The organism is Pseudomonas sp. GW823-FHT03E05, from assembly GCF_058796855.1.
The window spans coordinates 112,017-325,803 of sequence record NZ_JBXAJB010000005.1; the positions used below are offsets into that span (position 1 = coordinate 112,017).

General features: G+C 64.0%; 175 protein-coding genes, 2 tRNA genes, 4 pseudogenes and 1 riboswitch (1 of these 182 running past the window's edge). Of the genes and pseudogenes, 84 read left to right on the forward strand and 97 right to left on the reverse strand.

All coding sequences use genetic code 11. The annotated features are described in order from the left end of the window. The 4 genes from AC1RCO_RS20965 to AC1RCO_RS20980 form a co-directional block, all read left to right on the forward strand. Positions 1-40: the 3' portion of a GNAT family N-acetyltransferase gene (locus AC1RCO_RS20965; RefSeq protein WP_011059001.1), read on the forward strand. Its footprint begins 494 nt before the window's first position; the window shows 40 of its 534 coding nt (coding positions 495-534); its start codon lies beyond the left edge, outside the window; it ends in the stop codon at positions 38-40. Then, the gene (locus tag AC1RCO_RS20970) at positions 37-342 is read left to right on the forward strand and encodes an urease subunit beta (protein WP_011059000.1); all 306 of its coding nucleotides are present in this window, start codon (positions 37-39) and stop codon (positions 340-342) included. The genes AC1RCO_RS20965 and AC1RCO_RS20970 overlap by 4 nt, the downstream gene beginning before the upstream one ends. 108 nt (positions 343-450) lie before the next feature. Further along, positions 451-2,151, forward strand: coding sequence for an urease subunit alpha (gene ureC / locus AC1RCO_RS20975; RefSeq protein ID WP_011058999.1), 1,701 nt, complete (start codon positions 451-453; stop codon positions 2,149-2,151). Between the two features lie 98 nt (positions 2,152-2,249). Next, positions 2,250-3,383 (forward strand): sensor histidine kinase, encoded by a 1,134-nt coding sequence (locus AC1RCO_RS20980; RefSeq protein WP_011058998.1) that lies wholly within the window; start codon positions 2,250-2,252, stop codon positions 3,381-3,383. A gap of 191 nt (positions 3,384-3,574) precedes the next feature. Here the strand turns inward: AC1RCO_RS20980 and AC1RCO_RS20985 are convergent, their stop codons facing one another. Both AC1RCO_RS20985 and AC1RCO_RS20990 read right to left on the reverse strand, forming a co-directional pair. Continuing rightward, positions 3,575-3,877: a chaperone modulator CbpM gene (locus tag AC1RCO_RS20985; protein WP_011058997.1), complete on the reverse strand. Its 303-nt coding sequence runs from the start codon at positions 3,875-3,877 to the stop codon at positions 3,575-3,577. Positions 3,878-3,900: 23 nt separating this feature from the next. Continuing rightward, entirely contained in the window at positions 3,901-4,842 is a 942-nt protein-coding gene (locus tag AC1RCO_RS20990; protein WP_011058996.1) for a DnaJ C-terminal domain-containing protein, read from the reverse strand. Between the two features lie 297 nt (positions 4,843-5,139). Between AC1RCO_RS20990 and AC1RCO_RS20995 the strand changes: the two genes are divergently transcribed. Further along, a complete protein-coding gene (locus tag AC1RCO_RS20995; protein ID WP_011058995.1) occupies positions 5,140-6,405 on the forward strand; it encodes an Hsp70 family protein in 1,266 nt (421 codons plus the stop codon). A 66-nt stretch (positions 6,406-6,471) separates the two neighbouring features. On the opposite strand, the gene AC1RCO_RS21000 is transcribed toward AC1RCO_RS20995, so the two are convergent. The 7 genes from AC1RCO_RS21000 to AC1RCO_RS21030 all read right to left on the reverse strand — a co-directional run bounded on the left by AC1RCO_RS21000 (position 6,472) and on the right by AC1RCO_RS21030 (position 21,952). Continuing rightward, the gene (locus tag AC1RCO_RS21000; RefSeq protein WP_011058994.1) at positions 6,472-7,482 is read right to left on the reverse strand and encodes an AI-2E family transporter; all 1,011 of its coding nucleotides are present in this window, start codon (positions 7,480-7,482) and stop codon (positions 6,472-6,474) included. A gap of 317 nt (positions 7,483-7,799) precedes the next feature. Further along, positions 7,800-8,261 (reverse strand): hypothetical protein, encoded by a 462-nt coding sequence (locus AC1RCO_RS21005; protein ID WP_103290434.1) that lies wholly within the window; start codon positions 8,259-8,261, stop codon positions 7,800-7,802. 72 nt (positions 8,262-8,333) lie between these two features. After that, on the reverse strand, positions 8,334-9,176 hold the full coding sequence (locus AC1RCO_RS21010) for a hypothetical protein (protein ID WP_401402523.1): 843 nt from the start codon (positions 9,174-9,176) through the stop codon (positions 8,334-8,336). Then, on the reverse strand, positions 9,173-18,823 hold the full coding sequence (locus AC1RCO_RS21015; RefSeq protein WP_492618014.1) for a hemagglutinin repeat-containing protein: 9,651 nt from the start codon (positions 18,821-18,823) through the stop codon (positions 9,173-9,175). Before AC1RCO_RS21015 ends, AC1RCO_RS21010 begins: the two co-directional genes overlap by 4 nt. 20 nt (positions 18,824-18,843) lie before the next feature. After that, complete coding sequence (locus AC1RCO_RS21020) at positions 18,844-20,547, reverse strand: ShlB/FhaC/HecB family hemolysin secretion/activation protein (protein ID WP_072444022.1); 1,704 nt, start codon at positions 20,545-20,547, stop codon at positions 18,844-18,846. Between the two features lie 245 nt (positions 20,548-20,792). Next, positions 20,793-21,092, reverse strand: coding sequence for a PsiF family protein (locus AC1RCO_RS21025; protein ID WP_011058988.1), 300 nt, complete (start codon positions 21,090-21,092; stop codon positions 20,793-20,795). Positions 21,093-21,163: 71 nt separating this feature from the next. Next, on the reverse strand, positions 21,164-21,952 hold the full coding sequence (locus AC1RCO_RS21030; protein ID WP_011058987.1) for an AraC family transcriptional regulator: 789 nt from the start codon (positions 21,950-21,952) through the stop codon (positions 21,164-21,166). 96 nt (positions 21,953-22,048) lie between these two features. Here AC1RCO_RS21030 and AC1RCO_RS21035 point away from each other — a divergent pair, with 96 nt between their 5' ends. Continuing rightward, positions 22,049-22,954: a DMT family transporter gene (locus AC1RCO_RS21035; protein WP_011058986.1), complete on the forward strand. Its 906-nt coding sequence runs from the start codon at positions 22,049-22,051 to the stop codon at positions 22,952-22,954. A gap of 2 nt (positions 22,955-22,956) precedes the next feature. Here the strand turns inward: AC1RCO_RS21035 and AC1RCO_RS21040 are convergent, their stop codons facing one another. The 3 genes from AC1RCO_RS21040 to AC1RCO_RS21050 form a co-directional block, all read right to left on the reverse strand. After that, positions 22,957-23,847, reverse strand: coding sequence for an esterase/lipase family protein (locus AC1RCO_RS21040; protein ID WP_011058985.1), 891 nt, complete (start codon positions 23,845-23,847; stop codon positions 22,957-22,959). Between the two features lie 120 nt (positions 23,848-23,967). After that, on the reverse strand, positions 23,968-24,273 hold the full coding sequence (locus tag AC1RCO_RS21045; RefSeq protein ID WP_011058984.1) for a DMT family transporter: 306 nt from the start codon (positions 24,271-24,273) through the stop codon (positions 23,968-23,970). 12 nt (positions 24,274-24,285) lie between these two features. Beyond that, complete coding sequence (locus tag AC1RCO_RS21050) at positions 24,286-24,924, reverse strand: FMN-dependent NADH-azoreductase (RefSeq protein WP_072452016.1); 639 nt, start codon at positions 24,922-24,924, stop codon at positions 24,286-24,288. Positions 24,925-25,049: 125 nt separating this feature from the next. On the opposite strand from AC1RCO_RS21050, the gene AC1RCO_RS21055 reads away from it, so the two are divergent. Both AC1RCO_RS21055 and AC1RCO_RS21060 read left to right on the forward strand, forming a co-directional pair. Further along, positions 25,050-25,973, forward strand: coding sequence for a LysR substrate-binding domain-containing protein (locus tag AC1RCO_RS21055; RefSeq protein ID WP_492618015.1), 924 nt, complete (start codon positions 25,050-25,052; stop codon positions 25,971-25,973). 110 nt (positions 25,974-26,083) lie between these two features. After that, positions 26,084-26,614, forward strand: a complete 531-nt coding sequence (locus AC1RCO_RS21060) for a ferritin-like domain-containing protein (protein WP_015633957.1) — start codon at positions 26,084-26,086, stop codon at positions 26,612-26,614. Positions 26,615-26,680: 66 nt separating this feature from the next. Here the strand turns inward: AC1RCO_RS21060 and AC1RCO_RS21065 are convergent, their stop codons facing one another. After that, positions 26,681-28,756: an AsmA family protein gene (locus tag AC1RCO_RS21065; RefSeq protein ID WP_015633956.1), complete on the reverse strand. Its 2,076-nt coding sequence runs from the start codon at positions 28,754-28,756 to the stop codon at positions 26,681-26,683. 385 nt (positions 28,757-29,141) lie between these two features. Here AC1RCO_RS21065 and AC1RCO_RS21070 point away from each other — a divergent pair, with 385 nt between their 5' ends. From AC1RCO_RS21070 to AC1RCO_RS21100, 7 genes are all read left to right on the forward strand, one after another. Next, the gene (locus AC1RCO_RS21070; RefSeq protein WP_011058979.1) at positions 29,142-29,609 is read left to right on the forward strand and encodes a hypothetical protein; all 468 of its coding nucleotides are present in this window, start codon (positions 29,142-29,144) and stop codon (positions 29,607-29,609) included. Positions 29,610-29,777: 168 nt separating this feature from the next. Further along, a complete protein-coding gene (locus AC1RCO_RS21075; RefSeq protein ID WP_011058978.1) occupies positions 29,778-30,410 on the forward strand; it encodes a TetR family transcriptional regulator in 633 nt (210 codons plus the stop codon). 279 nt (positions 30,411-30,689) lie between these two features. Beyond that, positions 30,690-31,190: an urease accessory protein UreE gene (ureE, locus tag AC1RCO_RS21080; protein WP_015633955.1), complete on the forward strand. Its 501-nt coding sequence runs from the start codon at positions 30,690-30,692 to the stop codon at positions 31,188-31,190. Next, positions 31,187-31,861, forward strand: a complete 675-nt coding sequence (locus AC1RCO_RS21085; protein WP_011058976.1) for an urease accessory protein UreF — start codon at positions 31,187-31,189, stop codon at positions 31,859-31,861. Before ureE ends, AC1RCO_RS21085 begins: the two co-directional genes overlap by 4 nt. A gap of 9 nt (positions 31,862-31,870) precedes the next feature. Further along, a complete protein-coding gene (ureG, locus tag AC1RCO_RS21090) occupies positions 31,871-32,485 on the forward strand; it encodes an urease accessory protein UreG (RefSeq protein ID WP_492618016.1) in 615 nt (204 codons plus the stop codon). 38 nt (positions 32,486-32,523) lie between these two features. Then, on the forward strand, positions 32,524-33,096 hold the full coding sequence (locus AC1RCO_RS21095) for a HupE/UreJ family protein (RefSeq protein WP_072443929.1): 573 nt from the start codon (positions 32,524-32,526) through the stop codon (positions 33,094-33,096). 168 nt (positions 33,097-33,264) lie between these two features. Next, positions 33,265-34,404: an AGE family epimerase/isomerase gene (locus AC1RCO_RS21100; RefSeq protein WP_492618017.1), complete on the forward strand. Its 1,140-nt coding sequence runs from the start codon at positions 33,265-33,267 to the stop codon at positions 34,402-34,404. A 73-nt stretch (positions 34,405-34,477) separates the two neighbouring features. Here the strand turns inward: AC1RCO_RS21100 and AC1RCO_RS21105 are convergent, their stop codons facing one another. From AC1RCO_RS21105 to amaB, 9 genes are all read right to left on the reverse strand, one after another. Continuing rightward, positions 34,478-35,383: a cation diffusion facilitator family transporter gene (locus AC1RCO_RS21105; protein ID WP_011058972.1), complete on the reverse strand. Its 906-nt coding sequence runs from the start codon at positions 35,381-35,383 to the stop codon at positions 34,478-34,480. Positions 35,384-35,630: 247 nt separating this feature from the next. Beyond that, a complete protein-coding gene (locus AC1RCO_RS21110; protein ID WP_041115482.1) occupies positions 35,631-36,398 on the reverse strand; it encodes an SDR family oxidoreductase in 768 nt (255 codons plus the stop codon). 873 nt (positions 36,399-37,271) lie between these two features. Further along, positions 37,272-37,988, reverse strand: a complete 717-nt coding sequence (locus AC1RCO_RS21115; protein WP_011058970.1) for an ABC transporter ATP-binding protein — start codon at positions 37,986-37,988, stop codon at positions 37,272-37,274. Beyond that, on the reverse strand, positions 37,985-38,857 hold the full coding sequence (locus AC1RCO_RS21120; RefSeq protein WP_011058969.1) for an ATP-binding cassette domain-containing protein: 873 nt from the start codon (positions 38,855-38,857) through the stop codon (positions 37,985-37,987). Before AC1RCO_RS21120 ends, AC1RCO_RS21115 begins: the two co-directional genes overlap by 4 nt. Continuing rightward, entirely contained in the window at positions 38,854-40,149 is a 1,296-nt protein-coding gene (gene livM, locus AC1RCO_RS21125; protein ID WP_011058968.1) for a high-affinity branched-chain amino acid ABC transporter permease LivM, read from the reverse strand. Before livM ends, AC1RCO_RS21120 begins: the two co-directional genes overlap by 4 nt. Positions 40,150-40,151: 2 nt before the next feature. After that, entirely contained in the window at positions 40,152-41,066 is a 915-nt protein-coding gene (locus AC1RCO_RS21130) for an ABC transporter permease subunit (RefSeq protein ID WP_011058967.1), read from the reverse strand. Between the two features lie 161 nt (positions 41,067-41,227). Continuing rightward, a complete protein-coding gene (locus AC1RCO_RS21135) occupies positions 41,228-42,364 on the reverse strand; it encodes a branched-chain amino acid ABC transporter substrate-binding protein (protein ID WP_011058966.1) in 1,137 nt (378 codons plus the stop codon). Positions 42,365-42,728: 364 nt separating this feature from the next. Then, on the reverse strand, positions 42,729-44,012 hold the full coding sequence (gene amaA / locus AC1RCO_RS21140) for an L-pipecolate oxidase (protein ID WP_220223620.1): 1,284 nt from the start codon (positions 44,010-44,012) through the stop codon (positions 42,729-42,731). Between the two features lie 113 nt (positions 44,013-44,125). Then, the gene (amaB, locus tag AC1RCO_RS21145; RefSeq protein ID WP_282598878.1) at positions 44,126-45,616 is read right to left on the reverse strand and encodes an L-piperidine-6-carboxylate dehydrogenase; all 1,491 of its coding nucleotides are present in this window, start codon (positions 45,614-45,616) and stop codon (positions 44,126-44,128) included. A gap of 170 nt (positions 45,617-45,786) precedes the next feature. On the opposite strand from amaB, the gene AC1RCO_RS21150 reads away from it, so the two are divergent. The 3 genes from AC1RCO_RS21150 (at position 45,787) to nadE (ending at position 48,937) form a co-directional block, all read left to right on the forward strand. Next, positions 45,787-46,689: a LysR family transcriptional regulator gene (locus AC1RCO_RS21150; RefSeq protein WP_015633948.1), complete on the forward strand. Its 903-nt coding sequence runs from the start codon at positions 45,787-45,789 to the stop codon at positions 46,687-46,689. Positions 46,690-46,891: 202 nt separating this feature from the next. Further along, the gene (pncB, locus tag AC1RCO_RS21155) at positions 46,892-48,106 is read left to right on the forward strand and encodes a nicotinate phosphoribosyltransferase (RefSeq protein ID WP_015633947.1); all 1,215 of its coding nucleotides are present in this window, start codon (positions 46,892-46,894) and stop codon (positions 48,104-48,106) included. A gap of 3 nt (positions 48,107-48,109) precedes the next feature. Then, the gene (gene nadE / locus AC1RCO_RS21160; RefSeq protein WP_445494076.1) at positions 48,110-48,937 is read left to right on the forward strand and encodes an NAD(+) synthase; all 828 of its coding nucleotides are present in this window, start codon (positions 48,110-48,112) and stop codon (positions 48,935-48,937) included. 153 nt (positions 48,938-49,090) lie between these two features. Here nadE and azu read toward each other — a convergent pair whose 3' ends face one another. Further along, positions 49,091-49,537, reverse strand: coding sequence for an azurin (azu, locus tag AC1RCO_RS21165; protein ID WP_011058960.1), 447 nt, complete (start codon positions 49,535-49,537; stop codon positions 49,091-49,093). Positions 49,538-49,888: 351 nt separating this feature from the next. Between azu and AC1RCO_RS21170 the strand changes: the two genes are divergently transcribed. Both AC1RCO_RS21170 and AC1RCO_RS21175 read left to right on the forward strand, forming a co-directional pair. Continuing rightward, positions 49,889-50,476 carry a cytokinin riboside 5'-monophosphate phosphoribohydrolase gene (locus tag AC1RCO_RS21170; RefSeq protein ID WP_019096143.1) on the forward strand — a complete coding sequence of 196 codons (588 nt, stop codon included), beginning with the start codon at positions 49,889-49,891 and terminating at the stop codon, positions 50,474-50,476. Positions 50,477-50,544: 68 nt separating this feature from the next. Further along, positions 50,545-50,721, forward strand: coding sequence for a hypothetical protein (locus AC1RCO_RS21175; protein ID WP_011058958.1), 177 nt, complete (start codon positions 50,545-50,547; stop codon positions 50,719-50,721). Between the two features lie 109 nt (positions 50,722-50,830). On the opposite strand, the gene AC1RCO_RS21180 is transcribed toward AC1RCO_RS21175, so the two are convergent. From AC1RCO_RS21180 to rnr, 13 genes are all read right to left on the reverse strand, one after another. After that, entirely contained in the window at positions 50,831-51,721 is an 891-nt protein-coding gene (locus AC1RCO_RS21180) for a transglutaminase family protein (RefSeq protein ID WP_011058957.1), read from the reverse strand. Beyond that, positions 51,721-54,207 (reverse strand): circularly permuted type 2 ATP-grasp protein, encoded by a 2,487-nt coding sequence (locus AC1RCO_RS21185; protein WP_445494079.1) that lies wholly within the window; start codon positions 54,205-54,207, stop codon positions 51,721-51,723. Before AC1RCO_RS21185 ends, AC1RCO_RS21180 begins: the two co-directional genes overlap by 1 nt. An 87-nt stretch (positions 54,208-54,294) precedes the next feature. Then, positions 54,295-57,570 carry a transglutaminase family protein gene (locus tag AC1RCO_RS21190; RefSeq protein WP_053148782.1) on the reverse strand — a complete coding sequence of 1,092 codons (3,276 nt, stop codon included), beginning with the start codon at positions 57,568-57,570 and terminating at the stop codon, positions 54,295-54,297. Between the two features lie 171 nt (positions 57,571-57,741). Beyond that, a complete protein-coding gene (locus AC1RCO_RS21195; RefSeq protein WP_011058954.1) occupies positions 57,742-58,191 on the reverse strand; it encodes a hypothetical protein in 450 nt (149 codons plus the stop codon). Beyond that, complete coding sequence (ssp4, locus tag AC1RCO_RS21200; RefSeq protein WP_186355319.1) at positions 58,188-59,129, reverse strand: Ssp4 family T6SS effector; 942 nt, start codon at positions 59,127-59,129, stop codon at positions 58,188-58,190. The genes AC1RCO_RS21195 and ssp4 overlap by 4 nt, the downstream gene beginning before the upstream one ends. 172 nt (positions 59,130-59,301) lie before the next feature. Continuing rightward, positions 59,302-61,599: a YgiQ family radical SAM protein gene (locus AC1RCO_RS21205; protein ID WP_161466576.1), complete on the reverse strand. Its 2,298-nt coding sequence runs from the start codon at positions 61,597-61,599 to the stop codon at positions 59,302-59,304. 180 nt (positions 61,600-61,779) lie between these two features. After that, positions 61,780-63,177, reverse strand: coding sequence for a replicative DNA helicase (gene dnaB, locus AC1RCO_RS21210; protein WP_011058951.1), 1,398 nt, complete (start codon positions 63,175-63,177; stop codon positions 61,780-61,782). A gap of 124 nt (positions 63,178-63,301) precedes the next feature. After that, positions 63,302-63,748, reverse strand: a complete 447-nt coding sequence (rplI, locus tag AC1RCO_RS21215; RefSeq protein WP_007921484.1) for a 50S ribosomal protein L9 — start codon at positions 63,746-63,748, stop codon at positions 63,302-63,304. 21 nt (positions 63,749-63,769) lie between these two features. Beyond that, the gene (locus AC1RCO_RS21220) at positions 63,770-64,669 is read right to left on the reverse strand and encodes a hypothetical protein (RefSeq protein ID WP_011058950.1); all 900 of its coding nucleotides are present in this window, start codon (positions 64,667-64,669) and stop codon (positions 63,770-63,772) included. A 36-nt stretch (positions 64,670-64,705) separates the two neighbouring features. Then, positions 64,706-64,936, reverse strand: coding sequence for a 30S ribosomal protein S18 (gene rpsR, locus AC1RCO_RS21225; RefSeq protein ID WP_002551829.1), 231 nt, complete (start codon positions 64,934-64,936; stop codon positions 64,706-64,708). A gap of 28 nt (positions 64,937-64,964) precedes the next feature. After that, entirely contained in the window at positions 64,965-65,390 is a 426-nt protein-coding gene (gene rpsF, locus AC1RCO_RS21230; RefSeq protein ID WP_011058949.1) for a 30S ribosomal protein S6, read from the reverse strand. Positions 65,391-65,640: 250 nt separating this feature from the next. Continuing rightward, positions 65,641-66,408, reverse strand: a complete 768-nt coding sequence (gene rlmB, locus AC1RCO_RS21235; protein ID WP_015633942.1) for a 23S rRNA (guanosine(2251)-2'-O)-methyltransferase RlmB — start codon at positions 66,406-66,408, stop codon at positions 65,641-65,643. Continuing rightward, positions 66,405-69,032 carry a ribonuclease R gene (gene rnr, locus AC1RCO_RS21240; RefSeq protein WP_015633941.1) on the reverse strand — a complete coding sequence of 876 codons (2,628 nt, stop codon included), beginning with the start codon at positions 69,030-69,032 and terminating at the stop codon, positions 66,405-66,407. The genes rlmB and rnr overlap by 4 nt, the downstream gene beginning before the upstream one ends. Before the next feature lie 226 nt (positions 69,033-69,258). On the opposite strand from rnr, the gene AC1RCO_RS21245 reads away from it, so the two are divergent. From AC1RCO_RS21245 to AC1RCO_RS21260, 4 genes are all read left to right on the forward strand, one after another. Further along, positions 69,259-69,345: transfer RNA gene (locus AC1RCO_RS21245), tRNA-Leu, on the forward strand. Between the two features lie 165 nt (positions 69,346-69,510). Further along, positions 69,511-69,597: transfer RNA gene (locus AC1RCO_RS21250), tRNA-Leu, on the forward strand. Between the two features lie 185 nt (positions 69,598-69,782). Beyond that, positions 69,783-70,808 (forward strand): extracellular solute-binding protein, encoded by a 1,026-nt coding sequence (locus tag AC1RCO_RS21255; RefSeq protein WP_019093050.1) that lies wholly within the window; start codon positions 69,783-69,785, stop codon positions 70,806-70,808. After that, positions 70,808-72,373, forward strand: coding sequence for an ABC transporter permease (locus tag AC1RCO_RS21260; protein WP_492618018.1), 1,566 nt, complete (start codon positions 70,808-70,810; stop codon positions 72,371-72,373). The genes AC1RCO_RS21255 and AC1RCO_RS21260 overlap by 1 nt, the downstream gene beginning before the upstream one ends. A 57-nt stretch (positions 72,374-72,430) precedes the next feature. On the opposite strand, the gene AC1RCO_RS21265 is transcribed toward AC1RCO_RS21260, so the two are convergent. From AC1RCO_RS21265 to AC1RCO_RS21320, 12 genes are all read right to left on the reverse strand, one after another. Continuing rightward, entirely contained in the window at positions 72,431-74,365 is a 1,935-nt protein-coding gene (locus AC1RCO_RS21265; protein WP_492618019.1) for a methyl-accepting chemotaxis protein, read from the reverse strand. Positions 74,366-74,504: 139 nt separating this feature from the next. Then, positions 74,505-75,797 (reverse strand): adenylosuccinate synthase, encoded by a 1,293-nt coding sequence (locus tag AC1RCO_RS21270; protein ID WP_011058943.1) that lies wholly within the window; start codon positions 75,795-75,797, stop codon positions 74,505-74,507. 54 nt (positions 75,798-75,851) lie between these two features. Next, positions 75,852-77,039, reverse strand: coding sequence for an ATP phosphoribosyltransferase regulatory subunit (locus tag AC1RCO_RS21275; protein ID WP_011058942.1), 1,188 nt, complete (start codon positions 77,037-77,039; stop codon positions 75,852-75,854). Between the two features lie 292 nt (positions 77,040-77,331). Further along, positions 77,332-78,201, reverse strand: a complete 870-nt coding sequence (hflC, locus tag AC1RCO_RS21280) for a protease modulator HflC (RefSeq protein ID WP_011058941.1) — start codon at positions 78,199-78,201, stop codon at positions 77,332-77,334. After that, entirely contained in the window at positions 78,201-79,379 is a 1,179-nt protein-coding gene (gene hflK, locus AC1RCO_RS21285; protein ID WP_011058940.1) for an FtsH protease activity modulator HflK, read from the reverse strand. The genes hflC and hflK overlap by 1 nt, the downstream gene beginning before the upstream one ends. 96 nt (positions 79,380-79,475) lie before the next feature. Further along, positions 79,476-80,777, reverse strand: coding sequence for a ribosome rescue GTPase HflX (hflX, locus tag AC1RCO_RS21290; protein WP_011058939.1), 1,302 nt, complete (start codon positions 80,775-80,777; stop codon positions 79,476-79,478). A gap of 12 nt (positions 80,778-80,789) precedes the next feature. After that, a complete protein-coding gene (hfq, locus tag AC1RCO_RS21295; RefSeq protein WP_007921378.1) occupies positions 80,790-81,050 on the reverse strand; it encodes an RNA chaperone Hfq in 261 nt (86 codons plus the stop codon). A 92-nt stretch (positions 81,051-81,142) separates the two neighbouring features. Then, entirely contained in the window at positions 81,143-82,114 is a 972-nt protein-coding gene (miaA, locus tag AC1RCO_RS21300; RefSeq protein ID WP_053148774.1) for a tRNA (adenosine(37)-N6)-dimethylallyltransferase MiaA, read from the reverse strand. Continuing rightward, positions 82,114-84,024: a DNA mismatch repair endonuclease MutL gene (gene mutL / locus AC1RCO_RS21305; protein WP_220223616.1), complete on the reverse strand. Its 1,911-nt coding sequence runs from the start codon at positions 84,022-84,024 to the stop codon at positions 82,114-82,116. Before mutL ends, miaA begins: the two co-directional genes overlap by 1 nt. Next, positions 84,021-85,448, reverse strand: coding sequence for an N-acetylmuramoyl-L-alanine amidase (locus tag AC1RCO_RS21310; RefSeq protein WP_198409248.1), 1,428 nt, complete (start codon positions 85,446-85,448; stop codon positions 84,021-84,023). The genes mutL and AC1RCO_RS21310 overlap by 4 nt, the downstream gene beginning before the upstream one ends. A 3-nt stretch (positions 85,449-85,451) precedes the next feature. Continuing rightward, positions 85,452-85,922, reverse strand: a complete 471-nt coding sequence (gene tsaE, locus AC1RCO_RS21315) for a tRNA (adenosine(37)-N6)-threonylcarbamoyltransferase complex ATPase subunit type 1 TsaE (RefSeq protein ID WP_015633937.1) — start codon at positions 85,920-85,922, stop codon at positions 85,452-85,454. Further along, a complete protein-coding gene (locus AC1RCO_RS21320) occupies positions 85,910-86,770 on the reverse strand; it encodes an NAD(P)H-hydrate dehydratase (RefSeq protein WP_011058934.1) in 861 nt (286 codons plus the stop codon). The genes tsaE and AC1RCO_RS21320 overlap by 13 nt, the downstream gene beginning before the upstream one ends. 63 nt (positions 86,771-86,833) lie before the next feature. On the opposite strand from AC1RCO_RS21320, the gene queG reads away from it, so the two are divergent. Then, positions 86,834-87,913 (forward strand): tRNA epoxyqueuosine(34) reductase QueG, encoded by a 1,080-nt coding sequence (queG, locus tag AC1RCO_RS21325; protein WP_011058933.1) that lies wholly within the window; start codon positions 86,834-86,836, stop codon positions 87,911-87,913. On the opposite strand, the gene AC1RCO_RS21330 is transcribed toward queG, so the two are convergent. After that, positions 87,895-88,509: a trimeric intracellular cation channel family protein gene (locus tag AC1RCO_RS21330; RefSeq protein WP_169893104.1), complete on the reverse strand. Its 615-nt coding sequence runs from the start codon at positions 88,507-88,509 to the stop codon at positions 87,895-87,897. The genes queG and AC1RCO_RS21330 overlap by 19 nt on opposite strands. Before the next feature lie 117 nt (positions 88,510-88,626). Continuing rightward, positions 88,627-89,169 carry an oligoribonuclease gene (gene orn / locus AC1RCO_RS21335; RefSeq protein WP_011058931.1) on the reverse strand — a complete coding sequence of 181 codons (543 nt, stop codon included), beginning with the start codon at positions 89,167-89,169 and terminating at the stop codon, positions 88,627-88,629. 108 nt (positions 89,170-89,277) lie between these two features. Here orn and rsgA point away from each other — a divergent pair, with 108 nt between their 5' ends. Then, positions 89,278-90,309 (forward strand): small ribosomal subunit biogenesis GTPase RsgA, encoded by a 1,032-nt coding sequence (gene rsgA, locus AC1RCO_RS21340; RefSeq protein WP_011058930.1) that lies wholly within the window; start codon positions 89,278-89,280, stop codon positions 90,307-90,309. A gap of 52 nt (positions 90,310-90,361) precedes the next feature. Here rsgA and motB read toward each other — a convergent pair whose 3' ends face one another. Then, a complete protein-coding gene (motB, locus tag AC1RCO_RS21345; RefSeq protein ID WP_492618020.1) occupies positions 90,362-91,486 on the reverse strand; it encodes a flagellar motor protein MotB in 1,125 nt (374 codons plus the stop codon). Positions 91,487-91,489: 3 nt separating this feature from the next. Then, a complete protein-coding gene (motA, locus tag AC1RCO_RS21350) occupies positions 91,490-92,341 on the reverse strand; it encodes a flagellar motor stator protein MotA (protein WP_011058928.1) in 852 nt (283 codons plus the stop codon). 166 nt (positions 92,342-92,507) lie between these two features. On the opposite strand from motA, the gene AC1RCO_RS21355 reads away from it, so the two are divergent. Genes AC1RCO_RS21355 through asd form a run of 3 tightly spaced genes read left to right on the forward strand, consistent with a single transcriptional unit; the run spans position 92,508 to position 95,784 of the window. Further along, positions 92,508-94,046 carry an HDOD domain-containing protein gene (locus AC1RCO_RS21355; protein WP_123397750.1) on the forward strand — a complete coding sequence of 513 codons (1,539 nt, stop codon included), beginning with the start codon at positions 92,508-92,510 and terminating at the stop codon, positions 94,044-94,046. 43 nt (positions 94,047-94,089) lie between these two features. After that, positions 94,090-94,905, forward strand: a complete 816-nt coding sequence (rhdA, locus tag AC1RCO_RS21360) for a thiosulfate sulfurtransferase (protein ID WP_011058926.1) — start codon at positions 94,090-94,092, stop codon at positions 94,903-94,905. Between the two features lie 18 nt (positions 94,906-94,923). Further along, positions 94,924-95,784 (forward strand): archaetidylserine decarboxylase, encoded by an 861-nt coding sequence (asd, locus tag AC1RCO_RS21365; RefSeq protein WP_015633932.1) that lies wholly within the window; start codon positions 94,924-94,926, stop codon positions 95,782-95,784. A gap of 71 nt (positions 95,785-95,855) precedes the next feature. On the opposite strand, the gene serB is transcribed toward asd, so the two are convergent. Continuing rightward, positions 95,856-97,070 (reverse strand): phosphoserine phosphatase SerB, encoded by a 1,215-nt coding sequence (gene serB / locus AC1RCO_RS21370; protein ID WP_011058924.1) that lies wholly within the window; start codon positions 97,068-97,070, stop codon positions 95,856-95,858. 133 nt (positions 97,071-97,203) lie between these two features. Here serB and AC1RCO_RS21375 point away from each other — a divergent pair, with 133 nt between their 5' ends. Further along, on the forward strand, positions 97,204-98,730 hold the full coding sequence (locus tag AC1RCO_RS21375; RefSeq protein ID WP_015633930.1) for an AhpA/YtjB family protein: 1,527 nt from the start codon (positions 97,204-97,206) through the stop codon (positions 98,728-98,730). Positions 98,731-98,957: 227 nt separating this feature from the next. On the opposite strand, the gene AC1RCO_RS21380 is transcribed toward AC1RCO_RS21375, so the two are convergent. From AC1RCO_RS21380 to AC1RCO_RS21420, 9 genes are all read right to left on the reverse strand, one after another. Further along, positions 98,958-99,668 carry a PqiC family protein gene (locus AC1RCO_RS21380; protein WP_026019966.1) on the reverse strand — a complete coding sequence of 237 codons (711 nt, stop codon included), beginning with the start codon at positions 99,666-99,668 and terminating at the stop codon, positions 98,958-98,960. Positions 99,669-99,847: 179 nt separating this feature from the next. Then, positions 99,848-102,106 carry a DNA topoisomerase IV subunit A gene (parC, locus tag AC1RCO_RS21385; protein WP_492618021.1) on the reverse strand — a complete coding sequence of 753 codons (2,259 nt, stop codon included), beginning with the start codon at positions 102,104-102,106 and terminating at the stop codon, positions 99,848-99,850. A gap of 7 nt (positions 102,107-102,113) precedes the next feature. Further along, a complete protein-coding gene (locus AC1RCO_RS21390; protein ID WP_011058920.1) occupies positions 102,114-102,635 on the reverse strand; it encodes a retropepsin-like aspartic protease family protein in 522 nt (173 codons plus the stop codon). Further along, positions 102,632-103,615 carry an esterase-like activity of phytase family protein gene (locus AC1RCO_RS21395; protein ID WP_492618022.1) on the reverse strand — a complete coding sequence of 328 codons (984 nt, stop codon included), beginning with the start codon at positions 103,613-103,615 and terminating at the stop codon, positions 102,632-102,634. The genes AC1RCO_RS21390 and AC1RCO_RS21395 overlap by 4 nt, the downstream gene beginning before the upstream one ends. After that, positions 103,615-105,519 carry a DNA topoisomerase IV subunit B gene (gene parE / locus AC1RCO_RS21400; protein ID WP_011058918.1) on the reverse strand — a complete coding sequence of 635 codons (1,905 nt, stop codon included), beginning with the start codon at positions 105,517-105,519 and terminating at the stop codon, positions 103,615-103,617. The genes AC1RCO_RS21395 and parE overlap by 1 nt, the downstream gene beginning before the upstream one ends. A gap of 42 nt (positions 105,520-105,561) precedes the next feature. After that, positions 105,562-106,170, reverse strand: a complete 609-nt coding sequence (locus AC1RCO_RS21405; protein ID WP_015633927.1) for a YqiA/YcfP family alpha/beta fold hydrolase — start codon at positions 106,168-106,170, stop codon at positions 105,562-105,564. 67 nt (positions 106,171-106,237) lie between these two features. Next, positions 106,238-107,053 (reverse strand): 3',5'-cyclic-AMP phosphodiesterase, encoded by an 816-nt coding sequence (gene cpdA / locus AC1RCO_RS21410; protein WP_072443906.1) that lies wholly within the window; start codon positions 107,051-107,053, stop codon positions 106,238-106,240. 99 nt (positions 107,054-107,152) lie between these two features. Then, the gene (locus tag AC1RCO_RS21415) at positions 107,153-107,605 is read right to left on the reverse strand and encodes a DUF1249 domain-containing protein (protein WP_011058915.1); all 453 of its coding nucleotides are present in this window, start codon (positions 107,603-107,605) and stop codon (positions 107,153-107,155) included. Then, positions 107,596-108,213, reverse strand: a complete 618-nt coding sequence (locus AC1RCO_RS21420; protein ID WP_011058914.1) for an NUDIX domain-containing protein — start codon at positions 108,211-108,213, stop codon at positions 107,596-107,598. The genes AC1RCO_RS21415 and AC1RCO_RS21420 overlap by 10 nt, the downstream gene beginning before the upstream one ends. Before the next feature lie 225 nt (positions 108,214-108,438). On the opposite strand from AC1RCO_RS21420, the gene AC1RCO_RS21425 reads away from it, so the two are divergent. Next, positions 108,439-109,185: an RsiV family protein gene (locus AC1RCO_RS21425; protein ID WP_103290459.1), complete on the forward strand. Its 747-nt coding sequence runs from the start codon at positions 108,439-108,441 to the stop codon at positions 109,183-109,185. Here the strand turns inward: AC1RCO_RS21425 and cytX are convergent. Beyond that, the gene (gene cytX, locus AC1RCO_RS21430; protein WP_019093041.1) at positions 109,154-110,446 is read right to left on the reverse strand and encodes a putative hydroxymethylpyrimidine transporter CytX; all 1,293 of its coding nucleotides are present in this window, start codon (positions 110,444-110,446) and stop codon (positions 109,154-109,156) included. The genes AC1RCO_RS21425 and cytX overlap by 32 nt on opposite strands. 228 nt (positions 110,447-110,674) lie before the next feature. Continuing rightward, positions 110,675-112,564 carry a phosphomethylpyrimidine synthase ThiC gene (gene thiC / locus AC1RCO_RS21435; protein ID WP_011058911.1) on the reverse strand — a complete coding sequence of 630 codons (1,890 nt, stop codon included), beginning with the start codon at positions 112,562-112,564 and terminating at the stop codon, positions 110,675-110,677. Positions 112,565-112,728: 164 nt separating this feature from the next. After that, a riboswitch (TPP riboswitch) is annotated at positions 112,729-112,833 on the reverse strand. A 197-nt stretch (positions 112,834-113,030) separates the two neighbouring features. On the opposite strand from thiC, the gene AC1RCO_RS21440 reads away from it, so the two are divergent. Then, entirely contained in the window at positions 113,031-114,461 is a 1,431-nt protein-coding gene (locus tag AC1RCO_RS21440) for a TolC family outer membrane protein (protein WP_011058910.1), read from the forward strand. A 99-nt stretch (positions 114,462-114,560) separates the two neighbouring features. Here AC1RCO_RS21440 and waaA read toward each other — a convergent pair whose 3' ends face one another. Together waaA and AC1RCO_RS21450 are read right to left on the reverse strand one after the other, a co-directional pair. Further along, on the reverse strand, positions 114,561-115,841 hold the full coding sequence (waaA, locus tag AC1RCO_RS21445; protein WP_370058531.1) for a lipid IV(A) 3-deoxy-D-manno-octulosonic acid transferase: 1,281 nt from the start codon (positions 115,839-115,841) through the stop codon (positions 114,561-114,563). Positions 115,842-115,863: 22 nt separating this feature from the next. Beyond that, entirely contained in the window at positions 115,864-116,748 is an 885-nt protein-coding gene (locus tag AC1RCO_RS21450; protein ID WP_015633922.1) for a LysR family transcriptional regulator, read from the reverse strand. Between the two features lie 110 nt (positions 116,749-116,858). Between AC1RCO_RS21450 and AC1RCO_RS21455 the strand changes: the two genes are divergently transcribed. From AC1RCO_RS21455 to AC1RCO_RS21470, 4 genes are all read left to right on the forward strand, one after another. Further along, positions 116,859-117,191, forward strand: coding sequence for a DMT family transporter (locus AC1RCO_RS21455; RefSeq protein ID WP_011058907.1), 333 nt, complete (start codon positions 116,859-116,861; stop codon positions 117,189-117,191). A gap of 110 nt (positions 117,192-117,301) precedes the next feature. Continuing rightward, positions 117,302-118,477, forward strand: coding sequence for an NAD(P)/FAD-dependent oxidoreductase (locus AC1RCO_RS21460; RefSeq protein ID WP_492618023.1), 1,176 nt, complete (start codon positions 117,302-117,304; stop codon positions 118,475-118,477). Beyond that, positions 118,474-119,286 (forward strand): aldo/keto reductase, encoded by an 813-nt coding sequence (locus AC1RCO_RS21465; RefSeq protein WP_015633920.1) that lies wholly within the window; start codon positions 118,474-118,476, stop codon positions 119,284-119,286. The genes AC1RCO_RS21460 and AC1RCO_RS21465 overlap by 4 nt, the downstream gene beginning before the upstream one ends. Positions 119,287-119,327: 41 nt before the next feature. Further along, positions 119,328-120,299: a metal ABC transporter ATPase gene (locus AC1RCO_RS21470; RefSeq protein ID WP_492618024.1), complete on the forward strand. Its 972-nt coding sequence runs from the start codon at positions 119,328-119,330 to the stop codon at positions 120,297-120,299. Positions 120,300-120,352: 53 nt separating this feature from the next. Here AC1RCO_RS21470 and hldE read toward each other — a convergent pair whose 3' ends face one another. From hldE to msbA, 4 genes are all read right to left on the reverse strand, one after another. Further along, positions 120,353-121,786 carry a bifunctional D-glycero-beta-D-manno-heptose-7-phosphate kinase/D-glycero-beta-D-manno-heptose 1-phosphate adenylyltransferase HldE gene (gene hldE, locus AC1RCO_RS21475; protein ID WP_011058903.1) on the reverse strand — a complete coding sequence of 478 codons (1,434 nt, stop codon included), beginning with the start codon at positions 121,784-121,786 and terminating at the stop codon, positions 120,353-120,355. A gap of 102 nt (positions 121,787-121,888) precedes the next feature. After that, positions 121,889-122,500, reverse strand: coding sequence for an adenylyl-sulfate kinase (cysC, locus tag AC1RCO_RS21480; protein WP_492618025.1), 612 nt, complete (start codon positions 122,498-122,500; stop codon positions 121,889-121,891). Next, entirely contained in the window at positions 122,493-123,197 is a 705-nt protein-coding gene (locus tag AC1RCO_RS21485) for a sulfotransferase family 2 domain-containing protein (RefSeq protein WP_053156063.1), read from the reverse strand. Before AC1RCO_RS21485 ends, cysC begins: the two co-directional genes overlap by 8 nt. A 187-nt stretch (positions 123,198-123,384) precedes the next feature. Continuing rightward, positions 123,385-125,190, reverse strand: a complete 1,806-nt coding sequence (msbA, locus tag AC1RCO_RS21490) for a lipid A export permease/ATP-binding protein MsbA (protein WP_011058900.1) — start codon at positions 125,188-125,190, stop codon at positions 123,385-123,387. Between the two features lie 156 nt (positions 125,191-125,346). Here msbA and AC1RCO_RS21495 point away from each other — a divergent pair, with 156 nt between their 5' ends. Beyond that, positions 125,347-127,209: an O-antigen ligase family protein gene (locus AC1RCO_RS21495; protein ID WP_492618026.1), complete on the forward strand. Its 1,863-nt coding sequence runs from the start codon at positions 125,347-125,349 to the stop codon at positions 127,207-127,209. A gap of 79 nt (positions 127,210-127,288) precedes the next feature. On the opposite strand, the gene AC1RCO_RS21500 is transcribed toward AC1RCO_RS21495, so the two are convergent. From AC1RCO_RS21500 to glnE, 16 genes are all read right to left on the reverse strand, one after another. Further along, positions 127,289-127,909, reverse strand: coding sequence for a CatB-related O-acetyltransferase (locus AC1RCO_RS21500; protein ID WP_123397752.1), 621 nt, complete (start codon positions 127,907-127,909; stop codon positions 127,289-127,291). Between the two features lie 14 nt (positions 127,910-127,923). Further along, positions 127,924-128,808: a glycosyltransferase gene (locus AC1RCO_RS21505; protein ID WP_015633916.1), complete on the reverse strand. Its 885-nt coding sequence runs from the start codon at positions 128,806-128,808 to the stop codon at positions 127,924-127,926. Then, complete coding sequence (locus AC1RCO_RS21510; protein ID WP_065364872.1) at positions 128,808-129,959, reverse strand: glycosyltransferase; 1,152 nt, start codon at positions 129,957-129,959, stop codon at positions 128,808-128,810. The genes AC1RCO_RS21505 and AC1RCO_RS21510 overlap by 1 nt, the downstream gene beginning before the upstream one ends. A 2-nt stretch (positions 129,960-129,961) precedes the next feature. Next, complete coding sequence (locus AC1RCO_RS21515; RefSeq protein WP_065364871.1) at positions 129,962-130,840, reverse strand: DUF6625 family protein; 879 nt, start codon at positions 130,838-130,840, stop codon at positions 129,962-129,964. 53 nt (positions 130,841-130,893) lie between these two features. Next, entirely contained in the window at positions 130,894-132,306 is a 1,413-nt protein-coding gene (locus AC1RCO_RS21520; RefSeq protein WP_492618027.1) for a PIG-L deacetylase family protein, read from the reverse strand. Between the two features lie 8 nt (positions 132,307-132,314). Next, complete coding sequence (locus AC1RCO_RS21525; RefSeq protein WP_492618028.1) at positions 132,315-133,211, reverse strand: antimicrobial resistance protein Mig-14; 897 nt, start codon at positions 133,209-133,211, stop codon at positions 132,315-132,317. After that, the gene (locus tag AC1RCO_RS21530) at positions 133,211-134,341 is read right to left on the reverse strand and encodes a glycosyltransferase (RefSeq protein ID WP_220223605.1); all 1,131 of its coding nucleotides are present in this window, start codon (positions 134,339-134,341) and stop codon (positions 133,211-133,213) included. The genes AC1RCO_RS21525 and AC1RCO_RS21530 overlap by 1 nt, the downstream gene beginning before the upstream one ends. Beyond that, on the reverse strand, positions 134,325-136,082 hold the full coding sequence (locus tag AC1RCO_RS21535; RefSeq protein WP_011058891.1) for a carbamoyltransferase family protein: 1,758 nt from the start codon (positions 136,080-136,082) through the stop codon (positions 134,325-134,327). The genes AC1RCO_RS21530 and AC1RCO_RS21535 overlap by 17 nt, the downstream gene beginning before the upstream one ends. Before the next feature lie 199 nt (positions 136,083-136,281). Continuing rightward, positions 136,282-137,736, reverse strand: a complete 1,455-nt coding sequence (locus AC1RCO_RS21540; protein WP_492618029.1) for a lipopolysaccharide kinase InaA family protein — start codon at positions 137,734-137,736, stop codon at positions 136,282-136,284. Further along, positions 137,736-138,488, reverse strand: a complete 753-nt coding sequence (locus AC1RCO_RS21545; RefSeq protein ID WP_258611402.1) for a lipopolysaccharide kinase InaA family protein — start codon at positions 138,486-138,488, stop codon at positions 137,736-137,738. The genes AC1RCO_RS21540 and AC1RCO_RS21545 overlap by 1 nt, the downstream gene beginning before the upstream one ends. Continuing rightward, entirely contained in the window at positions 138,485-139,219 is a 735-nt protein-coding gene (locus AC1RCO_RS21550; protein ID WP_065364867.1) for a lipopolysaccharide kinase InaA family protein, read from the reverse strand. The genes AC1RCO_RS21545 and AC1RCO_RS21550 overlap by 4 nt, the downstream gene beginning before the upstream one ends. Further along, entirely contained in the window at positions 139,219-140,025 is an 807-nt protein-coding gene (rfaP, locus tag AC1RCO_RS21555) for a lipopolysaccharide core heptose(I) kinase RfaP (protein ID WP_401402563.1), read from the reverse strand. Before rfaP ends, AC1RCO_RS21550 begins: the two co-directional genes overlap by 1 nt. Next, positions 140,022-141,146, reverse strand: coding sequence for a glycosyltransferase family 4 protein (locus AC1RCO_RS21560; RefSeq protein WP_011058886.1), 1,125 nt, complete (start codon positions 141,144-141,146; stop codon positions 140,022-140,024). Before AC1RCO_RS21560 ends, rfaP begins: the two co-directional genes overlap by 4 nt. Then, a complete protein-coding gene (gene waaC, locus AC1RCO_RS21565; protein ID WP_011058885.1) occupies positions 141,146-142,207 on the reverse strand; it encodes a lipopolysaccharide heptosyltransferase I in 1,062 nt (353 codons plus the stop codon). Before waaC ends, AC1RCO_RS21560 begins: the two co-directional genes overlap by 1 nt. Position 142,208: 1 nt before the next feature. Beyond that, a complete protein-coding gene (gene waaF / locus AC1RCO_RS21570) occupies positions 142,209-143,243 on the reverse strand; it encodes a lipopolysaccharide heptosyltransferase II (RefSeq protein ID WP_072452057.1) in 1,035 nt (344 codons plus the stop codon). Between the two features lie 134 nt (positions 143,244-143,377). Continuing rightward, on the reverse strand, positions 143,378-146,317 hold the full coding sequence (glnE, locus tag AC1RCO_RS21575) for a bifunctional [glutamate--ammonia ligase]-adenylyl-L-tyrosine phosphorylase/[glutamate--ammonia-ligase] adenylyltransferase (RefSeq protein ID WP_019093029.1): 2,940 nt from the start codon (positions 146,315-146,317) through the stop codon (positions 143,378-143,380). Between the two features lie 383 nt (positions 146,318-146,700). Between glnE and aceE the strand changes: the two genes are divergently transcribed. From aceE to msrA, 4 genes are all read left to right on the forward strand, one after another. Then, the gene (gene aceE / locus AC1RCO_RS21580; protein ID WP_011058882.1) at positions 146,701-149,346 is read left to right on the forward strand and encodes a pyruvate dehydrogenase (acetyl-transferring), homodimeric type; all 2,646 of its coding nucleotides are present in this window, start codon (positions 146,701-146,703) and stop codon (positions 149,344-149,346) included. A gap of 11 nt (positions 149,347-149,357) precedes the next feature. After that, entirely contained in the window at positions 149,358-151,307 is a 1,950-nt protein-coding gene (aceF, locus tag AC1RCO_RS21585; protein ID WP_072452058.1) for a dihydrolipoyllysine-residue acetyltransferase, read from the forward strand. Between the two features lie 311 nt (positions 151,308-151,618). Continuing rightward, positions 151,619-154,312 (forward strand): sensor domain-containing phosphodiesterase, encoded by a 2,694-nt coding sequence (locus AC1RCO_RS21590; protein WP_011058880.1) that lies wholly within the window; start codon positions 151,619-151,621, stop codon positions 154,310-154,312. Between the two features lie 74 nt (positions 154,313-154,386). Beyond that, a complete protein-coding gene (gene msrA, locus AC1RCO_RS21595) occupies positions 154,387-155,034 on the forward strand; it encodes a peptide-methionine (S)-S-oxide reductase MsrA (protein ID WP_011058879.1) in 648 nt (215 codons plus the stop codon). 62 nt (positions 155,035-155,096) lie between these two features. Here msrA and AC1RCO_RS21600 read toward each other — a convergent pair whose 3' ends face one another. The 3 genes from AC1RCO_RS21600 to eutH all read right to left on the reverse strand — a co-directional run bounded on the left by AC1RCO_RS21600 (position 155,097) and on the right by eutH (position 157,665). Next, complete coding sequence (locus tag AC1RCO_RS21600; RefSeq protein ID WP_011058878.1) at positions 155,097-155,933, reverse strand: 23S rRNA (adenine(2030)-N(6))-methyltransferase RlmJ; 837 nt, start codon at positions 155,931-155,933, stop codon at positions 155,097-155,099. Between the two features lie 103 nt (positions 155,934-156,036). Next, positions 156,037-156,393 (reverse strand): DUF1937 family protein, encoded by a 357-nt coding sequence (locus tag AC1RCO_RS21605; protein WP_011058877.1) that lies wholly within the window; start codon positions 156,391-156,393, stop codon positions 156,037-156,039. 36 nt (positions 156,394-156,429) lie between these two features. After that, positions 156,430-157,665, reverse strand: coding sequence for an ethanolamine utilization protein EutH (gene eutH, locus AC1RCO_RS21610; RefSeq protein ID WP_011058876.1), 1,236 nt, complete (start codon positions 157,663-157,665; stop codon positions 156,430-156,432). 382 nt (positions 157,666-158,047) lie between these two features. Between eutH and AC1RCO_RS21615 the strand changes: the two genes are divergently transcribed. From AC1RCO_RS21615 to AC1RCO_RS21640, 6 genes are all read left to right on the forward strand, one after another. Continuing rightward, positions 158,048-158,812, forward strand: a complete 765-nt coding sequence (locus AC1RCO_RS21615; protein ID WP_011058875.1) for a DeoR/GlpR family DNA-binding transcription regulator — start codon at positions 158,048-158,050, stop codon at positions 158,810-158,812. A 156-nt stretch (positions 158,813-158,968) separates the two neighbouring features. Beyond that, positions 158,969-160,375, forward strand: coding sequence for an NAD(P)/FAD-dependent oxidoreductase (locus AC1RCO_RS21620; protein WP_492618030.1), 1,407 nt, complete (start codon positions 158,969-158,971; stop codon positions 160,373-160,375). After that, the gene (locus tag AC1RCO_RS21625; protein ID WP_065364861.1) at positions 160,362-161,618 is read left to right on the forward strand and encodes an NAD(P)/FAD-dependent oxidoreductase; all 1,257 of its coding nucleotides are present in this window, start codon (positions 160,362-160,364) and stop codon (positions 161,616-161,618) included. The genes AC1RCO_RS21620 and AC1RCO_RS21625 overlap by 14 nt, the downstream gene beginning before the upstream one ends. A 2-nt stretch (positions 161,619-161,620) precedes the next feature. After that, positions 161,621-163,045, forward strand: a complete 1,425-nt coding sequence (locus tag AC1RCO_RS21630; protein WP_492618031.1) for an FGGY family carbohydrate kinase — start codon at positions 161,621-161,623, stop codon at positions 163,043-163,045. 249 nt (positions 163,046-163,294) lie between these two features. Next, positions 163,295-164,566, forward strand: a complete 1,272-nt coding sequence (locus tag AC1RCO_RS21635) for an O-acetylhomoserine aminocarboxypropyltransferase/cysteine synthase family protein (RefSeq protein WP_015633901.1) — start codon at positions 163,295-163,297, stop codon at positions 164,564-164,566. 108 nt (positions 164,567-164,674) lie between these two features. After that, complete coding sequence (locus AC1RCO_RS21640) at positions 164,675-165,169, forward strand: DUF2165 family protein (protein WP_011058870.1); 495 nt, start codon at positions 164,675-164,677, stop codon at positions 165,167-165,169. Positions 165,170-165,354: 185 nt separating this feature from the next. Here the strand turns inward: AC1RCO_RS21640 and putP are convergent, their stop codons facing one another. Together putP and AC1RCO_RS21650 are read right to left on the reverse strand one after the other, a co-directional pair. Next, positions 165,355-166,839 carry a sodium/proline symporter PutP gene (gene putP / locus AC1RCO_RS21645; protein ID WP_011058869.1) on the reverse strand — a complete coding sequence of 495 codons (1,485 nt, stop codon included), beginning with the start codon at positions 166,837-166,839 and terminating at the stop codon, positions 165,355-165,357. A gap of 124 nt (positions 166,840-166,963) precedes the next feature. After that, the gene (locus AC1RCO_RS21650; protein WP_134532534.1) at positions 166,964-167,221 is read right to left on the reverse strand and encodes a hypothetical protein; all 258 of its coding nucleotides are present in this window, start codon (positions 167,219-167,221) and stop codon (positions 166,964-166,966) included. Positions 167,222-167,302: 81 nt separating this feature from the next. Between AC1RCO_RS21650 and putA the strand changes: the two genes are divergently transcribed. After that, positions 167,303-171,256, forward strand: a complete 3,954-nt coding sequence (gene putA, locus AC1RCO_RS21655; protein ID WP_015633899.1) for a trifunctional transcriptional regulator/proline dehydrogenase/L-glutamate gamma-semialdehyde dehydrogenase — start codon at positions 167,303-167,305, stop codon at positions 171,254-171,256. Between the two features lie 277 nt (positions 171,257-171,533). Continuing rightward, positions 171,534-173,336 carry an acyl-CoA dehydrogenase gene (locus tag AC1RCO_RS21660; RefSeq protein WP_077933246.1) on the forward strand — a complete coding sequence of 601 codons (1,803 nt, stop codon included), beginning with the start codon at positions 171,534-171,536 and terminating at the stop codon, positions 173,334-173,336. 253 nt (positions 173,337-173,589) lie between these two features. On the opposite strand, the gene AC1RCO_RS21665 is transcribed toward AC1RCO_RS21660, so the two are convergent. The 4 genes and pseudogenes from AC1RCO_RS21665 to AC1RCO_RS21680 all read right to left on the reverse strand — a co-directional run bounded on the left by AC1RCO_RS21665 (position 173,590) and on the right by AC1RCO_RS21680 (position 176,175). Continuing rightward, a complete protein-coding gene (locus tag AC1RCO_RS21665; protein WP_370511282.1) occupies positions 173,590-174,435 on the reverse strand; it encodes a methyl-accepting chemotaxis protein in 846 nt (281 codons plus the stop codon). Positions 174,436-174,456: 21 nt separating this feature from the next. Next, positions 174,457-175,527, reverse strand: a pseudogene (locus AC1RCO_RS21670) (cache domain-containing protein); the annotation flags it as partial. Positions 175,528-175,645: 118 nt separating this feature from the next. Further along, complete coding sequence (locus AC1RCO_RS21675; RefSeq protein ID WP_011058865.1) at positions 175,646-175,948, reverse strand: cell division protein ZapA; 303 nt, start codon at positions 175,946-175,948, stop codon at positions 175,646-175,648. After that, on the reverse strand, positions 175,945-176,175 hold the full coding sequence (locus tag AC1RCO_RS21680) for a hypothetical protein (protein ID WP_015633896.1): 231 nt from the start codon (positions 176,173-176,175) through the stop codon (positions 175,945-175,947). The genes AC1RCO_RS21675 and AC1RCO_RS21680 overlap by 4 nt, the downstream gene beginning before the upstream one ends. A 311-nt stretch (positions 176,176-176,486) precedes the next feature. Here AC1RCO_RS21680 and AC1RCO_RS21685 point away from each other — a divergent pair. The 11 genes and pseudogenes from AC1RCO_RS21685 to trxC form a co-directional block, all read left to right on the forward strand. Beyond that, positions 176,487-177,257 (forward strand): annotated as a pseudogene (locus AC1RCO_RS21685) (MCP four helix bundle domain-containing protein); the annotation flags it as partial. Beyond that, a complete protein-coding gene (locus tag AC1RCO_RS21690) occupies positions 177,249-178,112 on the forward strand; it encodes a methyl-accepting chemotaxis protein (protein WP_401021273.1) in 864 nt (287 codons plus the stop codon). The pseudogene AC1RCO_RS21685 and the gene AC1RCO_RS21690, both read left to right, overlap by 9 nt. Positions 178,113-178,372: 260 nt before the next feature. Further along, positions 178,373-179,029, forward strand: a pseudogene (locus tag AC1RCO_RS21695) (MCP four helix bundle domain-containing protein); the annotation flags it as partial. Positions 179,030-179,332: 303 nt separating this feature from the next. Then, positions 179,333-179,932, forward strand: a pseudogene (locus tag AC1RCO_RS21700) (methyl-accepting chemotaxis protein); the annotation flags it as partial. 176 nt (positions 179,933-180,108) lie between these two features. Continuing rightward, positions 180,109-181,851: a potassium/proton antiporter gene (locus tag AC1RCO_RS21705; protein WP_011058861.1), complete on the forward strand. Its 1,743-nt coding sequence runs from the start codon at positions 180,109-180,111 to the stop codon at positions 181,849-181,851. Between the two features lie 62 nt (positions 181,852-181,913). Continuing rightward, entirely contained in the window at positions 181,914-185,267 is a 3,354-nt protein-coding gene (gene mscK / locus AC1RCO_RS21710) for a mechanosensitive channel MscK (protein WP_011058860.1), read from the forward strand. A 49-nt stretch (positions 185,268-185,316) separates the two neighbouring features. Then, positions 185,317-186,780: a protein adenylyltransferase SelO gene (selO, locus tag AC1RCO_RS21715; RefSeq protein ID WP_492618032.1), complete on the forward strand. Its 1,464-nt coding sequence runs from the start codon at positions 185,317-185,319 to the stop codon at positions 186,778-186,780. 174 nt (positions 186,781-186,954) lie between these two features. Next, positions 186,955-187,395 carry an IgaA/UmoB family intracellular growth attenuator gene (locus AC1RCO_RS21720; protein WP_015633891.1) on the forward strand — a complete coding sequence of 147 codons (441 nt, stop codon included), beginning with the start codon at positions 186,955-186,957 and terminating at the stop codon, positions 187,393-187,395. 82 nt (positions 187,396-187,477) lie between these two features. Next, the gene (locus AC1RCO_RS21725) at positions 187,478-188,422 is read left to right on the forward strand and encodes a hypothetical protein (protein WP_492618033.1); all 945 of its coding nucleotides are present in this window, start codon (positions 187,478-187,480) and stop codon (positions 188,420-188,422) included. 26 nt (positions 188,423-188,448) lie between these two features. Beyond that, complete coding sequence (locus AC1RCO_RS21730; protein WP_492618034.1) at positions 188,449-189,399, forward strand: hypothetical protein; 951 nt, start codon at positions 188,449-188,451, stop codon at positions 189,397-189,399. A 99-nt stretch (positions 189,400-189,498) separates the two neighbouring features. Beyond that, positions 189,499-189,933 (forward strand): thioredoxin TrxC, encoded by a 435-nt coding sequence (trxC, locus tag AC1RCO_RS21735; protein WP_015633888.1) that lies wholly within the window; start codon positions 189,499-189,501, stop codon positions 189,931-189,933. A 51-nt stretch (positions 189,934-189,984) separates the two neighbouring features. Here the strand turns inward: trxC and AC1RCO_RS21740 are convergent, their stop codons facing one another. Continuing rightward, on the reverse strand, positions 189,985-190,755 hold the full coding sequence (locus tag AC1RCO_RS21740) for a ParA family protein (protein ID WP_011058854.1): 771 nt from the start codon (positions 190,753-190,755) through the stop codon (positions 189,985-189,987). A gap of 345 nt (positions 190,756-191,100) precedes the next feature. Between AC1RCO_RS21740 and AC1RCO_RS21745 the strand changes: the two genes are divergently transcribed. From AC1RCO_RS21745 to AC1RCO_RS21855, 23 genes are all read left to right on the forward strand, one after another. Next, positions 191,101-191,820, forward strand: coding sequence for a beta-ketoacyl synthase chain length factor (locus AC1RCO_RS21745; protein ID WP_011058853.1), 720 nt, complete (start codon positions 191,101-191,103; stop codon positions 191,818-191,820). Further along, complete coding sequence (locus AC1RCO_RS21750) at positions 191,796-192,617, forward strand: lysophospholipid acyltransferase family protein (RefSeq protein WP_077933240.1); 822 nt, start codon at positions 191,796-191,798, stop codon at positions 192,615-192,617. Before AC1RCO_RS21745 ends, AC1RCO_RS21750 begins: the two co-directional genes overlap by 25 nt. Beyond that, positions 192,586-192,858, forward strand: coding sequence for a phosphopantetheine-binding protein (locus AC1RCO_RS21755; RefSeq protein ID WP_011058851.1), 273 nt, complete (start codon positions 192,586-192,588; stop codon positions 192,856-192,858). The genes AC1RCO_RS21750 and AC1RCO_RS21755 overlap by 32 nt, the downstream gene beginning before the upstream one ends. Before the next feature lie 9 nt (positions 192,859-192,867). Continuing rightward, the gene (locus tag AC1RCO_RS21760) at positions 192,868-193,122 is read left to right on the forward strand and encodes an acyl carrier protein (protein WP_011058850.1); all 255 of its coding nucleotides are present in this window, start codon (positions 192,868-192,870) and stop codon (positions 193,120-193,122) included. Next, positions 193,119-193,664, forward strand: coding sequence for a COG4648 family protein (locus AC1RCO_RS21765; RefSeq protein ID WP_011058849.1), 546 nt, complete (start codon positions 193,119-193,121; stop codon positions 193,662-193,664). Before AC1RCO_RS21760 ends, AC1RCO_RS21765 begins: the two co-directional genes overlap by 4 nt. After that, complete coding sequence (locus tag AC1RCO_RS21770) at positions 193,661-195,334, forward strand: ApeI family dehydratase (protein ID WP_401021200.1); 1,674 nt, start codon at positions 193,661-193,663, stop codon at positions 195,332-195,334. Before AC1RCO_RS21765 ends, AC1RCO_RS21770 begins: the two co-directional genes overlap by 4 nt. Before the next feature lie 65 nt (positions 195,335-195,399). Next, complete coding sequence (locus AC1RCO_RS21775; RefSeq protein ID WP_015633886.1) at positions 195,400-196,134, forward strand: glycosyltransferase family 2 protein; 735 nt, start codon at positions 195,400-195,402, stop codon at positions 196,132-196,134. Continuing rightward, the gene (locus AC1RCO_RS21780) at positions 196,131-197,087 is read left to right on the forward strand and encodes a lysophospholipid acyltransferase family protein (protein ID WP_011058847.1); all 957 of its coding nucleotides are present in this window, start codon (positions 196,131-196,133) and stop codon (positions 197,085-197,087) included. The genes AC1RCO_RS21775 and AC1RCO_RS21780 overlap by 4 nt, the downstream gene beginning before the upstream one ends. Then, the gene (locus tag AC1RCO_RS21785; RefSeq protein ID WP_492618035.1) at positions 197,068-198,612 is read left to right on the forward strand and encodes an HAL/PAL/TAL family ammonia-lyase; all 1,545 of its coding nucleotides are present in this window, start codon (positions 197,068-197,070) and stop codon (positions 198,610-198,612) included. Before AC1RCO_RS21780 ends, AC1RCO_RS21785 begins: the two co-directional genes overlap by 20 nt. Beyond that, positions 198,605-199,030, forward strand: coding sequence for an acyl-CoA thioesterase (locus AC1RCO_RS21790; RefSeq protein ID WP_011058845.1), 426 nt, complete (start codon positions 198,605-198,607; stop codon positions 199,028-199,030). The genes AC1RCO_RS21785 and AC1RCO_RS21790 overlap by 8 nt, the downstream gene beginning before the upstream one ends. Further along, positions 199,027-199,707 carry an outer membrane lipoprotein carrier protein LolA gene (locus tag AC1RCO_RS21795; RefSeq protein ID WP_220223593.1) on the forward strand — a complete coding sequence of 227 codons (681 nt, stop codon included), beginning with the start codon at positions 199,027-199,029 and terminating at the stop codon, positions 199,705-199,707. Before AC1RCO_RS21790 ends, AC1RCO_RS21795 begins: the two co-directional genes overlap by 4 nt. Continuing rightward, the gene (locus AC1RCO_RS21800; protein WP_258611394.1) at positions 199,691-202,033 is read left to right on the forward strand and encodes an MMPL family transporter; all 2,343 of its coding nucleotides are present in this window, start codon (positions 199,691-199,693) and stop codon (positions 202,031-202,033) included. The genes AC1RCO_RS21795 and AC1RCO_RS21800 overlap by 17 nt, the downstream gene beginning before the upstream one ends. Then, on the forward strand, positions 202,027-203,217 hold the full coding sequence (locus AC1RCO_RS21805) for a cation:proton antiporter (protein WP_072452077.1): 1,191 nt from the start codon (positions 202,027-202,029) through the stop codon (positions 203,215-203,217). The genes AC1RCO_RS21800 and AC1RCO_RS21805 overlap by 7 nt, the downstream gene beginning before the upstream one ends. Then, positions 203,204-204,451 (forward strand): NAD(P)/FAD-dependent oxidoreductase, encoded by a 1,248-nt coding sequence (locus AC1RCO_RS21810; protein ID WP_123431215.1) that lies wholly within the window; start codon positions 203,204-203,206, stop codon positions 204,449-204,451. The genes AC1RCO_RS21805 and AC1RCO_RS21810 overlap by 14 nt, the downstream gene beginning before the upstream one ends. Beyond that, the gene (locus tag AC1RCO_RS21815; RefSeq protein WP_169892987.1) at positions 204,448-205,209 is read left to right on the forward strand and encodes a class I SAM-dependent methyltransferase; all 762 of its coding nucleotides are present in this window, start codon (positions 204,448-204,450) and stop codon (positions 205,207-205,209) included. Before AC1RCO_RS21810 ends, AC1RCO_RS21815 begins: the two co-directional genes overlap by 4 nt. Continuing rightward, positions 205,206-205,691 carry a hypothetical protein gene (locus AC1RCO_RS21820; RefSeq protein WP_015633878.1) on the forward strand — a complete coding sequence of 162 codons (486 nt, stop codon included), beginning with the start codon at positions 205,206-205,208 and terminating at the stop codon, positions 205,689-205,691. The genes AC1RCO_RS21815 and AC1RCO_RS21820 overlap by 4 nt, the downstream gene beginning before the upstream one ends. Then, positions 205,688-206,884, forward strand: a complete 1,197-nt coding sequence (locus AC1RCO_RS21825; RefSeq protein WP_077933235.1) for a beta-ketoacyl-[acyl-carrier-protein] synthase family protein — start codon at positions 205,688-205,690, stop codon at positions 206,882-206,884. Before AC1RCO_RS21820 ends, AC1RCO_RS21825 begins: the two co-directional genes overlap by 4 nt. After that, complete coding sequence (locus AC1RCO_RS21830; protein ID WP_152685893.1) at positions 206,881-207,354, forward strand: hotdog family protein; 474 nt, start codon at positions 206,881-206,883, stop codon at positions 207,352-207,354. Before AC1RCO_RS21825 ends, AC1RCO_RS21830 begins: the two co-directional genes overlap by 4 nt. Then, positions 207,351-208,079 (forward strand): 3-oxoacyl-ACP reductase FabG, encoded by a 729-nt coding sequence (gene fabG / locus AC1RCO_RS21835; RefSeq protein WP_011058836.1) that lies wholly within the window; start codon positions 207,351-207,353, stop codon positions 208,077-208,079. Before AC1RCO_RS21830 ends, fabG begins: the two co-directional genes overlap by 4 nt. Then, complete coding sequence (locus tag AC1RCO_RS21840) at positions 208,079-209,305, forward strand: beta-ketoacyl-ACP synthase (protein ID WP_011058835.1); 1,227 nt, start codon at positions 208,079-208,081, stop codon at positions 209,303-209,305. Before fabG ends, AC1RCO_RS21840 begins: the two co-directional genes overlap by 1 nt. 25 nt (positions 209,306-209,330) lie before the next feature. Then, positions 209,331-209,780, forward strand: a complete 450-nt coding sequence (locus tag AC1RCO_RS21845; protein WP_011058834.1) for a hypothetical protein — start codon at positions 209,331-209,333, stop codon at positions 209,778-209,780. Between the two features lie 62 nt (positions 209,781-209,842). Beyond that, entirely contained in the window at positions 209,843-210,289 is a 447-nt protein-coding gene (locus AC1RCO_RS21850) for a hypothetical protein (RefSeq protein WP_011058833.1), read from the forward strand. Positions 210,290-210,481: 192 nt separating this feature from the next. Further along, positions 210,482-210,973: a hypothetical protein gene (locus AC1RCO_RS21855; protein WP_015633873.1), complete on the forward strand. Its 492-nt coding sequence runs from the start codon at positions 210,482-210,484 to the stop codon at positions 210,971-210,973. Here AC1RCO_RS21855 and AC1RCO_RS21860 read toward each other — a convergent pair. Next, positions 210,941-211,840, reverse strand: coding sequence for a LysR family transcriptional regulator (locus AC1RCO_RS21860; RefSeq protein WP_011058831.1), 900 nt, complete (start codon positions 211,838-211,840; stop codon positions 210,941-210,943). The genes AC1RCO_RS21855 and AC1RCO_RS21860 overlap by 33 nt on opposite strands. A 120-nt stretch (positions 211,841-211,960) precedes the next feature. Here AC1RCO_RS21860 and AC1RCO_RS21865 point away from each other — a divergent pair, with 120 nt between their 5' ends. After that, a complete protein-coding gene (locus AC1RCO_RS21865; protein WP_065364844.1) occupies positions 211,961-213,220 on the forward strand; it encodes an MFS transporter in 1,260 nt (419 codons plus the stop codon). Positions 213,221-213,787 lie beyond the last annotated feature (567 nt).

Sequence of the window (213,787 nt, forward strand, 5' to 3'; positions counted from 1 at the left end):
CACCGCCATCTACTTCAAGACCCTGGGACAACCCCTATGATTCCTGGCCAATACCAGATCCAGCCCGGCGAGATCGAACTCAACGCCGGGCGCCGCACCCTGCGCCTGAACGTATCCAACAGCGGCGACCGGCCAATCCAGGTCGGCTCCCACTACCACTTCTTCGAAACCAACGACGCCTTGACCTTCGACCGAGCCGCCAGCCGCGGCATGCGCCTGAACATCGCCGCCGGCACCGCGGTGCGCTTCGAACCGGGCCAGACCCGGGAAGTGGAACTGGTGGAACTGGCCGGCAAGCGCCGGGTATTCGGCTTCGCCGGGCGGATCATGGGCGACCTCTGATCCCTCGACCCTACGCACGTAGGAGCCAGCTTGCCGGCGATTGCGGTCTTTCGGGCCCCTTCGCCGGCAAGCCGGCTCCTGCAAGACCTGTTTTTGTAAGGAGCTGCGATGAAGATTTCCCGTGAAGCCTACGCCGACATGTTCGGCCCCACCGTAGGCGACAAGGTGCGGCTGGCCGACACCGAGCTGTGGATCGAAGTGGAGAAGGATTTCACCACCTACGGTGAAGAAGTGAAGTTCGGCGGCGGCAAGGTGATCCGTGATGGTATGGGCCAGAGCCAGTTGCTGGCCGCCGAGGTGGTGGACACCCTGATCACCAACGCCCTGATCATCGACCACTGGGGCATCGTCAAGGCCGACGTCGGCCTCAAGGACGGGCGCATCGCCGCCATCGGCAAGGCCGGCAATCCGGATATCCAGCCCGACGTGAACATCGCCATCGGCGCCAGCACCGAGGTCATCGCCGGTGAGGGCATGATCCTCACCGCCGGCGGCATCGACACCCATATCCACTTCATCTGCCCGCAGCAGATCGAAGAGGCGCTGATGAGCGGCGTCACCACCATGATCGGTGGCGGCACGGGACCTGCCACCGGGACCAACGCCACCACCTGCACCTCCGGGCCCTGGCACATGGCGCGCATGCTCCAGGCGGCGGACGCCTTCGCCATGAACATCGGCTTTACCGGCAAGGGCAACGCCAGCCTGCCCGAGCCGCTGATCGAACAGGTCAAGGCCGGGGCCATCGGCCTCAAGCTGCACGAGGACTGGGGCAGCACCCCGGCCAGCATCGACAACTGCCTGAGCGTGGCCGATGAGTACGACGTGCAGGTGGCGATCCACACCGACACCCTCAATGAATCGGGCTTCGTCGAAACCACCCTGGGCGCCTTCAAGGGCCGCACCATCCATACCTACCACACCGAAGGCGCCGGCGGCGGCCATGCCCCGGACATCATCAAGGCCTGCGGCCTGGCCAATGTGCTGCCCAGCTCCACCAACCCGACCCGCCCCTTCACCCGCAACACCATCGACGAACACCTGGACATGCTGATGGTCTGCCATCACCTGGACCCGAGCATCGCCGAGGACGTGGCCTTCGCCGAAAGCCGCATCCGCCGGGAGACCATTGCCGCCGAGGACATCCTCCACGACCTCGGGGCCTTCTCCATGATCAGTTCCGACAGCCAGGCCATGGGCCGGGTCGGCGAAGTGGTGACCCGCACCTGGCAGACCGCCGACAAGATGCACAAGCAGCGCGGCCCGCTGCCGGGGGACGGCCCGGGCAACAGCAACTTCCGGGTCAAGCGCTACATTGCCAAGTACACCATCAACCCGGCGATCACCCACGGCATCAGCCATGAGGTGGGCTCCGTCGAAGTGGGCAAGTGGGCCGACCTGGTGCTCTGGCGCCCGGCGTTCTTCGGGGTCAAGCCGACCCTGATCCTCAAGGGCGGGGCCATTGCCGCCAGCCTGATGGGCGACGCCAACGCCTCGATCCCGACCCCGCAGCCGGTGCACTACCGGCCGATGTTCGCCAGCTTCGGCGGCAGCCGTCACGCCACCAGCCTGACCTTCATCAGCCAGGCGGCACTGGAGGCCGGGGTGCCGGAGCAGTTGGGGCTGAAAAAACGCATCGCCGTGGTCAAGGGCTGTCGCAACGTGCAGAAAACCGACCTGATCCACAACGACTACCTGCCGGATATCGAAGTCGACCCGCAGACCTATCAGGTCAAGGCTGATGGCGTTCTGCTGTGGTGCGAACCGGCGGACGTGCTGCCCATGGCCCAGCGCTACTTCCTGTTCTAGGGCCGGTCCACCACTGGGCAGAGTGGCTGCTGAAATGTTCGATTAGGCGCTAAGATGCGTCTCGGTTTTCCACTCACTGCCCAGTAAGGTGCCCGGCTATGCGCCTGTCCGATTTTATCGTGCAGCACGTTGATCGAATCGTTGATGAATGGGAACAATTTGCCAGGAGCCTCGCCCAGGACTCCCTGACCCGCACGGACCTGCGTGACCACGCGCGCTCCATCCTGCTGGCCGCCGCCCGGGATATGTGCACCGCCCAGAGCCCCGGGGAACAACGGGCCAAGGCCAAGGGCGAAGGCCCGGAAAAAACCCCCAGCCTGGATGCCGCGGCCGCCAGCCATGGCGAGCTGCGCCATCACGTGGGGTTCGACCTGGTGCAGATGACCTCGGAATTCCGCCACCTGCGAGCCTGCGTGATCCGCCTGTGGGTGGCCAGCCTGCAGACACCGGACCTGGCCTACCTGCAGGACATGATCCGTTTCAACGAAGCCATTGATGAAGCCCTGGCCGAGTCCACCGCGGCCTATGCCGAACAGGTCAGCCGCTCGCGGGATATCTTCCTGGCAATTCTTGGCCACGACCTGCGGGCGCCGTTGCAGGCAGTGAGCATGTCCACTGAAATGCTGGCACGCAAAGTCGCCCTGGACGGCGACGCCCAGGCCTTCGTTTCACGTATCAAGAGCGGCACCCGGCACATGGGCGCCATGGTCAGCGACCTGCTGGAGTTCGTGCGCAGCCGCCTGGGCAGCAGCCTGCCTATCGAACCTGCGCCCATGGACCTGGCCAGCGCGGCCAAGGCGGCCATGGACGAAGCCTGCGCCGGGCAGCCCGATTGCACCCCGCTGATGAGCTTCGAGGGCGACAGCCATGGCATCTGGGACCGCGGGCGCATCGAGCAGATGCTGCAGAACCTGATCGGCAACGCCCTGCAGCACGGCAACAACCGCCGCACCGTGACCGTGACCATCACCGGTGGCGCGGAACAGGTGCTGTTGACCGTGCACAACTACGGCACGCCGATCCCCCCGGAGGCCCTGGGCACCCTGTTCGACCCGTTGGTGCGCAGCGTCGACGAAGAACTGGGCAACCCCAGCACCAGCCTTGGCCTGGGGCTGTTCATCGTCAAGGAAGTGGTGGTTGCCCACCAGGGCAGCATCGAAGTCAGCTCCAACGCCAGCGATGGCACCACCTTCACCGTGGTCCTGCCGCGCGTCTCCCGCGCCAGTGCCTGAGGCACTTTGTAACCTCTAGTGCGTTTGTATCGTTTTGTAGCCGCTGCTGAGCGCCAGCGAAGCTGCGAACGAGGACGCAGTCCTCGCAACGCGCTTTTTCCTGACACACCGCAGTCGCCTGTTTATACGGGCGCTGCGCGCCCGGTCGCAGCCTCGCTAGCGCTCGGCAGCGGCTACAGGCCTACACACCCTCAGTCCACCAGCAGGCGGCCCAGGCGCTGTTTGAGCATCTGGTTCTCGGCGCGCAGTTGCCGCACTTCGTCCAGCAGGTCCAGGGCCAGGGCCACGCCTTCCCATTCCAGGTCCAGGTCGCGGCGCAACTTCGCCGCGCGCTTGGCCAGGGACAGCTCATAGTCGTTGAAGCGCCAGTCCTTGGGCGCCCGGCCCTGAGGTTCGAGGATGCCGTGCTCGACGATTTCGATCACGTAGGCCGCCGACAGGTCGGCCACTTCACAGAACTCTTCCATGTCCAGCTGAACGATCAGGGTGCTCATGATCAGCGCCTCCTAGTGTCGAATCAGAAATTTTCCCGGGGGTCGAACGCTGCCTTCTTCGCCAGCTCCTGCCACAAGGCCTTGACGTCGTCGCCCGCCTGCTTGGGCATGACCGCCTTGAGTTGCACGAACAGGTAGCCGCGCTGGCCGGCCTTGTTCAGCAGGCCATGGCCCTTGGCGCGCATGCGCTGGCCATTCTGGCTGCCGGCCGGAACCTTGAGGTTGATCTTGCCGGTCAGGGTCGGTACCGCGACCTCGGTCCCCAGCGCCAGCTCCCAGGGGGCCAGTGGCAGGGTGATGATCAGGTTCTCGCCTTCGACATCGAACTTGGGATGCGGCGCGAAGCGAATGGTCAGGTACAGGTCGCCATTCGCGCCGCCGCCCACGCCCGGCGCGCCCTGGCCCTTGAGGCGGATGCGCTCGCCGTCGGTGACACCTGCCGGAATCTTCACGTTCAGGCTCTTGCTGGTGTTGCTGACGTGTTGGCCATTGGCGTTGTACTGCGGCACCTGGAAGCTGATCTTCTTCGACTCGGTGGACAGGGTTTCTTCAAGAAAGATCGGCAGTTCCATTTCCACATCCTGTCCACGACGACCGCTGCTGCGGCGCTGCTCCGGGCCGCCGAATCCTGGCCCCCGGTTACCAAAGATCGAACTGAAGAAGTCCGAGAAATCGCCACCGTCCTCGCCGCCGCCAAAACCGCCACGGCTCTGCCAGCCCGGCGGGCCCTGGAAGGGCTGGCCATGCTGGCCGTACTTGCGCAGGTCATCGTACTCGGCGCGCTTGTCGGCGCTTTTCAGCGCTTCATAGGCTTCCGAGGCGTCCTTGAACTTGGCCTCGGCATCCTTTTCCTTACTGACGTCGGGGTGGTACTTGCGCGCCAGCTTGCGATAGGCGGCCTTGATCGCCTTGTCGTCCGCTGTCGGCTCCACGCCGAGAATCTTGTAATAGTCTTTGAAGTCCATCGAGGGAATCACCATCCGTTATCAAAGTCGCGCGGCGTGCAGCACAGCATGCTCGGTCTGGCAGCATGAGAATTGATCAATCTCAATTCTCTGACTGAACGGCGCATCAGAAGTTTATCGGCAGCCTCGGGCGGATCTTGTGATCCCGGGTGGCTGCTCGGCCCATGCCTGCAAGTTTGGGGGTAAAGGATAGTCTTTCAAGGCACGACAGGGGGTGATTTAGCAGATAGTCGGCCTTTGCAAGGCGCGAGGACTGGCGTACGCTGCGCGGCCGTTTTTTTCACCGGATCCAAAGACATGAACAACGCCACCCCGGCCCGTGCCTGCGGCATTGACTTCGGTACCTCCAACTCCACCGTCGGCTGGCTGCGCCCCGGCGAGGAGACGCTGATCACCCTGGAGGACGACAAGATCACCCTGCCTTCGGTGGTGTTCTTCAATATCGAGGAACGCCGTCCGGTGTACGGCCGCCTGGCGCTGCACGAATACCTGGAAGGCTACGAAGGCCGGCTGATGCGCTCGCTGAAAAGCCTGCTGGGTTCCAAGCTGATCAAGCACGACACCAGCGTGCTGGGCACTGCCATGCCGTTCAAGGACCTCTTGGGGCTGTTCATCGGCCAACTGAAAAGCCGCGCCGAAGCCGCCGCCGGTCGGGAATTCGAAGAAGTGGTGCTGGGCCGCCCGGTGTTCTTCGTTGATGACGACGCCGCCGCCGACCAGGAAGCCGAAGACACCCTGGTGGAAGTGGCCCGCAAGATCGGCTTCAAGCACGTGTCCTTCCAGTACGAACCCATCGCCGCGGCCTTCGACTACGAATCCACCATCGAGCGCGAAGAGCTGGTGCTGATCGTCGACATCGGCGGTGGTACCTCGGACTTCTCCCTGGTGCGCCTGTCCCCCGAGCGCCGTGGCGTCGATAACCGCCACGACGACATCCTCGCCACCGGCGGCGTGCACGTCGGCGGTACCGACTTCGACAAGCAACTGAGCCTCCAGGGCGTGATGCCGCTGTTCGGCTACGGCAGCCGGATGAAGAGCGGCGCCTACATGCCCACCAGCCACCACATGAACCTGGCGACCTGGCACACCATCAACTCGGTGTACTCGCAGAAATCCCAACTGGCCCTGGGCAGCATGCGCTACGACATCGAGGACACCGGCGGCATCGACCGTCTGTTCAAGCTGATCGAACAGCGCGCCGGGCACTGGCTGGCCATGGAAGTGGAAGAGACCAAGATCCAGCTGACCCACGCAGAGAACCGCCTGGTAGCCCTGGACCGAATCGAGCGCGACCTCAGCGTGGACCTGAGCCGGGCCCTGTTCGAATCCTCCATCGACGGTTTGCTGGAGCGCATCCGCACCAGCGTCACCCAGTTGCTGAGCGACGCCAATGTCGGTGTGGGCCAGGTCGATACGGTGTTCTTCACCGGTGGTTCCAGCGGCATTCCGGCGCTGCGCCAGAGCGTGGCGGCGATGCTGCCCAATGCCCGGCATGTGGAAGGCAATATCTTCGGCAGCATCGGCAGCGGCCTGGCCATCGAGGCCAAGAAGCGTTACGGCTGAAACAGCTTCGCCGGCCCGCCGGCTCCTACAAGGTTCTGTAGGAGCCGGCGGGCCGGCGAACAAGGTTCACACCAATCCCGCCAGCTTCAACTCGCTCTTCAGGTACGCGTAATAGATCGGCCCCGCCACCACCCCGGGCAGGCCGAAGGCGGCCTCGAACACCAGCATCGCCAGCAGCAGCTCCCAGGACTTGGCACTGATCTGCCCGCCAACGATCCGCGCGTTGAGGAAGTATTCCAGCTTGTGGATAAAGATCAGGTAGCCCAGCGCCGCCACCGCCACCCAGATCGACAGCGACAGGCCGACGATGGTGATCAGTGTGTTGGAAATCAGGTTGCCGATCACCGGCAGCAGGCCCAGCAGGAAGGTCAGCACGATCAGGGTCTTGGTCAGCGGCAGCTTGACCCCGAACAGCGGCAGGATCAGCGCCAGGAAGATCCCGGTGAAGAAGGTGTTGAGCAGGGAGATCTTGATCTGGGCGAAGACGATGTTGCGAAACGCCTGGACCAGCAGGTGCAGACGGTCGAACAGCGCCGCCGCCAGAGGCTTGCGCTTGGTCAGGTCGGGGACCCGCTGCAGGGCAATGATCGCCCCCAGGACCATGCCGATCAGCAGGGTCACGAACATGTGCGCCGCGTCCTTGCCTACCAGTTGCAACTCGCTCAGGTGCTTGCTGGCCCAGGCGCCGATGGCGGCCTGGAACTCGGCGGCGCTGGCCGGCAGGTAGGAATCGAGGAACGGCGGCAACTGGCCCCGGGCCTTGTCCACCACCACCATGAACTTGCCCAGCGAGGCACCCGGGTTCTCCGCCTCATGCAACAGGAAGCTGATGGCCCCGGCGAACAGCAGGGTCAGCAGGCTGACCACCAGGGTGCCCAGCAGGGCCACCGCCAGCCAGCGCGCACGCCGGCCTTCGATCAGCCGCTGCAGTTGCGGGGTGAGCATGTTGACCAGCTCGAACACCAGCAGACCGGCCAGCAGGCTGGGCAGCAGACGCAGGGGCAAGGCCAGCAACAGGCCACCGAAGATGATGATCCAACTGATGAACAACAGATGACGCTGTGAAAACGCTGGCATATAGCCTCAAGACAGACAGCGGGGAAAAGACCGGCAGTCTGCCAGCCTTCACCCCTGAGGAATAGTGGCAGGCGCCGTGAGGACGCGGGCTTACAGGGTACTGGAGTGTTGTGACAGGCGAAGGTTCAGTCGGCTTTGGCCCCGGGCGCCGGGGCCGAAAGGTCGGGCAGCGGCACGTCGTAGCCGCAGAAGTGCAGGCGGGTCAGGGTCAGGCGCTGGTTTTCGTAAACCAGAGAGGGCGCCATGCAGCCGCTGATCCCCCAGACAACCACAGACCAGGGCAATCCCCATGGCACCGCGGATACTCACAGACACCTTCACTTTTTGTATTTGCTGATAAACGAATACCTGATGCCCGCTGCTTCGACGATGCTGCGCATTTCCTGCTCTTGCCCAGGTTCGCCGACAAAGAACAGCCAGACCCGAGGAAAGCGCTGACCACTCAGTGCGCCGCCGACAATCGCCTTGTCCAGTGCCGGGTTGGCCCCGAACATCAGGAACCTACCGTTGGGGCTTTGGGAAACCTTGGCGAACATGTCACGCACATTGAAGCGTTCAACACCCCCGCCGGCCACAATCACTAGACGATCGGGAAGCTGCCCATGGCTGTTGATCTGCGTGACAAGCAGTTGCAGATCCTGACGCTCACCTGAGCCACCGCTGTCCCTCTGCACCACATCAGCGACCTCAGACAGGACCTGGTCATGGTCCTTGGATACCGGCTGCGCAGCACAACCAGCCAGGGCCAGCAGCATCGCAATCCATGTCCAGCTTTTCATCTCCATCTCCTTATGCACTGTTGGCTGATGGGCTTGGCAGCGAACGCCTCCCCTTGGAACAGGCCCGAAGGTTCAAGGTGAAGGCGCCTTGAGATCGGGCAGCGGCACATCGTAGCCGCAGTAATGCAATTGTGTCCGGATCAGTCGCTGGTCGGGGTAGTCACTGCCCCAGGGCAGCTTGCGGTCGTAGCGCGATTTGACATGGGCACAGACCCCTTGGATATCAGCCCGTGCCTTGGCCAGCACCGGCGCCGGCAAGGGGTTGATCTTCAGGCTCTGGAAGAACGGCACGATGAACACCTGATCCAGGTCGTAACCCTTGCTCCCCAAGGGCAAGCGCTGGCCTGCATGCACATAGAACGGCTGTTGCAGGCCGCTCTCCTGCTCCCAGCACCAGTACTTGACCTTGTCTTCGAGAATGCCCACTGCGGTCCCTTCCCAACGCTCGTAGGAGCGCAGGCATTGATAGCCCTGCATGTTCACCCAGTCGAGACTGCTGGGCTTGACACCGGTATGGGATGGCCGTGCCTGCCTGGCCAGCAGATCCTCAAGAAAGGCCTGCTTCGGGTAGAGCAGACCATCCCCCCAGCCATCGAGAAAGCTGTTGACCCGCATATAGAGCCCGGACGCCGTCACCTGAATGTCCCCATAGAAGAAAGATCCTGAGGTGCCGACCGACAGCGCGTCACGGCCCTTTTCATAGGTGAACCCGCCAGTGATGGTTCCGCACTGCGCATGCCGATAAGGCCCAGGCAGGTCGAAGGAGTAACGCTGCATCAGGGTGATCCGCTTCGCCCCCTCCTGGCACAGCATGCGGGAATCCAGACGAGCATTTTCATAGACCAGGGGTGGGCCGCCGCACGCCGGCAGCAACCCACAGGTCAGAACGATCAGCGCTATCTGTGCAGCCTTCATTGCGAGCCCAGTAATTTGTCGTTGCCGTGCTGATCGATCAAGGTCGGGACGATGTACTTGTTGCTGTTCTTGAAGGTCTCTTGCAACCCGCTGCTGGCTCCGCCACAAATGTCCTTGGCCACACACAAGTAGTTGGAGTGAGGACTGTCCGCTGCCAACAGCTTGCCTGACGTAGCCGCGGCCCCGAAGAATCGGGCGACCGTATCAGAAGAGCGCCATGCATTGAGCCCCAGCAAGTCGGACACCGTATCGGTCACCGGCAACGTATTGAAGAACATGCTCGAGGTCGGCCGGTTGACCTGGAAGAACGCTCCTTCACTGATGTCGAACCCGGCATTCTTGGCCGCCTGGAAGAAGTCCGTCGAAGCGACGGGCGCGCCCGACAGCTGGATGCTACCCGCATTGCCGTTGGCATTGAAGTTGAGTCCGGCAATGGCCCGGTACGTCAGCAAGCCGCCCTGGCTGTGGCCGAATACATCCAGCTTGTTGCCCTGGTCGAGCCCGGCCCCGAGGAAATCGCTGAGTTGCCGTGCGTTGCCCGAACGAACAGCCCCGCCCAGTACGACATCCCACAGGGACTCCACCAAGTCGCCCAGGAAACCATGCTCCGGGTTATAGGCCTGGATAAAACTGTCCTTCCCGGTTTGCATGCCGCCGTTGACCAGGGCTGCATCCAACGAGTTCTGGATTCCATTGGTGAACACCGCAGCGTCGTCGTCAGGTGTCAGCAAACTCTGCAAGCTGTTGCGTGTGGCGTCCACATCCAGGACTGGCTTGCCCGATAGCGGGTCGATAAAGACCTTTCCATTGGCATCCTTTTTGTACTCCATCTGCACACGATAAAAGCTCATGTCCCCCGTGAGCAGCGCCGGGACCTGGGTGACCACGCCGCCATGACTGATGACACCTGGCATCACGCCACCGGTGTAGAAGGCCGACTCATCCATGACTTTCTGCAGAAACCCCGGTATCCAGGCCAAAGGTGCCAACGCCGGGTTGTCTGCCAGGGCCTTGTCCGCCGCCTGGGTCAGATCGCCGTACTGGGTGAACGCCGCGGACGCATTCTTGCCATAGTCCTTGAGCCCCTGGGCCCATTGGTTGAGGGTCTGCAACGGATGGCCCACCGCATCCAGGGACGACTGGGACACATACAGGTCGGTACGCTTTTCCTTGTCCTTGGTGATTTCATAGGCCAGGGCCACATCGCGGTTCAGGCCCGCAGTGGAGTCGGCGCCAGTCTTGGCGTCGTTGCGCACGGTGATGGTGCCCGCGCCCACTGTGGCGCGCACTTCCTGCTCGCGCTCCTTGCGGTAGTCGTAGCCGCTGACGCTCCAGCCGGACGCCCCGGTCTTGCCCTTGCCTTCCTGGCTCTTGTCCGTGGTGAAGGCCACGTCCTTGCCGCCGGTGGCCTTGGCGCCATCGCCGCCGCCCCAGCCAAAGGTGCCGCCCGCATTGACGTAGTAGCTGTGCTCCTTGTCCTGGCCGGAGATATCGCGGAAGCCCAGGGTGCCGGTGTCCAGCTTGAGGTTGCCGTTGTCGGCGGCGACCAGCGCGCCGTCGAGCTGGGTGTGCTTCTCGGTGCGGATGTCCACTCCGTTCTTGCCGGTGATGCTGGTCTGCTCCTGGACCCAGTTGGTCTTGCCGGTGGTCTTGCCCATGCCCAGGGAACCGCTGACGCTGCCACCGCCGCCCAGGCCGATGCTCACGGTGACACTGGCATCCATTTCCTTGCCGCTGACCTTGCCGGTGTCCGGCACCGAGGACACGGTCAGGTCACCGCCAACCCGGCCGATGACCTCACCACCGCGCAGGGTGGCGCCGGCGATGGTGGTGTCCTTGCCACTGCTGAAGCGCAACTGGTCGCCGGCTACCAGATTGGCGTTCTGCTGCCGCTGGTTGTCCCGGTCCAGCTGGCCCTTGCCCATGTCGACGCTGGCGTAGACCGAGATGAAGTCCTTGCCGCCCACGGCCAGGCCCACTTCACCACCGCCGCTGTGGCGGCTGGACTCGCTGCTGGAATCGTTCTGCGCGGCGCGGATGGTCAGGTCGTTACCGGCGCCCAGGTCGATATCGCGCCCGGCCTGGACCTGGGTTCCGATCAGGGTCAGGTTGTTGCGCGCCTCAAGGCTGACATCACGCCCGGCGAGGAATACCGACGGGGTGTTGGTGCCCTGGTTCATCTGCTCGCTGGCCACACCGTTGCTGCCGCCGATACCGGCACGGGCGCTACCGCCGCCGCTCTGGCCATTGATGCCGCCCTGGCTGCGGGCGGTCTTGCTCTCTTCGGAGACCGAACCGCGGGCCACATCCACATTGATGTCACGGCCCACCAGGGTGATGTCGCGCCCGGCGTCGAACTGACCACCGCGAATGTTGATGTCATTGCCGGCCACGGCGCTGATATCCCGCCCGGCCCCCAGGCTGGCAGGGCTGTTGCTGTGCACTTCCTGGCGCGAGCTGCTGGACTGGCTGGCCGTACCGAAATGGGTCGCGGTGGTCGGGCCCGAGGTGAACTGGTTGATCGCATCCACGGTGCTCAGCACGCTGGAGGCCTTGCTGGTGTTGTCCTCGCCTTTGCCGGTGCCCTTGAGGGCGTCCATGGTGTTGCCGTAGTTGTGGCTGACATTGACCGTCAGGCCATTGCGGTCACGGCTTTTGCTACGTTCCTCGATCGAGGTTTCCTTGCCCGCGTCGATGCTGATATCGCGCCCGGCCTGCAGGTTGATATCACGCCCGGCATCCACTCGCGAGCCTTCCAGGGTCAGGTCACGTCCGGCCTTGATGGTTGCATCCTGCCCGGCCAGCAACTGGCTCGGCGCCACGGTCTGCTCGGCATTGCGCGATTTCTGCTTGAGGCCTTCGCTGCCCAGGAACGCGGTGACGCCATTGCGATCGCTCTCCAGGGACAGCCCCACATGCTTCTCGGATTTCCAGTTGCTCTGGTCCGAACTGTTGCTGCCGGCCAGGACGTTGATGTCGCGCCCCGCCCCCACATTCAGGTTGCGCTCGGCCGCGGCCGTGCTGCCGATCATGTTGACGTCACGGGATGCCTGCAGGGTGGTGTCACGCCCGCCACTGACCACGCTGCCGACACTCTGGGATTGAATGTTTTCCTGGCCGGATTTCTTCGAGGAGGCAATCGAAGTGAAACTGCCGGAACTGGAGAACCCCACCTTGCTCTTGTACTTGTCGCTCTGGCTGCTGGAGGTGTTGGCCGCGTCCATCAGGTTGATGTCGCCGTTCTTGTCGATCAGCCCGGCGCGCACTTCGGCATCGCGCTTGGCTTCGATGGAACTGGCCGAGAGGTTGACGTTGGCCCCGGATATCACCACCGCGTCATTGCCGGCACTCAGCTCGCTGCCCACCTGGGTGGTGCTGCTGGAGGTGCGGCTGTTGCCGCTCTTGCTCAGGCCGAAGCTGCCTTTCTTCTTCTGGCTGTAGGCGCTGTCCTGCTGCTCCTGGGCCGAGACCAGGCTGACGTCCCGGGTAGCGCCCACCAGCAGGTCGTTGCCGGCCTTGAGCTGGCTGCCGACCACGGTGACGTCGCGTCCGCCGTTGAGGCTGATACGGCCGTCCTTGTCCTGGCTGACGTTGACCATCAGGTCGTGCCCGGCGCTGATCTCGGAAGCCACGTTGGTGGTGGAGGAATCGGCGCTGCGGGTGGTCTTGCTCTTGCCCCAGGAACCTTTCTTCTTCTGGTAGAAGGTCGAGGATTGCTCGTCCTGGGCCGAAGCGATGACGATGTCGCGCTTGGCATTGAGGGACAGGTCGTTGCCGGCGCTGACCTGGCTCGCTACCACCGCCAGGTCGCGCCCGGCATTGAGTTCCAGGTTGCCGCCGGTGGTCACGCTGGAGCCCAGGGTCTGCACCGTGTCGTTGGTCACCAGGCCGCGACGGATCGCGCTCTGGGTGAAGGTGTGGTCCTGCACCGCCAGCAGGTCGATGTCGCGACCGGCGCTGAGCTTGGCATCGCCGGCACTGGCGAGCTGGCCGAGGTTGGTCAGGTCGCGACCGGCGCTGAGGTCCAGCTGCTGGCGCGCGGTGATCTGGCTGCCCTGGTCGAGGATGGTGCGATTGCCCGAGCCGTAGCCGACGGCCACTGCGGTGCGGTCGTTGATGATGTCGCCCTTGATCGAGGTGACGCTGACCTGGTTGCCGCGGATTTCCCCGGCCAGGGCGTTGCGCACGCTGTCCTGGGCCATCAGGCTGACCCGCTCGTTGGCCTCGATCAGGCCGCCCTGGTAGAGGCTGCCGCCAGCATTCACGCTCAGGTCGTTGCTGGCCCGCAGGGTACCGACGTTGGTCAGGTCGCCGCCGGCGATCAGGGTCATGTCGCGCCCCTGTATCAGGCTGCCACCGCGCAGGTTGCGGGTTTCCGCCTGGGCCAGGTAGAGCACCGGCACCAGCACTTTCTCACCCTGCACTTCGCGGGTTTCCATCCACACGATGTCATGGGTCAGCGAGGCCACCTGGGCCGGGGTCAGGGACACGCCGATGCTCAGGTTCAACTGGTCCTTGGAAGCGATGGCGTTGTCCATCAGGTAGCGGTACTGGTCGTAGTCGCTGGTCAGCCCGGCCGCCAGGAAGCGCTGGCCGGTCTGGGCCAGCACCGCGTCGCGAATCAGCCGGGTCTCGTACAGGCCGTCGCCCAGGCGGCGCCAGGTCTGATCGGTGTTGTAGTTGAGGTTGCCGAGCATGTAGTCCGAGCTCATGAAGCGCGACAGGTCGGTGAAGGTCGGGTTGGTCTCGATCAGGTAGCGGCCCTGGGGGTTCTGGCTCTTGACGAACAGGCCGTACTCGCCCTGAGGCACGCGGAAGCTCGACAGCGAGGTCGGGTCCACGGCGGCGAACGGCACGCCGGAGAAATCCACCGGGACGAAGCTGACCTGGGTGGTGCCGTCGGCGCCGACCTTCTCGATGCGTTGCACATCCTTGGCCACCTGGTTGGCCGCCGCGGAGCTCTGGGCATTGACCGTGATCACCTGGCCGCCCACCTGGGCCAGGTTGTTCTGCAGCGTCTGCCCGGTGAGCTGGGCGCGGCTCTGTTCGCTCTGCACGCCGTTTTCAAGGGTGCCGCTGACCTGCAGGTGCAGGCGCTGGCCGGCCTGCAGGGTGGAGGCGTAGGCGCTCTGGGAACCCGGGGTGATCACCGTGTGGCTGGCGGGTTCGTAGATCGGGTACTGGGTCACCACGGTCGGCAGCGGGTCCTGCTGGCCCGGCGCGCGATTGGCGTTGGCGGCGTTCCAGGCGATGGTGGCGCGCTCGGCGGCGCGGAACGCGCCCTTGGAAACCCCGTGCAGGAAATAGCTGATGCTCTCGACCCGCTTGTTCAGGGTCAGGCCCCGGTTGTACAGGTTGTTGGCGGTGATGGAGACATCGCGGTTGGCGGCGATCAGGCTCTGGTCGTTTTCCACCGTATCGGCATTGATGGTCAGGTCACGGTTGGACACCAGGCGGGCGCCAGCGGAGTGCTCGCCCATGGTGCCTTCGTAGGTGGTGTTAACGATGTAAGTGGCGGTGTGGTAATCGCCGGAACAGTCGGTGCAGTTGATCACGATATTGCGCTGGGTGATGGTTTCGCCGACCTGGTACTGGTCCATGGCGTTTTGCAGCAACGCCACGTTGAGGTTCATGTCGCCCTCGCTTTCGATGGTTCCGGAGCGGTTGCTCAGCAGGGCCGCGCGGCCCCCGTCGAGGGCGGCGAAGCTGAGGTTGCCGGCGCTGTAGATGTCGCCGTAGTTGTTGGCCAGGCCGTTGCCCCGCAGGAGCATGTCGCCGCCGCTGTAGATCAGGGTGTCGGCCGAGGTGGTGATGCCGTTGCTGGAGCGCAGCTGCATCTGCCCCAGGGCGCCCAGGGTGCCGCGGTTGTTGATCTGCCCCGCCGACACGTAGAGGTTCTGGCTGGCGATCAGCCGGCCCAGGTTGTCCAGGGTGCCGCGCAGGTTCAGCTCGGTGTCGCCGCCGCTGGCGATACGACCGCCGTTCTGGTTGAGGTCGCTGGCGCCCACCGTGAGCTTGCCCCGGGACGACAGCAGGCCGCTGTTGTTCAGGTTGCCCCCCAGGTCCAGGGTCAGGTAGCCGTCACTGGCCAGTTCCCCGGCGTTGTTCAGGGTGGCGGCGCCCACCCGCAGGCCGCTGGCGCTGGCGATACGGTCGCCGGCACTGAGGTTGAGATCGCCACCGGTGCTCAGGTCCAGGGCGCCGTTGAGCTGCATCAGCCCGCTGCGGTCCACCCAGCCGATGTCCCAGTCGCCCCGGCCCAGGCCGGTGATGCGCCCCTGGAGGCCCGAGAGCCCGCCCAGGTCGAGTTTGAACAGGCCGTTGCCAGCGTGCTCGATGCTGCCGCCGACGTTGTTCAGGTTGCCCGCATTCAGGCTGAAGGCGTTGGAGCCCAGGGCCAGGCTACCGCCCTGGTTGTACAGGCTGCCGCCCAGGCTGATCCGGCTTTGCTCCCCGCCTACGGCGCGGATTCGCCCGCCGGCGCTGTTGTCCAGGTTGCCGCCCACCAGCAGCAGCGAGCCGGCCGACTCCACCAGGCCGCCCTGGTTGTAGAGGTTGGCCGCGGTGGTCAGGTCCAACTGCTGGGCGCTGATTTCGCCGCCCCAGCGGTTGTCCAGGGTCTGTCCGGAAGCGCTGAGCAGGCCGTTGGCGTAGAGCTTGCCTGCCTGGTTGGTGAGGCGGTCCACCACCAGCTTCAGGTTGCCGGCCTGGCTGCTGATCAAGCCGGCCTTGCCGTTCAGGGCACTGTTATCCACAGCCCCGGCCGTCACCGCGAGGGTCGCGCCCTGCAGGGTGCCGCCACGGTTGTCCAGGCTGCCCTGGCCCAGGGTGACTTCACCATGGCCGCCCTGGGCCAGGATCATCCCTTCGGCGTTGTTCAGGCCCCCGGTCACCAGGTTCAGGCCGTCGCTGCCAGCGAGCAGTTGCCCCTGGCGGTTGTCCAGCGCGCCGCCATCGACCTCCAGGCGCTTGCCCTTGAGGGTGCCGCCCTGGTTGTCGAGACGGGCCAGCTGGGTGACCTTGAGTGCCTGGTCACCGGCGTCGATGACCCCGGCGCTGTTGTTCAATACGCCATTGTTGAGGGCCACATGCAGCCCCCCGGTCTTGGCCACCACTGCGCCCCTGGCGCTGTTGTCCAGGCCCGCGGCGTTGATCCCGACGCTCTCGCCGAGGATCACCCCGCCACTGTTGTTCAGTTGGCCGCCGTTGACTTGCAGATGCCCGTCGCTTTGCAGGCGCCCCTGGCTGTTGAGCAACTGCCCCGGGGTGGCGCCGTCGGCAGTCAAGGTCAGCAGCAAGCCGTCGCTGCCCGCCGCCAGCAGGCCTGCGCCCTGGTTGTCCAGGCGCTGGGTGCTCAGGCTCAGGCGGTCGCCCACCAGTTGCCCGCCACGGTTGTCCAAAAGGCCGTTGTTGGTCAGCAGCAATTGATTGCCCACCACCACGCCGCCCTGGTTGTTCAGGCTGCCGGAGCCGATCTGCACATCGCCGTTCTTGGCCTGCAAATGGCCCAGGGCGTTGTTCAGATGCTGCTTGACCGTCAGGGTCAGCTGGCCGGCTTCGGCGCTGAGTACCCCGCCCTGGTTCTGGCTGAGGCTGTCGAGGTTGGCAGTCAGTACGTTGCCGATCACCTGGCCCTGGTTGTTGGCCAGGTCCCCGGCTTCCAGCAGCAGGTTGTCCTTGCCTTGCAGCAGGCCGCCCTGGTTGTCGATGTCCGCGGTGTGCAGCTCAAGCCCGGTGGCATCCACCGTGCCGCCCTGGTTATCGAGCTTGCCACTGCTGGTGAGGGTCAGCTGCGGAGCAACCAGGGTGCCAGCGCGGTTATCCACGCTGGCGGACTTGAGGCTGAGCAGCGATGTGGCCTGGAGCTTGCCACCCGCATTGATCAGGTCCTGGGCGAGGCTCACCTGCAACTCGCCCTTCTCGGCGCTGACCAGGCCCTTCTGGCTGTTGTCCAGGCGCGTGCCAGTGATCTTGATCTGGTCGGCCAGCAGCTTGCCGCCCTGGTTGAGCAACTCTGCGCCCTGGGTTTCCAGCAGGGTCTGGGCCTGGAGCTGGCCATCGTTGTTGTTCAACTGCTCGCTGACCTTGAAGGTGGCGCTGCCCTGGCTGGCCCCGATCAGGCCCTGCTGGTTGTCCAGCCGCCCGGCGCTGATCTCTACCCGGTCGGCAATCATCGAGCCTTTCTGGTTGCTCACTTCGCGGGCCTTGAGGGTCAGGTCGGCGCCTGCCACTTCCAGGCGCCCGCCGTTGTTGTTCAGGCTATCCAGAGTGAGCGTCGCGGCCTGCTGCTCGCCAAAGCGGATCAGGCCGCCCAGGTTGGCGATGGCCGGGGTGGTCAGCACCAGCTCGTGCTGTGCCAGCACCCGGGCCTGTGCGCCCTGGTTGACCAGGCGCGCGGTCTTGACCTCGACCTTGGGCCCCTGAATCACCCCGTTCTGGTTGTTCAGGGCCTGGCGCGCGGTCAGCTCCAGGTTGCGGCTGGCCAGTACGTTGCCGCGGTTCTCCAGGGTGCCGGCGGTCAGCTTGACCTCGCCGTGATCGTTGCGGCTGTTGTCGGTGTTGACTCCGGCTTCGATGATGCCGTGGTTGACCACCTGCGCGGCGTCCACCACCTGGACCCGGTCCCGGGCCGCCAGGCTGGTCTGCACCTGGATCTGCTCGGCGGCCTGCAGGGTCGCCTCGGTGCCGGCGTAGGCCTTGCCCTTGAGCTCGATGCTCTGGGCCTTGATGGCGATGGCCTGGTTGGCGCCCATGCCGGCGACCGTGACCTTGCCGTTGGCGTCGATCTGGATATCACCGGTGCTGGCCGCCATTTCCCCGGACATGTTCACCCCAACGCCCTTTTCCGTGCCCACCAGGCGGATCGCCCCGGCGTACATGCCGCCCAGGGCCGAGCTGTCGATGGCCAGTTCCGGCTTGGCGCTGGCGTCGGCATCCCGGGCCGTGACGCTCAGGTCATCGGCCTTGACGTCGTTGCGCCCGGTGATGACGTTGAGCTTCTTGGCGTACAGGTCGGCATTGAGCTTGGTACTGCGGGTGATCAGGTCGAACTGGTCGATGTTGCTGGCGTTGAGGCCGGCGCCTTCGATGCTGATGTCGCCGCCATCGACCTGGAAGCGATCGAGTTTCTGCCCTTCGATCACCGGCTTGCCGGTGGTCAGGGTGGCCCGTGGGGTGTTGATGAAGCCGCAGCCGTTGCAGGTGATGCCATGGGGGTTGGCGACGATCACCCGGGCCGACTGCCCGGCCACTTCGGTATAGCCCGCCAGCTTGCTGCGATTGCTGCCGGTGACTTCGTTGAGAATGACCTGGGCCGCCTGCCCCTTGAGGTTGGGGTTGCCCATGATGTAGCCGCCCAGCTGAGTGTTCTGGGTCGAGCCGGTACCGTTATTGAGGATCAGGCCGTTGCTGCCGACGTTGTATTCGCTGAACTTGTTGTGGGACAAGCCGGCGCCGTTGGCGGCGTTGATGTTGACGATGGGTACGCCATTGCCGGCCGCGCCGATGGTGGCGTTGCCCCCCGCGGCCGGGTCCAGGGCCAGGCCTGCGGCCACGCTTACGATCGGGTTGAGAAACAGGATCCCCGACAACGACAGGGCAATGCATTGGGCAAAAGGCTTGCGTACGTCCATGTGCGAATCATCCATTCAATAACGTTGCGGGCGAGTCAGAAGAACAGGTCTACCCGGAAGTACACCGGGTGCTCTCGCCTCTCGATAATTGCCGGTCGCTCCAGGGAGCGTGCGAAGCTGACGGATGCAGCCAGGTACTGGCCGCGGGCATTGAGTTCCAGGGCATTGCCGCTCATGCGGCCGCGGGCATCTTGGTTGTAGCGATCGCCCTTGATCACCCCCACGTCATACGCAAAGGCCATGCCGTATTCCTGGACAAAAGGCTGCAACGCCGGCCAGGTCACCGCACGGCGCCAGCGCAGTTGGTTGCGCCAGTAGCCGCCGCTGTTGCCGGACAGGGTCTGGTCCTGGAAGCCACGCACCGAGTTGAGGCCGCCGAGGCTGATGCGCTGGGGGCTGAAGAGCACGTCCTCGCTGCGCTGCCCGGTGGCCAGGCTGTCGAAGCTGAAGTTTTCGTTCCACAGGCGAAAGGGCTGCAGGTAGCTCAGGGTCAGGCTGTATTTGTTGTAACGGGCCACCGGCTCGCTGCCATGGGGATTGCCGCTGCCCTGGGCATCCAGGGCGCCGATGCCCTGCTGCCAGCCAATGTCGGCGTTGACCAGGGCATTGCCGATGCGCCGCCCATGGTTGAAGCCCAGCTGGCTTTCGGTGATGCGGTTGCTGGACACGTCGATCAGGTTGTCATCGAGGTAGTTGCGCGTGCGCAACTGGCTCAGGCCCAGGCTCATGCCGGTCTTGCTCAGATTGTCGCGGTGCAGCACCCGTTCGGCGCGCAACTGCTGGTTCTTGCTTTCGCCGTCCATGGTGAAGTCGAAGCCGGTGCTGTCATTGCGGGTGCGGTAGTAGCTCTGGCTGTAGGAATAACTGAGGGTCCACCAGCCCCAGGGCAGGCTGTAGAACAGGCTCTGGTTGTCGGAGTGGCGCCAGCGGTCACTGACCGTGTCCTGGTTGGCCCGCAGGCTGAGCTGGTCTGCCAGGCCCAGGGGGCTGTCCCAGTCCAGGCCGAGGCCGGCCTGCTGCTCGCCGGTGCTCTTGTCGCCGCTGTTGTTGCGGGTGGCCGATACCCGCCAGGGCTTCAGACGCTGGCCCTTGAGCCCGACACGGCTGTCGCCCAGTTTCTCTCCCGGGGCCAGTTCCAGTTCCACCTGGCGCGAAGGCAGGCGAGTCAGCTGGTCCACCAGTTGCTCCAGCTCCCGCAGGTTGAGCACCTCGCCGGTGGTGCCGGGAAAGGCCATGGCCAGTTCCCGCGAGCTGGCCAGGGCGGAACTGTCCAGGCTCTCCAGGCGGCCTTCGACCACCACGATGGTCAGTTGCCCCGAGGCCAGCTCCTGGGCCGGCAGGTAGGCCCGGGTGGTGACATAGCCCTGCTGCAGGTAGTGATGGGTGATGGCCTTGAGCAGGGTGTTGATCTGCGTCACCGACAGGCACTGGTCGCGATAGGGCGCCACCAGGCGCTCGCGATCGGCGGCGGAAAGATGATCGGCCCCCTTGAGAATCACGGTCTTGATGGTGAAGCAGCGCTGCTCGCCCGGTTGCGGGGCAGGCTCGGGGGGCAAGGTCTTGCCGGGGAGTTGCTGGAGTTCGTCGAGGCGCTTCTGCTGCTCTTGCAGCAACTGCTGCTGGCGATCCCGAATCAGGTCGCGATCACCCGGCGTCTGCAGCGGCGCGGCACTGAGCGCGAGCGAAGCAGACAAAGCACAAAACGCTACTACAGGCCTGAACAAGCCAAAACGCGACATGCTTTCCATTCCCTAGAATCACGGATTTTGGCTGGCCAAACGTCCGCGTGGTGCGTCCCGGCACCTGTTTTCGAAGGGAACAAAGTGTAAATGTAAAAAAATTTACATAACAAAAAAGCGACGAGCGGTAGCTGCCAGACCTATCTCATTGAAAGCTAATGGTTTACGTGCTGCGAAACTCTGAAAAACCGATGCAGGCCAAGGTCCTGTAGCGCGCGCGATACCTCGGCCCCATCGATTCAGGCTCATTTCTTCTTCAGGCAATCACTCATGAACGCCTTGCGCGCATCGCCCTTGAGCGCCTGGGTGGTGGCCGTGGCGTTGCAGGTCTTCATTCTTTCCTGAGGCGTGGACGGGGTAGCCGCAGCTGCCGGGGCCGCCTTGAGGCAAGTGCTCATGAAGGCTTTGCGCTCATCGCCCTTCAGGGTCTTGGCGGTGGCCTCGGCATTGCAGGTGGTCATCTTGTTCTGCTGGGCGGTGGCGGCAAAACCCTGGGAGCACAGCAGCAGGCCCACCATCAACAACGGAATACGCAACATCTTCATGGAGTTTTCTCCTTGTCACCGCACCGACGGGCACGGCCTCCAGCGCAGTGTAGACAAAGCCTGTTACACCTTCACCTGTTCTGCAGGCCGGCCCGGCGATACTGCTCCGGCGTGCTGCCAGCCTGGCGCTGGAACATCGCGATAAACGCCGAGGCGCTGCTGTAGCCCATGTCGAAGGCGATTTCCTGGATGCTGCGCGAGCTCTCCAGGGCCTCGATGGAGGCCAGGAAACGCTGGCGCTGGCGCCATTCGCCAAAACTCATGCCCAATTCGCGCACGAACTGCCGGGCCAGGGTCCGCTCGCTGACATGGGCCAGCCCCGCCCAGTGGGCCAAAGGCTGGTTGTTGCCCGGTTCGGCCTGCAGGGCCTGGAGCACCCGCAGCAGGTCGGGGCTGCTGGCGTAGGGCAGGTAACAGGTATGCACCGGCGCCTGGCGCAACTGGTCCAGCAGCACCTGGGCCAGGCGCTGGTCGGCCTCGCCCTCGGGGATCTGCACGTCACGGGCGGCGAAGTCCTTGAGGATCGCCTTGAGGATCTCGCTGATGGCCAGGGTACTGCCCCCGGCCGGCAACTCGGCACACAGCTCCGGGGCCAGCAGTACGGCGCGGTAGTTGATCGGCTGCGCGGTGTAGAAACTGTGGGGCGTCTGTGGCGGCACCCACACCGCATATTGCGGCGGCGACATGAAACGCTGGCCGGCAATCTCCATGTGCATCACGCCGTGGGCCGAATACTCCAGGCAGCCCCAGGGGTGGCGATGCTCCAGGGCATGGCTGTGGGCGGCGAAGTCGGCATAGCGGAAGTACACCGGCGCGGGCAGCCCGTGGAAATCCAGGAGATCGATGTGTTTTTTGCTCATGCTGTCCGGATGTCGGGGCGGGTTGTCCGGTTCGCAGTATAGGCATTGATCCGGACAAGAGGATAATCAGCCTTCATCAACTGCCTGGTTGTCTCCATGCAATACGCTTATCCACTGCTGGCCATCTTTATCTGGGCCGGCAATACCGTGATCAACAAACTCGCCGTGGGCGCGATCTTTCCCGCGGAGATCGGCTTCTATCGCTGGTTGCTGGCGGGCCTGCTGTTCACCCCCTTCATGCTCAAGCCGGTGATCAAGCACTGGCCGGAGGTCCGCCCCAACCTCTGGCGCATCGCCATTCTCGGCGTGCTGGGCATGGCGGTGTACCAGAGCCTGGCCTACTTCGCCGCCAGCCTGACCTCGGCCACCAACATGGGCATCATCCTTTCGCTGATGCCGCTGATGTCCCTGGCCATGGCCATCGCGGCCCTGGGCCAGCGCCTGACTGCCGGAGCCCTGGTGGGCGCCGTGCTGTCCTTCGCCGGGGTGCTCGTGGTGGTGTCCTCCGGCAGCCTGGCCGCGCTGCTGCAACACGGGGTCAACCTGGGGGACGCGATGATGCTGGTGGCCACCCTGGCCTACGCCATCTACAGCACCCTGCTGAAGAAATGGCAGCTGCGCCTGCCGCCGCTGGTGCTGTTGTATCTGCAGGTGCTGGTGGCGGTCGTGGTGCTGCTACCGTTGTTCCTGGCTTCGCCGAAGGTAGGCCCGACTCTGCAGAACATTCCGCTGGTGCTCTATGCCTGCCTGCTGGCTTCGATGCTCGCGCCCTTGGCCTGGATGCAGGCGGTGGTGCGCCTGGGGCCAAGCCGGACCACGCTGTTTTTCAATCTGCTGCCGTTGATCACGGCGCTGATTGCGGCAGTGGTGCTGCATGAGCAGTTGGCCTGGTTCCATTTGGTGGGTGGCTTGCTGACCTTGGGCGGGGTGATTCTCTCGGAACGCTGGACCACCGTGCTGGGACCGCTCGCCGGCAAGCCGGCTTCTGCCGGGCAACGCTGAGATCAGAGGCCGGCGGCCTTGAGGCGCCGGGCATGTTCGACGAACAGGCGGATCGGCTCCGCGCCCTTGCCCACCAGCCCCAGGGACTGATTGACGATATCGAAATGGTCCAGCGGGTAATCATCGCCAATGACCTGCCCCAGGTGCGAGCTGTAGCGCCCCACCATGCCGTCGCACTGGCCGGCTTCACGGACGAAGGTGCGGGCGAACAGCCGGCAACTGCGGTTGGTGCCGTCGAACAGATTACGCCCGCGGTTGGTCTTGCCCGGCTGCAAAATGCCGGACCAGGAGTAGTAGTGCACACCGTCGACCTGCGCCGGCCCTTGCCCGCCCCATTCCTGCGGCAACCCCTGGGGGTACTGGCGGTTGAACAGGGCCACGCCCTCGGTGGTCAGGGACTGGTGCGAAGCATGGATATCCACCGGCTGCTTCGGTCCGCGATAGCCGGTTTCCAGCAACCGCATCAGGCTTGAAATCCCCCTCAGCAGCAGGCTCAGCACTCGCCCCCGCAGGCTATGGGCGGGTGAATGCCGTTGCAGATAATCCGCCAGCTCGGAGCCATGGTTGGGCCCCGCCACCGACGTCACCGAGGCCACCCAGTCCGGGCGCCTGGCGGCGGCGTAGCGCGCGGTGAGCGCGCCCTGGCTGTGGCCGATCAGGTTGACTCGGGCGGCGCCGGTCTCGGCCATGATCCGCTGGATCTGCGCCAGCAACTGCTCACCGCGCACCTCGCTGGAATTGAGCGGCGAGACCTGCACCGCGATCACCTGCGCCCCGCCCCGGCGCAAGGCCGGAATGATCCCGTACCAGTAGGGGTACAGCAGCAGGCGGACAAAGCCGAGCATGCCGGGCACCAGGACCAGGGGGTAACGGGTGGCAAGCTCTTGGGACATGCGGCGACATCCTTGTGCGAAGGCAGCGGGGCTGGCTGAAAGCTAGACCATAACCGGGGCCGTCGTCAGCCCCCATGACGCTTTGGCGACAAACCGGTGACAGCCCGTTTCTCCCGGTAGCTACTTCAGCCCGGCCACCCCCGCCACGATCAGCCCCACCGACACCAGCTTGACCGCCGTCAGGCTTTCTCCCAGCAGCAGGCAGCCCAGCAGCACCGTGCCCAGGGAACCGATGGCCGTCCAGATCGGGTAGGCCACGCTCACCGGCAACTCGCGCATGGCCAGGGTCAGGAAATAGATCCCGCCCACCGCCGCGACCACCGTCAGCAGCGACGGCCAGGGCCGGGTAAAGCCCTCGGCGTACTTCATGCCCATGGCGAACGTGACCTCGAAGGCCGCCGCCAGCAGCAGGAACATCCAGGCCATGGCGCCGCCCCCTCAGAAACTCTGCGCCAGGGCCAGCAGGCGCTGCTGGGCTTCGCCACAGGACTGCGCGAATCGCTCGGGCGCCGACTCCTCGCCTTCCGCCGCAACCACGGTGACGTCTTCGATACCGATAAAACCCAGGGCCGTGCGCAACCAGCGGTCCGCGTGGTTCATCGCTTCATGCTCGCCCCCCGGGCCAAAGCCGCCCCCGCCGCGGCTGGTAACGATCAACACCTTCTTGCCCTGCACCAGGGGCTGGTACTGGGCCACGCCGTTGTCCTGCTGGGTGTTGAAGGTCAGCCCCAGGCGCACGATGTGATCGACCCAGGCCTTGATCCCGCTGGGCACGCTGAAGTTGTGCATTGGCGCCGAGATCACCAGGCGCTGATGGCCAAGCAACTCCGCCACCAGTTCGTCGCTCAGGGCCAGGTCGGCCTGCATCGACAGAGGCCGCGCCTCGGGCTGTGGATAAAACGCGGCGGCGATAAAGGCTTCGCTGACGTGGGGCAAGGCACCCCGGCCAACCTCGCGCCGGGTCAACCGCCCCTGGGGATTGGCCGCTTGCCAGGCCTGGAGGAAGGCGTCGGCCAGGCGCCGGCTGTGGGAACGCTCGCCCCGTGGGCTACCGTGGATCGCAAGAACTGTACTCATCTCATCTGCCTCAGACGGGTTGCTGATGGCGGCCTTGAAACCAAGGCCGGTCCGCGCTAAAGCTAAGAGCACAGCCGCACTGCAACAAATGAACAGAATTTCTTCCAGATGAATTTATCTCAGCCATGGAGCACTCGATGTTCGCCCACCTGCCCCTCACCGCCCTGCGCACTTTCGAGTCCGCCGCGCGCCTGCTGAGTTTCAAGGCCGCCGCCGATGACCTGTCGGTGACGCCCACCGCGGTGTCGCACCAGATCCGCAGCCTGGAGCACTGGCTGGGGGTCGCGCTGTTCGAACGACTGCCGCGCCAGGTGCGCCTGACCGAGCCCGGCCAGCGCTTGTTTCACAGCTTGCACGGTGCTCTTTTGGAGGTGGCCCAGAGTGTCGATACGCTGCGGCCCACGCCCAGCAATGCCCAACTGACCGTTTCCACCACCGCGGCCTTTGCCGCCCTGTGGCTGGTGCCGCGGCTGGGGCGCTTCTATGCCCGGCACCCCGGCATCAGCCTGCGCCTGGATACCCAGTGCGAGGTGGTGGACCTGCAACAGGACGCCAGCATCGACGTGGCGATCCGCTACAGCCAGGAGGGCTACCTGGACCTGCACGGCCTGTGCCTGTTCGACGAACGTTTCGCAGTCTACGGCTCGCCCCAGCAGGTGGCCCTGGCCCGCCAGCAGGCGCCGACCCTGATCAGCGTGCACTGGCGCAACTCCCGGCTGTATGCCGACGGTTGGCAGGCCTGGTGCGCCCAGGCCGGGGAAAGCTGGTTCGATGACGCGCCGCTGATCCGCTCCTACGACGAGGAACAGTACGCCCTGCAAGCGGCCATTGCCGGCCAGGGCCTGGTCCTGGCCAGCGACATCCTGGTGTCCCAGAGCGTGGCCAGCGGCCTGCTGCAGCCCTACCGACCCGAAGTCCAGGTGGACGGCGCCGGCTACAGCGCCCTGTGCGTGCCCGGCCGCGAGCGCCATCCGCCGGTGCGCGCCTTTCTTCAATGGCTGCAGCAGGAATCATTGCTGGCCGGGCACCCGCCACTGGCACGCAGTTGACCGCCGGGCACATCCGATAAAACTTTTTGCCGCCGCCGCGACTCACAACCAAGGTAGCGATCAGGCCAACAGAGCCTGGCGTAAATCGGATTAGCCTCCAGGAGATCGAGATGAGCGACATGCATTTGTCTGATGTGAACACCCTGCGCGAACGGGCCCGCCAACACGTGGAAAACGGAGCCGTGACCGAGGGCTACAACGCCGATCGCGAGGAGATACTGCGCCTGCTCAACGAGTCGCTGGCCACCGAGCTGGTCTGTGTGTTGCGCTACAAGCGCCACTACTTCATGGCCAACGGGATCAAGGCCAGCGTCGCCGCCAGCGAGTTCCTCGAGCACGCCACCCAGGAAGCCGAGCACGCCGACAAACTGGCCGAGCGCATCGTCCAGCTCGGTGGCGAACCGGAGTTCAACCCCGACCTGCTGTCCAAGCACTCCCATGCCCAGTACGTGGCCGGCAACACCTTGAAGGAAATGGTCTACGAAGACCTGGTGGCGGAGCGCATCGCGGTCGACAGCTACCGCGAGATCATCCAGTACATCGGTGACAAGGACCCCACCACCCGCCGCCTGTTCGAAGAGATCCTGGCCCAGGAAGAAGAACACGCCGACGACATGGCAGACATCCTCAACGACCTGTAACGCCCTCTCCCCCAAGCCCGCCCTGCCTGCAGCGGCGGGCTTTTTTCTGGCCGCGCGCCCAGGCCCTTAATGAGTCGGTTTCACCGTCACCGGTGCCTTGCCCGAGCGCATCTGCTGCAACAGCGGCGCGCACTGGTTGGGCTCATCGCCGCTGGGCGCCACCAGCGCCAGCAGCCCCGCCGCCGGCCCGGCGATCACCCCCAGGGCCACCATGCCGGCACCGCGCAGTACCAGAGGCACGGCCTTGACCCCGGCACTGGGCTGGATGAACTTGCCCTGTACATAAAGCGGCGAGCGCAGGGAGAACAGGCGCAGGCCCTTGGATTCCGGAGTGATGGTCAGGTCCAGTTGCTCGCTGGCCATATTGGCGGTGCCATCGATGTAGATGATGGCGTTCTCGGTGTCGAAGACGAACAGCCGGGAAGTCGCCAGGCCGCTCTTGATGCCGAAGTCGGCTGCCGCGCAATTGATCTTCACTTCCTTGTCGCCAAACATCTTGCCGACCACATAGTTGCCGACGTTGAGCCCGGCGATTTCCATCAGGCTGCGGCTGATGGCGCCATCGTTGATCAGCATCTTCAGGTCACCGTTGGCGCTGCCCAGCAGGGCCGCCACCGAGTTGCCGCGACCGGCGATGTCGGCATCGCCATTGAGCTCGCCAAAGCTGGTCTTCATCGGTTCGAAGGTGGGGAACAGTTGCTTGAGCTTGAAATTGCGCGCCGTCAGCCTGGCCCGGCCCTCCAGCGGCGTGGTGTGGCCGTTGAGGCGGATCTGGGCGTCGAGCTTGCCGCCGGCCACGCCGAAGCGCAGGGGCTCCAGGCTGAGCTGGCCGTCGTTGAGCACCAGGTGGGTGTACAGATCGGTGAACGGCAGCTCGGCGCTGTGGACGATGCGCTTGCCGGTGAATTCCACATCGGCGTCCATGTCCCGCCAGCGCTCGGTGCGGAACTCTTCCACCGGCAGCACCTTGTCCGCCGGTTGCTTGCTCTCGCCGCCCCGGGCCTTCTGCTTGGCGTTGGAGTCGGCGCCGATCAGCGGCGCCAGATCGCTCATCAGCAACTGGTTGGACACCAGCGCGCCGCTGAGCTTGGGCCGTGGCTGGCTGGCCACGTAGGTCAGGTTGCCGTGGATGTCGCTGTCGCCGATCTTGCCGTTGAAGTCCTGGTAACTGAAGGTCGCGCCCGCCGGATCGTGCAGCTTGGCGGTCAGGTGGCCGTCGGTGGAATAGGGCGGCGAATCCGGCAGGGTCACCCCGGTCAGCGGGTAGAGGTTGCCCAGGCTGGTGCCCGCCAGCTTCAGGCGCAGATCCAGGGCGCCGAGGTTCAGCGGGTCGGTCAGGCTGCCGCGCAGCTCCACCTTGGTGTCGCCGATCTGCGCCTGGGCCTGCAGCGGAAAAGGCTTGCGGGAATCCTGCAAGGCCAGCAGGCCGCCGATCTTGCCGGTGCCGGCGAGCTTCTGCCCGTGATACTGGCCCTTGACCTTGAGGGCGAAGGCATAGGCCTGGGCCTCGGCGCCTTTCTCGGCCACCTTCTTCGCTTCACTTTCACCGACGATATCGCTGAACGGGATCGGCTTGCCGAGCAGTTCCACCTGCAGGTCCAGCTGGGTCTTCAGGCTCTGGTCGTCGAGGGTCACGTGGCCCTTGTCGAAACCGATGGCACCGATGTCCACCGTCCAGTTGGACGGTTCGGCGTTCGGGTCCTTGGGGTCGAACTTGAAAGTCCAGTTGGCGCGCCCGTCGGCCAGGCGCTGCAACGCGGCGTCGGGCTCGGTGAGGTCGATGCGCGGAATGCTCACCCGTTGCGCCAGCAGGGCCAGAGGCGAAATGCGCAGCTCAACCCGCTTGAGGCTGACCATCTGCGGCGCCTTGGACCAGTCCGGGTTGCCCAGGGTCAGGTCTTGGGCCACCACGTGAGGCCAGGGCACCCAGGCCCGCCAGCCACCTTCGTCAGGTTCGCGTTGCCAGACCACCGACAAATCGCCATTGATCGCGAAGGGCCGGTGCAACTCCTCGGAGACCTTGGCATTGAGCGTGGGTTTGATCCGGTTCCAATCGAAGAACGCGATCACCAGTACCAGCACCGCCAGTAGCAGGATCAGGCCAGTGATGGACCAGGCGAGAATTTTACGAGTGCGCGTCATTGCACGAGGCTCCTGAAGACAACTGAGCGCCCAACCACGACGCATCGATGAACTGCCGATGGAAAAATCACCGGCCATGAAAACTACGACTGACAAAGCCCGCGCAGGTTTAATCCGGCTACCCGATCCGCTGAAAAAACCTGCTTTCCTGATCACTCGGACAGCTTTGTGTTACCTCGAGCCGCCCCTCCCTGAAGCGGCAGTGAGTCGAAAATACCCACCCTGGTGCAAAAGCAATCGGCGTTAACGCCCGAGCTAGAGCCTTCGCGGCAAACAATCAATTCCGTTGATTATTACCATTGTGTTTATGAACTTTTATATCGATTTAGCGGCGGTAACATTAGCTCCGTACCCAATTTATCGCCCTACCAAGGAGCAACCCATCATGAAACGCCAACTTTTACTGAGCCTCGCCTTATCTGTTCTGGCTGCCAACGCCTTCGCCCTGCCAGCCGCTGAACAAGCCACCCCACAGGTCAAGGCCAGCCACAGCGTGTTCACCCAGACCCTGGCCGAAGGCGGTTCGGATCGCCTGATTGAACGCAACAAAGTCGCTGCCGACGGTTATGACCGTACTCCACAAGGCCAGAGCGTTGCCGAAGACGGCTATGATCGCACCCCTCAAGGCCAGAACGTTGCCGAAGATGGCTACGACCGTACACCTCAAGGCCAGAACGTCGCCGAAGATGGCTACGACCGCACCCCACAAGGTCAAAACGTAGCTGAAGGCGGCCGTGATCGCCTGGAAGAGAAAGGCCTGGTGGAAGATGGCTACAGCCGTACACCTCAAGGTCAGACCGTTGCCGAAGGCGGTGCTGATCGCCTGGCCGAACGTCATCAAGCTGCGAGCTGAGGCCATGCTGGCCCTGGAAAAAAGCCCGATCCCTGGATCGGGCTTTGACTTTTATAGCAGCTGCATTTTTCCCCCTGCCTCTCCCGCCTGTCTCTGACAGCAGTTCGACTCCGGCAAAGTTGATTTGCTAGAGTGCGCCGCTCCCATTGAGCAAAGAACGCCCCGCCGATGCTGCCCCGCGCCGAACAGAAGCAACAGACCCGCAACGCCCTGATGGATGCCGCCCGGCACCTGATGGAGTGTGGCCGTGGGTTTGGCAGCCTGAGCCTGCGGGAAGTGGCGAAAGCCGCGGGTATCGTGCCCACCGGTTTCTACCGGCACTTCAGCGATATGGACCAACTGGGCCTGGAACTGGTCAGCGAAGTCGGCCAGACCTTTCGCGAAACCATCCGCCTGGTGCGCCACAATGAATTCGTCATGGGCGGCATCATCGATGCCTCGGTACGCATCTTCCTCGATGTGGTGGAAGCCAAGCGCTCGCAGTTCCTGTTTCTGGCCCGAGAGCAGTACGGCGGCTCGCTGCCGGTTCGCCAGGCCATCGCCACCTTGCGCGAGAACATCAGTTCGGACCTCGCCGCCGACCTCACCCTGATGCCCAAGCTCCAGCACCTGGACGCCGCCGATCTCAGCGTCATGGCCGACCTGATCGTCAAAAGCGTGTTCGCCACCCTGCCCGACATCATCGATCCCCCGGCCCAGGCCCTGCCCGAACACCTCACGCCCCAGGCCAAGATCACCCAGCAACTGCGCTTCATCTTCATCGGCCTCAAGCACTGGCAAGGCCTGGGCAGCACCGAGTAACTCGCCCGCACCGCCCCCCTTCACACTATGCGCCCCGCTCTGGCCTGCGCGTTTGCGCCTGCCTGCCCGCCGGGCACCGGATTGCAGCAAAAACATTTCCCGCGCACCAACTCAGTGCTATAAATCAGCTCAGCGCATCAATTTGTAACAAGATGAAACAAGGTTTTGCCCCTTTTTCAGGCGCAGTTCCGGCATCGAGAAAGGGTTTTCCCTCTCCACCGAGTGATTGGCAAGGCCCTTGCTCTGGCTTGTGCATCGCTCATAGTTGGAAGCTTTCCGATGCTGGTGATCCACCGCAGAACCGCCCCCCAAGCCACCTGGTCCGCCGAACTGCACCTGACTTACGAGGCCCGCAGCAAAAGCCGCCTGCGCTGTTTCAGTGCCGCCGGTGAAGACGTCGGCCTGTTTCTGGAGCGGGGCCAGCCACCGCTGCACGATGGGGAGTTCCTGGAGGCCGAGGACGGGCGCATCGTCAAGGTCTGCGCCCGCCCGGAAGCCCTGCTGCACGTCACCTGCCGCAACGCCTTCGAACTGACCCGCGCCGCCTATCACCTGGGCAACCGCCACGTGGCCCTGCAGGTGGGTGACGGCTGGCTGCGCCTGCTGGACGACTATGTGCTCAAGGCCATGCTCGAACAGCTGGGGGCCAGCACCGCGCCCCTTGAGGCACCGTTCCAGCCCGAGCATGGCGCCTATGGCGGCGGCCACCATCATTCGCGCCACGGCGATGAAGACTTCAACTATCCGCCGCGCCTGCACCAGTTCGGCGTCCGCCCATGAACCCGGCCTGGGCCCTGCTGCGCCTGGCCAGCCCGCAGTTGCCGATTGGCGGCTACAGCTATTCCCAGGGCCTGGAAATGGCCGTGGAGCAGCAGCGGGTAAATGATCAGGCCAGCGCCCGCCGCTGGATCAGCGATCAACTGCTGCTGAACCTGGCACGCTTCGAAGCACCGCTGCTGCTCGCCCACTGCCAGGCCGCAGCCGACCAGGACTGGGCCCGCTTGCAGCAGTTGAGCGAGGAACATCGCGCCAGCCGCGAAACCCGCGAGCTTTACCAGGAAAGCCGGCAGATGGGTTATTCCCTCAAGCAACTGCTGGAGGGTTTGCCGGAACTGGACAGCGATGCCAGGGAACTGCTGACGCACCAGGACGAACCCCACCTGGCCCTGGGCTGGGCCCTGGCGGCACGGGCCTGGGGCATCAGCCCGGCGGACGCCCTGGCCGCCTGGCTGTGGAGCTGGCTGGAGAACCAGCTGGCGGTGCTGATGAAGACCCTGCCCCTGGGCCAGCAGGCCGCCCAGCGCCTGACCAGCGAGCTGCTGCCACTGTTGCAGCAAGCCCAGCACCACGCCGCGAACCTTGACCCCAACCATCATGGCAGCGCCGCTTTCGGCCTGTCCCTGGCGAGCATGGCCCACGAGCGCCAGTACAGCCGCCTGTTCCGTTCCTAGGAGAAACTCATGAACGCACAACCTCTGCGCGTCGGCATCGGCGGCCCGGTGGGCTCCGGTAAAACCGCCCTGACCCTGGCCCTGTGCCTGGCCCTGCGCGAGCGCTACAACCTGGCGGTGGTGACCAACGATATCTACACCCGCGAAGACGCCGACTTCCTGGTACGCAATGAGGCCCTGGCGCCGGAACGGATCATCGGCGTGGAAACCGGCGGCTGCCCGCACACCGCGATCCGCGAAGACGCCTCGATCAATCTGGAAGCGGTGGACCAGTTGAACCGGCGCTTTCCCCGGCTCGACCTGATCCTGGTGGAGTCCGGCGGCGACAACCTCTCGGCCACCTTCAGCCCCGAACTCTCCGATCTGACCATCTATGTGATCGACGTTTCCGCCGGTGACAAGCTGCCGCGCAAGGGCGGTCCGGGCATCTGCAAATCCGACCTGCTGGTGATCAACAAGATCGACCTGGCGCCGCTGGTGGGAGCCTCCCTGGAGATGATGAACAGCGATACCCAGCGCATGCGCGGCGGCAAGCCGTTCGTCTTCAGCAACCAGAAAACCGGCCAGGGCCTGGCGGACATCATCGCCTTCATCGAACGCCAGGGCCTGCTCACCGCTGCCTGATCCCCGAACCCAATCCGCTCAACAAGGAAAGCCACTCCATGACCCTAAAACGCATCCTCGGGGCCCTGGCCCTGCTGCTGACCCCGGCCCTGGCCTTCGCCCACCCGGGCCATGGCGACAACGGCCTGATGGCCGGTATCAGCCACCCCATCAGCGGCCTCGACCACCTGCTGGCCATGCTCGCTGTCGGCCTGTGGGCCGCCCAGCAGCAAGGCGCCGCACGCTGGGCGCTGCCTTGCACCTTCGTCGGCACCATGCTGATCGGTGGCGTGCTGGGCTTCGAGGGCCTGGAGTTGCCGGCCCTGGAAAGCGGCATCGCCGCTTCGGTATTGGCCCTGGGCCTGGCCGTGGCCCTGGCCGTGCGCCCGCCCCTGAGCCTGGCGATTGCCGCCACCGCGCTGTTTGCCCTGTTCCATGGCGTGGCCCACGGCCTGGAACTGCCGGACATGTCCAACCCTTGGGCCTATGCCGCCGGTTTTGTGGCGGCCACTGCGGCCCTGCATGCCGCCGGCTATGCCGTGGTACGGGTACTGCCTCAGGCGGCAGCGCCGCTGGTGCGCCTGGCCGGTGCGGCCTCGGCCGCTACGGGCGTCTGGTTGCTGGCAGGCTGATCCCTGCTTCATCTGCAGGAGCCGGCTTGCCGGCGAAGGCGGTCTTGCGGGCCTCCTTCGCTGGCAAGCCAGCTCCTGCCAGCAGGTCGTGCTCGGCGGGCAAGCCGCCTTGTGGGGCTTCTCTGGTAACATGTCGCGCATTCAAAACTGCCGTGACGACGCCAGCCAATGCCCGATGTATCCCGTTCCGCCGCCTCGCCTGAACCGAGCGCTCTGTTCAACGCCATGCAGCAGCATTTCCACAAGGTGATAGTGCCGCTATGGCAGGGCCCGGGCTGGAATCCGCAGTTGGCGCTGCCCTATGAGGCGCTGGACGCCGAGCATCGGCCGCTGCCGCCGCAGCGCTACCGAGCCATGGCCTGTGCCCGGCAGTTGTATCTGTTCTCCCAATTGATCGGCGATGCCGCCGCGCCCTTTGCCCAGGAGCGCGCCGCCGCGCTGTTTCGCTCGCTGCAGCGGCACTTTCACGACGCAGAGCACGGCGGCTGGTTCTACAGCATCGACCCCGAAGGCGCGCCGCTGGATAGGCGCAAGGACCTCTACACCCACGCCTTCATCCTCTTCGCCTGCGCTCACTACTGGGCCAAGGTCCGCGAGCCGTTGGTGGAGTCGGTGCTCAACGCCGCCCTGGAAGTGGTAGCCCAGCGCTTCGCCCGCGGCGACGGGCTCTACGAAGCCAGCCTCGCCGAGGACTGGTCCATATTGGGTTCGGGGCCCCTGCAGAATCCACTGATGCACCTGGCCGAAGCCTTTCTCGCGATCCTGGCCGTACGCGAGGACGCTGCGGTGCAAGCCGCGTTGCTGGACCTGTGCCAGGCCATGCAGCAGCAGTTCATCGACCCCCAGCACGGGGTGATGATGGAGAAGCCCCTGGGAGCTGTGGATAACTGGTTCGAGCCGGGGCACCAGTTCGAGTGGTACTTCCTGCTGGCCTCATCACAGTTACTGCGCGGCAGCGCCCTGCACGCTTGCGTGGAACGAGCCTTCGCCTTTACCGAGCAACTGGGTGTCGAGCCCAAGAGCGGCGCCGTGTGCGCCATGCTCGAACTGCCGCCCCGAGCCGGCGTCAAGGACGCCACCCAGCGCATCTGGGCCCAGGCCGAGTACCTGCGCGCCCTGACCTTGCGTGCGGACAGCCAGACGCCCTTGCTGCGTCAGCTAAAGACGCTGCAAGCGCATTTTCTGCATGCCGGGGGCTGGAATGAATGCCTGGATGCCAGCGGCGCGGTCAGCCGGCGGGATATGCCGTCGACCACGCCTTATCACCTGGCGACCTGTTATCGCGGGCTGGCGGAATATTTTGCCTGAAGCCCTTGGCCGGCAAGCCGGCTCCTACGCGGTGTTGTAGGAGCCGGCTTGCCGGCGAAACAGGCGCCGCCCATCAAGCGATCCACTTGCGATCCCCGGTAAAGCTGATGGTCAGCCAGCGCGCTGCGTCGGCCTCTCCCAACTGGCTGGAAATCTCCTCGCGCAAGCGGTCCAGAGTCGCTACATCCTGCAGCGGATAGTGCGCCGGCAAGACGATATGGATCTCGATGAACCGCGCCCGACCGTGCTTCTGCACGTAGCTGATGTAGTCGTCGAAACCATGGGCGGCCTTGGCCTGCTCCATCACATTGCGGACCTTTTCGTCCAACTGGTCCGGGGCGATCCCCAGCACATCACGCAGGGCCGGGCGCAGGATCTTCAGCGCCGGCGGCAACATGCTCAGGGCCAGCAGGATCAGGATCGCCGGGTCGACATACACTGCCCACTGGCCGTGCCCGTACTGCTTGAGCAGCAAGGCGATGATGAAGCTCACCAGCAGCCCCACCGATAGCATCGCGTCCACCAGCCAGCTGATGTTGTCGAACTGGATCAGCGACGACTTGAGCTTGCGGTTACGCCGGCGCACGTAGAAGAAGTAGGCGAACTCCGCCACGGCGAAAAACGCCGCATAGAAAATCACCAGCCCCAGCTCGACCTCGCGGCCACCGTTGATGATGCCGAACACCCCATTGAGGAAGGCGTAGATGGCGATGAGCATCAGGAAGCTGCCTTCGATCAGCAGCACCATGGGTTCCAGGTGCCAGAAGCCGAACTGGAAACGGTGGTTGCTTTCCTTGGCGATCAGCTTGGCGGTGATCAGCATCAGGACCTTGATGAAGGTGGCGATCAGCGAAAAAAATCCATCGAACAGGATGGATTGGGCGCCAGAAACAAAACCCGTGACGATACCGGCGATCGCCACGGCGAACATCAGTACGGTCGATTGTTTGAGCAGAGCCTGCTCACCTCGGTTACTCACGATTCCTCCTATCGAACTTCAAAAACGCCGCCTCGTGTGAGGCAGCGGCGAAATTTCTGGCGGGAATTCTAACCTGTCAGGGCTGACCACAAGCTGAAACGAATCAGCTTATGTGTATCCGAGTACAACTGTAGCCGCTGCCGAGCGATGGCGAGGCTGCGACCGCCTCCGCAGGAGGCGCAAGATCTTGCGGGCGCTGGAGGGCCCTGCGGCCCTGTCGCAGCCTGCGGCAGCGGCTACAGGGGGCTCATGACTTGGCGTTGCGTTCGATGGCGAAACCGGCCCAGGTCTGGCTCACAGGCATCAGCTCCAGGCTGTTGATGTTGACGTGTGCCGGGGTATTGAGCACCCAGAAAATGGTGTCGGCGATGTCCTCGGGCTGGATCGGCTCGGCCCCGGCGTAGGTGGCGTCGTAGCGTGCCTGGTCACCGGCGAAGCGCACCAGGGAGAACTCGCTTTCGCACAGCCCCGGCTCGATGTTGGTGACGCGCACGCCGGTGCCCTGCAGGTCGCAGCGCAGGTTCAGGGAGAACTGTTTGACGAAGGCCTTGCTCGCGCCATAGACGTGGCTGCCCGGGTACGGGTAGTTGCCGGCGATGGAGCCCAGGTTGACGATGCCTGCGCCGCGGCCATGGGCGATCAACCGTGGCAGCAGCAGGCGGGTGCTGTACATCAGGCCCTTGATGTTGGTGTCGACCATGGTGTCCCAGTCATCCAGGTCGCACTTGGGCGCCGGGTCCACGCCCAGGGCCAGGCCGGCGTTGTTGATCAGCCCGCGCAGCTTGCTGAACGAAGGCGGCAACTGGGCGATGGCCTCTTCCATGGCCTTGCGGTCGCGCACATCGAGCACCAGGCCATGCACCTCGGTCTGTTTGGACAGCTCCGCGCACAGGGCGCTGAGGCGCTCCTCGCGGCGGCCGGTCAGTACCAGGGACCAGCCGGCTGCGGCAAAGCGCCGGGCGCAGGCTTCGCCAAAACCGGAAGTCGCGCCCGTAATGAACAGTGTGGAAGTCATGGTGTTCTCCTTGCTGGGTGGCGAGCCGCCGTTTCGATAAAAAACGCTTCGCAGCATGCCCGGGCCGGCTCCTACCGGCAACCGCGCCGTTGGCCGTAAAGAGCCGCAAGCGGTGAGCGCGCCCGATGTTCGCTGTACAAAAAACACTCACCGGGCGCCAAGCCTCGGGTTACGTGGCCTGCAGCCATGTGCACGCACCTTATCCACAGGCCGGTCCACAGTCTTTGGGGGCAAGTGCAAAGGGCTGAAAGCCGCTATCCACAGGGCCTGCGCGGATTCAGCAGAAGTTTTTTGCTTGACCCGGACCGCGGGTCCATGCAGCCGGCCCGGGCAAAGATGACCGCACGGTCAAGGTTGACAAGGCCAGAGGCCAGTAACTACGCCGCTCAGAGCCGTCTTTCCAGAGTTTAATCACAGACTTATCCACAGGCTTATCCCAACCCTTTTCCAGGTACAGCTGCGACAATAAAAAGGTTGACAAGCGCACCTTCAGCTCCCACAAAAAGCACCGATCAAAAAACAACCAATCGCCTGCAAGCCACGTGGTTAAAGGCCTGCAGCCAGCTACACCCACGTTACCCACAGCCCGCTCCACAGCAAACGGGGACAAGTCAAAACAGTGGAAAAACAACTGTTTGCAGCGTCTTTATGCCGCGTTAAAGCAGCTTGCCAGGAATGTTTTCCACAATTACCGGACACAGGCTTGGTGCAGGCGCAAAGCGCCAGTCGGCGCTCGGTGAAATCAGAAAGGCGGTCAGGCGGCCCCCTTCGCTGGCAAGCCAGCGCCTACAGGGGAGGACGGGATGGGGGTGGGCATAACAATGCCCCGGCGGCGCGGGCCGGCGGGGCATGCTTTATCCACAGAGCGGACGGTCAGTGGCCGCCCAGGTAAGCGTTGCGCACCTCCTCGTTGACCAGCAGTTCCTTGCCGGTGCCGCTCAGGCGGATCTCGCCGTTGACCATCACGTAGGCGCGGTCCGAGAGCTTCAGCGCGTGGTTGGCGTTCTGCTCCACCAGGAAGATGGTCATGCCGGTGGCCGCCAACTCCCTCAAGGTGGCGAAGATCTGCTTCACCACGATCGGCGCCAGGCCCAGGCTCGGCTCATCCAGCAGCAGCAACTTGGGCCGGCTCATCAATGCCCGGGCAATGGCCAGCATCTGCTGCTCGCCGCCAGACATGGTCATGGCCCGCTGGGTACGCCGTTCCTTGAGCCGGGGAAACAGCTCGAACATGCGCTGCATGTCCTCATTGGCGTACTTGTCGCCAATCGGGATGGTGCCCATCAGCAGGTTTTCCTCCACGGTCATGTCGGGGAACACCCGACGCCCTTCCGGGGACTGGGCGATGCCGTTGGAGGCGATGTAGTGGGACGACTTGTGGGTGATGTCCACACCGCGATAGAGAATCTGCCCGGACTCCGCCCGGGGCTGGCCGAAGATCGACATCAGCAGGGTCGACTTGCCGGCGCCGTTGGAGCCGATCAGGCTCACGGTTTCCCCTTCGTTGATGTGCAGCGAGACTTTCTTCAGGGCCTGGATCGGGCCGTAGTACACGTCCAGGTCCTTGAGTTCGAGGATAGGTTGAGTCATGCCAGTTCCTCTTCGTCGGCACCCAGGTAGGCGGCAATCACTTTCGGATCATTGCGGATCGCCTCCGGGCCGCCCTCGGCGATCACGTTGCCGTGGTCGAGCACCACGATGTGGTCGGAAATACTCATCACCATGCCCATGTCGTGTTCGATCAGCACCACGGTCAGGTCGTGCTCGTCGCGCAGCAGCCGGATCATTGCGCTCAGCGCTTCGGTTTCCTGGGGGTTGAGGCCGGCGGCCGGCTCGTCGAGGCAGATGATCTGCGGCCGGGTACACATGGCCCGGGCGATCTCCAGGCGCCGTTGCTGGCCGTAGGACAGCTCGCCGGCCAGGCGGTTGGCGCAGTCCACCAGGTCCACCACCTCCAGCCAGTAGAAGGCATGGTCCAGGGCGGCGCTTTCCGCCTTGCGGTAGCCCTTGGTGTTGAGGATGCCCGCCAGCAGGTTGCGGTTGACCCACATGTGCTGGGCCACCAGCAGGTTTTCCACCACGGACATTTCCTTGAACAGGCGAATGTTCTGGAAGGTCCGCGCCAGCCCGGCGCGGTTCACCAGGTGGGTGCCGCCGAACATCTTGTAGTACAAGCGGCTGGCGAAGCTTTTCGGCGAGACGAAGTCGGTGGCGCGAAAGGGCTCGCCCAGGAGCTTGATGACGTTGGTCTGCCGGCCCCGGGTATTGAGCTCGATGCGCCCGCCGGAGGCCTTGTAGAAGCCGGTCAGGCAGTTGAACACCGTGGTCTTGCCGGCGCCGTTGGGGCCGATCAGGGCGAAGATCGAGTTGCGCTTGACCTTCAGGCTGACGTCGCTGAGGGCCTTGATGCCACCGAAGTGCATCATCAGGTTTTCGACCGAAAGAATGTATTCGCTCATGGCGCGTTCCCCTCAGTCAGAGCACCTTTGCGTGGAGTGACGCCGGTGCGGCTGATGCGGATCAGCCCTCGCGGTCGCCAGATCATCATCAACACCATGAGAATGCCGAACAGCAGCACCCGGTACTCGGAGAAGCTGCGCAGCAACTCCGGCGCCACAGTCAGCACGAAGGCCGCGATCACCACGCCCACCGTCGAGCCCATGCCCCCCAGCACCACGATGGCCAGGATCAGCGCCGATTCGAAGAAGGTGAACGACGACGGGTTGACGAAGCCCTGGTAGCTGGCGAAGAACACCCCGGCCAGGCCGGCGGTGGAAGCACCGATGGTGAAGGCCGAGAGTTTGACCAACACATGGTTCAGGCCCATGGCGCGGCAGGCGATCTCGTCTTCACGCAGGGCTTCCCAGGCCCGCCCCACGGGCATGCGGGTCAGCCGGTGCTTGATGTAGAGCACCAGCAGCACCACCAGGAACAGCACGATGTAGATGAACAGGAATTTCAGGTTGGGGTTGTATTCCAGGCCGAAGAACTCATGAAACGGCACCCCGCCGTCCTTGGCCTTGCGGCCGAACTCCAGGCCCAGGAAAGTCGGCGACGGCACCGGCATGCCGTTGGGGCCACCGGTGAAGGACAGCCAGTTATTGAGCACCAGGCGGATGATCTCGCCGAAGCCCAGGGTCACGATGGCCAGGTAGTCGCCGTGCATCCTCAGCACCGGGAAGCCCAATATGCACCCCGCCAGGGCCGCGGCAATCGCCGCCAGGGGCAGCACGGTCCAGAAGCCCAGGCCCAGGTACTGGTAGCCCAGGGCCAGGCCGTAGGCGCCGATGGCGTAGAACGCCACGTAACCCAGGTCCAGCAGGCCCGCCAGCCCCACCACGATGTTCAGCCCCAGGCCCAGCAGTACGTAGATCAACCCGAGAATGACCACGGTCAGCAGGTACTTGTTGGCGAAGAACGGAAACACGATGGCGATCACGATCAGGGCCGGGATGATCCAGCGCAGCCGCGACTTGTAGTCCGGCGCCAGCACATGCACGCCGGAGCCGGTGCTTTCAAAGCCCTGGAGAATCTTCAGGCCCTTGGGGGTTTGCAGGAACAGGCTCAGGGCCAGCCGGCCGGCCATGACAATGGCTACCAGCCAGGCCACGCGAGTCGGCTGCAGGTTGAAACTGTAGCCATCGAGCACCACACCCACGATGGGGCCAAACACGATCAGCGAGATCAGCCCGGCCAGCACGGCGTCGATGACGCTCTTTTTGATATCAATCGGTTTATTGGCAGCAGACATACTTACACCTTCGCCACGAGTGGGCGACCCAGCAGGCCTTGGGGACGGAAGATCAGGATCAGCACCAGCAGCGAGAAACTGAACACGTCTTTGTAGTCGGAGTTGATCAAGCCGGAGAACAGCGACTCGGAGATGCCGAGGATGATCCCGCCGAGCATCGCCCCAGGCAGCGAGCCGATGCCGCCGAGTACCGCAGCGGTGAACGCCTTGATGCCGATGACGAAGCCGGCATAGAAGTCGAACGTGCCGTAGTTCATGGTGATCAGCACCCCGGCCAGGGCCGCCATGGCCGCGCCGATGACGAACACGTAGGAGATCACCCGGTCGGTGTTGATGCCGAGGATCGAGGCCATCTTGCGGTCTTGCTGGGTGGCCCGGCACATACGCCCGAGCTTGGTGTACTTGATGATGTAGGTGAGCAGCGCCATGCCGGCGAACGCCGCCACCAGGATGAAGATCTTGGTGTAGGTGAGCTGCACGAAGCCTGTGCCGATATCGACTTTCCAGGCCCCGGCCAGCAGGGTCGGAACCCCTTGCTGCTTGGCGCCCTGGCTGATCTGCGCGTAGTTCTGCAGGATCAGCGAAATGCCGATGGCGCTGATCAGCGGCGCCAGGCGGGTGGAGTTGCGCAGGGGTTTGTAGGCCACGCGCTCGATGACCCAGCCATAGATCCCCGTCACCACGACGGTGAAGATCAGCGTGCCGAGAATGAGTAGCGGGAAGGATTCAATGCCGAAATAGGCCAGCAGAGCCAGACTGATTGCCGCGAGGTAGGCGGAAATCATGTAAACCTCGCCGTGGGCGAAGTTGATCATGCCGATGATGCCATAGACCATTGTGTAGCCGATGGCGATCAGACCGTAGACGGACCCGAGGGTCAGCCCATTGATCAGTTGCTGCAGGAAAATACCATCCATAACGCAATCTCACGGACTTGAGAGACTGCACAGGCCGTCGACGCCGGACAGGGATCACCCGTCTGCGCAACACGTCCGTTGTGCAGCTCTACGAGAAAAGGCAAGTACTGCACGAGCAGGGACCGGTACCAGGGGGTGGTACCGGCCCGTTCGGACTCATGTCACTTCTGTTTTTCCAGCTGGTGGTACTTGCCGTCCTTGTCCCACTGATAGACCACGTAGTCGGAAACCTTGAGGTCACCCTTGGCGTCCCAGGACTTCTCGCCCATCACGGTTTTCACCGGATTGGCCTTGAGCCATTTGGCCGCATCTTCGCCCTTGTTGGACTTGGCGCCGCCGAAGCCGGCCGCCAGGGCCTGGATCGAGGCATAAGCGTACAGGGTATAGCCCTCGGGCTCGGTGCCGGCCTTGCGGAAGGCATCCACCACGGCCTTGCTGTCTGGCAGCAGGCGCGGGTCGGCGCCGAAGGTCATGTACACGCCGTCAACGTATTGCGGGCCACCGGCGGTGGTCACCAATTCGTCGGTAACGATGCCGTCGTCGGACATGAACTTGACGTCCTTCAGGCCCTGCTCGCGCAGTTGGCGTACCAGCGGACCGGCTTCCGGATGCAGGCCGCCGAAGTACACCACGTCGGCGCCGGCGGCGCGGATCTTGGTCACCACGGCGCTGAAGTCTTTCTCGCCACGGGTCAGGCCCTCGTACAGCACCGGGGTCACGCCGCGCTTGGTCAACTGTGCCTTGGTGGCATCCGCCAGGCCCTGGCCGTAGGTGTCCTTGTCGTGCAGCACCACGACTTTCTTGCCCTTGAGCACATCGATGATGTAGTCACCGGCGACGATGCCCTGCTGGTCGTCACGCCCGCACATGCGGAACATCGCGGAGAGGCCACGCTCGGTGACCTGGGGGTTGGTGGAGCCCGGGGTGATGGCAATCACACCGGCGTCGCTGTACACCTCGGAAGCCGGAATGGTCGACGAGGAGCAGAAGTGCCCGACCACGCCGGCCACCTTGTCCTGGTCCACCAGGCGGTTGGCCACTGCCACCGCCTGCTTGGGTTCACAGGCGTCATCGCCCTTGACCAGGACGATCTTCTCGCCGTTGACCCCGCCCTTGGCGTTGATCTCGTCAGCCGCTGCCTGTGCACCCTTCATGTACTGCTCGCCAAATGCCGCGTTGGCGCCTGTCATGGGACCCGCTACACCGATCTTCAGGTCGGCTTGAGCAAACGCAGAAACACCCAGCGCAGTTGCCACTGCGAGGGCCAGAAAGCCTTTCTTGTAAAACGTCTGGGACATGAGGTGGTGCTCCAAGGTTTTTTTAGTTGGCACTGCGACTTCACTAAGGTTGCTCAGAGCAAGCGCCGTGCCAGTGGTTTTTTATTCTGAAAAAAGTCGCTGTCTTATTGTTATTTCGACTGTTTCGAGCCCTTTTTTATTGGGCGTGCAACCGTCTAAACCGCGGAAGGTAAAACCCTGCTTTTTAATGGGCGCAACCCATGCGTGCCATCATTGCAACCGCGACACAATTCAACGTGCAACCCTGCTGTAACAGCTCGCGTCACCGAACTGCACACTGCTGGTGCGAGACTGCTACGAGCCGCACCATTACAGGCTAGTCGCTGCATCGAAAAGCGTCGTCGGCCGCCCACTATTTCCTTGTTCAGATCACAATTCGCAGGCACTGGCCCGCGTGGTAGAGGGAGAAGCCGGCTTCGTACAGGCAACTGCGCAAGCCCACGCCGGCCAGGGGCTGCATGGCTGCGAAGGGGATCGGCAGGGCCTGGGGGTCGCCGTTGCACAGGTAGTCGGCGAAGGCCTTGCCCACCACGGTTCCGGTGGTCACGCCCCGGCCGTTGTAACCGGTGACAGCCACCAGGCCCGGGGCCGGCTCGAACAGGCGCATCAGGTGGTCGGGGGTGAAGGCGATGCAGCCGGTCCAGGTGCATTCCCACTCCACCGGCTTGAGGTACGGGAAGTAATGCTGCTGTACGCGGTCGGCCCAGGCCTTGAGGAACCACAAGGGCTTCTGGCTGCCATTGCCCAGGCTGCCCAGCAACAGGCGGCCCTCGGCATCCCGGCGGATGCTGCTGAGCACCTGTCGGGTATCCCAGGAGCCCTGGCCCCCGGGCAGGATCTGCCGGGCCGCTTCTTCGGTCAGGGGCGCGGAAGCCACCTGGTAGTAGTAGCCGGGGAAGAAGTTGCGCCGCAGCTCGGTCCAGTCGCCTTCGGTGTAGGCGTTGGAGGCGATCACCACCTGCTCGGCCAGCACCGAGCCCTGCTCGGTCTGCACCGACCAGCGCTGGCCCTGGCGCTCCAGGCGGGTGACCGCGGAATGGTCGAACAGACGCCCGCCCAATTCCGTCGCCGCCCTGGCCAGGCCGCTGACGTAAGCCATGGGGTTGAGGGTTCCCGCCCGCCGGTCGAGCAGGGCCGCGGCAATCTTGCGAGTGCCGGTGGCCGCTTCGCACGCCGCGCCGGTCAGCAACTCCACGGGGGCCCCGCGACGTTTCCACTGTTCTTCACGGCTGCGCAGATCGGCCTCGCCCCGGGCGTTGTGGGCCATGTGCAAAGTGCCTTCGCGGCGCAGCTGGCAATCGATGTGGTACTTGTCCACCAGGCTGAACACCAATGACGGCGCCGCGCCGAGCATGCGGTTGAGCTGGCTGCCCACCTGCTCGCCGAAACCGGCCTCGATCTCGTCCGGCGGGATCCACATGCCGGCGTTCACCAGCCCGACGTTGCGCCCTGAACCGCCGTGCCCCGCGCGGTGGGCTTCGACCACACAGACCCGCTTGCCCTGCTCCAGCAAATGCACGGCGGCCGACAGCCCGGTGAAGCCGGCGCCGATGATGCACACATCCGCCGTCAGCTCGCCCTTGAGCGGCGCCCTGTCAGGCCGTTGCGGGGTGAGTGTTTCCCACAGACATTGTTCTTGTAGCGCCATTGCCAGACTCCGAAATCAACGAACCACAGACGCTGAAACGCACTTGCCGCTGTTCGCCAGCAAGCTGGCTCCTACAAACCTCCCCGCAGGAGCGAGCGTGCTCGCGAAAAGACTCAATCGAAGGTGATGCCCTGGGCCAGCGGCAGCTCCCGGGAGTAGTTGACGGTGTTGGTCTGGCGCCGCATGTAGCCGCGCCAGGCATCGGAGCCGGATTCGCGACCGCCGCCGGTTTCCTTCTCGCCGCCGAAGGCGCCGCCGATCTCTGCGCCGCTGGGGCCGATGTTGACGTTGGCGATGCCGCAGTCGCTGCCCACCGCCGACATGAACTGCTCGGCCTCACGCACGTCGGTGGTGAAGATGCAGGACGACAGGCCCTGAGGCACGGCGTTGTTCAGGCGCAGCGCTTCTTCGAAGTCGTTGTAGCCGATCACATAGAGGATCGGCGCGAAGGTTTCGCTGCACACCACCTCGCTCTGCTCGGGCATTTCGACGATGGCCGGCGACACGTAGTAGGCGTTGGGGAACTGGTCCTGCAACTGGCGCTGGCCGCCGAAGACCCGGCCGCCCTCGCTCAGGGCCTGCTCCAGGGCATCCTGCATCGCCTCGAAACTGTGCTTGTCGATCAGCGGGCCGATCAGGTTGCCTTCCAGCGGGTGGCCGATGCGCACCTTGGAATAGGCCGTCTTGAGGCGGCTGATGATTTCCTCTTTCACCGACTCGTGGGCAATCAGGCGACGCAGGGTGGTGCAACGCTGGCCGGCGGTACCCACGGCGCTGAACAGGATGGCGCGCACCGCCATGTCCAGATCGGCGCTGGGGCCGAGGATCATGGCATTGTTGCCGCCCAGTTCGAGGATGCTGCGGGCAAAACGCGCGGCCACTTTCGGAGCCACTTCGCGGCCCATGCGGGTGCTGCCGGTGGCACTGATCAGGGCCACCCGCGGATCGTCCACCAGGGCGGCGCCGGCATCACGGCCGCCGATGATCACCTGGCTCAGGTATTCGGGCGCATCCTGGAAGTTCTTCAACACGCGCTCCAGCAGCGCCTGGCAGGCCAGGGCGGTGAGCGGGGTCTTTTCCGAGGGTTTCCAGATCACCGGGTTGCCGCAGACCAGCGCCAGGGTGGTGTTCCAGGCCCAGACCGCTACCGGGAAGTTGAAGGCGCTGATCACCCCGACAACCCCCAGGGGATGCCAGGTTTCACGCATGTGATGGCCCGAGCGCTCGGAGGCGATGGTCAGGCCGTAGAGCTGGCGCGACAGGCCGACGGCGAAGTCGCAGATGTCGATCATTTCCTGCACTTCCCCCAGGCCTTCCTGGGTGATCTTGCCGGCTTCCCAGGACACCAGCTCCCCCAGGTCGGCCTTGTACTCGCGCAGCACCTCGCCGAATTGCCGCACCAGCTCGCCGCGACGGGGTGCCGGCACCTTGCGCCACAGGGCGAATGCATGCTCTGCGCGACTGACCTGCTGCTCCACCTCGGCGGCGCCCTGCCAGTTCACCGCGGCGATCCGGCTGCCGTCGATGGGCGAGTGCACAGGCTGGGTGCCCGACTGGTACAGGGCCGGGTTGACACCCAGACGATCAAGCAATGCGGCAACCATGGGGTTACTCCTTACAGATGAAAGCGAAAGAACCAGGCCGCTGCGACGGCCATCAAGGCTAGTAGTTGTAGCTGGCCCGAGACTTGCCAACAAACGACCTTTAAGCGAGATATCATTCCGTTTATTCATGCTGAGCCGCTCGCTGGCACCCATAAGAACAAGGACCACCCATGCTCAACAAACGCTACTTGCCGTCGATCACCGCCCTGCAGTGCTTCGAGGCCGTGACCCGGCACCTGAGCTTCACCCGTGCGGCCGAAGAGCTCAACCTGACCCAGAGCGCGGTGAGCAAGCAAGTGGCGCAACTGGAAGAGCTGCTGCAACACCTGCTGTTTCGTCGGGTACGGCGGCGCCTGCAACTGACTCCGGCCGGCGACCTGTACCTGGTGGAGGTGCGCAAGATTCTCACCCAGGTGGAGATGTCTACCCATTACCTGCGTTCCTACGGCGGCGAGACCGAAGTCCTACGAGTCTCCACGCCTTACACTTTTGGCGCCCGCTGGCTGGTGCCGCGCCTCAAGGGCTGGCGACTGCGCCACCCGCACATCCACCTGGACCTGTGCAATGAGCAAGAGCCTGACGAACTGCTCCAGGGCCATGCCGACCTGGCCTTCTACTTCGGCCAGGGGTCACGCCCCGGCACCGAGAGCCTGAAGCTGTTCAGCGAAGAGCTGGTGGCGGTCTGCGCCCCTGACAGCCTGCCCGCCGAGCCCTTGACCGACCCCAGGCAACTCACTGAACTGGTGCTGTTGCAGAACGCTTCACGGCCCCAGGGCTGGCACGAATGGTTCGACCAACAGGGCTACCAGACCGAGCACAGCTACCACGGCCCACGCTTCGAAACCTTCTATATGTGCATCCGTGCGGCCCAGGTCGGCTGCGGGGTCGCCCTGCTGCCACGTTTTCTGGTGGAAGAAGAACTGGCTGAAGGCAAGCTGGTGATCGCCTGGGAATACGCCATGCCCAGCCAGGACGCCTATTACCTGGCCTACCCCGAACACTCGGCGGAAGTGCCCAAGGTCCGGGACTTCGTGCGCTGGATGCTCGAACACAACGACTCGCCCCTCCCGTAGGAGCCGGCTTGCCGGCGATGGGGCCCTTGAGCCCTGCTCAAGACTGAAGATCCGTTCGCTGGCAAGCCAGCTCCTACGACCGGAGAATGGCCCGCCACAAAAAACACTGGCAAAGCGCTGCGCGTCTATGCGCCACTAGCGCCTTCATTGAAAGAGCTGAATGCCGCACTTGTCCGTCGCGGCCAGCATGGAGATTCCCGTTATGAGCGAGAGTGTGTTTGCCGATCGCATCGTGCAGAACCTGCTCGACACCGACTTCTACAAACTGACCATGATGCAGGCGGTGCTGCACAACTACCCCAACGTCGAGGTGGAATGGGAGTTTCGTTGCCGTAACAGCGAGGACCTGCGGCCCTATCTGGCAGAGATCCGCTACCAGTTCGAGCGCCTGGCGGAACTGAGCCTGAGCGCCGACCAGTTGGGCTTTCTCGAACGAATCAGCTTCCTCAAGCCGGATTTCCTGCGCTTTCTCGGGCTGTTTCGCTTCAACCTGCGCTACGTGCATACAGGCATCGAGGACGGCGAGCTGTTTATCCGCCTGCGCGGCCCCTGGCTGCACGTGATCCTGTTCGAAGTGCCGATGCTGGCCATCATCAGCGAGGTGCGCAACCGCTACCGCTATCGCGAGATCCAGCTGGTCCAGGCCCGCGAGCAGCTGTACCGCAAGTTCGACTGGCTGACCGCCAACGCCAGCAGCGAAGAACTTTCCGAGCTGCAAGTGGCGGATTTCGGCACCCGCCGACGCTTTTCCTACCGAGTCCAGGAAGAAGTAGTGAACGTGCTCAAGCACGATTTCCCCGGACGTTTTGTCGGCACCAGCAACGTGCACCTGTCCCGGGAACTGAACATGAAACCCCTGGGCACCATGGCCCACGAATGGATCATGGCCCACCAGCAACTGGGGCCGCGGCTGATCGACAGCCAGATCGCCGCCCTCGACTGCTGGGTCCGCGAATACCGTGGCTTGCTGGGCATCGCCCTGACGGATTGCATCACCACCGATGCCTTCCTCGGCGATTTCGACCTGTTCTTCGCCAAGCTGTTCGACGGCCTGCGCCACGACTCCGGCGACCCGATCCTCTGGGCGGAAAAGGCCATCGCCCACTACCACAAGCTGGGCATCGATCCGATGAGCAAGACCCTGGTGTTCTCCGACAGCCTGAGCCTGCCGCGCGCCCTGGAAATATTCCGTGCGCTGCGGGGGCGGATCAATGTCAGCTTCGGCATCGGCACCAACCTGACCTGTGACATTCCCGGTGTCGAGCCGATGAGCATCGTGCTTAAAATGGCTGCCTGCAATGGCCAGCCCGTCGCCAAGATCTCCGATGAAGCGGGCAAGACCCATTGCAAGGATCCGAACTTCGTCGCTTACTTGCGCCACGTTTTCCAAGTACCTGCCCAACCTGGCAAGGAGTGAATCATGCAAGCCGTACAGCGTGAGATTGCGCAGCAGCTCAAGGTCCAAGCACCTTTTCCCGACCACGCCGCCCTTGAGGCAGAAATCGCCCGGCGCATCCGCTTCATCCAGGACTGCCTGGTCAATTCCGGGCTCAAATCCCTGGTGCTGGGCATCAGCGGCGGTGTCGACTCCCTGACCGCCGGCCTGCTGGCCCAACGGGCGATGCGTGAATTGCGCGAACGCAGCGGGGACGATGGCTACCGCTTCATTGCCGTGCGCCTGCCCTATGAGACCCAGTTCGACGAGCACGATGCCCAGGCCTCGGTGGACTTCATCAACCCTGACGAACGCCACACCGTGAACATCGGCCCGGCGGTCAGGGCCCTGGCCAACGAAGTGGCGGCCTTCGAGGGGCAGCACGCGGTGTCCCGGGATTTCGTCCTCGGCAACACCAAGGCGCGGATGCGCATGGTGGCCCAGTACACCATCGCCGGCGCCGCCCATGGCCTGGTGATAGGCACCGACCACGCCGCCGAAGCGGTGATGGGTTTCTTTACCAAGTTCGGTGACGGCGCCTGCGACCTGGCGCCCCTGAGCGGCCTGGTGAAAAACCAGGTGCGCTCCATTGCCCGCCACTTCGGTGCCCCGGAATCGCTGGTGGAAAAGGTCCCTACCGCCGACCTCGAAGACCTGTCGCCGGGCAAGCCGGACGAAGCGTCCCACGGCGTCACCTACGCCGAGATCGACGCCTTCCTGCATGGCCAGCCGGTACGTGAGGAAGCCTTCAAGATCATCTGCGACACCTACCGCAAGACCCGTCACAAACGCGTCATGCCCTTCGCCCCATGACCCGCCTCGCTCTGTAGGTGCCGGCTTGCCGGCGAAAGGGCCGCTTGTGCTGCACAAGGCTCGAGGGCCTCTTCGCGGGCAAGCCCGCTCCTACGGATGCACACAAAAAAAGCGCCCCTGGGGGCGCTTTCTTGTTGCAGCCGGGCCTGATGCTTACTTCAGGACCACAGCGCCTTTCATCATCGAGTTGTGGCCTGGGAACGAGCAGAAGAACTGGTAGCTTTCGCCAGCGGTCAGCTTCGATACGTCGAAGGTCACCGAATCTTTCTCGCCGGCACCGATGATCTTGGTGTGGGCGATGACGCGGGTGTCGCCTTCCTTCAGGTAGCTCTTGTCGATGCCGGCGGCCATGCCGTCGGTGGCGATGCCAGCCATGTCTGCGGTCTTGCTCAGTACCCAGTTGTGGCCCATGACGTTCTTCGGCAGGCTGCCGGAGTGGGTCAGGTTCACGGTGAAGGTCTTGCAGCTCTTGTCGATGGTGATTTCCTTAGTGTTGAAGGACATCTGGTCGGTAGAGTCGACATCGACCTTGCATTCGGCGGCCATCAGTTGGCTGCTGGCCAGTGTCAACAGGGATACCGCAACGAGTTTGGCAAACATGGTGAATCTCCAAGGCAGGGTTAACAAAATCCATCTGAATCCATGGGACGGAAGACTGCCTGAATTTCTCGCAAGTTCCTATGATTTGCATCAAAAAATTGTATACAACTCTCTGCTATCGACCTGATCAAGACAATCAACCGGCCAGCGGCATGGCACGCTTCTAGAATCACGCCATCGTCCCTGATCGGAGTCACCCTCATGCCGTTGAACAGCCTGTTTCGCAGCTTGCTCGCCGCCTACGCCTGTGGCGCCAGCGGTACCCATGAAACCCCGCAACGGGAGGTTTAATACTTGGAGCGAGGCCGGCGAGCCTTTACTCTGAGGCCATCAATGACCTCGGAGTAAGGCATGTCGTTAACTTCTGTCTGTGTATTCTGTGGCGCCAGCACCGGCGCCAACCCTCTCTATCGTGAAGCCGCCCAGGCCCTGGGCCGGGCCATCGCCGAGCGCAAGCTGACCCTGGTGTATGGCGGCGGCGCGGTAGGGCTGATGGGCATCGTCGCCGACGCGGCCCTGGCGGCCGGGGGCGAAGTCATCGGGATCATTCCGCAAAGCCTGAAGGACAAGGAAATCGGCCATCGCGGCCTGACCCGCCTGGAAGTGGTGGACGGCATGCACGCCCGCAAGGCGCGCATGGCCGAGCTCAGCGACGCCTTCATCGCCCTGCCCGGCGGCCTGGGAACCCTGGAAGAACTGTTCGAAGTCTGGACCTGGGGCCAGTTGGGCTACCACCACAAGCCGCTCGGCCTGCTGGAAGTGAATGGCTTCTACGAAAAACTCAGCGGTTTTCTCGATCATATCGTCGGCGAAGGCTTCGTCCGTGCCCCGCACCGTGACATGCTGCAAATGAGCGAGTCGCCGGCCGGCCTGCTGGATGCGCTGGACGCCTGGCAACCGACGGTCCCGGACAAATGGGCCGAAGGCAAACCCAGCTAACCACCCGGCCCCGATAACAGGCAGAATACGCGCCGCTCAACCTCACCTTCGACCCCAGAGGATCGCCCATGGCCAAACCCAACTACTCCTTCGCCAAACGTCAACGTGACTTGGCCAAGGAACAGAAGAAAGAGGAAAAGCTGCAACGCAAGAAAGCCGCCGCTGAAGAAACCAGCGCACTGAACCCGGATGCAGAAGGTGAAGTGAGCGTCGACGACGCCGAGCCCGAGGCCCCCCAGGCCTGACCTGCCCCGTAGGAGCTGGCTGGCCAGCGAAAGCGCTCTCCAGCCCTACGCAATATCCGCAGGCCCCATCGCTGGCAAGCCGGCTCCTGCAAGGTCGGAGATGGCAGTGTCATGCCAGGGGCATGACGGTGACCCGAACATCCGGGTCATGGCTGCCCCCTCCCAGAATCACCCCACGCAACGGCGACACATCGGAAAAATCCCGGCCCCAGGCCAGGGTGATGTGCTCCAGCGCCGGCTGCACGTTGTTGGTCGGGTCGAAATCCACCCAGCCCAGCACCGGGCAAAACACTGAAACCCAGGCATGGGAAGCATCGGCGCCGATCAGCCGCGGCTGCCCCGGCGGTGGCTGGGTCAGCAGGTAGCCACTGACATAGCGCGCCGCCAGCCCTCGCGAGCGCAGGCAGGCCAGCATCAGGTGGGCGAAGTCCTGGCACACCCCGCGCCGACGTTCCAGCACCTCCACCAGCGGCGTCGCCACCTGGGTGGCTTCGGCGTCGAAAGTGAACTCACTGAAGATCTTCTCCATCAACGCCTGGGCGCCCTGCAACAGCGGCCGCCCCGGTACGAAGCAACTGGCGCAGAACTCGACAAAACTCTGCTTCAGATGCACATAAGGCGATTCGAAACGGTAGCGACAGGCTTCCAGCAACGCCTCGGACAAGGGCTGGCCGCTGTAGGTCAGGGCGCCGCGGGCGGCATCCCAGGGCAGTGACGCGGCAAAATCCAGCGCCGGCCGCTCCAGCACCTCGACACTGAGCTGGGCATTGACCAGCAATTCGTCATGGGGCCGCTCGAAGGCCAGGCGGGTCAGCGGATTGCCGAATACATCCTGCTCGTCACGACGGCTGGTAGGGTCGGGGCTGATCAGCAATTGCCGCTCGCTGCACAGTTGCCAGGCACAGGCCCGGGGCCACAGGTGCGCCAGTTGCTGGGCCAGGGACACCGGGCTGTCGTAGCGGTAGTGGGTGTCGTGGAACACCTGGTAGCGCGCGCTCATCAGACCGACACCGTTTGCTGGCTGACATCATCCACATGGGCGAAATGCCGCAGCGCCAGGCGGTCCGAAACCTGCCCGCTGACCTCGGCGATCTCCTGCAGCAGGTCCGCCAGGCCCTCCACTGCGGCGCGCACACTGGCCTCGCCGAACAGCGAGTTCTCCAGGCAGCCCAGGTCGAAATGCGCCAGGCGCTCCACCAGCCGCGGCAGCGCCAGCTCGCGGGGCACGCCGAAATCATCGTTGAGGCGCTTGAGGGTGCGGGTCACCAGCTTGAGCTGGAACAACACGGCGTGGGGGTTCTGTTCATCCAGCAGCAACAGGTCGAGGACCGGAATCAACTGCGCCACCGCCAGGTAGCGCGACCGGTAGGTGATGCTGCTGTTACCCAGCTCCAGCAGCCAGTCCAGGCCGGCCTGGTCGAAGGCCGCGGTGCCCCGCAGGAAGGCCGCGAGGCTGCTGCTGAGGAACTGCAGGCGCTCGATGCGCCGGCCAATCATCAGGAAGCGCCAGCCTTCGTCGCGGGTCATGTCGTCCAGGGCGAACCCGGAGAGCGCCGCCAGGGACATCACCAGGCGGTTGAGAAAATCCAGCAGTTCGGCGAAATCCGGCTCCGGAGTGTCCAGCTCCTGGGCCTCGCGCTGCAGCTCCACCAGGGCCTGCCAGTTTTCCCGGGACAGCTTGCCGCGTACCTGGGAAGCCGCCCACTGCAAGCGTTGCAGGTTGGAGCGCAGGCTGAAGGACCAGTCCTCACCCAACAGGGCCGCCAGCAGGCGCTCGGGCAGCTCGCCCTCATCCGGCAGCAGCATCAGGCTTTCTCCCAGGTCCACCGCGGCCAGCAAGGCTTGCGGGTCATCGCCATCGACATAGCGCGCCAGCATGATCCGCAGCAGCCGCGCACTGTCGTCACAGCGCTCGCAATAACGGCCGAACCAGAACAGGTTTTCCACCACCCGCGACGGCAGGTAGGGATCGCGGCGCACCAGGTCATACACGCCGATGGTGCGCTGGGCCTTCCACTGCTCGCCGCTGGGCGCCCGCTCCCCCAGCACCCAGGTGTCCTTGCTGGCGCCACCGCGCTGCATCGACACCACTTCGGCACCGGCCTGGGCAGCGACCCGGGTCAGGCCTCCGGGCAGCACCCGGTAGCCGTCCTCGCTGGCCACCGCATACACCCGCATGCCGATGGCACGGGGCTGCAGCTGCCCGTTCTCGGCCTGCCAGACCGGCGCCTGGGACAGTTGCGGCAATTCCTGGGCGACATAGGCATAGGGCCGCGCCCGAATGCGCTCAGCCATTTGCAGGCGTTGCTCGGGGTCCAGGTCGCGGCCCAGCACCGGGGTGAAGCTCTGGGAAGCGAAGGCCGGCTTGACCAGCAGATCCGGGAGTTTTTCCAGGGCCTGCTGCAGCACCGGGGCCTCGCCGCACCACCAGGTAGCGATGGACGGCAGAAGCAGTTCCTCGCCCAGCAGAAACTGGCTGATCTTCGGCAGGAAGCCCAGCAGGCCGGGGGACTCCAGCACCCCGCTGCCCAGGGCGTTGGCCACCAGCACCCGGCCCTGGCGCACCGCGTCCAGCAGCCCGGGAACCCCCAGGGCCGAGTCAGTGCGCAACTCCAGCGGATCGCAGAAATCGTCGTCCAGGCGACGCATGATGGCGTGCACCCGGCGCAGGCCGCTGAGAGTCTTGAGGTACACCGTGGCATCACGCACGGTCAGGTCGCCGCCCTCCACCAGCGGGTAGCCAAGCTGTCGCGCCAGGTACAGGTGCTCGAAATAGCTCTCGTTGAACCGCCCTGGCGTCAGCAGCACCACCAGCGGCGCTTCGCTGTCCCGGGGTGCCTGGCGGGCCAGGGTTTCCTGCAGGGTGCGGAAGAACCCGGCCAGGTGCTGCACTTGCAGGTCGCGGTACAGGTCGGGGAACGCCCGGGACACGCTCATGCGGTTCTCCAGGGCATAGCCGGCCCCGGAGGGCGCCTGGGTACGGTCGGCGGTGACCCACCAGCGCCCGTCCGGGCTGCGTGCCAGGTCCACGGCATACAGGTGCAGGAAGGTCTGTTCCGGCGGGCAGATGCCCTGGCACGGCCAGAGGAAATTGTTGTGGCCGAACACCAGTTCCGCCGGCAGCAGCCCTTCACGGATCAACCGCTGCGGGCCATACAGGTCCGCCAGCACGGCATTGAGCAGGCGAGCGCGCTGGGCGATTCCGGTGGACAGCAACTGCCATTCATCCGCCGCGATCACATGGGGCAACAGGTCCAGTTCCCAGGGCCGGTCGGCGCCCTTGGGGTCGGCATAGACGTTGTAGGTGACGCCGTTCTCGTGGATCTGCCGGGTCAGCAGCGCCTGGCGCTGGGCCAGTTGACCGGGGCTGCTGCGCTGCAACTGTTCCAGCAGCCGCTGCCAGTGCGCCCGGACCTGGCCCTGGTCATCCAGCAACTCGTGGTAGGTACCCGCCGTCAGCGGGTAACGGTCTAGCAAGTCAGGCATGGAACACTCGGCAGACGGCAGGGAAAGTCAGATTAACGCACCGCCATGACGCCCGGATATGGCTATCTCACAGGCGTCGCAGGTGGATTAGAAGCGTCGCAAATCCAGGGTCAGCGGCAGCTCGGCATTGATCACCACTGGCGGCACCTCCAGGCTTCCCGGGCTATGGCCCAGGCGGAAGAAGCGCGCCATGCGCCGGCTTTCCGCCTCGTTGGCATTCACCGGCAGGCTGTCGTAATTGCGCCCGCCGGGGTGGGCCACATGGTATTGGCAGCCGCCCAGGGAGCGCTGCATCCAGGTATCGAGCAGGTCGAACACCAGCGGTGCATGCACCGGGATAGTGGGTTGCAGGCAGTTGGCCGGCTGCCAGGCGCGGTAACGTACCCCGGCGACAAACTCGCCGACCCGCCCGGTGGGATGCAGGGGCAGCGCCACGCCATTGCAGGTCAGCACGTGGCGCTCGGGTACCAGGCCGCCGACCTTGACCTGCAGGCGCTCCAGGGAAGAGTCGACATAACGCACCGTGCCACCCGCCGCGCCCTCCTCCCCCAGCACATGCCAGGGCTCCAGGGCCTGGCGCAGTTCCAGCTCGATGCCACTGACGGCGTAATCGCCGACCTTGGGAAAGCGGAACTCCAGGTGCGCGGCAAACCATTCGGCCCGCAGCGGGTAGCCGGCGGCATTCAGCTCCACCAATACATCAGCGAAATCCTGTTCGATAAAGTGCGGCAACAGAAAACGATCGTGCAGTTCGGTGCCCCAGCGCGCCAACCGGGCCGGCGCGTAAGGCTCGCGCCAGAAGCGCGCCACCAGCGCCCGCAGCAGCAACTGCTGAGCCAGGCTCATGCGCGCATGGGGCGGCATTTCAAAGGCCCGCAGCTCCAGCAGGCCAAGGCGCCCAGTGGCGCCATCCGGCGAATACAGCTTGTCGATGCAGAACTCGGCGCGATGGGTGTTGCCGGTGACATCGATCAACAGGTTGCGCAGCAGGCGGTCCACCAACCAGGGCGCGCACTCCTGGCCGGGAGCCGGCATCTGCGCGAAGGCAATCTCCAGCTCGTACAGCGCGTCATTGCGTGCCTCGTCGACCCTCGGTGCCTGGGACGTGGGGCCGATGAACAACCCGGAAAACAGGTAGGACAGCGACGGGTGGTTGTGCCAGTAACTGATCAGGCTGCGCAGCAGGTCGGGGCGCCGCAGGAACGGCGAGTCGGCCGGGGTGGCTCCGCCAAGGACAAAATGGTTGCCGCCACCGGTGCCGGTGTGGCGCCCATCGATCATGAACTTCTCGCTGGTCAGGCGCGTCTGCCGGGCCTGCTCATAGAGAAACTCGGTGCGCTCCACCAACTCGTCCCAACTGACCGAGGGCTGCACGTTGACTTCAATCACCCCCGGGTCCGGGGTCACCCGGAAGTTGCACAAGCGAGGGTCCGCCGGCGGCTCGTAGCCCTCCAGCAAGACCGGGCAGCGCAGCTCCTCGGCCGTGGCCTCGATCACGCTGACCAGTTGCAGGTAATCCTCCAGACGCTCCAGGGGCGGCATGAACAGGTACAACCGCCCCTCGCGCGCCTCGGCGCAGAGCGCGGTACGGGTCAGCCAGTCGGCGGACTCGTCCACCTGGGGCACCCGCTCGTCCGCCACTGCCGGCTCATCAATCGCTGCCAGCTGAGCCGCGCCCGCCAGTTCGGGAAAATCCTGGTTCGGATCGGTGGCGTGAATGAACGGATACTCCGCCGCCGTCACCCAGGGCTGGGACGCCAGGGGCAAGCGATAGCCCAGGGGCGAATCACCCGGTACCAGCCGGCAATGGTTATCGCGCAGGTACCAGCGCCCGCTCTGCCACTGGTCGCCCTTGGCGGTACGGGCCAAGGGCAGGACCTGGCCGATGACCTTGTCCAGCCCCTGGCTGAAAACCTTGCGCAGGCGCTGCCGCTCCAGGGCATCCTCCAGCCGCGAATCCTCGGCGCTGACATTCAGCGGCAGGCTGCCTTCGCGCCACAGGTAGTAGAAATTGTCCTCGTAGGCGGGAAACACAAAACGCGCAGGCAGCTTCAGACGCTCGGCGACACTGGCCAGAAAACGTCCGGCCAACAGCGCATCGGCGGCGTAATCTTCATGCTCGTCGGCAATCAGCGCGTTGTTGCGCCACACCGGTACACCGTCACGACGCCAGTGGCAATTCAGCGACCAGCGCGGCAGTTGCTCTCCCGGGTACCACTTGCCCTGGCCGAAGTGCACCAGGCCCTGGGGCGCATAGTGCTGGCGCAGGCGCTGGAACAGCTCGCCGGCCAGGCGGCGCTTGTTCGCCCCCAGGGCTGCCGTGTTCCACTCCGGGCCATCGGGATCGTCGATGGCGACGAAAGTCGGTTCGCCCCCCATGGTCAGGCGCACATCCGCCTCCAGCAGGTCGACATCGATCTGCCGGCCCAGGGCCTGGATCGCCAGCCATTGCTCGTCGGTGTAGGGCTTGGTCACCCGGGGCGCTTCCCAGATGCGCTCCACACTCATCTCATGGCTGAATTCGCATTCGCAGGGCTCCACCAGCCCGGTGATGGGCGCCGCTGAAGAGGGGTCGGGGCTGCAGGCCAGGGGAATATGTCCTTCTCCGGCGAACAGCCCGGACGTGGCATCCAGGCCGATCCAGCCGGCGCCCGGCAGGTAAACCTCGCACCAGGCATGCAGGTCGGTGAAGTCCACCTCGGTGCCGGAGGGGCCATCCAGGGATTTGACGTCCGCCGTCAGCTGGATCAGGTAGCCGGAGACAAAGCGCGCCGCCAACCCCAGGTTGCGCAGCAATTGCACCAGCAGCCAGGCCGAGTCCCGGCAGGAGCCGGAGGCGTTGAGCAGGGTCTGCTCCGGAGTCTGCACCCCGGGCTCCATGCGGATCAGGTAGGCGATGTCGGCACTCAACCGCTGGTTCAGGCCCACCAGGAAATCCACCGCCGGCAGCGGTGAGCGCGAAATGGCGTCCAGGTAAGCCTGGAACCTCGGCGTCAGGGGCAGGGTTTCCAGGTAGGGCGCCAGCTCGCGCTGTTCATCGGCGGCATAAGCGAAGGGAATCTGCTCGGCGTAGGGCTCGAGGAAGAAATCGAACGGGTTGAACACCGCCATTTCCGCCAGCAGGTCGACTTCGATCCGCAGCTCGCTGGTTTTTTCCGGGAACACCAGACGCGCCAGGTAATTGCCCTGCGGATCCTGCTGCCAATTGATGAAATGCTGCTCGGGCTGGACCTTCAGCGCATAGGAAAGAATTCGCGTGCGGCTGTGGGCCGCCGGGCGCAGGCGAACGATCTGCGGGCCCAGTTCGACGGCGCGGTCGTAGCGATAGTGCGTGACATGGTGCAATGCGACATGAATCGACACGGCGTGCCTCCTGCGAGCCTGAACGGTGGGAGAACCTGCGCAAGACTTATGCCAGCGCGCAAGTCCATGGGGTTGTTCAGCGACCCTGGGCAGTACAGCACCAAAACCGCGCAATCGATGCATCCCGGTGCAGGCAATTGCACATAAATGCGCCAGAAGGCAGGCGACGAATCAGCCGCGCTTGCGCTGCTGCTTGAAGCGCTGGCGCTGCTGGCGGATCTGCAGCAGTCGTTCGCGCATTTCCCGGTGCCGCTTGCTGTTGAGCAGCAACAGCCCGAGCAGCGGCAGCAACACGCCGAACAGGTACACCCCCTGGTGCGGGTGATACTGAAACATCGGCACCACCCCAAGCAGGCAGGCGACAAAGTAGCCGGCCACCAACCATACCGCGCGGGAAATGCCACGCACTATCAGCAGGTTGCCCAGCACCAGCAGCGGGATCAGTACCAACAGGCCAAACAGCAGGTATTCGTCGCGCTGGGGCGGTGCCATGGCGCGCCAATAAGTGGTGCCGGCCAGGGACAGCAGGAGCGAGGCACTGAAGCAGCCCAGCAGCACGGTGAGCATGAAGGTCGGGAAATAACGTACCAGGAAGTCTCTCATGCGGCCGCCATCTATCACTCGTCGAACTCCTCGTAGAGCCCCACCGCAAGGGTTTTCACCTGGCCAAGATTGCCGGAGCTGATACTCCCGCTGGTACTCAGGGCAGCGCCCAGAGCATCCTGCATCTGGGTCAGGGTGGCGTGGCGGATCTGCGTCGACGAATAGCGCCTGGGCAACGCACCGGCACGCTGTTGCAGCTTCAGCAGCTTGGAGGTCAGGCTCGGGTCCCGCAGGGTCAACAGTTCCTTGGTCAGCTTGGCCCGTTCCTGGCGGTTGAGCCCCTTGAGCAACTGCATCCAGCTTTTGCCGGTGTTCGCCGCCTTGCTGGCCTTGAGCAGCCTGAGAGTGGTCAGCGCCGAACCGCCGACACCCACCAGGGAAATGCCATCGAGAATCGGCGTGACTATGTTGTACCACTCGGCATCGTCCATGCGGTCGTTGGCCGCCGGGTCCTGGATCTCGTTGATCACCCGCGCGCCGCCAATCACGCACTGAGCGGTGCCGGCCATCGCCGCCGAGGCCCCAAGCGCTACCACCCAGACACTGGCACCGGCGGTGAAGGGCACGGCGATGCTGCCGCTGAACACCACCAGCCAGCCGATCACTGCGGCCGTGCAGGCCAGGGTGGTGTTGAAGGATTCAGTGGCCAGCCGCGATTCGCGCGGGTTGTTCTTCACCTGGTCGACGAACTGCTGGGGCGCGATGTAGCGCTTGGCCTCGCGCAAGATCACCCGCTTGGGCACGATGCTGCAGATTGGCCTGAATTCGCGCAGGGTCACGACATTGAAGTCGGCATCGATGTACACCACCCCGGCACCGGCAATCGAGGGATCGGTGTCGATGGCGGCAAACAGACGCGGCAGGTTGATCTGGCTTTCGATCCGTTGGCGGGCAAGAACCTGGGTCAGGCTGAGGTCCCTGATCACTCCGTCTAGTGGGCTGGTCACGCGGTTCATCCTTGGTCTGACGATGTGAATCTGCCTGATAGCCATGAGCCAGCCAGGCATCGCGGCAATGCAAGCCCGGCAACCTTAACAAAGCCCTGACCGTTTGTTGCTCGCCCGCCGGTAAAAAAATCGATCTCCATAAAAGCAAAACGCCAGCTCGGTGGCTGGCGTTTTGTGGGGTTTAGCGCGGTACTACCGGCTTGCGGGTCGGCTTCTTGCCTTTGCCCTTGGCCGCATCGGCGCGCTCCTTGGCCGCCTGCTTGTTGCGGGCAAACGCCGCAGCCTTGGCCTGTTCGCGCTTGTCCCAGGCATTGCCGCCGTCGCTGCCGCGAGGAGGTAGCCCGGTGTGCTGGGTAAGGATCTTGGTTTCCTTGGCCACCTTGTGGCTGCCGGCCGGTGTCGAATTCTTGCGACGGGCACTCTGGTAGCTGTCGGTAGCCGGCTGGTGGGTCGGAATCAGCTGGTTCTTGCCCGGACCGATCAGGTCGCCACGGCCCATGCGCAGCAGAGCCTCGCGCAGCATCGGCCAGCCCTTCGGATCGTGGTAGCGCAGGAACGCCTTGTGCAGGCGGCGCTGCTCCTCGCTCTTGACGATGGTCACGCCGTCGCTCTTGTAGGTGACCTTGCGCAGCGGGTTCTTGCCCGAGTGGTACATGGCCGTGGCGGTGGCCATCGGCGACGGGTAGAACGCCTGTACCTGGTCCGCGCGAAAGCCATTGCCCTTGAGCCACAGGGCCAGGTTCATCATGTCTTCATCGGTGGTGCCCGGGTGGGCGGCGATGAAGTACGGAATCAGGTACTGCTCCTTGCCCGCTTCCTTGGAGTATTTCTCGAACATCCGCTTGAAGCGGTCGTAGGTGCCGATACCCGGCTTCATCATCTGATTGAGCGGACCTTCCTCGGTGTGTTCCGGGGCGATCTTCAAGTAGCCGCCCACGTGGTGGGTCACCAGCTCCTTGACGTACTCCGGCGACTCGACCGCGAGGTCGTAGCGCAGGCCGGAGGCGATGAGGATCTTCTTCACCCCGGGCAAGGCACGGGCGCTGCGATACAGCTGGATCAGCGACGAATGGTCGGTGTTCAGGTTCGGACAGATGCCGGGGAACACGCAGGACGGCTTGCGGCACGCGGATTCGATTTCCGGGCTCTTGCAGGCGATGCGGTACATGTTCGCGGTCGGGCCGCCGAGGTCGGAAATGACCCCGGTAAAACCTGGAACCTTGTCGCGAATTTCTTCGATCTCGCGAATGATCGACTCTTCGGAACGGTTCTGGATGATCCGCCCTTCGTGCTCGGTGATGGAGCAGAAAGTACAACCGCCGAAGCAGCCGCGCATGATGTTCACCGAGAAGCGGATCATGTCGTAGGCCGGGATCTTTTCCTTGCCATAGGCCGGGTGCGGAATGCGCTGATAAGGCATGCCGAACACGTAGTCCATTTCCTCGGTGGTCATGGGAATGGGCGGCGGGTTGAACCACACGTCCACGTCGCCATGTTTCTGCACCAGGGCGCGGGCGTTGCCCGGGTTGGTTTCCAGGTGCAGCACGCGGTTGGCGTGGGCGTACAGGACCGGGTCGTTGCGCACCTTCTCCATGGACGGCAGGCGGATCACGGTCTTGTCCCGGGTCATCCGCGGGCTGGCAAGGATCTGCACCACCTTGGCTTCCTGGGGATCGTCCACCGGGCCCTTTTCCTGCTCGATGGCGCAGGCCTGGGTGTCCTGGGTGTTGACGTAGGGGTTGATGATCTTGTCGATCTTGCCCGGGCGGTCGATACGGGTGGAGTCCACTTCGTACCAGTCCTTGGGCGTGTCGCGGCGGATGAAGGCGGTGCCGCGCACGTCGGTGATGTCTTCGATCTTGTGGCCGTAGGACAGGCGCTGGGCCACTTCGACAATGGCTCGCTCGGCGTTGCCGTAGAGCAGGATGTCGGCGCTGGCGTCGATCAGGATCGAGTTGCGCACCCGGTCCTGCCAGTAGTCGTAGTGGGCGATGCGGCGCAGGGACGCTTCAATGCCGCCGAGAACGATGGGCACGTGCTTGTAGGCTTCCTTGCAGCGCTGGCTGTAGACCAGGCTCGCACGATCCGGGCGTTTGCCCGCCAGGCCACCGGGGGTGTAGGCGTCGTCGGAGCGGATTTTCTTGTCGGCGGTGTAGCGGTTGATCATCGAGTCCATGTTGCCGGCGGCGACACCGAAGAACAGGTTCGGCTCGCCGAGCTTCATGAAGTCGTCTTTGGACTGCCAGTTGGGCTGGGCGATGATCCCGACGCGAAAGCCCTGGGACTCCAGCAGCCGGCCGATGATCGCCATGCCGAACGACGGGTGATCGACGTAGGCATCACCGGTGACGATGATGATGTCGCAGGAATCCCAGCCGAGCTGATCCATCTCCTCCCTGCTCATGGGCAGGAATGGTGCTGGCCCGAAACATTCGGCCCAGTACTTGGGATAGTCAAATAACGGCTTGGCTGCTTGCATGTCGATGACCGGTGTTGGCTTGGATAGGGACGCGTTGATTCACAGGGAAATTCGCGGGCGCGGAATATAGCACAAAAAATAACCAATTCCGACCGTTATGGTCGGAATTCGGTGCAGCCGATTCGCCGGCGAGCCGGCTCCTACAGGCGCCGGCAGGCGGATGGCCGGCGAACGGGCGGGTTATTCGTCGTCGTCGAAGTTGTAGCTGCCCGGGGCGAGGTTCTCGAAGCGGGTGTACTTGCCGATGAACGCCAGGCGGATAAAGCCGATGGGGCCGTTCCGCTGCTTGCCGATGATGATCTCGGCAATGCCCTTGTGCTCGGTTTCCGGGTGATACACCTCGTCCCGGTAGACGAACATGATCACGTCGGCGTCCTGCTCGATCGCTCCGGATTCCCGCAAGTCGGAGTTCACCGGGCGCTTGTTGGGACGTTGTTCCAGGGAGCGGTTGAGCTGGGACAGGGCCACTACCGGGCAGTTGAACTCCTTGGCCAGGGCCTTCAGGGACCGGGAAATCTCGGAAATCTCGTTGGTCCGGTTGTCGCCGCTGGAGCCTGGAATCTGCATGAGCTGCAGGTAGTCGATCATGATCATGGCGATATCGCCGTGCTCACGCACCAGGCGCCGGGTCCGCGCACGCATCTCCGAGGGGCTGATGCCCGCGGTGTCGTCAATGAACAGCTTGCGGTCGTTGAGCAGGTTGACCGCCGAGGTCAGGCGTGGCCAGTCGTCGTCTTCCAGCTGGCCGGAACGGACCTTGGTCTGGTCGATGCGGCCCAGGGAGGAGAGCATACGCATGATCAGCGATTCACCTGGCATCTCCAGGGAGTACACCAGCACCGCCTTGTCGCTGCGCAGTACCGCGTTCTCCACCAGGTTCATGGCGAAGGTGGTCTTACCCATGGACGGACGGCCGGCGACGATGATCAAGTCGGCCGGCTGCAGGCCGCTGGTCTTCTCGTCGAGATCGGTATAGCCGGTGGACAGGCCGGTGATGGCGTTGTCCGTGTTGAACAGGGTATCGATGCGGTCGATGGCCTTGGTCAGCAGTTCGTTGACCCCCACCGGGCCGCCGGTCTTGGGCCGCGCTTCGGCGATCTGGAAGATCTGCCGCTCGGCCTCGTCGAGAATCTCTTCGGCGGTGCGCCCTTCCGGGTTGAAGGCACTGTCGGCGATCTCGGTGCTGATGCCGATCAGCTGGCGCAGGGTTGCCCGCTGGCGAACGATCTGCGCATAGGCCTTGATGTTGGCCACCGACGGAGTGTTCTTCGCCAGTTCACCCAGGTAGCCCAGGCCGCCGACCTGCGAAGTCTGGCCTTCCTTGTCCAGTTGCTCGGACAGGGTGACCACGTCGATGGGCATGTTCTGGTCGGCCAGCTTGGCGATGGCGCGGAAGATCAAACGGTGGTCATGCCGGTAGAAATCGCCGTCGGACACTTGATCCAACACGCGTTCCCAGGCGTTGTTGTCCAGCATCAGACCACCGAGCACGGCCTGTTCGGCCTCGATGGAGTGCGGCGGCACCTTCAGGGCAGCGGTTTGCAGATCGTATTGCTCGGGAGCGGAGATATCGTTCATGGCCACTTGGAATTCGGGGGATGAAAATCAGGATCAGCAGAAAGACAAAGGGCACGACCTGTAAACAGGATCGTGCCCGATGTTAACCGTCAGCCACACAAGGTGCCAGACGATTTGGTACTGCTTAAGCAGCCACCACGACAACGCGTACGGTTGCTTCAACTTCAGCGTGCAGGTGCACGGCTACGTCGAATTCACCTACGTTGCGGATGGTGCCGTTCGGCAGACGAACTTCGCTTTTTGCCACTTCAACGCCCGAGGCGGTCAGTGCATCAGCGATGTCGTGGGTGCCGATCGAACCGAACAGCTTGCCTTCATCACCGGCGGTGGCAGTGATGGTCACTTCCAGCTCAGCCAGTTGCGCAGCGCGAGTTTCGGCAGAAGCCTTCTTCTCTGCAGCCAGTTTTTCCAGCTCGGCACGACGCGCTTCGAACGCAGCCAGGTTGGCAGCGGTAGCAGCGGTGGCTTTGCCGAAAGGCAGCAGGTAGTTACGGCCGTAACCAGCCTTAACGTTTACCTTATCGCCCAGGTTGCCCAGGTTGGCGATTTTTTCCAGCAGGATCAGTTCCATTTGGTAATAACCTCTTAACTTTTAACCTTCACCGTTCGCAGAGCCGTTATCAGCGTCTTTCGGCGCCAAACGACCGCGAAAATCAACCAGACTGTCGACAATGGCCAGGACCACGAGCAACGGATAGATCAGCTGCATGAACGGCAACAGCGTGACGTACAACCCCACCAGCCAGAACCTGGCCAGTCGCCCTTGTGCCACCAGCCCGTGAATCAGGGCCAGCCCGGCAAAAGCCAGCGGGACACTGCACATCGGCGTCAGCATGGCCAGTTGAGGTCCGAAGTTCGGCCCCACCAGCATGCACGCCAGCAGCAACATCGCTGGCCCAAGAGGGATTCTGATGGCGCGAAACTCGCGACCAAAACCACCCGGGTTATACAACACAGCCTGCCAGTAACGCCCAAGAATCAGGCTCAGCACGCTGATGGCTTGCAACAGGGCCGCTATCAGGCCGGTCAGGATCGGTGCAATCAGCGTGGCAAGACGAGCTCGCTCTTCAACCGATAGCTGCTGGTAGACCTCACCCAAGGCCATCGGCAGGATTTTTATCAATTCCTGTGACAGCGCTTCGATCTGAGGGCGGAAAGCCGCACCCAGGACTCCAGCAAACACCAACCCCATCGCTATGCTGACCAGCAGCACGCGGCTCCAGGACTCGCTTGCGCGCAAAACCAACGCAAGACTCGAAGAACCCAGCAGCACCAGAAGTGCCCGCGGGTCATCGAACGTCAGCCACCAGAGCAAAGCTGGCAGCACTCCCAGAGCGAGGACGCCAAGGGCATCCTTCAATCCGCGCCGCAGAAGCACCAGGCTCCCGGCGGCAGCACCCAACCAATACAACAACGGCAATGCCGAACAGCCAGCCACTACCAGAGTGGCCTGCATACGACCGCGCATGATGAACTCAGCTAAGGCGCGCATGCATTCAATCCCTTACTACTTGTCGACTGCCCGATCTCAGCGGCCGTGGCTGTCGGTGTAGGCCAGCAGGGCCAGGAAGCGGGCGCGCTTGATAGCGGTGGCCAGCTGACGCTGATAACGAGCTTTGGTACCGGTGATGCGGCTTGGAACGATTTTGCCGGTCTCGGATACGTAGGCTTTCAGAGTGTTGAGATCTTTGTAATCGATCTCTTTCACGTCTTCAGCGGTGAAGCGGCAGAATTTACGACGACGGAAGAAACGTGCCATGTAATTGGCTCCTCAAAAGGTCCGTGGATTACTCGTCAGCGTTATCGCTGGCGTCGCTGTTGTCGCTGTCATCGCCATCGGCGCTGTCAGCATGCTCAGGACGGTCACGACGCTCACGGCGCTCACTGCGGTTTTCTTCAGCCTTGAGCATCTCGGATTGGCCAGTGATGGCTTCTTCGCGACGGATGACCAGGTTACGGATCACAGCATCGTTGTAACGGAAGTTGTCTTCCAGCTCAGCCAGGGCTTTACCGGTGCACTCAACGTTCAGCATCACGTAGTGAGCCTTGTGAACATTGTTGATTGCGTAGGCCAGTTGACGACGGCCCCAGTCTTCCAGACGGTGGATTTTGCCGCCGTCTTCTTCGATCAGCTTGGTGTAACGCTCAACCATGCCGCCGACTTGCTCGCTTTGATCCGGGTGGACCAAAAAGATGATTTCGTAATGACGCATGAATGCTCCTTACGGGTTGTAGCCTGCCGCCTATAAGCGGTCAGACAAGGAGTGAATGACACTGGTGTGTCTTGCCTGGTAGTAGGCACATATGCGCCTGCCGTCACGGCAAGGGGCGCAATTGTAGAGAAGGGGGAACAGCGGCGCAAGGCAATTGGTGATTATTTGAACAACCAATTGCGGGAGCCGGCGTGCCGACGATGGACGGCAGCACGCGCCTCGCCGGCAAGCCGGCTCCTGCAACTGCGGGTCAGGCTTTCTTGGCGCCGGCCTTGGCCTTGGCACCGCGCTGGCGCATGGCTTCGAACAGGCACACGCCAGTGGCCACGGAGACGTTGAGGCTGCTGACGCTGCCGGCCATCGGCAGGCGTACCAGGTAGTCGCAGTGCTCGCGGGTCAGGCGACGCATGCCCTTGCCTTCGGCCCCCATGATGATGATGGTCGGGCCGGTCAGGTCCTGGTCGTACAGTTCCTGTTCGGCCTCGCCGGCGGTGCCGACGATCCACAGCCCACGCTGCTGGAGCTTCTCCAGGGTGCGGGCCAGGTTGGTCACGGCTACCAGCGGAATCACTTCGGCGGCGCCGCAGGCCACTTTGCGCACGGTCGGAGTCAGGGTCGCCGACTTGTCCTTGGGCACCAGCACTGCCAGGGCACCGGCCGCATCGGCAGTACGCAGGCAGGCCCCGAGGTTATGCGGGTCGGTCACACCGTCCAGCACCAGCAGCAACGGCGCGCCTTCGGTACGGTCCAGCAGCTCGTCGAGCATGGCCTCGCCCCACACCTGGCTCGGACTGACTTCCGCCACTACGCCCTGGTGCACGCCTTCAACCCATGCGTCCATCTCACGACGCTCGGCCTGGCCAACCGAAACACGGTTCTGCGCAGCCAGGTCCACCAGAACCTGGACCCGTGGATCACTGCGCCCTTCAGCCAACCAGATCTGCTTGACCCGCTTGGGATGGTGACGCAGCAACGCTTCTACGGCATGCACGCCGTAGATCTTTTCCAACTGACTCATGACTTGGCCTTAGGTTTGCGCGCCCCGCCGCTTTTAGCGCCGGAAGCGGAGCCCGCCTTGGGCGGACCTTTACGATGTTTGCTCGGCTTGGCGGGCTTTTCGCCAGCGCGCGAAGGCGCCGGCTTACCGGACTTTCCCGCAGACGTCGCTTTACCACCGCCCTTGGCTTCGGCCAGCAGCGCCCGCTTCATTTCGCGGCTTTTGCGCACTTCGGCGTTTTTCGCGGCAGCGTCGCTTGGACGATAAGCCTCGACCGCCTTTTCCTTGGCGGAGCTGCGACGCCCCGCCTTGGCTGGAGCCGGCTCTTCCACGACCTTGCTGGCAGGTACGTCCGCGGCGCCACGCTTCTTGCGGCCGATCGGTGCGTTGATGGTCTTCTCGGCCATTTCGAAATCGATCTTGCGCTCGTCCAGGTCGACGCGCATGACCCGCACTTCCACGGTATCGCCCAGGCGGAAGCTGCGACCGGTGCGTTCGCCCGCCAGGCGGTGATGCACAGGGTCGAAGTGGTAGTAGTCCCCCGGCAAGGCGGTGACGTGCACCAGGCCCTCGACGTAGATGTCGGTCAACTCGACGAACAGGCCGAAACCGGTCACCGCGGTGATCACACCCGGGAAGGACTCGCCCACACGATCCTTCATGAACTCGCACTTGAGCCAGTTCACTACGTCCCGCGTGGCCTCATCGGCACGGCGCTCGCTCATCGAGCACTGCTCGCCGAGCTGCTCCAGGGTCGCTTCGTCGTACGGATAGATACGCGCCTTCGGAATGGTCATCGCCCCGGCGCGGCGCACGTGCGGCGTGTCCTGCTTGGAGTGGATGACGCTGCGGATGGCCCGATGGGTCAACAGGTCCGGGTAGCGACGGATCGGCGAGGTGAAGTGGGTATAGGCTTCGTAATTCAGACCGAAGTGGCCCTGGTTATCAGCGCTGTACACCGCCTGGCTCAGGGAGCGCAGCATCACGGTCTGGATCAGGTGGTAATCCGGACGGTCCTTGATGGTTTCCAGCAATGCCTGGTAGTCCTTCGGCGTCGGGCCATCCTTGCCCTTATGCAGGGACAGGCCCAGCTCGCCGAGGAAGGCGCGCAGTTTTTCCAGACGCTCCGGCGGCGGACCATCGTGCACCCGGTACAGGGCCGGAATCTCGTGCTTCTTGAGGAACTCGGCGGTGGCCACGTTGGCCGCCAGCATGCATTCCTCGATCAGCTTGTGCGCATCATTGCGGGTAGTCGGACGAATTTCGGCGATCTTGCGCTCGGAACCGAAGATGATCCGGGTTTCCTGGGTCTCGAAGTCGATGGCGCCCCGGGTATGGCGAGCCCCCAGCAAGACCTTGTACAGCGCATACAGCTGCTTCAGGTGCGGCAGGACATCGCCGTATTCACCGCGCAACTGCTTGGCTTCGCTGGTTTTCGGCTGCTCGAGCATGGTGCTGACCTTGTTGTAGGTCAGACGCGCCTTGGAGTGGATCACCGCTTCGTAGAACTGGTAATCGGTCATCTCGCCGGACTTGGAGATGGTCATCTCGCAAACCATGGCCAGGCGATCGACTTTCGGGTTCAGCGAGCACAGGCCGTTGGACAGTTGCTCGGGCAGCATCGGGATCACCCGCTCGGGGAAGTACACCGAGTTGCCGCGCACCTGGGCTTCGGCATCCAGAGCCGAACCGATCTTCACGTAACTGGAGACGTCGGCAATCGCCACATACAGCTTCCAGCCACCACCGAACAGGCGCAGCTTGCCGGGCTTGGCTTCGCAGAAAACGGCGTCGTCGAAGTCGCGGGCGTCTTCGCCGTCGATGGTGACGAAAGGCAGATCACGCAGGTCGATGCGCTTCTCTTTGTCCTTCTCTTCCACTTCGGGCTTGAGCTTGCCGGCTTCCTTGAGCACCGCCTCTGGCCAGACATGAGGAATATCGTAGGTGCGCAGGGCAACGTCGATTTCCATGCCCGGTGCCATGTAGTTGCCCACCACCTCCACCACATCGCCTTGCGGCTGGAAGCGCGGCGTCGGCCAGTGAGTGATCTTCACTTCGACGAACTGACCGATCTTGGCATTGGCATTGCGCCCCGGCGTTACCAGCACTTCCTGCTGGATCTTCGGGTTGTCTGCCACCACGAAACCGATGCCACCTTCTTCGAAGTAGCGACCGACGATGCTTTCGTGGGCACGGGACACCACTTCGACGATCACGCCTTCGCGACGGCCGCGGCGATCCAGGCCGGAAACCCGGGCCAGGGCGCGGTCGCCATCGAATACCAGGCGCATTTGCGCCGGGCTCATGAACAGGTCGTCGCTACCGTCATCCGGCACCAGGAAGCCGAAGCCGTCGCGGTGACCGCTGATACGGCCGAGAATCAGGTCGAGCTTGTCCACCGGCGCATAGGTGCCGCGGCGGGTATAGATCAGTTGAGCGTCGCGCTCCATGGCGCGCAGGCGGCGGCGCAGGGCTTCCAGCTGGTCTTCCGTGGTCAGACCGAACTCTTCTACCAACTGCTCGCGACTAGCAGGCGAACCCCGGTCAGCAAGATGCTGAAGGATGAGTTCGCGGCTAGGAATAGGGTTTTCGTATTTTTCCGCTTCACGAGCGGCCTCGGGATCGAGGGACTGCCAATCGGCCATTAGATAAATTTCACCTTGTCTATATGCGGGTTAGTTTGGCATACGCGTATTGAAACGGGAAATTTCAGGCTCAGACAACCTGGGAATAATCCTCGCCATCGCCTCAGAAACATCGTCACGCATACCGCCGGAGACTTTTTTCAAACTTTTTTGAAATCTGGGGTTTACAGCTCAAAAGAGCCTCCGTATAGTGCGCGCCATCGACGACGGAGACGTCAGCGATACTGCCCAGATGGTGAAATTGGTAGACACGCCAGCTTCAGGTGCTGGTGGCCGCAAGGCCGTGGAAGTTCGAGTCTTCTTCTGGGCACCAATTCAAGAGCTTGAGATTAGATCAGTTTCAAGGCTCGAACAAAAACCCGCGAAAGCGGGTTTTTGCATTCTAAGTGTTTGATTTAATAAAACCAAAACAGGGGTTTACAGATCAAAACGCTGTCCGTATAGTGCGCTCCATCGACACGGCGACGACGTCGATACTGCCCAGATGGTGAAATTGGTAGACACGCCAGCTTCAGGTGCTGGTGACCGCAAGGTCGTGGAAGTTCGAGTCTTCTTCTGGGCACCAATTCAAAACTTGAGAGCATCGCTTTCAAGTCTCACAAAAACCCGCGAAAGCGGGTTTTTGCGTTTCTGGCCCCTGATATTTCCCCGCGCCATAGCCTTCCTCCGCATCCGCAAAGCGCACATGAGAAACGATATCGTTTATGATTGTTACAAGTTTTTGCGGCACTACAGTGAGGAAACCTGCGAATGATGTTCAGAAATACCCTCCTTCCAACATCCCTTCTGCGTGGCTTGACCATCACTTTGCTGGGGCTGACCCTGGCATCCCCCTTCACCCAGGCAGCCGATCCGGTTTCCCTGACCCTGTACAACGGTCAGCACAAGGAAGTCGGCGACGCGGTAGCCAAGGCTTTCGAAGCCAAGACCGGCATCCATGTGAATGTCCGCAAGGGCAGCAGCAATCAACTGGCCAGCCAGGTTGTCGAAGAAGGCGACCGCTCCCCCGCTGATGTGATCTACACCGAAGAATCCCCTCCCCTGAACAAACTCGGCGAGCAGGGCCTGCTGGCCCAGACCGACACCACGACCCTGGCCGTACTGCCCAAGGAATATGTTGCGGGCAACGGCACCTGGATCGGTGTCACCGCGCGCGTACGAGTCGTCGCCTTCAACCCGAAACTGATCGACGAAAAAGACCTGCCCAAGTCGGTGATGGAATTTTCCCAGCCGCAGTGGCAAGGCAAGGTTGGCTTCGTGCCCACCAGTGGCGCCTTCCAGGAACAGGCCGTGGCCATCATCAAGATGCACGGCAGGGATGCTGCCGAAGAATGGCTGACCGGCCTGCGGGCTTTCGGCAAGGTCTACAGCAACAACATGGTGGCCCTCAAAGCCGTGGAAAACGGCGAAGTGGCCACGGTCCTGGTGAACAACTACTACTGGTTTGCCCTGCAACGGGAAAAAGGCCAGCTCGACTCGAAACTGCACTACTTCACGGGCGGCGACGTGGGCGGCCTGATCACCGTGTCCAGCGCAGCCGTACTCAAGTCCAGCAAGCATCCGAAAGAGGCCCAGCAGCTTCTGGCCTACATGGCCAGCGAAGAAGGCCAGCGGGTGATTACCCAGACCACGGCCGAGTACCCGCTGCATAAAGGCATGCAGTCCGATCGTGGACTCAAGCCCTTCAATGAACTGGAAGCCCCGAAGGTAACCCCAGCCGATCTCGGCAATGCCGAGGAAGCCCTGGACCTGGAACGTGACGTCGGCCTGAACTGATGAATCCATCGCCATCCGCTTCCGCCTTGCGCACCAGCTTCGTGCCGAGGCGCAAGCGGCCTTCGATCTGGCTACTGCTGCCAGTCCTGCTACTGGTCTGCCTGAGCCTGTTGCCACTGTTATATGTCGGCCTCAAGGCCTGGCAGGCCGGCTGGGCTGAAGCCCTGCACCTGCTGTGGCGCCCCTATGTGTTGCGCCTGCTGAGCAATACCCTGCTGCTGATGCTCGGTGTGACCCTTGCCTGCGCCGTGCTCGGCCTGTCCCTGGCCTGGCTGCTGGAACGCAGCGATTTGCCGGGAAGGCGGATCTGGGGCGTGGTGCTGTGCTTGCCCTTCGCCGTACCGGCCTTTGTCAGCAGCTTCACTTGGGTATCCCTGAGCGCCGGGTTCGAAGGACTGGGCGGCGCGATCCTGGTGATGACCCTGTCCAAATACCCGCTGGTGTTCCTGCCGGTGGCGGCCACCCTGCGTAATCTCGACCCCTCCCTGGAGGAGTCGGCGCGGACCCTGGGGCAAAATCGCTGGGGCGTGTTCTTCAAGATAACCCTGCCCTTGCTATGGCCTTCATTGCTGGCCGGCTCGCTGCTGATTGCCCTGCATATGCTGGTGGAGTTCGGCGCCCTGTCGATCATCGGCCTGCAGACCTTCACCACCGCCATCTACCAGCAATTCGAGCTGGAGTTCAGCAATGCCAACGCCGCCATGCTGTCGGCCGTGTTGTTGGCGCTGTGCCTGCTGCTGCTGGGGCTGGAACTGCGCGTCCGTGGCAAGGGCCGCCATGTACGCACCGGCCAGGGCGCAGCCAGGCACGCCGAACAGGTACGCCTGGGGGGCTGGAGCATCGGCGGACAACTTTACTGCCTGATGCTGGCGCTGATCGGCAGCGGTGTCCCCCTGGGCATGCTTGCCTATTGGCTGGCCGTCGGTTCATCGGCAGCCTTCCCCGTCGCGGCAATCAGCGAAGCATTGCTGTCTTCACTGGCCCTGTCCCTGGGCGGCGCCGGCCTGTGCCTGGTGCTGGCAGTGCCGGTGGGCCTGCTGGTGGTGCGCTACAAGGGGCGCCTGGCCATCTGGGCAGAGCGCCTGCCCTATCTGCTGCATGCCCTGCCAGGGCTGGTGATCGCCCTGACCCTGGTGTATTTCGCGCTGCACTATGTGCCGGTGCTGTACCAGACCTCGGCGCTACTGCTGATTGCCTATGCCCTGCTGTTCCTGCCCCTGGCCCAGGCGCCGATCCGCACCGCGCTGAACAAGGCCGCGCCACAGCTGGAAGAAGCAGCAAGAACCCTCGGCGCATCGTCGTTCAGCGCCTTTTGCCGAGTGACCCTGCCGATCATCTTCCCGGCGCTGGGCGCGGCTTTCGCCCTGGTCTTTCTGGATGCGATGAAGGAACTGACAGCGACCCTGCTGCTCAGCCCAACCGGGCTCAACACCCTGGCCACAGAAGTGTGGGCGCATACGGCGAATGTGGAGTTTGCAGCGGCGGCGCCTTATGCGGCGCTGTTGATACTGGTGTCAGGGCTACCGGTCTATCTGCTGACAACGCGGATGTATTTGAGTCGCTGAGAGGTGGCAAGCCGGCTCCTGCAGTAAGGTGGCAGGAGCCAGCTTGCCGGCCAGGCATCAGGCGCGGAACTGACCGAGGCTGGCCTTGAGCTGCGCCGCCAGGCTGTCCAGTACCTTGCCGCTGGCGGTGGTTTCTACCACGGCCTGAGCCGCCCGCTCGGCCTGGGCATGGATAGTTTCCACCCTCCCACGCACCGCCTGCGCGCCCTGCGCCTGATGGGCCGCAGCCTGGGTGGCCAGGCCAATCGCGGCGTGCACCTGCTCTACCGAAGACTGCACCGATTGTTGCAGGCGAGCACTGTCGCGCAGCACCAGCAAGCCCTCGCTGGCCTGACGCCCGGCCTGACCGATAGCCGCTACGGCCTCCCGCGCCCCCTGCTGCAGGGCACCGATATGGGCCTGGATATCGCCAGTGGAGCTTTGCGTCTTGCTGGCCAGGGCCCGCACCTCATCCGCCACCACGGCAAATCCGCGCCCGGTCTCGCCGGCGCGCGCGGCCTCGATCGCAGCGTTCAATGCCAGCAGGTTGGTTTGCTCGGCAATGCCATGGATCACCGTCAGCACCACCTCGATCTGCTCGCTCTGCTGGGCCAGGCGCTCGATCACCTTGGCCCCGGTATCCACTTGCCCCGCCAGCGCCTCGATCAGGCTGCCGACCTGCTCGGAGGTGCGGGTAGTCTCGTCCGTCGCCTGACGAATCTCCACCACCTGCTGCAGTGCGGCCTGCATCGCCTGGCTTTCCGCCTGGGCTTCATCGGCCATCTGCGACAACGCCCGCAGGCTCTCTGCCACCTCATCACGCTGCGCTTCGGCTGCGGCATCAGCCCCTGCATTACGCTGGCTCATGGCGCCGATCTCGACGCCTGTGCGCTGGGCCACATCCCCCGCTTCCCGCACGATGGGCTGCAACTTATCCACAAAGCGATTCACCGCCGAGGCCATGTCGCCAATCTCATCATTGCTGTTGAGCGGCACACGCTTGGTCAGGTCACCTTCGCCCGCTGCCAGGTCATTGAGCGCAGCGATCAGCAAATGCAGCTTGCTCACCACGCGACGCCCCAGCACCACTGCCAGCAACAGCAGCAGGGCCAGGCCAACCAGCGCCAGGCCGACGCCGATCTGCCAGCGCAAGGTGGCCGCCGCCTCCTGCACCGTGCTCGCGGTATTGGCCTGCATCTGTGCCGCCGTACCCTGGGCCGACTGCAAGCGCGAGCGCATGGCCGCCGAGCTGTCGGCAGAAGCTCCCTTGAGGCTGTCGCCAACCAACTGATCGCTGCTGGCAATCAAGGCACTGAAGCGCTGATCCAGGGCGGCGATATCGGCCTCCACCGACGCGGTGGAGACTCCCATCAGCACCTTGCCGATTTCCACGCCATTGGGATTGATCGAGGCTTCAAGGTAGTACACCGAAGGATCGTTCTTCGCTGCATCCAGGACCTTGTCCAGCGCCCGGTCGCCCTTGCCCTTTTCCAGCAGCGCCTTGTTGATCGGGTTTTCACGATTCAGGTAGCGGGTCAGGTGCTCTCCCGCCGCATCGTCATAAACCACGAACAACACATTGGGGTTGCGCTGAGCCCGTCGGGCGAACTCGGACAAGGTCGGCACATCACTGTCCCACATGGCGCGAGGCGCCACGGAGGCCAGCAATTGAGCCATGTCATTGGCAGAGTCCTTCAGGTCCTTCTCCAGCGCCGCACGCAGCTGTATCTGTTCTTCCTTGAGACGCGAAGACAGGCCGGCCGTGAGGCGTTGGCGGGTACTGCTGGAAAGACTCTCCAGACTGGAGGTGACTTCTTTGCCCGCCTGCTCGAGCTCGCCAGCCAATTTCTGGCTGTCGCCGCCCAGGCGCGAAGCCAGATCCGCCTCGAGTGCGGTCACTGTGCTCCGAGTCAGGGCAACCGCTACCAGCACTTGCACCAAAAGGGCGATACCGAGAGTAACGAACACAGGCCGTAGTAAACGGCTTTGTAACAGTGAGAGAACGGCCGACACAGGAAATCCCTCTACTTTTGACGCCATTATTCTGATGGCACTCTAGAAGTGGATTTCACAGCAAGGGTCGTGCCGCGTGGCAGGCAGAAACGACAAAGGGCCCGATTAAGGGCCCTTTGTTTTTTACATCAACGACTTATCAAGCGAACGGATGACGCAGAACGATGGTCTCGTTGCGGTCCGGGCCTGTCGAAATAATGTCGATCGGCGCGCCGACCAACTCTTCGATGCGCTTGATGTAGGCCTGGGCGGCGGCAGGCAGCTCTTCCAGGGTCTTGGCACCCAGGGTCGACTCGCTCCAGCCCGGCATCTGCTCGTACACCGGCTCCAGGCCGATGTAGCTGTCGGCGTCGGTTGGCGCGTCGATGACTGCACCATCCTGGTTCTTGTAGCCGACACAGATATTGATGGTTTCCAGGCCGTCCAGAACGTCCAGCTTGGTCAGGCACAGGCCCGAGATGCTGTTGACGTCGATGGCGCGACGCAGGATCACGGCATCGAACCAGCCGCAGCGACGAGCGCGGCCGGTGGTGGCGCCGAACTCATGACCACGCTTGGCCAGGAAAGCGCCGATGTCGTCGAACAGCTCGGTCGGGAACGGGCCCGAGCCTACGCGAGTGGTATAGGCCTTGGTGATGCCCAGGATGTAGTCCAGGTACATGGGACCCACGCCCGAACCGGTGGCGATACCACCAGCAGTGGTGTTGGAACTGGTGACGTACGGGTAGGTGCCGTGGTCGATGTCCAGCAACGAACCCTGGGCGCCTTCGAACATGATGTCCTTGCCGGCGCGGCGCAGCTGGTGCAGCTCGGCAGTCACGTCGAGCATCATCGGCTTGAGCAGTTCGGCGTATTCCATGCACTCGTCCAGGGTCTTCTGGAAGTCGATGGCCGGCTCTTTGTAGTAATTCACCAGAACGAAGTTGTGGTAGTCCAGCAGCTCGCCCAGCTTGGCGGCAAAACGCTCGCGGTGGAACAGATCGCCGATGCGCAGGCCACGACGTGCAACCTTGTCTTCGTAAGCCGGGCCGATGCCGCGGCCGGTGGTACCGATCTTCTGCTCGCCACGGGCTTTCTCGCGGGCCTGGTCCAAGGCCACGTGATAGGACAGGATCAGCGGGCAGGACGGGCTGATACGCAGGCGCTCGCGCACCGGCACACCCTTCTCTTCCAGCTTGACGATTTCACGCATCAAGGCATCCGGAGCTACCACCACACCGTTACCGATCAGGCACTGCACGCCTTCGCGCAGCACACCGGACGGAATCAGGTGCAGGACGGTCTTCTCACCGTCGATCACCAGAGTGTGGCCAGCGTTGTGGCCACCCTGGTAGCGCACTACGGCGGCGGCATGTTCGGTCAGCAGATCAACGATCTTGCCTTTGCCCTCATCACCCCATTGGGTGCCCAGGACTACGACATTCTTACCCATAACACTTGTCCTCATTCGCGCAAACTTGGTGCCGGCAGCCGCCGGCAGGAAAACTCAAGAAGCCAGCGGCAATACTTGCCAAAGCCCATTCTGCTGAATCAATTGCCGGTCGCAGTCCGCTTCACGGGCGGCGGCCAAAGGCTGCCCAGGCAAGGCCTGAACCACACGTTGACCCTCACTGCGCAAGCGGCAGACGGTCTGCCAGAGTGCCGCGTCAGTGTTGTCTGGCATCCAGATACCGCCAGACGGTAGCTCGACTTCAGCACGCCCCAGGGTCACCAGGGTTTTCAAATCGGTGGAGAAACCAGTCGCGGGACGGGCACGCCCGAAATCCGCGCCGATGTCATCGTAGCGCCCGCCCTGGGCGATGGATTGGCCCACGCCTGGAACAAATACCGCGAACACCACACCGGTGTGGTAGTGATAGCCGCGCAACTCGCCAAGGTCGAAATACAGCGGCAAGTCCGGGAACCGCACGGACAGGCGCTCGGCAATGGTCAGCAATTCATCCAGCGCCAGCAGCACAGACGTCGGCGCACCGGCCAGGCGACGGCGGGCATCGCCCAGCACTTCGCGGCTGCCGCACAGGTCCACCAGGGAGCGCAGCATGTCCGCCAGATCGGCCGGCAGGCCTTCCGTCAGGCTGATGACCTCGTCGATCGCCTTGCGTTGCAGGGCATCGAACAGTTGCTGTTCAACAGCACCGGACAAGCCGGCGGCCTGTGCCAGGCCACGGTAGATGCCAACATGTCCCAGATCCATGTGCACATCGGGCACGTCGGCCAGTTGCAGCATGGCCAGCATCAGGCTGATGACTTCAACGTCGCTGCTCGGGCTGGCATCACCATACAACTCGGCCCCCAGCTGGATCGGGCTGCGCGAGGACGACAAGGCCCGCGGCTGCGCATGCAGCACACTGCCGGCGTAGCACAGGCGGCTCGGCCCTTCGCGGCGCAGGGTGTGGGCATCAATACGCGCCACCTGCGGCGTGATGTCGGCCCGAAACCCCATCTGCCGGCCCGACTGCGGGTCGATGACCTTGAAGGTACGCAGATCCAGATCCTGGCCTGCACCTGTCAACAGGGATTCCAGGTATTCGATATGGGGAGTGACGACGAACTCGTAACCCCAACTCTGAAACAGATCCAACACCTGACGACGCGCCACTTCGATGCGCGCCGCTTCCGGCGGCAATACTTCTTCGATGCCATCTGGCAGCAGCCAGCGGTCTACCGTTGCCATTACGCCATTCCCCTATGGTCCGGGCGGCAAGCCTGGGGCCAGCCTTAGAGTGAAGCAGAAAACAGTCGCATCCGACGCGAGCTCAGCCGGACAGGCAGCCAGGAATCAGCTGTACAGACCATTTTCCTCGAAAAATCTTGCCGGACTCTTGAACGAGCCACGGCCAATCAAAGATGCAGACGCAAAAAAGCCGGGAATTTCCCGGCTGCCGCATCATACACCCGTTTTCCCAAAGGATCACCCCGCGAGGCGTTTTAGCCGCCCGGCGGGGTGCTCCAGGGTCAGGGCCTGATCAAGGCTTGGACTTTTCCAGGTAGTGGAAGAAGTCGCTGCTTGGGTCCAGAACCATGACGTCGGATTTGTTCGCGAAGCTTTCACGGTAGGCACGCAGGCTACGGTAGAACGCGTAGAACTCCTGGTCCTGGCCGTAGGCCTTAGCGTAGATCGCCGCTGCCTGGGCATCACCGTCACCGCGAGCCTCTTCAGACTCCCGATAGGCTTCAGCCAACAGCACGCGACGCTGACGATCGGCATCGGCACGGATGCCTTCCGCCAGTTCGTTACCCTTGGCCCGGTGCTCGCGAGCCTCACGCTCACGCTCGGTGCTCATGCGCTCGAACACGCTGCGGTTCACTTCCTTGGGCAGGTCGATGGCCTTGACCCGGACATCGACCACTTCGATACCCAGCTCCTTTTCCGCCATCTTGTTCAGCGACGCCGTGATATCCGCCATCAGCGCGTCACGCTCACCGGAAACCACTTCATGCAGGGTGCGCTTACCGAACTGGTCACGCAGGCCCGACTCCAGGCGACGGGAAAGACGCTCGTCGGCAATCTGCTTGAGGCCGGAAGTCGCGGTGTAGAAACGCTCGGCATCCTTCACCCGCCACTTGGCGTAGGCATCCACCATCACGGCTTTCTTTTCCAGGGTCAGGAAGCGCTGCGTCGGTGCATCCAGGGTCATCAGGCGTGCGTCGAACTTACGCACCTGGTTCACGTAGGGCACTTTCACATGCAGGCCAGGCTGGACATCCGCCTGAACCACACGACCGAACTGCAGCAACACCGCACGCTCGGTCTGAGCGACGATGTAGAAGCTGTTCCAGGCAACCACCGCCACGACAACGCCCACGATCAGGGCGATCAGCGATTTATTGCTCATCAGCGAGTCTCCCTAGAGCGCGTCTGCTGCTGTTGCTGCATATGGTCAGCCGCCGCGCGCGCATTCGCTTCATTGCTGGCCGCCGACGCTGCGCCCGTTACCGGAGCACTGCCGCTACGACCACTGTCGATCATCTTGTCCAGCGGCAGATAGAGCAGATTGTTCTGCCCGCCCTTGCTGCCAGTCACCAACACCTTGCTGGTGTTGCTGAAGACTTCCTGCATGGTGTCCAGGTACAGGCGCTGACGGGTGACCTCAGGAGCCTTGCGGTACTCGGCAACCAGTTTGGTGAAGCGATCTGCCTCACCCTTGGCCCGGGATACCACTTCGTCACGGTAACCGTTGGCATCCTCGAGGATGCGCTGGGCCTGACCACGGGCTTCCGGCACAACGCCGTTGGCATAGGTTTCAGCCTGGTTGCGCGAACGCTGTTCATCTTCACGGGCACGGATCACGTCATCGAAGGCTTCCTGTACTTCACGCGGTGCCGCTGCGCTCTGTACGTTCACCTGGGTCACGGTGATACCGGTGCGATAGTTGTCCAGGAAGCGTTGCAGACGCTCCTTGATCTCACTGGCCATCAATTCACGACCTTCGGTCAGCACCTGGTCCATGGCGGTGGAACCCACCACGTGGCGCAGGGCGCTGTCGGTCGCATGCTGCAGGCTGATTTCCGGCTGATCGACGTTCAGCACGAAATCCTGCAGGTTGCTGATCTTGTACTGCACGGTCAGCGGCACTTCGACGATGTTCTCGTCCTCGGTGAGCATCTGGCCCTGCTTGGTGTAGGCACGCTCGCGCGTGACGTTTTCCATGTACTTGCGATCGATCGGCGGGAAGTAGATGTTCAGACCCGGGCCGACGGTTTCGTAGTATTTGCCGAAGCGCAGCACTACGGCCTGCTCCTGCTCGTCTACTACATACACCGCGCTGTACAGCCACACGGCAGCCAGCACGACAAGACCGATACCCAGCAGGCCGAAACCACCGCCCTTGCCGGAACTACCGCCGTCATCACCACGTTTCTTACCACCACCGAACAACCCATTCAGGCTTTCCTGCAGCTTACGGAAGGCCTCGTCGAGATCTGGTGGCCCCTTGCGATCGCCATTATTGCGGCGCTTACCACCCCAAGGGTCCTGATTATTCGAGTTGCCACCCGGCTCATTCCAAGCCATAGCGCTCTCCATCTGATAAAGCAAAGACGCACCCACGGCGCGCCGACCAATGCTACAGAATGCCTGCTACAGCGGCACAACCGCTTGCCCAGGCTTTTATTGCAAAGTGTGTTGCTCGATGAATTCCGACGGCTGCATGCCTTCGCGACTGACCAGCCGGTTCAACTCGGCCCGTGGCAGGCGAACAGCAAGCAAGCTGACACCTTCGTCGTCGTGATCTTCTTTCTGCACAGCGTTCAACTGGAAAAACTGTGCTCGCAGTCGAGCAAAACGCTGAGGCAAGCGCAAGGTGCCTACAAACAAATCTTCACCCAGCAGCTCGGCGATGGCCTGCTTGAGCAGATCCAGCCCCTGGCCATCACGGGCCGACAGCCAGACCCGCTGCGGCTTGCCGTCGGGGTCGCGCTGGATCTGCGGCTCCACACCCTCGAGCAAATCGAGTTTGTTATAGACCTCCAGGATCGGCAAGTCTTGAGCCCCGATCTCCCCCAGCACCACCATCACCTGCTCGATCTGCGCCATGCGCTCGGGCTCATGGGCATCGATCACATGCAGCAGCAAATCGGAGTTGCTCGACTCTTCGAGGGTAGCCCGAAACGCCTCCACCAACTTGTGCGGCAAGTGGCGAATGAACCCCACGGTATCGGCCAGCACAATCGGCCCCAGGTCATCCAGCTCAAGCCGGCGCAGGGTGGGGTCGAGGGTGGCGAACAATTGGTCGGCAGCGAAAACATCGGACGCAGTGACCGCATTGAACAGCGTGGACTTGCCGGCGTTGGTGTAGCCCACCAGGGACACTGAAGGGATATCCGCACGCTTGCGGCCACGACGGGCCTGCTCACGCTGGCTGCGAACCTTCTCCAGGCGCGCCTTGATCTGCCGCAGACGCACTCGCAACAGGCGCCGGTCGGTTTCCAGCTGGGTTTCACCGGGCCCGCGCAGACCGATACCGCCTTTCTGCCGTTCAAGGTGAGTCCAGCCACGAACCAGACGGGTGCTCATGTGCTCAAGCTGGGCCAGTTCAACCTGGAGCTTGCCTTCATGGGTGCGCGCGCGCTGAGCGAAGATATCGAGAATCAGACCCGTGCGGTCGATCACGCGACACTCGAATACACGTTCGAGGTTACGTTCCTGACTGGGTGTGAGGATGTGATTGAAAATCACCAGGTCTACCTGTTCGGCTTTGACCAGGTCGCGTAACTCCTCGACCTTGCCGCTGCCAACCAGGTATTTGGCGGTTGGCCGATGACGCGGCACGCTAACAAACGCGACGGTCTCGGCGCCGGCCGATAATGCCAGCTCCTGAAACTCCTGCGGATCTTCGCGCGCCTCAGGGTCCTGACCATCCAAGTGAACGAGAATGGCCCGTTCACCACCACCGTGGCGCTCAAAGAACAAAGGAGACTCCTATCAGGCGTTACCTGGCTCAGCGTCACCCTGTTCGGATTCGGAAGCGCTAGGCAGGCGAATCGGGCGAACTGGAACCACTGTCGAGATAGCGTGCTTGTAAACCATTTGGCTGACGGTGTTCTTCAGCAGGATGACGAACTGGTCGAAAGACTCGATCGTACCTTGCAGCTTGATCCCGTTGACCAGATAGATGGAAACCCCAACCTTCTCTTTACGCAATGTATTCAAGTAAGGGTCTTGTAGCGAATGCCCTTTTGACATGTGCCGCACTCCTTTAAGGATCAATAATAAAAATCAGAAAACAGATGGCCAAAGCCGTCACACCCCCAAGGATAGACGGCAATTGCAAGGACTCAGCTCAATATGGAGATCGTCCCCAAGTATTTCAAGGCGCGTGGCAGATTGTCGCAATCCAGGCTGTCCAACCATTGCAGGTCAGCCCAACTACGTAACCAGGTGAACTGGCGTTTCGCCAATTGGCGCGTGGCAATGATGCCCCGCTCCTGCATTTCGGCTGACGTCAGCTTGCCATCCAGATGATCCCAGACTTGGCGGTAGCCCACTGCACGTATAGACGGCAACCCGGCATGCAGGTCACTTCTGGAACGCAGAGCTACGACCTCGTCAATGAATCCCTGTTCCAACATTTGTGTGAATCTTTGTGCAATACGCTGGTGCAGTACCTGGCGATTCGCCGGAGCGATGGCCAGATTGGCGACAGTATAGGGCAATTGACTGCGTCCCGATGCGCCTGCTTCAGTACTTTGCGCCAATTGACGCTGGCGATGGGCGGTCATTGTCAGGCCACTGACCCGATAGACCTCAAGCGCCCGGGTCAGACGCTGGGGGTCGTTGGGGTGGATCCGCGCCGCCGACTCGGGGTCCACCGCCGCCAGCTGGTCGTGCAGGGCCTGCCAGCCAAGGCGTGCAGCCTCGTCCTCCAGCTCGGCACGTACCTGCGGATCCGCCGCGGGCATGTCCGCCAGGCCTTCAAGCAGCGCCTTGTAATACAGCATGGTGCCGCCCACCAACAGCGGGATCTTGCCCCGGGCGGTGATATCGGCCATGGCCGCCAGCGCATCGGTACGGAAATCCGCCGCCGAGTAGCTCTCGGCAGGGTCGAGAATATCGATCAGGCGATGGGGAAACTGCGCCAGCAGTTCCCTGGAAGGCTTCGCGGTGCCAATGTCCATGCCGCGGTAGACCAGCGCCGAGTCGACACTGATCAGCTCGCAAGGCAGCACCTTGGTCAGCTCGATGGCCAGATCGGTCTTGCCCGCAGCGGTCGGGCCCATCAGGAAAATCGCTGGAGGAAGCTGGGTCATCAACGGCCGCGCAGAAAGAGTTTGTCCAGATCGTCCAGGCCCATTTGGGTCCAGGTCGGTCGACCGTGGTTGCATTGGCCACTACGCTCGGTGTTTTCCATGTCCCGCAGCAAGGCGTTCATTTCCGGCAGGGCCAGGCGTCGATTGGCACGGATCGCGCCGTGGCAGGCCATGGTACCGAGCAGCTCATTGAGGTGAGCCTGAATCCGGTCACTGGTGCCGTACTCCATCAGGTCCGCCAGTACGTCGTGCACCAGACGATTGGCTTCCGCCTGCTTCAACAATGCCGGGATCTGGCGGATCGCCAGGGATTCCGGGCCCAGGCGCTGCAGCTCGAAGCCCAGGCGCTGGAACCAGCCCATGTGTTCTTCAGCGCAATCGGCCTCACGCTGGCTGACGGCAATCGACTCCGGCACCAGCAGCGGCTGGCCGCTCAGGCCTTCGCTGGCCATGGCCACCTTCAAGCGCTCGTACATGATCCGCTCGTGAGCCGCGTGCATGTCCACCAGCACCAGACCCAGGGCGTTTTCCGCCAGGATGTAGATCCCCTTGAGCTGGGCCAGGGCATAGCCCAGGGGCGGAATGTCCTCCTGGCCGTCCGGCAAGGCCGCCGCCGGCGCCCCCGGCAACGGGGCAAAGAACTCGCGGTACACGCCCTGGCTCTCGGCGGCCGGCAACACTGGCTGTGGCCGTGGCGTGTACTGATATTGATAGCCACTGCCGGCTCCCGCGCCCGGCGCATTGAAGCTCGGCTGGGATTGGGGCTGCTCCAGAGCCAGGTTCGCGGCCAGGCGCATCTCACCCTGAGGCCCGAACTCACCGGCCTCGATACCTGTCGGGCGCACGATGCCGGCGACCGCCGCCGGCGCCGCCAACTGGTCCTCGGGCCGCACATCACCCAGGGCCCGGTGCAAGGTGCCATAAAGGAAGTCGTGCACCATGCGCCCGTCACGGAAACGCACTTCGTGCTTGGTCGGGTGCACGTTGACGTCGACCACCGACGGGTCGACTTCGAAAAACAGAACAAAGGTCGGGTGTCGACCGTTGAACAGAACATCGCGATAAGCCTGGCGTACCGCGTGAGCCACCAGCTTGTCCCGTACTGCGCGACCGTTGACGTAGAAGTACTGCAGGTCCGCCTGGCTGCGGGAGAAGGTCGGCAAGCCCACCCAGCCCCACAGATGCAAGCCGTTGCGCTCGACCTCGATGGGCAACGCCTGCTCCAGGAAGCCCGAACCGCACACCGCCGCCACACGACGGGCACGAGCGGCGTCGTCCTTGGCCTCGTGCAGGCTGAGGATGCTCTTGCCGTTGTGCCGCAAGTGGAAGGCCACGTCGAAACGCGCCAGGGCCAGGCGCTTGATCACTTCCTGCAGGTGATCGAACTCGGTCTTTTCCGCCTTGAGGAACTTGCGTCGTGCCGGCGTATTGAAGAACAGGTCGCGGACTTCCACCGAAGTGCCTACCGGGTGCGCCGCCGGCTGCACCCTTGGTGCCATGTCCCGGCCTTCGGTTTCCACCTGCCAGGCCTGCTCGGCATCCCGGGTACGGGACGTGAGGGTCAGGCGCGCCACGGAGCTGATGGAAGCCAGGGCCTCGCCGCGAAACCCCAAGCTCATCACCCGCTCCAGGTCCTCCAGGTCGCGGATCTTGCTGGTGGCGTGCCGGGCCAGGGCCAGCGGCAAGTCGTCGGAGGAAATGCCGCTACCGTCGTCACGTACCCGCAGCAGCTTGACCCCGGCCTGCTCCACATCCACATCGATGCGCTTGGCGCCGGAGTCCAGGCTGTTTTCCAACAGCTCCTTGATCACCGAAGCCGGGCGCTCGACCACCTCGCCCGCGGCAATCTGGTTGGCCAGGCGCGGGCTGAGCAGCTCGATGCGCGCGCTACTGATTACCGATTCACTCATTCCTTAGCCGCCAGTTCTGTACCGGGGATGGTCAACACCTGCCCCACTTTCAATTCATCGCTTTTCAGGTTGTTGGCACTGCGTAGCGTGGCCGCGGAGACCTGATAGCGCACGGCGATCATGGCCAGGGTTTCCCCCGGATTGACCCGGTGATCACGCGGCCCCTGGGCGATCTTCCCGGAATCGCGCAGCCAGGCAATATAGGTGCCCGGTGGCGGGTTCTGCTGGAAGAACTGCCGCACGCCGCTGCTGATGGAACGCGCCAGGGCCTGCTGATGGCTGGCGGTGGCCAGCTTCGAGGCCTCGTTGGAGTTGGAGATAAAGCCGGTTTCCACCAGGATCGACGGAATATCCGGAGATTTGAGCACCATGAACCCGGCCTGCTCCACCCGCTGTTTATGCAACGGAGTCACCCGGCCGATGTTGTTCAGGACTTTCTGCCCGACATTCAGACTGGAGGTCAGGGACGCTGTCATCGACAGGTCCAGCAGCACCCCGGCCAGCATCCGGTCCTTGTCATCCAGGCTGACGTTGCCAGCCCCGCCGATCAGGTCGGAACGGTTCTCGCTGTCCGCCAGCCAGCGCGCGGTTTCCGACGTGGCACCACGTTCAGACAAGGCAAACACCGATGCGCCAAAGGCCGCGGCCGAAGGCGCAGCGTCGGCGTGGATCGAGACGAACAGGTCGGCGCCCTTCTTGCGGGCGATCTCGGTACGACCGCGCAATGGAATGAAGTAGTCGCCGGTACGGGTCAATTCGGCGCGGAAACCCTTGAGGCCATTGACCTGACGCTGCAATTCGCGAGCAATGGCCAGCACCACGTCTTTTTCATGCTGCCCGCGGGAGCCGGAGGCACCCGGGTCTTCGCCGCCGTGGCCGGCATCGATCACCACAATGATGTCGCGCTTGCCCGCCGGGGCTGGCGGCAGCTTGATCGCCGGCTCCGCCGGAGTGACGGGCACTGCTGGGACAGTGGCCACAGTAGGTGGCGGCGCAGCAGGTGGCGCGGCGTCAGCCGGGTTGTCGAACAGATCGACCACCAGGCGATTGCCGTACTGAGCGTTGGGCGCCAGGGTGAAACTCTTCGGCGTAACGGCCTTTTTCAGGTCGATGACCACCCGCAGGTCACTGGGCGTGCGCTGTGCCGAGCGCATGGCGGTAATCGGTGTATTGGCCGTGGCGACGTTCAGCGGACCGCCAAGGGTCGCGCCATTGATATCGATCACCAGACGATCCGGGGCCGTCAGGGTAAAGACGCTGTGCTGAACCGGGCCGGACAGGTCGAATACCAGTCGCGTGTTATCCGGTGCCCGCCACAGGCGGACGCTGCGAACCTGTGTAGCGGCCACAGCATCGACGGCCAATGCCGTAAGCAACAGTCCTACGACAGCAACCAACGCGCGAATGCGCATACCTAACCCCATCAATTATTTGAATTCCAACGCCAAAGCGGCACACCAGGACTCGCCACGCGAGCCTTGAGACAACAGATGCACAGAACGCCCATTGTTATGCGGGGTAATGGTAATGGTCAGGTCAGGCTTTGGCAAAAAGCCTGCACCACGCTGGGGCCACTCCAGCAGGCACAGAGCATCGCCCTCGAAGTAGTCGCGAATCCCCAGGAACTCCAGCTCCTCAGGATCCACCAGGCGGTACAGGTCGAAGTGGAAAGCCCGCACCGAGCCGATCTCGTACGGTTCGACCAGGGTAAAGGTCGGACTCTTCACTGCCCCCGCGTGCCCCAGGCCACGGATGATCCCTCGCGACAAGGTGGTTTTGCCCGCTCCCAGGTCGCCCTCGAGGAAGATCACCCCCACGCCTTGGGTCACCTGGGCAATACGTGCACCAAATTCCACCATGGCCTGTTCGTCGGCCAGAAAAAGGGTTAACTCAGACACGGTGATTGTTCCTCCAACAACTGACGAATGGCTGGAATCAGATCACTGGCCGCCAGCCCTCGGCCCAATTTGCCTTGCTGCTCGCCCGCGCTGGCATGCAGCCAGACCGCCAGGCAGGCGGCATCGAATGCCGACAAGCCTTGCGCCAGCAAGGCGCCGATCAGGCCAGCCAGCACATCACCCAAGCCTGCCGTGGCCATCGCCGGATGCCCTACGTCACAGCGGGCCAGCCGCCCATCGGCAGTGGCGATCAGGCTACCGGCCCCCTTGAGTACCGCAACCGCTGCGTATTTTTTGCTCAACGCCAGGGCCGCTGCAGGGCGATCCGCCTGCACCTCGGCGCTGGAGATACCCAGCAGCCGCGCCGCCTCTCCCGGATGGGGAGTGATGACACTCGCGGCAGGCAGTTGCAGCCCGCCCTCGGCCAGCAGGTTCAAGGCATCGGCATCCCACACCTGGGGCAACGGCGCATTGGCCGCCGCCGACAGCAGACTGCGCCCCCAGGCGCCCTGCCCCAACCCCGGCCCGACCACCAGCACCGTGGCCCGAGCCAGCAACCCCATCAACTGGTTGGCCGAATGAGTGCCCTGGGTCATGACCTCAGGCAAGCGCGCCGCAGCGGCAGCCACATGCTCACTGCGGGTCGCCAGGGACACCAGCCCCGCGCCACTGCGCAAGGCACTTTCCGCACTCAGCAAGGCGGCGCCGGCAAAACCTCGATCGCCCCCAATCAGCAACAGGTGCCCGAACTGGCCCTTGTGGGCATCGCGAAGTCGTCCATTCAGATGTGGCAAATGGCCAGAAGTCAGCAACTGAACGTCAGGTAGAGGGTGTTTTGTCTGCGGCATGCGTCTTCGAGCTCCGATGTCTGGCAGAATTATACGCACCTCAGCCCCGGTTTCTCTCGCCTCATGCCCGCTATTACCCAGGATCTTCCCGCTCTCGCCCAATCGATCAAGGACTGGGGCCGCGAACTGGGCTTTCAACAAGTCGGCATCAGCGGCCTGGACCTGGCCGAGCATGAGCAGCACCTGGAACGCTGGCTCGCCGCCGGCTACCACGGCGAGATGGAATACATGGGCGCCCACGGCAGCAAACGCTCCCATCCCGACCAGTTGGTGCCTGGCACCCTGCGGGTGGTTTCGCTGCGCATGGACTACCTGCCCGGCGACACCCAGATGGCCCAGCGCCTGGCCCAGCCTTCCAAGGCCTACGTTTCGCGCTATGCCCTGGGGCGCGATTATCACAAGCTGATCCGCAAGCGCGTACAGCAACTGGCCGAGCGCATCCAGCAAGCCATCGGCCCCTTTGGCTACCGCGCCTTCGTCGATAGCGCTCCGGTGCTGGAAAAAGCCATCGCCGAACAGGCCGGGCTCGGCTGGATCGGCAAGAACACCCTGGTGCTGAATCGCAAAGCCGGCAGCTACTTCTTCCTCAGCGAACTGTTCGTCGACCTGCCCCTGCCGGTGGACGCGCCCCACGCCACGGAGCACTGCGGCCGCTGCACCGCCTGCCTGGACATCTGCCCGACCAACGCCTTCGTCGGCCCCTATGTGCTGGATGCCCGACGCTGCATTTCCTACCTGACCATCGAGCTCAAAAGCGCCATCCCCGAAGACCTGCGCCCGCTGATCGGCAACCGGGTATTCGGCTGCGATGACTGCCAGATCGTCTGCCCCTGGAATCGCTTCGCCCGCTCAACGGCCGAGGGCGACTTCAAGCCCCGGCACAACCTGGACAATGCAGAACTGGCAGAGCTGTTCATGTGGGACGAGGACAAATTCCTCAGCAATACCGAAGGTTCACCCTTGCGCCGCGCCGGCTACGAGCGCTGGCTACGCAACCTGGCGGTGGGCCTGGGCAACGCACCCTCTAGCATTCCGGTGCTGGAAGCCCTCAAGGCCCGCCAGGACTACCCCTCGGAACTGGTTCGCGAACATGTGCAATGGGCCCTGGACCAGCACGCCAACCGTCAGTGTTCGTCGTTGTAGACGAACTTGGGCATTTCCCAGTGAAAACGGATCGCCAGCAGGCGCAATAGAAAGCCGCCGAACAGGGTGACCAGGATCGACTGCTCGCTGGGCAGTTGCAGGTAGATGCACAGCATGTAGCACCAGGCCGCGGCGAAGGACACGCTGGCGTACAGCTCGCGGCGAAAGATCAGCGGGATATCGTTGCAGAAGATGTCCCTGAGGATGCCGCCAAAGACCCCGGTGATCACCCCGCTGACTGAAGCCACCAGCATGCCGTGGCCCATTTCCAGGGCAGTCATGCAGCCGATCAGGGTAAAGGCCACCAGGCCCACGGCGTCGAGCACCAGAAACAGCGAGCGCAGGTGACGCATCAAGGGCGCGATGAAGATCGTCACCAACGCCGCCACCGACGTCAGCACCAGGTATTCCGGGTGCTTGACCCAGGTCAGCGGGTAGTGGCCCAGCAGCACATCACGCACCGAACCGCCGCCGAGTGCGGTGACGCAGGCAATCAGCACCACACCGAACCAGTCCATGCCGCGCCGGCCGGCAGACAGGGCGCCGGTCATGGCTTCGGCGGTAATGGCAATCAGATAAAGCATCAACAGCATGATGGCGGTCCTTGCAGGAAGGCGCGCAGTCTACTCAGTTGAAGCGGGCACCAAAAGGGGGCGGGTACGGGCGCCGAGTCGCAGCGGGCGCCCGTTCGCCGGCAAGCCGGCGCCTGCGGGTCAGAACTTGATGAAGTGCTTGCGGTAGTGCTGGAGCTCGGCAATGGACTCGCGAATATCGTCCAGGGCCAGGTGGGTGCTGCCTTTCTTGAAGCTGTCGCGCACGTCCGGCGCCCAGCGGGCGGCCAGTTCCTTGAGGGTCGAGACGTCCAGGTTGCGGTAGTGGAAGTAGCTTTCCAGAGCCTTCATGTGGCGGTACAGGAAGCGCCGGTCCTGGCAGATGCTGTTGCCGCAGATCGGCGATTTGCCCTTGGGTACCCACTGCTCCAGGAAGGCAATGGTCTGGGCTTCTGCTTCGGCCATGCTGATGCGGCTTTCGCGAACCCGCTGGGTCAGACCGGAACCGCCGTGCTGTCGGGTGTTCCATTCATCCATGCCGGCGAGGATCTCGTCGCTCTGGTGGATGGCGATGACCGGTCCTTCAGCCAAGGTGTTGAGGTTGCTGTCAGTGACAATGGTGGCCATCTCGATGATGACGTCGGTGTCAGGGTTCAGACCGGTCATTTCCAGGTCGATCCAAATCAGGTTCTGCGGGTTTTGCATGGGTGGGCTCCTCGGCGTAGTTGCGCAGTTTAGCCTAGAGGGCCTGCCCGGCGTGCTAAACTCGCCGCCGTTTTACCTATCCGCCGTAATTATCGACACGGAACACCAATGGCCAAACGCCAGCTCAATCGCCGCCAAAACTGGCGCATCGAAAAGATCCAGGGTGAGCGCGCCGCCCGCGCCGCCAAACGCGAGTCCTCTGCCGTCGAGGCGCTGGAAGGTGGCGACCTGGGCCCGGAACAGACCGGCCTGGTCATAGCCCACTTCGGCGTCCAGGTCGAAGTCGAGGCTCGCGAAGGCGAAACGGCCGGCCAGGTATTCCGCTGCTACCTGCGGGCCAACCTGCCGGCCCTGGTGACCGGCGACCAGGTGGTCTGGCGCGCCGGCAACCAGGGCATCGGGGTGATCGTCGCGCAACTGCCGCGCAGCACCGAGCTGTGCCGCCCGGACAGCCGCGGCCAACTCAAGCCGGTGGCCGCCAACGTCGACATGATCGTGATCGTGTTTGCGCCCATGCCCGAGCCCCACGCCAACCTGATCGACCGCTACCTGGTAGCCGCCGAGCATGCTGGAATCCGGCCGTTGCTGCTGCTGAACAAGGCCGACCTGATCGATGAGCAGAACGCCCCTGCGCTCAACGCCCTGCTCGCGGTCTACCGCCAGCTGGGCTACCCGCTGCTGGAGGTCTCGGCTCATCACGGCGACGGCATGGAGCAGTTGCAAGCCCTGCTGGACGGGCGCATCAGTGTATTCGTCGGCCAGTCGGGGGTGGGCAAGTCGTCCCTGGTCAACAGCCTGCTGCCGGAAGTCGAAACCCGCGTCGGCCCGCTGTCGGAGTTCTCCGGCCAGGGCACTCACACCACCACGACCGCGCGCCTGTTCCACTTCCCCGGTGGCGGTGAGCTGATCGACTCCCCCGGTATCCGTGAGTTCGGCCTCGGCCATGTCAGCCGCGCCGATGTCGAGGCCGGGTTCATCGAGTTCAATGACCTGCTGGGCACCTGCCGCTTCCGCGATTGCAAGCACGATCGCGAGCCGGGCTGTGCCTTGCTCAAGGCCCTGGAAGACGGGCGCATCCAGCAGCAACGGATGAACAGCTACCGCTCGATCCTCGCCAGCCTGCCAGACAACAGTTACTGATTGACCTGACCCAGATACGACAAGGCCGCGATCTTCGCGGCCTTGTCGTTTGTCACTTCGCCGTGCCCGGCGTAGCGGGCGGCGCCACCGGAGCAGTGGGAGCTGGAGCTGGAGCTGGAGCTGGAGCTGGAGCCGGAGCCGAAGACTGGCCCGCCGCACCCTGCTCGTCCATCTTCAGCACACCGTCCTCGAAGATATTCATACGTTGACGCACCTCGTGCGCCGGCAGCGGTTCGCTACCGGGCGGCAAGGCATTCGGATCGGCTGCCGCCTCCGGTACTTCACCGGGAGCACCGCTACCCTGGGTCGGTACCGGAGCATTGGGATCGGTCTGCTCACCCTCGATGGCACGCTGGGCCTTCTTGGTCAGCACGACGATATCGATGCGCCGGTTGACCGGGTTGAACGGGTCCTTGCGATCGAATAGCGCCGACGAAGCAAAGCCCACCACACGCGCAACTTGCGGATCAGGATAACCACCCGCCACCAGCGCCCGACGCGCAGCGTTGGCCCGGTTGGCCGACAGTTCCCAGTTGCCGAAGTCGCCAGTGCCCGAATAGGGCTTGGCGTCGGTGTGACCGCTGATGCTGATCTTGTTCGGCACGGTCTTGATGGTGTCGGCCATGGCCAGCAGGATGTCTTCGAAATACGGCTTCAGACGTGCACTGCCAGAGTCGAACATCGGCCGGTTCTCGGCGTCCATGATCTGGATCCGCAAGCCGTCCGGGGTGATCTCGAAGAGGATCTGGTCCTTGAACTTCTGCAGTTGCGGGTTCTCTTCAACCTTGTTCTGCAACTCTTGCAACAGCAACTCGAGACGCTCGCGCTCGACCTGCTCGGCCATGCCCTCCACCTGGTCGGCATCCACCGTGACCTTGTCCGGTTGTGGCTGGGACTTGATCTCGGGGTTGAGGGTGTTGTCCGGCGCCAGCTCAGGGGAGCCGCCCAGGTCGATGATGTAGGGCGTACCGCTTTCCGAGAAGCCGATCGGATCCTTGAAGTAACCGGCGATGGCGATCTTCTGTTCCGGGGTGGCCGTGGACAGCAGCCACAACACCAGGAAGAACGCCATCATCGCCGTGGCGAAGTCGGCGAAGGCGATTTTCCAGGCGCCCCCGTGATGTCCGCCAGCGAAGCGCTTGACGCGCTTGATGATAATCGGCTGATTATTTTCCATGACTTAGCGACCGCGAACCGCTTGTTCCAGCTCGGCGAAGCTAGGACGGTGCGCCGGGTACAGAACCTTGCGCCCGAACTCCACGGCCAGGGACGGCGGCATGCCGGAAGCCGAGGCCACCAGCGACGCCTTGATGGCTTCGTAGACGTTCAGTTCTTCCTTGGCGTCGTGGGCCAGGGAGTGGGCCAACGGGCCGAAGAAGCCATAGGCCGCGAGAATACCGAAGAAGGTACCCACCAGCGCCGCACCTACGTGCAGGCCGATGGACTTCTGGTCGCCATCGCCCAGGGAGGCCATGGTCACCACGATCCCCAATACCGCCGCGACGATACCGAAACCGGGCATGCCGTCGGCAATCCCGTTGACCGCATGGGATGGATGCTCGAGGTCTTCCTTGAGGCTGAACAGCTCCATGTCGAACAGGCCTTCCAGCTCGTGGGGAGCCATGTTGCCGGAGGACATGATGCGCAGATAGTCACAGACGAAGGCGGTCATGCGTTCATCTTTGAGCACCGCCGGGTACTTGGCGAAAATCGGGCTGGCCGCGGCGTCCTCGATATCGCCTTCGATGGCCATCATGCCTTCGCGACGACTCTTGTTGAGAATCTCGTAGATCAGGCCCAGCACTTCCAGGTAGAAGGTGTGGGTGAAGCGCGAACTGAACATGCCCAGGGATTTCTTGACGACGTGCATCGTCATATAGCCCGGGTTGGCCTGGAGGAATGCGCCAAAGGCTGCGCCACCGATGATCAGCACTTCGAAAGGCTGGATCAACGCCGCGATTTTGCCGTGGGAAAGCACGTATCCGCCGAGCACGCTCGCGAATACGACGATGATGCCGATAATTTTAGCCATAGGTAGGGGAGTACTTATTGAGTCGGGTTCAAGGTCATATTCGGAAGTTCTTAAAACTCTTCTTCTACTTATCGGCAAAACTGCGCCAGACTATAGCCAGTTAAGGCGAAAAGCCAGTTTGGCCCGCTCTGGGCGTGTTCACAGCAGACGATGATTGCGCCCGACCATGTCTAATGAAACCAGCGTCCCACATTCTCCGCCCGCCTCTCTCGACGCTTGGGTAAAGCTCCTCAATGGCGTGCGCCTGCCGGTGCCCCAGGCCAGCCATGACCGGGTCTGCCGCGCCATCGCCAACAACCGCAGCTCGCTGCGGGAGATTGTCGATCTGATGCAAAACAGCCCGGCACTGGCCTTGAGCGTGATCCGCGAAGCCAACCGGCATTCCCACGGCAGCATGAGCGAACCGGCGGAAAACCTGGAGATCGCGGTCAACCGCCTGGGCCTCAAGCGTACCGAGGAGTTGCTCGAGCAACTGCCGACGCTGCCTGAAGAGCAGATCCCCCAGGCATTGCGCCAGTTCCAGCTGATCAGCCAGCACGCCAGCCAGCAAGCCAATGGCTTCTTTGCCGGACGCCTGGCGCGACTCTGGCAGGACATCCACTGGGGCAGCCTGCTGTTTCTCTCGCCGCTATGGGCCATGGCCCTGGTCTATCCCAAGCTGCTGGAAGAGTGGGAACTGCGGGTCATCTACAAGCACGAATCCGCACACGACGTTGAACTGCAACTGTTCGGAGTGCGACTGATGGAAATGTGCCAGGCCCTGGTCCTGGCCTGGCACCTGCCGATCTGGGTCCAGCAGGGCTATCGCCTGCTGACCCAGGAGCAGCACCTGCTGGCCAAGGTCATGCTGATTGCCCGCGACAGCGACAACCCGCTGCGCCAGCAACAACGCCTGGACGCTGAACCGGACCTGCGGCGCTGGCTGAACCAGCCGGCCAACACTGTGTTGCTGGCCAACGGCCTGGCACTGGCGGCGCAACAGTCCTGGAACAGCCCCCATGGCCGGCGCTGGCAGAACCTTACCGCTCTTTATCTGCAGATCCCCCTGGACCAGGTCCAGCAACAGTTGCACCAACAGGCAGCACTAAGCGCCCGCAACGACACCCAGCCCGACCTCTGGCACCCGGCCCAGGCCCTGCTCTGGCCCTGGGATGCCCGACGCCTGCATCACGGCGAGCAACCAGCCCCGGCGCCCACCGCACTGGAACTGGCCAAGTGGCGCAAGCTCTGCGGCGAACTGTTGCTGGACCCCAGCCCCTTTACCAACGCCGTGCACCTTACCGGCTTTGCCCGGGATGCCCTGGCGGCGTGCGGCATGCACCGGGTCATGCTGCTGATGGTCGATCGCAGCCTGAGCCACCTGCGAGTGCAACAGCTTTACGGCCTGCCCGGAGAAGCGGCCAGCCTGACCCTGCAGGCCAAGCAGAGCCCGCTGTTGCAACGCCTGCTGGAAAAATCCGCGCAGATCCGTCTGACCCCGGCCAACCGGGCCCAGTTCGCCCCTCACCTGCCAAGCTCGCTGCGCCAGCTGTTTCGCGGCGAACACCTGCTGATCCGCTCACTGTCGTGCAATGGCCGGGTACTGATGCTGGCGATCGCCGACCAGGGCGGCGTGCCGTTCTCGGAAATCAGCGTCCAGGCCTTCGGCAAGACCGCCCAGTGCATCGAAAAAGCCTTGCACAGCTTTACCAACCGCAGCCAATGACGCTTGCGCTACAATCCTTCCCTTTGCGCCCTGGGGACCTGACATGTCTGACTTCTCTGGCTTGCCGCTGGTCATTGAACCGAGCGACCTGCTCGCCCGCCTGAACGCCCGCGAACTGATCCTGGTCGACCTGACCAGCGCTGCCCGCTATGCCACCGGGCATATTCCCGGGGCACGCTTCATCGACCCCAAGCGCACTCAGCTAGGCCAGGCGCCGGCTCCCGGGCTGCTGCCTCCACAAGCGGCGCTTGAAACGCTGTTCGGCGAGCTCGGGCACAACCCGGACGCGGTCTATGTGGTCTACGACGATGAAGGCGGTGGCTGGGCCGGGCGCTTCATCTGGCTGCTGGACGTGATCGGCCACCACCGCTACCACTACCTCGACGGCGGCTTGCCGGCCTGGCTGGCGGAAGGCCTGCCCGTGTCTACCGAAGTCCCGGCCGCGGTCGGCGGCCCCGTGGCACTGGCCCTGCATGACGAGCCCACCGCCACCCGCGAATACCTGCAAAGCCGTCTCGGCGCGGCGGACCTGGTGATCTGGGACGCCCGCGGACCGCTGGAGTACTCCGGCGAAAAAGTCCTGGCAGCCAAGGGCGGGCATATCCCCGGCGCGGTGAATTTCGAATGGACCGCCGGCATGGATCAGGCACGCCACCTGCGCATCCGCCGCGACATGCCACAGATCCTTGCGGACCTGGGCATCAGCAAAGACAAAGAAGTGATCACCCACTGCCAGACCCACCATCGCTCCGGCTTCACTTATCTGGTGGCCAAGGCGCTGGGCTACCCACGGGTCAAGGGCTACGCCGGCTCCTGGGGCGAATGGGGCAATCATCCCGATACGCCCGTAGAGATTTAAGGTTTTTAAGGACACCCAATGAAAAAGCGTTTATTCATCATCAGCCAGTACCTGCTGCCTCATCACCTGCTGTCGCGCCTGGCCGGCTGCATTGCCGAGTGCCGCGTGCGCTGGTTCAAGAATGCCTTCACCCGCTGGTTCGCCAAGCAGTATCAAGTGGATATGTCCGAGGCCCAGGTCGAGGACGTGACCGCCTACGAGCATTTCAACGCCTTCTTCACCCGCGCCCTCAAAGACGGCGCGCGGCCGCTGGACCCGACCCCGGGCGCGGTGCTCAGCCCTGCCGACGGCGCGGTCAGCCAACTGGGCCCGATCGAACACGGCCGAGTGTTCCAGGCCAAGGGCCACAGCTACAGCGTGCTGGAACTGCTGGGCGGTGACCCGGCCCTGGCACAGCCGTTCATGGGCGGCGACTTTGCCACCATCTACCTCTCCCCCAAGGACTACCACCGGGTGCACATGCCCCTGGCCGGCACCCTGCGGGAAATGGTCTATGTGCCGGGCCGGATCTTCTCGGTCAACCAGACTACCGCTGAAAACGTACCCGAGCTGTTCGCACGCAACGAGCGCGTGGTGTGCATCTTCGATACCGAGCGCGGCCCGATGGCGCTGGTGCTGGTGGGCGCGATGATCGTCGCTTCGATCGAAACCGTCTGGGCCGGCCTGGTAACGCCGCCCAAGCGCGAACTCAAGACCGTGCGCTACGACGAAGCCGCCCGCGCTCCGATCCACCTGGAGAAAGGCGCCGAAATGGGCCGCTTCAAGCTGGGCTCCACGGCCATCGTGCTGTTTGGCCCGGACCAGGTGCAGTGGGCCCAAGAGCTGGCTGCCGGCTCGCCCGTGCGGATGGGCCAGGGCCTGGGCCTGCCCAAGGCTTGAGGCCTGAATGCCGGACATAAAAAACGCCGCTGATCAGCGGCGTTTTTTATGGGCGGGGATTTTCCGGCGGCTCAGAGCTGCCCGTCGCGGTCACGGAACCCCAGCAGGTACAGCACGCCATCCAGGCCCAGGGTCGAGATCGCCTGCTTGGCCGACTGCTTGACCAGCGGCTTGGCGCGGAATGCCACGCCCAGGCCGGCAATGCCGAGCATCGGCAGATCGTTGGCGCCATCGCCGACAGCGATGGTCTGCTCCAGGCGCAGGCCTTCCTTGTGCGCCAGCTCACGCAGCAGATCGGCCTTGCGCTGGGCGTCGACAATCGGCTCCACCGCCACGCCAGTGACCTTGCCGTCCACCACTTCCAGCTCGTTGGCGAACACGTAGTCGATACCCAGCTTGGCTTGCAGCTGCTTGGCAAAGTAGGTGAAGCCGCCGGAGAGGATCGCGGTCTTGTAGCCCAGGCGCTTGAGTTCGGCGAACAGGGTTTCGGCGCCCTCGGTCAGGCGCAGGGAGGCGCCGATGGCGTCCAGCACATTGACGTCCAGGCCCTTGAGCAGCGCCAGGCGCTCCTTGAAACTGGCGCGGAAGTCCAGCTCGCCGGCCATCGCCCGCTCGGTGATTTCCGCGACCCGATCGCCGACACCGGCCGCCTTGGCCAGCTCGTCGATGACTTCGGCCTCGATCAGCGTCGAATCCATGTCGAACACCGCCAGGCGCCGGTTACGGCGGAACAGCGAGTCTTCCTGGAACGCGATATCGACGTTCAGCTCCTGGGCCACGCTGAGGAACTCGGCCCGCAGGGCTTGCGGATCGGCGGCTTCGCCACGTACCGAGAACTCGATGCAGCCCTTGCCCTGGTCGGCAGGCATATCCAGGGGCATGCGCCCGGACAGGCGATCGATATGGTCGATGTTCAGGCCGTACTTGGCGGTGATGGAACTCACGCGCTGCAACTGTTCGGCGGTAACCTTGCGCGTCAGCAGGGTCACGATATGGCGCTTCTTGCCCTGCCCGGCGACCCACTGCTGGTAATCCTCCTCGGACACCGGCGTGAAGCGCACCTGCTGGTCGAGCTTGTAGGCGGTGAACAGGATGTCCTTGAGCACCGACGAGCTCTGCTCGTTGCTGGGAATTTCAACCAGGATGCCGAACGACAAGGTGTCGTGGATCACCGCCTGACCGATGTCGAGAATGTTCACACCACCCTGGGCCAGAACGCCGGTAATGGCCGCAGTCAGACCGGGACGATCTTCGCCGGTGATGTTTATCAGGACAATTTCGCGCAAGGCGCACCCCCGAGGTGGAAAAAAAGCGCATTCTACCCACTTTCGGTGACCATCGGGCACAGCCAGCGCTTTGCCGGTCTAGGGCCTGTCGCTATACTGCGCGTCAACTTCACGGACAAAAGAGCCGAGCTCAGTGAACCGGCCCACGCCAGTTAAAACCGATAACTTCTTCCTGCTGATCTTCCGTGCACTGCGCCACCGCCGTGTGCCGATTGCATTGCGCATTGCCAGCCATAACGTGATCCTGGTCGCCCTGGCCCTGGTGATCTATGCCGGCGTGATGGGCCTGCAGTTCAAGCAAGCCATGCACGAACAAGCCGACGCCCTGGGTCAGAGCCTGACCACCCAGACCGCCACCTCGGCCACCGAGCTGCTGGTGTCCAACGACATCCTCAGCCTTAATGTCCTGCTCAACAATCTGACCAAGAACCCGCTGGTGGCCCACGCGGCCATCTACAGCGTGGACAACCGCATCCTCGCCGAGGCCGGCCAGCGCCCCAAGAGCAGCCTGCTGGGTGAAACCGAGGGCGTGTACCAGACCAAGATCACCTTCCAGGACGTGACCGCGGGCAACCTGCGAATCAGCCTGGACATGGCGCAATTCCAGCAGCCGATGACCATCAGCCTGCAAAGCATGGGCATCCTCAGCGCCATCCTGCTGGCCCTGGCCCTGGCCTTGAGCCTGCGCCTGGGGCGGCACATCTCGACTCCGCTGCTGCAACTGCGAGTCTGGCTGCGTGACCTGGACGAACACACTCCCGCCACCCAGCGCCAGGACGAAATCGGCGATCTGGCGCGTCAGCTGCATGCCCGCCTGGTGCCGGAGAAGCCCGAACCGGCACCGCAGCCCGAGGCTGAAGTGCAAGACGACGAGGACGATGAGCCGGCATTCGAAGTGCGCAACCTGCGGGACCCGAGCTTCGACGAAAGCGCTCCGGTAGCAGGCCTGAAGCCTGCACCCCGGCACCTGGTTCACGCCGAAGAAGATGAACTGGACGAGGAAGACCCCTTCGCCGACCTGCGGGACAGCTCATCGACGCCTGCTGCCAAGCCACAACCGCAACCACAGGTTCCGGCCCAGCCCCAGCACAGTGCGGTACTGGCGGTGCAACTCGGTGCCCAGGAGCAACTGCGACGCCTGCCCCGCGCCCGCCTGATGGAACTGCTGGAACGCTACCGCGATTGCCTCGACCAGGCCGCCTCGCTGTACCAGAGCGAACTGCATACCCTGAACGATGGCAGCACGCTGATGCTGTTCCACAGCGAAGACAGCGGTGACGACTACCTGACCAACGCCATCTGCTGCGGCGAGTTGCTGCGCGCCCTGGGCCATGCCCTGCAGATCGAAGTGGCGGACAGCGGCATCACCCTGCAACTGCAACTGGGCCTGACCCTGGGCGACGAACTGTTCGGCCTGAGCCAGATCGACCTGCTGCTCACCGAAACCGCTCAGGATGCCCTGGCCCTGTCCCAGCACAGCCGCAACCTGCTGCTGGTGGAGCGCAAGGTCAATGACGACCCGCTGCTGCGCCAGCGGGCACGTATTCGCCCGATCGCCAGCCCGGAAGGTGCCTGCTGCGTGGAACGCCTGATGGAGCCCTACCCGTCGATGCTGGAGCGGCAACTGGCACGCATGCATGAAACACGGGCCAAGCTGTAAGGCTGACCCGCAAAAAGAAGCCCGCCCAGTGCGGGCTTTTTCATGAGCTTTGTGTAGCCGCTGGCGCAGCCTGCGACAAGCCCCGCAGGGGCTTCAACGCTGGTGATATCGCTGCGTGCCTGCGGCCCGCTCGCAGCCTTCGGCAGCGGCTACAGGAGATTGCGTTGGCCAGAGCCAGAAACGACAAGGCCCGCTGTTGGGCGGGCCTTGTCTCGCGGCATGTCAACTCAGAACCTGAACACTTCCATATCCGTGCGGATCGGCGTGGCCATCGGGATCTTCGGTTGCTTTTCCTGCTCGGCAGGCTTGGGCGCAGGAGCCGGGGCCGCCTTGCGTGGCACCTCCGCCACCGCCGGCTGATTGGCCAGAGGCTTGAGGGCACCCGACAACTGTTCCGCCAGACGCTGCAACAGCACGCCCTGGGCCTGGACCTGGGACGCCGTGGTTCCCGCGTGCTGCTCCTGCAGATGAACGATGCGGTTGTCCCGCACCTGGCCACGACGGTCGATCAGGCGCCATTGCGCATCCAGCACCGCCGGCTGCGACTTGCCTGAATCCAGGCGAGTGATCGACAGCAGCACCTGGACATCCGGAGTGAAGCCGCTGGTGGCCGGAGCCAATACAACCCGCTGGCTGTCGAGATGACCGGCCACCTGGCGCAACAGCAACTGGTCGATGTCCGAAGACAGACTGCCGGCCCAGCGACCATCAGTGGAGGCCTGCAGGCTGCCATCATCCTGACGCTGCAGGAGGGTTTCACGTTGCAGGTAATCGGCGATCAGCACCGGCCCCAGCAATACCGACATGCCGGCACTGGCCGGCTGAGCTGGACTTCCGCTGTCCAGCTGATACAGCGACACCGGCTGGTGTACGCTGCAACCCGCCAGGCCAAGAACGCCGGCGAGCAAGAAAACAAGAGGAAGGCGCAGAGCAGTCATCATCCCATCCAGGTGGCGGCCACAAGGCTAGCCACAGTGTAAATACTCAAAAAAACCTGAATAACGCCCGGCCACGCCAGCGTTTGAAAGCGCATATCATCCGTGAATATGCGCCCTGACTCCAGTGTTGTAGCGTCGATCCTGCGCTTAAATCGCAGATCGAACGCTCTAGCCCGCCCTTAACTGAGAGGCTCTACCAACAACGCATCCACCCGCTGGAAGCCGCGAGGCAGTTTGTTGCCACGGCGCCCGCGCTCGCCTTTGTAGTGTTCCAGATCGTCAGCCTTGAGCGACAAGGTGCGCTTGCCAGCCTGCAGCACCAGGGTCGCGCCGTCCGGCAGCACCGCGATATCGGTGACGAACTCTTCGCGGCTGGCCACGCGCTCACCGGGAATGCCGATGATCTTGTTGCCCTTGCCCTTGCCCAGCTGCGGCAGGTCGCTGATCTTGAACACCAGCAGGCGCCCTTCGGTGGTCACCGAAGCCAGCCAGTTCTGTTCACGATCGGCCACTGGCCGCGGCGCCAGCACCTTGGCATTGTTCGGCAGGCTCAACAGCGCCTTGCCTGCCTTGTTCTTGGCCTGCAGGTCCTCGCCCTTGACCACGAAGCCGTAGCCGGCGTCAGAAGCGATCACATACAAGGCATCGTCATCCGGCAGCAGCACGCATTCGAACGTCGCACCCGGCGGCGGCGTCAGACGGCCGGTCAGCGGCTCGCCCTGACCCCGGGCCGATGGCAGCGTATGGGCCGCCACCGAGTAACTGCGCCCGGTGGAGTCGATGAACACCGCGAACTGGTTGGAACGCCCGGGCGCGGCGGTCTTGTAGCCATCGCCGGCCTTGTAGGACAGACCAGTGGCGTCAATATCATGCCCCTTGGCGCAACGCACCCAGCCTTTTTCCGACAGAACGATAGTCACCGGCTCGGTAGGCATCAGCTCGTTTTCCGACAGCGCCTTGGCCTCGGCCCGGGCGACGATCGGCGAACGGCGGTCATCGCCGTAGGTTTCTGCGTCTTGCAGCAACTCGGTGCGCACCAGCTTCTTCAGTTTCGCTTCGCTGTTGAGCAAGGCTTGCAGCTTGGCCTGCTCCTTGAGCAACTCATCCTGTTCGGCCCGCAGCTTCATCTCTTCCAGACGCGCCAATTGGCGCAGGCGCGTGTCGAGGATGTAGTCGGCCTGGATTTCGCTCAGGGCGAAACGCTCGATCAGCTTGGCCCGTGGATGCTCCTCGGTACGGATGATGTGGATCACTTCATCCAGGTTGAGGTAGGCAATCAGCAAACCGTCCAACAGATGCAGGCGACGCTCGACCTTGTCCAGGCGGAACTGCAGCCGGCGACGCACGGTGGTGACCCGGAACTCCAGCCACTCCACCAGCAGGGCCCGCAGGTTCTTCAACTGCGGCTTGCCGTCCAGGCCAATGATGTTGATGTTGACCCGGTAGGTGGATTCCAGCTCGGTGGTGGCGAACAGGTGCTGCATCAACTCATCGGCGTCGACCCGGTTGGAGCGCGGGATGATCACGATGCGGCACGGGTTCTCATGGTCCGACTCGTCACGCAGGTCGGCCACCATCGGCAGCTTCTTGGCCTGCATCTGGCCGGCGATCTGTTCCAGCACCTTGGCCCCGGAGACCTGGTGCGGTAGCGCGGTGACGATGATGTCGCCGTCCTCGACCCGGTACACGGCGCGCATGCGCACCGAGCCACGGCCGGTTTCGTAGATCTTCAGCAGGTCGGCACGCGGGGTGATGATCTCGGCTTCGGTGGGGTAGTCCGGGCCTTGGATATGCTCGCAGAGCTGCTCGACCGTGGCCTTGGGCTCATCCAGCAAACGCACGCAGGCCGAAGCCACTTCCCGCAGGTTGTGCGGGGGCACGTCGGTGGCCATGCCCACGGCGATGCCGGTGGTGCCGTTGAGCAGGATGTTCGGCAGGCGTGCCGGCAGTACCAGCGGCTCCTGCAGCGTGCCGTCGAAGTTCGGCCCCCAGTCCGCAGTGCCCTGGCCCAGTTCGCTGAGCAGCACTTCGGAATAGCGCGACAGGCGCGCCTCGGTGTAACGCATGGCAGCGAAGGACTTGGGATCATCCGGCGCCCCCCAGTTGCCCTGGCCGTCCACCAGCGTGTAGCGGTAGCTGAACGGCTGGGCCATCAGCACCATGGCCTCATAGCAGGCCGAATCGCCGTGCGGGTGGAACTTGCCGAGCACGTCACCCACGGTACGCGCGGATTTCTTGTGCTTGGAATCGGCATCCAGCCCCAGCTCACTCATGGCGTAGACGATACGCCGCTGTACCGGTTTCAGGCCGTCGCCGATATGCGGCAGAGCACGGTCCATGATCACGTACATGGAGTAATTGAGGTAGGCATTTTCGGTGAAGTCAGCCAGTGACCGGCGTTCTACGCCATCCAGGCTGAGATCAAGGGAGTCGCTCATGCGGGCCTCATTGGTTCGTAGTCTGGCGCAGCAGCATGCTGCCGCCGCGCTGAGTAAATTCAAGTTTTTTCAAAGCGCTCATGCCCAGCAGAACCTGGTCGCCGTCGAGCCCCGGCGCCACCAGCGCGGCCACGTCCCGCAGCACGATATCCCCCAGCTGCAGGAGTTCGATACGGGTCCGATAACCTTCGCTGCGCCCATTGGCCGTGCTCAGGGTGACCGGCGCACCGCGCTCCAGGCCCAGACGTTCAGCGAGATCCGCAGGTACCGAGACATCGGTCGCCCCGGTGTCGAGCATGAATTGCACCGGCCGCCCGTTGATATGGCCGCTGGCGACGAAATGCCCCTGGCGATTGCCCGCCAGTTGCACTTCGATGTAACCCTCATGTTGTTGCGAACTGACGACAGTGTTGGGGTTCTCCTGGTGCGCTTCCCAGTCGGCAAAGAACCGCGTGGCCAGGAACAGCGCCGCCGCCCAGGCCATGATCAGCATCACCCGCCCGGCACTCTTGCCCGGTTGCTGGCTCACGGCTTGGCACTCCAGCCGCCTTCGGGAGCTGCAAAACGCCAGACGATCGGTCGGGCCTCGCCGTCGGCGCGAGCACCGTTGTTGTTGTCCAGGCCAATCCAGGCGCCCTTGGCGTCCACCACCAGGGCTTCCGCCAACCCGTAGGGCTGTGGATAACGCCGATGCTCCATCAGTGCTTCGCCAGCATACGACCAGCACTGCTCGACCTTGGCGCTCAGCGCGTCCCGGCGACAGATCTGATAGGCGTTGCGCTCCAGGGTGAACAGCTTGCCGTCGAACAGCGACAGGTCGGCAAAGTCACGGGATACGGCCTTGGCGTTGGGCATCTGCTCAGGCTGCATTAGCGCCCCTGCTTCACTGAGCAGCACGCAACCGCCATCGCAGTCCCAGGTGGTCTGGCCACGCTTGATCAACAGCAGCCCGCGCCGCTCGCGTTCCGCCGCCAGCCAGATCCGATCCCCGGCAGGGTTGACCGCCAGCCCTTCGAACAGGGCATTGAAGTGCAGCAGCATGCCGCTGGCACGGGCTTCGCGCACCATGATCGGGGAAATCTTCAACCAGGCCGGCGCGCCTTGCGCCGGAACCTGCAGCACCGCGGCATGGGCTTCGCTGACCACATATTTGTTGCCGGCGGCATCACAGGTGATGCCCTCGAAATCCAGGTCGCCGCCACGCACGAAGGACGCCGCCCAGGTCCGCACCTTCAAGCCCCAGGGCAAGCCGGAGTCCGGCACCGCAGGCACCTCGATCCCGACGGTCTCGGCCTGCCAGACAGTGTTCCGGGTATCGAGCCTGTAGATCTGCTCGTCGTCGCGATCGGAGACGGTCCAGAGCTCCTGACCACACAGCGCCAGCCCGGACAGATTGCCGCCGCGCATGCCTTCCACAGGATGCTCGGACAGCAGTTTCAGTTCGGGCGCCGGCGCGGCCACCACCGAGGTTGCCAATAGCGCCAGGGCCAGGGCAAAACCTCTGTGCATCAGGCCAGCACCTCGGCCAGGTTGCCCTTGGACTCCAGCCAGGACTTGCGATCACCGGCGCGCTTCTTGGCCAGCAGCATGTCCATGATTTCCGCGGTGGCCTCGACGTCGTCCAGGGTCAACTGCACCAGGCGCCGGGTGTTCGGGTCCATGGTGGTCTCGCGCAGTTGCGGCGGGTTCATTTCACCCAGCCCCTTGAATCGGGTGACCTGTGGCTTGCCGCGCTTCTTCTCGGCCACCAGGCGGTCGAGAATGCCGTCGCGCTCGGCTTCATCCAGGGCGTAGTAGATCTCCTTGCCCAGGTCGATGCGGTACAGCGGCGGCATGGCCACGTAGACGTGACCGGCATCCACCAGCGGACGGAAATGCTGGACGAACAAGGCACACAGCAAGGTAGCGATGTGCAAGCCGTCGGAGTCGGCGTCGGCGAGGATGCAGATCTTGCCGTAGCGCAGCTGGCTCATGTCCTCGGCGCCCGGATCGACCCCGATGGCCACGGCGATGTTGTGCACTTCCTGGCTGGCCAGGACCTCGCTGCCGTCCACTTCCCAGGTATTGAGGATCTTGCCGCGCAACGGCAGGATCGCCTGGAACTCCTTGTCCCGCGCCTGCTTGGCCGAACCGCCGGCGGAGTCACCCTCCACCAGGAACAGCTCGGAGCGCATCGGGTCCTGGCCGGCGCAGTCCGCCAGCTTGCCTGGCAGTGCCGGGCCCTGGGTAATGCGCTTGCGCTCGACCTTCTTGCTGGCCTTCAAGCGGCGCCCGGCGTTGCTGATGGCCAGCTCCGCCAGTTGCATGCCCAGCTCGGGGTTGGCGTTGAGCCACAGGCTGAAGGCGTCCTTGACCACACCGGAAACGAACGCCGCCGCCTCGCGGGATGACAGGCGCTCCTTGGTCTGGCCGGAGAACTGCGCGTCCTGCATTTTCATCGACAGGACAAAGGCAATGCGCTCCCAGACGTCTTCCGGGGCCAGCTTCAGGCCGCGGGGCAGCAGGTTGCGGAACTCGCAGAACTCGCGCATGGCATCCAGCAGGCCCTGGCGCAGGCCGTTGACATGGGTGCCGCCCTGGGCCGTGGGGATCAGGTTGACGTAGCTTTCCTGGACGCTGTCGCCGCCTTCGGGCAGCCACAACAGGGCCCAGTCCACCGCTTCCTTGTTCCCTGCCAGGCTGCCGCAGAACGGCTCGGCCGGCAGGCGTTCGAATTCACTGACCGCATCCACCAGGTAGGAGCGCAGGCCATCTTCGTAGTGCCACTCGACCTTCTCGCCGCTGGACTTGTCCTCGAAGCTCACCAGCAGCCCCGGGCAGAGTACGGCCTTGGCCTTGAGCACGTGCTTGAGACGGCTGACGGAGAATTTCGGCGAGTCGAAGTATTTTGGGTCCGGAGCGAAGTACACGCTGGTGCCGGTGTTGCGCTTGCCCACGGTGCCGACCACTTCCAGCTCGGTGGCCTTGTAGCCGTCGGCGAAAGTCATCTGGTATTCGTTGCCGTCGCGCTTGACCCGCACCCGCACCTGGTTCGACAAGGCGTTGACCACGGAGATGCCCACCCCGTGCAGACCGCCGGAGAACTGGTAGTTCTTGTTGGAGAACTTGCCGCCGGCGTGGAGCTTGGTGAGGATCAGTTCGATCCCGGACACGCCTTCTTCCGGGTGGATGTCCACGGGCATGCCGCGGCCGTCGTCGGACACTTCCAGGGAATGGTCGGCGTGCAGGATGACCTGTATCGACTTCGCATGGCCGGCCAGGGCTTCGTCGACGCTGTTGTCGATGACTTCCTGGGCCAAATGGTTGGGCCGCGTGGTGTCGGTGTACATGCCCGGGCGTTTGCGCACCGGGTCGAGTCCCGAGAGGACTTCGATGGCGTCTGCGTTATAAGAGCTAGCGCTGGGAGTGGCCATGGGTTCTCGTCGTTAGTCGTTCAATGAATATGGGGCGAAGGCTCACAGTGCAGTGAAGTCGATCGCCTGGTACTGATCGGCAGTGATGCCGGCAAAATTCAACATCGCCGGCAATTGTCCGGCAAAACCTTGGAAACTATGATCGCCGCCGGCCTGTATGCGCAAGGCACAGGCGCGGTAGTAGCGCTCGGCGCTGCGATAGTCCAGCGTCTCGTCCCCGGTCTGCAACCACACCTGATAACGCTCAGGGTCCTGGGGTGGCGCCACTTCCAGCGCTGCCAGGGCCGCGACATGGTCGTGGGTCAGCTCCCAGGTCTCGTCGGTGTACAGGTTCTTCTGCGTGCCCAGATAACCGTCGAACATCCGGTGCGGGCTGACAGCAGGGTTGATCAGCAGGGCCTTCAGACCATAGCGCTCGGCAAGGTGAGTCGCATAGTAGCCGCCGAGCGAGCTGCCGACCAGCAATGGACGACCGAGTTCGGCAATCGCCTGTTCCAGCTGGCCAATGGCCTGGCGCGGATGGTGATGCAGGGCCGGCACCCGCAGTTGCCCGGCCAGGCCGAGCTGCTCCATGACCTGGCGCAACTGGGAGGCCTTGGTCGATGCCGGAGCACTGTTGAAGCCGTGGATATAGAGGATCGAACCGGACATGCGAGCTCCCTGTGCACCTGGGCAAAAGCCGCAGTTTACAGGGATGGGGCCAGGTTACGCAGCCGCTTCAGTAGCCTTCGCTACCGTAGTCGATGGTGAATTCATAGCCTTCGACCCGCTGCACGCCGGTTTCCAGCCGTCCATCGGGCAGCAGCCGCAACCAACGGTAGCCCGGCACCTGCTCCTCGACCTTGAAGTCGTCGCTCAAGGGCTCGAACTGGATGCAGGTGGAAGGTGAGGCCAATAGCCGCACGTCGCCCCGCAGGCGATCGATCTCCTGGTGAACATGCCCCCAGAGCACGGCGCGCACCTGGGGGAAAGCGTCGATCACGGCAAACAGCGCCTGGGCATTGCGCAGGCCGATGGGCTCCATCCAGGCGCAATCGATGGACACCGGATGGTGATGCAGGCAGACCAGGTGGTGCCGCTCTGGTGCTTCGCTCAGGGAGCGGGCCAGCAGTTGCAACTGCTCATCCTGCAGATAACCCGGTACCGAACCCGGCACCGCCGAGTCCAGCAGGGTGATGCGCCAGTTGCCGATGTCCACCACCGGGTCCAGCAAGTCACTGCCGCTGGCGGCCTGCTCCATGACCTGCGGTTCGTCGTGGTTGCCCGGCAGCCAGCGGCCTGGGGCGGCAATCTGTCGGGTCAGCTGACGAAAGCGCTGATAGGACTCCAGCGTGCCGTCCTGGGACAGGTCGCCGGTGGCCAGCATCAGGTCGATCCGTGGCTGCTGCGCCAACACCAGGTCGATGACCCGTTGCAGGCTGTCGGCGGTGTTCATGCCCAAGAGCGTGCCGTCCGTCTCGGCAAACAGATGGCTATCGGACAGCTGCACCAGCAACACGGGGTCGGCGGCAGTCAGTGCGGATACGCTTGGCACGGCGTTCTCCCGGAGCAAGATCACAAAGCGTGAAGAAGGGGGCAATTATGCTGGGGGAAGTGAAAAAGAGGAAACCTGGGAAGCGGACCCAGTTCACATCTAGCGCACGGCTTCGAACTCGTGGCCGCAGGCCAGGCAGTGGCTCAGCCACTCGCCGAGGAACACGTTCAGCTGGGCCTTTTCATCAGGCTGGTGCATGAAGGCATTGGGATAGGGATAGATGCTGCGAAAACGCCGGGCATGTTCGGCACTGATGACTTCCGCCATGCGCGCGTCGTGATAGACCTGCACTTCCAGCTGCGGCACAGGCAGCCAGGGCAGGCTGTGTTCCTGGCGCACCTGCAAGGTGGTGGTATACGGGCAGGCCAGTACCACTTCCAGGGCCAGTACGCCGAGCATCTGGTCGCCCTGGGTCACGGCGATGCGCCGCGCCACGGGCTGGTTGCGCATGTCGGGCAGCAGTCGCATCAGCCGGGCGTAGTTGGCCTCGCAGGAAGCTTGCAGCCCCGCGAGATCCACCCGATAGCGGTCGCGTACCTTGTTTACGACCATAACCCCCTCACTTCCGCGCGATTGAGCGCCAGCCACTGCAAGGCAATGATGCTGGCGGCATTGCAAATCCGCCCGTCGCGCATGGCCTGCAAGGCATCCTCGTAGGCCATCACGCACACCCGAATGTCTTCCGCCTCTTCCTCCAGCCCATGCAGCCCACCGGCGGCGCTGCTGTCGCAACGCCCCAGGTACAGATGGACGAATTCGGTGCTGCCACCGGGCGACGGGAAGTACTGGGTCATCGGCCACAGCGCCGAGATGTCCAGGCCAGCTTCCTCCTGCGCCTCGCGGCGGGCAACCTGTTCCGGCTGCTCGTCCTTGTCGATCAGCCCGGCCACCAGTTCCACCAGCCAGGGCGAAGCCGTCTTGCCCATGGCACCGACGCGGAACTGTTCGATCAGCACCACCTCATCGCGCTGCGGGTCGTACGGCAGTACGCAGACCGCATCGTGACGGACAAAGACTTCACGATTGATTTCACGCCCCATGCCACCGGCGAACAGCTCATGACGCAGTTGCAGGCGATCGAGCCGGTAGAAACCCTGGAAACAGTTTTCGCGCCGGATGATCTCGACGGCACTCGGCGTGGAGTTGGCAAAGTCAGTCATAACAATCCTCGTGTACAGCATGTTCAATCCGAGGATCCCCCTCGACTTCGCGCCATCCTAACGCGCTCGCAGCTGATCATGCAGCCCCTTTACCCTCAGCGGGATAGACGGCGAGGGGCTAAACCTACTCTAATTGCCTCTATTGAGCTTAGTGGCGAACCGACTGCCTCGCAGGCAGTCGAAGCCGGTAACTTTTGCCTCCCCCCTGGTTTATGAAGGACGCCCATGTCGCTTGTCAAAATCGCCTCCGTGGCCTGTATCGCCCTGACCCTGGGCGCCTGCCAAAGCCTGTTTCAACCCAGCTACATGACCCCGCTGGAAACCACCCGGGACAAGTCCGAACAACTCAAGCCCGGCTGCAGCGGCGCCGACTGCCCGCTGGTCAACCTCGACACCGTGCACTTCCCCGCCGAACCGCAGCTGGATGCCATCATTGAAAAGCGCCTGCTGCAAATGACCCGCACCAGCCCCGATGCTGCACTGCCGGCCAGCCTTGCGGCCTATCGCGAGCAGTTCCTGCGTAGCGCGCCGGACCGCCACGGCATGTACCTGCAATCCAAGCTACGCGAGCAGCATGACGGCCTGGTGATCATCGAACTGGCCAGTTACCTGGACACCGGCGCCGCCAACGGCACCCCGGGCCGTGGCTTCGTCAACTATTCACGCCAGCAGCACAAGGCCCTGAACCTGGCGGACATGCTCCTGCCCGGCCAGGAAGAGATGTTCTGGAAGGCCGCGCGGGTCGCCCACAACAACTGGCTGATCAGCACTCACCTGGATCGCGAGGCCGAGTTCGTGAAGACCTGGCCCTTCCAGAAGACCCAGAACGTAGCGCTGACCCGCAACGCCGTGACCCTCAAGTACGACGTCACCACCATCGCGCCCTCGGTCCTGGGCCACATCGAACTGCAGATCCCCTACGACCGCCTCAAGGGCGTGCTCAAGCCCGAGCTGTTTCCTGGCGGTAACTGAAAGCCCGGCCCAACAGCCATTGCAGCAGCCCTGCCAGCACCAGTGACGGCAGGGTTGCGCCGATATCCGGGTACAGATTGGCCAACAGATGATAGGTGCTCACCCCACCCAGCCAGGCCAGCAGCGCCGGCCAGCGCAAGGCTGACGCCGGGTTCTGCCCCGAGCGCCGACGCAGGATGAAGTGATCCACCAGCACCACGCCAAACAGCGGCGCGAATACCGAACCGATCAGCAACAGGAAGTTCTGGTACTGGGCCAATGGCGCCAGGCAGGCGATCAGGGTGCAGAGCACGCCTATGGCCAGCGCCAGGTGCTCGACCTTGAGGCGCAGCAGGATGCCGCTGGAAACCGCCGCCGAATGGATATCGGCAAAGGCATTTTCCGATTCGTCCAGCAGAATCAGCAGCAACGGAATCCCCAGCCCGGCCCCGGCCAGCGCCAGCAGCAAGGCATTCACTTCACCACTGGGAGCGAAGGCCAGAGTGTAGGCGACGCCCAGGCTCATCAACCAGAAATTGCCGATGAAAAAGCCCAGGGCCGTGCCGCCGAACACGCTCTTGGCGCGCTTGCCGAACCGCGAGTAGTCGGCGATCAGCGGCAACCAGGACAGGGGCATGGCGATGGCGATATCGAAGCCCACGGCGAACGGCATCGAGCCGTCCCCGGCCTGGGCCCAGAGCGCCGCCAGGTCGGCTCGGGCGAAGAGGTTCCAGGTCAGCCACAGGCAGGCGGCCAACAACAACCAGATTCCCCATTTGCGCAGGATCTGCCGGACGAAGGTCAAGGGCCCGCTGACCGCCAGCAAGGTGGCCAGGGCACCGAAAAACAGGGTCCAGAGCAACGGGTTGGCCAGCAGGCTGCCTTCGCTGAAGGCCCGGCTGCCCAGGAGGCTCGCGGCATCGCGCATGACGATGATTTCAAACGAGCCCCAGCCCACCAGTTGCAACAGGTTCAACAGCGCCGGCAGGCTGGCGCCGCGCCGGCCCAGGCTGAGCTTGAGCGCAGCCATGGACGACAGGCCGGTGTCGCTGCCGATCACCCCCACCGCCGCCAGCAGCAGAACGCCGACCGCGGTGCCGAGCAGGATCGCCAGCAGCGAATGGGCCAGCCCCAGGCCTGGCGCCAGCAAGGCGCCGGTCTGCAGCACCATCAGGCCGATACCGAGGGAGAACCACAGGGAAAACAGATCGCGGGCGCCAAACACGCGCTTGTCGGCCGGTACCGCGAGATCGGGAGAGTAGGTACTGATTGGACTGCTCAAGGTTGATATCTCGAAGGAATAGGGTCTGCAGGAGCCGGATTGCCGGCGAAAGCGCCACCTTGTCGAGAGCGCGGTGCCCGGTCGCGGGCAAGCCCGCTCCTACAGGAATGTTCACGGGGGCTATCTCGAACGCCCAGCCTCTGCATGAGCCGGCTTGCCAGCGAAAGCGCCACCTTGTCGAGAGCGCGGCGCCCGGTTCGCGGGCAAGCCCGCTCCTGCAGAGAGGGGTCAGACTTTCTTGTACAGCTGGCTGCCTTCCTGCTTGAAGCGCTCGGCCTGTTCCGCCAGGCCCTTGGCGACATCCACATCCACCGCTTCGATACGCTGGTTGGCTGCGTACTCACGCACTTCCTGGGTGATCTTCATCGAGCAGAACTTCGGCCCGCACATGGAGCAGAAATGCGCGACCTTGGCCGAATCCTTGGGCAGGGTCTCGTCGTGGTACGAACGGGCGGTATCCGGGTCCAGGCCGAGGTTGAACTGGTCTTCCCAGCGGAACTCGAAACGCGCCTTGGACAAGGCGTTGTCGCGGATCTGCGCGCCCGGGTGACCTTTCGCCAGATCCGCAGCATGCGCGGCGATCTTGTAGGTGATGATCCCGGTCTTCACGTCATCCTTGTTCGGCAGGCCCAGGTGTTCCTTGGGCGTGACGTAGCAGAGCATGGCGCAGCCGAACCAGCCGATCATCGCCGCACCGATACCGGAGGTGATGTGGTCGTAGCCGGGGGCAATGTCGGTAGTCAGCGGGCCGAGGGTGTAGAACGGCGCCTCGTCGCAGCACTCCAGCTGTTTGTCCATGTTCTCCTTGATCAACTGCATCGGCACGTGGCCCGGGCCTTCGATCATGCACTGCACGTCATGCTTCCAGGCGATCTTGGTCAGCTCGCCGAGGGTTTCCAGTTCGCCGAACTGGGCTTCGTCGTTGGCGTCGGCAATCGACCCCGGGCGCAGGCCATCTCCCAGGGAGAAGCTGACGTCGTAGGCCTTCATGATTTCGCAGATTTCGTCGAAGTGGGTGTAGAGGAAGTTCTCCTTGTGGTGCGCCAGGCACCACTTGGCCATGATCGAGCCACCCCGGGACACGATGCCGGTGACCCGCTTGGCGGTCAGCGGCACGTAACGCAGCAAGACGCCTGCGTGGATGGTGAAGTAGTCCACACCCTGCTCGGCCTGCTCGATCAGGGTGTCGCGGAACAGCTCCCAGGTCAGGTCCTCGGCCACGCCGTTGACCTTTTCCAGGGCCTGGTAGATCGGTACGGTACCGATCGGCACCGGCGAGTTGCGGATGATCCACTCGCGGGTTTCATGGATGTGCTTGCCGGTGGACAGGTCCATCACCGTGTCCGAACCCCAGCGGATGCCCCAGGTCAGTTTCGCCACTTCTTCCTCGATCGAGGAACCCAGGGCACTGTTGCCGATGTTGCCGTTGATCTTCACCAGGAAGTTGCGGCCGATGATCATCGGTTCCAGTTCGACGTGGTTGATGTTGGCCGGGATGATGGCGCGGCCACGGGCGATTTCCTCGCGGACGAACTCTGGGGTGATTTCCTTGGGGATGCTGGCGCCGAAGCTGTGGCCGGCGTGTTGCTGCTTCAGCAGGCCGGCGGCACGGGCCTCCTGCAGCTTCATGTTTTCGCGGATGGCGACGTATTCCATCTCGGCGGTGATGATGCCTTTGCGCGCGTAGTGCATCTGGCTGACGTTGGCCCCGGCCTTGGCCCGGCGCGGGTTGTTGACGTGGGCGAAGCGCAGCTTGGTCAGCTCCGGGTCGGCCAGGCGCTGCTGGCCGAAGTTGGAGCTCAGGCCCGCCAGACGCTCGGTGTCGCCACGGTCCTCGATCCACGCCGAACGCACATCGCCCAGGCCCTTGCGCACATCGATCACCACGTTCGGATCGGTGTAAGGGCCGGAGGTGTCATACACGGTCACCGGGGCGTTGATCTCGCCGCCGAAGTCGGTGGGGGTCACGTCCAGGGTGATTTCGCGCATGGGCACGCGGATGTCCGGGCGCGAACCCTGGACATAGACTTTTTGCGAGCGGGTAAAGGGCTGAACCGATTGTTGGTCGACTTGGGCCGACTCACTGAGGTTGCTAGCGTTTTTTAATTTTGTAGTCATCACGGGCTCTCCAGACAGCATCCAGGCAGTGGATTTTTGTCGGAGCGAACCTGTAACGGACGGACGCACCCTGTCTAAGCAACTAGTTGAGTGCAGTGCTTGGTACTCGAGGGGTGTTCGATTGTCGAACAACATCCCGGACGAAGCACAAGAGGACTCGCCGGGTGACGAGAAATCTTGTTCCCTACGCAGGCGCTAACCTGATCAGGTTCAACGGGATCCGGATTATCCGATCTCAGCCTCATAGCAAGGCACCCCGACAAGAACCGGGCCAGTCTAGACAAAGCCACAGCAGAACGCCAACCCCCCGTACGATCAGCATGATGAATGGCGTAATTGCAGGATTGTTGCCACCCCCCAGCGCATCTACACTCGTTGCCCTGTGTCGAACCTTGACGCTCTGTGGGTCGCGCCTTAGCCTTGGCGCCTGAATTATTGCCGTAATATCAACTCTAGGGATCGCCGAATGCTGCGCAAACTCTCACTGGCTGTTGCCGTGTCTTGTGCGTCCAATGGAATGGCCTGGGCAGCAGAAGCGCCTTTGACCACCAAGACCGATCTGGTCAGCGTCTACCAGGAAGCGGTGGACAACAACGCCGATCTGGCCGCTGCGCGCGCCCAGTACGGTGCCCAGAAGGAAGTGGTGCCCCAGGCTCGTGCCGGGTTGCTGCCCAACCTTTCGGCCGGCGCGGACATGAACAACACCCGCACCAAGTTCGACGAACCGTCGATGACCTCTACCCGCAGCGGCAACGTCTACCAGGCGACCCTGGCCCAGCCACTGTTCCGGGCCGACCGCTGGTTCCAGCTGCAGGCGGCCAAGGACATCAACGAACAGGCTTCCCTGCAACTCTCGGCCACCGAGCAGAACCTGATCCTGCAGAGCGCGGAGAACTACTTCGCGGTGTTGCGCGCCCAGGACAACCTGGCCTCGACCAAGGCCGAGGAAGCGGCCTTCAAGCGTCAGCTGGACCAATCCAACGAACGCTTCGACGTGGGCCTGTCGGACAAGACCGACGTCCTGCAATCCCAGGCCAGCTACGATACTGCCCGGGCCAACCGGATCCTTGCCCAGCGCCAGGTGGATGATGCCTTCGAGGCCCTGATCACCCTGACCAACCGCGAGTACAACTCGATCCAGGGCATCGTCCATACCCTGCCAGTGCTGGCGCCGACCCCCAACGACGCCAAGGCCTGGGTGGACACCGCCGCCAAGCAGAACCTCAACCTGCTGGCCAGCAACTACGCAGTCAGCGCCGCCGAGGAAACCCTCAAGCAGCGCAAGGCCGGGCATGCGCCGACCCTGGACGCAGTGGCGCAGTACAAGAAAGGCGACAACGATGCTTTGGGCTTCAGCAACCCCAACCCGCTGACGCGCTATGGCAGCGACGTCGAACAGCGCTCCATCGGCCTGCAACTGAACATTCCGATCTACAGCGGCGGCCTGACCAGCTCCCAGGTGCGTGAATCCTACTCGCGCCTGAGCCAGACCGAGCAACAGCGTGAATCCCTGCGCCGCCAGGTGGTGGAAAACACCCGCAACCTGCACCGCGCGGTGAACACCGATGTCGAGCAGGTCCAGGCCCGGCGCCAGTCGATCATTTCCAACCAGAGCGCAGTGGAGGCCACGGAGATCGGCTACCAGGTGGGCACGCGCAATATCGTCGATGTGCTCGACGCCCAGCGCCAGCTGTACACCTCGGTGCGCAACTACAACAACAGCCGCTACGACTACATCCTCGACAACCTGCGCCTGAAACAGGCTGCCGGCACCCTCAACCCGGGGGACCTGCAGGACCTGTCGCGCTATCTCAAGGCCGACTACAACCCGGATCGCGACTTCCTGCCGCCAGACCTGGCCAAGGCCGCCCAGGAGCAGCTCAGGGCCCGCCCCTGAAGGTCGCAGGCATGAAAAAGGCCACCTTTGCGGTGGCCTTTTTCATGGCGGTGTAACGGCCTTTTACGGCCATGCGACAGCGGCTACCGAAGGCGACGATCAGTGCCTGCCCAGGAGGCGGCCAAGGCCATCGAGCAGCCGTTGCAAGGCGCCCTGGTTGGCCCTGAGCACCTTGAGCCCGGCGTCGGCCATCTTGCGCGCATCCTGGGGTAGCTCGAACAGACGCTGCACCGCCACCGCGAGCCCCTCGGCATCGTCCACTTCCTGCAAGGCTCCGGCCTCACGCAGCATCGCGGCGATTTCCAGGAAATTGAACAGATGCGGCCCGCTGATCACCGGCTTGGCCAGGGCTGCCGGCTCCAGCAGGTTGTGCCCACCGTTGGGCACCAGGCTGCCGCCGACAAAGGCGCTGTCGGCCAGGGCATAGAGGAACAGCAATTCGCCCATGGTGTCCCCCAGCAGCACCGAGGTGGTGGCAAGCACCGGCTCGGCTGCAGAACGGCGTACCGTGGTAAAGCCCTGCTGCCGGCACAGCTCATGCACCGAGTCGAAGCGCTCCGGGTGCCGCGGCACCAGGATCAGCAAGGCATTGGGGTAATTGCCCAGCAGTTGCCGGTGGGCATCGAGCACCACCGCGTCTTCGCCCTCGTGGGTACTGGCGGCGATCCACACCGGGCGCTCCATGGCCTGCCATTGCTGGCGCAGCTCGGTGGCCCGCTGCAGCAACTGCGGGTCGATGCTCAGGTCGAACTTGATCGATCCGGTCACTTGCACAGTCTCTGGGCGGGCCCCAAGCCGGAGGAAACGCTGGGCCTCGGCTTCGGTCTGCACCGCGAACAGGCTCATCTGCGCCAGCATCGGTGCGGTCAGCCGAGCAAAACGCCCATAGCCCTTGGCCGAACGCTCGGACAACCGGGCATTGGCCAGGGCCACCGGAATCCCGCGCCGGGCACACTGGTCGATATGGTTGGGCCACAGTTCGGTTTCCATGATCACCGCCAGCTTGGGCTGCACCCGATCGAGAAACCGCGCCGCGGCGCAAGGCAAGTCGTAGGGCAGGTAGCAGTGCTGGATCCGCGGCTCGTTGGCAAACAGCGCGTGGATGCGCTCGGAGCCGGTGGGAGTCATGCAGGTCACGGTAATCGGCAGCTGTGGATAACGCGCCAGCAGCGCCCGGATCATCGGCGCGGCAGCGATGCTCTCGCCCACCGACACCGCATGCACCCAGATGCCACCGGGTTGCATGCTCGGCAAGCCGAGAGAGAAACGCTCGCCAATGCGCTTGGCATAAGCCGGCGCCTTGCGCGAGCGCAGCCACAGGCGGATCGCTACCAATGGCAGCCCCAGGTAAAACAATGCGGTATAGAGAGTTCTATTCATGGCGGCGGAGTTTATCGGTTTTTTAGCCGATCGCCTTCAGGTGCACGGCAAAACGTTCTGCCAGCCAGTGCGCCGCGGGGCCCAGAGGTTCGTCACGGCGCCAGGCCAGCTCCACCACCAGTGCCGGGGGCGTCCACTGGCTGGCCAGCTCCACCATCTGGTTCTGGTAGGCCGGGTACTGCACCACATGCCGTGGCAGCCAGGCCCAGCCCAGCCCGCGCATCAGCCATTCGGCCAAGACGTAGAAGCTGTCAGCCCGCCAGACCTGGGGGCTGACCTGCTCACCACCGGGGTAGCCACTGGCTTGTGGAGCGATGAGCAACTGCCGGTGTAGCGCCAGCAACTGGCGGTTGACCCTTTTTTCATGGGCCAGCGGATGCCCCACGGCGCAGACAGTGACCATCTCCACACTGCCCAGGGCCCGGCGCTCCAAAGTTTCCGGCATCTGCTCATGGTGAAACAGCAACCCCAGGTCGGCCCGGCGCTCCACCAGTTTGCGCGCTACGTCGCCCTGGGCCCCGCTGGCCAGTTGCACCTCCAGGCTGGGAAAGTGTTCCGCCAGGGCCTCCAGGCTGTCGAGCACCGGCTGATAGGGCATCGCTTCGTCCTGGGCCAGGCGCAACCGCGCTTCCTGGCCGCGCATCAAGGCCAGCGCCCGGCCATTGAGGCGGTCGCACTGGCGCAGGATCTCCCGCGCTTCCTGCAACAGTGCGCTGCCCGCCTCCGTCAGCCTTGGCTGGCGGCCACTGCTGCGTTCGAACAGGCTCACTCCCAGGTCATCCTCCAGCTGGGCGATGGCACTGCTGATGGCCGATTGCGCCTTGCGCTGCTGGCGGGCCACGGCAGAAAACGAACGCAGTTCGGCGACCCCGACAAACAGGCGCAACTGCTCCAGGTTCCATTGCATGTTCATGGCACAACCTATCTATCATCCAGATAGGTAATGACTTTACCCCATCTGAACTTTCTCTAGAATGCCGACCTCATAAAGCAGTCCCAGCCCCGAGGAACCCTCCCATGAACGCTTACTACTACCTGGCTATCGCCATCTGCGCGGAAGTGATCGCCACTGTTTCAATGAAAGCGGTCAAGGGCCTGAGCACTCCGCTGCCCCTGGCATTGATCATCGTCGGCTACGGCGTGGCCTTCTGGATGCTGACCCTGGTGGTGCGCACGGTGCCGGTGGGCGTGGCCTACGCGGTATGGGCCGGCATGGGCATCGTCATGGTGAGCATCGCCGCGCTGTTTCTGTACGGCCAGAAGCTGGATATCCCGGCGATGCTGGGCATGGCGCTGATCGTCCTCGGCGTGGTGGTGATCCAGTTGTTCTCGAAAACCGCCGGGCACTAGAAAGCAGCCTCACGCCACACGCCTCAAGCGGCCAGAGTGAGCGCCAAGCTTGCAGCTTGAGGCCTGAGGCTTGAAACTTGCGGCTTCGTTTTACTTACCGAGGTCGCTGCATGCCATCCGCTATTTCCACCGATGTGCTGATTGTCGGCGCAGGCGTCGCCGGTCTCTGGCTCAACGCTCGCCTGCAACGCCTGGGTTTCTCCACCGTGCTGGTGGAAAACGCCAGTCTCGGCGGCGGACAGAGCGTGAAATCCCAGGGGATCATCCACGGCGGCGCCAAATACGCCCTGCACGGCGCCCTCACTGGCGCCTCCGAGGCCATTGCCGACATGCCACGGCGCTGGCGCGAAGCCCTGGCGGGCAATGGCGAGCTGGACCTGTCCGGCGTGCGCCTGCTGTCCGAGGCCCACTACCTCTGGTCCCCCGGCACCCTGGCCGGCAACCTCACCAGCTTCTTCGCCAGCAAGGCGGTACGCGGGCGGGTCGATCAGGTCAAGGGTGAGCAACTGCCCCCGGCCCTGCAGGACAAGCGCTTCAAGGGCAAGGTCTACCGCCTCGCCGAACTGGTAGTGGATGTGCCGAGCCTGATCGAGCGCCTCGCGCACCTGGCGGGAGACAGCCTGCTGGCCGGGCAGAAGATCGAGCCCCTCCTGGAGAACGGCCAACTGCTGGGCCTGCGGGTCGACGGCCGGGAAATCCGCGCGCAACGCATTGTCCTCAGCGCCGGAGCCGGCAATGCCGAGCTGCTGCAAGCGGCCGGCCTGAGCCAGCCCGCCATGCAACGGCGACCATTGCACATGGTGCTGGTCAAGGGCCCGAGCCTGAAACCGCTGTACGCCCACTGCCTGGGCGGCGGGCCAAAACCACGGATCACCGTCACCACTCACCCGGCCGCCGACGGCCAGTGGGTCTGGTACCTGGGGGGCGATATCGCCGAAGCCGAGGGCGTGGCCCGGGAACCGGCAGCGCAGATTGCCGCAGCCCAGAAGGAACTGGGGCAACTGCTGCCCTGGATCGACCTGAGCCAGGCGCAATGGGCCACCCTGCGGGTCGACCGCGCCGAACCGGCACAGTCGGGCCTGGCCCGCCCGGACAACGCCTTCCTCGCCGAGCAGGATCGCCTGCTGGTGGGCTGGCCGACCAAGCTGGCCCTGGCACCGGACTTCGCCGACCGGGTCCTGGCTGCCCTGGAGCGCGACGGCATTCGCCCCGCCGCCGACCAGGCCCTGCCCGAACTGCCCAAGCCGCCCCTGGCGCAACCAGCCTGGGAGCAACTGCTGCCATGAGCCAGCCAACCCTGCACGATCTGCATCGCCCCTTGGGCAGCACCGGCCTGCTGGTGTCGCCCCTGGGTCTGGGCACGGTGAAACTGGGCCGCGACCAGGGCGTGAAATACCCCAACGGCTTCCAGATCCCCGACGACCAGGAGGCCCGCATGCTGCTCAAGCTGACCCGCGACCTGGGCATCAACCTGATCGACACCGCTCCGGCCTACGGCCGCAGCGAAGAGCGCCTGGGCCCGCTACTGCGCGGCCAGCGCCAGGAATGGGTGATTGTCAGCAAGGTCGGCGAAGAGTTCGCCGATGGCCTGTCGCGGCACGATTTCAGCGCGGCCCATACCCGGATGTCCGTGGAGCGCAGCCTGCAACGCCTGGAAACCGACTTCATCGACCTGGTGCTGGTGCATTCCGACGGCAACGACCTGGCGATCCTCGAGCAGTGCGAGGTCTACCAGGCCCTGGCGCAGCTCAAGCAGGAGGGCAAGATCCGTGGCTTCGGTTTCTCCGGCAAGACCGTAGACGGCGGCCTGAAGGCCCTGGAGCAAGGCGATTGCGCCATGGTTACCTACAATCTGAACGAACAGGCCGAGCGGGCAGTCATTGACTACGCTACCGCTCACCACAAGGGCATCCTGGTGAAAAAGGCGCTTGCCAGCGGCCACGTCTGCCTGAGCCCGGGCATCGATCCGGTGCGGGCCAGCTTCGAGCTGCTGTTTGACCGGCCCGGTGTCGCCAGTGCTATTGTCGGGACCATCAATCCCTTGCACCTGGCCCACAACGTGTCGACTGTGGCGCAGGTCCTTGGCAAGAACTGATGCCGCCGACGCGGCCGACCCCGACGCAAGAAGGAGCCGAGATGTCGCGACCGCTCATTAGAAAGAACCCCAGCAACTTCAAGACCCTGCCCCTGTTCGTCGAAGCGACTCCCGAAGGCTTGAGCTACCAGAGCGTCGGAATGCCGCTGAACTTCGCTCAGACCCTGCAGCGCCGGCGCGCGGTGACGGTGGCCGACAATCAGCGCTTCGCCCTGGAGCTGGCCAACCTCGGGGTCTCGGTGCGCCTGACCCTGCACTGGCAGAACCGCGACTACTGGGTGCTGGTGCGCCAGCGCCGCCAGGATCGCGGCGATGTGGTGCTCAAGCTGATTTCCGGCTATGTCCCGGCTCACGAGCTCAACCTGCCACTGCATACCGCGATCCAGGAAATTGCCGAGGAATGCCTGCTGGAAACCCCCGAAGGCTGGCTCGGTGGGCGCTTCAACGACACCTGGCTGCCCGCGCCCTACGCCGGCGCCCTGCACTATCGCGAGGCCCTGCCCTTTCGCCTGACCCCGCTGTCCGGGGCGGCGCTGCCGGTGCGCTGTGGCAACCTGCAGTTGCTGGAGCGTCCCCGGGCCTATGTGCACCTGCCCACCGCCTCACTGCAGTTGATCTACGACCTGCGCCTGGACGTGCCGAGGGAAGCCAAGTCCCTGAGCCTGTTCCACGTCGACGAGCGCCTGGAGGGCGACCAACTGGTGGCACGGCTGGACCGCAAGCGCCCGGACCTGTACCTGATGCCCCTGTACAACGGCGAGCCCTGCGCCGAGCTCTACACCCTGAAGAAAGACCAGTTGCATCCGGCCAGCACCCGCGGCCTGTACCTGGCAGAAAGCTTCGCCCAGCAGGAAGGCTGGGTGGTGAGTGACGAGCGGATTCGCTGGAAGGACTGGCTCAGGCAGCGGGGCCTGGAGCCACCGCAAAAGGCGTCGAAGCTATCGCGGCTAACCGGCCGGGCCCGGCAGATCCTGCGCAAGATCGTCCCCGGCAAGGCCCGGCGCCAGGGCTGAGGCAAAAAAAAGGCGCCTGCAACAGGCGCCTTTTTTTGCGGACCGCAAGGCCGTTACTCGGCCTTGTCGGTCTTGCGGATCTTCTCGACGATAGCCGTGGTCGAGCTGTTTTCCACCAGCCCCAGCACCTTAACGGTGCCGCCATAGGCACCGACTATATCGGCACCTACAACCTGGTCGATGGAATAGTCACCGCCCTTCACCAGCACGTCCGGCCGAACCTGGGACAGGAGGTTTTCCGGGGTGCCTTCGGGGAAACTGATCACCCAGTCCACCGCCCCCAGCCCCGCCAGCACCGCCATGCGCCGGTCGACGCTGTTGATCGGACGGCCTGGGCCCTTGAGGCGACTGACCGAAGCGTCATCGTTGATCGCCACGATCAACCGGTCGCCCTGGGCTCGCGCCTGTTCCAGGTAGGTCACGTGCCCGGCGTGCAGGATGTCAAAGCAGCCGTTGGTGAAGACGATCTTCTCGTTGTGGGCTCGGGCATCATCGATGGCCAGCAACAACTGGTCGAGGCTCAGCACCCCGCGCTCGGAGCCTTCCTCGCGCTGGATCGCCCGGCGCAGTTCGGGAGCACTGATGGCGGCGGTACCCAGCTTGCCAACCACGATGCCGGCCGCCAGATTGGCCAGGCCCACTGCGTGGGGCAGCTCTTCGCCGGCGGCAATGGCGGCCGCCAGGGTGGAGATCACCGTATCCCCGGCACCGGTAACGTCGAACACTTCCCGGGCCCGGGCTGGCAAGTGCATGGCCGGGTGGTCGGGGCGCAACAGGGTCATGCCATGTTCGCCACGGGTCACCAGCAGCGCCCCCAGCTCCAGGTCATGCATCAACTGCGCGCCCTTGCTCACCAGTTCGTGCTCGTCGGCGCAGCCGCCGACGATGGTCTCGAACTCGCTGAGGTTCGGCGTGATCAGGCTGGCGCCGCGGTAGATGGAGAAATCCTTGCCCTTGGGGTCCGCCAGCACCGGAATGCCCCGGGCCCGCGCAGCGGCGATCAGCACCTGGTGATTGCGCAGCGCGCCCTTGCCGTAGTCGGACAAAACCAGCACCTTGATCCCGTCGAGCAGGGCATCGACCTCGGCCGCCAGGGCCAGGGCGTCGGTGGCGAAGGGTTCTTCGAAATCGATACGCAACAACTGCTGGTGACGGCTCATGACCCGCAGCTTGACGATGGTCGGCTGGTGCTTGATGCGCTGGAACAGCGCACGCACGCCCGCGCCTTGCAGGCTGTTGGCCAGGCTGTCGGCGGCTTCATCGTCGCCGGTCACGCCCACCAGGGAGGCCGGCGCGCCGAGGGCAGCGATGTTCAGGGCAACGTTGGCGGCACCGCCGGGGCGATCCTCGATTTGCTCGACCTTGACCACCGGCACTGGCGCCTCAGGGGAAATCCGTGAGGTACCACCATGCCAGTAACGGTCGAGCATGACATCGCCGACCACCAAGACGGGGGCTTGATCGAATCGCGGCATGGACAACTTCATGGAGCATCCCACATACAAAATGAACAGGGGCGCGATATTAACACAGGGTTGGCGCCGCCTAGTTCTATGCCTTGAATGGGGCCGACGAAGAATTCTTGCCGCTTATTTACGGGGCAGCATTTGCAGCAGGCGGCGGATCGCCTCCGGCAGTGCCACGGTCGCCGTGTCGATCTCGCAATCGGCCTGCAACGGCGCTTCATAGGGGCTGTCGAGCCCGGTGAAGTCCTTGATCCGCCCCTCCAGCGCAGCCTGGTACAACCCTTTGGGGTCACGCCGGGCACAGGTATCAAAAGGTGTACTGACGTACACCTCGATGAATTCCCCCGGGCCGAACAGCGCGCGGGCGGCATCGCGCTCGGCGCGAAACGGCGAGATCGCCGACACTATGACCAGCAGGCCGGCGTCCACCATCAGCCGTGCCACCTCGGCCATGCGGCGGATATTCTCCTTGCGCGCCTCGGCCCCCATTCCCAGGTCACTGCACAGGCCACTGCGAACGTTGTCGCCGTCGAGGACGAAGGTGTGCATACCCAACTCGTTGAGCCGCAGCTCCAACAGATTGGCCAGGGTCGACTTGCCGGCCCCCGACAATCCGGTCAGCCAAAGACAGCAGGGTTGCTGCTGCTTGAGGGCGGCCCGGGCCTCGGTGGACAACGACAGGCTGTAGGGACGGATTTGCGGGCGCTCCAGCGGCACACAGGCAAGCTTATTCATAACCGAGCATCTCGTAGTCGCGTTGATAGACCCGGCGCACCAGGCGCCGGGTGCGTACCGAACAGATATCCCTGACGGGGGTGCCATGGCGCTGCTGGGTGCTGTTGACATGGGGCAGTCGGGTCTGGACCTGCAACTGCTCGCACAGCAGTTGGAAATCTCGCTGCAGGTGCTCCTGATAGCCGACGAAATCCAGGGCCAGTCGGCCCAGGGAGTCGGTGAGAAAATCGCTCTGGGCAGCAAAGTGCATCTGCTTGTGGATGGTTTCCGGGTGCAGCCAGCGGCCGATAAAGTCATCGAAGTCGCGGTAATGCCCTACCAGCGCCTGGGCTGCCTGGTCCCGTCGGCCGAGGCGATTGCCCCGCAGGAAAGCGTAGGCCGAGTAGGCGCGCTCCAGGGGGTCGCGCACGAAGGCAAACTTGAAGCTGCTGGAAAAGGCCTGGGGAAACTGCTGCTCGTACCAGTACAACGGCAGGTGCCCGGGCATCCAACCGTCGAACAATGCCGAACAGATGCTGCTGCCCGCGCACTTGGGGACATGAATGAACAGGCAGGAGTGTCGGGAGAAGGCATCAGGAAAGCGCACATTGGCCGACATGGACTTGTTCACCACTTGGCGATCCACCACCGACAGGCGCCCAAGCAGGAAATTGCGCTGGGTCTTGGGTAATAACTTCCACACAAAGCGTTGCAACATTCTGCTACCCACGCGAGAGGGATGGCCCCCTCGATCTGTTCAAAGATTCAGGCGGGAACCATAACAAGCGGGAAACGCAGAATTATTTAGGCTTGGTCAAGACTGTAAGGAAGCGGCTACAAATGATGCCAAGGTGCCTTGCACACCAAGGCCCCGGGGAGCGAGCCGGCTCGCTCCCCGGAACAGGTCAGGCGATTCCGCTGGGCGCGGGCTCTTCCAGGCCCATGGCATGCAGCCGCGAGTAGTAGCCGTTCTGTGCCAGCAACTGGGCATGGCTGCCGCGCTCGACAATCCGCCCCTGGTCCATGACCAGGATCAGGTCGGCTTTCTCGATGGTCGACAGGCGGTGGGCAATCACCAGGGTGGTGCGGCCCTTCATGACCTTGTCCAGGGCGGCCTGGATGTGCCGCTCGGATTCGGTGTCCAGGGCCGAAGTGGCCTCGTCGAGAATCAGCAGCGGGGCGTTCTTCAGCAAGGCCCGGGCAATCGCCAGGCGCTGGCGCTGGCCACCTGAAAGCAGTACGCCGTTCTCCCCTACCTGGGTATCCAGGCCTTCGGGCAACTGGGCAATGAAGTCCATGGCATAGGCATCGGCGGCGGCCTTCTCGATGTCCTCACGCGGCGCACCGGCCAGGTCACCGTAGGCAATGTTGTTGGCCACGGTGTCACTGAACAGCGTGACGTGCTGGGTAACCTGAGCAATATGCCGACGCAGGTTCAGCAGGCGGAAGTCTTCGACCTCGGTGCCATCCAGAAGAATCTGGCCCTTGTCGTGGTGGTAGAACCGCGGAATCAGGTTGGCCAGGGTCGACTTGCCACTGCCGGAACGCCCCACCAGCGCCACCATTTTCCCGGGCTCGATACTGAAGCTGATGTCATCGAGCACCTGCCGTTCGGTTCCCGGGTAGGTGAAACTCAGGTTGCGCACCTCCAGGTGCCCATTGATGCTGGCGCGCTCGACAGTGCCGCGATCGACCTCAGGCTCGACGTCCAACTGCTCGAAGATGCTCTCCGCACCCGCCACGCCTTTCTGGATCGTTGAGCTGACTTCGGACAGCTGGCGGATCGGCTTGGGCAGCAGACCGGCCATGGTGATATAGGCCACCATTTCACCGGCAGAAGCATCACCGCGCAGATACAGCACCAGGAACATCAGTACCGCCATGGCGCTGTAGATCACCAGTTGCAACAGTGGGGTGTAGATGGCGCCGGTACGGGTCATGCGCAGTTGCTTGTCGGTGTTGCCCTGGCTGGCCGCAAGAAAACGCTGCTGCTCATAAGTCTCGCCGCCAAAGCTGCGAACCACGCGATAGCCCTGGATGGTTTCCGAGGCAACATGGGTCACATCACCCATGGCCACCTGGATCTTCTTGCTCTGCTTGCGGAATTTCTTGCTGGCGGTGCGGACCATGACCGCGATCAGCGGCAGGATGGCGATCATCACCAGGGTCAGGCGCCAGTTCATCCACAACAGCGAGCCGAACAGGAAGATCACGGTCATGCCTTCGCGGATCACCACCTTGATCGCGTCCGTCGCCGCCCCCGTGACCATGGTCACGTTGAAGGTGATACGCGAGATCAGATGCCCGGAGTTGTGCTTGTCGAAGTAACGGTTGGGCAGGGTCAACAGGTTGTTGAACAGTTGCACCCGCAAATCGTGCACCAGCCCCAGGGATACCTTGGCCAGGAAGTAATTGCCCAGGTAGGAGCCCAGGCCTTGCCAGGCAGCGATCAGCACGATCAGCAGCGGCACCGCTTGGAGCAACTGCATGTCGCGCAGATAAGGCACACCGGGAAACAGCACCGCCTGAGGGTTGGACAGGCCGTCGACGAAATACTTGAGGATGTAGCCGAGCATGGGCTGAGTCGAAGCGAAGATCAGAAACCCGACGATGCTGATGAGAAACAGACCAATATAGGGCCGCACATAGCCGAGCAGACGGAAGTAGATTTTCAAGCTCGAGGGGCTTGCGTCAGGACTGGAGTCGGTCATATCACGCGAATGTCGTCAAAAAGGAGGCTGACTTTAGCACAGCTTGTTCGCGGTACTGGCACTCCCATAGACCCGAGATTGTTCAGCTGACCAACGACACCGCCAGCCATAAGTCGTTATGATTGCCAGCTTAACTTCCGGGATGAACGTTCAAGCATGCAACCCAATGCCCTTCACAACACGGCCAATCGAGTATTCGATTTCATTTGCCTGTGGATTCTGCCGATCGGTTATCTACTGCTTCTCTGTGCGATGTTCTTCCTGCCGGGACGCAGTGGATTGCACAAGCTGTACTACGGACTGTTCAGCATCCCGACGCTGATCGCGCTGTGTACTCGCCCCAGCGAGCTGAAAAGCCTCCTTCGCGAACCTGTCTTCATCGCCATGCTGCTGTTCTGCACCTGGGCCCTTGTCAGCCTGGCCTGGAGCCCTCCGGTGGACAGCGTGCTGGGGGAAATCAAGACGCCTCTGCACACCCTGATGCTGTTCGCCGGCTGCATGCTACTGGTTCGCTACCGCGGCGAGGTGCTACAGCCGCTGGTCTTTTGTGCTGCGATCGTTGCTCTCATCGCCTCGATCTTCAACCTGTACGTCTTCGTTCGATACCACACCCCCGAACTGCGCATGATCGGTGCGGGCGCCTTTGACAACCCATTGCTGAGCTCCCATGTCTTTGGGTTCTTCTGTGTCTACTGGCTGTGCCTGAGCATGAACTGCCGTCGTTACCAGATACTCTGGCTGAGCGTTCCGGCGTTGGTCATCATGGTCGCCGCGCTGATCGCCACAGGCTCCAGAACGCCTCTGGTGGCATTGACCCTGGCGGCACTGTGGCTGAGCTTCATTAGTTGGAACCGTCGTTCGCTGATGCTGCTGGGCGGCATGCTGGCAGGCGGTATAGCCGTCGTTGCGCTGTTCTCGCAGATGCTTCTGGAACGGGGCAGCTCTTCGCGTTTCGATCTCTGGCGCCTGGCCCTGGAACAGATTGCCAACCACCCATGGATCGGCCACGGCTACAACGCCAGTCTGTCCCTGGACCCCGGCATCGGTTTCCTGCTGCAAGAGCCCCATAACTTCGCCCTGGGCGTGCTCTACTATGTGGGCATCATCGGCCTTCTGCCGTGGCTGTTCATGCAGGCCTGGGCCCTGTTCAAAAGCTGGCAACTACGGGCCGAACCACTACTGATCCTGGCCTCGACCTGGCTGATGTTCGGCATTGGCGCAGGCCTGACCGAAGGCGGCGGGATTCTCTCTCGCCCCAAAGAGCACTGGTTCCTGCTGTGGATTCCCCTGGCCCTGATCGCTGCCCTGTGTATCAGCCAACGTGCGCGACGCTCACCCAGCCACCCGGTCGAGTCGCTCACCCAGGCCGACGCCGACAAGCTGATGGCCAATGCCCGGGTAATCGAAGCCGACGGCCTGGGGCCCAAGGTCCTGCGTCTTGAAGACGGCAGCTTCCTCAAGCTGTTTCGCCCTCGCCGCTGGTACACCTCTGGAGGGTTCAACCCCTACTCCGCGCGGTTTGCCACCAATAGCGAGCAACTGCGCGAGCTGGGCATCACCACCCCGAAAATCCTCGGACTGTACCGTCTTGCCGACGGCAGCAACGCCGTCCGCTACCAACCGCTGCCCGGCCAGACTCTGCGCCAGAGTCTGCAATTGGCAAGCTCTGGCGACGAGCGTGCCAAGTTGATCAAGCGCTTTGGCGCCTTCATGGCCAACCTGCATGAGCAAGGGGTGTATTTCCGCTCACTGCACCTGGCCAATGTGCTGGTACTGGAAAATGGCGAGTTCGGGCTGATCGATCTTGCAGACCTGCGGGTCTATCCCTCCTCACTGAGAAAATCGCTGCGCCAGCGCAATGTGCGCCATATGCAGCGCTATGCCGAGGATTGTGGCTGGCTGTTCCTGGAGCACCTGGACGCACTGCAGGCCGGTTACGCCCAGGGCACCTCGATGCCACTGGCCACCGGACTGTTGAAGCAGCTACCGGCGAATGACCTGCACCAAGTGGCTCGCTGACCCCTGCGCACGCACCTGTTCCATGGCAGCTACACAGGGCTGCCTGGAACAGGTTCAGAAGGGATTAAACAGCGAGCGGTCAGGCTGAACGCTGCCGGGCGTAGGCCAGGAAGCCGTCAATATCATCGCTGCAGAGCTTGTCGGCCAACCCGTGCAACTCAGCCTCCGGCCAGTCCCACCAGGCACTCTGCAAGAGTTGCTGGCGCTGCTCCTCGGGAAAGCGCCAGCGCAGGAAACGCGCCGGGTTGCCACCGACCACCGCATAAGGCTCGACGTCCTTGGTGACCAGCGCTCCCGCCGCAACAATCGCACCATGGCCAATGGTCACACCGGATAACAGCGTGCTGTTGGAACACAGCCACACATCACTGCCCACCCGGACATCGCCATTGGTCCCGGCGTAGCCACTGATGTGCGCGGCCTGAGGCAGCATCGCCGGGAAGGGAAAAGTGGTGACCCAATCCGCTCGGTGGTGGCCACCGAGGAATATCTGCACCCCTTCGGCAATCGAGCAGTACGCCCCGATGCTCAGGGTCGAGCCCTCCTGCCAGTCATGCACCTCGGGCAAGCCATAGCTGCCACGCCCGATGCTGTAACCTGGATATCTCTGCTGGAAACGCACCACGCCGCGCTCGATTTTCGGCAGCTTGCGGATCGCACGCTTGGCGCGCTTCTCCAGAAAACGTTGAATCCAGCCCATGCTCCGGCGTCTCTTCAGTCTTTTTCCAGTGGAGAAAAATAAAGGCGGCCCAATCCACGCCAGGTTTTCTTGTTCCAGGCCTTGAACGGGATCTGTGCCAGCAGCTCGCGTGCCAGTTTGCGATCCCGATTGGAGACTTTGAGGAACATCGAACTGAGGAACTTGTAGCGCACCTCGTCATACAGCGGGTGGTCGCTGAACAGGGCATAGGAACGCAGGATGTTGTCGATCATGAACCGGTGGTTCTTGTAGGAGTTGGTGGCGTGCTTGCGATACCGCGCCATCAACACGTTCAAGCCATCGATGAAATAACCGGCCCGGGTGATCTTCAGCTCGATCAGCAGGTCTTCAAGACGGATATTCGGATCGAAACCGCCGACCTTTTCCAGGGCCTCACGACGAATCATCAGGGTCGGAGCCGGTGGATAGGGCTTGCGCTCAAGGAACATGTCGTCGAAGTCCAGGCGCCGGAACGGCACGTCACGGCGCTGGCGCTTCTCGGGAAACAGGTTGCCGTCGCTGTCGATCAGCTCGATATTGCCCGCGCAGATCCCCACCTCAGGCTTGCCATCCATATAGGCCACCTGAGTCGCAATGCGCTCGGGCAGCATGATGTCGTCGGAGCCGAAAGGCACGATCAGGCTGCCCCTGGACCGTGCAATGGCACCATTGAGAGTGTTGGTCAGGCCCTGATTCTGCTGGACCCGGAAGTCGAAGCCATGCTGCTCCTGCAGGCGCCGGATACGCTCGACACTGTCATCGCTGGAACCGTCATCCACCACCAGCAGCTCGATGTTCGGATAGGTCTGGTTGAGCACACTGAGAATGCTTTGCTCAATGTAGGGCGCGTGGTTGTAGGAGGCGATAATCACCGTCACCACAGGTTGCTGGTCTGCCATTACTGCCTCTTGCCCGCTTGACTCAAGCCGGAGTCGATCAATTGCCGGTACTCCTCGCGGAACACCTCGATATCGTGTTCTTTCTGCAGATAGGCATAGGCCTGCTGGCCCTTGGCGGCCAGTTCCTCGTCGGACAGCCCGAGATAGGCATCCAGCGCGGCGACCAGCGCCGGTACATTGGCCGGCTCCACGGCCAAGCCGCCAGCCCCCTCGATCAGGGGCAGCATGGCCGGCACGTTCGAGGCGATCACCGGCAACTGCCCGCTCATGCCTTCAAGCAAGGCCAGGCCCAGCCCCTCGGCCAGCGATGGCATGGTCCAGATATCGAAGGCCCGCACGTATTGCAGGGCGTTCTCCTTGAACCCCAGCAGGTGAGCCCGGCCCTGCAGCCCCAGGCGCTCGATTTCAGCGCGCAGATTGGCTTCCTCGCGACCGGCACCAATGATTGCCAACTGAGTTTTCGGGTACTTGTCCTTGAGTTGAGCAAAGGCCTGCAGCAGATAGGTATGACCCTTGACCGGCACCAGGCGGCCCAAGGCACCAATCAGCCGCACATCGGGGGCCAGCCCCAGCAACTCCCGGGAGCGCTCGCGGGAATGCTGCAAGGCCTCTGCCTGTTCAATGTCGATGGCGTTGGTGATCGCCCAGGTGTTCTGGTCGGTGAAACCGCATTGGCAATCGAGCAGGTACTGCTTGACGGCCGGGGACACACCGACAAAGCGCCAATGCCGATCGATCAGACGCTGGGTCTGGCGGCGCCGGTAAAGCCGGTCGTACTCACCGAAACCGTGGGAAATTCCGATGCACAACGGCACCTTCAACCAGCGGTTGAGGGTCAGCATCATGTTCACCGGCTTGAAACGGTTGCAGATCACCACATCGAACTGTTCCTTGCGGCAGAACTGATACAGCCGCCACATGGCCCGCAGGCGCATGCCCTTGAGGGATTTGTCGGAAAACTCGAAATACACCGAATGCGCGGCGCGACTCACCGGATCGTTCGGCCCGGGGCGCCCCCGCAGGAACGCTGCGGTGACTTCGTAACGCTCAGCCGGCAAGGCCTTGACGATCTGCTCGGCGAGATCGGCGAAGTCGTGGGATTTGACGTTGTAGTCCGGCTGCAACTGCAGGACCTTGAAGCGCTGACTCATAACTATCCCCGGTGAAAACCTGCGGCATCGATGATCCAGGACGGCTCACTGGCCAGGGCTTGGAGCGACTGCGCATCCTGCTCCGGCAACTGCGACCACTCATTGCGCTTCCAGCACACAAAGTGGAAGTACGGGAAACTGCGGTCGCCGTCGCGGTCATTGGTCAGATGCCCATCCTTCCAGTACCAGCGCGTCGGAAAATCACGGCTGCCATCATGCCACTTGATGACTCCGCCCGGCGTGCTGAAGGCCTCGGTGAACTCACTGCGGCGGCGCCATGGATTGAACTTGCCCACCAACTTGAACAGCGGTTCCGGGAAGTTCTTGCGCCAGAGGAAAATCCGACTGAACGCCCCTTCATCCAGTGCATGGTGCTCCAGGTCGGTAAAGCGCGTCTGCCAATCCTTGATCTGCCTGAACAACTCACGCTTGCGCGCAGTATTGCGTATCAGGCACAAGTGCCCGGCGACGCGCCGTTCATGGGTGGAGAACAGGTCATACCCCGCCAGGCGATCCGCAGTGAAATAGGCCCGCAGGTCACCGTAGACCAGGTCGATATCGCCGAAGGCCCAGAAGTCGTAGCCCTCCAGACGATCAATATGGATGTACCCCATTGCCGGCCTGATATCACAGAGCTTGTAGGCAGCATTGGGCGCAAAGTCGATCTCCAGGCGCCGGGATACCAAAGCGCAGTACTCAGCAAAGCTCATGCTTTCTAGCTTGACGTTCGGCGGCAGATTGTCCGGGGTCCCGCAGTCGCTGAAAAAGAGCCAGTCGATATCCGGATTCCGGCGGCAGCTTTCGAGAAAAAACGGCATCCAGAATGGCCAACGCCCGAAGTAGGGCATGAGAAACAAGATTCGCGGGCGAGGATTGATCACAAAGGACTCACTGTCGGATTGGGGCTACAAAACGCCCCCATGGTTATGTCGGTTTATCGCTGTTGCAATAGCCAGAACAGCTCATGGCGTCTGACCGCCTTGCGAAAGAACTCATTCTCCCCCAGCGCTGAAGGCACCCTACCGGCCATAAGCCACTGTATCGACCTGCGCAGGCGTCGCTTGAACGGCATTTTCGGTTGCAGGTCATGCATCATGCCCAAGGCCATGGCCTTGTCATACTGCTCGCCCTGGGACAGTGACAAGCACCAGGGGCGCAACACCGCCGTCGACTCGAACACCGGCGGCAACGCAATGCCTGCGCCCGAATCCCCCATGGGCCAGCGGTCGTTGTCATGCAGGTGATTGGCATAGCCAAGGATAGAGGTCGGCTGCCAGGCCAGCCCTTCCAGGGCTTGCATGACCGCCTCGCGAGCACAGATGTGGTCGGGATGAGGGTCCAGCGTCGGGTGCGGCAGCACTATCACTTCAGGGCGCGCCTTGAGCAGCAGCTCACGCAGGTCGGCCAGGAGATTGTTCCAGGTCGGCAACCCGTCCTGGTCGGCGGGCAGCGGGAATGGATTGAACTGGCGGAACAAGCGGATATCGCTCAGTTGCGCCTCGCGAGAAGCCACCGGCTGTTCAGGGGAGGCCTGCATGGCAGGCAGCTGCAGGCAGAAATAGCCCAACTGCACGCAATGGGATTCAGGCACCCCGGCCCAGCGCGGCACAGTAATACTGTCCCAGGCCCGCAAGCGCCCCTTGATCCGCGCCGCCTCTGCCGGGTTCATGCCCAGGGCCTGGTAATGCTCAGCCTCGATTTCGCCTGCGGTGAGGGTCACGATCCAGGCCTCGTCGGCCTGGCTGTACAGACCGAAGGCTGCCAACTCGGCATCGTCGGCATGGGGAGCGATCACCATCACCCGCTGGCGCCGGTAGTCGGGATCCCGCCAGGACATCAGTTGCGGCTGGATGCGGAGCCGACAGAAGCGCCCGCGCAACCTCAGCTCGCCACTGACCAGGGAACTGGCCAGGCCGCTGAGGTTGAGGTAGCGCAGGCCATTGACCCCGCGCTCGAACACCTGACGATCGGCAAGCGGACCGCCCGACACCTCAACAGCCGGGTCGAGAAAACGTCCCAGCCACGAGCTCTTGACGTGCACGCCCAGAACCAGGGTTTCATCCCCGGCCAGCGCCAGCGGCGCCTCCAGCAACAGGCGCCCCGCTTCAAGGCGCACCGCGGCCTGCTGGGCATCGCTGCCGAAGTCGTAGCAGTAATCATCCTTGGGCGAATAGAACAGATGATCGGCAAACCAGGCTTCATGGGCCAGCCAGGCCAATACCGCCAGCAATACCGGCACCCACCAGGCCACCAGTATGCCGACCACCAATAGCAGCACCAGCCCGATCAACAGAGCGATTCGTTTATTGCGCCGGTGACGCTTGAGCAGTTGTTGTTTGCGACTCATGGGCTGACTCACACCTGGAAAACCGGCACAGGATTGCACCAACGGTCCTTGTATTCACGGTCGGCACGACCGAAGGAGAAACGCAGTGGCTTGTTCAGGGCACGGGCCTGTTCCCAGGCACTCTGGGTGTTGAGAAAACTCAGCACGCTGCCAGGGCTGAACTCACGAGTCTCCGGGTCTACCCCACCGTTCACGTACTCGACGCTGATCCACTCCGGCGCTTCGACCCGGTAGATCAGTTGCACGGCAATCGGCGCGTCGTTGAGGAAGATCACCGAACCGATCAGCAGCTCGCGCAGGCGCTCCAGCACCTCGGCCATACGCTCGGCACCGGTGGCGGCAAAGCCCCAGCGGCGCTGGAACAGGTCGCAGTAGATCGCCGCCAGCTCGGGGCTGCTGAAATCACTGACCGGGCGTACAACCCCGCCCGCCTCTTCCAGCAGGCGCAGCTCACGACGCTGGTTGTAACGAAACTTCTTCGACAGCTCTTCCGGCGTCCTGGCCATGGCCAGCTGTTCAGCCTGGGGCTTGAGGCCGGTCAGGCGCCCCTCGTTCAATGCGGACAGGTAACGCCCACGATGGCGCAACACCGCCTGAGCATCGGCAGCGGCGGGCAGGATCAGCTCGGCATTGCCGATATCGAACAGGCCCTTCTTGCCGGCCCGCTTGAGCACGTCCTTGGACAGCGCCAGGTCGCGCCCCCAGGTGGCAATGGCCGCCTGCAATTGGCCGTTGCGCTCCCAGGCCAGGTAGCGCACCGGGATCTGCACCAGGTCCGCCAACTGCTCCACCACCAGGGGATGGGTTGCCACACTGCCACCGAACCGCTGCCAGGCATCGGCGTAGGTCGATGCGTCAATGACTGACCAGCCACGTTCGCGCCAGCCTTGAAATCGATTGAGCATCAGCCCCTCGCGGTCAGATCGGTGACTTGCGGCAAACGCCAGAATACGTCGCGTACAGCACGGTCGGAGAAGCGCTCGCGCAGGCGATCGAGCATCAGCTCGGCACAGACCCGGCGCTGGTGATCGTCCATCGCGGCCAGATGCTGAAGCCCCTGGGCCATATGTTCAACGTCGCCCAGGGGGAACAGGATGCCCACTCCCTCGACCACTTCCCGGGCACCGCCACAGGCGGTGGCCAGCAGCGGCACGCCGGCGGCCATGGCCTCCAACAGGACCATGCCAAAAGGCTCGTGGTCGGAGCTCAAGGCAAACACATCGAAGGCGCGGAAATAGCGTCGGGCCTGAGGCACCTGCCCGAGGAACAGCACGCGATCGGCAATCCCCAGCTCGCGGGCCAGGGACTTCAGGTCTTTTTCCAGACGCCCGGTTCCGAGAATCGCCAGTTGGCTGTGCGGCGGCAATTGCGGCAAAGACGCGGCAAAGCCACGCAGCAAGGTGGCCTGGTCCTTGTCCGGATGCAGGCGCCCGACGTTGCCGACAATCCAGGCATCGGCGGACAGGCCCAGCTCGCTGCGCGCCTGGGCAGCGCTCAGTTGCTCGGCCTGCAGTGCCTCAAGGTCGATACGGTTGTACAGGGTCTGAATGCGCTGCGCCGGCCATTTCGGCAGGCAGGCACGCATGTCGTCACGCACCGCATCGGACACCCCGAGCAGGCTCAGGCGCTTACGGAACAGTTGGGCGAAGAGCTTGCGGCTGCCGCGCTTGTAATCGGAAAACGCATGATGGACACCGATCACCGGCAAGCCGGTACCCAGCAAGGCGATATAGATCGGCTTGAAGCGGTGAGCGATGCAGAAGCTGAAATTGCGTGACGCGGCGATCTTGCGCAGGTCGCGGATGGCGCCCAGCTTCAGGCCGCGGATGGCCTTGGAGCTGTATTCCATGAACAGCACTTCATCAGACGCGCAGCCCGCGGCGACATCGGCATCGGCGGCCCCGGTGAGAAACACCGTGGTCACTCGATAGCCGCTGCCCGCGAACAGGTTGGCGTATTGCCGGGCACAGTCCAGGAACGGCCCGTCATAGCCGTGGCAGAACTGCAGCACATGGCGTTCAGCCGAGCGTGTCATAAGGGTCCACGCCGTCTTTGACCACCAGAATGTCTTCCATGATCAGGTACTGCAGGTCGGACCCGTAGAACATGTTCAGGGCATCGGTGGGCGAACAGATCATCGGTTCGCCACGGCGGTTCAACGAGGTGTTCAGCGACACGCCGTTGCCGGTCAGTACTTCCAGGGCCTTCATCATGTCGTAGTAGCGCGGGTTGTATTCGCGCTTGAGCACCTGAGCCCGGGACGTGCCGTCCTCGTGGACCACTTCCGGCACCCGGGTCTTCCACTCTTCAGCCACTTCGAAGGTGAAGGTCATGAACGGCGCCGGGTGATCGACCTTGATCATCTGCGGGCCGACGGTGTCGAGCATCGACGGGCAGAAAGGCCTCCAGCGCTCGCGGAACTTGATCTGTTCGTTGATCCGGTCGGCCACGCCAGTGGCGCTCGGGCAACCGATGATCGAACGGCCGCCCAGGGCACGCGGACCGAACTCCATGCGGCCCTGGAACCAGGCCACCGGGTTGCCATCCACCATGATCTTGGCGATACGCTCCGGGGTGTTGTCGATCTGCCGCCAGGCTGGCTTGTTCGGGTGGCGGGCACAGGCCGCGATCACGTCTTCGTTGCTGTAGGACGGGCCGAGATAGACATGCTCCATCTTCTCTACCGGCACCCCACGGGCATGGGAAACGTAAGCCGCCGCACCAACGGCGGTACCGGCGTCGCCGGAAGCCGGCTGCACGAACAGCTCCTTGACCTCGGGACGGGCAATGATCTTCTGGTTCAGCTTGACGTTCAGCGCACAGCCGCCGGCGAAGGCCAGCTTGCCGGTTTCCTTGAGGATGTCGCCCAGGTAATGGTCGATCATCTGCAGGGCCAGCTTCTCGAACAGCGCCTGCATGCTCGCCGCGTAGTGGATGTACGGCTCGTCGGCGATGTCGCCTTCGCGCTTGGGACCCAGCCACTCGATGAGTTTTGGCGAGAAGTAGAAACCCTTGCCCTTCTCTTTGTAGCGACGCAGGCCGATGACGTTGGCGTAATCGGTGTTGATCACCAGCTCGCCGTTTTCAAAACTGGCCAGGCGCGAGAAATCGTATTTGCTGGCATCGCCGTACGGCGCCATGCCCATGACCTTGAACTCGCCGTCGAGCATCTCGAAGCCGAGGAACTCGGTGATCGCGCCATAGAGGCCGCCCAGGGAGTCCGGGTCGAAGAATTCCTTGATCTTGTGGATCTTGCCGTTTTCGCCGTAGCCGAAGAAGGTGGTGGCGTACTCACCCTTGCCGTCGATCCCGAGGATCGCGGTCTTCTCCGTAAAGCCCGAGCAGTGGTAGGCACTGGAGGCGTGGGCCAGGTGGTGTTCCACCGGCTCGATCTTGACCTTTTTCGGGTCGAAGCCCAGCTGCTCCAGGCACCAGACGATCTTATTGCGGTAGCGCTTGTAGCGACGGTTACCCATCAGGATCGCGTCCAGGGCGCGGTCCGGGGCGTACCAGTAGCGCTTGGCGTAGTGCCAGCGAGCCTTGCCGAACAGGCTGATCGGGGCAAACGGAATCGCGACTACGTCAACGTCGGAAGGCTTGATCCCGGCCTGCTCCAGGCAGAATTTCGCCGACTCGTAGGGCATGCGGTTCTTTGCATGTTTGTCGCGCACGAAACGCTCTTCTTCAGCGGCGGCAATCAGCTTGCCGTCGATATACAGGGCCGCTGAAGGATCATGGCTAAGGGCGCCGGACAGGCCAAGAATCGTCAATGCCACAGGGGTCTAGCCTCGTTTAGTCTGCATGCGGGCGCGATGCGCCTTGAAAATGAAGTGTGCTCGCAAGGGGCGAGAAACAACGAAAGGGCGGGATTATAACGTAAAAGCAGGTGCAAGCCTCTAGCGGCGAGCGCCAAGCCCGGGTTGACACCCGCCGCGCGCCGTGGCCGCGGCGCAGGCAGCGGCCATGGGTCGCAGGTCAGGCCTCGGTGCCCTGGGCCGTCTTGGGCAGGCGCTGGTCAATCACTTGATACAAATTGCTGTCTTGCGGCCAATTGCGCATGAATCGCGCGCGATCACGGGCATAAGCCGGGGCAAAGCTGCTCAGGCTGGAGTGCTGGCACATGGAGTCGAGGTCTATCAGCGCCCAGCGACCCTCTTGCCAGAACAGGTTGTGGCCCTTGAAGTCGCCATGGCTGATGCGCTCCTTGATCAGCTCGGCAAACAGCTGGTCCAGCGCCAGCAATTCAGGCTCCGGGGCTTGCCCGCTGTCCACGAAGGGTGCAAAGCGCTCGATGATGTCCGGCCCTGGCAGATGCTCGGTCACCAGGTAGGCGCTGCGCCGCAGCCACAGGAAACGCCGCTCCAGCAAGGCCAGAGGCTTGGGCGTGGCAATGCCCAGGAACGCCAGGCGATTGCCTTCGCGCCAGGAATGCCAGGCCCGGCTCGGGCGCCAGAAGCGCTTGAGCCAGTGAGCAAAGCCCTTGATGTTGTAGCGCTTGATCACCAGCGGCCGGCCCGCAACCTCGACCCGCCCAACACTGGCCGCGCCACCGGTCTTGTACAGATGGCCCTGATCCAGCAGGGCGTCGGCGTGCTCCAGCACCGGCAGCATCGCCGCCTCTTCCTCACGGCGGATCGCGCGCAAGGCGAACGGGCCGCGCTGCACGCTGAACAGCGTGCACTCGCGGCCGACCTTGTTGAGAAAGTCCCGCAGGCGCCAGCCCCGGACCTTGTTCACCTGCTTCTGCAGGGCTTCCAGGGGCAAGGCATGCTCGGCGTTGCTCAACAGGTAGTGCACCAGCAACTCTTCGGTGAACGGTTCCAGGCTCTTGGGCAACTGGGCGAAGAATACCCCGAGGTTCTCCAGGACCTTCTGCCGGGACAGGGGCTTGCCCGCCTCTTCGACACAGATCCCCGCCCCATCGATCAAATACAGCCGGTTATCGTGGCGCAGCAGATTGTCCAGGTGCAGGTCCGATTGCCACAGGCCCTTGGCGTGCAACTGGCCGATAGCCCCGAGGGCCTCGGCCAGTACCTCAGCCTGCTCGTCGGCCAGCACTGGCAGAGCTTCCACCTGCTTCCAGGCGTCGCCCAGGCTTTGTGCGCCCTGCAGTAACTCGAACAGCAGCCAGCCGCCCTCGCCTTCCTGCAAACCGTCCGCCAGCAGCAAGGGCGTCGTCAGCCCTTGTTCTGCAAGCAGGCGCACACCCTGCAATTCTCGCTGGAAATGCCGAGCGGCCTTGGAGCCCACCAGCAGCTTGGCCAGCACCGGACGCCCGCGCCAGACCCCGGCCCCCACGTAACGCTGCCCCGGCAGCACCCGCAGCAGGCTCAGCAACTGCAACTGTGCCGGGCCGGCGGCGTCCGCCAATTCCAGGCTCAAGGGCAGCGTCGGGCTGCGCCCGCTGTTCTTCAGTTCGGACAGACGCATCAGCGTGCCCCCTTGTGGCTGCGCCGAGCACTGAGCCGCGCCACCCAGGCATCCACCAGGGAGCTGTCCCGAGGCTGGCCCACATAGGCCGCCAGCAGGCTGCGCACCTCATCACCGCTCCACACCGCAGCCCGGCGCAGCAAGGGCTCCAGATCCTTGACCCGATCACGCTGGCCAAACAGCAGGGGCCGGGTCTTTTCCAGGTCGATCAACTGCGCCTGATACCCATCGCCCTCGGCCCGCAGGAAAATATGCTTGGGATAGAAGCAGCCATGCACCTGGCGCAAGCCGTGCAGCTGCCGGGCCAGTTGCCCGCAAGCCTGGAGCACCGCCTGCCGCTGATGCTCGCTGAGCCGGTCCCACTGCAACAGCAGCGCATCCAGGTCATCCCAGCCATCCAGGGCCCGGGTCACCAGGATCGCCCGGGACTCGCCATCGACCTTGCGCATACCGAAGAACACCGCTTGCAAGGCCGGAATGCCCAACTGCTGGTAGCGGCGGATATTGCGAAATTCACGGGCGAAACTCGGCTCGCCAAAGGGCCGGTGCAGGGTCCGGGTCAGGTAGTTGGTCTGGCGCTTGAGGTAGAACCCCTGCCCTTCCACATCCAGGCGAAACACACTGCTGCTGCCGCCACGACCGGTATTGGGTTCGTCCACCGCTTCCAATTGGGTGGCCCACAGCTGGTCGAAAGTGCCGAGGCCATTGCGCTCCAGCAGCGCACGCTCCTCGGACGCCAGAAAATCAGTCATTCACGCCCCTCGAAAAATCTCACCACGTGGCGAATACGCTCCTTGTCGGCGGCACTCAAGTGATCACGCTGACGGTATTGCAGGTAGAAACGCAGACGCTGGGTGGCCGACAGATGGTATTTGGCCACCTTATCCAGACAGGCCAGGTCCTTGGTGATCCGGTACTTGAGCCAGAAGCCACGCCAGAAATCACCGTTCGGGCAGTCGATCAGGTACAACCGGTCCTGGTCGTCGACCAGCAGGTTGCGCCACTTCAAATCATTGTGGGTAAAGCGGTGGTCATGCATGACCCGGGTGTAAGCGGCCAACTGACGGCTGACGCCATCCACCCAACGACGGTCCTTCAGACGCGGGTCGTTGCTTTCGGCCAGCACCGAGAGATCCTCGGTACGTGGTAGCTCCCTGGTGATCATCGCACCCCGGGAATAGGCCAGGCAGCGACGCTCCAGGCCCCAGGCCACCACATCGGCGGTGGGAATGCCCCATTTGGCGAAGCGCTTGAGGTTCTGCCACTCGAACTTGACCCGGGGCTTGCCCAGGTAGCGCCGCAGATTCTTGCCGGCGCCGGTATAGCGCTTGACGTAATAGTTGACGCCACCACGCTCGACGCGGATGACTTCGGACAACGGATCCCGGGTCAGGTGCTCGCCCTGCAGGGCAAACACCGCTTCCAGACTGCCGAAATCCTCCGCCAACGCCTGATAGGCCGGGTCCAGGTTCCAGCTCGCCATCAGAGTGCATCTCCGTACCGTTGCTTGCGGGCGTAGAGCTTTTCCGCCTTGCCTTCGAGCCAGGCCAGCAGCGCGCGCTCCTCGGCCAGAATCTGCCGCAACGGCTGCTGGAAGTAGCCCTTGAGAAAGCGCAGCTTGTCGCGGCGCGTCAGGCCGATATCCAAGGCCGAGAAATACAGCGCCGCCAGATCCTTGTTGCGCCAGCGCTGAGTGATCTTCGGCCGGGTCTGGGCCCGGTGCAGGTCGATCACCGAGAGCTTGAGCCCTTCGGGAGTGACAGGCCGATCGGTGTGCAGCAGGAAGTGGCAGATATAGCAGTCGCGGTGGTTGACCCCGGCGCGATGCATCATGCCGGTCATGCGCGCTACTTCGGCGATCAGCGCGCGCTTGAGCGCAGGCGCCGGCGGCTGCTTGACCCAGTCGATGCTGAAATCTTCGAGGCTGACGGTCGGCGCCAGTTCCTCGGTGACGATGAACGAATGCTGGTCTGCCGGATTGGCCCCACGCTCGCCGTAGGCCACGGCGGTCATGGTGGGCACGCCCACCTGATGCAGGCGCTCCAGGGCGCGCCATTCCTGGCCGGCGCCGAGCACCGGCAGTTTGGCGGTGACCAGGTTCTTGACGATCTCGCCCCAGCCGATCCCACGATGGATCTTCACGAAATAACCGCGGCCGTCGACTTCCGTACGCAAGGTACGGCGCGCTTCCAGCTCACGGTAGACCTGGCCCTTCAGGCCCTCGACAGCGTCGAACGCATCGCGTCCGGCCCAGAGGCTCTTGAAGGGTTCGGCAAGCATCAACTTCATCGGTGTTGCTCCGCCAGAATCACATCCGCAGCGTGCTGCGGCATGCTGTAAAGGTCGGCCGTCTCGGCGAACGCCAGGCCATTTCGGCTCCAGGTCGCGCGTGCAGCGTCGTCGGTCAACATGGTGGTGAGGTATTGATTGAGCTGCGCCTGTTCCAGCGGCTCATCCAGCACCAGGCCGCTCTGGGCCTCGGCAATGTAATGGGCATAACCGCAGACCGCGCTGACCAGCACCGGCAGGCCGGCCACCAGGGCCTCCAGCAATACGGTGCCGGTGTTTTCGTTGTAGGCCGGGTGAATCAGCAGGTCGGCGCCCAGCAGGAACCGCGGGATATCGCTGCGGCCCTTCATGAACTGCACCTGGTCGCTCAACCCCAGCGCAGCACTTTGCACCTGGAATACCTTGGGGTCGTCCTGGCCGATTACAAACAGCCGGGTGCGTTTTTTCAGCGCCGAGGGCAATGCCGCCAGGGCCTTGAGGCTGCGGTCCACACCCTTGGTCTTGAACCCGGAACCGATCTGCACCAGCAGCAGGTCGTCATCCTTGAGCTTGAATTCGCGACGAAAATCCGCCCGGATCTCGGCGGCGTTGGCCGGTGCCCGGCGGTCCTGGGCGATCCCCGGCGGCAGCAGGTGGAAGCGCTCCAGCGGGGTGTCGTAGTGCTTGATGAACAGCGGCTGCTGGACCTCGGAGATCATCAGGATCTCGGTCTTGGCGTCCTTGGCGAACACCGCGCGCTCGTACTCGGCAAAGTGCCGGTAACGGCCCCAGCGCCGGTACAGGGAGTGCCGCAGGTTCTGTGCCTTGTCCTCGAAACAGCCATCGGCGGCGTAGTACACGTCCAGCCCCGGCATCTTGTTGAAACCCACCAGCCGGTCCACCGGGCGCTTGGCCAGGTCGGCCTCCATCCAGGCGCTGAGCTTTTCATTGCGACGATGGTTGAACAGCGCCTTGACCGGCGCCACCAGCACTTCGAAACCGGGAGGGACATCGCCTTCCCAGATCAGGGTGTAGACACGGATCTGATGCCCACGCCGCTGGCACTCCAGGGCGATGCGCATGAAATCGCGCTGCAGGCCGCCGAAGGGGAAATACTTATAAAGGACAAAAGCCAATTGCATCAGCGCGGCTCCTCAGCCAGTAACAGGGTGCTCAGTCGGCTGGCGACACGCTCGGGATTCAGGCGAGTGAAGCACAGCGGCCACTCGCGTTTGAGGTCATAACGCTGCTGGTCCACAGCGGTGGGCTGATAGGTGCATTTCTTCTGCAGGCACGGCGCGCACGGGAAGTTGCTGCCCAGGTGGATCTGCACCCGGCCATAGGCGCCGGTCAGCCCCGGGTTGGTCGGCCCGAACAGTGAGATGGTCGGTACATCCAGTGCCGCGGCGAGGTGGCCCAGCCCGGTGTCCACGGCCACGCAGGCCTGGGCATCGGCCAGCACCTTGGCGACCCCGGCCAGGTTCAGCTTCGGCAGCACCGTGGCGTTTTTCAGGCCGCTGGCGATGCGTTCGGCGCGAGCCTTTTCCGCGGGGTTGCCCCAGGGCAACTTGACCTCGACGCCGAGCATGCCCATGCGTTCGGTCAGCTCGCGCCAGTAGGCCTCGGGCCAGTGCTTGGTGTCCCAGGTGGTGCCATGCAGGAACAGCACGAAGGGCTTCTTGCGCGGCAACTCCACGAGTTTTTCGACGTTCAGGCCATAGTCGCCCAGGCCCTGGGGCAGGTCGTAGCCCAGGGCCACGGCGAACAGCTGGCGCACGCGCTCCACCGCGTGCTGCCCACGGGCCACCGCCAGGCGCCGGGAATAGAAGCGTGAAGCCAGAGGCTCGCGGGCCGAGTTCTTGTCCAGCCCAGCCACCGGGGCACGCACGTAACGGGTCAGCCAGGCACTCTTGAGCAGGCCCTGGGCATCGATCACCAGGTCGTACTTGGTCGAGCGCACGCTCTGCTTGAAGCGTCGCCACTCGCCACTCTTGATGGTCTGCCAGATGTTCTTGCGCCAGCGACGGATCGCCACCGGTATCACCTTGCCGACCGCCGGATGCCAGGTGGGAATTTCGGCAAAGCCTTCTTCCACCACCCAGTCGAACTTGATCCCGGGGATGGCTCGCGCGGCATCGGTCAGCGCCGGCAATGCGTGAATCACATCCCCCAGGGACGAGGTCTTGATCAACAGTACCCGCAACTTATTGAACCTCGACCGGAGAGCCCTGCAAGCGCTGCAAGGCTTCATTCACCGGCTGCGGCAACAACTGGCGCAGGCAGTTGTAATGGCCGAAGCGGCAGGTGCGGTCAAAGCACGGGCTGCATTCGATCCCCAGCCGTACTACCTCGACCCGATCTGCCAGGGGCGGGGTGAAGCCCGGCGAAGTGGAGCCGTACACCGCCACCAGCGGGCGATTGAGCGCCGCAGCCACGTGCATCAAGCCGGAATCGTTGGACACCACCGAATCGGCGCAGGACAGCAGGTCGATGGCCTCGGCCAGGGACGTTTCGCCGCTGAGGTTGCTCGATTCCTCGCGCAGGCCGGGAATCAGCCGCCCGCGAATCTCTTCGCCCACAGCATGGTCATTCTTCGAGCCGAACAGCCAGACCTGCCAGCCTTCGCGGATCTTCGCCTCGGCGACCTGGGCGTAGTGCTCGGACGGCCAGCGCTTGGCTTCGCCGAACTCCGCCCCCGGGCACAGTGCCAGCACCGGGCGGTCCAGGCTCAGGCCGAACTTGGCCAGGGCCGCTTCCCGGCTTTGCGGATCGATCTGCAGGCTCGGGCGCGGATAAGGCTTGGGCAGCTCGGCCCCCGGCTCATAGGCCAGGGCCATGAAACGCTCGATCATCAGCGGGTAGCGCTCCTTGTCGAGCTTGCGCACGTCATTGAGCAGGCCGTAGCGGAACTCGCCGCGCCAGCCGGTGCGCTTGGGAATGCCGGCAAAAAACGGCACCAGCGCCGACTTCAGCGAGTTGGGCAGCAGGATCGCCTGATCGTACTGGCCAGCCAGGGACTTGCCGATCCGCCGGCGGGTCGCCAGTTCCAGGGCGCCATGGCCCAGGGGAAAGCTCAGGGCCCGACGCACCTGGGGCATGCGTTCGAGGATCGGCCGGCTCCACTCGGGGGCCAGCACGTCGATCTCGCATTGTGGATGACGCTGTTTCAGGCACTCGAAGAGTGTCTGCGCCATCACCATGTCACCGACCCAACTGGGCCCAACGATCAGAATATTCATGTGGTTTCCATAAACGAACCGGGGAGGCATACGCCTCCCCGCCTCGAGAATCCAGCACCGCGGCCTTCACCGCCGGTTCAGTTTGGGCGAGCCGGCAAGGCCCGCCGAATACATGGTTGGCCTTCTCAGGCCGCTTAGCTTAGCCCCAGCTCGCGCCAAATTCGTAACACTTCCCGTCGTTCGGTCACAAATTGATCACCGGTAATGATTCCGGCCTCATTCTGCAACGCCTGCCGGTGAGCCGCGGAACGGTAGGCCTTGTAGACCTCGCGCAGCAGGCTGGCATCGCTCGCGGGCATCAGCCCGACTTGCTCCAGACCTTCCAGGATGCGGATGTTATCGGTATAGCGCAGCAGTGACGGGTGCTCTTCGGACCACGCCAGGGCCGCGTATTGCACCATAAATTCGATATCGACGATACCTCCGGCGTCCTGCTTGAGGTCGAACGGCGCCGTGGCTTCGAAGGCATTGGCTGCGGTTCCGGCGGCGGTCAGGCGGCTGCCCAGGTTGTCGCGCATCTTGGCCCGCATCTCGCTGACTTCCTGGCGCAGCTTGGGCAGGTCGCGTTTTTTCCCCAGCACCGCGGCCCTGACCTTTTCAAAGGCCTGGCCCACATCCTGGCTACCCACCAGCACCCGCGCCCGCACCAGCGCCTGGTGCTCCCAGGTCCAGGCCTCGTTTTCCTGATAGCGGGCAAAGGCCCCCAGGGAACTCACCAGCAACCCCGAAGCGCCGGAAGGCCGCAGGCGCATATCCACTTCATAGAGCTGGCCGGAGTTGGTCTGGGTGGTCAGCAGGTGAATGATGCGCTGCCCCAGCCGGGTGAAGAACTGCGCACCGTCTATGGGTTTGGGTCCGTCGGTTTCCGCCTGGGGGTCGCCATCATGGATGAACACCAGGTCCAGGTCGGAACCGTGGCCCAGCTCGATGCCGCCGACCTTGCCGTAACCGACAATGATGAAGCCCGGGTCGCACAAGGTGCCGTCGGTACGCAGCGGTGCACCGTGCTTGGACACCGTCTGGCGCCAGGCCAGGGCCAGCACCTGCTCCAGGATCGCTTCGGCGAGCCAGGTCAGGTAATCGCTGACTTTCATTAAAGGCAGGCTGCCGGCGATCTCCGAGGCGGCCACTCGCAGGCGGTGGGCCAGTTTGAAGTGACGCAGGGCTTCCATCTGCTGCTCCAGGTCATCCTCGGGAATGCGCGTCAGGCGCTCGCGCAACTCGGCAGCCAGTTCCGGCGCCAGGGGCGGCTTGAACAGGCGCCCCTCGTTGAGCAGTTCATCCAGCAGCAGGGGGAAGCGGGTGATCTGCTCGGCGATCCACGGGCTGGCGGCGCACAAGGTCAGCAGACGACGTAGAGCCCCCGGGTTCTCGGTGAGCAGCACCAGATAGGCCGAGCGCCGCGCCACGGCTTCCACCAGCGGCAGCACTCGCTCCAGCACCAGGTCCGGATTGGCGTGCTCCACCGCCTGGGCCAGCAACCGCGGAATAAAGGCATCCAGACGTTCGCGCCCCAGGCGCTGCATGGCACGTAGCTGCGGGCTGCCCCGCAGACCGGCCAGGGCACGCAGGGCCTTGGGCGCATCGACGAAGCCGCCCTCCTGCAACTGGCGGCAGGCGGCCTCCTCGTCCTGGGCTTCCTCCCACAACGGCAGCCATTCGCCACCCACCACCACTTCGCTTTCGGCGCCTTCATCCTCATCCGGGTCGGCGATGACCTGACGGAAGTGCCAATCTACCCGGCCGCGCCAGTGCATCAACTGTTCGTGGAAGGCGTTCCAGTCGGCAAAGCCCAGCATGAAGGCGATCCGCGCCTGATCCTGGGGATTGTCCGGAAGCATCTGCGTCTGGCGATCGGCGATGGCCTGGATCGCGTGCTCGGTATAGCGCAGGAACTCATAGCCTTCGCGCAGCTCGCTGATCACGGCAGGCGGCAGGTAGCCCTGCCCTTCCAGAGTGCCCAGCACCTTTAATAGAGGACGCTGCTGCAGGCTCAGGTCGCGTCCGCCATGGATCAGCTGGAAAGCCTGGGCGATGAACTCGACCTCGCGGATCCCCCCCGAGCCCAGCTTGATATTGTCGGCCATGCCCTTGCGCCGGACTTCCTGCTGGATCAGCTGCTTCATGGTGCGCAGCGCCTCGATGGCGGAAAAGTCCAGGTAACGGCGATAGACGAAAGGCCGCAGCATGTCCAGCAACTGCGCACCGGCGGCCTGATCCCCTGCCACCACCCGGGCCTTGATCATGGCGTAGCGTTCCCAGTCGCGCCCCTGATCCTGGTAGTACTGCTCCAGCGCATTGAAGCTCAACACCAGGGCACCGGCAGAACCATAGGGCCGCAGGCGCATGTCGACGCGGAACACGAACCCGTCGACGGTCATCGGGTCCAGGGCCTTGATCAGGCGCTGCCCGAGGCGAATGAAGAACTCCTGATTATCCAGGGGCCGCTTGACGCCGACGGTCTCGCCGCCTTCGGGGTAGGCGAAGATCAGGTCGATGTCCGACGACAGGTTGAGTTCCACCGCCCCCAGCTTGCCCATGCCGAGGATCACCATCTGCTGCGGCTCGCCGCTACGCCCGCCGGTGGGCACGCCGAACTGCTGGGTGTGACGCAGATACAACCATTGATAGGCCTGGTCGATGCAGGCGTCGGCCAGATCGGAAAGGTCGCGGCAGGTCTGCACCAGATCCGCCTGGCGGGTCAGGTCGCGCCAGATGATCCGCACCTGCTGGCGGGTGCGCTGGCGCCGCAGCACGCGCCCCAATTGATCCTCGCTCTCGGCCGCCTGCACCGCGGCGGCGATTTGCGCGCACAACTCCCCAGGCGCGAATGGGCGGTCCAGCTCGCCGCTGCGCACCAGCTCCAGCAACATCAAAGGGTCACGCAGGCTCTGTTCAATGACAAAGTCGCTGGCGGCGCCCACCCGGGCGAACTCTGCCCAGCGTTCGGCGCTCCAGTCGGCCAACCCGGGATCGCCTTCCAGGGCCGCGACGGCGCCACGCAACGACTGCTCTGCGCGGCTGACCAATGGCAAGAGAATCGCGGGGACGGGGGCAAGCGCGGGCAGGCTCATGGGCTATCCTTGATCGGCGTGGAAAATGCGGGCGGGGACGGATGTCGCGGGCAGGTCGCCTGATGGACTGTCGAACAAAAGTTAGAAATAGCTGAAAATAGGTTTTTTTTAGCAGCCAGCATTAATTTATTACCTATTCCCGTTAGTCATCGACCAACAGTAACGATTATTCTCACAACGCAGCAGGAGGCCACAAGCCGCTCTTCTGTAGTTTTACTACTCGTATATACATTCGAAGGGCTGAAATGGCCGACGATTTGTAGTAAAACTACACGCCGCTGGATCAACCTCCGGCAATCCAAGAATTTATAATCGTCTGCCCAAAAGGCCAGTCGCAAACTCAGGCAACCGATTCTGGAAGCCTTTCCGCCCTGGAGCAAGCCATGCAAGACCTCGATCCCGTCGAAACCCAGGAATGGCTGGACGCCCTGGAATCGGTTCTCGACAAAGAAGGCGAAGACCGTGCTCACTATCTGATGACCCGTATGGGCGAACTCGCGACCCGCAGCGGCTCGCAACTGCCCTACGCCATCACCACGCCGTACCGCAACACGATTCCCGTCACCCACGAAGCACGCATGCCTGGCGACCTGTTCATGGAACGCCGCATTCGCTCGCTGGTACGTTGGAACGCGTTGGCCATGGTCATGCGTACGAACCTGAAAGATTCTGACCTGGGCGGTCACATCTCCAGCTTCGCCTCCAGCGCCACCTTGTATGACATCGGCTTCAACTACTTCTTCCAGGCCCCGACCGACGAACACGGCGGCGACCTGATCTACTTCCAGGGTCACGCATCGCCAGGCGTCTACGCTCGTGCGTTCATGGAAGGCCGCATCACCGAAGACCAGATGAACAACTTCCGCCAGGAAGTCGATGGCAATGGCCTGTCGTCCTACCCGCACCCTTGGCTGATGCCTGACTTCTGGCAGTTCCCGACCGTTTCCATGGGTCTGGGCCCGATCCAGGCGATCTACCAGGCGCGCTTCATGAAGTACCTGGAAGCCCGTGGCTTCATCCCTGCCGGCAAACAGAAAGTCTGGTGCTTCATGGGCGACGGCGAGTGCGACGAGCCGGAATCCCTGGGCGCGATCTCCCTGGCCGGCCGCGAGAAGCTGGACAACCTGATTTTCGTCATCAACTGCAACCTGCAGCGCCTCGACGGCCCGGTTCGCGGCAACGGCAAGATCATCCAGGAACTCGAAGGCGTGTTCCGTGGCGCCCAGTGGAACGTCAACAAGGTGGTCTGGGGCCGTTTCTGGGACCCACTGCTGGCCAAGGACGTCGACGGCATCCTGCAGCGCCGCATGGACGAAGTCATCGACGGCGAGTACCAGAACTACAAGGCCAAGGACGGCGCGTTCGTCCGCGAGCACTTCTTCAACACCCCTGAACTCAAGGCGATGGTTGCCGATCTGTCCGACGACGAGATCTGGAAACTCAACCGTGGCGGCCATGACCCGTACAAGGTCTATGCGGCCTACCACGAGGCGGTCAACCACAAAGAGCAGCCGACCGTCATCCTGGCCAAGACCATCAAGGGTTATGGCACCGGCGCCGGCGAAGCGAAGAACACCGCGCACAACACCAAGAAAGTCGACGTCGACAGCCTGAAGCTGTTCCGCGACCGTTTCGACATTCCGGTGAAAGACGACGACATCGAGAACCTGCCGTTCTTCAAGCCAGAAGAAGGCAGCGCCGAAGCCCGCTACCTGAGCGAGCGTCGTGCCGCACTGGGCGGTTTCGTGCCGCAGCGTCGCGCCAAGAGCTTCAGCGTCCCGACTCCGCCACTGGATACCCTCAAGGCCATCCTCGACGGCTCGGGCGACCGTGAAATCTCCACCACCATGGCCTTCGTGCGGATCCTCGCGCAGCTGGTCAAGGACAAGGAAATCGGCCAGCGCATCGTGCCGATCATCCCGGACGAAGCCCGTACCTTCGGTATGGAAGGCATGTTCCGCCAGTTGGGCATCTACTCCTCCGTCGGCCAGCTCTACGAGCCAGTCGATAAAGACCAGGTGATGTTCTACCGCGAAGACAAGAAGGGCCAGATCCTCGAAGAAGGCATCAACGAAGCGGGCGCCATGAGCTCCTTCATCGCTGCCGGTACTTCGTACTCCAGCCACAACCAGCCAATGCTGCCGTTCTACATCTTCTATTCGATGTTCGGCTTCCAGCGTATCGGCGACCTGGCCTGGGCTGCCGGCGACAGCCGTACCCGCGGCTTCCTGATCGGCGGTACTGCCGGGCGCACCACCCTCAACGGGGAAGGCCTGCAGCACGAAGACGGTCACAGCCACATGCTGGCCGGGACCATCCCGAACTGCCGCACCTTTGATCCGACCTACGGCTACGAGCTGGCGGTGATCATCCAGGACGGCATGAAGAAGATGACCGAAGAGCAACAGGACGTCTTCTACTACATCACCGTGATGAACGAGTCCTACCAGCAGCCAGCCATGCCGGCCGGTGTCGAGGAAGGCATCATCAAGGGCATGTACCTGCTGGAAGAAGACACCCGCGAGGCCGCGCACCACGTGCAACTGATGGGCTCCGGCACCATCCTGCGCGAAGTTCGCGAAGCCGCGAAGATCCTGCGTGACGAGTTCAACGTCGCTGCCGACGTCTGGAGCGTGACCAGCTTCAACGAACTGCGCCGCGACGGCCTGGCCGTGGAACGCAGCAACCGCCTGCACCCTGGCCAGAAGCCGAAGCTGAGCTACGTCGAAGAGTGCCTGAACGGCCGCAAGGGTCCGGTCATCGCCTCCACCGACTACATGAAGCTGTTCGCCGAGCAGATCCGCCAGTGGGTCCCATCCAAGGAGTTCAAAGTCCTGGGCACCGACGGTTTCGGCCGCAGCGACAGCCGCAAGAAACTGCGTCACTTCTTCGAAGTAGACCGTCATTTCGTGGTGTTGGCAGCCCTGGAAGCCTTGGCTGACCGTGGTGACATCGAACCTAAGGTCGTGGCTGAAGCCATCACCAAGTTCGGTATCAACCCGGAAAAACGCAACCCACTGGACTGCTGAGGAGACTTTCTGTGAGCGAACTCATTCGCGTACCTGACATCGGCAGCGGTGAAGGTGAAGTAATCGAACTGTTTGTGAAGGTCGGCGACCGTATCGAAGCCGACCAGAGCATCCTGACCCTGGAATCGGACAAGGCCAGCATGGAAGTGCCGGCCCCGAAAGCCGGCGTCATCAAGAGCCTCAAGGTGAAGCTGGGCGACCGTCTGAAAGAAGGCGACGAACTGCTCGAACTGGAAGTCGAGGGCGCCGCTGCTGCGGCCCCGGCGGCTGCTCCTGCGGCAAAAGCTGAAGCCAAACCGGCTGCTGCTCCTGCCGCAGCGCCAGCCCCAGCCGCAGCCCCTGCTGCCGCTTCGGTTCAGCAAGTGCACGTGCCGGACATCGGTTCGTCGGGCAAGGCCCAGATCATCGAGATCCAGGTCAAGGTCGGCGACAAGGTCGAGGCTGATCAATCGCTGATCACCCTGGAATCCGACAAGGCAAGCATGGAAATCCCGTCGCCTGCCGCTGGCGTGGTCAAGGCCATCAGCGTCAAGCTCAACGACGAAGTCGGCACCGGTGACCTGATTCTGGACCTGGAAGTGGCGGGTGCTGCGGCTCCTGCTGCCGCTCCGGCCCAGGCTGCTGCTCCGGCCGCTGCCGCTGCGCCTGCTCCTGCAGCAGCCCCGGCTGCTCCAGTGGCTGACAGTGTTCAGGACATCCACGTTCCGGACATCGGTTCGGCCGGCAAGGCCAAGATCATCGAAGTGCTGGTCAAGGCTGGCGACAGCGTTGAAGCCGACCAGTCGCTGATTACCCTGGAATCCGACAAGGCGAGCATGGAAATTCCATCGCCTGCCGCTGGCGTGGTGGAAAGCGTTTCCATCAAGCTGGACGACGAAGTCGGCACCGGCGATCTGATTCTCAAGCTGAAAGTCAAAGGCGCAGCGCCTGCTGCTGCCCCGGCTCCGGCTGCGGCGCCAAGCGCTCCGGCTCCAGCCGCCGCTGCTGCCCCGGCTGCCGCTGCACCTGCTGCCGCCCCGGCCGCCGCACCTGCCAAGCCAGGCGCGAAAGTTCACGCCGGCCCGGCTGTGCGTCAACTGGCCCGTGAATTCGGCGTCGAGCTGAGCGCTGTCGGCGCCAGCGGCCCGCACGGTCGCATCCTGAAAGAAGACGTGCAGGTCTACGTCAAGGCCATGATGCAGAAGGCCAAGGAAGCGCCAGCTGCTGGCGGCGCAACCGGTGGCGCGGGCATCCCGCCGATTCCGGTCGTGGACTTCAGCCGCTTCGGTGAAATCGAAGAAGTGCCGATGACCCGCCTGATGCAGGCCGGCGCCGCCAACCTGCACCGCAGCTGGCTGAACGTGCCACACGTGACTCAATTCGACTCGGCCGACATCACCGAGCTGGAAGCTTTCCGCGTTGCACAGAAGGCCGTGGCCGAGAAGGCCGGCGTCAAGCTGACCATCCTGCCGCTGCTGCTCAAGTCCTGTGCCCACCTGCTCAAGGAACTGCCGGACTTCAACAGCTCCCTGGCGCCAAGCGGCAAGGCGATCATCCGCAAGAAGTACGTGAACATCGGCTTCGCCGTGGACACTCCGGATGGCCTGCTGGTACCGGTGATCAAGAACGTCGACCAGAAGAGCCTGCTGCAACTGGCGGCCGAGGCGGCTTCCCTGGCGGAAAAAGCCCGCACCAAGAAGCTCTCCGCGGACGAGATGCAAGGCGCCTGCTTCACCATCTCCAGCCTCGGGCACATTGGCGGCACCGGTTTCACGCCGATCGTCAACGCGCCGGAAGTGGCGATCCTCGGTGTTTCCAAGGCCACCATCCAGCCAGTCTGGGACGGCAAGGCCTTCCAGCCGAAACTGATGCTGCCACTGTCCCTGTCCTACGATCACCGTGTGATCAACGGCGCGGCCGCCGCACGCTTCACCAAGCGCCTGAGCGACCTGCTGGCAGACATCCGCACCATTCTGCTGTAACCCGCGTACCGGCCCTCCTGTCATGGGCGGGCCGGTAGCGCACGCTTTCCGAGCGCCACGCTCGTACCTCAACCCCGTCAATTTGGCGGGGCTTTTTTTGCCAGAAAAACGTCGCCAATTGCCCGTCAGTGCACGACGTTAAACAGCAAAAAAGTTACTTTGCAGAAATCCTTCTGCCTGCCGATACAGGTTTATAGCACTTAGCCTTCATCTTACTTGTCAGTCGATGCGCCATGATGCAACCTTGCCGCAGGCAACAGTAAAGAGGGCGTGAGCCCGGCGCGATCAGCAATTTCGAAGCGAGTTTCCCCATGAAAAGCCAACCCGATGCCGCCAGCCGTATGGCGGCCGAGGTAGTGACGCAGTTGCCTGTGCCCTCGCGGCTCGGCATGTTGCGTTTCGAACGGCTGAATGAAGCGAGCTGGGCGCTGCTGTTTCTCGATCCCAATTGCGAACGCCAGTTCGGCCTGCCCGCCGTCGAACTCTGCGCCCTGGTCGGCTCGCCCTATGCCAGCCTGATGGAGCCCGAAGCCCGCTATCAGTTGCACGACACCATCCAGCAGCAACTGAGCAACAGCTCCCATTACCTGATCCGCTATACGCTGCACACCGCCCAGGGGCCCTTGAGCATCCTCGAGCTGGGCGAAGCCTACAAACAGCACAACCGGCACCTGCTGCGCGGCTACCTGTTGGTGGTCGAAGGGCTGTTCAGCGATGCTTCGGCGCTGCCGGCACTGGATCTGGAAACCCAGAACACCCGCCTGCAGATCGCCCTGGAACTCAACCAGCGGGCCCAGCAGGAGCAATTGCAGCACCTGGAACGGGTGCGGGCGCAGCAGGATTTGATCCTGCTCCTGACCCGCCAGCGCTACAGCACCGGCAATTCGTTGAAGGAAGCTGCCGAACTGATTACCCGCAGCGCCTGCGACATCTACCAGATCGACTGCGCCAGCATCTGGAACCTGGAAGACCAGCAACTGGTGCCGATTGCCGCCTATCACCGCGGCCCCCAGGAATACCGCATGCCGGAGTCCATCGACGCCAGCAGCTTTCCCGACTACCTGGAAGCCCTGCATAGCTGCCGCGCCATCGACGCGCAGAACGCCATGCGCGACCCGCGAACCCGGGAGATGGCCGAGAGCCTGCGCCCGCGGGACGTCAACGCCATGCTCGACGCCAGCATCCGCATCGACGGCCAGGTGGTCGGCGTACTGTGCCTGGAACAGACCGGCATGACCCGGGCCTGGCAGTCCGACGAGATCGCCTTCGCCGGCGAACTGGCAGACCAGTTCGCCCAGGTCATCAACAATCACAACCGGCGGGCCGCCACCAGCGCCCTGCACCTGTTCCAGCGCGCCGTGGAACAGAGCGCCAACGCCTTCCTGCTGGTCAATTGCGACGGCGTGGTGGAGTACGTCAACCCCAGCTTCACGGCGATCACCCAATACAGCACCGAAGAGGTCCATGGCCACCGCCTGTCCGAACTGCCGGCCCTGGAAAACCTCAGCGAGCTGCTGTTCGACGCTCCGTCCAGCCTGGCCAAGAGCAACAGCTGGCAGGGCGAGTTCAAGAGCCGGCGCAAGAACCTGGAGCCTTACTGGGGCCAGCTGTCGATCTCCAAGGTGTATGGCGACAACCGCGAGCTGACCCACTACATCGGCATCTACGAAGACATCACCCAGACCAAGCTCGCCCAGCAGCGCATCGAGCGCCTGGCCTACACCGACAACCTGACCAACCTGGGCAACCGCCCCGCCTTCATCCGCAACCTCGATGAACGCTTTGCCCGAGACAGCGATACCCCGATCAGCCTGCTGCTGGTGGACATCGACAATTTCAAGCGGATCAACGACAGCCTCGGCCACCAGACGGGCGACAAACTGCTGATCAGCCTGGCCCGGCGCCTGCGCAACAGCCTGAGCCCCAGCGGTAGCCTGGCGCGCTTCGCCAGCAACGAATTCGCCGTGCTGCTGGACAACACCGACCTGGAAACCGGGCAACAGATCGCCAGCCAGTTGCTGATGACCCTGGACAAGCCGATGTTCGTCGACAACCAGTTGATCAGCGTCACCGGCTCCGTGGGCCTGGCCAGTGCGCCGCTGCACGGCCGTGACCCGCAGACCCTGATGCGCAACGCCGGCCTGGCGCTGCACAAGGCCAAGGCCAACGGCAAGCACCAGGTGCAGGTGTTCACCGAGGCGCTGAACGCCGAGGCCAGCTACAAACTGTTCGTCGAGAACAACCTGCGCCGCGCCCTGACCCAGAACGAGCTGGACGTGTTCTACCAGCCCAAGCTGTGCCTGCGCAGCGGCCGCCTGCTGGGCATGGAGGCGCTGCTGCGCTGGAACCATCCGGAAAAGGGCATGATCCGCCCCGACCAGTTCATCAGCGTGGCGGAAGAAACCGGCCTGATCATCCCCATCGGCAAGTGGATCGCCCGCCAGGCCTGCCGCATGAGCAAGCAACTGACCGCCGCCGGCATGGGCAACCTGCACGTGGCCATCAACCTGTCGCCCAAGCAGTTTTCCGACCCGGACCTGGTGGCCTCCATCGCCAGCATCCTCAAGGAAGAACAACTGCCCTCCTCGCTGCTGGAGCTTGAGCTGACAGAGGGCCTGCTGCTGGAAGCCACCGACGACACCCACCAGCAGCTGGAACAACTGAAAAAACTCGGCCTGACCCTGGCCATGGACGACTTCGGCACCGGCTATTCGTCCCTGAGTTACCTGAAGAAATTCCCCATCGATATCATCAAGATCGATCGCAGCTTCATCCACGAGATCCCCGACAACCAGGACGACATGGAAATCACCTCTGCGGTGATCGCCATGGCCCACAACCTGAAGATCAAGGTGGTCGCCGAAGGCATCGAGACCGCCGAGCAACTGGCCTTCCTGCGCCGCCATCGCTGCGACGTGGGCCAGGGCTACCTGTTCGACCGGCCGATTCCCGGCTCCGAGCTGATTGCCAAGCTCAAGCGTTATCCTCGTGGCCCAATTGCCTGACAGCGCTGTAACACTCGGGCAAACTGCGTGTCTATCGACTGACTGACTCCCCAACCTGACTGGAGGACTGCAACATGGTCTTGCGCTCGGAAATTCTGGTGAACAAAAACGTGCTTCCAACCAAAGAACAAGCTCTGCCTGGCCGTGAAACCCCCATGGCCCTACCTGCCGAACACTACGTCAACGGCAACCCGCTGCTGGGCCCGTTTCCGGGCAATGTGGATTTCGCCATCTTCGGCCTGGGCTGTTTCTGGGGTGCCGAACGGCGATTCTGGCAGCGCGAAGGCGTGTTCAGCACGTGCGTGGGTTATGCCGGCGGCTTCACCCCGAACCCGACCTACGAAGAAGTCTGCTCGGGCCTGACCGGGCATACCGAAGTGGTGCTGGTGGTGTACGAGCCGGAAAAGGTCAGCTACAAGGAATTGCTGGCGATGTTCTGGGAACTGCATAACCCGACCCAGGGCATGCGCCAGGGCAATGACATCGGCACCCAGTACCGCTCGGTGATCTACGCCACCAATCCGACCCAGCTGGAGCAGGCGCTGCACAGCAGGGACGTGTTCCAGGCGGAGCTGACCAAGGCCGGCCTGGGCACCATCACCACGGAAATCGAAGAAGCGCCGACCGTGTACTTCGCCGAGGCTTACCACCAGCAGTACCTGGCGAAGAACCCTGAAGGCTATTGCGGGATCGGCGGCACCGGCGTGACCTGCCCGATCTGAGTCCTTGGGCCGGCCAGCCGGCTCCTGCAACCTTCCGCAGGAGCTGGCTGGCCAGCGACCCTTTACTCTGCGATCAACCAGTCCATCTGCCAGCCGCCCTGGGTCTGGCCGAGCTTCTTCGACAGCCAGGGCAGCAGCTCGCGCAACTCCTCTTCCAGGCCCCAAGGCGGGTTGGCGATCGCCAGGCCCGAACCGTTGAGGCTGTTGGGCGTATCCAGCGGATGCACCAGCAACTCCACCCGCAGCAGCTTCGGCGCACCGGTACCGGCCAGGTCCTGATAGAAGCGTCGCAGGGCGCGCTGGTCCTTGACCGGGTACCAGATGGCCGCCACGGTCTGGCGCATGCGGCCAATGGCTTCCTTCAGCGAGGCCGCACAGCGCTGCATCTCGTCCAGTTGCTCGAAAGGCGGGTCGATGAGCATCACCGCGCGTTTTTCCGCCACCGGCAGCAGGGCCCGGGCCACGTGCCAGCCCTCGCCCAGGTGCACCGCTACCCGCCGGTCACCCTTCATGTTGTCCTTGAGCAGCAGGCCGTCTTCCGGGTGTTTCTCGTTGAGCAGCACCCGATCCTGGGAACGGGTCAGGCGCCGAGCCAGTTCCGGCGAGCCCGGGTAGTAACGCAACTCGCCATCGGGGTTCATCTTGTGCAGCACCTGCATGTAATCGGCGGTCAGCGCCGGCAGGTCCTCGTCGCCCCACAGGCGGGCGATGCCTTCCAGGTACTCGCCGGTGCGCGTGGCCTGGTCGCCCTTGAGGTCATACAGGCCGATACCGGCGTGGCTGTCGAGGTAGGCGAACGGCTGCTCCTTGCGCGACATCAGGGCGATGAGGCGGGTCAGGGTCAGGTGTTTGAAGACGTCGGCGTGATTGCCGGCGTGGAAGGCGTGACGATAGTTCATGGTTGCTCCTGCGCAGGGGGGCAAGTTTACCCTGTGCGCAGGCTGTCGTCAGTTCAGAGCGGGGCCGTACCCGGCGCAGGCGACGACGGGCACGGCCAGGGTTTCAGACGAACTCGTGGCTGACTTGCGACCACAGGCTGACCCGCCGCCCGGACGTTTCGAACACCTCGATCTCGCGCTTGATCCCGCCACTGTCCTTCCAGCCCGGCAGGTCGAGCACGATCAGTTCCTCCATCATCGCCATGTACAGCGCATCCACCGGCGCCCAGAGCTTGCCGATGGCGGCATTGTCCTTGCCCGCCAGGCACAGGTTGATCGGGTGGGACATGCTCACCTGGCTGAACACCGCATGGCCGGCTTCCAGTATCTGCGCCGCGACCTGGTTGCATTGGAGAAAACGCTCGTTGATGACGGCCGGCTCGGAATGGCTGTAGGGGCAGGCCAGGAAAATCTTGCGCATCGTTACCTCGATTTCAGGGATAGGTGGTGCGGGCCGTCAGGCCCGCGCAGGTTGCAGGGCAAAGGCGGCCGCCTGTTCCTGCTCTTGCAGCTCATAGCGCTGGGCAGCCGGCACCGAGATGCGGATGGCGATCGCCACCGCCAGCAGGCCGCCGAACAGTTTGCCGAGCAGAATCGGCAGGATCAGGCTTGGCTGGAAGTTCGCAGTGAACGCCAGGTGGTCGCCGATCAGCGCCTGGGCGCAGACCCCCAGGGCCACGCACAGCACCTTGTCGCGGGCGGTCATGTGCTTGAACAGGTGGAAGGTGGCGATGATGTTGGCAAACACCATGATGAACCCCGCGGCACCGGTGCTGGACAGGTTCAGATGGCGTCCCAGCAGTTCCATGGGCTTCTTGCAGTAGCGCTGGAACAGGTAGCAGATGGGGAAGGTACCGGCGAGCATGATGCCGATGTAGCCGGCGATCTCGATCGCCCGGAACAGCTCCTTTTCGTCGGCGAACATCGGGTCGAAGCCCCAGCCGCCGAAGTTGATGCTGAAAAACTTGGTGAAGTGCTCGACGATGCTCAGGGCCAGGATCAGCTTGATCGCCGCGTCCATGATCTTGCCGAACACCAGGAAGCCCCTGACCATCATCTGCGGCCGGTAGCGCAGCCCCGCCGCCAGCAGGAAGCAGAACACGAACAGCGGCGCCAGCAGCTTGAGCATGTCGACGAAGCCCAGGGACAGGTAGTACAACGCCTCGGAGTTGGTGGAAACGATGTCCCGCACCGGCAAGTGGGTAGCGGTGATGATCAGCAGCGACATCAGCACCGCGAACGGAATGCTGATCAGCCCGGCCATGGCACCCAGGGCCAGGTACTTGTGGTCCTTGCGCTCGAGCATGGTCAGGCCCACCGGGATCAGGTAGACGATGGTCGCCCCGGAGGTGTAGCCCACCAGCATTGCGGTAATCCACAGGTCACGGTTGGCGGTCAGGGCGTTGGCCAGCTGGTAGCCGCCCATGTCCACGGCAATGATCGACAGCGCCGCGATGGAGACATCCGAACCCAGGGCGTTGAAGAACGGCCCCAGGGCGTGGGAAATGCCCTGGGACAGGTAGGGAATCGCCACCATGATCCCGGCCTGGGCCAGGAACACCGGGCCGATGGAGTGGATACCGTTGACGAACTCCTTACCCAGCCCACTCTCGGGCTTGATGATGGATGACAGGGCGCCGATCACGGCGCCGAGCATGATCAGGTAAATGACGTAGTTTCCAAATTCAGCCATGTGGGTTCATCTCTCTGAGCGTCATTTATAGGTTTCCCCCGCCGGGGAAGTTCTTGTCGAGGCCAGCTCTGGTCACTCATCGCCAAGGAGAACGATGAACCAGGTGATGAAACACAGGGCACATCCCGTGCCACAATGTGTATTAGTTGTGGTTTTTACTTTAAAACAACCATATTTCGGTCAATACACCTTCGCAACATTGGCCCGACCTGCCGTGGGTCATGAGCCAACCCCATGACTGCGGGCCATTGTGAAACGTGCAAGTAAATGCTTAACTTTTCCATCGAATTTGACCGAATCAGCACATTCCTGAACCAGGAGTGTGCGTAAGTAACAAAAAATGCCCATTTGTGTGGCGAAGTACCACTAAACGGAAAACACCATGCGCCCCAACGAACGACGACAGCACATTCTCGAACTCCTGCGGCAACGGGAGCGGATTTCTGTGGAAGAGCTGGCGCGCATCACTGCCACGTCCCAGGAAACCATCCGCCGCGACCTCAGCGACCTGGCGGAAAGCGGCCTGGTCACCAAGTTCCACGGTGGCGCGGCCCTGCCCCCTACCGGCGAGCACGAAAACACCTTCCAGACCCGCATGAACGAACACGCCCAGGAGAAGCGCGCCATCGGCCGCTACGCCGCCGGCCTGTTCTGCGCGGGCGACAGCATCTTCATCGATACCGGCACCACCACCCTGTTCTTCGCTCGGGAACTGGCGCAGCACACCCGCCTGACGGTGATCACCAACTCCCTGCCGATTGCCGGCTGCATTGGCGAGTCGGGCAATCGGGTGTTCATGATCGGTGGTGAATATCGCCCCGACTCGACACAGAACGTCGGCACCCTGGCCCTGGAACAGATCACCCGTTTCAACGCCGAGCACGCGGTGATCACCATTGGCGCACTGAATGAAGACGGCGCCATGGACTTCTCCATCGAAGAAGCCGAAGTGGCCCGCGCCATGATTGCCCAGGCCCGCCAGCTGACGGTGATCGCCGACTCTTCGAAGCTGGAACGCCGCGGCCTGTTCAAGGTGTTCCCGCTGGAGCGCATAGACCGCCTGGTGATCGACCGCCAGCCCGGCCCGGAGCTGCTGGCGGCCCTGGAGAAAGCGGGCGTGGAGGTGCATCTGGTGCCACAACCCTGAACCAGGGCCGTTGCCACAGGTGATGTCCACCCCAAAAACCACAACCAAATGACCGATATATGACCGAATAGAAAATAAAAACAACAATCATGGCCCACATTATGCTTTGATTCCTGCACAGATCCTTGGGTGTTACCGCAGGAAACAGGCATTTATATGACCGAACTTTATCCGAACAATGTGACTTTCGATGTGGCCATCGTCGGTGGCGGGGTCGTCGGTTGCGCCATGGCCCGGCGCTTCGCCCTCGAAGGCGCACGGGTGGTGCTGCTGGAAAAGGGCAGCGACATTCTCTCCGGCGCCAGCAAGGCCAACAGCGCCATCCTGCACACCGGCTTCGACGCCCCCAGTGGCAGCCAGGAACTGCAGTGCATGCAGGCCGGCTACCAGGAATACCTGGAAATCCACTCGGCCATGAACCTGCCACTGCTCAAGAGTGGCGCGCTGGTAGTGGCCTGGAACGCCGAGGACCAGGCCAGGCTGCCGGGGATCCTCGCCCAGGCCCAGGCCAATGGGGTAGACAACGTACGCCTGCTGGAACGCAGCGAGATCCTCGCCCTGGAGCCGCACCTGGCCAATCACGCCGTGGGCGCGGTACTGGTGCCCGACGAGCACCTGATCGACCCCTGGTCCGCCCCCCTGGGTTACCTGCAGCAGGCCATGGCCCATGGCGCCCGCGTACAGTTGCAATGCGAGGTGCAGCAAGGCCAGTTCGATGGCGACGCCTGGACCCTGCACACCAACCGGGGCACCCTGCGCAGCGCCCAGGTGATCAACTGCGCCGGGCTGTTCGGCGACACCCTGGAACACAACCTGCTGGGCCACAGCGAATTTCGCATCATGCCGCGCAAGGGCCAGTTCGTGGTCTTCGACAAGGCCGCGGCCACACTGCTGGAGCGCATCGTCCTGCCGGTACCCAACGAGCGCACCAAGGGCATAGTCCTGACCCGCACGGTGTACGGCAACCTGCTGGTGGGCCCCACCGCCGAAGAGCAGGAGGACCGCGTGCATGCAGGGCTCGACGGCCCGACCCTGCAAAGCCTGATCGATGCCGCCGTGGAGCGGATTCCCGCCCTCGCCGGGATGCCGGTCACCGCCACCTACGCCGGGCTGCGCCCCGCCAGCGAAAAGAAGGAGTACCGGATCCAGGCCGACCACGCCCGGCACTGGATCACCGTCGGCGGCATCCGCTCCACCGGGCTCACCGCCGCCCTGGGTATTGCCCGGCATGTCTACGGCCTGTACAGCCAGCGCCGCCAGCACCAGCCGGTGCGCGAACCGGTCTGGCCACAGATGCCCAATCTGGCGGAGCACTTGCCCCGCGACTGGCAGCGCCCCGGCTATGGCGAAATCGTCTGCCATTGCGAACTGGTGACCCGGCGGGAAATAGAAAGCGCCCTGCACAGCCCCCTGCCACCTGGCGACCTGGGCGGGCTCAAGCGCCGCACCCGCGCCTGCATGGGCCGCTGCCAGGGTTTCTATTGCTCGGCCCAGGTCGCCGAACTCAGCGCCAGCCAACTGGCCGTCCCTCTTGCCACAGGTCGTTGCCATGAACAGCACTGAACTTCTTCAGGCCGAAGCGGCCATTATCGGCAGCGGCCCGGCGGGCCTGGCCGCGGCTATCGAACTGCGGCGCCAGGGTATCGGCCCGGTGATTGTCATCGAACGTGAAAGCGAAGCCGGCGGCATTCCCCGGCACTGTGCCCACCCGCCCTTCGGCATGCGCGAGTACCAGCGCCTTCTCAGCGGCCCGGCCTATGCCCGGCGCAATGTCGAAGCCGCGCTGAAAGCCGGCGTGATCCTGCTGCTGCGACACACGGTGGTCAGCCTGGAGCCCGGCGGCCTGTTGCGCCTGGCCACTCCAGACGGGCCACGACAGATCCAGGCACAGAAGGTGCTGATCGCCACCGGCGCCCGGGAAACCCCGCGCTCGGCACGCCTGCTGTCCGGCGACCGCCCGGTGGGGGTGATCAACACCGGGGCCTTGCAGAACTTCCTCTATGTGCAGCACCTCAAGCCTTTCGAGCGGCCCCTGATCATCGGCACCGAACTGGTCAGCCTGTCTGCCGTGCTCAGTTGCCGACGCGCCGGTATCCGTCCGGTGGCGGTGCTGGAAGCCAATAAACGAGCCACCGCCCGCTGGCCGCTGTCGGTGTTCCCAAGGTTGCTGGGCATCCCCATGCACTTTGGCGCCGAGCTGCTGGCGATCAATGGGTGTGGCCGGGTGGAGTCGGCCCGGGTGCGCCTGGCCGACGGCCAGGTTCGCGACATTTCCTGCGACGGCGTGCTGCTCACCGGCCAGTTCACCCCGGAGTCGAGCCTGGTGCGCCTGAGCCACCTGCAACTGGACAATGGCAGCGGGGGGCCGAAGATCGACCAGTACGGCCGCTGTTCGGACCCGGCCTACTTTGCCGCCGGCAACCTGCTGCGGCCAATCGAGACGGCCGGCTGGTCCTACCGCGAAGGGCGGCGCATCGGCAGCCTGATGGCTCTGGCCCTGAGCGGCCAGCTACCCGATGCCAATGACGCCCTGACCCTGAAGTACGCCGCCCCGATCAAGCTCGGCGTGCCGGGCCGCCTGGTGCGCGGCGAGCTGGCGGGCCTGGCGCACATCCAGTTGCGGGTCAGCCAGGCGGTCAGTGGCACCCTGCGGGTCCGCGCCCAGGGCCTGGAGCTCTGGAGCCGACCGGTCTCGGCACTGCCGGAACGGCGCCTGCTGATCCCCATCAAGGACCTGCACCTGCCGGAACATTTCGACCAACTGGACATCTGCATCGACCAGGCCGTCCCACAACAAGAGAAATGACCATGCGAATAGCCGCACTTGACCAGGGCACCACCAGCACCCGCGTACTGGTCGTGGACATGCAAGGCCGTGCCGATATCCAACTGGCGCTGCGCCACCAGCAGCATCACCCGCGCCCGGGCTGGGTCGAACACGACCCGCTGGAGCTGCTGGCCAACCTGCAACGCTGCCTGGAAGCCACCGGCCGGGTCGACGCCATCGGCCTGGCCAACCAGGGTGAAAGTTGCCTGGCCTGGGACGCCGTCAGTGGCGCGCCGCTGTCGCCGGTGATCGTCTGGCAGGACAACCGCAGCGCCGCGCGCATCGAAGAACTGCGCGCCCGCGGCGCCGAAGCCCTGACCCTGGAGCGGGCCGGGCTGCCCCTGGATGCCTACTTCTCCGCCAGCAAGCTGGCCTGGATCGTCGACAACCTGCCGGCGGCACAGGCCGCCCTGAGTGCCGGCCGCCTGCGCCTGGGCACCACCGATGCCTACTTTCTCGATCGCCTGACCGGGGTCTACGCCACTGACATCACCACCGCCTCGCGCACCTCGCTGATGAATCTCGCCACCGGCCAGTGGGACCCGCAGTTGTGCCAGCTGTTCGGCGTACCCATGCAGGCCCTGCCGGAAATCCGCGCCACGGTCGGCGACTTCGGACGCATCGGCCAGACCCCCATCAGCGCCTCGGTGGTCGACCAGCAAGCCTCGCTGTACGGTCACGGCTGCCGGGAGCCGGGGGACGCCAAGATCACCTTCGGCACCGGCGCCTTCGCCCTGACAGTCACAGGCGAACAGATCATTCGCGCCCCGGAGAAAGGCCTGCTGGCCACCGTCGCCTGGCAGGCCGACGGCAAACCGGTGTATGCCATGGACGGTGGCGTGTACGACGCCAGCGCCGCAGTGGAATGGGCCGGGCGCCTGGGCCTGTTCAGCGACTTCTCGGAACTGGCAGCCTTCGATCAGCCACCGGCGATTTCCCGCGAGCTGGCGTTTGTCCCGGCCTTGTCCGGGCTTGCCTGCCCGCACTGGGACCGCAGTGCCGGGGCGGTGTGGATCGGCATGAACGCCGCCACCACTCGCCAGGACCTGTGCCAGGCGGTACTGGAAGGCGTGGCCCTGCGCAGCGCCGAAGTGATCACGGCGATGGACGATCACCTCAACGTCACCGACCAGTTGTCGATTGACGGCGGCCTGGCCCGCAGCCCGTATTTCGCCCAGTTCCTGGCCGATATCCTGCAACGCACCATCGTCACCCAGCGCTTCGACGAACTCACCGCCCTGGGCTGCGCCGCCCTCGCCGCCCGCGGCCTGGGGCTGGAGTTGCCAGAGCTGGACAACACCCGCACCGACTACCGGCCGCGTATCGACCGGGCCACGGCAGACGCCTGGCGTGGCACCTTCAGCGCCGCGGTCAAGCGCTCCCAGGGCTGGTCCCAGCCGCGCTGAAACCGCCCGCCGGCCATGGATGGCCGGCCCTTTCCTGCCGCACCTCGGGACCCTTGCCCATCCGCCGCGCCTATTGGACACTGACGCGCCTGCCCGCGGCCAAGCGGCGGGCACATCAAACGGTTGCTGGCGACTCAGACACACGGGACCACTGACTGCTGCGCGGGCACACGACCTGCCTGGCTGTGCTCATTAATGGATTAGCCAGGGTCTGTTACCGCTTGGTGACAAGCCCTTAGTCGAGGATTTATGAAAGACGCAACGATTGCGCTGCACCATGGATTCAAGTCGGACCCGACCACCAAGGCCGTGGCCGTGCCCATCTACCAGAACGTCGCCTTCGAGTTCGACAATGCCCAGCACGGCGCTGACCTGTTCAACCTCGATGTGCCCGGCAACATCTACACCCGCATCATGAACCCCACCAACGATGTGCTGGAACAGCGCATGGCCGCCCTGGAAGGCGGGATCGCCGGGCTGGCGGTGGCCGCCGGCAGTGCCGCCATCCACTACGCGATCCAGACCCTGACCCAGGCTGGGGACAATATCGTCTCCACGCCCCAGCTGTACGGCGGCACCTACACCCTGTTCGCCCACCTGCTGCCCAGCTTCGGGGTCGAAGTACGCTTCGCCCGGGACGACTCGGCCGAGGCCATTGCCGAGCTGATCGACGACAAGACCAAGCTGGTGTACTGCGAGAGCATCGGCAACCCCGCGGGCAACATCGTCGATATCGAGGGCCTGGCCCAGGCCGCCCACGCCCGTAACGTGCCACTGATGGTGGACAACACCGTGGCCACGCCGATCCTGTGCAAGCCGATCCAGTTCGGCGCCGACATCGTGGTGCACTCGGTGACCAAGTACGTCGGCGGCCACGGCAACTCCCTGGGCGGGGTGATCGTCGACAGCGGCAACTTCCCCTGGGCCGACCACCCGCAGAAGTTCGCCAGCCTCAACACCCCGGAGCCGGCCTACCACGGCGTGGTCTACACCGAGAAGTTCGGCCCCGCCGCCTTTATCGCCCGGGCCCGCACCGTGCCGCTGCGCAACACCGGCGCAGCATTGGCGCCGATGAACGCCTTCCTGTTGCTGCAAGGCCTGGAAACCCTGGCCCTGCGCATGGAACGCCACACCGACAACGCCCTCAAGGTGGCGCAGTTCCTCAAGGCCCACCCGCTGGTGGCCTGGGTCAGCTACGCCGGCCTGCCCGACCACCCGCACCATGAACTGGCGCGCAAATACATGCAGGGCAAGCCGTCGGCGATCCTCTCCTTCGGCCTCAAGGGCGGCTATGCCGCGGGCGTGCGCTTCTACGATGCGCTGCAGATCTTCAAGCGCCTGGTGAACATCGGCGACGCCAAGTCCCTGGCTTGCCACCCGGCGTCCACCACCCACCGGCAGATGAACGAAGAAGAGCAGGCCAAGGCCGGGGTCAAGCCGGAGATGATCCGTCTCTCTGTGGGCATCGAGGCCATCGAAGACCTGCTCGAAGACCTGGACCAGGCACTGCAACAAGCCTGACCCCCGGCCCTGGCGTTCTGCGCCAGGGCCATTGCCTAGCGCGTTGGCACCCACGCCACTCCTCTCTCCAGCCTCCAGGACCCTTGATCACCCGCAAAGGAACCCGACATGATTGTGCGTTACGTCAAGATCACCATGACCCTGGCAGTGGCGGCCTTCGCCCTGCTGGTGGCCTACAACAACATCAGCGACTACGGTTCCAACTTCGCCTTTGTTCAGCACGTGCTGAGCATGGACAGCGTCTTCCCCGGCAACAGCGCCACCGACCGCGCCCTGACCTTGCCGCTGCTGTGGAATGCCGGTTACTGGCTGATCATCGCCGGCGAAGCCCTGACCGGCGCGCTGCTGGTGTTTGGCGCCCTGCGCCTGTGGCTGGCCCGGCACGGTGTCGCCAGCGACTTCAACCGCGCCAAGCGCTGGGCCATTGCCGGCTTCTGCCTGGGCTTCTGCGTCTGGTTCTTCGGTTTCATGGTGGTCGGCGGCGAGTGGTTCATGATGTGGCAGTCCAAGGCCTGGAACGGCCAGGACGCGGCGTTCAAGTTCTACATGGCGATCCTGGGCGTACTGATATTCCTCAACCAGCCCGACACCGAGCTGCACTGACCCTGTAACCGCAGCCGAGCCATGGCGAGGCTGCGCAAAAGCCCGCAGGGCCTTGCGGTCCCTCCTAGCGCCCCTCGTTAGCAGCCTGCGGCAGCGACTACGGGACGCAAAAAAAAACGGCCCGCTGCGGTGACGCAGCGGGCCGTTCTTCAGCGCCCCGGTGAATCAGGGCAGGATTTGCGCACTCAGTGGTTGAGCTTGAAATCCTTCTCGGCCGCTTCGAAGCGCTGGACCATGCCGGCGCTCGGCGTGCCCATCTTGCTCACCAGCAGGATCGCCAGGCTGGCGAAGATGAAGCCCGGGATGATTTCGTACAGGCCCAGCAGAGCGAAATGCTTCCACAGGATCACGGTGACGGCACCGACGATGATGCCGGCCAGCGCGCCGTCACGGGTCATGCCTTTCCAGATCACCGAAATCAGTACCACGGGGCCGAAGGCCGCGCCGAACCCGGCCCAGGCATAGCTCACCAGGCCCAGCACGCGGTTTTCCGGGTTGGCGGCCATGGCAATGGCGATCAGCGCCACCACCAGCACCATGGCGCGGCCGACCCACACCAGTTCCAGCTGGGAAGCGTGCTTGCGCAGGAAGGCTTTGTAGAAGTCTTCGGTCAGGGCACTGGAGCACACCAGCAGCTGGCAGCTCAGGGTACTCATGACTGCCGCCAGGATGGCCGACAGCAGCACACCCGCGATCCACGGGTTGAACAGCAGCTTGGCCAGTTCGATGAACACCCGCTCAGGGTTTTCGGTCACAGGGCCGGCCACCTCAGGGTGCGCCGAGAAATAGGCGATACCGAAGAAGCCCACCGCCACGGTGCCGCCCAGGCACAGGATCATCCAGGTCATGGAGATGCGACGGGCCTTGGCAATCGACTTCACCGAATCGGCGGCCATGAAGCGCGCCAGGATATGCGGCTGGCCGAAGTAGCCCAGGCCCCAGCCCATCAGCGAGATGACGCCGATGAAGGTGGTGTTCTTGAGCATGTCGAAGTTGGTCGGGTCCTTGGCTTCGATGGCCAGGAAGGTGGTGTCCACGCCACCGGTCGCCAGCAGCACGATGATCGGCGTCAGGATCAGAGCGAAGATCATCAGCGTGGCCTGGACGGTATCGGTCCAGCTCACTGCCAGGAAACCACCCACGAAGGTGTAGGCAATGGTTGCCGCCGCACCGGCCCACAGCGCTGTCTCGTAGGGCATGCCGAAAGTGCTTTCGAACAGGCGGGCACCGGCGACGATGCCGGAGGCGCAGTAGATGGTGAAGAACACCAGGATCACCACCGCAGAGATGATCCGCAGCAGGCCGCTCTTGTCTTCAAAGCGGCTGGAGAAGTAGTCCGGCAGGGTCAGCGCGTCACCGTTGTGTTCGGTCTGCACCCGCAGGCGGCCGGCCACGAACAGCCAGTTGAGGTAGGCACCGACGATCAGGCCGATGGCGATCCAGCTTTCCGAAAGACCGGACATGTAGATGGCGCCCGGCAGGCCCATCAGCAGCCAGCCACTCATGTCGGAAGCACCGGCGGAAAGCGCGGTGACCACGCTGCCGAGGCTGCGGCCGCCAAGAATGTAGTCGGAAAGGTTGTTGGTGGAGCGATAGGCCATGAAGCCGATCAGCACCATTGCCGCGATGTAGATCACGAAGGTGATCAAGGTTGGATTGCTTGCACTCATTGAGTTACGCCCTGGCTTTGTTTTTATGGTGCGGCGGCCACTGCCACCCGCCGCCAAACGATGACGCTTGGGAGACGATCAGGCGGGCCGCGCATTTATGACTGATGTTTCCCCAGGAAAGCCATCAGCCGATGAACCAGTCCTGCAGGACGGTTGCACCTTGGCCGCGAATCCTATGCAACAAGACGAACAAGGTGCAACCAATTTGCGCCGAATCAGTTGCACCTTGTCCAAAAACTGGTCGTTGACGACGCTTTTGCTCCTTTTTGGAGCAAAAAATGGCGTTTTCAGAAGTAAAGGCACCAGTAGGAGGCAAGCCACTCCGTGCAGGAATTTTATTCCTGACAAGCTGCTTCTTTTTCCAGCTAAAAATGGGTTGCACCCGGTTGCACCTATTGCAGTGCGCGGATAATCTTGCCGCCAGCTGATGCCACACGTGCGTGGCAAACATGAGGATAAAAATATGGCTACCACCACCCTCGGGGTCAAACTCGACGACCCTACCCGCGAGCGCCTCAAGGCCGCCGCGGCCTCGATCGATCGTACGCCGCACTGGCTGATCAAGCAGGCGATTTTCAATTACCTGGAAAAACTCGAGGGTGGTGCAACCCTGACCGAGCTGAGCAGTGCCACCGCCAAAGACGGCGAGGATGCCGGCGAGGTACAGACCGATCACGCTCACCAATGCTTCCTGGAGTTCGCCGAAAGCATTCTCCCGCAGTCGGTGCTGCGCGCCTCGATCACCGCCGCCTACCGCCGCCCGGAACCGGAAGTGGTGCCGATGCTGCTGGAGCAGGCGCGCTTGCCGGCCGCCACCGCCGAAGCCGCGAACAAGCTGGCCGCCTCGATCGCCGAGAAGCTGCGCAACCAGAAGAGCGCCGGCGGCCGTGCCGGTATCGTCCAGGGCCTGCTGCAGGAGTTCTCCCTGTCGTCCCAGGAAGGCGTGGCACTGATGTGCCTGGCCGAAGCCCTGCTGCGCATCCCCGACAAGGGCACCCGTGACGCGCTGATCCGCGACAAGATCAGCACCGGCAACTGGCAGCCGCACCTGGGCAACAGCCCATCGCTGTTCGTCAACGCCGCCACCTGGGGCCTGCTGCTCACCGGCAAGCTGGTGTCGACCCACAACGAGGCCGGCCTGACCTCCTCCCTGAGCCGCATCATCGGCAAGAGCGGCGAGCCGATGATCCGCAAGGGCGTGGACATGGCCATGCGCTTGATGGGCGAACAGTTCGTCACCGGCGAAACCATCGCCGAAGCCCTGGCCAACGCCAGCAAGTTCGAAGCCAAGGGCTTCCGCTATTCCTACGACATGCTCGGCGAAGCCGCACTGACCGAGCACGACGCACAGAAGTACCTCGCGTCCTACGAGCAGGCCATCCACTCCATCGGCAAGGCCTCCCACGGTCGCGGCATCTATGAAGGCCCGGGCATCTCCATCAAGCTCTCGGCCCTGCACCCGCGCTACAGCCGCGCCCAGTACGAGCGCGTGATGGAAGAGCTGTACCCGCGCCTGCTGTCCCTGACCCTGCTGGCCAAGCAGTACGACATCGGCCTGAACATCGACGCCGAGGAAGCCGACCGCCTGGAGCTGTCCCTGGACCTGCTGGAGCGCCTGTGCTTCGAGCCGCAACTGACCGGCTGGAACGGTATCGGCTTCGTGATCCAGGCCTACCAGAAGCGCTGCCCGTACGTGATCGACTATGTCATCGATCTGGCCCGTCGCAGCCGTCACCGCCTGATGATCCGCCTGGTGAAAGGCGCCTACTGGGACAGCGAGATCAAGCGCGCCCAGGTCGAAGGCCTGGAAGGCTATCCGGTCTACACCCGCAAGGTGTACACCGACGTTTCCTACATCGCCTGCGCACGCAAGCTGCTGTCGGTGCCGGAAGTCATCTACCCGCAGTTCGCCACCCACAACGCCCACACTCTGTCGGCGATCTACCACATTGCCGGTCAGAACTATTACCCCGGCCAGTACGAGTTCCAGTGCCTGCACGGCATGGGCGAACCGCTGTACGAGCAAGTGGTGGGCAAGGTTGCCGAGGGCAAGCTGAACCGTCCATGCCGCGTCTATGCACCGGTGGGCACCCACGAAACCCTGCTGGCCTACCTGGTACGCCGGCTGCTGGAAAACGGCGCCAACACCTCGTTCGTCAACCGCATTGCCGACCAGTCGATCTCGATCCAGGAACTGGTGGCCGATCCGGTGACCCAGATCGAACAGATGGCCACCCTGGAAGGCGGCTTCGGCCTGCCGCACCCGCGCATTCCATTGCCGCGTGACCTGTATGGCGCCGAGCGGGCCAACTCCGCCGGCATCGACATGGCCAACGAACACCGCCTGGCGTCGCTGTCCTGCGCACTGCTGGCCACCGCCCACAACAACTGGAAAGCCGCACCGATGCTCGGTTGCGCCGCCAGCAGCGAAACCCCGGCGCCGGTACTCAACCCGTCGGATCATCGCGACGTGGTGGGCCATGTCCAGGAAGCCACGGTCGAAGACGTCGACAACGCCATCCAGTGCGCCCTCAACGCCGCACCGATCTGGCAGGCCACTCCGCCGGCCGAACGCGCTGCAATCCTGGAACGCGCCGCCGACCTGATGGAAGGCGAGATCCAGCCGCTGATGGGCCTGCTGGCCCGCGAAGCCGGCAAGACCTTCGCCAACGCCATCGCCGAAGTGCGTGAAGCCGTGGACTTCCTGCGTTACTACGCGGTGCAGGCCCGCAACGACTTCAGCAACGACGCCCACCGTCCGCTGGGTCCTGTGGTGTGCATCAGCCCATGGAACTTCCCGCTGGCGATCTTCAGTGGCCAGGTCGCCGCAGCCTTGGCTGCCGGCAACCCGGTCCTGGCCAAACCGGCCGAACAGACTCCGCTGGTAGCCGCCCAGGCCGTGCGCCTGCTGCTCGAAGCCGGGATTCCCGAAGGCGTGCTGCAACTGCTGCCGGGCCAGGGCGAAAGCGTCGGTGCCCGCCTGGTGGGTGACGAGCGCGTCAAAGGCGTGATGTTCACCGGCTCCACTGAAGTTGCGCGCCTGCTGCAACGCAACATCGCCGGGCGCCTGGACAACCAGGGCCGGCCGATCCCGCTGATCGCCGAAACCGGCGGCCAGAACGCCATGATCGTCGACTCCTCGGCCCTGACCGAACAGGTGGTCATCGACGTGGTGTCCTCGGCCTTCGACAGTGCCGGCCAGCGTTGCTCGGCCCTGCGCGTGCTGTGCCTGCAGGAAGATTCCGCCGACCGCGTGATCGAAATGCTCAAGGGCGCCATGGCCGAAAACCGCCTGGGCAACCCTGAGCGCCTGTCGGTGGACATCGGCCCGGTGATCGACGCCGAAGCCAAGGCCGGCATCGAGAAGCACATCCAGGCCATGCGCGACAAAGGTCGCAACGTGTACCAGATGGCCATCGCCGACGGCGAAGAATGCAAGCGCGGCACCTTTGTCATGCCGACCCTGATCGAGCTGGAAAGCTTTGACGAGCTGCAGCGCGAGATCTTCGGTCCGGTGCTGCACGTGGTGCGCTACAAGCGCAAGGAAATCGACCAGCTGATCGCCCAGATCAACGCTTCCGGCTACGGCCTGACCCTGGGCGTGCACACCCGGATCGACGAGACCATCGCCAAGGTGGTGGACAACGTCCACGCCGGTAACGTCTACGTCAACCGCAACATCGTCGGTGCCGTGGTCGGCGTGCAACCGTTCGGCGGCGAAGGCCTGTCGGGCACCGGCCCGAAAGCCGGCGGCCCGCTGTACCTGTACCGCCTGCTGTCGACCCGCCCGGTGGATGCCATCGAGCAGTCCTTTGCCCGTGGCGACGCCGAGAACGCCCCGGACCTGCGCCTGCGCGAAGTCCTCAGCAAGCCGTTGAACGCCCTGCAAGCCTGGGCCGAGAGCAGCAAGCTGGCGGAACTGGCGATCCTGTGCAAACAGTTCGCCGGCCAGTCCCAGAGCGGCATCACCCGGCAGTTGACCGGCCCTACCGGCGAGCGCAACAGCTACGCCATCCTGCCCCGCGAGCACGTCCTGTGCCTGGCGGAGGTCGAGGGTGACCTGCTGACCCAACTGGCAGCCGTGCTGGCCGTCGGTGGCTCGGCGGTGTGGCCGGAAAGCGAGATCAGCAAGGCGCTGTTCGCCCGCTTGCCGAAGGAAGTCCAGGCACGCATCCAGCGCGTGGCCGACTGGAGCAAGGACGAAGTGGTATTCGACGCCGTCCTGCACCACGGTGATTCCGACCAGCTGCGCAGCGTCTGCCAGCAGGTGGCCCAGCGTGCCGGTGCCATCGTTGGCGTCCAGGGCCTGTCCCAGGGCGAGACCGCGATTGCCCTGGAGCGCCTGGTGATCGAGCGCGCCTTGAGCGTCAACACCGCAGCGGCCGGCGGCAACGCCAGCCTGATGACCATCGGCTGAAGCCGATAGTCAGCACCCTGGAAAAGAGCGCCCTCAGCGGCGCTCTTTTTTTTGCCCGACGCCATTTCCTGTAGCCGCTGCCGCAGGCTGCGACCGGCCGGAACGGCCGTAGCGATTTCATTGCCGCCGAAGCTCCTGCGGGACTTATCGCAGCCTTCGGCAGCGGCGACAGGGGCTGTGCCTGTTTGGCATCTTTATCACCCACATCAATCTTGCTATCCAGCCTTCATTCACGCGCCTAGACTCGGCCCATTCCCTATCCCACAGGTATGCCGCCATGTCCGAGACGCTGCTCAGTTCCCGCAATCTGGCCTTCGAACTGTATGAGGTACTCGACGCCGAGGGCCTGACCCAGCGCGAGCGGTTTGCCGAGCACAACCGGGAAACCTTCGACGCCGCCCTGGGCACCGCCCGCAGCATCGCCGAGAAGTTCTTCGCCCCGCACAACCGCAAGGGCGATGAGCACGAGCCACGCTACGAAGACGGCCAGGCGGTGCTGATCCCCGAAGTGAAACCGGCGGTGGATGCGTTCCTCGAAGCCGGCTTCCTGAATGCCGCCCGCAGTTTCGAGGCCGGCGGCATGCAACTGCCAACCCTGCTGTCCCAGGCCTGCTTCGCCCACTTCCAGGCGGCCAACGCGGCCTCGACCTCCTACCCGTTCCTGACCATGGGCGCCGCCAACCTGATCGAGAGCTTCGGCACCGAAGAACAGAAACAACGCTTCCTGCAGCCGATGATCGACGGTCGCTTCTTCGGCACCATGGCCCTGACCGAGCCCCATGCCGGCTCGTCGCTATCGGATATCCGCACCCGTGCCGAACCGGCCGCCGACGGCAGCTACCGGCTCAAGGGCAACAAGATCTTCATTTCCGGCGGCGACCACCCGCTGTCGGAAAACATCGTGCACATGGTCCTGGCCAAGCTGCCGGACGCGCCGCCCGGGGTGAAGGGCATTTCGCTGTTTATCGTGCCCAAGTTCCTGGTCAACGACGACGGCAGCCTGGGGCCGCGCAACGATGTGCTGCTGGCCGGGCTGTTCCACAAGATGGGCTGGCGCGGCACCACCTCCACCGCGCTGAACTTCGGCGATAACGGCCAGTGCGTGGGCTATCTGGTGGGCAAGCCCCATCACGGCCTGAGCTACATGTTCCAGATGATGAACGAGGCGCGGATCGGCGTCGGCATGGGTGCGGTGATGCTCGGCTACGCCGGCTACCTGTACTCCCTGGAATACGCCCGCGAACGCCCGCAAGGTCGCCTGCCGGACAGCAAGGACCCGAGCACCGCGCCGGTGGCGATCATCCAGCACGCCGATGTGCGGCGCATGCTGCTGACCCAGAAGGCCTACGTCGAAGGCGCCTTCGACCTGGGGCTGTACGCGGCGCGGCTGTTTGACGACACCACCACCCTGGCCGATGCGGCCGAGCGCCAGCAGGCCCACGAACTGCTGGACCTGCTGACCCCGATCGTCAAGTCCTGGCCTTCAGAGTTCTGCCTGAAGGCCAACGAACTGGCGATCCAGATTCTCGGCGGCCACGGCTATACCCGGGAGTACCCGGTGGAGCAGTACTACCGCGACAACCGCCTGAACCCGATTCACGAAGGCACCCACGGCATCCAGTCCCTGGACCTGCTGGGGCGCAAGCTGGCGCAGAACGGCGGCGCCGGGCTCAAGCGCCTGGTACGCCTGATTGCCGAGACCGGCGAGCGGGCCCGCGCCCATCAATCACTGGACGCCCTGCGCCTGCCCCTGGAACAACTGGTAACGCGCCTGCAAAGCGTGACGCTGGGGTTGCTGGGTGACCTGGCCAGCGGCAAGGTCACCGGCACCCTGGCCAACTCGGCGCTGTATCTGAAAGCCTTCGGCCATGCGGTGATCGGCTGGCGCTGGCTGGAACAGGCCATCCGGGCCGAGGAAGGACTGGCGCGGGCAGTGGCGGCGGATCGGGATTTCTACCTGGGCAAGTTGCAGGCCGCGCGCTACTTCCTGACCTGGGAAGTGCCAGGCTGCCAGCACGAGCTGGCACTGCTGGAAGCGCGGGACGATACCTGCCTGAGCATGCAGGACGCCTGGTTCTGAGGCCACCCAGGAGCCGGCTGCCGGCGAAGGCGCCCGGCCTGATACACCGCGGTGCATGGTTCGCTGGCAAGCCAGCTCCTACACCAGGCGCCATTGCTCCCCGTAGGAGCCGGCTTGCCGGCGAAGGCGCCCGGCCTGATACACCGCGGTGCATGGTTCGCTGGCAAGCCAGCTCCTGCACCAGGCGCCATTGCTCCCCGTAGGAGCCGGCTTGCCGGCGAAGGCGCCCGGCCTGACGCACCGCGGCGGGTGGTCAGTGCAGCTTGAAGCCGCCCACCTGTCGGGCCAGGTCCTCGGAGAGGCGCTGCAGGGTCCGGCAGTCTTCACGACAGGCCTGGACTTCGGCCGCGGTGGCCCGGGCCAGATCGGAGATGCCCTGGACATTGCGGTTGATCTCTTCGGTCACCGCCGACTGCTCCTCGGTGGCGGTGGCCACTTGCTGGTTCATGTCGCTGATGTGCTCAACCTGCCCGGTAATCGCTGTCAGCGAAGCCCCGGTCTGCTGGCTGGACTGCACCCCGGTACCCGTGGCCGACTGCCCGGCATGCATGGAGGCCACGGCATTCTCCGCGCCCTGCTTGAGGCTCTGGATCATCTGCTGGATCTCGTCGGTGGAAGCCTGGGTGCGCTGGGCCAGGGTCCGCACTTCGTCCGCCACCACGGCAAAGCCTCGGCCCATTTCCCCGGCACGGGCTGCCTCGATAGCCGCATTGAGGGCCAGCAGGTTGGTCTGCTCGGAGACCCCGCGGATCACCGCCAGTACCTGATCGATGGAGGCCACCTGATGCGCCAGTTCACTGACAGCGCTGGCGGCCAGGGCAATTTCCCCGGACATGCTTTCGATGTGCCGGATCGAGCCGTCCACCACCCCCTGGGCCAGCTGGGCCTCATCCCGGGCCGCCTGGGACGCATCGGCCGCCTGCCCGGCGTTGCGTGCGATGTCCTGGACGGTCAGCCCCATCTGGTGCACGGCCGTGGCCACCATGTCGGTCATTTCCTGCTGCCGCCCCGAGCGCTCGGCAGTGTTCTCCACCACCGCCGCCACCTGCCCCACGGATGACCGCAGACGCTCGGTGGTGGCCAGCACTTCGCCGATCATGCCGTGCTGGCTGTCGAGAAAACGATTGAAGCCCCGGGCCAGGTCCCCCAGCTCGTCGGCCCGGCTGGCATCCAGGCGCAGGGTCAGGTCGCCACCACCGCTGCCGATGGCTACCAGCCCGGCGGTCACCTGGCGTACCGGCCGCACCAGGCCGCGAGCCAGCCAGATCACCAGCAACAGGCAGACCAGGGCGATAGCCAGGCCGATGCCGGTGGTCAGCCACAAGGTTTGCCGGGCATCGGCGTAGATCTGCGCTTCGGGCACCTCGGCCACCAGCGACCACCCCATGCCCCGCAGTGGCAGGCTCAGGGCCACAAAGTCTTCGCCGTCGCGCACGAACCGGCTGCTGGCCAGCCCCTCGTGCCCCATGACCGCCTGGGCGGCCGACTCGCCGATCTGCTCGGACAGGTGCTGCTTGCCGCTGAACTGCGCCTCGGGGTGAACCTGGATCAAGCCGTCGGCGCGCACCAGATAGACCTTGCCGTGCTCGCCGAAGCTGAAATCATGGATCAGTTGCGACAGCGCCTGCATCTTCAGCCCGAGCCCGGCCACCCCCACCAGCTTGCCGTCCTTCTTGACCCGCATGTCGATGAACATCGCCAACTCGCCGGTGGCCACATCGGTGTCGATGTTGAGCAGCCGCGGCTTGTCGCTGTCGATGAAGCTGTAGAACCAGGCGTCCTTCGGATTGGAACGGCTGAGGGTGCGATCCAGCCCCTTCTCGTTGTAGTAGTGGTTGGTCGCGGTGCCCACCATCAAGGTGGTGAAGGCCTGATTTTCGGCGCGGATGCCTTCCAGGTAGTCGACGAACACCTGGGCCTGGGCCGGATCCTCGCCGCCTGCCAGCCAATCGCGCAGCATGCCGTTGCTGGCAATGTCCCGGGCGACCGTCAGCGGCTGGGCGAGGATGCGTTCGATATCGTTGCGCATGGCTTCGATGCTCGAAGGCAGCGCCTTGTCCACCAGGTAGTTCTGGGTCAGGTGGTTGATCACCACGGTGTAGACCGCCACCACCACCAGCAGGCTGACCAGCAGGGCCGAGCCCATGCTGAGGACGAGTTGCCATTGAATACTGCGTCGCCAGAATTGCATGGAACACCTCTTTCTTATTGGTATAAGAGGCTGAAATGTCGCGCCAGCCGCGGAAGGTTGTATACAAACATTAGTTATGTTTGTCCAACCTATAACCCTGCGACTGTGTGCAGTTCCGTCAGTTCTGTTGAATGGTCTTGGCGATGACCTCGACGGTGGCGCTCACTTGCTCCTGATAGCGCTCCAGTTCCTGGGCATGGCGCTTCTGCATCTCGATCTGCTGCGAGCACAGGTTCATCGCCGCCAGCACCAGCAGGCGCTCGCCGATCAGCGTCGGGTACTTCTTCTTGGTGTCGGCCAGGGCCGCCTTGAGCATCAGCGCAGCGTCCATCAGGGTCTGTTCTTCCCCGGCCGGCGCCTTGATCGAGTAATCCTCCCCCAGGATCGAAACGACCTTCACTCCATCGATGTGATGTCTCATGGATTGGCCGGGCTCGCGCTGACACGCTCAACCAGCGCCTGGATCCGGGCAGCGGTGGCGCCTTGCTTTTCTTCCTGCTCCATCAGGCTCAGTTGCAGGCTTTCGTTTTCATCCTTGGCCTGGTCCAGTTGTTCCTTGAGGGCTGCGTTCGTACCGAGCAGTTCCTGGTTCTGTACCACCAGGTCGCTGACCAGCTGTTCCAATTGGCTGAGGGATGCTTCCAACATTTTGATCTTCCGGGCTTTTTGCAAAGGGCGCGTACGATAAAGAAAAGTCACCCTGGATGCCAGGGTTATCCAGGCGCAAAGCCTTGATTTTACTGGCGATGACCCTTCCGCGAGAGCTGTTAGAGACTGTCATTCTGCGCTCCGGTTCCTGACGCCTCGTCGGAGTCTCGGACTTTTATGAACTTTCCCAGTTACGCATAAGAAATTTCTGAAACTGCATCCGCCGGTTCAAGAAGCCATTGTTCAACGCGATAGACAGGTACGTCCCTGATCCTGCCAGCGCAATAAAGCGCTCACCCGAGGTAATGTCCATGTCCCTGCGCTCCCTGAATATTGCCCCGAGGGCCTTCCTCGGATTTGCCCTAATCGGTTGCCTGATGCTGTTTCTCGGGGTGTTCGCCCTGAATCAGATGGGCAAGATCCGCTCAGCCACCGAGCGCATGAGCCAGGACACCATCCCGAGCATCAAGAGCGTCGATGAGTTCACCCAGCTCAGCCTGCGCCAACGGGTCCAGGCCTACCGGCTGCTGCTCAACCGCGAACCCCAGGCCCAGCAGCAGACCCTGGATGCCATCGACCAGCGCAACCAGAAGATCGAAGAAGCCCGAGCCCAGTACCTGAAGCTCATCAGCAGCCCCGAGGAGCGCCTTGCCTACGAGCAATACGGCACGCTGCTGAGCCACCACCGGCAGTTGGAGAGCCAACTGATCGAGCTGTCGCACAACAACCAGCTTGAGGCCATGCAACAACTGCTCAATACCGAACTGATGGACAGCGCCGAAAAGATCAACGCGGTCCTCAACCAACTGGTGGAGATCAACAGCCATTACGCCACCGTCGCCGACGATGATGCTGCCGCTCAGTACCGCAGAGCCTTCAATCTGGTGGTGGGGCTGCTGGTGCTGGCCAGCGCCCTGACCCTGCTGTTCGCCTGGCGCCTTATCCGCAGCATCACCCAGCCCATCGCCAATGCCCTGAGGGCCGCCGAAGAGATCGCCGAAGGCAACCTGACCCGCCCCATCACGGTCGATGGCAGCGACGAAGCCGGGCGCCTGCTGCAAGCCATGGTCACGATGCAGGAAAAGCTGCGCGACACCCTGCAGAGTATTTCCGGCTCCGCCCATCAGTTGGCGTCGGCGGCCGAAGAGCTCAACAGCGTCACCGAGGAAGGCGCCCGCGGCCTGACCCAGCAGAACAACGAGATCGAACAGGCCGCCACCGCGGTCAATGAAATGACCAGCGCCGTGGAGGAAGTGGCGCGCAATGCGGTGAGCACCTCCGAAGCCTCGAAGAGCGCCACCACTTCCGCCGGCGACGGCCGCGACCTGGTGCGCGAAACCGTGTCGGCCATCGAGCGCATGAGCTCCGACGTGCAAGGCACCGCCAGCCTGATCGGCGACCTGGCCAACGAGTCCCGGGACATCGGCAAGGTGCTGGACGTGATTCGCGGCCTGGCCGACCAGACCAACCTGCTGGCCCTCAATGCCGCCATCGAGGCTGCCCGGGCCGGTGAGGCCGGTCGCGGTTTTGCCGTGGTCGCCGACGAAGTCCGCGCCCTGGCCCACCGCACCCAGCAGTCCACCAGCGAAATCGAACGCATGATCGGCAGCATCCAGAGCGGCACCGAGCACGCCGTGGACTCCATGCGCAACAGCACCGAACGCGCCGAATCGACCCTGAGCATCGCCCGGGGGGCCGGCCAGTCCCTGGACACCATCAACAGCGCCATCAGCGAAATCAACGAACGCAACCTGGTGATCGCCAGCGCCGCTGAAGAACAGGCCCAGGTGGCCCGTGAAGTGGACCGCAACCTGGTGAACATCCGCGACCTGTCGGTACAGTCCACCACCGGCGCCAACCAGACCCAGGCCGCCAGCAGCGAGCTGTCACGCCTGGCGGTCGACCTGAGCAACCTGGTCACCCGATTCAAGCTCTGAAGCCCTTGCGCCCTGCTCCAGCTCCCGCCGTTGAGCGGTGGGGGCTGGTGAGGGTGGCGTTCAAGGCACCCCAGCAGGCAGGTACCGGACAGGCTTAATCCACGGCGAGACTCAAGACTTTAGTCGTACGACCGATAAGTCACGGTAGAGTCAGTCTCAAGCCCCGCACGGATGCGCCCTTTTTGGTACCTACCATGTCCCTTCGTAATATGAATATCGCTCCGCGGGCCTTCCTCGGCTTCGCCATGATCGGCGGCTTGATGCTGATCCTCGGGGTGTTCGCCCTGAACCAGATGAGCAAGATCCGCGGCGCCGCCGAAGACATCACGTCGAGCAGCGTGCCAAGCATCAAGAGCCTCGACGAATTCACCCAGTTGACCCTGCGCCTGCGGGTGCTGTCCTACCGCTTGCTGGTGAACCGTGAGCCGGACGTGCAGCAAAAGACCATCGAACTGCTGGAAATGCGCAACCAGCAGATCCGCGCCGCCCAGGTCATCTACGAAAAATTCATCACCAGCCCGGAAGAAAAATCCGCCTACGAGCAGTACCTCCAACTGCTGGGCCAGTACCGGCAGATCGAAGAGCGGATGAAGAGCCTGTCGCGCAACAATCAGGTGGATGAGCTGCGCAACTTGCTCAACACCGAACTGCTGAACAACTCCGAAGCCATGAACACCGTGCTCAACCGCTTGCTGGAGATCAACACCCAGCAGACCGTGGACACCAACCAGCAAGCCGCCGAGCAGTACTCCTCGGCCTTCAACCTGGTGGTGGCGCTGCTGGTGCTGGCTACTGGCCTGACCTTCCTCTTCGCCTGGCTGCTGACCCGCAGCATCACCCAGCCCATCGCCAACGCCCTGGGCGCCGCCGAGGAAATCGCCGAGGGCAACCTGACCCGGCCGATCAAGGTCGATGGCAGTGACGAGGCCGGGCGCCTGTTGCAGGCCATGGCCAAGATGCAGGAAAAACTGCGCGACACCCTGCAGCGCATCTCCGGTTCCGCCACCCAGTTGGCTTCGGCGGCCGAAGAGCTCAACAGCGTCACCGAGGAAAGCGCCCGCGGCCTGACCCAGCAGAACAACGAGATCGAACAGGCCGCCACCGCGGTCAATGAAATGACCAGCGCCGTGGAAGAAGTGGCGCGCAACGCGGTGAGCACCTCCGAAGCCTCGAAGAATGCCACCGCCTCCGCCGGCGACGGCCGCGACCTGGTGCAGGAAACCGTGTCGGCCATCGAGCGCATGAGTTCCGACGTGCAGGGCACCGCCAGCCTGATCGGCGACCTGGCCAACGAGTCCCGGGACATCGGCAAGGTACTGGACGTGATTCGCGGCCTGGCCGACCAGACCAACCTGCTGGCCCTCAATGCCGCCATCGAGGCCGCCCGTGCCGGTGAGGCCGGTCGCGGTTTTGCCGTGGTCGCCGACGAAGTCCGCGCCCTGGCCCACCGCACCCAGCAGTCCACCAGCGAAATCGAACGCATGATCGGCAGCATCCAGAGCGGCACCGAGCACGCCGTGGATTCCATGCGCAACAGCACCGAACGCGCCGAATCGACCCTGAATATCGCCCGGGGTGCCGGCCTGTCCCTGGACACCATCAACAGCGCCATCATCGAGATCAACGAACGCAACCTGGTGATCGCCAGCGCCGCTGAAGAACAGGCCCAGGTGGCCCGGGAAGTGGACCGCAACCTGGTGAACATCCGCGACTTGTCGGTGCAGTCCTCCACCGGTGCCAACCAGACCAGTGCAGCCAGCAACGAGCTGTCGCGCCTGGCCGTGGACCTCAACGGCATGGTTGCCCGCTTCCGCCTCTGAAACACCCCGCCAGCCCTGGATGGCGCCGGTAAAACGGCGCCGGAATTCGCACCTGGGGAATCCGCCACTGTCGCCAAAAGCTTTTTGACAGTGGCGTATTTCAACAGGTTAGAATCGCTGGCACGCAGACTGCATGGTCAGCCTGCGCCCGCCTTTTTCGCCCTGGAGTACTGCCTTTGAATGCGACGACCATCAACAGCCTGTTCTTGATCGGCGCGTTGCTGGTAGGTGCGAGCATTCTGGTGAGTTCACTTTCATCGCGCCTGGGCATCCCGATCCTGGTGATCATCCTGGCCGTGGGCATGACCGCCGGGGTGGACGGCGGCGGCATCATCTTCGACAACTACCCGACCGCCTACCTGGTGGGCAACCTGGCCCTGGCCGTGATCCTGCTGGACGGCGGCCTGCGTACCCGGGTCGCGAGTTTCCGCGTGGCCCTGTGGCCGGCGCTGTCCCTGGCCACGGTGGGGGTGCTGATCACCACTGGCCTGACCGGCATGGCAGCCGCCTGGCTGTTCGACCTCAACCTGATCCAGGGCCTGCTGATCGGCGCCATCGTCGGCTCCACCGACGCCGCCGCGGTGTTCTCGCTGCTGGGGGGCAAGGGCCTCAACGAGCGGGTCACCGCCAGCCTGGAGATCGAATCCGGCAGCAACGACCCGATGGCGGTGTTCCTCACCGTGACCCTGATCGACATGCTCGCCAGCGGCCACACCGGCCTGCACTGGAGCCTGCTGACGGACCTGATCCGCGAGTTCGGCATCGGCGCGGTGATCGGCCTGGGCGGTGGTTGGCTGATGTTGCAACTGGTCAACCGCATCCACCTGGCCACCGGTCTGTACCCGATCCTGGTGGTGGCCGGCGGCCTGGTGGTGTTCGCCCTGACCAACGCCCTGCACGGCAGCGGCTTCCTCGCCGTGTACCTGTGCGGCCTGGTGATCGGCAACCGCCCGGTACGCAGCCGCCACGGCATCCTGCACATGCTCGACGGCATGGCCTGGCTGGCACAGATCGGCATGTTCCTGGTGCTGGGGCTGCTGGTCACCCCCCACGACCTGCTGCCCATCGCCCTGCCGGCCCTGGGCCTGGCACTGTGGATGATCCTGTTCGCCCGACCGCTGTCGGTGCTGGTGGGCCTGGCGCCGTTCAAGGCCTTCCATGGCCGGGAAAAGGCCTTCATTTCCTGGGTCGGGCTGCGCGGTGCGGTACCGATCATTCTCGCGGTGTTCCCGCTGATGGCCGGGCTGCCCAATGCCCAGCTGTACTTCAACCTGGCGTTCTTCATCGTCCTGATCTCGCTGCTGGTGCAGGGCACCAGCCTGCCGTGGGTGGCCAAGTGGCTGAAGGTGACGGTTCCACCGGAGCCGGCACCGATCTCCCGGGCGGCCCTGGAAGTCCACGTCACCAGCGAGTGGGAGCTGTTCGTCTACCGCCTGGGGGCGGAGAAATGGTGCATCGGCGCCGCCCTGCGGGAGCTGAAAATGCCCGAGGGCACGCGCATCGCCGCACTGTTTCGTGGCCAGCAACTGCTCCATCCGTCGGGTAGTACGGTGCTCGAAGCCGACGATCTGCTGTGCGTGATCGGCCATGAGCACAACCTCCCGGCCCTGGGCAAACTCTTCAGCCAGGCTCCGGAACGCGGCCTGGACCTGCGCTTCTTCGGTGACTTCGTGCTCGAGGGCGATGCCCAGCTGGGCGCGGTCTCGGCGCTCTACGGGCTCAAGCTCGACGGCCAGGACGCAGACATGCCGCTGGGCGCCTTCATCGCCCAGAAGGTCGGTGGTGCACCGGTGGTCGGCGACCAGGTGGAATGGAACAACACCATCTGGACCGTGGCCGTGATGGACGGGAACAAGATCGGCAAGGTCGGCGTCAGATTCCCCGAAGGAAGTCGCCCCGGCCCCGGACTCTTCCTCTAAACTGCGGAACGCGTCAGCCCCCGGCATGGCGCCCCCTATTCCTACTTGCTTGACCGACCTCTATGCCTATCCTGCGTAAATTTTTCGCTGTTGCCCTGCTGGGCCTGAGCCTCTCTGTCGGCGCGGTACAGGGCGGTGACCCGCCCAGCGCCGAGGCGGTCCAGCAGAGCCTGGACAAGATCGCCGAGCGCAAACTGCCGGAGGCCGACCAGAAGGCCCTGCAGACCCTGCTGCAGAACACCCTGAACCAGCTGGCCAACAAGCAGAACTATGAGCAGCGCCTGAGCGATCTCAAGCAGCAATTGAGCAATGCCCCGCGCCAGACATCGGAAAACCAGCGCGAACTGGCCCGCCTGAAAGCCAGCAAAGTGGTCCCGGTGATCCAGCGCTACGGCTCGTTGCCGGTATCGCAGCTCGAACAGCTGCTGACCGAGCGCACCAGCCTGCAGGGCGACCTGCAAAAGGCCCTGGCCGACGCCAATACCCTGGACATCACCGCCCAGACCCGCCCCGAGCGCGCCCAGGCGGAGATCAGCAGCAGCCAGACGCGCATCCTGCAGATCAACGCCGCACTCAAATCCGGCAAGGACGGCGGCAAGCTGCTCAGCGCCGACCAGCGCAACCTGCTCAACGCCGAGCTGGCAGCGATCAACGCGCTGATCCCCCTGCGCCGCCAGGAACTGGCCGGCAACAGCCAATTGCAGGATCTGGGCAGTAGCCAGCATGACCTGCTGATGGAAAAGACCGCGCGCCTGGAGCAGGAAATCCAGGACCTGCAGACCCTGATCAACCAGAAGCGCCTGGCCCAGTCCCAGGAAACCGTGACCCAGCAGTCCATCGAGGCGCAGAAGGCCGGGAGCAGCAGCCTGCTGGCCACCGAGAGCGCCAGCAACCTCAGGCTCTCCGACTACCTGCTCAAAAGCACCGACCGCCTCAACGAACTGACCCAGCAGAACCTGCTGACCAAGCAGCAGCTGGACAGCGTGACCCAGAGCGATGCGGCCCTGGACGAGCAAATCAACGTGCTCAAGGGCAGCCTGCTGCTGTCGAAGATCCTCTATAAACAGAAGCAGGCCCTGCCGCGCCTGAAACTGGACCGCGACCTGGCGGACGAAATCGCCGACATCCGCCTCTATCAGTTCGAAGTCAATCAACAGCGCGAGCTGCTGGGCAGCCCCAGCACCTACGTCGACAACCTGCTCAAGAACCAACCCCCGGAACAGGTCACGCCACAACTGCGCCGGACCCTGATCGATCTCGCCATCACCCGCGCCGACCTGCTGGAACGCCTGAACCGCGAGCTGAGCGCGCTGCTCAATGAATCCATCACCCTGCAGTTGAACCAGAAGCAACTGCTCAGCACCTCCCAGAGCCTGCGAGCGACCCTCGACGAGCAGATGTTCTGGATCCCCAGCAACAAGCCGCTGGACGCCGAGTGGCTGCAAAGCGTCCCCGTGCGCCTGGAGCGCCAGGTCACTACCCTGCCCTGGGCCTCCAGCCTCAGCGAACTGACCGACGGCCTGGCCCAGCGGCCACTGCTGTTCCTGCCCCTGGCGCTGCTGTTCGGCGCCCTGCTGTGGCGGCGCAAGGCCCTGTATGCGCGCCTGAACAAGGTGCACAAGGACATCGGCCATTTCAAACGCGACAGCCAGTGGCACACACCGCTGGCGATCCTGGTGAACATCCTCCTGGCGATGCCGGTGACCCTGGTCCTGGCCCTGTGCGGCTACGCCCTGCAGATCGACGCCCGTGGGCAGAACGCCAACCTCGGCGCCGCGCTGCTGCAGATCGCCCAGGCCTGGCTGGTGTTCTATACCGCCTATCGGATCCTCGCCCCCGGCGGCGTGGCGGAACTGCATTTCCGCTGGGAAAAACCCCAGGTGGAATTCCTCCAGGGCTGGGTCCGCCGCCTGGGGCTGGTGGTCCTGGCACTGGTGGCCGTGGTGGCGGTGGCCGAGCACCAGCCTGCGGCCCTGGCCGAGGACGTGCTGGGCATCGCCGTAGTGCTGACCTGCTATGCACTGATGGCCTGGCTGCTGAGCCGCCTGCTGCTGAGCAGCCCGACCCACCAGAACACCTCGCTGTTCCGCAAGGCCGTGGGCGTGCTCTTCACCCTGCTGCCGATCGCCCTGTTCATCGCCGTGTGCTTCGGCTACTACTACACCGCCCTGAAACTCAGCGACCGGCTGATCAACACCCTGTACCTGCTGATGTTCTGGCTGGTGATCGAGGCCACCTTCGTCCGCGGCCTGAGCGTGGCGGCCCGGCGCCTGGCCTACCAGCGCGCGCTGAGCAAGCGCCAGGCCGCCAAGGAAGCCGGGGAAAGCGGCGAGGCGGTGGTGGAAGAGCCGACCCTGGATATCGAGAAGGTCAACGAGCAATCCCTGCGCCTGATCCGCCTGGCCCTGCTGGGCGGCTTCATGGCGGCGCTGTACTGGGTATGGGCAGACCTGATCACGGTGTTCTCCTACCTGGACAACGTCACCCTCTACGAATACACCAGCGGCACCGGCGCCAACATGAGCATGGTGCCCATCAGCATCGGCGACGTCATCGGCGCGCTGATCATCGTCGGCATCACCTTCGCCCTGGCGCGCAACCTGCCTGGCCTGCTGGAGGTACTGGTGCTGTCCAAGCTGGACCTGGCCCAGGGCAGCGCCTATGCCACCACCACCCTGCTGTCCTATGCCATCGCCGGGATAGGTTTCGTCGCCACCCTGTCGACCCTGGGGGTCAGCTGGGACAAGCTGCAATGGCTGGTGGCCGCCTTGTCCGTGGGCCTGGGCTTCGGCATGCAGGCGATCTTCGCCAACTTCATCTCCGGCATCATCATCCTGTTCGAGCGCCCGGTACGGATCGGCGACACCATCACCATCGGCAACCTGTCGGGCACCGTGAGCAAGATCCGCATCCGCGCCACCACCATCACCGACTTCGACCGCAAGGACATCATCGTCCCCAACCAGACCTTCATCACCGGGCAGTTGATCAACTGGTCGCTGACCGACACCATCACCCGGGTGACCCTCAAGCTCGGCGTGGACTACGGTTCGGACCTGGACCTAGTCAAGGAACTGCTGCTCAAGGCCGCCCGGGAGAACCCGCGGGTCCTCAAGGAGCCGGAACCCCATGTGTACTTCCTGAACTTCGGTGAAAGCACCCTGGACCATGAGCTGCGCATGCACGTGCGCGAGCTGGGGGACCGCAACCCGGTGGTCGACGAGGTCAACCGCTTCATCAACCGCGAGTTCAAGAAACAGCACATCAACATCTCGTTCCGGCAGATGGAGGTCTACCTGAAGAACCTCCACGGCCAGGAATACAAGATGGTGCCCATCGAACCCGAGGCCAAGACCATAGTCCCGGTGGCCGAGGGCAAGCCGCTGCAGGAACCGCCGGCCAGCAAACTCGACTAAGGCCTCTTTCCCCAGCAGAATACTCGGACATTCTGCTGGGAGATGGCCGTTGAAAGCCCTCGACGAACTGACCTTCGACAACCGCTTCGCCCGCCTGGGCGACGCCTTCTCGACCCACGTACTGCCCGAACCCCTCGACAACCCGCGGCTGGTGGCCGCCAGCCCTGGCGCCATGGCGCTGCTGGACCTGGACCCGGCCGTGGCCGAAACCCCGGTGTTCGCCGAACTGTTCGGCGGGCACAAGCTGTGGGCCGAGGCCGAGCCCCGGGCGATGGTCTATTCCGGGCATCAGTTCGGCTCCTACAACCCGCAATTGGGGGACGGCCGCGGGCTGCTGCTGGGCGAGGTCTACAACCAGGCGGGAGAACACTGGGACCTGCACCTGAAGGGCGCCGGCCAGACGCCCTATTCGCGCATGGGCGATGGCCGCGCGGTGCTGCGCTCGTCGATCCGCGAATTCCTTGCCTCCGAGGCCCTGCATGCCCTGGGCATTCCCAGCAGCCGCGCACTGTGCGTGATCGGCTCGGACACTCCGGTATGGCGCGAGAAGCAGGAGCGCGGGGCCATGGTCCTGCGCCTGGCACCGAGCCATATCCGCTTCGGCCATTTCGAGTATTTCTACTACACCAAGAAACCCGAGCAGCAGAAGCAGTTGGGGGAGCATGTGCTGGCCCTGCATTTCCCCGAGTGCCAAGAGCTGCCTGAACCCTACCTGGCGATGTTCCGCGAGATCGTCGAGCGCAATGCCGAGCTGATTGCCAAATGGCAGGCCTATGGCTTCTGCCACGGGGTGATGAACACCGACAACATGTCGATCCTGGGCATCACCTTCGACTTCGGCCCCTTCGCCTTCCTCGACGATTTCGACGCCCACTTCATCTGCAACCACTCGGACGATCAGGGGCGCTACTCCTTCAGCAACCAGGTACCCATCGGCCAGTGGAACCTCAGCGCCCTGGCCCAGGCCCTGACCCCGTTCATCAGTGTCGAGGCGCTGCGCGAAAGCCTGGGCCTGTTCCTGCCGCTGTACCAGGCCCACTACCTGGACCTGATGCGCCGGCGCCTGGGCTTCACCCAGGCCGAGGACGACGACCAGAAGCTCGTGGAACGCCTGCTGCAACTGATGCAGAACAGCGGCGTCGACTACAGCCTGTTCTTCCGCCGGCTGGGGGAGCACGCCCCGGAGCAGGCGCTGGCACGGCTGCGGGACGACTTCGTCGACCGCAACGGCTTCGACGCCTGGGCCGGGCTGTACCGGGAACGGGTCGCCCGCGATCCGATCCAGGGCCAGGACCTGCGCCGCGCGCGCATGCACGCGGTCAACCCGCTGTACATCCTGCGCAACTATTTAGCGCAGAAAGCCATCGACGCCGCAGAAGCCGGGGACTACAGCGAAGTGCGCCGCCTGCATCAGGTGCTGAGCCGGCCTTTCGAGGAACAGGCCGGCATGGACAGCTACGCCGAACGCCCGCCGGAGTGGGGCAAGCACCTGGAAATCAGCTGTTCGTCCTGAGTCGGGCGAAGCTGTCCATCGATACCTTCAAGCCCTAGGCCAACCTGCGGACCTGCCGCAGGTTGAGCAGGCGCTTGCCGTCCAGCACTGGCTCAACCTGGGATTGCGCATGGACCCGCCACTGACGGGCAGGGATAATGCGCGCCCTGATTTCCAGTACCTGCAAGGATGCACATGAACCTGTTCTTCACCCTGGCCACCCTCGCCCTGGCCGTCTTCAGCCTGGTGTCGGTCGTCATCTACCTGAGCCGCCGCGCCAAGTACCGCATGAACCTGCAGGACCTGCACCTGCACGGTAAGGCGCACCGCAGCATTACCCAGGCCGAACTGGACGAGCTGGCCAAACAGACCGCCAGCCTGCAACGCATCCAGGGCAGCGGCGGCATGTCCTACAAGCCGATCAGCGACAGCGTCTATCTGATTAGCGGCGGCACCGCGAGCGACGGTCTGGAACTGCAGGTCCAGTCGGTGAAACACATGTCGATCGCCGGTATTCCCGTGGAATTTCCCTTCCCGATGGAAAGCTTCCTGGCCGACAACAACCAGGCCGAAGTGGTGATCGCCAAGAAGTTCGCCGTGGTCATCGGCCTCAACGGGCATCGCCTGGCCCAATGACGCACTGGCGGCCTGGCTGCCACCTTCACCGCTCGCCCATGCCCCGAGCCCTGCCACCATCGCTGCCCTGCAAGAGTCCGCCATGAAACCTCGCTACCTGCTGCTGTTGCCCCTGCTGCTGTCGCTGGCCGGGTGCAAGGAAGACTTCGCCACCCTGCACTTCCAGGAGTCGGTGCGCTCCGACCCCAAGGCCGGCCCGCAATACTCCGACCAGTTGGTGCACGAGGCGTACAAACACAGCATTTACACCGCGCTCGGCGCCCAGGGCCTGGACCCGGACGCCATCGCCCTGGAGCGGGACCAGGAGGACGACAAGGTCATTCACCTGCGCCTGGTGGACTACTCCCTGAGCCCGGAACAACGGGGCAGCCTCAAGGCCATCCTCGAACAGGTCGTCAGCGCGCGAAATGCCAGCTCGATGAACCTGCGCCTGGAGCTGGACAACGCCCATGCCAAGGTCACCCCTTCCGGCACCAGTGACCTGCCGGACAACATCGACGCCACCCTGGCGTTCGAGCCGGAGTTCGGCATGCTGCTGGACCGCAGCTACGAAGACAGCATGCAGGCCATCGTCAACGCGAGCGAAATCGAAGGCCCGGTCAGTTGCAAGATCACCGCGCGCCTGGCCATGCCCAGGCCCTTGAAACTGATCGCCTACGAAGCCCTTGAACAGGACAACAGCGAGCGCGGCCTGATCTCCTTGCTGACCCGCGGCGGCAGCATTGCCAAGGTGCCACTCAAGGTGCATTTCGATGACCCGGACCTGAACCGGCTCCTGCAGCACAAAACCGTCCAGGCCTGGCCATCCAGCTCGAAGATCACCCGGCCCGCCCCGGTGCCCCTTGACGAATTCGCCATCGTCATCGGCTCCATCGGCGTCCAGACCCTGACCTCGGCCCTGGCCTTCGACACCCGCAAGGACGAGCTGCAAGCACTGTGCGACCAGAAGATGCAGACCCTGGGCCGGCCGTTCACCTTTCACATGGGCCGGACCCTGGATCGCCTGACCAGCGTCGACTACCGCTAACAGCCACTATGCGACGAGGATTTCCATTGAACCGACGCCTCTCCACTGCCGCCCTGTTGCTGATGCTGCTGACCGGCTGCAAGCAGACCTACCTCACCCTGCATTTCCAGGAAGAAGTGGGTAACCCCCAGCAGGCCCGGATAGTGCCGTACTTCGCAGAGGCCATCACTCAGATGGCCGCCGGGATCGGCATCGAACCCGACGCCATCGGCCTGGAAATGGACCGCAAGGACGACAAGACCCTGCATATCAGCCTGGACAGCAACGTGCCCGAACCCCAGCGCCAGCGCCTGCAAGCGCTGTTCAGCGAAATTGTCGAGGCACGCGCAGCCGGCACCTTCGAAGCCGTTCTGGAGATCGCCCCGCAAACCGGGAGATACACCACCCCCGAGTACCGCAAAAGGGCCATGGCCTTGCCGCGACGCTTCTCCCTGGCGCTGGAGCCGGTGAAATACGCCGACGTGCTGTTTCATTACTCGATGGAGGAGTTGATCAGCGGCAAGCTCGCGGCCACCGGCACGCCCAACGAGGCGTTCTGCCAATACCAGGCCACCCTCCAGGCGCCGGGCATGCCGTTCAGCCAGATGGGCAGCAAGGCCGGTAGCGGCACAGGGGATTACAACGTGTATCTGGAGTGGAAAGACGGCAAGCGCGAACCGGCGCAATACTTGTTCGGCAACATCACTTTCGCCAACCCCACGCTCAACCAGATGCTGTTCGACAACCGCATCCAGCTGTCCGCGATCAAGACCTCCTGGGGCACGCGAGCGGACCGCCGGGCCGACCGCGTCGGTTTCAGCGTCGGCTCCCTGGGCCTGCAGTACCACGAAGACGGGGAGATTTCCCCGTTGCAACACATCGGCTTCATGGGCAGGTGCGAGGGCATGGCCATGGCGCTGGGGCGGCCCTTTACCTTCTACATCGGCCGCTCCATGGACCGCCTGGTCAGCGTCGAACTGGCCCCGCCCAGCGCATGAGCCCTGGAGCCGCAACGGCTCCAGGCCGACCGCTGCGACTTGATATTGCCCCCGGGCGCCGCCATCTAAGGCGCTCTACCCTGTTTGCGGAGCCCGACCATGTCCGACCCACTGCTGATCCCCTGCCCGCACTGCAACGGCCTCAACCGCATTCCCGCCGAGCGCCTGGGGGACCACCCCAAGTGCGGGCGCTGCAAGGCCGAGGTCTTGCTGAGCAAACCCTTTGACTTGAAACAGGGCGACTACGCCAGCCAGATCAAGGGCGACCTGCCGTTGCTGGTGGATGTATGGGCAGACTGGTGCGGGCCGTGCAAATCCTTTGCGCCGGTCTTCCAGCAAGCCGCCGCGCAGCTCAGCGGCAAGTGCCGCCTGGCCAAGCTGGACAGTGAAGCCAACCCGCAGCTGGCGGGGCAATTGGGGATTCGCTCGATCCCCAGCCTGATTCTGTTCAAGAACGGTCGGGAAGTAGCCCGGCAAAGCGGCGCCTTGCCACTGCCGCAATTGTTGAGCTGGCTGCGCAGCCAGGGGATTTGACGCAGCGCCAAGAGCCGCAGGCCAAACCCTGTGCTCATGGCCTCTTGAGGGTCAGGCGTTTTCCAGCAGGTTGTGCAGGTCGACGAATTGCTGGGTCAGCTTGTGTCGTGGGTCCAGGTGGATCAGCGGCATGCTGGCCTGGTGGGATTCACGCATGCGCACCGAGCTGCCCAGGTACACCGGCAGCACTGGCAGGCCCTCGCTGATCAGTTCGTCGAGCATCTGCTGCGGCAGGCTGGCCCGGGCCTGGAACTGATTGACCACGATGCCCTCGACCTCCAGCCCCTCGTTGTGGTCCTCCTTCAGCTCTTCGATCTCCGCCAGCAGGCCGTACAGGGCCTGGCGGGAAAAACTGTCGCAGTCGAAGGGGATCAGCACACGATCAGCGGCGATCAGCGCCGATACCGCGTAGAAATTCAGGGCCGGCGGGGTATCGAGGTAGATCCGGTCGTAATCCTCGGCCAGTTCGTCCAGCAATTTGCGCAGCTTGTTGATCTTGTGCTTGGCCTCAAGCTTGGGCTGCAGGTCCGCCAGCTCGGCGGTGGCCGTGATCACGTGCAGGTTGTCGAAGGGGGTCTCGTAGATATCCACCTGGTTTTTCTTGGCGAACGGTCCGGACGACAGGGTTTGCTTGAAAAAATCGGCAATGCCCATGGGAATGTCCTCGCCGGTCAGGCCGGTGAGGTACTGGGTCGAGTTGGCCTGGGCATCCAGGTCCACCAGCAAGGTGCGATAGCCCTCGCTGGCGCTGACCGCCGCCAGATTGCAGGCAATACTGGATTTGCCCACGCCACCTTTCTGATTGAACACCACACGCCGCATGTCTAGACCTCCCTGTATCAAAGATCATCGAGTGTAGTAGGCCACGCGGCCCCTTAGCTACCTTGCTGTCACACAGATTTTCCTTGCCCGCAGCCCTGGCACAAACACCGGGCAATGTCGGCCCCGAGGCCGACCTGGGACTGAAAGACTTCAGATAGTGGCAAAAAGACACCTCGCATCGCGTCGGATTTTTCTCTTTTGCGACCAACAGGCCAAGGAGCATTTGCTACAAGCCAGTCGCACCGGGATAATGCGCGCCACTGACGCCTTCGCGTCACTCAGGCCAATCGCCGATCGAAGCGATATGCCGCGTCAAGGAAGCCCGCAGGGGCGGGATGAAATCAAGTGATCAAGTTCAACATCGCTCAATGGCGTGCGTGGGCCCCTGGGCTCGAAAGCGTGGACGCCTGGCAGGCCTGGAGCCGTCAACCGGCCCTGCCTGAAAACAGCGATGCCGCCCCCGATGTATCCTTTCTCCCCGCCATGCAGCGGCGCCGTCTCAGCCGCCTGGCGCGCATGGCGTTCAGCGTCGGCTGGCCCCTGGCCGAGGGCCTGGAACAACTGCCGCTGGTGTTCATCTCCCGGCATGGCGAAACCCCGCGCACCTTCGAGATTCTCAGCGACCTGGCCGCCGAGCAGCCGTTGTCGCCCACCCAGTTCAGCCTCTCGGTACACAACGCAGTGATCGGCCTGTGGTCGATCATGCGCGGCGAAACCAGCGAAATGACGGCCCTGGCCGCTGCCGGCGATGGCCTTGAGCATGGCCTGCTGGAGGCGGCCACGCTGCTGGCCGACGGCGCCCCCCATGTACTGCTGGTGATCACCGAGGAACAACCGCCCGAGGCCTATGCCAGCTGGATCGACGACGTGCCGTTCCCCTATGCCCTGGGCCTGCTGCTGACCCCCGGCGACGACTGGCAGTTGTCCCTGGGCAGCCATGACGGTCAAACGCCCAGGGCCCAATGGCCCCACGCCCTGAATCTGCTGCGTACCCTGCTGGGCGCGCAGACCTTTTGCCAACATGCCTGGATGAATCGTGTATGGACCTGGCAACGCAACCACTGAGCGCCAAGGGCCGCAATGCCTACTACTGGCGCCTGACGGCCACGGCGCTGAGCTTTGCACTGTTCGGAATAGGTGGTTTGTGCCTGCGCCTGGTGATTTTCCCCCTGCTCGCCTGCCTGCCCGGCGACGCCCAGCGCCAGCGCCAGCGGGCGCGCAATACCGTGAGTCGGCTGTTCTGGCTGTTTATCCGCTTCATGGCCAGGAGCGGCGTGCTCACCTATGAGGTCCAGGGCGCCGAGCGGCTCGGGCGACCGGGGCAGATGATCATCGCCAACCACCCCTCGCTGATCGACGTGGTGTTCCTCATCGGCCTGGTCCGCGACGCCAACTGCGTGGTGAAGCAGAGCCTGTGGAACAACCCCTTCACCCGCGGCCCGGTGCGCGCCACCCAGTACATCAGCAACGACGGCAGCATGGACATGCTCGACAGTGCCTGCGGGGCGCTGCAAGCAGGCCAGACCCTGATCGTCTTTCCCGAGGGCACCCGCACCCAGCCGGGTGCCGCTCCGGCCTTTCATCGGGGAGCGGCGGCCATTGCCCTGCGCGGTGCGAAGATCATCACCCCGGTGGTGATCCGGGTCAGCCCCAGCACCCTGACCAAGGCCGAACCCTGGTACCGCATCCCGCAACGCCGTGTGCACTTCAGTTTTCACGTCGGTGCCGATATAGACCCACAGACCTTTGCAGCCCAGGGCCCGGCGCCCCAGGCTTCGCGCAAGCTCAATGAGCACTTGCACCATTTTTTCATTAAGGAGCTCGCCAGAGATGAGCGATACACACCCGGACCTGATGCTTGAAATCAAACTGCTGATCATCGACGCCCTGGGCCTCGAAGACATCAGTGCCCAGGACATCGGCAACGACCAGACGCTGTTCGGCGAAGGCCTCGGCCTGGACTCGGTGGATGCCCTGGAGCTGGGCCTGGCGATCCAGAAGAAGTACGGCATCAAGATCGACGCCGACGCCAAGGACACCCGCAACCACTTCAGCAACGTGGCGAGCCTTGCGGCGTTCGTCACTGCAAAACAGGCAGCTTGAGAACCGACCATGCAAACCCGTGACGATATCTTCAACACCCTGCGCGATGCCCTGGTCGAGCTCTTCGAACTGGAGCCCGAGCGCGTCAGCCTCGAGTCCAACCTGTACGAAGACCTGGAAATCGACAGCATCGATGCGGTCGACCTGATCGACCACATCAAGCGCCAGACCGGCAAGAAAATCGCCGCCGAGGAATTCAAGTCGGTGCGCACCGTCAACGACGTGGTCGAGGCGGTCTACCGTCTGGTCCAGCCGGCCGCATGAGCCGGCTGATCGGCCTGGGCTTGTTGCTGGCCGGCCTGCTCTACCCCTTCGCGGTGTACTTCGGCATGGAGCATTTCGCTCCGTGGCAGTTCGGCCTGCTGCTGGGCGGCCTGTGGCTGGCCCGGGCGCTGACCGGCGAACGCCGCCCCGGCAGCCTGTGGATGGCCATTGCGGCGATCGCGTTCTGCCTGCTGCTGGCCTGGTTCGACAACCCGGCGCTGCTGCGCTGGTACCCGGTGCTGATCAGCGCCTTCATGCTCGGCCTGTTCGGCCTGAGCCTGAAATACGGCCCCCCGGTGGCAGAGCGCCTGGCCCGCATCAGCGAGCCGCAATTGCCGGAAAAGGCCATACGTTATACGCGCCAGGTGACCGTCGCCTGGAGCGTGTTTTTCCTCTGTAACGGAATGCTCGCCGCGGCCCTGACCCTGTGGGCGCCGCTGAGCTGGTGGACGTTGTACAACGGCCTGATCGCCTACGGGCTGATGGGCCTGCTGTTTGCCATTGAATGGCTGTTACGACAACGGGTAAGAGGCCGTAGATGAACTGGATTCCCCTTGAGCAGCTGTTGCTCAAGCTACATACGCCGCGAGCGGTCAGCGCCGCGCCGGCCATCGACCTGGGGGCCGTGCAGGAACAGGCCCTGAGCCTGGCCGCTGCCCTGCAAGCCCGTGGCGTACGGCGCCTGGCGGTGCATCTGGAAGACGCCGTGGAACTGGCGGTGGCCCTGCTCGGCGCCTGGCGTGCCGGGGCCAGCGTGCTGTTGCCCGCCGACCTGCAAGCCCAGACCCGCCAGCGCTGGTCGAGCGAAGTCGACCTGTGGCTGACCGACCAGGACACGCCCCTGCACCAGTTGCAGGCCAGCCCCCTGGCCCCGGCCGAGCTGGACCTGGACACCTGCCAGTTGAGCCTGTGCACCTCCGGCTCCAGCGGCGAACCCAAGCGCATCGAGAAGAACCTGCGGCAACTGGCCAACGAGGTCGTCGCCCTGGAGCACCTGTGGGGCGCCGACCTGGGCCAGGCCTGGATCATCGGCAGCGTCGCCACCCAGCACATCTACGGCCTGCTGTTCCGCGTGCTCTGGCCACTGTGCGCCGGGCGGCCTTTTGTACGCCGCCAGCTGCCATTTCCCGAAGACCTGCAACGGGCCAGCCGCGAGTGCCCGGCGTTTGCCTGGGTGGCGAGCCCGGCCCTGCTCAAGCGCATGGGCGACAACCTCGACTGGCCGGCCCTGAGCCAGGTACGGCGGGTATTTTCCTCCGGCGGCGCCTTGCCCGCCGAAGCGGCCAGCGGCCTGCACCAGCGCCTGCAGCAATGGCCGACGGAAATCCTCGGCAGCTCGGAAACCGGCGGCATCGCCTGGCGCCAGGGGCCAGGCCTGTGGCAGCCCTTCGCCGATGTACGGCTGAGCCAGGATGCCGACGGCGCGCTGTTGATCACCTCGCCCTACCTGCCGGCCGGGCATGTGGAACACACGGCCGACGCCGCGCGGATCGCCGCCGACGGGCGCTTCGAACTGCTGGGGCGCCTGGATCGCATCGTCAAGCTGGAAGAAAAACGCATTTCCCTGCCCATGCTTGAGCAGGCCCTGGCCAGCCACGAATGGGTGGCGGAAGCGCGGCTCGGGGTGATCGAAGACAACCGCGCCTACCTCGGTGCCCTGCTGGTGCTCAGCGAGCCCGGCCTGCATGCCCTGCGCAACCAGGGCCGGCGCCACCTGACCCAGGCCCTGCGCCAGCACCTGGCCGGGCATTGCGAAGCCCTGGCCCTGCCCCGGCGCTGGCGCCTGGTGCGGCAACTGCCGCTGAACAGCCAGGGCAAGCTGCCCCAGGCGCAAGTCCAGGCCCTGCTGCTGGCTCCACGCCCGCAAGCCCCGGAAGTGCTGGAGCAACGGCAGCACGAGGAGGAGTGGCAGCTGCAACTGGCCATTCCGCCGGACCTGGCGTACTTCAGCGGGCACTTCCCCCAGACCCCGGTGCTGCCGGGGGTGGTGCAGGTGGACTGGGCCCTGGCCCTGGGCCAGCAACTGCTGGAGCTGCCGGGCCGCTTCGCCGGCATGGAAGTGCTGAAGTTCCAGCAACTGGTACGCCCCGGCGACCGCATCCAGCTGAACCTGCGTTTCGATGCCCAGCGCCAGAAACTGTATTTCGCCTACCTCAATGACGGGGCTCCCTGCTCCAGCGGGCGGATCGTCCTGGAGGCCAGCTGTGGATAAGTTGTACGGCGTCGCGCCCGGGATTCGCTGGCAAGCCAGCGTCTACGCTGAAGGGGCCCGCTGCCATGCATAAGCCTTGCGCGGTGATACCGGTCTACAACCATGAAACCGCCGTGCCGGCGGTGGTCGAGGCGCTCCTGGCCCGCGGCCTGCCCTGTGTCCTGGTGGACGACGCCAGCAGCCCCCAATGCGCGGCGGTGCTGGAGCAACTGGCCGGCCTCGACCAGGTGTTCCTGATCCGCCTGGCGATCAACCAGGGCAAGGGCGGCGCGGTCATGGCCGGCCTGCGCGAAGCGGCGCAGCTGGGCTTCAGCCATGCCCTGCAAGTCGATGCCGATGGCCAGCACGACCTCACGGATGTGGATAACTTCATCCAGCACTCCCAGGCCCACCCCGAGGCGCTGGTCTGCGGTTATCCACAGTACGACGCCAGCGTGCCCAAGGGGCGCCTGTATGCCCGCTACCTGACCCACGTGTGGGTCTGGATCAACAGCCTGTCACTGCAGATTCCCGATTCCATGTGCGGCTTCCGGGTCTACCCCTTGCCACCGACCCTGGCCCTGCTGGACTCGGTGCAACTGGGCCGGCGCATGGACTTCGATCCGGAGATCCTGGTGCGCCTGGCCTGGCGCAACCAGCCCATGCGCTGGCTGCCGACCCGGGTCCACTATCCCCAGGACGGCCTCTCGCACTTTCGCCTGTTCCATGACAACGCGCTGATCTCGAAGATGCACGCCAAGCTGTTCTTCGGCATGTTGGCGCGCCTGCCGCTGATCCTCTGGCGCCGGTGGCGTCCATGAGCCAGGAGCAACCCAAGGAGCCCGGCAACGAACACTGGGCCGACCATCAGGAGCGCGGCAGCTTCTGGCTGATGAAGCTCACCGCCCTCGGCGTGCGGGTGCTGGGGCGCCGGCTGCTGAGCCCGGTGCTGTACGCCATCGTGTTCTACTTCTTCCTGTTCGGCCGCCGGGCCCGGCGCAGCATCTGGCAGTACCAGCAGCACCTGGCCCAATGGAGCGGGCGCGACGAGTTGCGCCCCAGCCACTGGCGGGTGTTCGGCCAGTTCATGGCCTTTGCCGATGCCCTGCTGGACAAGCTCGACGTGTGGAACGGCAAACTGCGCATCGAACAGATCGAGATCGTCGACCCGGCGCAACTGCGCCACCAACTGCGCGGCGAACGCGGGCAGATGCTGGTGGGCGCGCACCTGGGCAACCTGGAAGTGTGCCGGGCCCTGGCCGAGCTGGGGGAGCAGGTGACCATGAACGTGCTGGTGCACACCAAGCACGCCGAACGCTTCAACCGCCTGCTGGGCGAAGCCGGGGCCAGTAACCTGCGGCTGATCCAGGTCAGCGAGCTGGACCCGGCGATCATGCTGCAACTGAGCCAGCGCCTGGATCGCGGCGAATGGCTGGCGATTGCCGGGGACCGCGTGCCGCTGCACGGCGGGCGTAACGTGCGGGTGGATTTCCTCGGCCACCCGGCCGCCTTCCCCCAGGGCCCCTGGTTGCTGGCCGGGCTGCTCAAGTGCCCGGTCAACCTGCTGCTGTGCCTGAAACAGCAAGGCCGCTACCAGGTGATCCTCGAGCCCTTCGCCGACGCCGTGCAGTGGAAACGCAATGACCGCCAGCAGGTGATCGCCCAGTGGACCGCCCGCTACGCCGAGCGCCTGGGCCAGTACTGCCTGCAAGCCCCGCAACAATGGTTCAACTTTTACCCATTCTGGAAGACCGATGACGACCTCGACCCATGAGCCGGTAACCTTCGGCGAACACCCCCTGCGCATCGAAGACGTGCTGGCCCTGGCCAACCGCCAGGTGCCGACGCGCCTGCAAGGCGACGCCGCCTGGCGCCAGCGGATCGCCAAGGGCGCGCAGTTCCTCGATTCCCTGCTGGACAAGGAAGGGGTGATCTACGGCGTGACCACCGGCTACGGCGACTCTTGCGTGGTGGCGGTGCCGCTGCAGCACGTCGAGGCGCTGCCGCGCCATCTGTACACCTTCCACGGTTGCGGCCTGGGCAAGCTGCTGGACGCCCACGCTACCCGCGCGGTGCTGGCGGCGCGCTTGCAGTCGCTGTGCCACGGGGTTTCCGGGGTGCGCGTGGAACTGCTGGAGCGCCTGCAGGCCTTCCTCGACCAGGACATCCTGCCGCAGATCCCGGAAGAGGGTTCGGTGGGCGCCAGTGGCGACCTGACGCCGCTGTCCTACGTGGCGGCCACCCTGTCCGGGGAACGCGAGGTGATGTTCCGCGGCGAACGGCGTGAGTCCGCCGACGTGCACCGCGAGCTGGGCTGGGAACCCCTGGTGCTGCGGCCCAAGGAAGCCCTGGCGCTGATGAACGGCACCGCGGTAATGACCGGGCTGGCCTGCCTGGCCTTTGCCCGGGCCGACTACCTGCTGCGCCTGGCGACCCGCATCACCGCCCTCAACGTGGTGGCCCTGCAGGGCAATCCGGAACACTTCGACGAACGCCTGTTCGCCGCCAAGCCGCACCCGGGGCAGATGCAAGTGGCCGCCTGGCTGCGCCAGGACCTGGCGATCGACGCGCCGACCGCGCCCCTGCATCGCCTGCAGGACCGCTACTCGCTGCGCTGCGCACCCCATGTACTGGGGGTGCTGGCCGACAGCCTGAACTGGCTGCGCGGTTTCATCGAGACCGAGCTCAACAGCGCCAACGACAACCCAATCATCGACGCCGAGGCCGAGCGCGTGCTGCACGGCGGGCACTTCTATGGCGGGCACATCGCCTTCGCCATGGACAGCCTGAAGAACCTGGTGGCCAACGTCGCCGACCTGCTGGACCGGCAGTTGGCCCTGCTGGTGGACGTGCGCTACAACCACGGCCTGCCGAGCAACCTTTCCGGCGCCAGCGCCGAGCGCGCCATGCTCAACCACGGCTTCAAGGCGGTGCAGATCGGCGCCAGCGCCTGGACCGCCGAGGCCCTGAAAAACACCATGCCGGCCAGCGTGTTCTCGCGCTCCACCGAGTGCCACAACCAAGACAAGGTGAGCATGGGCACCATCGCCGCCCGGGACGCGATCCGCGTGCTGGAGCTCACCGAACAAGTGGCCGCCGCCACCTTGCTGGCGGCCAACCAGGGGGTCTGGCTGCGCAGCCAGGAAGCCGATGCCCGGCCTCTGCCACCAGCCCTGGATGCCATGCACCGGCAACTGGCCGCAGACTTCCCACCGGTGATCGAAGACCGCGCCCTGGAGCACGAACTGCGCCTGTGCCTGCAACGCATCGCCGAACAACACTGGAGGCTGCATGCGTAGCAAGGGAGTGATCCACGCCGACACCCAGATCCAGGTGCCCTTCTTCGACGTCGACACCATGCACGTCGTCTGGCACGGGCATTACGTCAAATACCTGGAGGTCGCCCGCTGCGCCCTGCTGGACAAGCTCGGCCACAACTACCAGCAGATGCTCGAATCCGGCTACGCCTGGCCGGTGATCGACCTGCAACTGCGCTACGTGCGCGGCGCGGTGTTCGGCCAGACCCTGAACGTGCGCGCCAGCCTGGTGGAGTGGGAAAGCCGGCTGAAGATCAATTACCTGATCACCGACCAGGCCACGGGCGAGCGCATGACCCGCGCCAGCTCGGTGCAGGTGGCCGTGGAGATCGCCAGCCGGGAAATGCAACTGGCCTCGCCCAAGGTCTTCACCGATGCCGTCGCGAGGGCCTTGCCATGAAGGTAGGAGCGAGCTTGCTCGCCAAGAGGGTCGGTCTGTCTGCCAGCTGCATGAGGCTGCGTACCGTGGTGCGGCGGTTCGCGAGCAAGCTCGCGCCCACGCTCTTGGTGCTCTGGTGTGTGCCGGGGCTGGCCCGGGCCTTCGACCTGCAACAGTTGAGCGATCAACTGTCGCGGCCGGAAGTGATCCACGGTCGTTTCATCCAGGAAAAACACCTGCGGGCCCTGCCCCAGCCATTGACCAGCAAGGGTCACTTCGTGCTGGCGAAAAACCATGGCCTGCTGTGGCTGCTGCAGACCCCGTTGCAACAGGACTACCGCATCACTGCCCAGGGCATCGCCCGGCGCGATGGCGGCGGCTGGCAGATGCTTCCCGGCAAGAGCGCCGGGGCCGAGCAGAACCGCCTGTTCCTCGCTGTGCTGCAAGGCGACAGCAGCGGCCTGCAGCGGGACTTCGAACTCAAGCTGCAAGGCAGCGCGCAGAACTGGCAGTTGCAACTGATCCCCCGCTCCCTGCTGCTGAAACAGATCTTCAACCAGATCAACATCGACGGCGGCGAGCTGGTGCAACGCATCGAACTGCTGGAAGCCCAGGGCGACCGCACCCTGCTGATCATGCAGGACAGCAGCAGCGCCCAGCCGCTCAGTGAAACGGAGCAACATGACTTTGCCGAGTGAACGCTGGCTGCCGCGGTTTTTCCTGATTCTGCTGACCCTGGTCCTGGCCCTCGGTGCCTGGCAATGGCGCCATGGCGCGCCGCTGTCGGCCAACCTCATGGAACTGGTACCCGGCACCGCCCCGGATGCCCTGGAGCAACAGGCCGAGCAACGCATGCAGGAACCGCTGAACCGGGAAATCCTGGTGCTGGTGGGGCATGCCGAACGTCAGCAGGCAGTGGCCATGGCCCGGCAACTGGCCGAGCAATGGCAGGCCAGCGGATTGTTCGAGAAGGTCCAGTGGAACCTCCAGGCCGACCTGCCGGCGCTGCGCCAGCAACTGTTGCAGGGCCGCCTGGCGATGCTCGGGGCCAAGGATCGCGAGCAACTGGCCCAGCAGCCCCAGGCGTTTATCCAGCAACGGGTGCAGAGCCTGTTCGACCCGTTCGGCGGCTTTACCCTGGTGCCCAGCCAGGATGACTGGCTGGGCCTGACCGGACGCATCCAGAACAGCCAGCCGCAACACGGCGCGGTGCAGCTGGACATCGGCAGCGGCGCCCTGGTGGCCGAGGCCGACGGCCAGCACTGGGTATTGCTGCGTGCCCGCACCGGCGGCAACGCCTTCGACATGCAACTACCTCTGCAAGTGGCTGACCTGCTGCGCCACAGCCGTGAGCAGGCCAGCCAGCAACAGGTACAACTGTTGGCCGCCAGCGGTTTGCTGTACGCCGCCAACGGCCAGCAACAGGCCACCCGGGAAATCACCTGGGTCGGCGGCGGCGCCACCCTGGGCATCCTTTTGCTGTTGCTGCTGGCCTTCCGCCGCTGGCGTGCCCTGCTGGCCTTCGTCCCGGTGCTGGTGGGCATGCTGTTCGGCGCCGTGGCCTGCGTGGCGCTGTTCGGCCGCATGCACGTAATAACCCTGGTGCTGGGGTCGAGCCTGATCGGCGTGGCCGTCGACTACCCCCTGCACTACCTGTCCAAGAGCTGGAGCCTGAAACCCTGGCGCAGCTGGCCGGCCCTGCGCCTGACCCTGCCGGGGCTGAGCCTGAGCCTGGCCACCAGTTGCATCGGCTACCTGGCCCTGGCCTGGACCCCGTTCCCGGCCCTGACCCAGATTGCCGTCTTCTCCGCCGCCGGCCTGGTGGGCGCCTACCTGGCGGCGGTGTGCCTGCTGCCGGCACTGCTCAAGGGAGTGCAACTGCGCCCGGCGCATTGGCCGCTGCAAGTGGCCCAAGCCCTGCTGCAGGCCCGCGCGGCCTTGCTCAAGCGGGTGCCCAGCCCGGTGCTGCTGGTATTGCTGGCGCTGTTCTGCGCCGCCGGCCTGTGGCAGCTCGAGAGCAAGAACGACATCCGCCAATGGGTCGGTGCACCGCCGCAACTGCTGCAGGAAGCCCAGGCCATTGCGCGGATCACCGGCTATCAGCCCACCAGCCAGTTCTTCCTGGTGCGCGCCACCGATCAGCAGCAACTGCTGGAGCGCCTGGAGGCCCTGGACCTGCGCCTGCAACAGCTGGTGAACCTGGGCAAGCTCAAGGGCTACCTGTCGCTGAACCAGTTGCTCAGCCAACCGACCGAACAACAGCAGGTGCGCGAAGCCCTCAAGCAGCTGCCGCGTTTCTGGCAGCCGCTGCTGGACCTGGGGGTGCCCCTGGCCGCCCTGCAAGCGGAGCTGGAACAGCTGCAGCAATTGCCGGTGGAAGACCTCGACGCCGCGCTTTCCGGGCCGCTGGCCGAGCCCTATCGCCCGCTGTGGCTGGGAGCCAACGCCAACGGCGTGGCCGCCATGGTCAGCCTGCAGGGGCTGAACGACGCCGCCCTGCTGCGAATCCAGGCCGATGATCTGCCAGGGGTGCAACTGGTGGACCGCCTGGGTGAGCTGAACCGGGTATTCGCCGCCACCCAGGTCAGCGCCGCCGAACTCAAGCTGGCCTCCTGCGTGCTGATCGTGCTGCTGTTGATCCTGCCCTTCGGCCTCGGCGGCGCCTTGCGCCTGGTGGCCCTGCCCCTGCTGGCAGCCCTGTGCAGCCTGGCCAGCCTCGGCTGGCTGGGCCAGCCCCTGACCCTGTTCAGCCTGTTCGGCCTGCTGCTGGTGACGGCCATCAGCGTCGACTACGCGATCCTCATGCGCGAGCAGATCGGCGGCGCCGCGGTGAGCCTGCTGGGCACGCTGCTGGCGGCCCTGACCACCTGGCTGTCGTTCGGCCTGCTGGCCATTTCCAGCACCCCGGCGGTGAGCAACTTCGGCCTGGCGGTCAGCCTGGGGCTGGCCTTCAGCTTCATCCTTGCGCCCTGGGCCGGCCACAGGCCGCACCCGGCGCCCGACGCAGAGCGTGCAGCATGCTGACCCTGCTGTTCTGGCTACTGGCCCTGGCGCTGTTTGCCCTGGCCACCCACATCGGCCGGCGCCTGGGCCTGATCCCGATTGTCAGCCAGTTGCTGCTGGCGACCTTCGGCCTGCCGCTGCTGATGCTGCTGTGGATCGAACCGCACTGGCAGCTAAGTGGCGCGCAGCTGGTTTCGCCGCAGTGGCTCAAGCATCTGTACAGCCTGAGCTTTGCCTTGCTGCTGGGGCATATCCTCAGTGACGTGATCGACCTGCGCCTGGACCGCCAGAGCCTGAAGATCGCCGTGCCGAGCTTCGGCATTCCCTTCGCCTGCGGCCTGGCCACCGCCTTCTGGCTACTGCCAGCGCAACCCTGGATCAGCTCCCTGGCGGTCGGCCTGCTGTTCGCCATCACCGCGATCCCGGTGCTCTACCTGTACCTGCGGCACATCCAGTACCCGCCCGCCGCCACCCGGCGCCTGGTGCAGACCGCAATCCTCATCGACCTGACCTGCTGGAGCCTGTTCGCCCTGGCCCAGGGCAGCCTGCACCTGAGCAGCCTGCTGCTGCCCCTGGCCGGCGCCTGCCTGCCCCTGGTGCTGCGCGGCCTGGGCCTGCGCCAGCCGCTGCTCTACAGCCTGGGCTTTTTCGGCCTGCTGGTGGTGGCCGAGCACTACCGGCTCAATGCGCTGATCTTCGGCATCGGCTACCTGCTGTGCATGGCCGCCCTCAAGCTGGCGCTGGTGCTGCCGTTACAGGCTGCCTGGATGAACCGCTTGCAGACCTACATCGCCATCCCGCTGATCCTGACCTTCGGCATCGTGCAGATCGATGTGCACAGCGCCATGGGCAGCCTCGGCTGGGTGCAACTGGCGGCCCTGCTGCTGTTGCCGATTGCCAGCAAGCTGCTGGGCAACTGGCTGGGCCTGGGCTGGGCAGGCGCTTCCTTTACCGGCGCCAGCCGCTGGCGGGAAAGCCTGCTGCTGAACATTCGCGGCTTGAGCGAGATCGTCTTTCTCAACCTGCTGCTGCAACAACAGTTGATCAGCCCGGCGCTGTATTTCGCGCTGATGCTCATGGGCCTGATCGCCACCCTGCTGCCGGCCCTGGCCGGAATGCACCGAACTCCCCAGGCGGCGCCCCACGCTGCCCCCTTGAACCTGAACATCGCCAAACCGGCAAGGAGCCCCAGTGCCAACAGTTGAAATGGAACGTCGCCAAGTCGTGGTGATCGGTGCCGGCCCCTCGGGGGCCATCGCGGCCGCGCTGCTCAAGCGCCAGGGCCACGACGTGCTGATCGTCGAGCGGCAACATTTCCCGCGTTTCTCCATCGGTGAAAGCCTGCTCTCCCACTGCCTGGATTTCGTCGAGGAAGCCGGGATGCTGGAGGCGGTGCAAGCCGCCGGCTTCCAGCTCAAGAACGGCGCGGCCTTCGCCTGGGGCGAGCACTACAGCACCTTCGATTTCGGCGACACCTTCAGCAATGGCAAGCCCACCACCTTCCAGGTGCAGCGCGCCGACTTCGACAAGCTGCTGGCCGACCAGGCCGCCCTGCAAGGGGTGGAGATCCGCTACGGCGAAGAGATTGTCGCGGTGGAGGTGGAGCGGCCCTTGCCGCAGCTCGACTGCCGCCGTGAAGACGGCAGCCAGTACCGCATCGAAGCCGACTTCATCCTCGACGCCAGCGGCTACGGCCGGGTCCTGCCGCGCCTGCTGGAACTGGAAGCGCCGTCGAACTTTCCGGTACGCCGAGCGGTGTTCACTCATGTCGAAGACCGCATCGACTGCGAGCACTTCGACCGCAACAAGATCCTCATCACCACCCACCCCGAGCACCGCGACATCTGGTTCTGGAGCATCCCCTTCAGCAACGGCCGCTGCTCGGTAGGGGTGGTGGCCGCCCAAGAGCATTTCGCCGGGCGCGATGGCGACCTGGACGCCTGCCTGCGGGGCTTCATCAGCGAAACCCCGAGCCTGGCCAAGGTGCTGCAATACGCCGAGTGGGACACCCCGGCGCGGACCATCGGCGGCTACTCGGCCAACGTCAGCACCCTGCATGGCCCGGGCTTCGCCCTGCTGGGCAACGCCGCGGAATTCCTCGACCCGGTGTTCTCTTCCGGGGTGACCATCGCCATGCGTTCCGCGAGCATGGCCGCCGCCGTGTTGCACCGGCAGTTGCAGGGCCAGGGCGTCGACTGGGCGACGGAGTTCGCCAAACCGCTGAAACGCGGCGTGGACACCTTCCGCTGCTACGTCGAGGGCTGGTACGCCGGCACTTTCCAGGACGTGATCTACCATCCGGGCAGCTCCCCGGAAATCCGCCGCATGATCAGCTCGATCCTCGCCGGTTATGCCTGGGATGAACGCAACCCTTTCGTCAGCGAGCCCAAGCGCCGGCTCAAGGCCCTCTCGGAAGTCTGTGCGAGGGACCGCGCATGAGTGAGCAAACCAGCCAGTACCTGAGTGACAGCTACGTCGAGGAAACCCGCTTCGGCTTCTGGTTCCTGCGCAGCCACACCTGGCAGCACCATGTGCTGCGGGTGGCGATCAATGACCTGCGCTCGCTGTTCGATGGCGAGCTGCCCCGGCATCCGGTGTTGCTGGACGCCGGTTGCGGCCAGGGCAAGTCGTTCCAGTACCTGCGCCAGGTGTTCTCCCCGCAGCGCCTGATCGGCCTGGACGCCGACCCCCACAGCCTCAAGCTCAGCGCCGAGGAAGCCCGGCGCCAGCAGATGCAGGTGGAGTTGATCGGCAGCGACTGCGCGACCCTGGAACTGGCCGACGCCAGCGTCGACCTGCTGTTCTGCCACCAGACCTTCCACCACCTGGTGGAACAGGAAAAAGCCCTGGCCGAGTTCTACCGGGTGCTCAAGCCCGGGGGTTACCTGCTGTTTGCCGAATCCACCGAGGCCTATATCGACACCTGGGTGATCCGCTGGCTGTTCCGCCATCCGATGCATGTGCAGAAAAGCGCCGCCCAGTACCTGCAGATGATTCGTCAGCAGGGCTTTGAATTCGGCCCGCAGAACGTGTCTTATCCCTACCTGTGGTGGAGTCGCGCCAAGGACTTCGGCCTGCTGGAGCGCTTCGGCCTGCGCCAGCCGCCGCCGGTGGGCCAGCGCGAGGAAACCCTGGTCAATGTGGTGGCCCGCAAGCCGCTCGCTCCCCCTGTTGCCGAGGAAGGTCCGTCCGAATGATCCGTGCCCTGCTGCTCGGTTGTGTCCTGTTGCTGAGCGCTTGCGTCAGTCAGGCTCCGCTGCCCGAGCGCACGCCCTCGCTGGTGCTGCCGTTGCAGCTCCACGTACAGCGCCAGCTTCAGGACCAGCGCCAGGACTGGCTGCTGGTGATCCAGGCCGAAGGCCCGGACCTGCGCTGGTCGCTGATGGACCCGCTGGGCATTCCCCAGGCCCGTCAGCGCCTGGTGGGCGGACACTGGCAGGCCGACGGCCTGCTGCCACCCAACCCGGAGGCCCGGGAGCTGTTCGCGGCCCTGCTGTTCGCCCTGACGCCTGTGGCCGAACTGCAGGCCAATTATCCGCACGCCCGGCAACAGGGCGCCCAACGTACCCTCGGCCCGCGCTGGCGAGTCGACTATCAACACGCTCTGGATTTCACCTTGAACCTGCCCCAAGGCCCGCACTACCACATCACGGCTCTGAGCACCGAGGCCACGCCATGACGGCTTACCTCAACGCCCTCGGGGTGATCTGCGCCCTGGGCCGCAATCGCCAGGAAGTCGCCCGCAGCCTGTTTGCCGGCGACTGTTCGGGCATGCGCGACGAAAGCCACTGGGTGCCCGAGCGCACCTTGCCGGTGGCGGCAGTGCGCAGCCCGCTGGCGGGCATGCCGGCGGGCCTCGAAGCCCAGAACAGCCGCAACAACCAGCTGTTGCTGGAGGCCACCCGGCAGATCGAAGGCGACATCCAGCAGGCCATCCAGCGCTACGGCCATGGCCGCATCGGCATCGTCCTGGGCACCAGCACGTCGGGCATCGACGAAGCCAGCCGGGGCATCGCCCGTTACCTGCAGGACCGGCAATTCCCGGCGGGCTACGACTACCGTCAGCAGGAGCTCAGCGCCCCGGCGAACTTCCTCGCCCAATGGCTGCAACTCTGCGGCCCGGCCTATGTGATTTCCACCGCCTGCACCTCCAGCGCCCGGGCCCTGATCAGTGCCCGGCGCCTGCTCGACCTGGGCCTGTGCGACGCCGTGCTATGCGGCGGGGTCGACAGCCTGTGCAAGCTGACCCTCAATGGTTTCACAGCCCTGGAGGCGGTCTCCGGGCAACGCTGCAACCCGTTTTCCCGCAACCGCGACGGGATCAACATCGGTGAAGCGGCGGTGCTGTTCCTCATGAGCCGGGAGCCTGCCGGCGACGCCCCTGTTGCCCTGCTGGGCGGTGGCGCCAGCTCCGACGCCTACCATATTTCCGCCCCGGCCCCCGATGGCCGCGGCGCCCTGCAGGCCATGAGCCAGGCCTTGCGCAGCGCCGGCCTGCAGCCGCAGCAGATCGGCTACCTGAACCTGCACGGCACCGCCACCCAGCACAACGACGCGATGGAAAGCCTGGCCGTTGCCCAGCTGTTCCCCGAAGGCGTGCCCTGCTCTTCGACCAAACCCATGAGCGGCCATACCCTGGGGGCCGCCGGGGCCCTGGAGGCGGCGTTCTGCTGGCTGGCCCTGAGTACCGACAACCCCGGCCTGGCGCTGCCGCCCCATGTCTGGGATGCCCAGGCCGACCCGGCTTTGCCGCCACTGCGCTGGGTCACCCCGGACGATCGCCTGGCCCCCCACGCACCGCGCCGCCTGATGAGCAATTCCTTCGCCTTCGGCGGCAACAACGTCAGCCTGATTATCGGAGACGCCCCATGATTGACTGGCCGCTCGCCGAGTTGCTGCCCCACGCCGGGGACATGATCCTCATCGATCAGGTCCTGGCCTTTGATGAAGAACAGATCCGCACCCGCCTCGAAGTTCGCCCCGGTGGCTTGTTCAACCGCCCCGACGGCAGCCTGCCGGCCTGGGTCGGCGTCGAGCTGATGGCCCAGAGCGTGGCCGCCTACGCCGGTTGCCGCGCCCGCCAGCAAGGCTTGCCGGTGGAGCTGGGCTTTCTTCTGGGCACCCGCAAATTCGAATGCAATGTCGAGCACTTCCCCCTCGGCAGCACCCTGGAAATCCATGCCCTGCGCTCTCTGGAAGACGACAACGGCATGGGCGTGTTCGAGTGCCACCTCAGTGGCCCCGGCATCTCCGCCAGCGCGCGCCTGAACGTGTTCCGTCCGCCCCAGGCCGCCGACTACCTGCATGAAACACCTGCCTCTTCTACAGGAACACCGTCATGACTGACTCCGTACTGGTCACCGGCTCCAGCCGTGGCATCGGCCGTGCCATCGCCCTGCGTCTGGCCCGGGCCGGGTATGACCTGGTGCTGCACTGCCGCAGCGGCCGCACCGAAGCCGAAGCCGTCAGGGGCGAAGTCCAGGCCCTGGGCCGCAGCGCCCGCGTCCTGCAATTCGATGTATCGGACCGGGAGGCCTGCCGGGCTGCCCTGGAGGCCGATGTCGAAGCCCATGGCGCCTATTACGGCGTGGTGCTCAACGCCGGCCTGACCCGCGACGGCGCCTTCCCGGCCCTCAGCGAAGAGGACTGGGACCAGGTGCTGCGCACCAACCTCGACGGTTTCTACAATGTCCTGCACCCGGTGATGATGCCCATGATCCGCCGCCGCGCAGCCGGGCGCATCGTCTGCATCACCTCGGTCTCGGGGCTGATCGGCAACCGTGGCCAGGTCAACTACAGCGCCTCCAAGGCCGGCGTGATCGGCGCCGCCAAGGCCCTGGCCATCGAGCTGGGCAAGCGCAAGATCACCGTCAACTGCGTGGCCCCGGGGCTGATCGACACCGCCATGCTGGATGAAAACGTGCCGGTGGAAGAACTGCTGAAAATGATTCCCGCGCAGCGCATGGGCACCCCGGAAGAGGTGGCCGGCGCGGTGAATTTCCTGATGTCCGCCGAAGCGTCCTACATCACTCGCCAGGTGCTGTCGGTGAACGGGGGCCTGTGCTGATGAAACGTGTGGTCGTCACCGGCATGGCCGGCATCACCTCCCTGGGCAGCGACTGGGCCAGCATCGCCGAGCGCTTTGCCGCCAACCGCAGCGGCATCCGGCGCATGGACGAGTGGGACAGGTTCAGCGAACTCAACACCCGCCTGGCCGGCCCCATCGATGACTTCCAGGTGCCCGGGCACTGGACCCGCAAGCAGCTGCGCAGCATGGGCCGGGTTTCGCGCCTGGCCGTGGGCGCCGCCGAGCAGGCCCTGGCCGACGCCGGGCTGCTGGGCGACCCGTCGATCAAGGACGGGCGCATGGGCGTGGCCTGTGGTTCTTCCACCGGCAGCACCGACGAGATCAAGGCCTTCGGCAACATGCTGCTCAACTCGGTGGCCGAGGGGCTCAACGCCAACTCCTACGTGCGCATGATGCCCCACACCACCGCCGCCAATATCAGCATCTTCTTCGGCCTGACCGGGCGCCTGATCCCTACCTCCAGCGCCTGCACCAGCGGTAGCCAGGGCATCGGCTACGCCTATGAGGCGATCAAGTTCGGCCGCCTGCCGCTGATGCTCGCCGGCGGCGCCGAGGAACTGTGCCCCACCGAAGCCATGGTGTTCGACGCGCTGTATGCCACCAGCCTGAAGAACGATGCGCCGCACACCAGCCCGCGCCCCTACGACAGCGGCCGTGACGGCCTGGTGATCGGCGAAGGTGGCGGCATGCTGGTGCTCGAGGAGCTGGAGCACGCCCTGGCCCGTGGCGCGCGCATCCACGCGGAAATCGTCGGCTTCGGCAGCAACGCCGACGGCCAGCACACCACCCGCCCCGAACAGAGCACCATGCGCCGCGCCATGGAGCTGGCGCTGGAGGATGGGGCCCTGGCCCCGGAGGCCATCGGCTACGTCAACGGCCATGGCACCGCCACCGAGCAAGGCGACATCGCCGAGACCCTGGCCACCAGCAGCCTGTTCGGCAGCCGCATGCCCATCAGTTCGCAGAAGAGTTTCCTCGGCCACACCCTGGGCGCCTGCGGCGCGCTGGAATCCTGGTTCAGCATCGAGATGCTCAACCGCGACCTCTATGTGCACACCTGCAACCTGGATCAGGTCGACCCCCGCTGCGGCGAGCTGGACTACCTGCAGGGAGGCTTTCGCGCCATGAGCCACGAATACGTGATGAACAACAACTTTGCCTTTGGCGGCGTCAACACCTCGTTGATCTTCCGCCGCTGGTCCTGATGCCTCACCTCACTGGAGAAATGGAATGTCTTCCCTGTTTCGCGCCACCCTCATCGTCCTTGCCCTGCTGAGCGTCACCGCCTGTACCAGCAAGCGCATGTACACCCCCAACCGGGTGCTCCCGGCCACCATCCAGGCCGACCAGGAGCAGGTCAAGCAGGCGATCCTGAAGAACCTCGTAGCCCGCAAGTGGACCGTACAGCGCATCAGCCCGGAGCTGATCCAGGCCGAGATCACCGTGCGTCAACAGTTCCACGCGGAGATCGATATCCAGTACTCCGCCAGCTACTACAAGATCGTCTACCGCGACAGCCGCGACATGGACTACAAGGACGGCAAGATCCACAAGAACTACATCCGCTGGGTGCGCCTGCTGGACAAGGGAATCCTGCGCGAACTGCGGGACAACCAGAACGAGCGGGCCGCGCAACAGCTGTCGGATGCCGCGGCCAAGAGCTTCCCGGCCGCACAATGAGCCCTTCCCTGTGACCCTGGTCACAGGGCTGCTTCACCCCCTTTGATGTCATGGAGAATGCGATGCGTTTGAAGACACTGGCGGCCACCGCCACCCTGCTGCTGTGCACCCTGCCCGGCGTCAGCCAGGCCCGCGATACGGCCCTGTACCTGCCCTTCGACAAGGTGGTGGCCGAGGCCATCAGCACCGGCAAGATCGACGGCAGCGTGAAGTTCTACCTGGCGGGCAACAAGCCGGCCGGCAAGGTCAGCGTGCTGAGCCCCGGCGCCGTGACCAACAAGAAGACCAATGCCTTCGGCAAGGCCGACCAGGTGGCCTGCGAGTGGGCCTTGCAGTCGGCACTGATCACCCTGCATGAAGCGGCGAAGAAAGTCGGCGCCAACGCCGTGACCGACATTGCCAGCTTCTACAAGAGCCACGAGCGCAAGGACGCCACCACCTATGAGTGCCATGCCGGCGCCATCATGGCTGGTGTAGCGCTGCGCGGGGATCTGTCCAAGGTCCAGTGAGCTGCGGCTGACAACGAAAAGGGCGCCTGGGGCGCCCTTTGCGTTTCCGGTTTTTTTCCGGAAGCGCGCCAATCGCCGTCTACACTCGCAACAGCAGGCCGGGTCACCGCCGCCTGCGGGAGCCAAGTGGCGCGATCGGGCATCGGCCGGCGTGACAGTGGCGCCCCTTTCACGTCCGTCAAGGAGCCGACCATGCAAGTGAAAGCACTGATTGCCCTGGCCCTGCTAACGACCCTGAGCCCCGCCAGCCAGGCCACCAACCTGATGTACATGCCCTTCGAGAAAGTCGTGGCCGACGCCGAGCGCGCCGGGCGCCTGGATGGCAGCGTGAGCTTCCATCTGGCCGGCAACCCACTTCCGCCAGTGCTCCAGGTGCGGCTCACCGAAGTCACCACCAACAAGAAGACCAACGCTTTCAACAAGAGCGATATCGCCGCCTGCGAATGGGCCCTGCAGTCGGCCCTGATCACCCTGCAAGCCGCAGCCAAGCGGGTCGGCGCCAACGCAGTGACCAATATCGTCAGCTACTACAAGCACCACGTGCGCAAGGACCTCAACACCTACGAATGCCATGCCGGGGTACTGATGGCCGGAGTGGCCCTGCGCGGCGACCTAGTGAACCTGCAGGCCCCGGTGCGGCCCAACAGCCCCTCAGGGCGTAGCCCCGGTCTTGCGCGTCAGTAGCTCGACAAAGGCCTTGGCCATGGGCGAAGCCTGATCCTTGCGCTGCACCAGCCACACCGCCGACATCGCCGCCGGGTCCAGCAGGCGGCGATAGACCACGCCATCGATGCGCATGCGCTGGTAGGACGCCGGCAGCACCGACACCCCCAACCCCGCCGCCACCAGGCCGATGATGGTCATGGCTTCCGCCGCCTCCTGAGCGAAATGCGGGGTAAAGCCGGCATCCCGGGACAGGCTCAGCAACTGCGCATACAGGCCGCTGCCATAGCTGCGGGGGAAAAACACAAAGGGCTCATGGGCCAGCTCCGCCAGGTGCAGCCCCTCTTCACTGCCACTGGCCAGCGGGTGCTTGGAACTGAGCACCGCCACCAGCGGCTCGCGCAGCAGCTCCACCACCGACAGCGAATCCGGCAGGGGCAAGGGCCGCATGATGCCGACCTGGATCGCCTGGTCCACCAGGGCCTCGGCCACCTGGGTGCTGCTCATCTCCTTGAGCTTGAGGTGTACCGCGGGAAAGCGCTGGCGAAAGGCGAAGATCGCCTGGGGAATGGTCGAATTGAAGGGTGCCGACGAGGTGAAGCCGATCTTCAGTTCCCCCAGCTCGCCCAGCTGCGCACGCCGCGCCACGTCCGCCGCCTTGTCCACCTGGGCCAGTACCAGCCGCGCCTCCTCCAGGAACAGGCGCCCGGCCTCGCTGAGCTCGACCCGACGATTGGTGCGTTCAAACAGGCGCGCCCCCACCTCCTGCTCCAGCGCCTGGATCTGCTGGCTCAGGGGCGGTTGGGAGATGCCCAGCACCTGGGCTGCACGGCCAAAATGCAGTTCTTCGGCGACAGCGATGAAGTAGCGCAGGTGACGCAGTTCCATGAGGGCCTCATTAAGTCTTAAAACCTATCAAACAGGTCGAACAATATATTGGAAAGAATCATTAGCCAGCTATATGCTTTTTCCATTGCCTGACCGGCTGCGTTCCCCCCGAGGTCCCCCGTGAAATCCGCTGTTGCCCCCTCCGCCCACGAACCCCCTGCCACGCCCCTGGACGAGGTGGTCGCCCAGCTCAACGAGGTCTATATCGAAAAAGGCACGCCGATGTTCATGCGCACCGTGCTGGCGCTGTTCTCCGGCGGTTTTGCCACCTTCGCCCTGCTGTATTGCGTACAGCCGATGATGCCGCTGCTGTCCCGGGACTTTTCCATCAATGCCGCCCAGAGCAGCCTGATCCTCTCGGTCGCCACCGGCATGCTGGCCATCGGGTTGTTGATCACCGGGCCGGTTTCCGACCGCATCGGTCGAAAGCCGGTGATGGTTGCCGCCTTGCTGGCCGCCGCCCTGTGCACCATCGCCAGTGCGCTGATGCCGAGCTGGCACGGGGTGCTGCTGATGCGCGCGCTGGTGGGCCTGTCCCTGAGCGGGCTGGCAGCGGTGGCCATGACTTACCTGAGCGAGGAGATCCACCCCCAGCACATCGGCCTGGCCATGGGCCTGTACATCGGTGGCAACGCCATCGGCGGCATGAGCGGGCGACTGATCACCGGGGTGCTGATCGACTTCGTCAGCTGGCACACGGCGATGCTGGTGATCGGCGGCCTGGCACTGATCGCTGCCGCGGTGTTCTGGCGCATCCTTCCCGAATCACGCAATTTCCGCCCCCGTTCGCTGCACCCGCGCAGCCTGCTGGACGGCTTTGCCATGCACTTTCGCGATGCCGGCCTGCCCTGGCTGTTCCTCGAAGGTTTCCTGCTGATGGGGGCATTCGTCACCCTGTTCAACTACATCGGCTACCGCCTGCTGGCCGAGCCCTATCAACTGAGCCAGGCCTGGGTCGGGATGCTGTCGGTGGTGTACCTCTCGGGCATCTACAGCTCGGCGAAGATCGGCGCCCTGGCCGACCAGCTGGGCCGGCGCCGGGTGCTCTGGGGCACCATCGTGCTGATGCTGGCGGGGATCGCCCTGACCCTGCTGACCCCGCTGTCCCTGGTGCTGATCGGCATGCTGCTGTTCACCTTCGGCTTCTTCGGTGCCCACTCGGTGGCAAGCAGCTGGATCGGCCGTCGCGCCACCAAGGCCAAGGGCCAGGCGTCGTCGCTGTACCTGTTCAGCTACTACGCCGGCTCGAGCATTGCCGGCACTGCCGGCGGGGTGTTCTGGCACCTGGCGGGTTGGAACGGCATCGGCCTGTTTATCGGCGCCTTGCTGATCGGAGCCCTGTTGATCGCCATGAAACTCGCCAAACTCCCCCCTTTGTAGGAACAGGCTTGCCAGCGAAGTGGTCCGCAAGGCAGGCGCAAGTCTTGAAGGCCCTTTCGCCAGCAAGCTGGCTCCTACACCGAGCGAATCTGGCTGGCCGCCCCCTGTAGGAGCTGGCTTGCCAGCGAAGGCGTGCGCCAGGCAGGTGCAAGCCTTGAGGGCCCATTCGCCAGCAAGCTGGCTCCTACACCGAGCGAACCTGGCTGGCCGGCCCCCTGTAGGAGCTGGCTTGCCAGCGAAGGCGTGCGCCAGGCAGGCGCAGGTCTTGAGGGCCCTCTCGCCAGCAAGCTGGCTCCTACACCGAGCGAACCTGGCTGGCCGCCCCTGTAGGAGCTGGCTTGCCAGCGAAGGCGTGCGCCAGGCAGGCGCAGGTCTTGAGGGCCCATTCGCCAGCAAGCTGGCTCCTACACCGAGCGTATCTGGCTGGCCGCCCCCTGTAGGAGCTGGCTTGCCAGCGAAGGCGTGCGCCAGGCAGGCGCAAGTCTTGAGGGCCCTTTCGCCAGCAAGCTGGCTCCTACACCGAGCGAATCTGGCTGGCCGCCCCCTGTAGGAGCTGGCTTGCCAGCG

Bases quoted from the DNA above. Each gene is read 5' to 3' on its own strand.
- AC1RCO_RS21270 (WP_011058943.1), bottom strand. From the start codon at position 75,797: ATGGGTAAGAATGTCGTAGTCCTGGGCACCCAATGGGGTGATGAGGGC.
- AC1RCO_RS21830 (WP_152685893.1), top strand. From the start codon at position 206,881: ATGATTGACTGGCCGCTCGCCGAGTTGCTGCCCCACGCCGGGGACATG.
- cysC (WP_492618025.1), bottom strand. From the start codon at position 122,500: ATGAATAAGCTTGCCTGTGTGCCGCTGGAGCGCCCGCAAATCCGTCCC.
- mscK (WP_011058860.1), top strand. From the start codon at position 181,914: ATGCCTATCCTGCGTAAATTTTTCGCTGTTGCCCTGCTGGGCCTGAGC.
- AC1RCO_RS21015 (WP_492618014.1), bottom strand. From the start codon at position 18,823: ATGGATGATTCGCACATGGACGTACGCAAGCCTTTTGCCCAATGCATT.
- AC1RCO_RS21795 (WP_220223593.1), top strand. From the start codon at position 199,027: ATGAAGGTAGGAGCGAGCTTGCTCGCCAAGAGGGTCGGTCTGTCTGCC.
- waaA (WP_370058531.1), bottom strand. From the start codon at position 115,841: ATGAATAGAACTCTCTATACCGCATTGTTTTACCTGGGGCTGCCATTG.
- AC1RCO_RS21440 (WP_011058910.1), top strand. From the start codon at position 113,031: ATGCTGCGCAAACTCTCACTGGCTGTTGCCGTGTCTTGTGCGTCCAAT.
- AC1RCO_RS21310 (WP_198409248.1), bottom strand. From the start codon at position 85,448: ATGGGGTTAGGTATGCGCATTCGCGCGTTGGTTGCTGTCGTAGGACTG.
- AC1RCO_RS21760 (WP_011058850.1), top strand. From the start codon at position 192,868: ATGCAAACCCGTGACGATATCTTCAACACCCTGCGCGATGCCCTGGTC.
- AC1RCO_RS21025 (WP_011058988.1), bottom strand. From the start codon at position 21,092: ATGAAGATGTTGCGTATTCCGTTGTTGATGGTGGGCCTGCTGCTGTGC.
- AC1RCO_RS21000 (WP_011058994.1), bottom strand. From the start codon at position 7,482: ATGCCAGCGTTTTCACAGCGTCATCTGTTGTTCATCAGTTGGATCATC.
- parC (WP_492618021.1), bottom strand. From the start codon at position 102,106: ATGAGCGACTCCCTTGATCTCAGCCTGGATGGCGTAGAACGCCGGTCA.
- AC1RCO_RS21525 (WP_492618028.1), bottom strand. From the start codon at position 133,211: ATGCTCAATCGATTTCAAGGCTGGCGCGAACGTGGCTGGTCAGTCATT.
- orn (WP_011058931.1), bottom strand. From the start codon at position 89,169: ATGCAAAACCCGCAGAACCTGATTTGGATCGACCTGGAAATGACCGGT.
- AC1RCO_RS21725 (WP_492618033.1), top strand. From the start codon at position 187,478: ATGAAACCTCGCTACCTGCTGCTGTTGCCCCTGCTGCTGTCGCTGGCC.
- AC1RCO_RS21220 (WP_011058950.1), bottom strand. From the start codon at position 64,669: ATGCGCGCCTTAGCTGAGTTCATCATGCGCGGTCGTATGCAGGCCACT.
- AC1RCO_RS21765 (WP_011058849.1), top strand. From the start codon at position 193,119: ATGAGCCGGCTGATCGGCCTGGGCTTGTTGCTGGCCGGCCTGCTCTAC.
- AC1RCO_RS21790 (WP_011058845.1), top strand. From the start codon at position 198,605: ATGCGTAGCAAGGGAGTGATCCACGCCGACACCCAGATCCAGGTGCCC.
- AC1RCO_RS21055 (WP_492618015.1), top strand. From the start codon at position 25,050: ATGGAGCACTCGATGTTCGCCCACCTGCCCCTCACCGCCCTGCGCACT.
- AC1RCO_RS21275 (WP_011058942.1), bottom strand. From the start codon at position 77,039: ATGGCAACGGTAGACCGCTGGCTGCTGCCAGATGGCATCGAAGAAGTA.
- livM (WP_011058968.1), bottom strand. From the start codon at position 40,149: ATGTCTGCTGCCAATAAACCGATTGATATCAAAAAGAGCGTCATCGAC.
- AC1RCO_RS21530 (WP_220223605.1), bottom strand. From the start codon at position 134,341: ATGACACGCTCGGCTGAACGCCATGTGCTGCAGTTCTGCCACGGCTAT.
- ureG (WP_492618016.1), top strand. From the start codon at position 31,871: ATGAACGCACAACCTCTGCGCGTCGGCATCGGCGGCCCGGTGGGCTCC.
- AC1RCO_RS21455 (WP_011058907.1), top strand. From the start codon at position 116,859: ATGAACGCTTACTACTACCTGGCTATCGCCATCTGCGCGGAAGTGATC.
- AC1RCO_RS21540 (WP_492618029.1), bottom strand. From the start codon at position 137,736: ATGCGTCTGTCCGAACTGAAGAACAGCGGGCGCAGCCCGACGCTGCCC.
- AC1RCO_RS21590 (WP_011058880.1), top strand. From the start codon at position 151,619: ATGAAAAGCCAACCCGATGCCGCCAGCCGTATGGCGGCCGAGGTAGTG.
- AC1RCO_RS21545 (WP_258611402.1), bottom strand. From the start codon at position 138,488: ATGACTGATTTTCTGGCGTCCGAGGAGCGTGCGCTGCTGGAGCGCAAT.
- AC1RCO_RS21560 (WP_011058886.1), bottom strand. From the start codon at position 141,146: ATGCAATTGGCTTTTGTCCTTTATAAGTATTTCCCCTTCGGCGGCCTG.
- AC1RCO_RS21845 (WP_011058834.1), top strand. From the start codon at position 209,331: ATGTCTTCCCTGTTTCGCGCCACCCTCATCGTCCTTGCCCTGCTGAGC.
- AC1RCO_RS20995 (WP_011058995.1), top strand. From the start codon at position 5,140: ATGAACAACGCCACCCCGGCCCGTGCCTGCGGCATTGACTTCGGTACC.
- AC1RCO_RS21020 (WP_072444022.1), bottom strand. From the start codon at position 20,547: ATGTCGCGTTTTGGCTTGTTCAGGCCTGTAGTAGCGTTTTGTGCTTTG.
- rfaP (WP_401402563.1), bottom strand. From the start codon at position 140,025: ATGAAGTTGATGCTTGCCGAACCCTTCAAGAGCCTCTGGGCCGGACGC.
- AC1RCO_RS21495 (WP_492618026.1), top strand. From the start codon at position 125,347: ATGCAACCCAATGCCCTTCACAACACGGCCAATCGAGTATTCGATTTC.
- AC1RCO_RS21380 (WP_026019966.1), bottom strand. From the start codon at position 99,668: ATGACTGCTCTGCGCCTTCCTCTTGTTTTCTTGCTCGCCGGCGTTCTT.
- amaA (WP_220223620.1), bottom strand. From the start codon at position 44,012: ATGGCGCTACAAGAACAATGTCTGTGGGAAACACTCACCCCGCAACGG.
- pncB (WP_015633947.1), top strand. From the start codon at position 46,892: ATGAGCGAGAGTGTGTTTGCCGATCGCATCGTGCAGAACCTGCTCGAC.
- AC1RCO_RS21135 (WP_011058966.1), bottom strand. From the start codon at position 42,364: ATGTCCCAGACGTTTTACAAGAAAGGCTTTCTGGCCCTCGCAGTGGCA.
- AC1RCO_RS21060 (WP_015633957.1), top strand. From the start codon at position 26,084: ATGAGCGACATGCATTTGTCTGATGTGAACACCCTGCGCGAACGGGCC.
- AC1RCO_RS21500 (WP_123397752.1), bottom strand. From the start codon at position 127,909: ATGGGCTGGATTCAACGTTTTCTGGAGAAGCGCGCCAAGCGTGCGATC.
- hflK (WP_011058940.1), bottom strand. From the start codon at position 79,379: ATGGCTTGGAATGAGCCGGGTGGCAACTCGAATAATCAGGACCCTTGG.
- AC1RCO_RS21775 (WP_015633886.1), top strand. From the start codon at position 195,400: ATGCATAAGCCTTGCGCGGTGATACCGGTCTACAACCATGAAACCGCC.
- AC1RCO_RS21260 (WP_492618018.1), top strand. From the start codon at position 70,808: ATGAATCCATCGCCATCCGCTTCCGCCTTGCGCACCAGCTTCGTGCCG.
- queG (WP_011058933.1), top strand. From the start codon at position 86,834: ATGCCCGCTATTACCCAGGATCTTCCCGCTCTCGCCCAATCGATCAAG.
- msbA (WP_011058900.1), bottom strand. From the start codon at position 125,190: ATGACCGACTCCAGTCCTGACGCAAGCCCCTCGAGCTTGAAAATCTAC.
- AC1RCO_RS21115 (WP_011058970.1), bottom strand. From the start codon at position 37,988: ATGACTCAACCTATCCTCGAACTCAAGGACCTGGACGTGTACTACGGC.
- AC1RCO_RS21615 (WP_011058875.1), top strand. From the start codon at position 158,048: ATGCGCCCCAACGAACGACGACAGCACATTCTCGAACTCCTGCGGCAA.
- AC1RCO_RS21070 (WP_011058979.1), top strand. From the start codon at position 29,142: ATGAAACGCCAACTTTTACTGAGCCTCGCCTTATCTGTTCTGGCTGCC.
- AC1RCO_RS21450 (WP_015633922.1), bottom strand. From the start codon at position 116,748: ATGCAATGGAACCTGGAGCAGTTGCGCCTGTTTGTCGGGGTCGCCGAA.
- hfq (WP_007921378.1), bottom strand. From the start codon at position 81,050: ATGTCAAAAGGGCATTCGCTACAAGACCCTTACTTGAATACATTGCGT.
- AC1RCO_RS21750 (WP_077933240.1), top strand. From the start codon at position 191,796: ATGGACCTGGCAACGCAACCACTGAGCGCCAAGGGCCGCAATGCCTAC.
- AC1RCO_RS21030 (WP_011058987.1), bottom strand. From the start codon at position 21,952: ATGAGCAAAAAACACATCGATCTCCTGGATTTCCACGGGCTGCCCGCG.
- AC1RCO_RS21065 (WP_015633956.1), bottom strand. From the start codon at position 28,756: ATGACGCGCACTCGTAAAATTCTCGCCTGGTCCATCACTGGCCTGATC.
- AC1RCO_RS21850 (WP_011058833.1), top strand. From the start codon at position 209,843: ATGCGTTTGAAGACACTGGCGGCCACCGCCACCCTGCTGCTGTGCACC.
- thiC (WP_011058911.1), bottom strand. From the start codon at position 112,564: ATGACTACAAAATTAAAAAACGCTAGCAACCTCAGTGAGTCGGCCCAA.
- AC1RCO_RS21095 (WP_072443929.1), top strand. From the start codon at position 32,524: ATGACCCTAAAACGCATCCTCGGGGCCCTGGCCCTGCTGCTGACCCCG.
- AC1RCO_RS21665 (WP_370511282.1), bottom strand. From the start codon at position 174,435: ATGATCGGCGAAGTGCTGGCCACCACCGAGCGTCTGCGGTCATCCGTG.
- AC1RCO_RS21415 (WP_011058915.1), bottom strand. From the start codon at position 107,605: ATGGTCGTAAACAAGGTACGCGACCGCTATCGGGTGGATCTCGCGGGG.
- AC1RCO_RS21520 (WP_492618027.1), bottom strand. From the start codon at position 132,306: ATGAGTCGCAAACAACAACTGCTCAAGCGTCACCGGCGCAATAAACGA.
- glnE (WP_019093029.1), bottom strand. From the start codon at position 146,317: ATGAGCCTGCCCGCGCTTGCCCCCGTCCCCGCGATTCTCTTGCCATTG.
- amaB (WP_282598878.1), bottom strand. From the start codon at position 45,616: ATGGTTGCCGCATTGCTTGATCGTCTGGGTGTCAACCCGGCCCTGTAC.
- AC1RCO_RS21625 (WP_065364861.1), top strand. From the start codon at position 160,362: ATGAACAGCACTGAACTTCTTCAGGCCGAAGCGGCCATTATCGGCAGC.
- AC1RCO_RS20985 (WP_011058997.1), bottom strand. From the start codon at position 3,877: ATGAGCACCCTGATCGTTCAGCTGGACATGGAAGAGTTCTGTGAAGTG.
- AC1RCO_RS21740 (WP_011058854.1), bottom strand. From the start codon at position 190,755: ATGCGGCGTGTGGTGTTCAATCAGAAAGGTGGCGTGGGCAAATCCAGT.
- rpsF (WP_011058949.1), bottom strand. From the start codon at position 65,390: ATGCGTCATTACGAAATCATCTTTTTGGTCCACCCGGATCAAAGCGAG.
- AC1RCO_RS21755 (WP_011058851.1), top strand. From the start codon at position 192,586: ATGAGCGATACACACCCGGACCTGATGCTTGAAATCAAACTGCTGATC.
- AC1RCO_RS21255 (WP_019093050.1), top strand. From the start codon at position 69,783: ATGATGTTCAGAAATACCCTCCTTCCAACATCCCTTCTGCGTGGCTTG.
- AC1RCO_RS21510 (WP_065364872.1), bottom strand. From the start codon at position 129,959: ATGAGTCAGCGCTTCAAGGTCCTGCAGTTGCAGCCGGACTACAACGTC.
- hldE (WP_011058903.1), bottom strand. From the start codon at position 121,786: ATGAAGTTGTCCATGCCGCGATTCGATCAAGCCCCCGTCTTGGTGGTC.
- waaF (WP_072452057.1), bottom strand. From the start codon at position 143,243: ATGAATATTCTGATCGTTGGGCCCAGTTGGGTCGGTGACATGGTGATG.
- AC1RCO_RS21110 (WP_041115482.1), bottom strand. From the start codon at position 36,398: ATGACTTCCACACTGTTCATTACGGGCGCGACTTCCGGTTTTGGCGAA.
- AC1RCO_RS21085 (WP_011058976.1), top strand. From the start codon at position 31,187: ATGAACCCGGCCTGGGCCCTGCTGCGCCTGGCCAGCCCGCAGTTGCCG.
- AC1RCO_RS21805 (WP_072452077.1), top strand. From the start codon at position 202,027: ATGCTGACCCTGCTGTTCTGGCTACTGGCCCTGGCGCTGTTTGCCCTG.
- AC1RCO_RS21780 (WP_011058847.1), top strand. From the start codon at position 196,131: ATGAGCCAGGAGCAACCCAAGGAGCCCGGCAACGAACACTGGGCCGAC.
- AC1RCO_RS21630 (WP_492618031.1), top strand. From the start codon at position 161,621: ATGCGAATAGCCGCACTTGACCAGGGCACCACCAGCACCCGCGTACTG.
- AC1RCO_RS21680 (WP_015633896.1), bottom strand. From the start codon at position 176,175: ATGTTGGAAGCATCCCTCAGCCAATTGGAACAGCTGGTCAGCGACCTG.
- AC1RCO_RS21035 (WP_011058986.1), top strand. From the start codon at position 22,049: ATGCAATACGCTTATCCACTGCTGGCCATCTTTATCTGGGCCGGCAAT.
- AC1RCO_RS21150 (WP_015633948.1), top strand. From the start codon at position 45,787: ATGCTCAACAAACGCTACTTGCCGTCGATCACCGCCCTGCAGTGCTTC.
- AC1RCO_RS21860 (WP_011058831.1), bottom strand. From the start codon at position 211,840: ATGGAACTGCGTCACCTGCGCTACTTCATCGCTGTCGCCGAAGAACTG.
- AC1RCO_RS21130 (WP_011058967.1), bottom strand. From the start codon at position 41,066: ATGGATGGTATTTTCCTGCAGCAACTGATCAATGGGCTGACCCTCGGG.
- AC1RCO_RS21485 (WP_053156063.1), bottom strand. From the start codon at position 123,197: ATGTTGCAACGCTTTGTGTGGAAGTTATTACCCAAGACCCAGCGCAAT.
- AC1RCO_RS21675 (WP_011058865.1), bottom strand. From the start codon at position 175,948: ATGAGACATCACATCGATGGAGTGAAGGTCGTTTCGATCCTGGGGGAG.
- AC1RCO_RS21010 (WP_401402523.1), bottom strand. From the start codon at position 9,176: ATGAAGGCTGCACAGATAGCGCTGATCGTTCTGACCTGTGGGTTGCTG.
- AC1RCO_RS21185 (WP_445494079.1), bottom strand. From the start codon at position 54,207: ATGCCTGACTTGCTAGACCGTTACCCGCTGACGGCGGGTACCTACCAC.
- ureE (WP_015633955.1), top strand. From the start codon at position 30,690: ATGCTGGTGATCCACCGCAGAACCGCCCCCCAAGCCACCTGGTCCGCC.
- eutH (WP_011058876.1), bottom strand. From the start codon at position 157,665: ATGGCTGAATTTGGAAACTACGTCATTTACCTGATCATGCTCGGCGCC.
- aceE (WP_011058882.1), top strand. From the start codon at position 146,701: ATGCAAGACCTCGATCCCGTCGAAACCCAGGAATGGCTGGACGCCCTG.
- trxC (WP_015633888.1), top strand. From the start codon at position 189,499: ATGTCCGACCCACTGCTGATCCCCTGCCCGCACTGCAACGGCCTCAAC.
- miaA (WP_053148774.1), bottom strand. From the start codon at position 82,114: ATGACCCAGCTTCCTCCAGCGATTTTCCTGATGGGCCCGACCGCTGCG.
- rhdA (WP_011058926.1), top strand. From the start codon at position 94,090: ATGTCTGACTTCTCTGGCTTGCCGCTGGTCATTGAACCGAGCGACCTG.
- AC1RCO_RS21355 (WP_123397750.1), top strand. From the start codon at position 92,508: ATGTCTAATGAAACCAGCGTCCCACATTCTCCGCCCGCCTCTCTCGAC.
- hflC (WP_011058941.1), bottom strand. From the start codon at position 78,201: ATGAGCAATAAATCGCTGATCGCCCTGATCGTGGGCGTTGTCGTGGCG.
- AC1RCO_RS21405 (WP_015633927.1), bottom strand. From the start codon at position 106,170: ATGTCCGGTTCGATCCTCTATATCCACGGCTTCAACAGTGCTCCGGCA.
- azu (WP_011058960.1), bottom strand. From the start codon at position 49,537: ATGTTTGCCAAACTCGTTGCGGTATCCCTGTTGACACTGGCCAGCAGC.
- AC1RCO_RS21855 (WP_015633873.1), top strand. From the start codon at position 210,482: ATGCAAGTGAAAGCACTGATTGCCCTGGCCCTGCTAACGACCCTGAGC.
- AC1RCO_RS21815 (WP_169892987.1), top strand. From the start codon at position 204,448: ATGAGTGAGCAAACCAGCCAGTACCTGAGTGACAGCTACGTCGAGGAA.
- rsgA (WP_011058930.1), top strand. From the start codon at position 89,278: ATGGCCAAACGCCAGCTCAATCGCCGCCAAAACTGGCGCATCGAAAAG.
- AC1RCO_RS21605 (WP_011058877.1), bottom strand. From the start codon at position 156,393: ATGCGCAAGATTTTCCTGGCCTGCCCCTACAGCCATTCCGAGCCGGCC.
- AC1RCO_RS21465 (WP_015633920.1), top strand. From the start codon at position 118,474: ATGAGCCAGCCAACCCTGCACGATCTGCATCGCCCCTTGGGCAGCACC.
- AC1RCO_RS21120 (WP_011058969.1), bottom strand. From the start codon at position 38,857: ATGAGCGAATACATTCTTTCGGTCGAAAACCTGATGATGCACTTCGGT.
- AC1RCO_RS21825 (WP_077933235.1), top strand. From the start codon at position 205,688: ATGACGGCTTACCTCAACGCCCTCGGGGTGATCTGCGCCCTGGGCCGC.
- fabG (WP_011058836.1), top strand. From the start codon at position 207,351: ATGACTGACTCCGTACTGGTCACCGGCTCCAGCCGTGGCATCGGCCGT.
- AC1RCO_RS21785 (WP_492618035.1), top strand. From the start codon at position 197,068: ATGACGACCTCGACCCATGAGCCGGTAACCTTCGGCGAACACCCCCTG.
- AC1RCO_RS21050 (WP_072452016.1), bottom strand. From the start codon at position 24,924: ATGAGTACAGTTCTTGCGATCCACGGTAGCCCACGGGGCGAGCGTTCC.
- AC1RCO_RS21840 (WP_011058835.1), top strand. From the start codon at position 208,079: ATGAAACGTGTGGTCGTCACCGGCATGGCCGGCATCACCTCCCTGGGC.
- parE (WP_011058918.1), bottom strand. From the start codon at position 105,519: ATGGCCACTCCCAGCGCTAGCTCTTATAACGCAGACGCCATCGAAGTC.
- AC1RCO_RS21425 (WP_103290459.1), top strand. From the start codon at position 108,439: ATGTCGCTTGTCAAAATCGCCTCCGTGGCCTGTATCGCCCTGACCCTG.
- mutL (WP_220223616.1), bottom strand. From the start codon at position 84,024: ATGAGTGAATCGGTAATCAGTAGCGCGCGCATCGAGCTGCTCAGCCCG.
- msrA (WP_011058879.1), top strand. From the start codon at position 154,387: ATGGTCTTGCGCTCGGAAATTCTGGTGAACAAAAACGTGCTTCCAACC.
- AC1RCO_RS20990 (WP_011058996.1), bottom strand. From the start codon at position 4,842: ATGGACTTCAAAGACTATTACAAGATTCTCGGCGTGGAGCCGACAGCG.
- AC1RCO_RS21505 (WP_015633916.1), bottom strand. From the start codon at position 128,808: ATGGCAGACCAGCAACCTGTGGTGACGGTGATTATCGCCTCCTACAAC.
- AC1RCO_RS21690 (WP_401021273.1), top strand. From the start codon at position 177,249: ATGCAGGAAAAGCTGCGCGACACCCTGCAGAGTATTTCCGGCTCCGCC.
- dnaB (WP_011058951.1), bottom strand. From the start codon at position 63,177: ATGAACGATATCTCCGCTCCCGAGCAATACGATCTGCAAACCGCTGCC.
- nadE (WP_445494076.1), top strand. From the start codon at position 48,110: ATGCAAGCCGTACAGCGTGAGATTGCGCAGCAGCTCAAGGTCCAAGCA.
- AC1RCO_RS21800 (WP_258611394.1), top strand. From the start codon at position 199,691: ATGACTTTGCCGAGTGAACGCTGGCTGCCGCGGTTTTTCCTGATTCTG.
- AC1RCO_RS21040 (WP_011058985.1), bottom strand. From the start codon at position 23,847: ATGTCCCAAGAGCTTGCCACCCGTTACCCCCTGGTCCTGGTGCCCGGC.
- AC1RCO_RS21550 (WP_065364867.1), bottom strand. From the start codon at position 139,219: ATGGCGAGCTGGAACCTGGACCCGGCCTATCAGGCGTTGGCGGAGGAT.
- AC1RCO_RS21620 (WP_492618030.1), top strand. From the start codon at position 158,969: ATGACCGAACTTTATCCGAACAATGTGACTTTCGATGTGGCCATCGTC.
- AC1RCO_RS21460 (WP_492618023.1), top strand. From the start codon at position 117,302: ATGCCATCCGCTATTTCCACCGATGTGCTGATTGTCGGCGCAGGCGTC.
- rlmB (WP_015633942.1), bottom strand. From the start codon at position 66,408: ATGAGTCAGTTGGAAAAGATCTACGGCGTGCATGCCGTAGAAGCGTTG.
- AC1RCO_RS20980 (WP_011058998.1), top strand. From the start codon at position 2,250: ATGCGCCTGTCCGATTTTATCGTGCAGCACGTTGATCGAATCGTTGAT.
- AC1RCO_RS20970 (WP_011059000.1), top strand. From the start codon at position 37: ATGATTCCTGGCCAATACCAGATCCAGCCCGGCGAGATCGAACTCAAC.
- motB (WP_492618020.1), bottom strand. From the start codon at position 91,486: ATGGAAAATAATCAGCCGATTATCATCAAGCGCGTCAAGCGCTTCGCT.
- AC1RCO_RS21395 (WP_492618022.1), bottom strand. From the start codon at position 103,615: ATGCACAGAGGTTTTGCCCTGGCCCTGGCGCTATTGGCAACCTCGGTG.
- AC1RCO_RS21640 (WP_011058870.1), top strand. From the start codon at position 164,675: ATGATTGTGCGTTACGTCAAGATCACCATGACCCTGGCAGTGGCGGCC.
- AC1RCO_RS21170 (WP_019096143.1), top strand. From the start codon at position 49,889: ATGTCGTTAACTTCTGTCTGTGTATTCTGTGGCGCCAGCACCGGCGCC.
- asd (WP_015633932.1), top strand. From the start codon at position 94,924: ATGAAAAAGCGTTTATTCATCATCAGCCAGTACCTGCTGCCTCATCAC.
- rpsR (WP_002551829.1), bottom strand. From the start codon at position 64,936: ATGGCACGTTTCTTCCGTCGTCGTAAATTCTGCCGCTTCACCGCTGAA.
- AC1RCO_RS21720 (WP_015633891.1), top strand. From the start codon at position 186,955: ATGAACCTGTTCTTCACCCTGGCCACCCTCGCCCTGGCCGTCTTCAGC.
- AC1RCO_RS21770 (WP_401021200.1), top strand. From the start codon at position 193,661: ATGAACTGGATTCCCCTTGAGCAGCTGTTGCTCAAGCTACATACGCCG.
- AC1RCO_RS21045 (WP_011058984.1), bottom strand. From the start codon at position 24,273: ATGGCCTGGATGTTCCTGCTGCTGGCGGCGGCCTTCGAGGTCACGTTC.
- putP (WP_011058869.1), bottom strand. From the start codon at position 166,839: ATGAGTGCAAGCAATCCAACCTTGATCACCTTCGTGATCTACATCGCG.
- motA (WP_011058928.1), bottom strand. From the start codon at position 92,341: ATGGCTAAAATTATCGGCATCATCGTCGTATTCGCGAGCGTGCTCGGC.
- rnr (WP_015633941.1), bottom strand. From the start codon at position 69,032: ATGGCCGATTGGCAGTCCCTCGATCCCGAGGCCGCTCGTGAAGCGGAA.
- AC1RCO_RS21820 (WP_015633878.1), top strand. From the start codon at position 205,206: ATGATCCGTGCCCTGCTGCTCGGTTGTGTCCTGTTGCTGAGCGCTTGC.
- AC1RCO_RS21660 (WP_077933246.1), top strand. From the start codon at position 171,534: ATGTCCGAGACGCTGCTCAGTTCCCGCAATCTGGCCTTCGAACTGTAT.
- ssp4 (WP_186355319.1), bottom strand. From the start codon at position 59,129: ATGAACCGCGTGACCAGCCCACTAGACGGAGTGATCAGGGACCTCAGC.
- AC1RCO_RS21180 (WP_011058957.1), bottom strand. From the start codon at position 51,721: ATGAGCGCGCGCTACCAGGTGTTCCACGACACCCACTACCGCTACGAC.
- AC1RCO_RS21600 (WP_011058878.1), bottom strand. From the start codon at position 155,933: ATGAACTATCGTCACGCCTTCCACGCCGGCAATCACGCCGACGTCTTC.
- AC1RCO_RS21005 (WP_103290434.1), bottom strand. From the start codon at position 8,261: ATGAAAAGCTGGACATGGATTGCGATGCTGCTGGCCCTGGCTGGTTGT.
- AC1RCO_RS21075 (WP_011058978.1), top strand. From the start codon at position 29,778: ATGCTGCCCCGCGCCGAACAGAAGCAACAGACCCGCAACGCCCTGATG.
- rplI (WP_007921484.1), bottom strand. From the start codon at position 63,748: ATGGAACTGATCCTGCTGGAAAAAATCGCCAACCTGGGCAACCTGGGC.
- AC1RCO_RS21100 (WP_492618017.1), top strand. From the start codon at position 33,265: ATGCCCGATGTATCCCGTTCCGCCGCCTCGCCTGAACCGAGCGCTCTG.
- putA (WP_015633899.1), top strand. From the start codon at position 167,303: ATGGCTACCACCACCCTCGGGGTCAAACTCGACGACCCTACCCGCGAG.
- AC1RCO_RS21205 (WP_161466576.1), bottom strand. From the start codon at position 61,599: ATGCAAGCAGCCAAGCCGTTATTTGACTATCCCAAGTACTGGGCCGAA.
- ureC (WP_011058999.1), top strand. From the start codon at position 451: ATGAAGATTTCCCGTGAAGCCTACGCCGACATGTTCGGCCCCACCGTA.
- AC1RCO_RS21175 (WP_011058958.1), top strand. From the start codon at position 50,545: ATGGCCAAACCCAACTACTCCTTCGCCAAACGTCAACGTGACTTGGCC.
- AC1RCO_RS21320 (WP_011058934.1), bottom strand. From the start codon at position 86,770: ATGCCGCAGACAAAACACCCTCTACCTGACGTTCAGTTGCTGACTTCT.
- AC1RCO_RS21470 (WP_492618024.1), top strand. From the start codon at position 119,328: ATGTCGCGACCGCTCATTAGAAAGAACCCCAGCAACTTCAAGACCCTG.
- AC1RCO_RS21420 (WP_011058914.1), bottom strand. From the start codon at position 108,213: ATGACTGACTTTGCCAACTCCACGCCGAGTGCCGTCGAGATCATCCGG.
- AC1RCO_RS21635 (WP_015633901.1), top strand. From the start codon at position 163,295: ATGAAAGACGCAACGATTGCGCTGCACCATGGATTCAAGTCGGACCCG.